Origin of the sequence: Ralstonia pickettii (assembly GCF_000607165.1) — a bacterium.
Taxonomy (GTDB): domain Bacteria; phylum Pseudomonadota; class Gammaproteobacteria; order Burkholderiales; family Burkholderiaceae; genus Ralstonia; species Ralstonia holmesii.
The window spans coordinates 457,939-686,606 of record NZ_JFZG01000024.1 but is presented as its reverse complement, the minus strand read 5'-3'; the positions used below and the strand labels follow the sequence as shown (position 1 = coordinate 686,606).

The 228,668-nt window shown below is 64.1% G+C and carries 209 protein-coding genes, 1 pseudogene and 1 riboswitch (1 of these 211 running past the window's edge); of the genes and pseudogenes, 90 read left to right on the top strand and 120 right to left on the bottom strand.

What is annotated here, in order from left to right:
• Positions 1-82 precede the first annotated feature (82 nt).
• A complete protein-coding gene (locus BG83_RS0120675) occupies positions 83-1,153 on the bottom strand; it encodes an SPFH domain-containing protein (RefSeq protein ID WP_024978505.1) in 1,071 nt (356 codons plus the stop codon).
• Between the two features lie 49 nt (positions 1,154-1,202).
• Complete coding sequence (locus BG83_RS0120670) at positions 1,203-1,601, bottom strand: DUF350 domain-containing protein (protein ID WP_012430204.1); 399 nt, start codon at positions 1,599-1,601, stop codon at positions 1,203-1,205.
• A gap of 174 nt (positions 1,602-1,775) precedes the next feature.
• Between BG83_RS0120670 and BG83_RS0120665 the strand changes: the two genes are divergently transcribed.
• Positions 1,776-3,353: a polyamine aminopropyltransferase gene (locus BG83_RS0120665; protein WP_024978504.1), complete on the top strand. Its 1,578-nt coding sequence runs from the start codon at positions 1,776-1,778 to the stop codon at positions 3,351-3,353.
• Positions 3,354-3,366: 13 nt separating this feature from the next.
• Positions 3,367-4,989 carry an NAD(P)/FAD-dependent oxidoreductase gene (locus tag BG83_RS0120660; RefSeq protein WP_024978503.1) on the top strand — a complete coding sequence of 541 codons (1,623 nt, stop codon included), beginning with the start codon at positions 3,367-3,369 and terminating at the stop codon, positions 4,987-4,989.
• A gap of 23 nt (positions 4,990-5,012) precedes the next feature.
• Here BG83_RS0120660 and BG83_RS0120655 read toward each other — a convergent pair whose 3' ends face one another.
• Complete coding sequence (locus BG83_RS0120655; RefSeq protein ID WP_024978502.1) at positions 5,013-5,285, bottom strand: hypothetical protein; 273 nt, start codon at positions 5,283-5,285, stop codon at positions 5,013-5,015.
• Between the two features lie 420 nt (positions 5,286-5,705).
• Positions 5,706-6,422 carry a dienelactone hydrolase family protein gene (locus BG83_RS0120650; protein WP_024978501.1) on the bottom strand — a complete coding sequence of 239 codons (717 nt, stop codon included), beginning with the start codon at positions 6,420-6,422 and terminating at the stop codon, positions 5,706-5,708.
• A gap of 184 nt (positions 6,423-6,606) precedes the next feature.
• Here BG83_RS0120650 and BG83_RS0120645 point away from each other — a divergent pair, with 184 nt between their 5' ends.
• Together BG83_RS0120645 and BG83_RS0120640 are read left to right on the top strand one after the other, a co-directional pair.
• Entirely contained in the window at positions 6,607-6,969 is a 363-nt protein-coding gene (locus BG83_RS0120645) for a DUF1304 domain-containing protein (protein WP_024978500.1), read from the top strand.
• 226 nt (positions 6,970-7,195) lie between these two features.
• Positions 7,196-7,675 carry a YbhB/YbcL family Raf kinase inhibitor-like protein gene (locus BG83_RS0120640; protein ID WP_024978499.1) on the top strand — a complete coding sequence of 160 codons (480 nt, stop codon included), beginning with the start codon at positions 7,196-7,198 and terminating at the stop codon, positions 7,673-7,675.
• Positions 7,676-7,708: 33 nt separating this feature from the next.
• On the opposite strand, the gene BG83_RS0120635 is transcribed toward BG83_RS0120640, so the two are convergent.
• The 3 genes from BG83_RS0120635 to BG83_RS0120625 form a co-directional block, all read right to left on the bottom strand.
• Complete coding sequence (locus BG83_RS0120635) at positions 7,709-8,230, bottom strand: BON domain-containing protein (protein ID WP_152543735.1); 522 nt, start codon at positions 8,228-8,230, stop codon at positions 7,709-7,711.
• Positions 8,231-8,331: 101 nt separating this feature from the next.
• Entirely contained in the window at positions 8,332-9,222 is an 891-nt protein-coding gene (locus BG83_RS0120630) for an NAD(P)H-binding protein (protein ID WP_024978497.1), read from the bottom strand.
• A 95-nt stretch (positions 9,223-9,317) separates the two neighbouring features.
• Positions 9,318-10,217 carry a helix-turn-helix domain-containing protein gene (locus BG83_RS0120625; protein ID WP_024978496.1) on the bottom strand — a complete coding sequence of 300 codons (900 nt, stop codon included), beginning with the start codon at positions 10,215-10,217 and terminating at the stop codon, positions 9,318-9,320.
• 227 nt (positions 10,218-10,444) lie between these two features.
• Here BG83_RS0120625 and BG83_RS0120620 point away from each other — a divergent pair, with 227 nt between their 5' ends.
• On the top strand, positions 10,445-10,708 hold the full coding sequence (locus tag BG83_RS0120620; protein WP_024978495.1) for a cupin domain-containing protein: 264 nt from the start codon (positions 10,445-10,447) through the stop codon (positions 10,706-10,708).
• Positions 10,709-10,716: 8 nt separating this feature from the next.
• Here BG83_RS0120620 and BG83_RS0120615 read toward each other — a convergent pair whose 3' ends face one another.
• The 3 genes from BG83_RS0120615 to BG83_RS0120605 form a co-directional block, all read right to left on the bottom strand.
• Positions 10,717-11,880 carry an alkane 1-monooxygenase gene (locus tag BG83_RS0120615; RefSeq protein ID WP_024978494.1) on the bottom strand — a complete coding sequence of 388 codons (1,164 nt, stop codon included), beginning with the start codon at positions 11,878-11,880 and terminating at the stop codon, positions 10,717-10,719.
• 300 nt (positions 11,881-12,180) lie between these two features.
• A complete protein-coding gene (locus BG83_RS0120610; protein ID WP_024978493.1) occupies positions 12,181-12,993 on the bottom strand; it encodes an alpha/beta fold hydrolase in 813 nt (270 codons plus the stop codon).
• Positions 12,994-13,000: 7 nt separating this feature from the next.
• The gene (locus tag BG83_RS0120605) at positions 13,001-14,101 is read right to left on the bottom strand and encodes a branched-chain amino acid aminotransferase (protein ID WP_024978492.1); all 1,101 of its coding nucleotides are present in this window, start codon (positions 14,099-14,101) and stop codon (positions 13,001-13,003) included.
• Between the two features lie 386 nt (positions 14,102-14,487).
• On the opposite strand from BG83_RS0120605, the gene BG83_RS0120600 reads away from it, so the two are divergent.
• On the top strand, positions 14,488-14,919 hold the full coding sequence (locus tag BG83_RS0120600) for a hypothetical protein (protein ID WP_024978491.1): 432 nt from the start codon (positions 14,488-14,490) through the stop codon (positions 14,917-14,919).
• Between the two features lie 34 nt (positions 14,920-14,953).
• Here BG83_RS0120600 and mdtD read toward each other — a convergent pair whose 3' ends face one another.
• Complete coding sequence (mdtD, locus tag BG83_RS0120595; protein WP_037032133.1) at positions 14,954-16,372, bottom strand: multidrug transporter subunit MdtD; 1,419 nt, start codon at positions 16,370-16,372, stop codon at positions 14,954-14,956.
• A 123-nt stretch (positions 16,373-16,495) separates the two neighbouring features.
• On the opposite strand from mdtD, the gene BG83_RS0120590 reads away from it, so the two are divergent.
• Positions 16,496-17,353 (top strand): LysR family transcriptional regulator, encoded by an 858-nt coding sequence (locus tag BG83_RS0120590; RefSeq protein ID WP_024978489.1) that lies wholly within the window; start codon positions 16,496-16,498, stop codon positions 17,351-17,353.
• A 72-nt stretch (positions 17,354-17,425) separates the two neighbouring features.
• On the opposite strand, the gene BG83_RS0120585 is transcribed toward BG83_RS0120590, so the two are convergent.
• Entirely contained in the window at positions 17,426-17,845 is a 420-nt protein-coding gene (locus BG83_RS0120585; RefSeq protein WP_235193230.1) for a YunG family protein, read from the bottom strand.
• A 396-nt stretch (positions 17,846-18,241) separates the two neighbouring features.
• On the opposite strand from BG83_RS0120585, the gene BG83_RS0120580 reads away from it, so the two are divergent.
• Positions 18,242-18,895: a glutathione S-transferase family protein gene (locus BG83_RS0120580; protein WP_024978487.1), complete on the top strand. Its 654-nt coding sequence runs from the start codon at positions 18,242-18,244 to the stop codon at positions 18,893-18,895.
• A gap of 6 nt (positions 18,896-18,901) precedes the next feature.
• Here the strand turns inward: BG83_RS0120580 and BG83_RS0120575 are convergent, their stop codons facing one another.
• Positions 18,902-19,825, bottom strand: coding sequence for a recombination-associated protein RdgC (locus BG83_RS0120575; protein WP_024978486.1), 924 nt, complete (start codon positions 19,823-19,825; stop codon positions 18,902-18,904).
• A gap of 174 nt (positions 19,826-19,999) precedes the next feature.
• Here BG83_RS0120575 and BG83_RS0120570 point away from each other — a divergent pair, with 174 nt between their 5' ends.
• Genes BG83_RS0120570 through BG83_RS0120560 form a run of 3 tightly spaced genes read left to right on the top strand, consistent with a single transcriptional unit; the run spans position 20,000 to position 21,717 of the window.
• Positions 20,000-20,662 (top strand): dihydrofolate reductase family protein, encoded by a 663-nt coding sequence (locus tag BG83_RS0120570; protein WP_024978485.1) that lies wholly within the window; start codon positions 20,000-20,002, stop codon positions 20,660-20,662.
• 22 nt (positions 20,663-20,684) lie between these two features.
• Positions 20,685-21,134, top strand: coding sequence for a lipocalin-like domain-containing protein (locus BG83_RS0120565; RefSeq protein ID WP_024978484.1), 450 nt, complete (start codon positions 20,685-20,687; stop codon positions 21,132-21,134).
• Between the two features lie 13 nt (positions 21,135-21,147).
• Complete coding sequence (locus tag BG83_RS0120560; protein ID WP_024978483.1) at positions 21,148-21,717, top strand: YdeI/OmpD-associated family protein; 570 nt, start codon at positions 21,148-21,150, stop codon at positions 21,715-21,717.
• A 99-nt stretch (positions 21,718-21,816) separates the two neighbouring features.
• Here BG83_RS0120560 and BG83_RS0120555 read toward each other — a convergent pair whose 3' ends face one another.
• Entirely contained in the window at positions 21,817-22,860 is a 1,044-nt protein-coding gene (locus BG83_RS0120555; RefSeq protein ID WP_024978482.1) for a hypothetical protein, read from the bottom strand.
• 743 nt (positions 22,861-23,603) lie between these two features.
• Here BG83_RS0120555 and BG83_RS0120545 point away from each other — a divergent pair.
• Positions 23,604-25,181 (top strand): annotated as a pseudogene (locus BG83_RS0120545) (methyl-accepting chemotaxis protein); the annotation flags it as partial.
• 274 nt (positions 25,182-25,455) lie between these two features.
• Here the strand turns inward: BG83_RS0120545 and BG83_RS0120540 are convergent.
• The 5 genes from BG83_RS0120540 to BG83_RS0120520 all read right to left on the bottom strand — a co-directional run bounded on the left by BG83_RS0120540 (position 25,456) and on the right by BG83_RS0120520 (position 27,351).
• Entirely contained in the window at positions 25,456-25,737 is a 282-nt protein-coding gene (locus BG83_RS0120540) for a hypothetical protein (RefSeq protein ID WP_024978479.1), read from the bottom strand.
• A gap of 59 nt (positions 25,738-25,796) precedes the next feature.
• Positions 25,797-26,174, bottom strand: a complete 378-nt coding sequence (locus BG83_RS0120535) for a hypothetical protein (RefSeq protein ID WP_024978478.1) — start codon at positions 26,172-26,174, stop codon at positions 25,797-25,799.
• Between the two features lie 85 nt (positions 26,175-26,259).
• Positions 26,260-26,544, bottom strand: coding sequence for a hypothetical protein (locus BG83_RS29905; RefSeq protein ID WP_024978477.1), 285 nt, complete (start codon positions 26,542-26,544; stop codon positions 26,260-26,262).
• 90 nt (positions 26,545-26,634) lie between these two features.
• A complete protein-coding gene (locus BG83_RS0120525) occupies positions 26,635-26,961 on the bottom strand; it encodes a hypothetical protein (protein ID WP_024978476.1) in 327 nt (108 codons plus the stop codon).
• Positions 26,962-27,147: 186 nt separating this feature from the next.
• Complete coding sequence (locus BG83_RS0120520) at positions 27,148-27,351, bottom strand: cold-shock protein (RefSeq protein WP_024978475.1); 204 nt, start codon at positions 27,349-27,351, stop codon at positions 27,148-27,150.
• Between the two features lie 693 nt (positions 27,352-28,044).
• Between BG83_RS0120520 and BG83_RS28930 the strand changes: the two genes are divergently transcribed.
• The 4 genes from BG83_RS28930 to BG83_RS0120505 all read left to right on the top strand — a co-directional run bounded on the left by BG83_RS28930 (position 28,045) and on the right by BG83_RS0120505 (position 29,502).
• Positions 28,045-28,275, top strand: a complete 231-nt coding sequence (locus tag BG83_RS28930; RefSeq protein ID WP_080693703.1) for an isochorismatase — start codon at positions 28,045-28,047, stop codon at positions 28,273-28,275.
• Between the two features lie 83 nt (positions 28,276-28,358).
• Positions 28,359-28,613, top strand: a complete 255-nt coding sequence (locus BG83_RS0120515) for a hypothetical protein (protein ID WP_024978474.1) — start codon at positions 28,359-28,361, stop codon at positions 28,611-28,613.
• A 68-nt stretch (positions 28,614-28,681) separates the two neighbouring features.
• On the top strand, positions 28,682-28,894 hold the full coding sequence (locus BG83_RS29900; protein WP_024978473.1) for a hypothetical protein: 213 nt from the start codon (positions 28,682-28,684) through the stop codon (positions 28,892-28,894).
• Between the two features lie 284 nt (positions 28,895-29,178).
• On the top strand, positions 29,179-29,502 hold the full coding sequence (locus BG83_RS0120505) for a hypothetical protein (RefSeq protein ID WP_024978472.1): 324 nt from the start codon (positions 29,179-29,181) through the stop codon (positions 29,500-29,502).
• Positions 29,503-29,612: 110 nt separating this feature from the next.
• Here the strand turns inward: BG83_RS0120505 and BG83_RS0120500 are convergent, their stop codons facing one another.
• From BG83_RS0120500 to BG83_RS0120490, 3 genes are all read right to left on the bottom strand, one after another.
• Positions 29,613-33,521 (bottom strand): DUF4781 domain-containing protein, encoded by a 3,909-nt coding sequence (locus BG83_RS0120500; RefSeq protein WP_024978471.1) that lies wholly within the window; start codon positions 33,519-33,521, stop codon positions 29,613-29,615.
• An 85-nt stretch (positions 33,522-33,606) separates the two neighbouring features.
• Positions 33,607-33,900 (bottom strand): hypothetical protein, encoded by a 294-nt coding sequence (locus BG83_RS0120495; RefSeq protein ID WP_024978470.1) that lies wholly within the window; start codon positions 33,898-33,900, stop codon positions 33,607-33,609.
• A gap of 5 nt (positions 33,901-33,905) precedes the next feature.
• Positions 33,906-34,319 carry a hypothetical protein gene (locus BG83_RS0120490; RefSeq protein WP_152543734.1) on the bottom strand — a complete coding sequence of 138 codons (414 nt, stop codon included), beginning with the start codon at positions 34,317-34,319 and terminating at the stop codon, positions 33,906-33,908.
• A gap of 174 nt (positions 34,320-34,493) precedes the next feature.
• Here BG83_RS0120490 and BG83_RS0120485 point away from each other — a divergent pair, with 174 nt between their 5' ends.
• The 4 genes from BG83_RS0120485 (at position 34,494) to BG83_RS0120470 (ending at position 39,717) form a co-directional block, all read left to right on the top strand.
• Entirely contained in the window at positions 34,494-34,832 is a 339-nt protein-coding gene (locus BG83_RS0120485; protein WP_024978468.1) for a hypothetical protein, read from the top strand.
• A 193-nt stretch (positions 34,833-35,025) separates the two neighbouring features.
• Positions 35,026-36,054 carry a dienelactone hydrolase family protein gene (locus tag BG83_RS0120480; RefSeq protein ID WP_024978467.1) on the top strand — a complete coding sequence of 343 codons (1,029 nt, stop codon included), beginning with the start codon at positions 35,026-35,028 and terminating at the stop codon, positions 36,052-36,054.
• 367 nt (positions 36,055-36,421) lie between these two features.
• Complete coding sequence (locus tag BG83_RS0120475) at positions 36,422-38,548, top strand: hypothetical protein (protein WP_024978466.1); 2,127 nt, start codon at positions 36,422-36,424, stop codon at positions 38,546-38,548.
• Positions 38,549-39,438: 890 nt separating this feature from the next.
• Entirely contained in the window at positions 39,439-39,717 is a 279-nt protein-coding gene (locus BG83_RS0120470; RefSeq protein ID WP_024978465.1) for a hypothetical protein, read from the top strand.
• Between the two features lie 173 nt (positions 39,718-39,890).
• Here the strand turns inward: BG83_RS0120470 and BG83_RS0120465 are convergent, their stop codons facing one another.
• The 7 genes from BG83_RS0120465 to BG83_RS0120435 all read right to left on the bottom strand — a co-directional run bounded on the left by BG83_RS0120465 (position 39,891) and on the right by BG83_RS0120435 (position 48,412).
• Positions 39,891-40,700, bottom strand: coding sequence for an arylamine N-acetyltransferase family protein (locus BG83_RS0120465; RefSeq protein WP_024978464.1), 810 nt, complete (start codon positions 40,698-40,700; stop codon positions 39,891-39,893).
• Positions 40,701-40,735: 35 nt separating this feature from the next.
• The gene (locus BG83_RS0120460; RefSeq protein WP_024978463.1) at positions 40,736-41,710 is read right to left on the bottom strand and encodes a helix-turn-helix domain-containing GNAT family N-acetyltransferase; all 975 of its coding nucleotides are present in this window, start codon (positions 41,708-41,710) and stop codon (positions 40,736-40,738) included.
• A gap of 109 nt (positions 41,711-41,819) precedes the next feature.
• The gene (locus tag BG83_RS0120455) at positions 41,820-43,394 is read right to left on the bottom strand and encodes a methyl-accepting chemotaxis protein (protein ID WP_024978462.1); all 1,575 of its coding nucleotides are present in this window, start codon (positions 43,392-43,394) and stop codon (positions 41,820-41,822) included.
• 224 nt (positions 43,395-43,618) lie between these two features.
• Positions 43,619-44,692 carry a galactofuranose ABC transporter, permease protein YjfF gene (gene yjfF / locus BG83_RS0120450; RefSeq protein ID WP_024978461.1) on the bottom strand — a complete coding sequence of 358 codons (1,074 nt, stop codon included), beginning with the start codon at positions 44,690-44,692 and terminating at the stop codon, positions 43,619-43,621.
• A complete protein-coding gene (locus BG83_RS0120445; RefSeq protein WP_024978460.1) occupies positions 44,689-45,738 on the bottom strand; it encodes an ABC transporter permease in 1,050 nt (349 codons plus the stop codon). Before BG83_RS0120445 ends, yjfF begins: the two co-directional genes overlap by 4 nt.
• The gene (locus BG83_RS0120440) at positions 45,735-47,324 is read right to left on the bottom strand and encodes a sugar ABC transporter ATP-binding protein (RefSeq protein ID WP_024978459.1); all 1,590 of its coding nucleotides are present in this window, start codon (positions 47,322-47,324) and stop codon (positions 45,735-45,737) included. Before BG83_RS0120440 ends, BG83_RS0120445 begins: the two co-directional genes overlap by 4 nt.
• Positions 47,325-47,422: 98 nt before the next feature.
• Positions 47,423-48,412, bottom strand: coding sequence for an ABC transporter substrate-binding protein (locus BG83_RS0120435; protein WP_024978458.1), 990 nt, complete (start codon positions 48,410-48,412; stop codon positions 47,423-47,425).
• 394 nt (positions 48,413-48,806) lie between these two features.
• On the opposite strand from BG83_RS0120435, the gene BG83_RS0120430 reads away from it, so the two are divergent.
• Genes BG83_RS0120430 through BG83_RS0120410 form a run of 5 tightly spaced genes read left to right on the top strand, consistent with a single transcriptional unit; the run spans position 48,807 to position 52,829 of the window.
• A complete protein-coding gene (locus BG83_RS0120430; protein WP_024978457.1) occupies positions 48,807-49,592 on the top strand; it encodes a GntR family transcriptional regulator in 786 nt (261 codons plus the stop codon).
• Entirely contained in the window at positions 49,589-51,313 is a 1,725-nt protein-coding gene (locus BG83_RS0120425) for a fumarate reductase/succinate dehydrogenase flavoprotein subunit (RefSeq protein ID WP_024978456.1), read from the top strand. Before BG83_RS0120430 ends, BG83_RS0120425 begins: the two co-directional genes overlap by 4 nt.
• Positions 51,314-51,315: 2 nt before the next feature.
• Positions 51,316-51,582, top strand: coding sequence for a 4Fe-4S dicluster domain-containing protein (locus BG83_RS0120420; RefSeq protein ID WP_004627681.1), 267 nt, complete (start codon positions 51,316-51,318; stop codon positions 51,580-51,582).
• Between the two features lie 7 nt (positions 51,583-51,589).
• The gene (locus BG83_RS0120415; RefSeq protein WP_024978455.1) at positions 51,590-52,549 is read left to right on the top strand and encodes a HEAT repeat domain-containing protein; all 960 of its coding nucleotides are present in this window, start codon (positions 51,590-51,592) and stop codon (positions 52,547-52,549) included.
• Entirely contained in the window at positions 52,536-52,829 is a 294-nt protein-coding gene (locus BG83_RS0120410; RefSeq protein WP_024978454.1) for a DUF971 domain-containing protein, read from the top strand. The genes BG83_RS0120415 and BG83_RS0120410 overlap by 14 nt, the downstream gene beginning before the upstream one ends.
• 20 nt (positions 52,830-52,849) lie before the next feature.
• On the opposite strand, the gene BG83_RS0120405 is transcribed toward BG83_RS0120410, so the two are convergent.
• Positions 52,850-53,413 (bottom strand): YbhB/YbcL family Raf kinase inhibitor-like protein, encoded by a 564-nt coding sequence (locus BG83_RS0120405; RefSeq protein WP_024978453.1) that lies wholly within the window; start codon positions 53,411-53,413, stop codon positions 52,850-52,852.
• 176 nt (positions 53,414-53,589) lie between these two features.
• On the opposite strand from BG83_RS0120405, the gene BG83_RS0120400 reads away from it, so the two are divergent.
• Both BG83_RS0120400 and BG83_RS0120395 read left to right on the top strand, forming a co-directional pair.
• Complete coding sequence (locus BG83_RS0120400; RefSeq protein ID WP_024978452.1) at positions 53,590-54,150, top strand: YggT family protein; 561 nt, start codon at positions 53,590-53,592, stop codon at positions 54,148-54,150.
• Positions 54,151-54,222: 72 nt separating this feature from the next.
• Positions 54,223-54,405, top strand: coding sequence for a glycine zipper 2TM domain-containing protein (locus BG83_RS0120395; RefSeq protein WP_024978451.1), 183 nt, complete (start codon positions 54,223-54,225; stop codon positions 54,403-54,405).
• A gap of 48 nt (positions 54,406-54,453) precedes the next feature.
• Here BG83_RS0120395 and BG83_RS0120390 read toward each other — a convergent pair whose 3' ends face one another.
• Positions 54,454-55,440, bottom strand: coding sequence for a GlxA family transcriptional regulator (locus tag BG83_RS0120390; protein WP_024978450.1), 987 nt, complete (start codon positions 55,438-55,440; stop codon positions 54,454-54,456).
• Between the two features lie 135 nt (positions 55,441-55,575).
• On the opposite strand from BG83_RS0120390, the gene BG83_RS0120385 reads away from it, so the two are divergent.
• A complete protein-coding gene (locus tag BG83_RS0120385) occupies positions 55,576-56,235 on the top strand; it encodes a cysteine hydrolase family protein (protein ID WP_024978449.1) in 660 nt (219 codons plus the stop codon).
• A 4-nt stretch (positions 56,236-56,239) separates the two neighbouring features.
• Here BG83_RS0120385 and BG83_RS0120380 read toward each other — a convergent pair whose 3' ends face one another.
• Complete coding sequence (locus BG83_RS0120380) at positions 56,240-56,788, bottom strand: hypothetical protein (RefSeq protein ID WP_024978448.1); 549 nt, start codon at positions 56,786-56,788, stop codon at positions 56,240-56,242.
• Positions 56,789-57,141: 353 nt separating this feature from the next.
• On the opposite strand from BG83_RS0120380, the gene BG83_RS0120375 reads away from it, so the two are divergent.
• Complete coding sequence (locus tag BG83_RS0120375) at positions 57,142-58,926, top strand: IlvD/Edd family dehydratase (RefSeq protein WP_024978447.1); 1,785 nt, start codon at positions 57,142-57,144, stop codon at positions 58,924-58,926.
• A 30-nt stretch (positions 58,927-58,956) separates the two neighbouring features.
• Here the strand turns inward: BG83_RS0120375 and BG83_RS0120370 are convergent, their stop codons facing one another.
• Together BG83_RS0120370 and BG83_RS0120365 are read right to left on the bottom strand one after the other, a co-directional pair.
• On the bottom strand, positions 58,957-59,973 hold the full coding sequence (locus BG83_RS0120370; protein WP_024978446.1) for a LacI family DNA-binding transcriptional regulator: 1,017 nt from the start codon (positions 59,971-59,973) through the stop codon (positions 58,957-58,959).
• A 78-nt stretch (positions 59,974-60,051) separates the two neighbouring features.
• Positions 60,052-60,807 carry an IclR family transcriptional regulator gene (locus BG83_RS0120365; RefSeq protein ID WP_024978445.1) on the bottom strand — a complete coding sequence of 252 codons (756 nt, stop codon included), beginning with the start codon at positions 60,805-60,807 and terminating at the stop codon, positions 60,052-60,054.
• 139 nt (positions 60,808-60,946) lie between these two features.
• On the opposite strand from BG83_RS0120365, the gene BG83_RS0120360 reads away from it, so the two are divergent.
• The gene (locus BG83_RS0120360; protein ID WP_024978444.1) at positions 60,947-62,131 is read left to right on the top strand and encodes a fumarylacetoacetate hydrolase family protein; all 1,185 of its coding nucleotides are present in this window, start codon (positions 60,947-60,949) and stop codon (positions 62,129-62,131) included.
• Here BG83_RS0120360 and BG83_RS0120355 read toward each other — a convergent pair.
• From BG83_RS0120355 to xylF, 5 genes are all read right to left on the bottom strand, one after another.
• On the bottom strand, positions 62,122-63,039 hold the full coding sequence (locus BG83_RS0120355) for an SMP-30/gluconolactonase/LRE family protein (RefSeq protein WP_024978443.1): 918 nt from the start codon (positions 63,037-63,039) through the stop codon (positions 62,122-62,124). The two genes, BG83_RS0120360 and BG83_RS0120355, sit on opposite strands and share 10 nt — an antisense overlap.
• Positions 63,036-63,803, bottom strand: coding sequence for an SDR family NAD(P)-dependent oxidoreductase (locus tag BG83_RS0120350; RefSeq protein WP_024978442.1), 768 nt, complete (start codon positions 63,801-63,803; stop codon positions 63,036-63,038). The genes BG83_RS0120355 and BG83_RS0120350 overlap by 4 nt, the downstream gene beginning before the upstream one ends.
• A 46-nt stretch (positions 63,804-63,849) precedes the next feature.
• Positions 63,850-65,052 (bottom strand): sugar ABC transporter permease, encoded by a 1,203-nt coding sequence (locus tag BG83_RS0120345; RefSeq protein WP_024978441.1) that lies wholly within the window; start codon positions 65,050-65,052, stop codon positions 63,850-63,852.
• Positions 65,049-66,608 (bottom strand): D-xylose ABC transporter ATP-binding protein, encoded by a 1,560-nt coding sequence (gene xylG, locus BG83_RS0120340; protein WP_024978440.1) that lies wholly within the window; start codon positions 66,606-66,608, stop codon positions 65,049-65,051. The genes BG83_RS0120345 and xylG overlap by 4 nt, the downstream gene beginning before the upstream one ends.
• An 81-nt stretch (positions 66,609-66,689) precedes the next feature.
• Positions 66,690-67,718, bottom strand: a complete 1,029-nt coding sequence (gene xylF, locus BG83_RS0120335) for a D-xylose ABC transporter substrate-binding protein (protein ID WP_024978439.1) — start codon at positions 67,716-67,718, stop codon at positions 66,690-66,692.
• Positions 67,719-67,997: 279 nt separating this feature from the next.
• Between xylF and BG83_RS0120330 the strand changes: the two genes are divergently transcribed.
• On the top strand, positions 67,998-69,221 hold the full coding sequence (locus BG83_RS0120330) for a XylR family transcriptional regulator (protein ID WP_024978438.1): 1,224 nt from the start codon (positions 67,998-68,000) through the stop codon (positions 69,219-69,221).
• Complete coding sequence (locus BG83_RS0120325) at positions 69,218-70,300, top strand: aldose epimerase family protein (RefSeq protein WP_024978437.1); 1,083 nt, start codon at positions 69,218-69,220, stop codon at positions 70,298-70,300. Before BG83_RS0120330 ends, BG83_RS0120325 begins: the two co-directional genes overlap by 4 nt.
• Positions 70,301-70,342: 42 nt before the next feature.
• On the opposite strand, the gene BG83_RS0120320 is transcribed toward BG83_RS0120325, so the two are convergent.
• The 7 genes from BG83_RS0120320 to BG83_RS0120290 form a co-directional block, all read right to left on the bottom strand.
• On the bottom strand, positions 70,343-71,770 hold the full coding sequence (locus BG83_RS0120320) for a nucleobase:cation symporter-2 family protein (protein WP_024978436.1): 1,428 nt from the start codon (positions 71,768-71,770) through the stop codon (positions 70,343-70,345).
• 377 nt (positions 71,771-72,147) lie between these two features.
• A complete protein-coding gene (locus BG83_RS0120315; RefSeq protein ID WP_037032131.1) occupies positions 72,148-72,909 on the bottom strand; it encodes an RNA polymerase sigma factor FliA in 762 nt (253 codons plus the stop codon).
• Between the two features lie 8 nt (positions 72,910-72,917).
• Positions 72,918-73,697: a MinD/ParA family ATP-binding protein gene (locus BG83_RS0120310; protein ID WP_024978434.1), complete on the bottom strand. Its 780-nt coding sequence runs from the start codon at positions 73,695-73,697 to the stop codon at positions 72,918-72,920.
• Between the two features lie 13 nt (positions 73,698-73,710).
• Complete coding sequence (flhF, locus tag BG83_RS0120305; protein ID WP_024978433.1) at positions 73,711-75,609, bottom strand: flagellar biosynthesis protein FlhF; 1,899 nt, start codon at positions 75,607-75,609, stop codon at positions 73,711-73,713.
• Positions 75,606-77,723, bottom strand: a complete 2,118-nt coding sequence (flhA, locus tag BG83_RS0120300; protein WP_024978432.1) for a flagellar biosynthesis protein FlhA — start codon at positions 77,721-77,723, stop codon at positions 75,606-75,608. The genes flhF and flhA overlap by 4 nt, the downstream gene beginning before the upstream one ends.
• A 292-nt stretch (positions 77,724-78,015) precedes the next feature.
• Positions 78,016-79,179, bottom strand: a complete 1,164-nt coding sequence (flhB, locus tag BG83_RS0120295) for a flagellar biosynthesis protein FlhB (RefSeq protein WP_024978431.1) — start codon at positions 79,177-79,179, stop codon at positions 78,016-78,018.
• A gap of 256 nt (positions 79,180-79,435) precedes the next feature.
• Positions 79,436-80,266 (bottom strand): nitrous oxide reductase accessory protein NosL, encoded by an 831-nt coding sequence (locus tag BG83_RS0120290; RefSeq protein ID WP_235193229.1) that lies wholly within the window; start codon positions 80,264-80,266, stop codon positions 79,436-79,438.
• Positions 80,267-80,522: 256 nt separating this feature from the next.
• Between BG83_RS0120290 and BG83_RS0120280 the strand changes: the two genes are divergently transcribed.
• The 9 genes from BG83_RS0120280 to BG83_RS0120240 all read left to right on the top strand — a co-directional run bounded on the left by BG83_RS0120280 (position 80,523) and on the right by BG83_RS0120240 (position 90,584).
• Positions 80,523-81,608, top strand: coding sequence for an FAD:protein FMN transferase (locus BG83_RS0120280; protein WP_152543733.1), 1,086 nt, complete (start codon positions 80,523-80,525; stop codon positions 81,606-81,608).
• 220 nt (positions 81,609-81,828) lie between these two features.
• On the top strand, positions 81,829-83,784 hold the full coding sequence (nosZ, locus tag BG83_RS0120275) for a TAT-dependent nitrous-oxide reductase (protein ID WP_024978428.1): 1,956 nt from the start codon (positions 81,829-81,831) through the stop codon (positions 83,782-83,784).
• A 16-nt stretch (positions 83,785-83,800) separates the two neighbouring features.
• A complete protein-coding gene (locus BG83_RS0120270; protein WP_024978427.1) occupies positions 83,801-86,419 on the top strand; it encodes a 4Fe-4S binding protein in 2,619 nt (872 codons plus the stop codon).
• Entirely contained in the window at positions 86,407-87,669 is a 1,263-nt protein-coding gene (locus BG83_RS0120265) for a nitrous oxide reductase family maturation protein NosD (protein WP_024978426.1), read from the top strand. The genes BG83_RS0120270 and BG83_RS0120265 overlap by 13 nt, the downstream gene beginning before the upstream one ends.
• Positions 87,662-88,570 (top strand): ABC transporter ATP-binding protein, encoded by a 909-nt coding sequence (locus BG83_RS0120260; protein ID WP_024978425.1) that lies wholly within the window; start codon positions 87,662-87,664, stop codon positions 88,568-88,570. The genes BG83_RS0120265 and BG83_RS0120260 overlap by 8 nt, the downstream gene beginning before the upstream one ends.
• A gap of 8 nt (positions 88,571-88,578) precedes the next feature.
• The gene (locus BG83_RS0120255; RefSeq protein WP_024978424.1) at positions 88,579-89,406 is read left to right on the top strand and encodes an ABC transporter permease; all 828 of its coding nucleotides are present in this window, start codon (positions 88,579-88,581) and stop codon (positions 89,404-89,406) included.
• Positions 89,403-89,942: a nitrous oxide reductase accessory protein NosL gene (locus tag BG83_RS0120250; protein ID WP_024978423.1), complete on the top strand. Its 540-nt coding sequence runs from the start codon at positions 89,403-89,405 to the stop codon at positions 89,940-89,942. Before BG83_RS0120255 ends, BG83_RS0120250 begins: the two co-directional genes overlap by 4 nt.
• A 19-nt stretch (positions 89,943-89,961) precedes the next feature.
• Positions 89,962-90,231, top strand: a complete 270-nt coding sequence (locus BG83_RS0120245; protein WP_024978422.1) for a hypothetical protein — start codon at positions 89,962-89,964, stop codon at positions 90,229-90,231.
• A 2-nt stretch (positions 90,232-90,233) separates the two neighbouring features.
• The gene (locus tag BG83_RS0120240) at positions 90,234-90,584 is read left to right on the top strand and encodes a hypothetical protein (RefSeq protein ID WP_037032130.1); all 351 of its coding nucleotides are present in this window, start codon (positions 90,234-90,236) and stop codon (positions 90,582-90,584) included.
• Between the two features lie 50 nt (positions 90,585-90,634).
• On the opposite strand, the gene BG83_RS0120235 is transcribed toward BG83_RS0120240, so the two are convergent.
• On the bottom strand, positions 90,635-91,054 hold the full coding sequence (locus BG83_RS0120235) for a c-type cytochrome (protein WP_024978420.1): 420 nt from the start codon (positions 91,052-91,054) through the stop codon (positions 90,635-90,637).
• Between the two features lie 423 nt (positions 91,055-91,477).
• Here BG83_RS0120235 and BG83_RS29895 point away from each other — a divergent pair, with 423 nt between their 5' ends.
• Positions 91,478-91,603, top strand: a complete 126-nt coding sequence (locus BG83_RS29895; protein WP_316852542.1) for a hypothetical protein — start codon at positions 91,478-91,480, stop codon at positions 91,601-91,603.
• Between the two features lie 91 nt (positions 91,604-91,694).
• On the opposite strand, the gene cheZ is transcribed toward BG83_RS29895, so the two are convergent.
• From cheZ to BG83_RS0120125, 21 genes are all read right to left on the bottom strand, one after another.
• Positions 91,695-92,363, bottom strand: a complete 669-nt coding sequence (cheZ, locus tag BG83_RS0120225; protein WP_024978419.1) for a protein phosphatase CheZ — start codon at positions 92,361-92,363, stop codon at positions 91,695-91,697.
• Entirely contained in the window at positions 92,363-92,764 is a 402-nt protein-coding gene (gene cheY / locus BG83_RS0120220) for a chemotaxis response regulator CheY (RefSeq protein ID WP_024978418.1), read from the bottom strand. The genes cheZ and cheY overlap by 1 nt, the downstream gene beginning before the upstream one ends.
• A gap of 149 nt (positions 92,765-92,913) precedes the next feature.
• Positions 92,914-94,050 carry a protein-glutamate methylesterase/protein-glutamine glutaminase gene (locus tag BG83_RS0120215; protein WP_024978417.1) on the bottom strand — a complete coding sequence of 379 codons (1,137 nt, stop codon included), beginning with the start codon at positions 94,048-94,050 and terminating at the stop codon, positions 92,914-92,916.
• A gap of 140 nt (positions 94,051-94,190) precedes the next feature.
• Positions 94,191-94,808 carry a chemoreceptor glutamine deamidase CheD gene (gene cheD / locus BG83_RS0120210; RefSeq protein ID WP_037032225.1) on the bottom strand — a complete coding sequence of 206 codons (618 nt, stop codon included), beginning with the start codon at positions 94,806-94,808 and terminating at the stop codon, positions 94,191-94,193.
• A gap of 89 nt (positions 94,809-94,897) precedes the next feature.
• Positions 94,898-95,779, bottom strand: coding sequence for a CheR family methyltransferase (locus tag BG83_RS0120205; protein ID WP_024978415.1), 882 nt, complete (start codon positions 95,777-95,779; stop codon positions 94,898-94,900).
• A 103-nt stretch (positions 95,780-95,882) separates the two neighbouring features.
• The gene (locus BG83_RS0120200; protein ID WP_024978414.1) at positions 95,883-97,778 is read right to left on the bottom strand and encodes a methyl-accepting chemotaxis protein; all 1,896 of its coding nucleotides are present in this window, start codon (positions 97,776-97,778) and stop codon (positions 95,883-95,885) included.
• Positions 97,779-98,002: 224 nt separating this feature from the next.
• Positions 98,003-99,847, bottom strand: a complete 1,845-nt coding sequence (locus BG83_RS0120195; protein ID WP_024978413.1) for a methyl-accepting chemotaxis protein — start codon at positions 99,845-99,847, stop codon at positions 98,003-98,005.
• Positions 99,848-99,970: 123 nt separating this feature from the next.
• Positions 99,971-100,462 carry a chemotaxis protein CheW gene (locus tag BG83_RS0120190; protein ID WP_024978412.1) on the bottom strand — a complete coding sequence of 164 codons (492 nt, stop codon included), beginning with the start codon at positions 100,460-100,462 and terminating at the stop codon, positions 99,971-99,973.
• Between the two features lie 79 nt (positions 100,463-100,541).
• Positions 100,542-102,719: a chemotaxis protein CheA gene (gene cheA, locus BG83_RS0120185; protein ID WP_024978411.1), complete on the bottom strand. Its 2,178-nt coding sequence runs from the start codon at positions 102,717-102,719 to the stop codon at positions 100,542-100,544.
• A gap of 18 nt (positions 102,720-102,737) precedes the next feature.
• The gene (locus tag BG83_RS0120180) at positions 102,738-103,151 is read right to left on the bottom strand and encodes a response regulator (protein ID WP_024978410.1); all 414 of its coding nucleotides are present in this window, start codon (positions 103,149-103,151) and stop codon (positions 102,738-102,740) included.
• A gap of 25 nt (positions 103,152-103,176) precedes the next feature.
• A complete protein-coding gene (gene motB / locus BG83_RS0120175) occupies positions 103,177-104,124 on the bottom strand; it encodes a flagellar motor protein MotB (RefSeq protein ID WP_024978409.1) in 948 nt (315 codons plus the stop codon).
• A gap of 79 nt (positions 104,125-104,203) precedes the next feature.
• Positions 104,204-105,064, bottom strand: coding sequence for a flagellar motor stator protein MotA (motA, locus tag BG83_RS0120170; RefSeq protein ID WP_012430145.1), 861 nt, complete (start codon positions 105,062-105,064; stop codon positions 104,204-104,206).
• 528 nt (positions 105,065-105,592) lie between these two features.
• Positions 105,593-106,153, bottom strand: a complete 561-nt coding sequence (flhC, locus tag BG83_RS0120165; RefSeq protein ID WP_024978408.1) for a flagellar transcriptional regulator FlhC — start codon at positions 106,151-106,153, stop codon at positions 105,593-105,595.
• A gap of 76 nt (positions 106,154-106,229) precedes the next feature.
• On the bottom strand, positions 106,230-106,547 hold the full coding sequence (flhD, locus tag BG83_RS0120160; protein WP_004627783.1) for a flagellar transcriptional regulator FlhD: 318 nt from the start codon (positions 106,545-106,547) through the stop codon (positions 106,230-106,232).
• 860 nt (positions 106,548-107,407) lie between these two features.
• On the bottom strand, positions 107,408-108,304 hold the full coding sequence (locus tag BG83_RS0120155) for an SMP-30/gluconolactonase/LRE family protein (RefSeq protein WP_024978407.1): 897 nt from the start codon (positions 108,302-108,304) through the stop codon (positions 107,408-107,410).
• Entirely contained in the window at positions 108,301-109,167 is an 867-nt protein-coding gene (locus BG83_RS0120150) for a citryl-CoA lyase (RefSeq protein WP_024978406.1), read from the bottom strand. The genes BG83_RS0120155 and BG83_RS0120150 overlap by 4 nt, the downstream gene beginning before the upstream one ends.
• A 2-nt stretch (positions 109,168-109,169) precedes the next feature.
• Positions 109,170-110,357, bottom strand: coding sequence for a CaiB/BaiF CoA transferase family protein (locus BG83_RS0120145; protein ID WP_024978405.1), 1,188 nt, complete (start codon positions 110,355-110,357; stop codon positions 109,170-109,172).
• A gap of 71 nt (positions 110,358-110,428) precedes the next feature.
• The gene (locus BG83_RS0120140; protein WP_024978404.1) at positions 110,429-111,220 is read right to left on the bottom strand and encodes an IclR family transcriptional regulator; all 792 of its coding nucleotides are present in this window, start codon (positions 111,218-111,220) and stop codon (positions 110,429-110,431) included.
• 20 nt (positions 111,221-111,240) lie between these two features.
• A complete protein-coding gene (locus BG83_RS0120135) occupies positions 111,241-112,245 on the bottom strand; it encodes an ABC transporter substrate-binding protein (protein ID WP_024978403.1) in 1,005 nt (334 codons plus the stop codon).
• Between the two features lie 35 nt (positions 112,246-112,280).
• Positions 112,281-113,111, bottom strand: coding sequence for an ABC transporter permease (locus BG83_RS0120130; RefSeq protein ID WP_024978402.1), 831 nt, complete (start codon positions 113,109-113,111; stop codon positions 112,281-112,283).
• Positions 113,095-113,916, bottom strand: a complete 822-nt coding sequence (locus BG83_RS0120125; protein WP_024978401.1) for an ABC transporter ATP-binding protein — start codon at positions 113,914-113,916, stop codon at positions 113,095-113,097. The genes BG83_RS0120130 and BG83_RS0120125 overlap by 17 nt, the downstream gene beginning before the upstream one ends.
• A gap of 259 nt (positions 113,917-114,175) precedes the next feature.
• Here BG83_RS0120125 and BG83_RS0120120 point away from each other — a divergent pair, with 259 nt between their 5' ends.
• Both BG83_RS0120120 and BG83_RS0120115 read left to right on the top strand, forming a co-directional pair.
• A complete protein-coding gene (locus tag BG83_RS0120120) occupies positions 114,176-114,688 on the top strand; it encodes a FlxA-like family protein (RefSeq protein ID WP_024978400.1) in 513 nt (170 codons plus the stop codon).
• 153 nt (positions 114,689-114,841) lie between these two features.
• Positions 114,842-116,455 carry a membrane protein gene (locus BG83_RS0120115; protein ID WP_024978399.1) on the top strand — a complete coding sequence of 538 codons (1,614 nt, stop codon included), beginning with the start codon at positions 114,842-114,844 and terminating at the stop codon, positions 116,453-116,455.
• 9 nt (positions 116,456-116,464) lie between these two features.
• Here the strand turns inward: BG83_RS0120115 and BG83_RS0120110 are convergent, their stop codons facing one another.
• On the bottom strand, positions 116,465-117,172 hold the full coding sequence (locus BG83_RS0120110; protein ID WP_024978398.1) for a GNAT family N-acetyltransferase: 708 nt from the start codon (positions 117,170-117,172) through the stop codon (positions 116,465-116,467).
• Positions 117,173-117,460: 288 nt separating this feature from the next.
• On the opposite strand from BG83_RS0120110, the gene BG83_RS0120105 reads away from it, so the two are divergent.
• Positions 117,461-118,144, top strand: a complete 684-nt coding sequence (locus tag BG83_RS0120105) for a hypothetical protein (protein WP_024978397.1) — start codon at positions 117,461-117,463, stop codon at positions 118,142-118,144.
• Positions 118,145-118,556: 412 nt separating this feature from the next.
• Here the strand turns inward: BG83_RS0120105 and BG83_RS0120095 are convergent, their stop codons facing one another.
• Together BG83_RS0120095 and BG83_RS0120090 are read right to left on the bottom strand one after the other, a co-directional pair.
• Positions 118,557-119,111, bottom strand: a complete 555-nt coding sequence (locus BG83_RS0120095; protein WP_024978396.1) for an NADPH-dependent FMN reductase — start codon at positions 119,109-119,111, stop codon at positions 118,557-118,559.
• A gap of 43 nt (positions 119,112-119,154) precedes the next feature.
• The gene (locus BG83_RS0120090) at positions 119,155-120,372 is read right to left on the bottom strand and encodes a cation:proton antiporter (protein ID WP_024978395.1); all 1,218 of its coding nucleotides are present in this window, start codon (positions 120,370-120,372) and stop codon (positions 119,155-119,157) included.
• Positions 120,373-120,614: 242 nt separating this feature from the next.
• Between BG83_RS0120090 and BG83_RS0120085 the strand changes: the two genes are divergently transcribed.
• The 11 genes from BG83_RS0120085 to BG83_RS0120035 all read left to right on the top strand — a co-directional run bounded on the left by BG83_RS0120085 (position 120,615) and on the right by BG83_RS0120035 (position 130,514).
• Positions 120,615-121,379: a CoA transferase subunit A gene (locus tag BG83_RS0120085; RefSeq protein ID WP_024978394.1), complete on the top strand. Its 765-nt coding sequence runs from the start codon at positions 120,615-120,617 to the stop codon at positions 121,377-121,379.
• A 29-nt stretch (positions 121,380-121,408) separates the two neighbouring features.
• Positions 121,409-122,083 (top strand): 3-oxoacid CoA-transferase subunit B, encoded by a 675-nt coding sequence (locus BG83_RS0120080; RefSeq protein WP_024978393.1) that lies wholly within the window; start codon positions 121,409-121,411, stop codon positions 122,081-122,083.
• 16 nt (positions 122,084-122,099) lie between these two features.
• A complete protein-coding gene (locus BG83_RS0120075) occupies positions 122,100-122,735 on the top strand; it encodes a 2-hydroxychromene-2-carboxylate isomerase (protein ID WP_024978392.1) in 636 nt (211 codons plus the stop codon).
• Positions 122,728-123,432 (top strand): Crp/Fnr family transcriptional regulator, encoded by a 705-nt coding sequence (locus tag BG83_RS0120070; RefSeq protein WP_024978391.1) that lies wholly within the window; start codon positions 122,728-122,730, stop codon positions 123,430-123,432. The genes BG83_RS0120075 and BG83_RS0120070 overlap by 8 nt, the downstream gene beginning before the upstream one ends.
• A gap of 147 nt (positions 123,433-123,579) precedes the next feature.
• Positions 123,580-124,578, top strand: a complete 999-nt coding sequence (locus BG83_RS0120065) for a 3-oxoacyl-[acyl-carrier-protein] synthase III C-terminal domain-containing protein (protein ID WP_316852547.1) — start codon at positions 123,580-123,582, stop codon at positions 124,576-124,578.
• On the top strand, positions 124,575-125,591 hold the full coding sequence (locus BG83_RS0120060; protein WP_024978389.1) for an NAD-dependent epimerase/dehydratase family protein: 1,017 nt from the start codon (positions 124,575-124,577) through the stop codon (positions 125,589-125,591). The genes BG83_RS0120065 and BG83_RS0120060 overlap by 4 nt, the downstream gene beginning before the upstream one ends.
• A complete protein-coding gene (locus tag BG83_RS0120055) occupies positions 125,579-126,385 on the top strand; it encodes an MBL fold metallo-hydrolase (protein ID WP_024978388.1) in 807 nt (268 codons plus the stop codon). The genes BG83_RS0120060 and BG83_RS0120055 overlap by 13 nt, the downstream gene beginning before the upstream one ends.
• Positions 126,382-127,692, top strand: a complete 1,311-nt coding sequence (locus BG83_RS0120050) for a F390 synthetase-related protein (RefSeq protein ID WP_024978387.1) — start codon at positions 126,382-126,384, stop codon at positions 127,690-127,692. Before BG83_RS0120055 ends, BG83_RS0120050 begins: the two co-directional genes overlap by 4 nt.
• Positions 127,689-128,312 carry a phosphatase PAP2 family protein gene (locus BG83_RS0120045; RefSeq protein WP_024978386.1) on the top strand — a complete coding sequence of 208 codons (624 nt, stop codon included), beginning with the start codon at positions 127,689-127,691 and terminating at the stop codon, positions 128,310-128,312. Before BG83_RS0120050 ends, BG83_RS0120045 begins: the two co-directional genes overlap by 4 nt.
• Complete coding sequence (locus BG83_RS0120040; protein WP_024978385.1) at positions 128,309-129,439, top strand: sterol desaturase family protein; 1,131 nt, start codon at positions 128,309-128,311, stop codon at positions 129,437-129,439. Before BG83_RS0120045 ends, BG83_RS0120040 begins: the two co-directional genes overlap by 4 nt.
• The gene (locus tag BG83_RS0120035; RefSeq protein ID WP_024978384.1) at positions 129,423-130,514 is read left to right on the top strand and encodes an acyl-CoA desaturase; all 1,092 of its coding nucleotides are present in this window, start codon (positions 129,423-129,425) and stop codon (positions 130,512-130,514) included. Before BG83_RS0120040 ends, BG83_RS0120035 begins: the two co-directional genes overlap by 17 nt.
• 22 nt (positions 130,515-130,536) lie before the next feature.
• Here the strand turns inward: BG83_RS0120035 and BG83_RS0120030 are convergent, their stop codons facing one another.
• Together BG83_RS0120030 and BG83_RS0120025 are read right to left on the bottom strand one after the other, a co-directional pair.
• Positions 130,537-131,319 (bottom strand): alpha/beta hydrolase, encoded by a 783-nt coding sequence (locus BG83_RS0120030; RefSeq protein WP_024978383.1) that lies wholly within the window; start codon positions 131,317-131,319, stop codon positions 130,537-130,539.
• A gap of 60 nt (positions 131,320-131,379) precedes the next feature.
• Positions 131,380-131,631, bottom strand: a complete 252-nt coding sequence (locus BG83_RS0120025) for a hypothetical protein (protein ID WP_024978382.1) — start codon at positions 131,629-131,631, stop codon at positions 131,380-131,382.
• Between the two features lie 328 nt (positions 131,632-131,959).
• Between BG83_RS0120025 and BG83_RS0120020 the strand changes: the two genes are divergently transcribed.
• Complete coding sequence (locus BG83_RS0120020) at positions 131,960-132,358, top strand: cupin domain-containing protein (protein ID WP_024978381.1); 399 nt, start codon at positions 131,960-131,962, stop codon at positions 132,356-132,358.
• 35 nt (positions 132,359-132,393) lie between these two features.
• Complete coding sequence (locus BG83_RS0120015) at positions 132,394-133,440, top strand: alpha/beta fold hydrolase (RefSeq protein WP_024978380.1); 1,047 nt, start codon at positions 132,394-132,396, stop codon at positions 133,438-133,440.
• A gap of 27 nt (positions 133,441-133,467) precedes the next feature.
• On the opposite strand, the gene BG83_RS0120010 is transcribed toward BG83_RS0120015, so the two are convergent.
• The 6 genes from BG83_RS0120010 to BG83_RS0119985 all read right to left on the bottom strand — a co-directional run bounded on the left by BG83_RS0120010 (position 133,468) and on the right by BG83_RS0119985 (position 139,958).
• Positions 133,468-134,421, bottom strand: a complete 954-nt coding sequence (locus BG83_RS0120010; RefSeq protein ID WP_024978379.1) for an AEC family transporter — start codon at positions 134,419-134,421, stop codon at positions 133,468-133,470.
• Between the two features lie 146 nt (positions 134,422-134,567).
• Positions 134,568-135,452, bottom strand: a complete 885-nt coding sequence (locus BG83_RS0120005) for a LysR family transcriptional regulator (RefSeq protein WP_024978378.1) — start codon at positions 135,450-135,452, stop codon at positions 134,568-134,570.
• Positions 135,453-135,560: 108 nt separating this feature from the next.
• A complete protein-coding gene (locus tag BG83_RS0120000; RefSeq protein ID WP_024978377.1) occupies positions 135,561-136,298 on the bottom strand; it encodes an aspartate/glutamate racemase family protein in 738 nt (245 codons plus the stop codon).
• 30 nt (positions 136,299-136,328) lie between these two features.
• Complete coding sequence (gene hydA, locus BG83_RS0119995; RefSeq protein WP_024978376.1) at positions 136,329-137,744, bottom strand: dihydropyrimidinase; 1,416 nt, start codon at positions 137,742-137,744, stop codon at positions 136,329-136,331.
• Between the two features lie 21 nt (positions 137,745-137,765).
• Positions 137,766-138,494 carry an aspartate/glutamate racemase family protein gene (locus tag BG83_RS0119990; protein WP_024978375.1) on the bottom strand — a complete coding sequence of 243 codons (729 nt, stop codon included), beginning with the start codon at positions 138,492-138,494 and terminating at the stop codon, positions 137,766-137,768.
• Between the two features lie 156 nt (positions 138,495-138,650).
• Positions 138,651-139,958 (bottom strand): MFS transporter, encoded by a 1,308-nt coding sequence (locus tag BG83_RS0119985; RefSeq protein ID WP_024978374.1) that lies wholly within the window; start codon positions 139,956-139,958, stop codon positions 138,651-138,653.
• 215 nt (positions 139,959-140,173) lie between these two features.
• Between BG83_RS0119985 and BG83_RS0119980 the strand changes: the two genes are divergently transcribed.
• Positions 140,174-140,956 (top strand): GntR family transcriptional regulator, encoded by a 783-nt coding sequence (locus BG83_RS0119980; protein ID WP_037032125.1) that lies wholly within the window; start codon positions 140,174-140,176, stop codon positions 140,954-140,956.
• Positions 140,953-141,813: a fumarylacetoacetate hydrolase family protein gene (locus tag BG83_RS0119975; protein ID WP_024978372.1), complete on the top strand. Its 861-nt coding sequence runs from the start codon at positions 140,953-140,955 to the stop codon at positions 141,811-141,813. The genes BG83_RS0119980 and BG83_RS0119975 overlap by 4 nt, the downstream gene beginning before the upstream one ends.
• Before the next feature lie 18 nt (positions 141,814-141,831).
• Here BG83_RS0119975 and BG83_RS0119970 read toward each other — a convergent pair whose 3' ends face one another.
• From BG83_RS0119970 to nirK, 3 genes are read right to left on the bottom strand one after another with little or no spacing between them, the layout of a single operon-like run.
• A complete protein-coding gene (locus BG83_RS0119970; RefSeq protein WP_024978371.1) occupies positions 141,832-142,416 on the bottom strand; it encodes an SCO family protein in 585 nt (194 codons plus the stop codon).
• On the bottom strand, positions 142,413-143,204 hold the full coding sequence (locus BG83_RS0119965; protein ID WP_024978370.1) for a formylglycine-generating enzyme family protein: 792 nt from the start codon (positions 143,202-143,204) through the stop codon (positions 142,413-142,415). The genes BG83_RS0119970 and BG83_RS0119965 overlap by 4 nt, the downstream gene beginning before the upstream one ends.
• A gap of 16 nt (positions 143,205-143,220) precedes the next feature.
• Positions 143,221-144,720 carry a copper-containing nitrite reductase gene (nirK, locus tag BG83_RS0119960; protein ID WP_024978369.1) on the bottom strand — a complete coding sequence of 500 codons (1,500 nt, stop codon included), beginning with the start codon at positions 144,718-144,720 and terminating at the stop codon, positions 143,221-143,223.
• A gap of 272 nt (positions 144,721-144,992) precedes the next feature.
• Here nirK and BG83_RS0119955 point away from each other — a divergent pair, with 272 nt between their 5' ends.
• The 9 genes from BG83_RS0119955 to BG83_RS0119915 all read left to right on the top strand — a co-directional run bounded on the left by BG83_RS0119955 (position 144,993) and on the right by BG83_RS0119915 (position 152,898).
• Entirely contained in the window at positions 144,993-145,283 is a 291-nt protein-coding gene (locus tag BG83_RS0119955; protein WP_024978368.1) for a DUF2249 domain-containing protein, read from the top strand.
• A 32-nt stretch (positions 145,284-145,315) separates the two neighbouring features.
• Positions 145,316-147,592 carry a nitric-oxide reductase large subunit gene (locus tag BG83_RS0119950; RefSeq protein WP_024978367.1) on the top strand — a complete coding sequence of 759 codons (2,277 nt, stop codon included), beginning with the start codon at positions 145,316-145,318 and terminating at the stop codon, positions 147,590-147,592.
• 157 nt (positions 147,593-147,749) lie between these two features.
• A complete protein-coding gene (locus tag BG83_RS0119945) occupies positions 147,750-148,472 on the top strand; it encodes a GntR family transcriptional regulator (RefSeq protein WP_024978366.1) in 723 nt (240 codons plus the stop codon).
• 54 nt (positions 148,473-148,526) lie between these two features.
• Entirely contained in the window at positions 148,527-149,321 is a 795-nt protein-coding gene (locus BG83_RS0119940; protein ID WP_024978365.1) for an ABC transporter ATP-binding protein, read from the top strand.
• Complete coding sequence (locus tag BG83_RS0119935; RefSeq protein ID WP_024978364.1) at positions 149,311-150,207, top strand: ABC transporter permease; 897 nt, start codon at positions 149,311-149,313, stop codon at positions 150,205-150,207. Before BG83_RS0119940 ends, BG83_RS0119935 begins: the two co-directional genes overlap by 11 nt.
• A gap of 293 nt (positions 150,208-150,500) precedes the next feature.
• Positions 150,501-151,529 (top strand): ABC transporter substrate-binding protein, encoded by a 1,029-nt coding sequence (locus BG83_RS0119930; protein ID WP_024978363.1) that lies wholly within the window; start codon positions 150,501-150,503, stop codon positions 151,527-151,529.
• Between the two features lie 54 nt (positions 151,530-151,583).
• Positions 151,584-151,982, top strand: coding sequence for a DUF488 domain-containing protein (locus tag BG83_RS0119925; protein ID WP_024978362.1), 399 nt, complete (start codon positions 151,584-151,586; stop codon positions 151,980-151,982).
• 29 nt (positions 151,983-152,011) lie between these two features.
• Positions 152,012-152,542 (top strand): DUF3455 domain-containing protein, encoded by a 531-nt coding sequence (locus tag BG83_RS0119920; protein ID WP_024978361.1) that lies wholly within the window; start codon positions 152,012-152,014, stop codon positions 152,540-152,542.
• A 137-nt stretch (positions 152,543-152,679) separates the two neighbouring features.
• Positions 152,680-152,898, top strand: coding sequence for a DUF1059 domain-containing protein (locus BG83_RS0119915; protein WP_024978360.1), 219 nt, complete (start codon positions 152,680-152,682; stop codon positions 152,896-152,898).
• A gap of 17 nt (positions 152,899-152,915) precedes the next feature.
• Here the strand turns inward: BG83_RS0119915 and BG83_RS0119910 are convergent, their stop codons facing one another.
• Together BG83_RS0119910 and BG83_RS0119905 are read right to left on the bottom strand one after the other, a co-directional pair.
• On the bottom strand, positions 152,916-153,557 hold the full coding sequence (locus BG83_RS0119910; protein WP_024978359.1) for a helix-turn-helix transcriptional regulator: 642 nt from the start codon (positions 153,555-153,557) through the stop codon (positions 152,916-152,918).
• A 114-nt stretch (positions 153,558-153,671) separates the two neighbouring features.
• Positions 153,672-154,109 (bottom strand): multidrug/biocide efflux PACE transporter, encoded by a 438-nt coding sequence (locus BG83_RS0119905; protein WP_024978358.1) that lies wholly within the window; start codon positions 154,107-154,109, stop codon positions 153,672-153,674.
• 113 nt (positions 154,110-154,222) lie between these two features.
• On the opposite strand from BG83_RS0119905, the gene BG83_RS0119900 reads away from it, so the two are divergent.
• A complete protein-coding gene (locus BG83_RS0119900) occupies positions 154,223-155,107 on the top strand; it encodes a LysR family transcriptional regulator (RefSeq protein WP_024978357.1) in 885 nt (294 codons plus the stop codon).
• Between the two features lie 4 nt (positions 155,108-155,111).
• On the opposite strand, the gene BG83_RS0119895 is transcribed toward BG83_RS0119900, so the two are convergent.
• The 7 genes from BG83_RS0119895 to BG83_RS0119865 all read right to left on the bottom strand — a co-directional run bounded on the left by BG83_RS0119895 (position 155,112) and on the right by BG83_RS0119865 (position 163,236).
• The gene (locus BG83_RS0119895) at positions 155,112-155,993 is read right to left on the bottom strand and encodes a flagellar brake protein (RefSeq protein ID WP_024978356.1); all 882 of its coding nucleotides are present in this window, start codon (positions 155,991-155,993) and stop codon (positions 155,112-155,114) included.
• 150 nt (positions 155,994-156,143) lie between these two features.
• On the bottom strand, positions 156,144-156,557 hold the full coding sequence (locus BG83_RS0119890; RefSeq protein WP_024978355.1) for a RidA family protein: 414 nt from the start codon (positions 156,555-156,557) through the stop codon (positions 156,144-156,146).
• Positions 156,554-157,522 carry a threo-3-hydroxy-L-aspartate ammonia-lyase gene (locus tag BG83_RS0119885; RefSeq protein ID WP_024978354.1) on the bottom strand — a complete coding sequence of 323 codons (969 nt, stop codon included), beginning with the start codon at positions 157,520-157,522 and terminating at the stop codon, positions 156,554-156,556. Before BG83_RS0119885 ends, BG83_RS0119890 begins: the two co-directional genes overlap by 4 nt.
• Positions 157,519-158,160, bottom strand: a complete 642-nt coding sequence (locus BG83_RS0119880; RefSeq protein WP_024978353.1) for a helix-turn-helix transcriptional regulator — start codon at positions 158,158-158,160, stop codon at positions 157,519-157,521. The genes BG83_RS0119885 and BG83_RS0119880 overlap by 4 nt, the downstream gene beginning before the upstream one ends.
• Positions 158,161-158,299: 139 nt before the next feature.
• Positions 158,300-161,422 (bottom strand): efflux RND transporter permease subunit, encoded by a 3,123-nt coding sequence (locus tag BG83_RS0119875; RefSeq protein WP_024978352.1) that lies wholly within the window; start codon positions 161,420-161,422, stop codon positions 158,300-158,302.
• Entirely contained in the window at positions 161,419-162,534 is a 1,116-nt protein-coding gene (locus BG83_RS0119870) for an efflux RND transporter periplasmic adaptor subunit (RefSeq protein ID WP_024978351.1), read from the bottom strand. The genes BG83_RS0119875 and BG83_RS0119870 overlap by 4 nt, the downstream gene beginning before the upstream one ends.
• Before the next feature lie 87 nt (positions 162,535-162,621).
• On the bottom strand, positions 162,622-163,236 hold the full coding sequence (locus tag BG83_RS0119865; RefSeq protein ID WP_024978350.1) for a TetR/AcrR family transcriptional regulator: 615 nt from the start codon (positions 163,234-163,236) through the stop codon (positions 162,622-162,624).
• An 86-nt stretch (positions 163,237-163,322) separates the two neighbouring features.
• On the opposite strand from BG83_RS0119865, the gene BG83_RS0119860 reads away from it, so the two are divergent.
• From BG83_RS0119860 to BG83_RS0119850, 3 genes are all read left to right on the top strand, one after another.
• Entirely contained in the window at positions 163,323-164,783 is a 1,461-nt protein-coding gene (locus BG83_RS0119860; protein ID WP_024978349.1) for an efflux transporter outer membrane subunit, read from the top strand.
• Positions 164,784-164,843: 60 nt separating this feature from the next.
• The gene (locus BG83_RS0119855) at positions 164,844-165,650 is read left to right on the top strand and encodes an oxidoreductase (protein ID WP_024978348.1); all 807 of its coding nucleotides are present in this window, start codon (positions 164,844-164,846) and stop codon (positions 165,648-165,650) included.
• 632 nt (positions 165,651-166,282) lie between these two features.
• The gene (locus tag BG83_RS0119850) at positions 166,283-168,424 is read left to right on the top strand and encodes a TonB-dependent siderophore receptor (RefSeq protein ID WP_235193226.1); all 2,142 of its coding nucleotides are present in this window, start codon (positions 166,283-166,285) and stop codon (positions 168,422-168,424) included.
• 89 nt (positions 168,425-168,513) lie between these two features.
• On the opposite strand, the gene BG83_RS0119845 is transcribed toward BG83_RS0119850, so the two are convergent.
• On the bottom strand, positions 168,514-169,263 hold the full coding sequence (locus BG83_RS0119845; RefSeq protein WP_024978346.1) for an SDR family oxidoreductase: 750 nt from the start codon (positions 169,261-169,263) through the stop codon (positions 168,514-168,516).
• A 112-nt stretch (positions 169,264-169,375) separates the two neighbouring features.
• On the opposite strand from BG83_RS0119845, the gene BG83_RS0119840 reads away from it, so the two are divergent.
• The 3 genes from BG83_RS0119840 to BG83_RS0119830 all read left to right on the top strand — a co-directional run bounded on the left by BG83_RS0119840 (position 169,376) and on the right by BG83_RS0119830 (position 172,867).
• A complete protein-coding gene (locus BG83_RS0119840) occupies positions 169,376-170,302 on the top strand; it encodes a LysR family transcriptional regulator (protein ID WP_024978345.1) in 927 nt (308 codons plus the stop codon).
• Positions 170,303-170,511: 209 nt separating this feature from the next.
• A complete protein-coding gene (locus BG83_RS0119835) occupies positions 170,512-171,066 on the top strand; it encodes a hypothetical protein (RefSeq protein WP_024978344.1) in 555 nt (184 codons plus the stop codon).
• A 79-nt stretch (positions 171,067-171,145) separates the two neighbouring features.
• On the top strand, positions 171,146-172,867 hold the full coding sequence (locus BG83_RS0119830) for a SulP family inorganic anion transporter (protein WP_024978343.1): 1,722 nt from the start codon (positions 171,146-171,148) through the stop codon (positions 172,865-172,867).
• Positions 172,868-172,916: 49 nt separating this feature from the next.
• On the opposite strand, the gene BG83_RS0119825 is transcribed toward BG83_RS0119830, so the two are convergent.
• The 3 genes from BG83_RS0119825 to BG83_RS0119815 all read right to left on the bottom strand — a co-directional run bounded on the left by BG83_RS0119825 (position 172,917) and on the right by BG83_RS0119815 (position 177,785).
• Positions 172,917-174,677 (bottom strand): virulence factor, encoded by a 1,761-nt coding sequence (locus BG83_RS0119825; RefSeq protein ID WP_024978342.1) that lies wholly within the window; start codon positions 174,675-174,677, stop codon positions 172,917-172,919.
• Entirely contained in the window at positions 174,674-177,307 is a 2,634-nt protein-coding gene (gene mprF / locus BG83_RS0119820) for a bifunctional lysylphosphatidylglycerol flippase/synthetase MprF (protein WP_024978341.1), read from the bottom strand. The genes BG83_RS0119825 and mprF overlap by 4 nt, the downstream gene beginning before the upstream one ends.
• Positions 177,308-177,590: 283 nt before the next feature.
• Positions 177,591-177,785 carry a hypothetical protein gene (locus tag BG83_RS0119815; protein WP_024978340.1) on the bottom strand — a complete coding sequence of 65 codons (195 nt, stop codon included), beginning with the start codon at positions 177,783-177,785 and terminating at the stop codon, positions 177,591-177,593.
• A gap of 292 nt (positions 177,786-178,077) precedes the next feature.
• Here BG83_RS0119815 and BG83_RS0119805 point away from each other — a divergent pair, with 292 nt between their 5' ends.
• From BG83_RS0119805 to BG83_RS0119790, 4 genes are all read left to right on the top strand, one after another.
• Positions 178,078-179,595 (top strand): sensor domain-containing diguanylate cyclase, encoded by a 1,518-nt coding sequence (locus BG83_RS0119805; protein ID WP_024978339.1) that lies wholly within the window; start codon positions 178,078-178,080, stop codon positions 179,593-179,595.
• 87 nt (positions 179,596-179,682) lie between these two features.
• Positions 179,683-180,699 carry a helix-turn-helix domain-containing protein gene (locus tag BG83_RS0119800; RefSeq protein ID WP_024978338.1) on the top strand — a complete coding sequence of 339 codons (1,017 nt, stop codon included), beginning with the start codon at positions 179,683-179,685 and terminating at the stop codon, positions 180,697-180,699.
• A gap of 292 nt (positions 180,700-180,991) precedes the next feature.
• Entirely contained in the window at positions 180,992-182,932 is a 1,941-nt protein-coding gene (locus BG83_RS0119795) for a S8 family serine peptidase (RefSeq protein WP_024978337.1), read from the top strand.
• A 22-nt stretch (positions 182,933-182,954) separates the two neighbouring features.
• Complete coding sequence (locus BG83_RS0119790) at positions 182,955-183,440, top strand: hypothetical protein (protein WP_024978336.1); 486 nt, start codon at positions 182,955-182,957, stop codon at positions 183,438-183,440.
• A gap of 98 nt (positions 183,441-183,538) precedes the next feature.
• Here the strand turns inward: BG83_RS0119790 and BG83_RS0119785 are convergent, their stop codons facing one another.
• Positions 183,539-184,738 carry a M20 aminoacylase family protein gene (locus BG83_RS0119785; RefSeq protein WP_024978335.1) on the bottom strand — a complete coding sequence of 400 codons (1,200 nt, stop codon included), beginning with the start codon at positions 184,736-184,738 and terminating at the stop codon, positions 183,539-183,541.
• 53 nt (positions 184,739-184,791) lie between these two features.
• Positions 184,792-186,087: an MFS transporter gene (locus BG83_RS0119780; protein WP_024978334.1), complete on the bottom strand. Its 1,296-nt coding sequence runs from the start codon at positions 186,085-186,087 to the stop codon at positions 184,792-184,794.
• Between the two features lie 255 nt (positions 186,088-186,342).
• Here BG83_RS0119780 and BG83_RS0119775 point away from each other — a divergent pair, with 255 nt between their 5' ends.
• Positions 186,343-187,260 carry a LysR family transcriptional regulator gene (locus tag BG83_RS0119775; protein ID WP_024978333.1) on the top strand — a complete coding sequence of 306 codons (918 nt, stop codon included), beginning with the start codon at positions 186,343-186,345 and terminating at the stop codon, positions 187,258-187,260.
• Between the two features lie 22 nt (positions 187,261-187,282).
• On the opposite strand, the gene BG83_RS0119770 is transcribed toward BG83_RS0119775, so the two are convergent.
• Positions 187,283-188,587, bottom strand: a complete 1,305-nt coding sequence (locus BG83_RS0119770; protein WP_024978332.1) for an O-acetylhomoserine aminocarboxypropyltransferase/cysteine synthase family protein — start codon at positions 188,585-188,587, stop codon at positions 187,283-187,285.
• A gap of 212 nt (positions 188,588-188,799) precedes the next feature.
• On the opposite strand from BG83_RS0119770, the gene BG83_RS0119765 reads away from it, so the two are divergent.
• From BG83_RS0119765 to aspA, 4 genes are all read left to right on the top strand, one after another.
• On the top strand, positions 188,800-189,699 hold the full coding sequence (locus BG83_RS0119765) for a LysR substrate-binding domain-containing protein (RefSeq protein WP_024978331.1): 900 nt from the start codon (positions 188,800-188,802) through the stop codon (positions 189,697-189,699).
• A 208-nt stretch (positions 189,700-189,907) separates the two neighbouring features.
• Positions 189,908-191,215 (top strand): dicarboxylate/amino acid:cation symporter, encoded by a 1,308-nt coding sequence (locus tag BG83_RS0119760; protein WP_024978330.1) that lies wholly within the window; start codon positions 189,908-189,910, stop codon positions 191,213-191,215.
• Positions 191,212-192,693 (top strand): aspartate/glutamate racemase family protein, encoded by a 1,482-nt coding sequence (locus tag BG83_RS0119755; RefSeq protein ID WP_024978329.1) that lies wholly within the window; start codon positions 191,212-191,214, stop codon positions 192,691-192,693. Before BG83_RS0119760 ends, BG83_RS0119755 begins: the two co-directional genes overlap by 4 nt.
• The gene (gene aspA / locus BG83_RS0119750) at positions 192,690-194,105 is read left to right on the top strand and encodes an aspartate ammonia-lyase (protein WP_024978328.1); all 1,416 of its coding nucleotides are present in this window, start codon (positions 192,690-192,692) and stop codon (positions 194,103-194,105) included. Before BG83_RS0119755 ends, aspA begins: the two co-directional genes overlap by 4 nt.
• A gap of 34 nt (positions 194,106-194,139) precedes the next feature.
• On the opposite strand, the gene BG83_RS0119745 is transcribed toward aspA, so the two are convergent.
• The 6 genes from BG83_RS0119745 to BG83_RS0119720 all read right to left on the bottom strand — a co-directional run bounded on the left by BG83_RS0119745 (position 194,140) and on the right by BG83_RS0119720 (position 200,493).
• Positions 194,140-195,072, bottom strand: a complete 933-nt coding sequence (locus tag BG83_RS0119745) for an amidohydrolase family protein (RefSeq protein WP_024978327.1) — start codon at positions 195,070-195,072, stop codon at positions 194,140-194,142.
• 2 nt (positions 195,073-195,074) lie between these two features.
• On the bottom strand, positions 195,075-196,400 hold the full coding sequence (locus tag BG83_RS0119740) for an MFS transporter (protein WP_024978326.1): 1,326 nt from the start codon (positions 196,398-196,400) through the stop codon (positions 195,075-195,077).
• 76 nt (positions 196,401-196,476) lie between these two features.
• Positions 196,477-197,841, bottom strand: a complete 1,365-nt coding sequence (locus BG83_RS0119735) for an MFS transporter (protein ID WP_037032123.1) — start codon at positions 197,839-197,841, stop codon at positions 196,477-196,479.
• 56 nt (positions 197,842-197,897) lie between these two features.
• Positions 197,898-198,842, bottom strand: coding sequence for an SMP-30/gluconolactonase/LRE family protein (locus BG83_RS0119730; RefSeq protein WP_024978324.1), 945 nt, complete (start codon positions 198,840-198,842; stop codon positions 197,898-197,900).
• A gap of 5 nt (positions 198,843-198,847) precedes the next feature.
• The gene (locus tag BG83_RS0119725; protein WP_024978323.1) at positions 198,848-199,795 is read right to left on the bottom strand and encodes a hydroxyacid dehydrogenase; all 948 of its coding nucleotides are present in this window, start codon (positions 199,793-199,795) and stop codon (positions 198,848-198,850) included.
• A complete protein-coding gene (locus BG83_RS0119720) occupies positions 199,795-200,493 on the bottom strand; it encodes an RraA family protein (protein ID WP_024978322.1) in 699 nt (232 codons plus the stop codon). The genes BG83_RS0119725 and BG83_RS0119720 overlap by 1 nt, the downstream gene beginning before the upstream one ends.
• 170 nt (positions 200,494-200,663) lie before the next feature.
• Here BG83_RS0119720 and BG83_RS0119715 point away from each other — a divergent pair, with 170 nt between their 5' ends.
• The gene (locus BG83_RS0119715; protein WP_024978321.1) at positions 200,664-201,374 is read left to right on the top strand and encodes an IclR family transcriptional regulator; all 711 of its coding nucleotides are present in this window, start codon (positions 200,664-200,666) and stop codon (positions 201,372-201,374) included.
• A gap of 39 nt (positions 201,375-201,413) precedes the next feature.
• Here the strand turns inward: BG83_RS0119715 and BG83_RS0119710 are convergent, their stop codons facing one another.
• The 3 genes from BG83_RS0119710 to BG83_RS28360 form a co-directional block, all read right to left on the bottom strand.
• Positions 201,414-202,694: a voltage-gated chloride channel family protein gene (locus tag BG83_RS0119710; protein ID WP_024978320.1), complete on the bottom strand. Its 1,281-nt coding sequence runs from the start codon at positions 202,692-202,694 to the stop codon at positions 201,414-201,416.
• Positions 202,695-202,771: 77 nt separating this feature from the next.
• Positions 202,772-202,849, bottom strand: a riboswitch (Fluoride riboswitch).
• A gap of 70 nt (positions 202,850-202,919) precedes the next feature.
• A complete protein-coding gene (locus BG83_RS27930; protein ID WP_160169397.1) occupies positions 202,920-203,579 on the bottom strand; it encodes a DsbA family protein in 660 nt (219 codons plus the stop codon).
• A gap of 113 nt (positions 203,580-203,692) precedes the next feature.
• Positions 203,693-204,868, bottom strand: a complete 1,176-nt coding sequence (locus BG83_RS28360) for a hypothetical protein (protein WP_152543732.1) — start codon at positions 204,866-204,868, stop codon at positions 203,693-203,695.
• A gap of 844 nt (positions 204,869-205,712) precedes the next feature.
• Here BG83_RS28360 and BG83_RS0119695 point away from each other — a divergent pair.
• Entirely contained in the window at positions 205,713-207,206 is a 1,494-nt protein-coding gene (locus BG83_RS0119695) for an acyl-CoA synthetase (protein ID WP_024978317.1), read from the top strand.
• A 27-nt stretch (positions 207,207-207,233) separates the two neighbouring features.
• On the opposite strand, the gene BG83_RS0119690 is transcribed toward BG83_RS0119695, so the two are convergent.
• The 7 genes from BG83_RS0119690 to BG83_RS0119660 form a co-directional block, all read right to left on the bottom strand.
• Complete coding sequence (locus BG83_RS0119690) at positions 207,234-209,003, bottom strand: phospholipase D-like domain-containing protein (protein WP_024978316.1); 1,770 nt, start codon at positions 209,001-209,003, stop codon at positions 207,234-207,236.
• A 208-nt stretch (positions 209,004-209,211) separates the two neighbouring features.
• Positions 209,212-210,363 (bottom strand): enoyl-CoA hydratase/isomerase family protein, encoded by a 1,152-nt coding sequence (locus BG83_RS0119685; RefSeq protein WP_024978315.1) that lies wholly within the window; start codon positions 210,361-210,363, stop codon positions 209,212-209,214.
• Positions 210,360-211,157 (bottom strand): enoyl-CoA hydratase, encoded by a 798-nt coding sequence (locus tag BG83_RS0119680; RefSeq protein ID WP_024978314.1) that lies wholly within the window; start codon positions 211,155-211,157, stop codon positions 210,360-210,362. Before BG83_RS0119680 ends, BG83_RS0119685 begins: the two co-directional genes overlap by 4 nt.
• Positions 211,157-212,050, bottom strand: a complete 894-nt coding sequence (gene mmsB / locus BG83_RS0119675; RefSeq protein ID WP_024978313.1) for a 3-hydroxyisobutyrate dehydrogenase — start codon at positions 212,048-212,050, stop codon at positions 211,157-211,159. The genes BG83_RS0119680 and mmsB overlap by 1 nt, the downstream gene beginning before the upstream one ends.
• Before the next feature lie 19 nt (positions 212,051-212,069).
• Positions 212,070-213,617, bottom strand: a complete 1,548-nt coding sequence (locus BG83_RS0119670) for a CoA-acylating methylmalonate-semialdehyde dehydrogenase (protein WP_024978312.1) — start codon at positions 213,615-213,617, stop codon at positions 212,070-212,072.
• 60 nt (positions 213,618-213,677) lie between these two features.
• A complete protein-coding gene (locus BG83_RS0119665) occupies positions 213,678-215,372 on the bottom strand; it encodes an AMP-binding protein (protein WP_024978311.1) in 1,695 nt (564 codons plus the stop codon).
• A gap of 61 nt (positions 215,373-215,433) precedes the next feature.
• Positions 215,434-216,567 (bottom strand): acyl-CoA dehydrogenase, encoded by a 1,134-nt coding sequence (locus BG83_RS0119660; protein WP_024978310.1) that lies wholly within the window; start codon positions 216,565-216,567, stop codon positions 215,434-215,436.
• 171 nt (positions 216,568-216,738) lie between these two features.
• On the opposite strand from BG83_RS0119660, the gene BG83_RS0119655 reads away from it, so the two are divergent.
• Entirely contained in the window at positions 216,739-217,755 is a 1,017-nt protein-coding gene (locus BG83_RS0119655; protein ID WP_200869059.1) for an AraC family transcriptional regulator, read from the top strand.
• Here BG83_RS0119655 and BG83_RS29560 read toward each other — a convergent pair.
• The 5 genes from BG83_RS29560 to cphA (BG83_RS0119630) all read right to left on the bottom strand — a co-directional run bounded on the left by BG83_RS29560 (position 217,731) and on the right by cphA (BG83_RS0119630) (position 224,946).
• A complete protein-coding gene (locus BG83_RS29560) occupies positions 217,731-217,868 on the bottom strand; it encodes a hypothetical protein (protein WP_160169396.1) in 138 nt (45 codons plus the stop codon). The genes BG83_RS0119655 and BG83_RS29560 overlap by 25 nt on opposite strands.
• A gap of 49 nt (positions 217,869-217,917) precedes the next feature.
• Positions 217,918-218,430 (bottom strand): GNAT family N-acetyltransferase, encoded by a 513-nt coding sequence (locus BG83_RS0119645; protein WP_037032122.1) that lies wholly within the window; start codon positions 218,428-218,430, stop codon positions 217,918-217,920.
• Positions 218,427-219,041: a flavin reductase family protein gene (locus tag BG83_RS0119640; protein ID WP_024978307.1), complete on the bottom strand. Its 615-nt coding sequence runs from the start codon at positions 219,039-219,041 to the stop codon at positions 218,427-218,429. The genes BG83_RS0119645 and BG83_RS0119640 overlap by 4 nt, the downstream gene beginning before the upstream one ends.
• A gap of 611 nt (positions 219,042-219,652) precedes the next feature.
• Positions 219,653-222,220 carry a cyanophycin synthetase gene (gene cphA, locus BG83_RS0119635; protein ID WP_024978306.1) on the bottom strand — a complete coding sequence of 856 codons (2,568 nt, stop codon included), beginning with the start codon at positions 222,218-222,220 and terminating at the stop codon, positions 219,653-219,655.
• Positions 222,221-222,273: 53 nt separating this feature from the next.
• Positions 222,274-224,946, bottom strand: a complete 2,673-nt coding sequence (gene cphA / locus BG83_RS0119630; protein WP_024978305.1) for a cyanophycin synthetase — start codon at positions 224,944-224,946, stop codon at positions 222,274-222,276.
• Positions 224,947-225,238: 292 nt separating this feature from the next.
• On the opposite strand from cphA (BG83_RS0119630), the gene BG83_RS0119625 reads away from it, so the two are divergent.
• Together BG83_RS0119625 and BG83_RS0119620 are read left to right on the top strand one after the other, a co-directional pair.
• Entirely contained in the window at positions 225,239-227,545 is a 2,307-nt protein-coding gene (locus BG83_RS0119625; RefSeq protein WP_024978304.1) for an ABC transporter ATP-binding protein, read from the top strand.
• Positions 227,546-227,567: 22 nt separating this feature from the next.
• Positions 227,568-228,038, top strand: a complete 471-nt coding sequence (locus BG83_RS0119620; protein ID WP_024978303.1) for a DUF1854 domain-containing protein — start codon at positions 227,568-227,570, stop codon at positions 228,036-228,038.
• A gap of 32 nt (positions 228,039-228,070) precedes the next feature.
• On the opposite strand, the gene BG83_RS0119615 is transcribed toward BG83_RS0119620, so the two are convergent.
• Positions 228,071-228,668, bottom strand: the 3' portion of a protein-coding gene (locus BG83_RS0119615; protein WP_024978302.1) for a serine hydrolase domain-containing protein. 545 nt of this gene lie beyond the right edge of the window; 598 of the gene's 1,143 nt are visible here — the last part of the coding sequence; the start codon falls outside the window, past its right edge; it ends in the stop codon at positions 228,071-228,073.

Genomic DNA, 228,668 nt, shown 5'->3' with positions numbered 1-228,668 from the left:
GTCGTTCGATTGCGCGAAAAATTGCGCAGAAAAACGGGCGGCTTGCGGTGCCGCCCGGTCATCCGATCAGCGGGGCCGAAGCTCAGCCTCCGGTCAGTGCCTTGAGCACGGCAGCCTTGCCGGCATCAAAGTCGGCTTGCGTGATGAGGCCCTTGTCGAGCAATTCCTTGAGCTTGGCCAGGCGTGCGGTCGGATCATCCGCTGCTGGAGCCGCTGGAGCCGCTGGAGCCGCTGGAGCCGCTGGAGCTGCAGGCTGAGCCGCCGGCGCGGCCACACCACCTGCGTTGCCTTGCACCGCCGTGCGCAGGCTGTCGGCCATCGCCTGGCCCATCGCCAGCCCTGCCGCCAAACCCGCGCCCGTGCCGGCGATGCCGCCCTCGTTGCGCGCGGCCAGCGGCAGCGATTCGGCCGTCTGGTATTGCGTGAAGCGCTGCATGTCGCCGGTCATGTCCATGCTGATGCGGCGATCCAGCGCGGCCTGCAACTCATCTGGCAGCGTCACACTGGACACCTGGAAGCTGTCGAGCGCCAGGCCGTACTGCGTGAACTGCGGGAGCAGCGCCTCGCGCACCTTGTTCGACATCAGCATCTGGTTGGCGGCTAGGTCCAGGAACGGCACGCCGGATTCGCCAAACGCGGTGGCCATCGCCCCCATGATGACGGGGCCAAGCTGCGCCTCGACTTCATCCACGGTGTAGATGTCGCGCGTGCCGCTCACCTGCTGGTAGAACAGCTTCGGATCGGCCACGTGGTAGGCATACACGCCAAAGGCGCGCAGGCGCACCATGCCGAAATCCTTGTCGCGCACCGTCACCGGCTGCGGCGTGCCCCAGCGGCGGCCGAGTTGCTGGCGCGTGCTGAAGTAATAGACATCGGACTTGAAGGGGGACTCGAACAGCTTGTCCCAGTTCTTCAGGTACGTGAGAACGGGCAGCGTCTGCGTGGTCAGCTTGAAGGTGCCGGCGCTGAACACGTCGGCGATCTGGCCTTCGTTGACGAACATCGCCATCTGCGAGTCGCGCACGACCAGGGTGCCGCCGCTCTGGATTTCCATGTCCTGCATCGGATAGCGCCAGGCAAGCACGCCATCTTCGCTCTCCGTCCATTGCAGGATGTCGATGAACTGCTTCTTGATGAAACTGGACAGGCTCACAGCAAACTCCTTCGCGATGATTCGCGGGGCAGGAACAATCAGAACAAGGTCAGGACAGGCACGCCGCGTTGATCACGCCCACGGCCAGCGCGCTCACGCCAAACAGCATACCGGCGGCGATATTGTTGTGCTCGATCTGCAGGCGGTAGTCCGGCATCAGCCGCGTGAGCACCAGAAAGACGATCAATTGCACCACCGACGCCATCACCGCCCAGAACAGAAAGGGCACCAGGCCATCGGCATGCGTGATGCTCGACGCAATGGTGAGCACGAAGCCGAGCAGCGCACCGGACAGCGACAGCGCCGCCGCAATATTGCCTTCACGGATCAGCTTGAACTCGTCATACGGCGTCAGGCGCAGATAGACGAAAAAGAAGCCGGAGAACACCACGGCGCCTGCCAGCAGGTGCGAGGCGTAGGCGATCACGGGAGCGGTCATGTCGGGCATGGGAAGGCCGTGCAGTACATAGGTGGCGTCACTATAGCGGCTGATGCGCCGCTTGCGTACCCCCCGATGCGGCCATGCACCAGCCGGCTCGCAGGCAGGGAAAAAAGGCGGCACAATCGCGCTCGCCTTGGCATCCGCCGTTTGTTAACGCACCTTCATTTTCCACTTCGCAGCATGTCGACGCCGCAGCCTGACGCCACATACGAACCCACGCAGCCTGCGGGCCGCGGCAATGCCTTGCTGGTCCTCGCCGTCTTCGTGGTCGCCTCGTGCGGGCTCGCTTACGAATTGATTGCCGGGGCATTGGCTTCGTATCTGCTGGGTGATTCCATCCTGCAGTTCTCTTCCATCATCGGTGCCTATCTATTTGCGATGGGGATCGGCTCGTGGCTCTCGCGCTACGTGGCGGATGACGCGCTGCTCGCCCGCTTTGTCGATCTGGAATTGCTGGTCGGGCTGTTCGGCGGCGTATCCGCTGCAGCTCTGTTCGCGTTGTTTGCGCTGGAATCGGCCCCGTTCCGGCTGGTGCTGTATGCGCTGGTGATGGTGATCGGCGTGCTGGTCGGCATGGAGATCCCGCTGGTGATGCGCATGCTGCATCGGCGCCAGGCAAAGTTCTCCGATCTCGTCAGCCGCGTGCTGACGTTCGATTACCTGGGCGCGCTGGCGGTGTCCCTGCTCTTTCCGCTGGTGCTTGCGCCACGCCTGGGGCTGGTGCGCACCGGCTTCCTGTTCGGCCTGTTCAATACTGCGATTGCGGTCTGGACGCTCTGGCACTTCCGCGCCGAGCTGGCGCTCACGGCCCGCATGCGCACGGCAATGGCGTGGCGCGCAGGCGCAGTGGCAGCGGCATTGCTCGCGGGCTTTGGCGCATCGGACAAGCTCACGCACTGGTCTGAACGTGCGCTCTTTGGCGACGAGATCATCCACGCGATTTCGTCGCCGTATCAGCGGCTGGTGGTGACGCGCTGGAAAGACGACCTGCGGCTGTACATCAACGGCAACCTGCAATTTTCGTCGCGCGACGAATACCGCTATCACGAGGCGCTGGTGCTGCCCGCGCTGGAATCGGTGCGGGGTGCGCGGCGCGTGCTGGTGCTGGGCGGTGGGGACGGCCTCGCGCTGCGGCAGATCCTGAAGTACCCGCAGATTGAGCACGTCACGCTGGTTGACCTGGACCCGCGCATGACGAACCTGTTCTCGCACGCGGAAGCGCTGGTCGCGCTCAATCAGCATGCGTTCAGCGACCCGCGCGTGACGGTGGTCAACGCCGATGCCGCGCAATGGATGCAGACCGCCACCGACATGTTCGACGTGGCCATCGTGGATTTTCCAGACCCGTCGAACTTTAGCATCGGCAAGCTGTATTCGGTGCCGTTCTATCGGCTGCTATCGCGCCATGTGGCGGATACGGGCTTGGTCGTCATTCAAGCCACGTCACCGTATTTCGCGCCGCGTTCGTACTGGTGTGTGGATGCAACTTTGAAGGAAGCCGGCTATCGCACGTGGCCGTACCACGCGCTCGTGCCGTCCTTTGGTGAATGGGGCTTCATCCTGGCCGCACCCGGCCGCGCGGATTTCCAGCCGCCCACGTCGTACCGCGTGCCGACACGCTTCCTGGATGCCGACACCACACACCAGATGTTCAGCTTCGCGCCCGACATGCCGCGCCCGCAGGTGGAGCCGAACCGGCTGAACAACCAATCGCTGGTGCGGTATTTCGAAGAAGACTGGCACGGCGTGCTGCGCTGATGACCGGCACATCATGAACAGCAGACGCAGCTTTCTGGTGGGCGCAGCTGCGGCCGGTGTGGCCGCGGCGGGTGCCGCTTCGTGGGCGGGCTTTCGGGCCTTCACGGAAATCACACCCAACGTGCGCATGCCGGGTCAGGCGGCGGGCCATCGATTGCGCGACTTGCGCGCGTTGCCTGCGCCGTCGGAAACGCGCCGCGTGGGTGTGGCCATCTGCGGTAGCGGCATCGGCGGATTGAGCTGCGCTTGGCGGCTGGCAAAAAGCGGGCGGCACGACGTGGTGGTCGTGGAAGGCCCGGAGCGCTATGGCAATGCCGCAGGCGGTGCGTTCGGTACGCAGCGGTTCCCGACCGGTGCACATTACCTGCCGCTGCCGTCGATGGAATCGACGCACGTGCGCGAGATGCTGGCCGACTTTGGCGTGATCGAGCGCAATCCATTTGCGCTGCGCCCGACGTACGACGAACGCGTGCTTGTTCACGCCCCCGATGAACGCCTGTGGCTAGGCAATCGCTGGCAAGACGGCTTTGTGCCGCACGAGGGCATCACGCCCGATGAGCGCGCCGAGCACACCCGCTTCTTCGCCCAGATCGACAGCCTGCGCCAGACCAAGGGCGCCGACGGCCGTCGCATCTTTGCCGTGCCGACAGCGCTCTCGTCCGCAGACCCGGCATGGCGTGCGCTCGATGCACTCACCTTCCGCGACTGGCTGCACCGCGAGGGCTACCACGCCGCCACGTTGCACTGGTATGCCGACTATTGCTGCCGCGACGACTACGGCGCCACGGCCGATCATGTTTCCGCCTGGGCCGGCATTGCGTACTTCGCCAGCCGCGGCGGCATGGCGAGCAACGCCGAGCAAGGCACCGTGCTCACGTGGCCGGAAGGGCTGGACTGGATGGCCGAGCGGCTGTTCGAAGCCGCCGGATTGAACGAACCGGGCCGCTTGCTACCTGGCGGCGCCGCGCGCATCGGCACGACGAACGAAGCCGGCGCACGCGTCTTCGCTGATGTGCTGCAGGCAGACGGCCGCGTTGTGCGCCTGTTGGCCGATCACGTGGTCAGCGCCATGCCGCTGCACGTCGCCAAGCACATCGTCGATGGCTTTGATGTGCCCGCCGCCGAGTTGCCCGAAGCCGCACCGTGGCTGCTCGCGAACCTGCTCATCGATGGCTTTCCGCCCGAACACGACGACACGCCGCTGGCGTGGGACAACGTGGTCTATCGCGGCACCGGCCTGGGTTATGTGGTGGCTAATCACCAGGACATTCGCGTCGGCCCGCCTGCGCAGAGCGTATTCACGGCCTACGTGGCGCTGTCGGACATGTCGCCCAAGGCGGCACGTGAGTGGCTGCTGAAAGCGTCACCGCAAGCGCTGCTCGATCGCGCGCTGGCCGATCTCGATACGGTATACGGCATTCGCCTGCGCACGCAGATCCGCCGCGCAGACCTGACGCTGCGCGGCCACGCGATGGCGATTCCTACACCGGGCTTTCTCTCCCGACCGGGCATTGCGGGCCTGCGTGAGAGCGCCGGGCCGATCCACTACGCGCATGCGGACCTGTCCGGCTATTCCGTCTTTGAAGAAGCGGCGTGGTGGGGAGATCGGGCGGCGCGGCGCATCCTCGGTGGCTGATTGCTAGCGCCGCCGCAGGGCATCTAGCGCAACCGCTCAATCTCGGCCATCAGTTCCCACGTGGCCGGATCGATATCGCTGCGCTCAAGCGCCAGCGATAGATACGCTCCGATCATGTCGACAAACCCGCGCGCAAATGCGGGTGGATAGGCGCTGCCCGTGTACTGCATCAGTTGCTGCCGCAAGAGGCGCGGCCGGTGCTGTCCAAACTCGCGCACGTAGGCCTGCGTTCGGCAGAGGAAGGTTCGCGCCTCGAGCGCACCGTCAAGGTAGACGCGGCGTTTGGTGAGTGTCATGGGCGGCTCCCGGCTCGCAACGGAACGGGATACAGCCGAGGTGGAGAAGGAAAAGACGCGGGGCGACGCCCGCTGGATACAACAGTCATGGAGCCTCCTACGGATAGCAAAAGGCCCGACTAGTCGCTGCTAAACGAGGGTGGCGGGCCCGACGGCAGGGTTAGCAGACCGGCCCGTAGGACGCCGGCGACCCGAAGGCCCCCTGCCCGGCCCGCCGTAGTAAAGGCGTGCGCGAGCACGGACGTAAAAAAGCCGCGCAAGGCGGCCGTCCGGCCATACGGTAAGAATAGGCTGCTAAACCCAGCTGCCGTTGGTGCGGCAGCGCCGTGAATTATAGCGGCGGCAACAGCGCAGACCACGTGCCAGTTTGCAGCATTTCGTGATCGCGCCTTGCCGCCAATCCCGCCGCCCTGCGTGCGCTTACCCCTGACGCGGCCAGAGCGTGCGGCCGAAGAACGTCAGCGCGCGGTCCCACGCATGTTCGGCCCACACCGGGTCGTACTGTGTGATGGCGATGCGGTTCTCGCCCACGGCCGTTTCATTGGCGAAAGCGTGGTGCGCGAGATAGCGGTGGAAGTCCACATCAACGCCGGCATCGACGAGCTTCTTTTCCAGCGCATCAACGCCCTCGATCTTGAAGGCGTTGTCCTGCGTGCCCCAGTGCCCCTGCACCGGCACCTTGATCTTCGAGGCGTCGATGTATTCCAGCGGAGGGTAGCCGTACCACACCACGCCGGCATCCGCTTCCGGCACGTTGCACAGCGTCAGCAGTGTCAGCGCGCCGCCCATGCAGTAGCCCGTCACGCCCACGCGGCCGCAGGTCTGCTTGAGGTATTGGACGGCGCCGCGCACGTCCTGCGTAGCCGCGTCGCCAAAATTCAGGTTGGTCATCAGGTGGTGGGCTTCCTCCTCTTCTACCGTCATCTTGCCGCGGTAGAGATCGGGCACCAGGGCCACGTAACCCGCGCGCGCGAGGCGGTCCGCCACGCCGCGAATCTGGTCGTTCAAGCCCCACCACTCCTGGATGACGACGATGCCCGGGGCGCCTTCCGCCTTGGCGGGCTTGGCCAGATAGCCCTGGACGTCCTGCCCGTCTGGGCGCTTGAACGAGATCATGGATCCTTGCGATGCAGTCATGCGATGGCTCCTCTGCCTGGAACGAAAACGCACAGGATAGTCCTGCCAGATGAAATTTGCTGGCGGCGCGTCAGCGGGAATGGGCTGCGTGCGCCTCTGCCCTGCCGATACCCCTCCATCAGGGTGCCGATACGCGGCACAAAGTCTCTATCATGGCGGCACGTTCACATCCTGATTGCCTCCCATGATCAAAACCCTCGGCCTCATCGCCTACCTGCTGGTGCTGCTGATTCACGTCTATATCGTTGTGCTCGAAATGGTGCTCTGGAAGACGCGCGGGCCCAAGGTCTTCGGCATGACGCCCGAGAAAGCCGCTGAAACCGCAGCCATGGCGTCCAACCAGGGCCTGTACAACGGTTTTCTGGTGGCTGCGCTGGTGATTGGGCTGGTGGCACCAGACCCGACCGTCAACGCGTCCTTCGCGCTGTTCGGGCTGATCTGTGTGGCGGTGGCCGGCATCTGGGGCGCCATCACCGTCAACAAGCGGATTCTTTTCGTGCAGACGGTGCCGGCTGTGGCGGCGTTGGTGCTCGGGTGGTTCGCCTGAGGGCGATGGGCGATGGGTGCTGAAGCGACGGCGGCAGTGCTTGTCTGCCGCTCCGCTGCGCACTAGCTTGAAAGGAGTCGAGAGCGCGTTAGACGATGCGCTCTCGCCAACCGGGTCTTCGCACATGCCGCCTGCAGACTGTCGAACGCTCCGACTGCTGGGCCGGGCGCTGCTGCTGGCAACCCTGCTGTGTGGCCCGCCCGTCTCAGCTCAAGTGAGGAACGCCATGACGCTCACCTTGACCTCGCCGGCCTTTACCGCCGGCAGCGAAATCCCCAGCCGCCTCACATGTGACGGCGCGGATACATCGCCGCCGCTTGCGTGGACCGGCGCTCCGGCCGGCACACGCAGCCTGGCACTGGTCGTCGATGACCCTGACGCACCCGACCCCGCTGCACCAAGGATGACGTGGGTCCACTGGGTGCTCTACAACATCCCGCACGCCACCACTTCACTGGCGGAAGACGCGTCACGCAAGGGGCTGCCTCCCGGCGCACGCCCCGGCAACAACGACTGGAAGCGCACCGCATACGGCGGCCCCTGCCCGCCCGTCGGGCGCCATCGCTACTACCACAAGCTCTACGCGCTGAACGTCGAACTGCCGGAGCTAGGCGCACCTACCAAGGCCGAGTTGGAGCGGGCCATGCGCGGCCATGTGCTGGCTGAAGCCGAACTTGTCGGCACCTATCAGAAGCACGACCACTGAGCCGATTCGTCAGGATGCGAGGCGGCCCGTTTTTCAAGGTTTGGCGACCGCGCCCTTGCGAAACAGCGCATACGGCACGCCCCTCTCCGGGTGTGCCGTCGTCTCGTTGATGAAGCGTTCGACATCGGGCACGTCATGCAGGGCGGTCATGAACGGCGTCAACGCATAGCCCGGCGCCACGCAGCCCTGCACCAGCATCCACCGCTGCCATATCGTCACCCACAGCGTGGTGTTCTGCTTCCATCCCGGCACATGGATGGACATCCATTGCAGGCGCCGCTTCGCCGTCTCTGCAATCTCGTCGTCGTAAGAAAACGCGTTGGGCAAGCGGCACCGGCCTTCCAGCCAGCAATGGTTGCCATGCTCGATGCGGTGGTGAGAATCGCGCTTCCATTCCGCCTCGGTGATGCGCGGGCCGGCGGGTTCCGGGCAGTTGGCTACGCCTGACGATATCTGGAAGAACGGGTCGTGACCGCGGTTCTGCAGGTCGTCTTCAGCGTGGGCGGCCGGCGCGGCCAGCAACAGCGCCACGGCAAGGCAGCGTGCGGAAATCATCAAGGTGGCCTCCTCGCCCGCACGGGGCTTCGGCTTGAGCAATGCTGCGAAGGATAGGCGCAAAGTGCCGCGCCAACCAGACGCCCGGACAACTCCCCAAGCTATCTCGACTTCACATGCGCCGCGAGCATCGAGGCAAACACATCGTGCAGCTCGGTCTTGCCGAAACGCTGCTCCGACACGCCCTTCTCCACGTCGATCTGCCCGGCGTTGACCGCGTCGTACAGTTCGGTGATGAGCTGCACATGGCTCGCGCTCAGACCGGCGCGTTGCAGCATCGGCGCCCAGGCGGTGCGCGGCAGTGCATCGGCAACAATCTCGCGGCCGACGACGGCGCTGAATGCGCGTGCCACGTCGACCAGGCTCACGCGACGCGGGCCCTCCACGCTGACGATGCGCGGCGTTTTGATCGATGGCGCCTCCAGCAACAATTCGGCTGCCAGCGCACCAACGTCTTGCGTGGCGACAGTCGCAAACGCGCGGTCCAGCGGCTGGTGCAGGCTCGGCAGCCGCCCTGTCGCCAGCATGACGGGCAGCATCGCCGCCCAGTTCTGCGCGTGCTCTGCTGAACGCAGCAGCGTCAGGTGCGTCGCCAGCGGCTTAAGCCGCTCTTCCAGCAGATGAAACAGACGCGTCAGGCCAGTGCCCCGGTCCAGTTCTGCGCCGTAGTCCGACAGGGCCAGGACAGCCGAGGGCGGGTTGGCACGCAGCGCATCAGCGGCCACGTCGATCATGCGCTCCATGGTCGACGCTGGGTCCGCATCACGCACCGGCACCGGACACAGGATCTGCACGGCCGTGGCGCCCTTGATGGCCGATGCAACCGAGGCTGGATCTGTCAGGTCAGCAATCGCAATGTCGCAGCCGATTTTGGCCAGCGCCTCGCCTTGCCGGACATGGCGCACCACCGCGCGCACTGGCCGACCCGCGTTGCGTAGTGCCGTGGCGGTGGCGCGGCCAACTTTGCCCGACGCCCCAAAGATGACAAACATGTTCGCGCTCCTCTCAAGTGGGAGGCACGAGCTTAGGGCGGCCCTGCAAACCCGACTTGCAGGAACGGAGGAATCTGGCAGATTCGGAGGATTGGCTACACGGCCAGCGTGTCCAAAGAAGTAGCCGCCGCCTTGCCCGCGCGCGCGATGTCACGCGGGCCCACACCGAGCAACCGTTGCATCCACTGCGTCATGTGGCTCTGGTGCGCAAAGCCGACCTCGAGCGCAATCTGCGACGCGCTGCAGCGGCCTTCCAACAGCAGCGCTTTTGCGCGTTCCACACGGCGCTGCACGACATAGCGATGTACCGGCACGCCCAACGTTGCACGAAACAGCACGTTGAAATGCGGCACGCTCAAGCCAGCCTGCGCCGCCAGTTCGGCCAGCGTCAGGCGCTGGTGCAGGTGGGCTTCGATGTAGTCGATCACGCGTGCAGCCACGCGGGGCGCCAGCGTGCGAGCGCTGTTGGCCGCCCCGGTGGCCGCATCCCGACTGCTGCGCAGCAGACGGACGACAAGGGCCGTGCAGAGGCTTTCTGCATACAACGCATCGGAGGTGTCTTCCGCCTCCAGTTCGGCCCCCAGCGCAGCGGCAAGATGATGCACGCGCGCATCGCGCCATTGCAGACGCGGCGTAATGTCTGCCGGTGCGCCCACCTGTTCGCCGATGCTGCGTACAAACGTGTCGGTGATGGCGATCCGCAGAATCCGGCAGTCGGCATCGTCCGTCCACATGCCGGGCAGGCCGGCGGGAATCACGTTCGCATCGCCGTGGGCCTGGATGCCCGAATAACGGCGGCCGTCGCAAACGCAGTTCGTCCGCACAGGTGCGCCGACATGCACGGTGACGCGGTGATGCGCCATGGCGGGCACCCGATACGTGCCGGGGCGAATGCCGAGCAGCGTTCCGGCAAAGCCGTCCCAGCCGAGCCCCTCGCTGGAGCGCAGGCTGACGGAGGCGGGTTCAAGCAAGGCGGCAGGCGTGACGGCGTTCATGGCAAGGGCGGAGGTTCGCGGGCGCCTCGACATTCTGCGCCCATACGGCGCGCTATCGTTGCCATAACAAAGTTCAACTCGATTTCAGATATCGATAGCCAGATACTTGCCAACGTTGGATTTGGCTTCCCCACAGCCGAATTTCCGACGGCCTCCGGGCCGTCTTTTTATTTCGGTGCCCTGTGCTTATGGTGAAGCAGCGGCACCGACCACAAGGAGACACGCCAATGGATCGCGACGCATTCGTCAGCGCACTGAGGGCGGAGGGCTTTACCGAGTTTGTCCTCGTTACGCGAGACGCGGGCGAGCTGGACACGCACACGCACGCGTTCGAGGCGAAAGCACTCATCCTGGCAGGGGAAATTCATATCCACTCAGGCGGCGCCGAGCGCGTCTACCGGCCCGGCGACACATTCCATCTGGCAGCCAACGCACCGCACACCGAGCGCTACGGGCCGCAGGGTGTGCAGTATCTGGTCGCTCGGCGCTAGGCCGCAGATCAGGCGCGCGCCGGATACTGCGCGAGCACCTTGTCGCGAATCGACGGTTTGATATTCGCCAGCGACATGTTGCCTTTGTAGTGCGCCACCACGCGCGGGTTCATCATGCGGAACCACAGCGGCGGCACATAGGCGACCAGGATCATCGCGGCATAACCGGCGGGCAGTTGCGGCGAATGCTCGAAATGCCGCAGCGCCTGGAATGACCGCGTCGGGTTGGCGTGGTGATCGGCATGTCGCTGCAGTTGATACAGGAACAGGTTCGTCACCACATGGTTGCTGTTCCACGAATGTTGCGGCGTGCATCGCTCGTAGCGGCCGCTGGGCAATTGCTGGCGGCATAGGCCGTAGTGCTCCAGGTAGTTCACCACCTCCAGCAGCGAGGCGCCGTAGATGGCCTGGATGATCAGGAACGGCACCGCTTTCAGCCCGACAAACGCGATGCACACGCCCCACAGCACCACCGTCATCGCCCAGGCGTTGAGCACATCGTTGCGCCATGACCAGACCGAGTGGCCATGCTGCTCCAGCCGGCGTTTCTCCAATGCCCACGCCGATTTGACGCTGCCCACCACCGTGCGCGGCAGAAACTCCCAGAACGACTCGCCATAGCGCGCGCTTGCCGGATCGGCCGGCGTGGCCACGCGCACGTGGTGGCCGCGGTTGTGCTCCACATAGAAGTGCCCGTAGGCGACCGGTGCCAGCGTGATCTTCGCGAGCCACCGCTCGAAACGGTCTGTCTTGTGGCCCAGCTCGTGCGCGGTGTTGATCGAGATGCCCGTCACCACGCCCACCGAAAACGCGAACGCAAGGTAGTCGTACCAGGCAAGGTCATACGTGCGCAGCACCCACATCGCCACCGCAAAGCTCACGTAGAGCACGGTGGTCGCCAGGTAGACGATGCGGCGGTAGTAGCGCTGTTTTTCCAGCGTCGGGACGACTTCTTCGGGCGGGTTTTCACGGTCGTCGCCGATCAGGAAATCGAGCAGCGGAATGATCGTGAACACGATGAACGGCCCCGCCCACCAGAGCGGATGCCAGCCCGTCGCAAGCGCCGAAACGGCTGCGATGATGGGTAGCGTGATAGTCAGCGCGCCGAGCATCCAGAGATAGCGCTTGCCGTCGGTCCATTCCACGGACGCGACCATGCCGGGTGTTGCCATTGTCTTCCTCCTGTTTTGCCCCGCTGGGTGGCTTGGCTTGTGTACGCACATGCGTGCGCCGCCGGGGTCGTGCCCGACGCTTGCGTTATAGGCGCAGCAGGAGGAGAGACCAACGCCAGAAACTAGGCGCAAAACTCCAAACAAAGCGGCCGCCGCGCGGCCCTCTGGCGGCGGGAAAAAAGCAGTCGATTGAAACGGACGATTTAAAAACGGTCGTTCGATTTTGGTGCGGCGCACCTGAACGGAGACTCACAACAACCGTTGATGCCAGCCCCCGAAGGCGCCGGCGGGCAATGCGGATCAGGCCAATGTGGGGAGGAACGCGTTGACCGCATCCAGCACAGCGGCCTCCTGCTCCCGATGCGGCACGTGCCCGCAACGCTGCACGAGTTTGAGCGTGGCGGGTGCACCGGCCAGCGTGACGATGCGCTCGGGCTGCGCAGTCGAGCCGTACTCATCTTCGGTGCCATGCAGCGCGAGCACGGGGCTGCGCACGGCAAGCAGCGCGTCGTCAAGGCACCACTGCGCAAATGCCGGAGACAACCACGTGTTGACCCACGCATCCAGCACCCATTGCGCCTTGCTACCGTGATAGCGCTCCAGCCGGCCCATCTGGCCGGGCTCGGCAAACTGTGCCTGAGCGACGCGGATGCCCTCGCGCGTCTGCTCTTCCACGAACGCCTGCGCCGACTCGGTGATCAAACCCGCGCAGCGGCCCGGATACGCCGCCGCAATCGACACGGCCATCCCACCGCCGACGCTGTGACCGAAGACGATGAAGCGGTCCACGCCAAGCTGCTCGGTCAGCGCGGCAAAGCCACCGTACGCTTCCTGCTGAATGAAGCCCGGATCGAGCTGGCCCGCAAAGGCGTCGGATCGGCCGAAGCCAAGCCGGTCGTAGGCGATGACCGCATGCCCGGTCGACTGCGCCAGGTGCTGCGGAAAATCACGCCACAGCGCCACGCAGCCGAGGGAATCATGCAGCAGCACGATGGGCGGTTTGGCGGCATCGTCAACCGGGCCGCCCCAGTGCCGGGCATGGAGACGGCCATCGGGTGTGGTGATCCATGCCTCGGCGCCATCGACCGAAACCGCTGAAAGCGACTCAGCCATCGCGGTGTCAGAACAGGCGGTCGAGCCAGCCGTGCGGGTCCGGCGCGCGGCCGTTCTGCAGATCAACCAGCGCGGCCTTCAGCTTGGTCGTCAGCTCGCCCGCCTTGCCATCACCGATGGTGAAGTTGTGCTTGTGGCCCTTGACCTTGCCGATGGGCGTGACGACCGCTGCGGTGCCGCAGGCAAAGGCTTCGCGCAGGCGGCCGCTTTGCGCGTCGGCTTGCCATTGGTCGATGGAGTACGGCTCTTCGCACACGGTCAGGCCCATGCCGCGCGCCAGCGTGATCAGCGAATCGCGCGTGATGCCGGGCAGGATCGTGCCGGTAAGCGGCGGCGTCTGCAGCGAACCGTCATCGAAGACGAAGAACACGTTCATGCCGCCCAGTTCTTCAATCCACTTGCGCTCCACCGCATCGAGGAAGACGACTTGGTCGCAGCCCTCGCGGGTGGCTTCGGCCTGGGCGACCAGGCTGGCCGCGTAGTTGCCGCCGCACTTGGCCTCGCCCGTACCGCCAGGCGCGGCGCGCGTGTAGTTGTCCGACACCCAGATGGTGACGCCTGACGATGCGTCGCCCTTGAAGTACGCGCCCACCGGGCAGGCAATCACGCAGAACAGGTATTCGGCCGACGGCTTCACGCCCAGCACCACTTCGGTGGCGATCATGAAGGGGCGCAGGTACAGCGACGAACCCTGGCCCGACGGAATCCAGTCGCGATCGAGCTTGACCAGCTCGCGCACGGCCTGCAAAAAGAGGTCTTCCGGCAGCGCGGGCATCGCCAGGCGCTTGGCAGAATTCTGGAACCGGCGCGCATTCGCCTCCGGGCGGAACAGCGCACCGCCGCCGTCCGGCAGGCGGTAGGCCTTCATGCCCTCGAAGATTTCCTGCGCGTAGTGCAGCACCAACGTAGACGGATCGCACTGGATCGGGCCATGCGCGCCGATTTTGGCATCGTGCCAGCCCTTGCCCTCGGTGTAGCGGATGGTGGCCATGTGATCCGTGAAGACGCGGCCGAAAGCTGGGTTTTCCAGCAGGCGCGCCCGCTCTTCCGCCGGAACAGGGTTCGGGCGCTTCTCGATCGAAATAGCCGATTCGACAACGTTGTTCATACCGTCTCCAAGAGTGCGAGGGGGCACAAAAATGCCCAAACCGCTATTTTGCGCCAACGGCGATGCAATTTGGTTGCGTATTCACGCGCATACGGTATTGCAGGCGGCGGAAAAACAATGCGGTTGGACGAGCGCCCAGGGGCATCAACCGCCGTAGCTCCATGGCCGAGACCCCGCCTGGCGGAGGGGGAATACTGCACCGGAATAGCGCCGTCGCCAGGGCATTCGCGCGCCTGCCGGAACGGGCGCTAGAAGGCTTGATGGGCGGGCATCCCCCCTGCGGGACTTGAAACCCTATGGTACGGTTGACGGAATGAATGTCATGACCCGCCATCCCCTGCTGGTGCACGGCGGCACAACGGTGCCGCCAGGGAGCGTTGCGCACCATGAGTGATGCGAAACGCGATTCGCGTCGCCAGATCCACGCCGAGAAAGTCGCTGCCAGCCGGGCATTGCGCCTGAGCGTGCCGGCAGAGGCACGGCCCGCGCCGGTGAGCCGAAAAGACTGGCTCCGGCAACGGAAGGAGCAACTGCAGGCCGCCCGCGTTGCCGCCAAACAGCGACGCGATCAACTCAAGGCAGAAATCCTCTCGGCAGCACAGGAAGTTGCCCGCGAAGAGCGGGTGGCCGCACGGCTGGAAGCCGAACGCGTCAAGGCGGAAACGAAGTCCGCCAGCGTGCATGCCAAGGAAGACGCACGTGCTGCGGCCAAGTTCGAGCGCAGCAAGCCAGGCCGGTCAACGTCAAAGCGCAAAACGCTTGGAACGGGAAAACGCAAATTGGTCTCCTACGCCGATCTTCTGCGCATGCGCGGATGATCCGCCCAGCCGGTTTGCTCTGCGCCTGCAATCGTTAGCGCGCCTGAACAGGCTTGGCTTCTACGTTCTTGGCATGGAGCGGCGCGGGCTTGGCGTCGAGCCTGCGAAAAATCCACGCAGAAAACACGGTCACCACGCCCATGGTGAAGAACGCCAGCCGATACGCCGGCGCGGCCACACCAAGCTTGACCGAGAAAAGACTGACAAGCCCGCCCCCGATCGATACGCCCAGGCCGATTGCGAGCATCTGCACCATCGAGAACAAGCTGTTGCCGCTGCCGGCATCCTGGTGCGATAAGCCTTTGAGCGTGATGCTATTCATGGCTGCAAACTGCATCGAATTCGCCCATCCAAACACCGACAGTTGCACGATCGACAGCACCAGCGGCCAGCCTGGCGACATGGCCGCAAAGGAGGCAATCGAGACACCGACGACCCACGTGTTGACCTGGAGAAACACGTCGTATCCGAACCGGTTCACGAGCGGGACGACCCAGCGCTTGGCGAGCATGCCGGCAATGGCAATCGGCAATAGCAGCAACCCTGAATGGAACGGCGAATAGCCAAGCTGCAACTGGAACAGTAGCGGCAACAGGAATGGCACGGCGCCGGACCCGATGCGGCAGAACAGGTTGCCGATCAGCCCAATGCTGAAGTTCGGTTCGCGAAAGAGCGCAAGCTGGAACAGCGGCGCCACACGCCGCCTTGCGTGCGGAATATAGAGCAGCGCGCTGACGATGCTCACGGCGATCAGCGCCACGCTCCACGGGCTATGCGCACCGTTTTCGAGCGCCAGCGAGAAGGCCACCATGCACAACGACAGCAGCCCGCAGCCAAGCCAATCGAATGGCGCCACGGCGCGCACGGCGTCTTGCGGCAGATAGCGCCGTACCGCAAACAGACCCACGAAACCCACCGGCACGTTGATCAGGAAAATCCAGTGCCACGAGACATCCTGCACAAGCCAGCCGCCCAGGGCCGGCCCCAGGAGCGGACCAACCTGCCCCGCCACCGACACGAAGGCCAAGGCGGCGATGTACTGCTCGCCCGGAATATTGCGCAGCACCGCCAGCCGGCCAATTGGCAACAGCATCGATCCGCCAATCCCTTGCAGCACGCGTGCGATCACCAGTTGCGGCAGCGTGTGTGCCGTTGCGCAGAACACCGAACCGAGAACAAAAATCAGGATCGCGGTGGAATACACGCGCCGCGTACCGAACTTGTCCGCCAGCCACCCCGATGCTGGCGTCAGCATGGCCATGGTCAGCGTGTAGGCCACCACCACCGATTTCAGGTCGAGGGGCTTTTCACCGAGGCTGCGGGCCATGGAGGGCAGCGCGGTATTGACGATCGTTGTGTCCAGCGCCTGCATGAAGAAGCCGGCAAAGACAATCCACAGCATGGCCTTCTGCGAGGCGCTCTGTGGGGCAGCGGAAGTTGAAGCGGTCTGCATGTGAATCCTGGAATGCTGTCCGGAAAGCGCCGGACATCACCCGCAATGCTACCGACGGATAGCCAATCGGGAACCCCTCTAGAGACGTTGACTGTTATCGGAAAACCCGATGACAATGCCGGCATGCTCAATCCCGTCTGGATTCAAACCTTCGCCACGGTGGCCGCCGCCCATAGCTTTACGGAGGCTGGGCGCCAGCTTGACCTGTCGCAATCGTCGGTCAGCGATCACATCCGCCGGCTGGAGCAAAGCGTGAACCGGCGGTTGTTTGTGCGTGACACCCATTCGGTGTCGCTCACGCCAGACGGCGAGGCGCTACTCGTTCACGCGAAGCTGATCCTCGAATCCCTGGCGCGCGCCGAGCTGCAGTTCAGTGCGCCCCGGCTGCAGGGCCGCGTTCGGCTGGGCTCTTCGGAAGACCTGGCGCAGGGGCCGCTGCCCAATCTGCTGGCGGCGTTCCGGGCCACGCACCCGGATGTCGAGCTTGAGATCACGATGGGGATGACCAGCAAGCTGTACGAAGGCATCGAAGACGGCTCGCTCGATCTGATTGTCGGCAAACGCCGCGAAGGCGGGCGACGGGGTGTACCGCTGTTCCGAGGCCAGCTCGAATGGCTGGCGCGGCCCGGTACCGTGGTCGATGTGAGTCAGCCGCTACCGCTCATACTCGTCAACGAGCCGAGCGTGACCCGCGCAATTGTGCTGGACACGCTGGCCGCGGCCGGTTGGCTGTGGCGCGTGGTCTGCACCAGCAGCAGTCATTCCGGGTGTATTGCCGCCGCGCGCGGCGGGCTGGGGATTACCGTGCGTGCGCAGAACCTGGCGGGCGGCGGCCTGGTGCCGCCCGTCAATGGCGATGTCTTGCCGCCGCTGCCGGCAATCGAATTCATTACGTTGTCTGCGCGGCGCCTGAGCAAGCCTGCGGAGACGCTCTTGCAGCTCATCCGCAAGAGCGACCTGCGCGCCGGGCGGACGGACTGAACAACGTTCACCGTTACGAGAACACAGTCTCGTCGACTTGCCCGACAGGCTGCGCGACTTCAACGGCACGCGCTATCTGCTCGCGTTCAGCCTCGACACAAGCAGCGCATATTTTTCCGGCGAGGTATCAGCCAACGCCGCTTCGCGGGTGGAAGGCGAGTCGTCATACGGCACCGGCTCGGCAAACTGGCTCACGGTCAGATCCCACATCTTGCCGTCGATCCGGTTGTAGAAGTGTGTACCGCCGGGCGTCTGCGTCGTGAGGATGTCGCCGCCAAAATAATCCTGCACGACAAGCGAAGTCACGCTGCAGTGATTCTGCGCCGGATTCGACGGCGTCCACGCATTGGTCGGGCTCGATGTATCTGCAGACCACGCGCGCGAGAGGGCTCTGTACAAATCGAGGGGCGTTGCGAAGGGGGACGATACGGCTGGCATCTGATCTTCCTGTTTCATCGATAGGAAAGCGGCGGTGGATTCGAGCTTGGGCACTCGGTTACTGCGGGAGCGGATGTAACGCGCAAAAAACAAAAAGCCCCGTCGTTGTCGGCGGGGCTTCGGTGCGCATGGTGTTGCGGATTGCTAACGCGTGCACGTCCCCAGAGGCCGTCCCCAATGGGCGTGCGCGTGATGCTGGATCGCAATAGTGAGGGACGTGTGGGCTTGCATGGGGACGAGTGTGCCTTCCGGCGTGAGGCGCGTCAACGAATGTCGGTTGACCTTTGACGCCGGCGTGCACATGCTTGGCACGCACGTGGTGAGTGAATTTTCCATTGTTTAGCGCGGCGACGGCAGAGCTGTATTTCGCGCCCCACGTACTGAAAACCAACCGCAGGTGCCACAGCCTCCGCGGGGGGGGGGGCGCCAGACACGCATCGGAGCGCATGAATGATCCCCACCATTACCGCTTTTGAACGCTCGCCCGATGGCGGCAAAGGACTGGCGCGCGACACAAGGGTTCGCTGGGCGCTAGAAGAAGCGGCCCGGCCCTACGACGTCCGGCTGGTTTCGTTCCAGGCGATGAAAGAGCCAGCGCACCTGCGCCTGCATCCGTTCGGCCAGATTCCGACCTACGAGGAAGGCGACCTGGCCTTGTTCGAAACAGGCGCGATCGTCTTCCATATCGCCGAGCGGCACACTACTTTATTACCAAACGATAACAATGCCCGCGCACGGGCGATCACGTGGATGTTTGCGGCGCTCAACACCGTCGAACCGCCGATTCTCGAACTCGTTGCTGCCAAGTTCCAGGAGGGCGACAAGCCGTGGACCGCTGAGCGCTTGCCGCTGGTCATGGATCGCATCCGCCGTCGGCTGGGTCAACTTTCCGCGCGCCTGGGCGATGCGGATTGGCTCGATGGCGCATTCAGCGCGGGGGACCTGCTGATGGTGTCCGTACTGCTCCGGCTGCGTCCATCGGGTCTTCTGGACGAATTCCCGAGCCTGGCCGCCTATGTCGCGCGCGGTGAAGCGCGCCCCGCTTACCAGCGCGCGTTCGAGGCGCAGCTGGCGGTGTTCACCGGCACACCGCCAACCGGCTGACCAAGCTCAGGCCGCTTTGGCCTGTTGCATGGCGTCGAGCTGATCGCCGCCCAGACTGTCGACCAGGTCGGTCAGCATCCGCGCCAACTCGCCGGTCATGAGTGCGACATCGGAATCGAAGCGTTCGTCATCGTTCTGCGCGGTGGGGTCTTCGGCTTCCTTGATCACGTCAAGCGGCGTCACGCGCTTGATCAAAAGCGACGGCGTCAGCACGAAGGAGACCCGGTCGTCCCAGGTCATGGCAAGGCGCATGCATTGCTTGCCGGCTTCGATATGCCGGCGCATGTCTTCCGCTTCCAGCGCGTGGCCGACGTATCGCACGGTGGCACCGCCCTCACCCGTCGAGCGCAACTCGGCGTCCTGGTCTACGGTAAAGCCGCCGGGCGCCTCTCCAGAGAGCAGCCACTCCGTCATCGCGGCAACTGGCGAATGCGCCACGTGCACGTTCGTGAGCGGCAACTGATCGATCGACTTCACGAGCAGGCCGCGCACGTCGTCGGCAACCGCCTGCGAGGCCGCATCGATCACGAGCCAGCCGTTTGCCGTATCGATCCACACACGGGTATCGCGCCGAATGCTGAACGCGCGCGGCAGCAGTTCGTCAGTCACCTGCTCCTTGAGTTCGCGCAGTTGCTTTCGGCCGGGCTTGAAGCCCTGCTGCTCCTCAACCTCAAGCGCCCGGGCCTTGGTCACCTGGTTGATGACAGACGCCGGCAGCAGCTTCTTTTCTGCGCGAAAGACCAGCAGCATCTGCCCGTTGTTCGAATACACGAGCGCGCCGTCATCACGCGGCGATGCCCAGCCGGAGGTTTGCTTTTCTACGCTGTTGCCCGGTTGAAATGCGTGGGGCGCCAGCCACTTTTCAAGCTGGTCAGGGGTAACGGCCCAAGGTGCCGGCAGGCGATGAAGCTGAAGGTTTTTGAACCACATGGGAGTACGGGCAAAGTGCGCGATTCTAAATGATGGCGGCCCCCTCCCCCCAATGGGCGATGTCCGGCCCAGCGTGCACAGCGCGTTCGGGTGGCGCTGGTACTAATATGCAGGTCTTGACGCTGGCATCCGTTGATGAGCGATCGGGCGTCACATTCGAGCTGGAGACAAACGATGACACGCGTTCGCGTTGCGGGCTTCACCCTCTCGCTTGACGGATACGGCGCAGGTCCGGATCAGGACATCAACAATCCGCTCGGCATTGGCGGGACAGAACTGCACACGTGGCTAGTCACGACGCGCACGTTCCAGCACGCCCTGCTCGGCAAGGACGGCGGCACAACCGGCGTTGACAATGATTTTGCCGCCCGCAGTTTTCAGAACGTTGGGGCGTGGATTCTCGGGCGAAACATGTTCGGCCCCATTCGCGGGGATTGGCCCGACGACAACTGGAAAGGCTGGTGGGGCGACAACCCGCCGTATCACGTTCCCGTTTTTGTGTTGACCCACTACGCGCGTGCGCCCATCGAGATGGAGGGCGGCACGACCTTCCACTTCGTCACAGGCGGCGCTCGAGAAGCGCTCGACCGCGCCTGCGAGGCCGCCGGCGGGAAAGATGTACGAATCGGCGGTGGGCCAGGCACCATCCGACAGTACCTTCGTGAGGGCCTCATCGATGAACTGCACATTGCGATCTCGCCGGTCTTGCTTGGCCGTGGGGAACCTCTGTTCGAAGGCATTGATTTGCGAGCACTGGGCTATACGTGTGTTGAATCCGTAGCGTCGGAAAACGCGACGCATGTTGTTCTACGGCGCCCGCCCCGTACGAACATTTGAACGGACGATGACAGGACGAACCATGACTGAGCACGACGCAAAACTGCACGGTAGCTGGCGCTTGTTGTCTTTCGAGACCGAAATGCAAGAGACAAAGGAGCGCACGCAGCCCTGGGGAGTTGATCCCAATGGGTCACTGATATTCAGCGCTGATGGGCGAATGATGGTGCTCTTGACCGCCAAGGCGCGCGAGCCCGGGAATACAGACGAGAAGCTCGTGGCGCTGTTCCGTACCGTCCTGGCCTATACAGGGCGGTATCGGGTCGACGGCGATCGGTTCATCACGAAGGTCGATGCGTCGTGGAATGAAGCATGGACCGGCACAGAGCAGGAACGGCACTACACGTTTGATGGAGACGCGCTCGTGGTCTATACGGCGTGGATGCCGAATCCGCTGGTTGCCGGAAATCCAATAGGAAGAGGCGTTCTGCGCTTCAGGCGCGAGCTACCTCCCCTACAAAGTCCACGGTGAGTGTTCCGGCGAGATGCAAAACCCCGCACTTACATTCGCCAATCAGGAAGCTTGGGAAGCTTGGCTCGAAGCCAGCGCAGAGGTTGCGCCCGGTGTTTGGTTGCACATTGCCAAGCGATCTGCCGAGCAATCGACTGTGTCTTACGCACAGGCACTTGAGAGCGCTCTCTGCTACGGATGGATCGATGGCCAAAAAAAGGCTGGGAGCGAGCACTACTGGCTACAGCGATTTACGCCTAGAACCGCCAAAAGCATCTGGTCGAAGATCAACAAAGCCAAAGCTGAAGCGTTGATGTCCGACGGAAGGATGCGCCCAAGCGGGCTTCGCGCAATCGATCTGGCCAAGCACGACGGGCGTTGGGAGGCGGCATATTCGTCTGCGAGTACATCAACCGTGCCCGATGATCTGCAGCAGGCTCTCGACGCCAACCCGAAGGCGGAGCAATTCTTCGCGACCCTGAACAGTCAAAACCGGTACGCGATTCTGTTCAGAATCCCAAACGTGAAGAAGGCCGAGACGCGTGCCAAAAAGATCTCCCAGTTCATCGACATGCTGAACAAGGGCGAGAAGCTGCATCCATAGCATTGTCGGACTGAAACTCAGCTGTGGGCCGGTGCATTCCCTGCCCAAGCTGAGCATGTTCGGCGCGCCCATCGCGGAGTCAGGCCCGCCGCAAACCCATCACAGCCCGTGCTGGGCCCGGTATGCGGCTTCCGCGCCTGCATAGTCGGGGCTTTCGCTGTGGTACTCCGCGCGTTGGTCTTCAGCTTGGTGGATCGACTGCAGCTCGCTGGCGCTCAACTGACGAGGCGCCGGGCGCGCCGCGCGCCTGAGCCCAACGGCGGCGGGTGTCGGTTGGCGAACCTCATGGTCTGCATAGGCCTGCTGATAGTTCGGCATTTCGCCGTGGTAGCGGGCGCGATCGTCTTCGGCACGCGCAATCTGAGCGCGCTGCACATCGTCTAGCTTGGAGTGCGCAACGCGTTGGACGCGCGGCGGCGCGGACTGCGAGCGGCGTTCCGGCGCCGGATTGCTGCGCGCGAGATAGCTGGCGTACTCCGCACGAGCGGCACTGTAGTCCGCATGCGCATGGCCGTGGTAGGCGGCCGCTTCCTCTGCGTCGCGCTCGAAGTCGGCCAACGTCCGTGTCGGGGCGGTGTGCTGACGTGCGGGCGTGGCAGGTGCGCTCGCCGGTCGGCCAGCCTGCGGCCCCCGCGCGGGCGCGCCTTGCACCTGTGCGGCCGGACGATGCCTCTGGCTGGCGAAATCCTCAAGGTCCTTGAAGCTCAGCTTGCTCGGTGTGGCAGCCGGGCGCTGCGGCGTTGCTGCAGCCGTGCGGGGAGCGGATGCGCGCGGTGCCGGTGAGGACATTCCTCTGGGTGGGGGCGCGTGCACGGTTGCCGGGTTGAGCGAGGCGACAAAGTGATCCAGGTTGAGATTGCGCGTACGGCTGTCCTTGATGCCGAGGATGACCTGCATCTGCTGCAGCAGCTTGACGGATTGCGCGGGTGGCAAGTGCGCGACGTGTCGATCGAGCGTTTCCATGGCCTCGATCGGTTTGCGCCAAGCCTGCTTGCCGTGCTCGGTCGGCAGATGCTCGATCTGGCTCAATACGCGCGCACGATGGTGCTGGACCGAGATGTTGCCGCCAGACACTCCATGGCCTGGCGTGCGCACCGATCGGGGCGACGCGGCAACCTCGCGCCGGACCGGGGCGTTGGCCATGGGAGGCTGCTGGACGGATGGATGAACCTGCGCAGTCGATCGGGCGACCTGTGGTTTGGCCGGCTCGGCGGGCCGATTGATATGCAACATCCGCTGCAGCGCGCGGCCTGCACGACGCGGGCTCGCGGCAAGCGACGCCAAGACGCCCTGCCTAGACCGAACCTGGTTGCCACTGGACTGCTGCTGCGGTGCTATGTTTTCTTTGTTCGCTTGGGTGCTGTGATGTGACGGCGTGCTGTGTGTTGAGCCGATGCGATAGTTGCCCATGGACTTCATTCTCAGGTTCGGAGGAGGAAGACAACTATCCGGTGCCCTGCGCAACCGCTTAGCGTCGACAACCATGTTAGAGCGGCACCCGCCGCGTGCTGCCGCCGCCACGAAACGTCGGTGCATCCAGCGAAGTTGCTGGGCGATGGGGGGAAGTGAACCGTTCTCCCCCTTCTCAAGCGGACGCCAATCGCCCCCTCCAAAAAGACTAATCACCGCCAGCCCACCGGCAACTGCCTGCCCAGGCAGCGTGATCCGCAGCACCATTTCATCCTCGCGTTGGACTGGGATGGCTCCGGTCCATGACGCCCGCGTTCGCCGGGCCAATTCTCAAAATTGCTCACATGGAGAGGATTACCCCCAATAGGTCGCTACAGCATCAGGTTTCCTTGCCGTTGCAAGTTTCGAGCAGCGCCATCGGGGCCTGCCATCAACAAACGGTGCGGTTAAAAGGCCGAACGAACGGGGAAACCACAATGGGGATCAACAACTTGACGGTGCGCGCCAAGCTCACCTTGGCATTTGGCTTTCTGGCGGGGCTGGTGTTGCTGGTGTCTGCGCTTGCAGTGCAGGCGCTGAGCGAGTCGAACGAGCGTTTTTCCAAGTATGTGAACGGCGTCAATGCCCGGGCCTCACTGTCCGAACGCGTGCGCACGGCAGTGGACCGCCGCGCCATTGCGGCACGCAACCTCGTGCTTGTGGCCAAGCAGTCAGACATCGATCTGGAAAAAGCTGCGGTTACGCAGGCGCATGAAGACGTGCAGAGCCGCCTGGGCAAACTCAAGGAGTTGACTGCACAAGCCGGAGACACCGATGACCGCGCACGCGGCTTGGTCGAAGACATCGACCGCATTGAAGCCAAGTATGGCCCGGTGGCGCTCGCCATCGTCAACGCGGCGCTCACTGGCAAACACGAAGAATCCATCACGATGATGAACGAGCAGTGCCGGCCGCTGCTGGCCGCGCTCGTCAAGGCAACCAATGCCTACAGCGAACACGCCCGCGAGCGCGCACACGAGATGGAGCGCCAATCGGCCGAGCGCTACGCATTCCAGCGCACACTGCTCATCGGCATTTGCCTTGCCACCGTGCTGGGCGCCTTGGCTGCCGGCATTCTCATCACCCGTGGGCTGACCCGGGCGCTGGGTGCGGAGCCTGATGCGCTGAGCGACATCACGCGCCGCGTAGCCTCCGGAGACCTGAGCCCCGTGCTCGGCGGCGCAACCGCACCTCGCGGCAGCATCCTCGCCTCCATGTCGGAAATGCAGGCCAGCCTTGTGAAGCTGATCGACCAGGTTCGCCAGGCCGCGCACGGCATTGCCAGCGATGTGGGCCAGATCGCCAGTGGCAACCAGGATCTCTCGTCTCGCACCGAGCAGCAGGCCTCGTCTTTGCAAGAGACCGCTTCCAGCATGGAAGAGCTGACCTCCACCGTGAAGCAGAACGCCGACAACGCGCAGCAGGCCAGCGTGCTCGCATCCGACGCCTCCGAAATTGCGCAACGCGGCAGCACCGTGGTCGGCAACGTCGTCGACACCATGACCGACATCCGCACCAGCTCGGCCAAAGTGGCAGACATCATCGGTCTGATTGAAGGCATTGCGTTCCAGACCAACATACTCGCGCTCAACGCCGCAGTGGAAGCTGCTCGCGCCGGCGAGCAAGGCCGCGGCTTTGCCGTGGTGGCCAGTGAAGTGCGCAGCCTCGCGCAGCGTTCGTCCAGCGCAGCCAAGGAGATCAAGGAACTCATCAGCACCTCGGTGCAGAAGATCCAGGACGGCTCCTCGCTGGTGGAAACTGCCGGCAAGACCATGACCGAAGTCACCCAGGCCGTGGCCCGTGTGACTGACATCATGGGCGAGATTGCCGCCGCCTCTGTCGAGCAGAGCCGTGGCATCGAGCAAATCAACCTGGCGATTACGCAGATGGACGAAGTCACCCAGCAGAACGCCGCGCTGGTCGAGCAGGCAGCGGCCGCATCCACATCATTGGAAGGCCAGGGTCAGCAACTGAGCCATGCGGTGGCGTTCTTCCGACTGCACGAGGCGAGTTCGGTGGCTTGATGCGGCAGACGATGACGCCGGTATCGGGCGGCTGTCGTCATCAAGCGGGAAATCGATTGGATGAGGGCGCAGCCGTTTGCTAACGGCTGCTGTCGGCCTGCAGGCGACTCGGTTGTCGCGCGCGCGATTGGCCGTTTCCAGACGTCGATTCTGCAGAGTTGGTCAGTACCCTAGTCGGCTGCAGTGATTTTCTGATGCCCGCGCGGCGCGCTATTCGTGCGCAGGCTCGGAATCCATCTGGCACGCACTGACCAGATCTGCGCAACTACTTGGGAATCGACTTTCCAGGGATAAATCCGTCGATGATCGCCTCAGCCATCTTCGTTGCCGCCCGTTTGGCGATACCAATGCTTTCCCAATGGTCAGCCGGCAACGCGAAAATACGAGAATGCTCGGTACTCGGCGGCTCCCCTTGCTGGCAGATCAACACGGAGGCACTGTAAGACCGGTCCGGACGCCGTTCATGCCATTCACGGGGCGGATCAAACAGGTAGATCAGGGGGTAAACATCGAACCCCTTGTAGCGGCAAGTCGGATAGGCGTCCACGGCAATCTCCGTTGAAAGGGGTGGCCTCACTGTACGCTCTTTCCGTTTGCTCCATTGAACTATCCTCGAAGCAATTGCGGACGAAGCGCCCTTTGTGCGCCACGTGATCCCGCCGGTTTGAGATCTCCTTGCCAAGGCTGCACGCGCATATCGAGGGTATGGTCGCCTTGTGCAGTTTTCGCGTAGAGGCTGTCCCGGATGACTTGTCCGATGGCCAGGCGACACAAGGTTTCAATGCCGCCCGTGGCTGCCGAGGCCAGATCCGGTGCGCTTGCCAGCACCCTGAAGGACCGCCTTCCTTCCCCCACGAAACTGGTGAACTGGACGCAGTTCGGCTGCCCATCGTGGATAAAGCCCACAGTGATGGAATACGCCATGCCCTTTGCCGCTCCGGGGAGCGTGCAAAGAAAGCTCGTCTTGTCGGTCGCATGCGTCATCTTGCTTCCTGGCTGGTTACGCGAGCAACACGCCTCGCCAACGCAATATCAAAAAGGCACCGGCTACAGAAACACCTCGCGCCCGTTACAGCGACGCCACCGATTCTCCGGGTACCAGGCCATTGATGACGTCTTCGCCGAACTTAAGCGCGCCCCGCCTCGCGGTGCCCACATTCTCCCAAACGGTAAGCGTCATGCGAAAAACGCGCGAGTGCTCGGCTCCGGGTTGATGACCTGTGCGGCAGATCACTACAGACGCGTTGAACGTACGATCGGGACGCTTGCGCGGCCATGACTGGGCCGTCTCAGTCCTGTACACCAATGGATACAGGTCGAAACCCTTGTACGTGGCTGACGGGCTTGCATTCATGAGGGACTCCAACCGAGGGTGTGCGTGATCGATGCCCGGTTGGGCATCGACATAGACTGGCAACAGCAATCCGCTGATTTGCCGGGGCAGTTATGAGTCCACCCCTAAATGATCGACGGTGATCACGAGCATCCGATCTCCACGATCCGCTTGGGTATGCACGCCCAACTGCGCCCGCAGAAAACGGTCAAGCATGCACTGCAGCTGACCAAGGTCTTGCCGATCTGCGTGCGTCAACTGATTCATGACATCGTGCGTGAACGCGATCGTCAACGTTCTCGCACGCCAGATACGGCTGTCGAATTCAGGTACCTGCCAGTTTGCCGCTAGCACCCTCGGCCCGGAGTGCCAGGTCCGCACGTCCTGCCCGGTAATTTCGTCTAGCACCGGCTTGGTAAACGCGACGAGGTCGAGCATCACGGATCTCCATGACTTACACCGCCAGTCGGAGCATCAACGGGCAGGCGTCCGTGTGCGGCACAGGAGGATGGTGTCCCACTGTACTCTCATATATGCACGGCGGCGTGTCCGGGGCTAGCACAAGTGTGTGAGCGACGAAAAAAAACCCCGCATAGCGGGGTTTCATATTGCGGGCGAGACGAATCAGATTGCCGCAATCTTGGTCGCGACCGGGCCTTTCTGGCCTGCGCCCGACACAAAACTGACCTTCTGTCCCTCTTCAAGCGACTTGAACCCATTGCTCTGAACCTCAGAGAAATGAGCAAACAGATCGTTGCCGCCTGCGTCAGGGGTGATGAAGCCGAAGCCCTTGGAGTCGTTGAACCACTTTACGATACCGGTTTCCATGTTGGATTCCTTAAATGTTCTGGTCGAGCCCATGCTCACCAGGCATGACAATCAAGGAAGGAACAATGAGAAAAGGTATCGCCTAGCGTGACAACCCAAAACTTCGGAGTAACTGCTTGAAAAGCCTGCGGTGCAAGGTGTACCGGGCTCACAAGGTTCTGTCAATCAAAAAGGCGATGAGCCCGGAAATAAGCCATGAATGTGGATGCGACCGCGCTTTGCAACCGCTCCATGTTGCCCATACACCGCCGCGTTTGGTTGTGACAGACGAGCATTGGCATTCCATGGCTACCCACAACGCGAGCCATTGAAGCAGCCCAGAGAGCAGGGATTGCGAGAAGCTGTTACCATGCGCAACCTTTACCCGTTCTTCGAATCGATCGGGCTGGGTGCCTGGCAAGAAGACTCATCAAGCGCTGGCCACCCGTCGGGCGTACACCCGAATCATCTTGGGCCACGCGGCCCATCACCTACCTGACCGGCGGTTTATCCGCTCCGTACGCAGCGCGCATGTACTTGGCGTGCCAGCCTACGCAAGTACGGTCACCTCGTTGCCAATCGCTTGCGCCGTGCATTTGTATGCATGACCCAAAGGCGTTGGCCCTACCCATCGTGGCGTAGCTCATCAGCAGGAACTGGTTTGCTCAGGCGTTCCACGCCTGCATCAGCTCTCGCCCGAAATCCAGCAGTGTATTGAACAAAATCGACTCCCCGTACACGGTGTCCGTGTACCCAATTGAACAAGAACCCGGCGTCTGGTTTGCCACCTATCTCATCAATGAGTACAGGGATGGTACGGAACGCATCCTCGCCAACGTCTCGATGCGCCACAACGTACATGGCACGGAAGCACTCGCAACGAATGCTGCCCGGGTTGCAGGAAGAGCAGCCATCGCACGTCTGGCACCCCATCATAAGAACTGAACCGCTCAAGCCGCCCCGCGCGGCTTTTTTCCGCTTGCGGCAAGCGCAAGCGCAACCCAGCAGTCAACAGGAAGGAAATCACCATGTCTGTTAGCGAAGAGTGGGAAGAACTGCATCTGACGCCCGAGGGCTGGAAAGATGGCAGCTATCGACACGTACCTGGTGATGCCGTCATCGTCGCGCCGCCGGCCAATGATGTACTGACCGTGCGCAGACATGTTGCTGCCGTCTATGGCGGGCCGTCACGCGTGACAGAAGACAGAACACCGCGCACCGATGACCTGAGCCAGATCGAGCAATTGCTGTTGAAGTACGGCGCTCCTGTCTTTGGCGTCTAGACCGCAGACGAAGCGGACGAATACTCGCGCGCTACATCGCGCCCACGTTATTTGAGAGAGAAATTGGCATGACACTCTGCCGCGCTTGCCTTGCGATTGAAGTCCACCGACTTGGTGCGTCAGGCCATGCCTTCTTACGAATCACCGACACCCAGCGCATCAAAGCCTCCAAGACAGCGGCCGTCACGGTGAGCACGTTTGCATGCCGCACGTGCGGCGCAAACTGGACCTATCGGGAAGGGAAAAACGTGCCCAACCCGGGATGGTCGCTGGAACAGTAAGCGCCTTCATTGGTTCGCTAGCCTCCGGCGTCTTGGCCGAGGCTCTGAGGAACGCCTGGCGGCGGCGAGGCAGTCCCCCAGGTTTTGGACAGAGGCCACGGCGTTTCCAAGGTTGCGTATCGACTGGGCATGGGCCAATACAGCCGGTATCAGTGGCCCCAAGCAAAGACCCAAACCCACGCTCGCGCATTCCTGGAACCCAACCAACGCCGCATATCGAATAACATCTTCCGACCACACAGCGGCGCAAGAGCCTCTCTGCGCAGTGGCCGAAGAGTCCTCCAATGCCACGTCACCACCATCACGTCTACGTCGTCGAACTGTCGCGGCAAGTGCTGGGCGAAGCGCGCTTTGTGAAAGCCAATCCGGATTACTTTGGCGACAAACCTTGCGTTTATGTAGGCATGACAGGTCAGTCGCCGGACGTGCGCTTTGACAAACACAAGGCGGGGCTGAAATCGAACCGGTTTGTGCGCGAATATGGGTTGCGTCTGATGCCGGAGCTGTATGAGTGCTTCAACCCGATGCCTTACGAGGCCGCTCGGGAGATGGAGGTGGAGCTGGCGATCGGATTGCGCGAGGAAGGATATGCTGTGTGGCAAGCGTAAGTGGGTGACAGCCTTCGAAACCTGAGCGTGTTGGCCGGTCGAGCAGCTCAGCGCCGAATGGTGCATAACGGCTCACTCGAGTTTTTGCACGCCACGGCGCCGACATCAAATCACCCTTTCCCAGATTCCCTCAGAATCCGAATCAGCAATTCCCGCGTTGTTTCCCCTGGGTTCGGTCTCAACACATCCATGTTCAACGTCTTGCCTTCGTTGTTGACATCGGCAATGAAGAGCGGGTGTGAGCTGTTGTAGCTGAGCACATCCTCCACATCCTCGCCGAGGATGAACGGCGTCGAGAAGACTTCGCTGTTCTCTCTTAGCCCATCCGTGCCCTGGAGGGCGGCCTTCGCTTCGTCGGGTGTCCCCTCGTGCAGCCAGAAACCTTTGAACTGGCAATCCGGATACTGCTCTGAAAGCGGCTTGATGACGTACTTGTAGATCGTGTTGACTGCGGTGCCGCTGAAGTAGACCTCGGTGAAGGCGAAGCGCTTCTTTCCCGCCCGAATCTGGTCCTCGACCGCCTGCTTCATTGCGATCATATTGGCGGGCGTGGTCGGGTCGTCGCTCGACCCGCTCAGCCCGGCCGCAGCTACATCGCCTGCTTTGACTTTTTGTACCTTGACCACGCGAGATGCCAGGTCGGGTGACCCCGTCGTGACGGTGTCGGCGACAAACGCGCCGCCGCGCTCCAAACCGATGATCGCGTCGGGACGGTAATCATTGAGCAAGGCGTGGCGCATGTCAGAAAGCACATCGGCATGCGCCACCAGACTATCCAACGTGAAAACGCGTTGATACTTGCCGCGCCTCAGTGCTTCGGTTGCCGATTTGCCTGTTTCATCAGGACCAAGTTCGACGTTGTCGTCCACGATGTCTACGATGCCGGGGAGTTCACGCTGGGTTTTATCGTCCAAGCGCAGGACAAAGTCGAGTGAAGGCGGTTGGCTCCCTTGCTTGCCTTCTGCTGAACGGTCCAGTGAGAACGCTCGTGTTCCGTCGTCCAGTCCGGCATAGCGCGAGAGCTGGCCCAACGCATTGCCAGGGCGCAGCACGATGCCATCGCTGCTGATCTGATCGATGGCCGGATCGGGTGCCCCACCAATGCGAGCGCCTGCGCCGCTGATGAAGTTGCGCATAGCCGTGGACGCCTGCTCCAGAAGCTCCTGCCGGGAGGGGCTGGAGGTCGACGCATCGGCGGCGTCCGTCGATTCCGATGGAAGCCTTGCGCCGACGGCGGGGTCAAACTCACCTCCGCTGGTCGTGCCTGTCATTCCACCACCGCGCACAGCCAAGCCCGCGCCGCCCAGACCCAGACCGAGAAGGAGCACCGCCTCGGCTTTCGCCTCACCTGACATCTTGTCGCCGTATTTCATCAACGTGAGGGCTTGATCGCCTGTCATGAAGGCGCCGCCCAGGCCCGCCGTCAGGTCAGCGCCCTTGGCGCCGACCCGGAAGGCATTGCTGTTCACGATCAACGGCGTCATGCCCCGTAAGCCGCCGGCTGCCTCGGCTGACCCGGCAATGCTTCTGACACCGCCGGCCGCCAAGCTGCCCTCGCCGGCCACGGAGACGGCAATGGTGAGCCAGTCTGCGCGCGCCTCCGGATCGAATGGCGAGATGGAGCGACCGTGCTCAGACAGCGTCGTCAAACGGTCGACCGATTCACCGATTGCCCACCCGGCCCCGGCTGCCATCACGCCGCCGGCGATGGGCGTTGCAGCGCCACCTGTGCCCGCCACCAACACAACACCGGCTGAGATGGTCGCGACACCAAAGACGAAGTCGAGCCCATGCCTGACACGCTGCCAACCCGTGGTGACATGCGCGCTCAGATGGGCGACATCGGGAACACCTTTGGCATTGAGCGTCAGCGCGCCGTTCGCATCGTTCGGCACGTAAATGGTGCCGCCATCGGCCAGGGCATTGTTATGCCGGAAATCTTTGATGTCGTCATACTGCGTGCCGCGATCATCGACGTAGGTGATCTTGCCGCTCTGCTTGTTGACTACCTTGAACAGCGCGGTCGGCGCGACACCAGTGCTTTTGTCGACGTACGCAATCGGAATCGCCGTGACGGTACCGTCGGTACCGCCTGCTTCACGGATTGCCTTGCGCACTTCGTCGATGATCTTGGTGCTGTTCTTGTTGGTGAACCATGCAGTGTTGATGTCGCCGCTGTCTTGCGCGGCGCTGTTATCGGCCTGCACCATCAGTGACGCGCCGATGAAATTGCCAAGTTGCGCGTCTGCGCCCGGGGCGTTGAAGACATGGCTCTTGCCGTCGAAGATGGGCGTGTCACGACCAAAGGTGGCCATGCTCATCTGTCCGAAAATGCTTGTCAGGCCGGCGTCGACATTCGATTGGAACGCGTCGTAGTCGGCGGCGGCCTGCTTCTTCTGGACGGTCTGCTTGCCAAGATCAAACGCGTGCTGAAAGGCATCCGCCTCGGGCAAGGCAGCGCGGTGCGCGAGCAGCGCAGTGGTCAGGCTGGTGGCTTGTGTATCACCGACTGCGTTGGTGATGGGTGCCCAGTCGGAGCTGCCGCTGACTGACCCCGACGCCCCAAGTGTGTCGAGGTAAGCGTTTGCTTGTCGGTTGCTGGTCAGCCAATCCGCAACCTGTTGTGCATGCGCGGTGGATGGCTGTGTGTCACGAAAGCTCGGTGTGTCCGCCGCAAGTGCCGTCAAGCTCAACCCGCCGTAGAAATCCGTGCCGTGCGCGATGCCCGTGCGAAGTTGGCCAGCATTGTTTTGGAACCAGTAGCCGTTATCGTTAAAGCGCCCTTCAACGGTCTGCAGCAAGTTGGCCGCAACTTCAGGTGGCGCATCCTTGGCGAGCGCCTTCATCCATTGACCCACCGCGTCCAGCTTGACCGTGTCGTCGTAAGCGAGGCGCTGTGTGGCATCCGAATCGTCGGGGTTGTACCTGTATACCGAGGTTAAGTTGCCGATCTGTTGATTGAAGTAAGCGCTGTTCGCGCCAAAGTATTTTTCGCCGGCTTGTTGGAACAGTTCCTGGCGCGCCTCCGGGCTTGTCTGCGAGAACGACACCGCGTTCATGTTGATCGACAAGGCCTTCAGCGCACCGTTTGCATCCCCAGCGCTCATCCTTTGATCGACCAGCGTCTTGGTGTTGTTCACGCGCACGTCAAAGCTCACGCTGCCGACGAACTCTGCGATGCCGAACGCATCTTTGTCGTTCTTGTATGGGGCCAGCAACTGCTCGCACGCAAACGTCACGGGATCGTTTTTCGCTACGGCCTGCAGGTCCGGCGAAAGCTTCGGGTCATTCGGGTTGATATGGTCAACCTGGTACTGAATGGCATGCCGGACGGCAATCACACGGGCCATATCCAGGCTGGCGGTGTCCCATTCCGGGTGTGCGGCAGACAGCTGCGAAACGGCATCGTTGGCGGCCTTGAGGTCGTCGACAGTGCCAAACTTCTCGTACTCGCTCAGCTCCGTGCCGAGGGCATCCTTGAAGTTCTTGACCGCCTGATCGAGCTTGCTTTGCGCGTCAGAAACGCTGGCCTGCTTTTCCTCTGCGATCGTGCGATTGGTGACCTTGACCGCCAACGCAGACTGCAAGCTGTCTTGCGCATCCAGCACCGCATCCCGCTTTTCCGCTGCATTGCGCTGGCTCGCGTCCTGCTGCTCAACACCGTTCTTCGCGTCGTCAACGACTTCCCCGAGCCACTTTGCATCGGGCGCGCGCTGCTTGATCGCCGCAGCGGCATCCTCGATGGCTTTCGTCTCGCCACCCGGGGGCGCCAGATCCGCATTGAGCCGCAGTTCGTTCTCCACGGCGGCCATGAGATTGGGCAGCGATGTGTCGAGCGATGTGCCATCCGCAGAAGCACCACTAGCGCCGTTGATGTCCGAACGGACTGTGGTGATGTCTTGGTCGGTCTTTGCCTTGGCGTCCGCCACTGCCTGCCGTTGCAGGGGAGACGGAGGAAGCGGATACAACTGGGGCCGGTAGTACACGAGTCGCCCGTTGGTCTCGACAAAAGCAGGCATAGCGTTCTCCCGTACCGCACAGTTCGCGAAGGCAATTGCAACGACGAAAATACGCGGCAATCTTGGCCAGATGGGCGGGGGGCTACTACTGGGAAAACGCGTAGTTCTTCTCTGGCCAGGAAGCGATACCGTCACCTGGTGCGCGCTGCACCTCACATATGTGCCGGGCTTTCATCGCCACGACCTTTGCGTTGAGCAGATGGTCACGCAGCAAGTGCATCACCGACTGCACGGCGTGAATCACTTGCACCACGCCGGCAACCACGATGCTGTGCTTCAGATCACCGCCGCAGCGAGGCAGCGGCAATCGTTCTGGTACGTGGCAGTGATGCACCGGGGCCAGTGCAGATTCCGTGAATGCCACGTCCAGCTGGCGCATCGACGCTAATTGATCAGATCCTTGGCAGCCTTGCTGCCCTCTTCCATCAGCTTGGCTTGCGCGTTGGCGCGGTTCAGCACGTTCTGCAGCTCCGCACTGCGGATCATGGTCTCGGCCTGCATCTGCATGATGCGCTCCATGCGCGAGTCTGCGTCGCCGTGTGCGCGAGGGAGTTCCGAGCGGGGCAGATCCGCGCGGCGTTGCTTGGCTTGGGGCTGTGCAGCAGCATCATCACCACTCGACTCGCGTGGGCGCTTCGAGCCGCGCGCAGACAGCGCCCCGAGTTCCCCTTGCGACGTACGTGCCGTGCGCTGAGGCGCCTGAGGTTGCGGCGGCTTGATCGGCGACGAGCCTGGCGCGTCGGTGCTACTGATGTGTGTCTGGACGCTCGGTCCGCTGATCTTCGATGGAATTGGCATGGCGGGCAGCAATGGTCAATAACGCTTGCATGCTAGGCGGCCAATTGCAGCGTCCAGCACGATCATGCGAAAGTGCGATCGCATGTGCGAAGCCCGCACATGCGCCATGGCATGCCGAGCAATCGCACGCACACGCAACCACTCACACAATCAACTACGCGCTCGGAGGCGTTGATGCAGGTGCTGGACCACGAACCGCAGAGCTGGTTTTTATTTGAAGCGGATGGCAAGCTGTATCTCGATGCCAATTGCAACCATGGGGCGGTCGGCTACAGCTTCATGATTCGGCTGACCACGGCGGAAGTTCAACGGTATCGCGATGAGGGTCGGGATTATTTGAGCTGGCTCGCGCAGGACATACATAACGGCGCGCCGATTTTGTCTGCCAGTTTGTCGCCCTATAAAACCCGGAAGGCGACCAAGGAGGAGGAAGCCGAAGCGGGCACTGCGTTGGCGGCATGGCAGGCGGAGCGAATTCGAGCAATTCGCAGCGCTACGCAAAACAGTCGCTAGCCGGAGGGGATTGACGGAATTGCATCGATTGGCCCTGTTGGCACAACGCGAGTGCGGCCGGGGTAGGCAAGAAGATGGAGGGCTTTCCTTCACGCGAGCGGAGAAAATATGGCCGCCCACATAGCGCGTTCCTTCTGCTATGTATAAGCGCCGCTGCAAAGCCCATTGCGCCGATCGACATTCCGCCGCATCCATGCCCATTACTCACGTATCGAAGAAGCAACTGCCCAATCGCCGTTCGGTTGCCTCGCTGAAGAGCGAAGCGGGCAAACCGCCCATTGTGAGCAAGGTCTTTCTGGTCGCTGGTTTTTTAGCCACACTGATTGGGCATGGCTTGTTCTTCAGTATTCCCGTTAAGGCAGCCGAAGCTCTCTCACAAACCACCGCATCGATCTCAGGGTCCAGTGAACCGGAGATCGTCTCCATTACGGTTCCCGGTGCCGGCACGTTTGGCGGTGACATCGATATGCGCGCCGAAGTCTACAAACCTGCGGGTAACGGTCCATTCCCGACATTGATCTTCTCTCATGGCCGCGCGGCGGACCGTTTAGATCGCGCCAATTTGAAATACCCGATCCCGAAAGGGCACGTACGATATTGGCTGGCCAAGGGCATCGCCGTCGTTGCTCCGATTCGTGTCGGGTATGGCGCGACTGGAGGCCCAGACCAGGAAGCCTCCGGAGCCTTCATCAATGCCACGGGCGTTTGCACCAGCAAGCCAGACTTCCCCCACTTGGTGAAGGTCACGCGAGACATCACCCTGACAGCATTGACATGGACGCGTGCGCAACCTTGGGTAGATAAAGACCGGATTATTCTGGAGGGTCAATCCGCGGGCGGTTTTGCCACGATCGCCACCGTAGCGGCCCAACCGCCAGGCGTTATCGGGTACATCAACTTTGCGGGGGGCGCTGCTGGTTGGCCCGACCGCGCGCCTGGTCATAGTTGCGACCAAGAACAACTACGCGAAGTCATGGGCGAACTCGGCAAGACTGCAAAGATCCCCGGCTTGTGGCTTTACGCCAAGAACGATCAGTACTGGGGCCCTGACGCTCCCAATGAGTGGTACCGCGCCTTCGCCGCCGGAGGAAGCCCAGCAGAATTCATCCATGCTGCCGAATTACCAGGGCGCGACGGCCACCTTCTGATGTACTACGGGGGCAAGCTCTGGTCTGTTCATATCGACCGCTTCGTCAAGGCGCTCGGGCTCTCTCCGAAATAAGCGACGTTCCGCACCGTAGGCAAACGCCCGCTTTTCACAAATATTCCCGGTAAGCCTGATTCGCCATTAACTGGTGCGGCAGTCCCCATGAACAACTTGTTGGCGGACGATTTGACGAGGTTCGAAGTTAAGGCAACCGCGCCATGCAGGCCGCTTGTTTCACGCATATTAAATATGCGAGACGGCAACCTAACCAAACGGTTATCCCACGATGTAGGGATAGATTCCCCCCAGGTTTTTTCTTAGCATCCGCTTGCGCCAGTGCATTCGCCCGCGCGCATACAGAGGTTGCTGCATAACGCGCTTCTTTTTATCGAGAACGGTTATTTGCGCAACGTCTTGAAAAAACAAAACAGGGGGGTTTTTGATGAAAGCAAGGTACGCCAAGAGTATCTGGCAATTGAGTTCCGCTGCGACGGCTATTGCATTGGCCGCAGTCACGCTGGTTGCCGGTTGCGGCGGAGGCTCGGATGGCTCCACATCGGGTGGCACAAGCACCGCCACGCCCGCAGCCGCGACCCTGACCGGCACCGCTGCCACCGGTAGCGCGCTTGCCAACGCTAACGTTGTCGTGACCGACAGCACGGGGAACTCGCCGTGCGTTGAAACCGCAATCACCACCAGCGCTCTTGGCTCGTACACCTGCACGCTCAAATCTGGCGAGACGGCGCCGTTCTTCGTGGTCGTGACCGACCCGACCGGCAACACCGCGCCACTGGTCAGCGTGACCACGACCACCCCGCCGGCCGGCACGCCGCTCACGCTCAATGCCACCCCGCTGACGACCGCCATCCTGGCGCAACTGGCGCCGGACGGAAATCCGCTGACGCTGGTCAATGCGAAGACGGTGGATGCGAACGCCCTCAAGGCCGTTACCGCGAATGTCGTGGCGCAACTGTCGTCGGTGCTGAGCGCCATCGGTGCGCCGGCCAACTATGACCCGTTTGCCACCAGCATTTCCGCTGCCACGTCGTCCGGCGTTGGCAACACGGCCGACCAGATTCTGGATGTGGTGACGGTGTCGAAGGACCCGGTCACAGGCCAACTGCGACTGGGTACGGTGGACGGCACGCCCGTGCCGCTGGCCACTGCCACGACCGGCGGCTCGGCGCTGCCGGCGCCTGCTCCGAACGTTTCGAGCCTGCCGCAGGGCGCGCAAGCCCTGGCAAATGCGCTGACCGCCTGCTTTGCGCTGCCGGCCTCGCAGCGCGTACTGGGGACCGACTTCACGCCGCCCGCTTCGCAAGGCGGCCCGAAGGTGACGGCGCTGGCGACGGCCTGCCAGAACATTGCATCGGACACGAGCAACGCCGGCGGCATCGCCTTCCTGCACAACGGCTACGCGTTCGGACAGTTGTTCTTCGGCTACCTGATGAGCGACAGCATGACCGGCGCCAAATTCAGCGTGCCGGAAGTCATGGCGTTCTATCCGGCAGGCTCGCCGTCGTCCCCCACGTACGACACGGCCATCCTGAACACCAAGTACCTGGACGCCAGCGGCAACCCCGGCAACATCATCGTGCTGGCGCGCTACGTCGCGTCGGGCACATCGGCTGCGCATCCGTCCAACTGGTGGGTCGTGGGCAATCAGCAACCGGTGGAAGTCAGCGACCGTCTGCAGGTTCGCCGGGTTGAGCAGGTCAACCCGACCTTTGCGGGCACCAGCGCCAATAGCAACAGCTACAGCCACTTCCAGACGGGCATCCAGTTCTGGATCAACGCCAAGGGCCCGGGCAGCGTCAATAACAACGGCAGCCTGAGCTTTGCGCGTATCACGGGGCCAGGCCTGCCCACCAGCGGTCTCGTCTACATCGCCCCCACGGGCGACAGCAACGAGCCGACCCAGGTGTACATGGATGTGAGCAACAAGTTCGGTACGGTTCCGGCCACCACCCGTTGCAGCAACGGCGGTACGGCCACCTACAACTGTCCGAACTTCTGGTTCGCGCGCACGGTCGGCCTGACTGGCTCCGCGGCGACCACACTGGCGGCACCGCGTAGCGACTTCAGCAATCCGATCTGGGCGCAGGCGTCGGACAGCCTTGATCCGAACCCTGTCGTGAAGAACGCGCGGTATCAGGTCGAACTGTTCTACGGCTCTCAAACCACGCCCGACCGCGTCTATCACAAGACGCTGCTGACGGATCTGGTGCAAGCCACCCAGGCCGTGAACCTGCCGTGGAATACCGCAGGCAGCCAGACGCTGGCGGATCTGAACCCGTCCAACAGCGCCACCAACGGCGCGCTGTCTTCGATGGTGGTCGATTGGGCGCAGAACCCGTCGGCCCAGCAGATTGGCAGTGCTGCTGTCACGGTGGATCTGAAGGGCACTTACAGCGCGTCAACCAACGTGGCAAGGGGCGCAACGTCGGCGGTCATCAACCTGCCCTCGCAGCAGGTGCCGGCGCTGACCAGCTCGGGCACGCGTTCTGTGCTGTTCAACTACCGCATGCTCGACAACAGCCTCAAGAGCATGGTGTACACGTACAACTAAGCGCAAAGGCAACGCGCAATCCGGCCGGTCCGCACGCTGCCAAAACGCCGTGCGGAACCCGGCGGATCGATCACGATGGGCGTGCCAGACGGCACGCCTTTTTTTCGCCTTGAGGCTTAAACCCCCGACTGCCGCCCCTCAACCCCCGCTTGCCGCCCTCCAAGCCCCAACCGTGGGGCTTTTTGCTTCGCGCGTGCTGCTTTTTGCAGCAATGGGTCGGACCTTTTACCTCGACGCACCGCGCTCTGAACTCCGCGCGTGAGGCTCTGAACTCGGCGCACGACACTTTTTGCCTCGCGCTTGCTGCTTTTTTCAGCAACACATGCTGCTTTTTTGAGCACGGCCGAGGGTCTGATCTCGGCGATTGGGGTTCTGGACTCGACCGTTGAGGCTCGGAGCCCGGCGTGTGGGGCTTTTTGCTCGGCGTTTGCGGTTCGGAACCCGGCGCCCCGAGTCTGGAACCCGGCGCGCGGCGTTTTGGGCTCCGCGGATGCGCTTTGATTTGGCCGCCGCGACAAACCGCAACTTGCCGCCGCCGCTCGCCGCCCATAAACTCACTCCCGCTCGCGCAAACCAAGCGCAGCCGGGACTGCAATCCCGAATTCAAGACAAATCCGCGAGTGCCGTTAGGCCCTTGCGTGCCGTCGTTCGCCTATATGGGCGGGCCCGGCAGGGAGGGCTTCGGCCCTGCCGATTTTTGGATTTGTCTTGATCGGTATTGCAGACCTTGCCGTGTGCCCGCCCACCCCTCCCGGTGGGCGGCTCCTCACTCAACCAGAGGGCAAGACAATGGAGCAACCGATCCAAGCTGTACCCATCCCACGCGGGCATCGCCCCGCAATCTGTCACTTCACCAGCATCGCGCAACGTCCTCCGTCCGGAGGTGCCCGATGAGCCTTGAAGACAATCTCCTGTATGCACAAGGCGCCCTGAGCGCGCGAGATTATCTGCGGCGCGCCCAAATGGACATGAAGGTGCAGCGGCAGTTCAGCCCCAAGACTTTGCGCTTGGAATACCAGCTTCAGGTCAAAGACAAGGCCGTTGAATACCAGGCCGGGTTTCTCGATGCGATTGGTGCCTTCATGCTGACCTCGCTGGATGGCGTAACAGTGGACTTGTACCGGTGGGAAGTCCTGCATGTGCTGGCACGTGCGAACAAGCTGAAATAAAAAAACAGCAGTAAAAGCGAACCCGAGACGGGCGGGGACGCTTGCAGAGACCGACTCTCGTTATGTGTTGAACTGACCGTACTTTTTCATGGGCAGCGGTAGCCCCTTAGGCGGTTGGCGTCAGACACCAACAAACCATCACTGCGGCGGGAAATCCGGATGCCAATGCAGTTTCAATCCCACCCCTCCACTCCCGGCACCCGCATCCCCTCCACCTCGGGCAAATCAATCCCAAAGTGCTCGGCCAACAGCTCCCGCAACGCGCGCCGGTCTTCCAATTCAAACCTGTGCGGCGTATTCCCTCGCCAGATCGTGGCGTCCCGGTTCATCACCGTCACGCGCCCTTCGTCCGTCAACGACCGCATCAGGATGCGGTTCATGAACGGCGACGCCGGATACGTGCTCGTGTAGTGATTCGCCATTTCGAAATCGATCGGGTAGTCCTGCTCCATCGTGGTGACCCAGGCGTCGACGGGCGTGTCGCTGCGCACCTGGGCGCGGAGTATCCAGCGGTCTTCATCACGCGCCATCCAGTGCAGTTCGCCATCGATGTTGGCCTGCGTGCCGTCCAGCGGCACAGGCACGCGGGGCGCCAGCCCGCCGAAACCCGGATCGATGACAAAGGTGCCCTCGGGCAGCGGCACCGTCAGGAACATGTGGGTGCGGGGCGCCTCGGGGCGCGGCGTCTGGATGATCACGCGCGACGAGTGGCGCGTGGGCTGAAAGCCAAGCTGCTCCAGCACGGCGGCAAACAACGTGGCGTGCTCAAAGCAATAGCCGCCGCGGCGTGCGTGGACGAGCTTGTTCTGCACGCTTTCCAGGTCGATGCGGATGCCGCGCCCGAGCAGCACGTCGAGGTTTTCAAACGGAATGTGCCGCATGTGCGCACCCACCAACTGCGCGAGCGTGTCGTAGCTGGGGCGGGTGCTGCTGCCCCACTGGATGCGGTTGAAGTAGGCATCCAGATTGAGTTGCGATGTCACGTGCTGTCTCCTTGTGCGCCGGGGGCGACGCAACGTCAGCCCTGTTTGCGGCGTCGGAATTGCTGTTCGGTTACGGTGCTGCCCCACTGCGTGCCGGCTTCTTCCTGCGTGAGTTGAAAGCCGAACGATTCGTAGAGGTGGCGGGCGGCATCCAGGCCCTTGAAGGTGTTGAGGTAGGTCTCGTCAAAGCGCTCGTCGACAAAGCGCATGGCTTGCGACATGAGCTTACGACCAATGCCGGTGCCCCGCAGTGAATCATCCACGATGAACCAGCGCAGGTGTGCAACGCGCGTGTCCGGGTTGCCGTCAATGGCGAGCGATGCAAGGCTGCGGCCGTTTTCCACGCACAGCCAGAGTGCCTTGTTGGCGTCGGGCAGGGATTGCGCAAAGTCGGCCAGCTCCTTGGCGACGCGGCGCTCGAAGAACACGCCGAAGCCCCAGTGCTGTGCGTAGAACCGGCCGTGCAGGCTGGCGATGTCGCCAATGCAGCCGGGCACGTAGCCTTGCACGATCTGGGGGCCGGCATCGGCGGGCGCTTGCGCGGGCTTGTGGTCGTTGTCATCGGCCAGCGCGCTGACGTATTGCGACAGCGATGTGACCAGTCGTTGCTGGTCTGCCGGGGTCAGGTGTCGCAGCGCATTGGAGACTTGGCCGGAAGCAAAGGCGTCGATCTTGCGCCGCAGTTGCTGGCCGTCTTTGGTGAGGTGCAGCTCGGAAGATCGGGCGTCGTCGGCGCAGGTGCGGCGTTCGACCAGCCCGGCAGATTCCAGCCGGGTGACCTGGCGGCTGGTGCTGGACTTGTCCAACCGCAGACGCTCGGCCAGGTCGCGCGCCTGGATGCCGGGCGTACCGGCAATCTCCAGGACCGCGTGCACCGCGGACGGCGGCAGGTCGCTCTCGGCCAGCGTGTTGCGCATGAAGCCTAATTCGCGAACGAGCTTGCGCGAGATCTCCCGCAGTTCGCGGATAGTCTGCTCGCGTGATTGCGTGGGGGCTTCAACGAAGTCCATATCGGCCTCGAATAGTTGTTTCGCGCAACCAATATAGTTGCACGAAACAACCTTTTCAAGGCCCGACGGTACCGTGGCGGGCAGCGCCTAAGGCGCCTGCCGCAGGTGCTCAGGCAAACGCGGGCCGACCGGCTCCATCCGACAGACGGAATACCGACACCGCGCGGCGCAGCGTCGTCGCCTGTTCTTCCAGCGATTGCGCTGCCGCTGCGGCCTGCTCGACCAACGCGGCGTTCTGCTGGGTGACTTCATCCATCTGCGTGACGGCCTGGTTGACCTGCTCGATGCCTCGGCTTTGCTCGGCAGAGGCGGCGGCAATCTCGGCCACGATCTCCGACACGCGGCGGATGGCATCCTTCACTTCGCTCATGGTCTCGCCCACCGCAGCGGCCTGTTGCGAACCCGCCTGCACCACGGCAACGGAGTCGCCAATCAGCCCCTTGATCTCCTTGGCAGCAGAGGCGGAGCGTTGCGCAAGCGTGCGCACCTCGCTTGCAACGACGGCAAAGCCCCTGCCCTGCTCGCCAGCGCGCGCCGCTTCCACTGCGGCATTCAACGCGAGGATGTTGGTCTGGAAGGCGATGCCTTCGATCAGCCCCGTGATCTCGGAAATCTTGCCCGAGCTGGTACTGATCTGGTCGATCGTGCCGACCATGGCTCGCACGGCCTCGTTGCCTGCCTGCGCGATGGTGCTGGCGCTGGCGGCCAGGCTGTCGGCCTGGGCGGCGTTCTCGGCATTCTGTTTCACGGTCTCGGTCAACTGCGTCATGCTCGACGCGGTTTCCTCCAGCGATGCGGCCTGCTGTTCGGTGCGGGCAGACAGATCAATGTTGCCGGCTGCAATTTCCTTGGATGCCACCGTCACGGATTCGGCCGATACCTTGATGCCGCGCACCGTCTCGGTCAACTGTCGATCCATTGAGCGCAGTGCGGCCAGCAGCTCACCAAACTCGCCCTGCGTGTCGATCACGATGTTGTTCTCCAACCGCCCGCCGGCAATGTGATTGGCAACGTCCACCGCGCGGCTGAGCGGGCGAGAGATCGCGCGCAGCAGATACCAGCACATGCCCACGCCCACCGCAAACCCAGCGCACACCAGCGCAACCGCCATGCTGAAGATGGAGTGGTAGGTGGCTTCGCTGTCATCGACGGACAGTTTGGCCTGCTGCAGGTTGATGGCAATGTCCTTTGCGAGCAGGTCGCTCACGGCTTGTCCAGAACGGGCGTGGCGGTTGATGATATGCGCGGCTACGTCGTGCTGGCCTGCCTGCAGCGCTTCGATCGCTTCGTTCGTGGCCGTGTTGAATTGCGGCAGGGCATCGTTGACCTTGCTGGCGACATCGCGTTCTTGTTCGCTCGTCACGCTGGCGGGGTAGTACTGCTTCCATGCGCCGTTGATCTGTTCCAGATCCGTGCGGATGGTGCGCACGGCCGCTGCAACTTGCGCGGCATCGTCGGTGAAGACCTGCGCGCGACGCAATTGCAGGCGTATATCAAGTTGGGCCGTCCGAAGCTCGGCAAGCTGCGCGATGGGCAGCGTGTTGCTGGTATATGCGGCGTTAATGTTGGCGTTCAGGCGCATCAGGCCCCGCACCCCAAACACACCGGTGGCCAGCAACAGCGCCAAACACAGACCAAACGCCCCGAGCAACTTGAAGCGCACCGAATGCACGATAGACGGCATGATTTCCCCCGATTTGTTTATCCGGAGGCACGTGCCCCGGATTTATGGATGTTCTACATCTGCATATCGGTAGGCCGCGAAATACCTTAAGTGCGTGAGTTCAAGCGCCCACATCGCGCCCTGCACCGGTGCATGCATTGCCGATTCGAGTGCGTGAGGGGAGACATCCGAGGGTCGGCCCGCGCGAGCGACGAGCCGACTTCGAGCAGCGCGAGCGTGCGTGCCTAGTTGAACGGCGGCATGGCGTGCGACCGCATGACGATGGCCGAGGGAGCTGTGTCCTTGGTCGTTTCATTCGGGCGCCGCACAGGCTTGTGCGGGCTTGACGGCGGCACCGACACCCCGCGTTGCGCGCGCCCCAGAAAACGCTGCATGAGGCAGAACACGCACAGCAACACCCCAATGGCGATGCGCGCCCACCAGGAGCTGAGCGTGCCGTCAAAGGTGATCAACGACTGGATGACGCCCAGCAACAGCACGCCCACCACGCTGCCGCTGATGAGGCCCACGCCGCCGGTGAGCAACGTGCCGCCGACCACGGTGGCGGCAATGGCGTCCAGCTCCATGCCCTGTGCATGCAGCCCGTAGCCGGAGAGCATGTAGAACGTGACCAGCACGCCGCCCAGTGCCGAGCAGAAGCCGCTGAGCACATAGACGAGGATGCGCGTGCGCGCCACCGGCAAGCCCATCAGCAAGGCGGAGCGTTCATTGCCGCCAAGCGCATAGACCGTGCGGCCGAAGCGGCTGCAATGCGCGAGCCACGCCGCAGCGGCAAACACCACCAGCGCAATCACCACGCTGGGCGACACGTAGTTGCCGCCACCCACCTGGATCTTGTACTGCGACAGCGTGGTGTAGATCGGGTCGGTAATGCTGATCGAATCAATGCTGATGAGGTAGCACAGCCCCCGCGCGAGGAACATGCCGCCCAACGTGACGATAAACGGCTGGATGCGGAACACCTGGATCAGCACGCCCATCATCAAGCCGAATAGGCACCCGACAGCCAGCACGAGCGGCACCACCACGCCAATCGACCAGCCGTGATGTTCAACCAGCGCGGCGGAGATCATGGTGGTAAGCGCCACCACCGCCCCCACAGACAGGTCGATACCGCCCGACAGAATGACGAACGTCATGCCAATGGCAACGACCATCAGGAACGCGTTGTCGATCAGCAGATTGAGAAACACCTGCACGCTGAAGAAGCCCGTGTAAGTCACAGACCCAAAGCCGAACAGCAGCGCAAACAGGAACAGCGTGACGTAGAACGGCAAGCGGCGTGGATTGATTCTCATGACTGCGCTCCTGCACGGCTTTGGCGTTGAAAGAACATGCTGCGAAACGCTTCCGATTGCGCCAGGCACACGGCAAATACCACCACGGCTTTCACGACGAGGTTGATCTCGGGCGGCACGCCCATCGAGTAGATCGCATAGGTGAGCGTCTGGATGATGAGCGCGCCGATCACGCTGCCCCACAGGCTGAACTTGCCGCCCACCAGCGAGGTACCGCCCAGCGTGACAGCCAGGATGGCGTCAAGCTCCAGCAGCAGCCCCGCGTTGTTGCCGTCCGCGCTCTTGACGTTCGAACAGATGATGAGCCCCGCAATGCCGGCCATGGCACCGCAGAATCCGTAGATGCCAAACAGCAGCGCCTTGGTGTTCAGCCCCGCAAGCCGCGCTGCCACGGGGTTGATGCCGACTGCCTCGATAAACAGACCGAGCGCCGTGCGATGCATCAACAACAGCAGCAGGCCCAGCACGGCGGCCGCGATGTACAGCCCAAACGGCAGCCCGAACAGATAGCCGTTGCCCACAAAGAAGAACGGCTCGTAGTAGACGGTGATGATCTGCCCGCCGGTAATGAGCTGCGCCACGCCGCGCCCCGCCACCATCAGGATCAGCGTGGCAATGATGGGCTGCATGCCTGCACCTGCCACCAGCAAGCCATTCCACAGGCCGCACACCAGCGCTGCGCCCACGGCAGCCAGCAGCGCCAGAAGCAGCGGCACCTTGGTTACATACACAGGCAAGCCGTTCTGCACCACCAGCGTGCCGCCGATGAGCGATGCGGCAATGGCGCCGGAAATGGCCACCACCGCGCCCACTGAAATATCGATGCCGCCCACGGCAATCACCAGCGTCATGCCCAGGGATATGAGCATCAGCGGCGCGGCACGGTTGAGGATGTCGATCAGGCTGCCGTACAGATGCCCGCCGCGAATGTCGAGGTGAAAGAAATGCGGGTTGAACCACGCGTTGAGCAGACACAGCAGGAGTAGCGTCACGCACGGCCAGAACAATCGGTGGCCGGTGAGCGCACGCAGGCTGGCGGGGTTCATGCGGCGCCTCCGGTGGTGGTGGACTGGGTGGTGGACTGGCTGGCGGGCACGTCGCCGCCGGCAATCACGTGGCACAGGTTGTCTTCCGTCACATCGGCGCCGGCAAGCTCGCCCACCTTCTTGCGATCGCGCAGGATCGCCAGCCGGTGGCTCACACGCAGCACTTCCGGCAGCTCGCTGGAGATGAACAGGATGGCCATGCCCTTGCGGCACTGCGCGGTCACCAGGTCCATGATGTCGAGCTTGGCGGCAATGTCGATGCCGCGCGTGGGCTCATCCAGGATCAGCATGGCCGGGTCGGTCGCCAGCCAGCGTGCGAGCACGGCTTTCTGCTGGTTGCCGCCCGAGAGTTGGCCGATAGGCTTTTCAGCGTCGGGCGTCTTGATGCCAAGCTGAGCGATGTACTGGTCGGCAATCTCGCGCTGGCGCTTCTTGGGCAGATAGCGGAACAGCCCACGCTTGGCCTGCAGCGCGAGGATGATGTTCTCGCGAATCGACAGCTCGGCAATGATGCCCTCGGTCTTGCGGTCTTCCGGGCAGAAGCCGATGCCCTGACGGATGGCGTCACGCGGGGAGCTGAACTGATGCGACTGGCCCTGCACGTTGATCGAGCCCGCATCGTTGCGATCCACGCCAAACAGAAGGCGCGCGGTCTCGGTGCGGCCCGAGCCCAGCAGGCCGCCCAGGCCCAGCACCTGCCCGGGGCGCACGTCCAGATCGAGCGGCTGCACGACGCCACGGCGGCCCATGCCGCGCGCGCTCAGGAATGCTGGCGCAGTGTCATCCACCGGCGGCACCTCGGTGCGCTCGAAGCGGCTTGCATCAATGTCGCGCCCGACCATCTTGTTGATCAATTGCAGCTGCGGCAGATCGCGCGCAGCGTATTCGCCTTCCAGCCGGCCGTTGCGCAGCACGGTAATGCGGTCGGCAATCGCGTAGGTCTGCTCCAGAAAATGCGTGACGAACAGCACGGCCATGCCGCGTGCCTTGAGCGTGCGGATGGCGGCAAACAGCCGGGCCACTTCGTCGTCGTCCAGGCTGGAAGTGGGTTCGTCCAGGATCAGGATGCGGGCTTCGGTGGATAGCGCGCGGGCAATCGCCACCATCTGCTGAATGGCCACCGGATAGAGCGACAGCGGCAGCGTCACGTCAATGTGGATGTTCAGATCGGCCAGCAGCGCCTGCGCGGCGCGGTTGGTGGCGCGCCAGTCGATGCTGCCCATGCGCATGGGAAAGCGGCCGATGTGGATGTTCTCGGCCACGGTCAGGTTCGGGCAGAGATTGACCTCTTGATACACCGTGCTGATACCGAGCTTCTGCGCCTCCAGCGGCGAGCCCGGAGCGATGGGCTGACCGCCGAGCAGGATCTCGCCCGCATCGGGCGCTTCCACCCCGGTCAACACCTTGATGAGCGTCGATTTGCCGGCGCCGTTCTGCCCCATCAAGGCATGCACTTCACCGGGAAACAAGCGGAAATCGACCCCGGCCAGCGCCTGCACGCCAGGAAAGTTCTTGGAGATGCCGCGCATGTGCAGCAACGCGCCACGGGCATCTGACGCGGCGGCATGATCAACGTGATCCGACATGGATGTCACCTGTTGATGGTGCATGCCCGCAAGGCGGAGTCACCCGCCCTGCCGGCATACTCCGGTTCAGCAAAGGGCTTGCGAACGCAGCTCAGTACTCAGTACTTGCGGTTCGGAAACTCCTTGGCCGCCACGTCCATCGGGAAGATGCCTTCCTTGGTGACGATGCGCTTGGGCACGGTCTTGCCCGCCAGCACGGCGCGCGCGGTATCCATCAGCTGCGGCCCGAGCAGCGGGCTGCATTCCACCGTGACGTTCAGCTTGCCGGCCATCATGGCTTCAAACGCGCCCTTCACGCCGTCGATGGAGATGATGGTGATGTCCTTGCCCGGCTTGAGCCCAGCCTCTTCAATGGCCTGGATGGCGCCAATCGCCATGTCGTCGTTGTGCGCGAACAGCACGTTGATCTTCTTGCCCTCGGCCTTGAGGAAGGCTTCCATCACCTCTTTGCCCTTGGCGCGGGTGAAGTCGCCGGTTTGCGAGCGGATGATCTTGTAGTGCGGGTCGGCCTTGATGATCTCTTCAAAGCCGCGCTTGCGGTCGATGGCAGGCGCTGAGCCGACGGTGCCTTGCAGCTCGACGATGTTCACGTCGCCGCCCTTGGGCTTGACGTTTTCCAGCAGCCAACGGCCCGCCTTGCGGCCTTCCTCGACGAAATCCGAACCGATGAAGGTGGTGTAGAGCGAGGGGTCCTTGCTGTCGATACCCCGGTCGGTGAGGATGACCGGAATCTTGGCTGCCTTGGCCTCTTGCAGCACGGTGTCCCAGCCGGATTCCACCACTGGCGAGAACGCAATGACATCCACCTTCTGCGCGATGTACGAGCGGATCGCCTTGATCTGGTTTTCCTGCTTCTGCTGCGCGTCGGAGAACTTCAGGTTCACGCCCTGCGCCTTGGCCGTCGATTTGATGGATTCCGAATTGGCGGTACGCCATTCGCTCTCGGCGCCCACCTGGGCAAAGCCCATGGTGAACGACTTGTCAGCCGCGTGAGCCGCTGTGGTCAAGCCCGTAGCCAGCAGCACACCGGCTGCGGCCAGGAAGGTCAACACGGTCCGTCTGGCGCCCGCGGCGCTCGTTTTTTCCATCGTTTGTCTCCTTTATGGTGGAACGCAGCGGGTGACTGCCCCCGGGGCTGCGCACGTCGTCTTTGCAACGCGGTACACGAGTCAAACCCGGCATGTGGCGCCCGTCTTCCCTTGCCGGTGATTCGTGGTGAGCCATGGTATTGACAGCCTGACATGACCGTCTAATGTTTTTTTGGGGGCCAACCGATATCGCTTTTGATATCAGACCGGGCGTTTGCGCATCGTGCAGCGCACCAAAATCGCGCGATGCGACGGCAGCCGTGCGGCCCGCTCAGCCAGAGCGGTAGCGGTGGCGCATGCCAAAAACCGAGCATGCATATCGAAAAAGCTTCGTTCCGCTGCATACGGCTGCTTCTTACACTGGGCGCACTTGTTATGACGAGTTCCGCGCCTGATGACGACTCCCAACCTGCACCGCCAACCGGCCCCGCCGCTCTATGAACGGATCAAGGGCACGCTGCGCGAGGGCATTCTCAGTGGCCACTACGCGCCGGCATCACTGCTGCCGTCGGAAGCGGCCCTGGGCGAGCAGTTCAACGCCAGCCGCATCACCGTGCGTCAGGCGTTGGCCGATCTGCAGAACGAAGGGCTGATCTTCCGCCGCCACGGAAAAGGCACGTTTGTGAGCCAACCCAAGGCGTTCCAGAACGTGACGGCGCTGCAGGGCTTTGCCGAGGCGATGTCGGCACAAGGTCATGCCATTCGCAACCATGTGCTGAAGCTGCGGACAGTGCCCGCGCCGACCGATGTGGCACAGGCGCTGCAACTGCCGTCCGGTTCGCCCGTCACCGAATTGCATCGCGTGCGGTTGCTGGATCAATTGCCGGTGTCGCTTGAGGTGACGTGGCTGCCGGAAGCACTTGGCAGCATCGTTGCGCGGGCGGACCTCGTCGCGCGCGATGTGTTTCTTGTGCTGGAGCAGGACGCAGGTGTGGCGCTCGGCCACGCCACGCTTGCCATCGATGCGGCATTGGCTGACCACGCCACCGCCGCCGCGCTCGACACGGGCGCAGGCGCAGCGCTGCTGCGCGTGGAGCGCCTGACGCATGACGCGCAAGGCACGCCCATCGACTTTGAACGCCTCTATTTCCGTGGCGACGCTTTCCAGTACCGGCTCCGCCTGGATCGGCAAGTGGCGGCGCACGCGCAATCCATCCTTCCTCTGCAAGGCACTGTATGAACACGTTGGAACTGGAGTACGACCTCGTCGTCGTGGGCGGTGGCACGGCCGGCCCGATGGCGGCCATCAAAGCAAAAGAACGCAACCCCGCGCTGCGCGTGCTGCTGATCGACAAGGCGCACGTGAAACGCAGCGGCGCCATCTCGATGGGCATGGATGGGCTGAACAACGCCGTCATTCCCGGGCATGCCACGCCGGAGCAATACACGCGCGAAATCACGCTGGCCAACGATGGCATCGTCGACCAATCGGCCGTGTATGCGTATGCACAGCACAGCTTTGCCACCATCGAGCAGCTCGACCGCTGGGGCGTGAAGTTCGAGAAGGACGAAACCGGCGACTACGCCGTCAAGAAGGTCCACCACATGGGCAGCTACGTGCTGCCGATGCCGGAGGGCCACGACATCAAAAAGGTGCTGTATCGGCAGCTCAAGCGTGCGCGCGTCGAGATCACCAACCGCATTGTCGTCACCCGTGTGCTGACGGATGCCAATGGCGCGGCTTGCGGCGTGCTCGGGTTCGATTGCCGCACTGCAGATTTTCTCGTGGTGCGCGCAAAGGCCGTGGTGCTGAGCTGCGGGGCTGCGGGGCGGCTTGGTTTGCCATCGTCGGGCTACCTGATGGGCACGTATGAGAACCCCACCAACGCAGGCGATGGCTATGCGATGGCGTATCACGCGGGCGCAGAGCTTGCCAACCTGGAATGCTTCCAGATCAACCCGCTCATCAAGGATTACAACGGCCCCGCCTGCGCGTATGTGACCGGCCCGCTGGGTGGCTACACCGCCAACGCCCGCGGCGAACGCTTCATCCAGTGCGATTACTGGAGCGGCCAGATGATGTGGGAGTTCTACCAGGAGCTGCAGGGTGGGAAGGGCCCGGTGTTCCTCAAGCTCGACCACCTGGCCGAAGAAACCATCCAGACCATCGAGACCATCCTGCACACCAACGAGCGACCCAGCCGCGGCCGCTTCCACGCCGGGCGCGGCACCGATTACCGCACGCAGATGGTGGAGATGCACATCTCGGAAATCGGCTTCTGCAGCGGGCATAGCGCGTCGGGCGTGTATGTGAATGCGCGCGCCGAAACCACCGTTCCGGGCCTATACGCGGCGGGCGACATGGCCGCCGTGCCGCACAACTACATGCTGGGCGCGTTCACGTATGGCTGGTTTGCGGGGCAGAACGCGGCGGACTATATCGCCGGCCGGCAAGGCGACGCCCGCATCGACGACGCGCAGATAGAACGCGAGCGCGCGCGTATCTTTGCGCCGTTGCAGCGCGATCACGGCCTGGCTCCCGCGCAGGTGGAATACAAGCTGCGCCGCATGGTGAACGACTACCTGCAGCCGCCCAAGGTCACGCGCAAGATGGAGATCGGCCTGCGCCGCTTCGACGAGATTGCCGAAGACATCACGCACCTGCACGCGCGCAACCCGCACGAGCTGATGCGCGCAATGGAAGTCAGCTTCATCCGCGATTGCGCTGAGATGGCCGCACGCGCCTCACTCTTCCGCACCGAGAGCCGCTGGGGCCTGTATCACCACCGCGTGGACTACCCCGAGCGCGACGACGCCAACTGGTTCTGCCACACGCGCTTGTACAAGGACGCGCATGGCGCCATGGCCAGCCGCAAGCAGGCGGTTGAACCGTACGTCATCCCTGTCGATGTGCTCGGCACCGATTCCTACGCGCACCTGCGCATTCCGAAGGCTGCATGACCATGCAACAGACGACTGTTCATTTCACCCACACGCCGCACGACATCACCTCACGCAGCAGTGCGCCCGTCACCATCGACGAAGCCAAGTGCATTGCCGATAAGGGCTGCACCGTGTGCGTCGACGTCTGCCCGCTCGACCTGCTGGCCATCGATCTGACCAAGGGCAAGGCCTTCATGCAGTTCGACGAATGCTGGTACTGCATGCCCTGCGAGCAGGACTGCCCGACCGGCGCGGTGAAGGTCGACATCCCGTACCTGTTGCGCTGAGGTGACGATGACAACAACCCTCCTGGCGCGCCTGCACGACGCAGATGCCACCACCCGCCGCGTTGCCCTGCTGCAGATCGCGGATGAAGAAGACGCCGATGCGCTGCCCAACGTGATTGCGCTGCTTGCGCACGACCCCGCGCCGGAGGTTCGGCTCGAAGCGGCGCGCATCCTGGCGACATGGGAGCAGCCGGATACCGTGGCCGCGCTCGCCCGCGCGTTGGAAGACGTGGATGGCGCCGTGCGTGATGCGGCGGCAATCGGCCTGGGGGATTTGAAATCGCCCGACTCTGCGCCTGCGCTGTTGCCTTACGTAGACCACGCGAGCGCCTTTGTACGCGCCGCCGCGTTGCGCGGGCTTCGTGAGTTGCGCGTGCCCGAGAGCGAAACGCCCGCGCTGCACGCCTTGCAGGACGCCGTTGCCGCCGTGCGCCGTGAGGCCGTTGCGGTGCTCGGCTGGCGCAAGCATGTGGGGGCATTGCCTGCATTGGCGGAACGCGCGCGTCATGACGCAGATGCCGAGGTACGCCGTGCCGCAGTGGGTGCCCTCGGCCTTGCCACCGACGCCACCGTGCTGCCGGCGCTGCTGGATGCACTGCACGACACCGCATGGCGCGTGCGCGAGGAAAGCGCCAGCACGCTCGGCAAGCTGCGGGCGCTCGCGCCTGACCCGGACGTCACGCAAGCGTTGGTCGATGCGCTGGCAGATGCGTATTGGCAAGTCCGTCTGCAAGCCGCCCGCGCGCTGGGCCGGTGGCGCGCCGCGCATGCCGTGGATGCGCTCGCCGCGCTGCTCGCGCACCCGATCAGCAATCTGCGCAAGGAGGCTGCGCTCGCATTGGGCGAGACCGGCGATGCCTCTGCCCTGCCCGCGTTGCGCACAGCAGAAGGCGATAGCGACCCGGAAGTCGTCAAGGCCGTGCGGATCGCATTGGCACAGATCGAGGGCGCCCGTGCAGCCGCCTGAGCACATCGACAACGACATCGCACAAGGCCGGTTGCGCCTGCACTGGGCGGACGCCATTGTGGCGCTAAGCCACGTGATGTTGCGCAAGGCATGCCGCTGTGCGGAGTGCCAGTTCAAGCGCCATCACGGCACGCCCATCAACGTGCCGGCCAACGTGCGCGTCACCACCGTCGAGCCCGCTGGTTACGGTATGCAACTGGTGTTCAGCGATGGGCATGCGCGCGGCATTTATCCGTGGGCGTATCTGGCCGAGTTAGCCGCAACTGCCGCGGCCGGCTGAACTTGGCGGGCTCGCATCCATCAGAAGTTGCCGAACCGGCCAACCCAGGCGGCGGCGCCTTTGCTATGGCCCTTGATTGCCGCGTCCAGTTCAGCGCGCGTGAGCCCATTGGGCAGCGCGTCCGGCGCCAGATCCGTGGCGATCAGCACAAAGACGTAGTGGTGCATGCCGGTGCCCTTAGGTGGACACGGCCCGAGGTAGGCCGGCTTGCCGATGGCATTGTGGCCCATGCGCAAAGCACCGCCGGTGCCGGCGCCTTCCGGCAGGCTCGTCTGCGTAGCCGGGATGCCGTAGGCCATCCAGTGGTTCACGCCCAGGCCGCCCGCGCCCTGCGGGTCGGTGGCGATCAGCACGAGGCTGTTGGTACCGGCGGGCACGTTGGACCAGTGCAGCGGCGGCGAGACGTTGTCTCCCGTGCAGTTGGCGTTGGCGGGGTTCTTGCCGGCGTATTTGCGGTCCATGACGCCGTTGTCGGCAAACGCGGGGGACTCGACGGTGAACGTGCCATCGGCCTGCGCATGCACATGCGGCACAGCAGACAGGCACGCCAGCGACAACAACGCGCGAAACAGGGTTGGCTTCAAGGCAGGTCTCCTGGCAGGAAAAGCGGCAAACGGGCACAACAATACGCGAATGCGCAGCCCGTGCGCAGAGGCATCAACGCACAGATGGACGTCAGATTGCCGTGCGACAATACCGCGCCCCAGCGCAGCGTTTGCCGCGCGCTCTTGCCTGACCTGACCATAGGAGAACCGGACGCATGTTCGGCGATATCACGCGTTTTCTGCTCGACACGATCTTCTCGCTCTTTGGCGCGGCACTGCTGCTGCGCGCCTGGACGCAAGCGGTGCGGCTGTCACCGCGCAATCCGCTGTCGCAGGCCATCTTCCAGTTGACCGGCTGGCTGGTGCATCCGCTGCGCCGCGTGATTCCGGCCACGGGCTATATCGATTGGTCGTCGCTGGTGGCGGCCTATGCCACGGCGCTTGTGTATCTGTTCCTGCTGCTGGCATCGGTGGGCGTGAGCCCGATGGCGCTCGTGCCGATGGGCTTTGTGGCGGCGCTCTTTACGGTGCTCAAGTGGGCGTTCAACGTTCTGGTGTGGGTGACCATTGCGTCGGCCGTGCTGTCATGGATGGGGCCGGCATCGCCCATGGGCGCGGTATTGAACACGCTGGTCGATCCGCTGTTGCGCCCGATCCGCCGCGTGGTGCCGCCGCTGGGCGGCCGGCTCGATCTGTCTCCGCTGATCCTGCTGGTGATTGCGCAGGTGATCGTGATCGCGCTGTCGCATCTGTCGCTCTCGCCGTTGTTCATGTGAGGGCGGCACGCGCCTTGCTCGACTGAGGGATATGCCGGCCGCTGCATTTGGCCGGCACCTCAGGAGGACATCATGAACGCATGGAAAACAGCGCTGGTCTGCGCGATTGCCGTGCTGGCTCCCACGCTCACGGCGTGTACGGCAGGCGGCGCAGTGGCAGGCGGCGTGGCCGGCCACGAGATCACGCATAGCACGGCCGGGACGATCGGGGGTGCCGCAGCCGGCGCCGTCATCGGGCACGAGCTGAGCAAGTAACCAAGTAATCAAGTAATCAATACAGCGGCCGACCAGCCGCTTTTTTTTTCAGGCTTGCGCAAACAACGCCCGGTAGGCGCTGGGTGACGTGTGATACGTCCGGCTGAAATGCTGCCGCAGCGATACCGCGCTGCCGAACCCCGCCAGTTGCGCAATCGCTTCGACCGGCTGGCGTGTGGTCTCCAGCATGCGCTGCGCATAGGCCAGACGCTGCCCGAGCAACCATTGGCCGACGGTGGTTCCCGTCAACTCACGAAAGCGCCGCGTGAAATTGCGGCGGCTCATGGCCGCGCGCTCGGCCAGCGAGTCGAGCGAATGTGGCTCCGCCAGGTTGGCCACCGTCCAGTTCAACAGGTCCGACAGGCGATCGCCGCCTGGCGCATCGTGCAGCGGTTGCTCGATGTATTGCGCCTGGCCGCCCTGCCGGTGAGGCGCCACCACCAGCCGCCGTGCAATCCGGTTGGCCACCTCCGCGCCATGCCAGCGGCGCACCAGGTGCAGGCAGCAATCCAGCCCGGCGGCCGTGCCTGCGGATGTCACCAGCCGGCCGTCGGCGGCGTCCAGATACAGCACATCCGGTACAAGCTTCACACGCGGGTAGCGCTGCGAGAACGCATCGGCGGCGCTCCAGTGCGTGGTTGCCTCATGGCCGTCGAGCACACCTGCCTCCGCCAGCACAAAGGCGCCCAGGCACAGGCCGACCACCGTAGCGCCGCGCGCGTAGGCGTCGCGTACCACGTTCACCATGGCCGCCGGCGGCCGCTCCTTCGTATCACGCCATGACGGCACGATCAGCACGTCGGCGCGGGCAGCGTCTTCAAGTGTGAAGTCGGTCTGCACGCCAAACCCGGCAGTGGTGCGCAGGCCGCCCTTCCTGGGCGGCTCGCCGGCACAGATCCGCAGGTTGTAGGACGGCAGCCCCGCCCAGATGCGGTCTTCAAACACGAGACACGGCACGGACAGGTGAAACGGGCTGATGTCGTTGAATGCCAGAACGGCGATTTCCTGAGGACGCTGAGTTTGCTGAGGTGGCATACGGGGCTCCGCGCTTTGGCCCGATTCTTTCGATAAACGTCTTCCGGGCCACTGTCGGGAAGGATAGACATTCGCGAAGATGCTGTCCACGGGCTCACGCAACTGCCCGCTCCAACCGACCTTGAGGAGTCAGCCATGACCACGAACAACACCCCGAAGCGCGCCCTGATCGTCATTGATGTGCAGAACGAATACTTCACGGGCGGCTTGCCGATCGAGTATCCGGACCCGCAACAGACTGTGGCCAACGTTGGTGCTGCCATGGATGCGGCGCGCGAAGCCGGCATTCCGGTGATCGTCGTGCAGCAGACCTCGCCGGCCAGCTCGCCGCTGTTTGCCATCGACACCGATGGCTGGCAACTGCACCCGGTGGTGGCATCGCGCCCGCATGACCACTATCTGCGCAAGCTGCTGCCCAGCGCCTATCCGGAGACGGACCTGGCGCAATGGCTGGAAGCACGCGGCATCGATACGCTGGCCGTGGTGGGCTACATGACGCACAACTGCGACGCATCGACCATCAACCACGCCCTGCACAACGGCACGGCGGTGGAGTTTCTACACGATGCATCAGGCGCGGTGCCGTATCAGAACCAAGCCGGCTTTGCGAGTGCGGAAGAGATCCACCGCGTGTTCAGCGTGGTGCTGCAATCGCGCTTCGCGGCGGTGATGTCGACCCAGGAATGGGTGCACAGCGTGAAGACCGGCGCGGTGCCGGTGCGCGACAACATCTACAAGTCGAATCAGCGGGCGCGCGGGCTGCTCAAGGATGAAGTGGCGCAACAGGCAGCCTGACCGTTCAGCCGGCCGCCCCTTCTTCGGCCGGCAGAAACCCGCGGAACGACACCTCCACCTGCTCCACCATCGACGCCGATGTGGCTTCGCGCAGGGCCGCCAGCAACGCATCGAACGCGCTTTCCACGGAGGCGCGGTCGGTGGCCTCGACCAGGCGCTGGCGGATCGGATGCTCGGCCGAGCTGAATGTGCGTGCCGCAATGTCCATGAGGTACATGCGCGCCGCCGCCAGCGAACGCTTGCGCGCCGGTGCTGCGGAGGCACCCGCCTTGGGTGCCTCGGGTGCCTCGGGCTGCGGCTCGGCCACCTGAACGAAGACGGCGTCGCCAGCAACATCGGTTGCGCTCTGAATGAACCCGGCCTGCATCAGCTCGAACACGGCCTGCGCCTCCAGGCCGAGCTGACCGGCACGCACGGCAAGGTCCTCGCCCGTGACGTGGCCATCCACCATGATCAGCAGTGCTCGGCTTGTGCGGCTGAGCGCGCCGTTGCGCGTGGCAATTTCACGGCGCCCCGCGTCGGTTTTTTCGAATCGTGCAGATAACCCCTGCATGGCAGCCTCCTATCCTCCCCCGAAGATCGGCACAACATAGGGTGGCTTGTTTGCAGAATCGTGAAACCAGGGCGCCTCCCTCTCAGGCGGCACCGGGCAAACGCTTGCACTCAGGTGGATGTCGGCAAATCCAGACACCCTCCCCCGAAGGGGGGCTGACAACGCGCACGTATCGTTGATGCGGCCGCCGCCGGCATGGCCTGACGCCGCATCGCCGGCCCGCTATTGCCTGCGCGTTCTTCCAGCTCTACTATTTGTTGTTACCGGTACCAAAATCGCATCACAAGCCTCCGGAAACCGCCACGCCGATTCCCCGCAGAGGGAACCCAATTCCACATCACGACCGAGACACCATGCCCACCCAACCCCCACGCAGACTGCGCAGCCAGCTTTGGTTCGACGATCCGAGCCACGCAGACATGACTGCCCTCTATGTCGAACGCTTCATGAACTACGGCCTGACGCGCGAAGAGCTGCAGTCGGGCCGGCCGATCATCGGCATTGCACAAACGGGTAACGATTTGGCGCCGTGCAATCGGCACCACCTGGAACTGGCGCAGCGTGTGAAGGCCGGCATACGGGACGCGGGCGGCATTCCGATGGAGTTTCCGGTTCACCCGCTTGCCGAACAAAGCCGCCGCCCGACCGCGGCGCTCGACCGCAATCTGGCCTATCTCGGCCTGGTGGAGATCTTGCACGGCTTCCCACTTGACGGCGTTGTGCTGACGACCGGTTGCGACAAGACCACGCCCGCCTGCCTGATGGCCGCCGCCACGGTCGACCTGCCGGCAATCGTGCTGTCTGGCGGGCCGATGCTGGACGGCTGGCACGAGGGCAAACGGGTCGGTTCCGGCACCGTCATCTGGCATGCACGCAATCGGCTGGCTGCCGGCGACATCGACTACGAAGGCTTCATGGAATTGACCACCGCGTCGTCACCGTCCATCGGCCACTGCAACACGATGGGCACCGCGCTCTCGATGAACAGCCTGGCCGAAGCGCTGGGCATGTCGCTGCCTGGGTGCGCCAGCATTCCGGCGGCGTATCGGGAGCGCGGGCAGATGGCCTATGTCACCGGCAAGCGCATCGTCGACCTGGTGCACGAAGACATTCGCCCCTCGAAAATCATGACGCGCGCGGCGTTCGAGAACGCCATCATGGTGGCCTCGGCGCTGGGCGCGTCGACCAACTGCCCTCCTCACCTCATCGCCATCGCGCGCCACATGGGCGTGGAACTGAGCCTCGAAGACTGGCAGCGCCACGGAGAATCGGTTCCGCTTCTGGTGAACTGCATGCCGGCAGGCGAATACCTGGGTGAGAGCTTCCACCGCTCGGGCGGCGTGCCGGCCGTATTGCGCCAGCTCGACGCGGGCGGCTTGCTGCGGCGCGATTGCCCCACCGTGTCGGGCCGCATGATCGGCGCGATTGCCGATGCCGCCCCTGCCGCCGACAGCGACGTGATTTTTCCTGTGGATGCACCGCTGAAGCACCGCGCGGGGTTCATCGTGCTGTCGGGCAACTTCTTCGACAGCGCCATCATGAAGATGTCGGTGGTGGGCGAGGCGTTCCGGCAAACCTACCTGAGCGAACCCGGCGCGGAAAACGTCTTCGAGACGCGAGCGATCGTCTTCGACGGCCCCGAGGACTATCACGCCCGCATCAACGATCCGGCCCTCGCCATTGACGAGCGCTGCATCCTCGTCATCCGTGGCTGCGGAACGGTCGGCTATCCGGGCAGTGCCGAGGTCGTCAACATGGCGCCGCCGGCGGCGCTCGTTAAGCAAGGGATCGAATCGCTGCCGTGCATGGGCGATGGCCGGCAGAGCGGCACCTCCGCAAGCCCGTCCATCTTGAACATGTCTCCGGAGGCGGCAGCGGGTGGCGGCCTCGCGCTATTGCGCACGGGCGACCGCATCCGCGTGGACCTCAATGCGCGCAAGGTTGATGTATTGATCGACGCGGACGAGCTTGAACGCCGCCGTGAAAGCGCAACGTTCAGCGTGCCGCAGTCACAAACGCCTTGGCAGGAAATCTATCGAAAGTTCGTCGGGCAGCTTTCAACAGGCGGATGCCTGGAGCCGGCAACGCTGTATCTGAATGTCATCGAGACGCGCGGCAATCCACGGCACTCGCATTGACGCAGGAAGCAGCCGGCGGCGCGCTGCCGGCTACGCACTCTCGCGCTCGACAACGCTGAATTCGATGTGCGAGAGCTTGCGCGCGCCCGTGGCCTCGCTAACGCCCAGCGCATCGAGCAATACCTCGCCCGTGCGCAGCCCGATGCCATAGGCATCGACGGAGATCGTCGTGATGGTCGGGTGGCAACACCACGCGACTTCAAAATTGCCGAACCCTGCAACAGCGATGTCGCCGGGCACGGACAGGCCGCGCCGGTGGCATTCCATGATGGCGCCGAATGCGGACATGTCGCTCACGCACATCACGGCATCGGTATCGGGCCACGCTTCCAGCAAGGCCGCCATGGCAGGCCCGCCGTGGCTCATGGTGATGGGGGAATCGCCCAGGCGGATCACGCGCGGCTCGCCAAGGCCAAGCGCCTTGATTCCGCTTACGTATCCGCGCAGGCGGTCCGTACCGCGCCGGTCCAGCTCGCTTGCGCCGCACAGGAAACCGATGCGCCGGTAGCCCCGCGCGTACAGGTGACGCAGCATCGCGAGCGACGCCTTGGCGTTCGAGAACCCGACCGCCTTATCGATCGGGCGCTCAGGCAGATCCCACATCTCGACGATGGGGATGCCGGCTCGCTCCAGTAGCGCACGCGTGCCTGCACTGTGGTGGCGCCCTGTCAATGCGATGCCACGCGGCTGATGGCGTAGAAGCGACTTCACCAGCGCCTCTTCCTGGTCGAGGTGGTAATCGGTGTCACCCAGCAGCAATTGCAGGCCATGCGGCGCAAGCGCATCCGTCAGCCCGCGCACGGTATCGGCAAAGTTGGAACTGGCCAGCGACGGCACCAAGGCAGCGACGAATTCCGACCGGCCGCTGGACAGCATCCCGGCTGCGGCCGTTGCAACGTAGCCGAGTGCGTCGATGGCCTGCTGCACACGGGCACGGGTTGCGGGCGACACGCTGCCGCCTGCCAGCACCCGCGATACCGTCATCTTCGACACGCCGGCAATGCGCGCAACATCGGACATGCGAGGAGGTGTGGGGCCGGTGGTCATTGAGAAACGTCTATGCGCAAGGGGAAAGAGGAAAGGGAGTGGCGATCATAGCGGAACCGGCGATGATGCAGCCGGGCGCTAGGCCTGCGCCAGCGCGCGGCCGATGCGGTCCGCCATGCCGGCAACACCAACAACGAGGCGCTTCTCCCTGCGGGCATCCAGTCGGCTGATGGGCACGCTGGAACTCACGGCAACGTGCTTTCCCAGCGGCGTGACACCGACGAACGCAGCAAAGCAGGCCAGCCCCGCTACCACCTCCTCACGCTCCGTCGCCAGCCCCCGCACGCGAATGCTTTCAAGCTCGTGGAGGAGATCGGCCCGGCGCGTGGTGGTGCGCTCCGTCATGGCGGCAAGACGGGCAGGCAGCAGCGCGCACACCGCTTCGTCATCAAGGCTGGCGAGAAGCGCCTTGCCCAGCGCGCAGCAATGCGCCGGCAGGCGCAGGCCGACATCCGATACCAGGCGGACCGGCCGCGGCGCATCCTCTCGCGCGATGTACACGACTTCCGTGCCGTCGAGCACGGCAAGCTGGACGACCTCGTTGTGTGTGGCCACGAAGGCGGCGGACTCACGCCGGAACGCTGCCAACAAGCTGTCGTGACGGAAATAGGCGTTACCCAGCTCAAACAGGGTCAGGCCGATCAGATAGCCGTCGGCCCGCTTCTCAATCCAGCGGCGCTTTTCCAGAGACTCCAGCAGCAGGTACAGCGTGCTTCGGGACATGCCCGTCGCCTGCGCCAATGCGGCCGGACGGACAGGAGACGTTGCCGCGCAAAGTATTCCCAGCACGTCATGAATGCGCTTGAGTGCTGGCACCTCGTAGTCTGTCTTCACAGAAAACCTGCTCCGCTCATGATTGACTCGATTGTCCAACAGGTTGGAAATTGCGTCACCGTGTTGGACACCCCGCATCGCCGTCTCTACGATCACGCGGGTTCCCTGCCAACACGGGTGTCCAATTTATGGAGCGCACATGACCGCCATCGCCAACTATTTGCCGCACGATCTGGAGCAATCAACGCTCGTTGGTCGGGTCTGGCGTACGACTGCCAACGGCGAGGGGCCTTCTGTCGTGGTGGTGCGCAATGGTGTCGTGTTCGACATCACGGAAGCCGTGCCCACGGTGGCAGATCTGTTCGAGCATCCTGACGCCCTGGCCGTGGCCCGGCAGGCACCCGGGGCCAACCTGGGTCGCGTCGAACCGCTTGTCGAACGCTCCCTGGCCGCCGATCGCACGGGCAGCGCGCCAACCCTGCTTGCGCCGAACGACCTCCAGGCGATCAAGGCCTGCGGTGTGACGTTCGCGGTCAGCCTGATCGAGCGGGTGATCGAAGAACAGGCCGGCGGCGACCCGGCCAAGGCCCGCGACGTGCGCGAGTCGATTGTCGGCGTGGTGGGCTCGGACCTCTCCAAGATCGAGCCCGGCTCCGATGCTGCCATGCGGCTCAAGGAGGAACTGCAGCGCCGGGGCGCATGGTCGCAGTACATGGAAGTCGGTATCGGCCCCGATGCGGAAGTGTTCTCCAAATCGCAGCCGATGTCGGCGGTCGGGTTCGGCGCCGACGTGGGCCTGCATCCGGCCTCGCGCTGGAACAACCCGGAGCCGGAGATTGTGCTTGCGGTCAGCAGCGCCGGCCATGTCCTCGGGGCAGCGCTCGGCAACGACGTGAACTTGCGCGACATCGAAGGACGCTCCGCATTGCTGCTGGGCAAATGCAAGGACAACAACGGCTCCTGTGCGATCGGCCCGTTTGTGCGCCTGTTTGACGAGCACTTCACGATCGACACGATTCGCGCGACGCAGGTATCGCTGCGTGTTGAAGGCGCGGACGACGGTTTCACGCTCGACGGCGTAAGCCACATGAGCGAGATCAGCCGCGACCCGCTCGACCTCGTCGCCCAGACCTGCGGGCCGCATCACCAGTACCCGGACGGCTTCATGCTGTTTCTCGGCACGATGTTCTCGCCGATCAAGGACCGTGACGCACCGGGTGCCGGCTTCACACACCACCTCGGCGACCGCGTAACGATCAGCGCCCCTGCGCTCGGCGCGCTCGTCAACACGGTACGCCTGTCGACAGAGATCGCGCCGTGGACGTTCGGTGTCCGCGCCCTGTATCGCAACCTGGCGGCACGCGGGCTCGTCCGTCAGGGCTGACCTATCGTCGCTACCGAAACCGCCTCAGAAAACGCCACCGCACAGTCCGTGGAAGGCAGCCCCTTGACCGGCGCGCGGAACGTGAATAATCCGCCGGCAAGCGGTTGCTCCCGCAACGCCTCGTCCGTCAGGCCCTTTCGGGCGGTGGTCGCATAGACCGTCTGCAAGTCATCGCCGCCAAATGCGAGCTTGGTGATGTTGGAACACGGGAAGTCGACGCGCCCGATGCACCGGCCGTCGGGCGAGAACCGCTCGATCCGTCCTCCGCCAAACAGCGCGACCCACACGCACCCTTCCTCGTCGACCGCCATCCCGTCCGGGTAGCCGGTACCCTCGATCGCAGTGAAGACGCGCTTGCGTTGCAAGCTGCCGTCGTCGGCGAGGTCAAAGGCATAGACCACACGCTGCAAGGTATCTGTGTGATACAGCGTGCGGCCGTCGGGGCTCGCGGTCGGGCCATTCGTAATCACGTAGCCTGAATCGCGCACGCTCAGCCCGCCATCCAGACCGACGCGGTAGAGCTGCCCGCTCGGCTCGCGCTCCCCATCGTCCATCGAGCCAAACCACAGTGCCCCGGTGCGATCGACAAAGCCGTCATTCAGACGGTTTCCCGGCCGATCGGTCTCGACCGGCAACACGCGACTGAAGCTGCCCGTTGCAAACGCGAACCGGTAAAGGCCGCCCTGCACGCCGCAGATCCAGTTGCCATCAACGCAAGGCAGCGCAAAGCCGATCTGGCCGGGCGCGACCCAGCTACGGCACACAGCGGTATCGGAGTCATATCGGTAGAGCCGTCTGCCTTTGATATCGACAAAGACCACGCAGCGCGATGCGGCGTGCCACACCGCGCCTTCGCCCAGCGTTGCCGCTACGCGCCAGACGCATTCCGGAATGATTTGCGCCTTCATCCGCCGTACCACCCAGCATCGACAAAGTACTCACGCGCCGTGCAACGCGCGGCATCGTCTGACGCAAGAAACAAGGCCATCCGCGCCACGTGTTCCGGCTCGACACGCTCATGCAGGCATTGCTCGGCCAGCAGCTTGGCTTCGCTCTCGGGCGATTGCCAAAGTGCCATCTGCCGCGGCGTGCGGACAGCGCCGGGCACGATGCAATTGACACGGATGCCGAATCCGCCAAGGTCGCGCGCAAGCCCACGCGTCAGGCCTTCAATGCCGGCCTTGGCCGTCATGTAGATGGCGAGGTCCGGCTGGGCAAGATGCCACGAGATGGACCCGAGGTTCAGGATCACGCCGCGCCCCAGCTTCTTCATGCCGGGCAGCACGGCTTGCGCGCAGAAGAACTGATGGCGCAGGTTCACCTCGATGCGGTTGTCCCAATAGGCCTGCGACACCGTTCCAGTTTGATGGCGGTCGTCATTCGCGGCGTTGTTGATCAGCACTTCGATGGGGCCCGTTTCGGCTTCAATGTCCGAGAACGTGGTGTTCAGCGCGTCGATATCGCGCAGGTCGCAGTAGCGGAAGACCGGCGGATGCACGCACTCGCCCAGCGACGCCGCCAGCGCCTCTGAGTCCGCACCCGCAATATCCAGAAACGTAACGCGCGCGCCCTGTTTGGCAAAGCCTTCGACGATGGCAGCACCAATGCCGCTACCGCCGCCGGTAATCAAAACGTTCTTGTTAACAAGGCTCGGATAAATTGCATAAGACATAGGAGATTCCAGTTACAGCAAAAGGGATAAAGCCCGAAGCGCAAATTCAGCGGCGGCCGGAGCGCGAGATGACATCCACCCAGACGGCCAGTACGAGGATGCCGCCCTTGACGATCATCTGCCAGTACGCATCCACGTCGAGCATGGACATGCCGTTGTCGAGACTGGCCATGACGAGCGCGCCGACCAGCGCGCCGTAGACCGTGCCCGCGCCGCCGCGCATTGACGTGCCCCCGATGAAGCAGGCCGCGATGGCATCCAGCTCGCCCATGGTTCCGGCGGACGGTGAGCCCGCAGCGAGACGCGCCGTATTGACGATGCCGGCGAACGCACACATCAGGCCCATGAGCCCGAAGATGGCCAGCTTCACGCGATCGGTGTTGATGCCCGACAGGCGCGTGGCCTCCAGGTTCGAACCCACGGAGTAGATACGGCGCCCGAACACTGTCTGGCTGGCAATCCACGAAAAAATACCCAGCAGCGCCAGAACAAGAAGAACGGGCACCGGGATGCCGCCATAGCTGTTGAGCGTGGCGACAAACGCAACGATGACCGCGCCCGCCACAACCAACTTGGCGACGTCTTGCCATAGCGGGGCGACGTCAAGTTCATAGCGGCGGTGCTCACGCCGCTGCCTGATCACCACGAACACCAACAGGCAGAAGATCAGCACCGCCATCAGGTCACCCACCCGGCGGGGCAGATAGCCCTGGCCGATCAGCACGAAGCTGTCCGACACCGGCGCAATCGTCGAGCCATGTGTGAGGCCGAGCAGGATGCCGCGATACGCGAGCATGCCGCCCAGGCCAACGATGAAGGACGGAACGCCCCGGTAGGTTGACCACCATCCGTTGAACAGACCCATGGCCACCCCAAGCAGAAGCACCACAGGCACCGTCGCGACAATTGGCCAACCCAGTCCTTGATCGAGGATGGCAGCCACGCCGCCAAGCAAGCCCAACAGCGAACCGACGGAGAGATCGATCTCGCCCGCGATGATGACGAACACCATCCCGCAGGCCAGCATCCCCGTAATGGACATCTGCCGCAGCAGATTGGAGAGATTGCGAGGCGAGGTAAACGCACCGTCGGTCAGCATCGAAAAGAACAGCCAGATCGCGGCCACGGCGATCAGCAACGCCAGGATCTTGTAGCGTGCGAAGAGTTGCCTCAGGCGCTGGGTTGCCTTGAGCGTGCTACGCGAAGGGTCCACCCCGCCGGCGGCTTGTGGGCTCGTCTGAGAAGTCATGCGTGGCCTACCTGATGAAAAGTGGATGCGTGCCGCACCGGTTGAATGGCTGCGGTCAGAATGTGTTCCTGCGTCAGCCCGTCGTTCACGAAGTCGCCACGCAGCTCACCCTCGCCGATCACCAGCACGCGATCCGAAATGCCGAGCACTTCCGGCAGCTCCGATGAAATGACGATGATGGCCATGCCGCGTTTGGCCAAGTCGCCGATCAGCTTGTAGATCTCGTACTTGGCGCCGACATCCACGCCGCGGGTCGGCTCATCCAGAATCAGGACGCGCGGCTCGGTAAGCAGCATGCGAGTGAGGACGGCCTTTTGCTGATTGCCGCCCGACAGGCTGGCAATCGGCAGCATCGGATGCGCGGCACGTACGGCAAGCCGCCGCATCTCCTTGCGGATCGTGTCGAGTTCGGCCGCGCCGTCAATGCGCCCGAGACGCGAAAAACGCTGGAGTACGGCGAGCGTGATGTTGTGGCCGACACTCATCAGCGAGACGATGCCGTGACGTTTGCGGTCTTCCGGCACCATCGCAATGCCCGCACGAATGGCGTCAAGCGGCGCCCGGACTTTCAACGGTTTTCCGTCCAGTTCGAGCTCCACCTCACTGGCGCCTTCATACGCGCCAAAAACCGCCTGCATCAGCTCGGTGCGCCCTGCGCCGACCAGCCCCGCCACGCCAAGAATTTCACCCCGCCGCACCGAGAAAGACACATCGTTGACCCGCTTGCGAGCCGGGTTGTTCGCGTCGTAGCACGTCACATTGCGCGCCTCGAAAACAACCTCCCCGATGGGATGGGGTTCGCGCGGGAACAGTTGCGTAATCTCCCGCCCGACCATCTGCGCGATGATGCGGTCGGTGGTCAGGTCCAGCATCGGCGCGGTGGACACATGGCGGCCGTCGCGGATGACGGTGACCGTGTCGCACACCGCTTCCACCTCGTCGAGCTTGTGCGAGATGTAGACACACGCGATGCCGCGCGCCTTCAGGTCGCGGACGATATCGAGCAGGATGCGCGTTTCAGCCGCCGTAAGCGACGACGATGGCTCGTCCAGAATCAGCAGCCTGGCGCGCTTGTTGAGCGCCTTGGCGATTTCAATCAGTTGCTGATGGCCGCCACCGTAGTGCATCACAGGCAACGCGACGTTGATGCCCTGAATGTTCAGGTCGCGCAGCAACTTGTCCGCGCCCTGGTACATGGCCGAGTAGTTCATCCGGCCGCCGGGCAGCGTAATCTCGTTGCCGAGATAGATGTTCTCCGCCACCGACAATTCCGGCACCAGCATCAGTTCCTGATGGATGATGACGATGCCCGCACGCTCCGTGTCTCGAATGCCGCCGGCTTGGAGCGGTCGGCCTTCCCAGAGAATTTCGCCATCCCAGGTGCCGCTCGGGTACACACCGGAAAGCACCTTCATGAGCGTTGATTTTCCGGCGCCGTTCTCGCCGCACAGGCCAACACACTCGCCCGGCCTCACGGCCAGGTTGATACCGTCGAGCGCCTTCACACCGTCAAACGTCTTGACGATGCCGTGCATCTGCAACAGAGGTTCAGACATGCCTCGTCCTTGAGGTACGAACGCGGCCGGCGACAAAGCGTTGGCTCGTCGCCGGCACAAAGTGGCCCTGACTGCGCGACCTTACTGGCCGCCGATCTGAGCCTGCGTGTAGAAGCCGTCTTTCACCACCAGGTTGACGTTGTCCTTCGTGAGTTGGGTGGGCTGCAGCAACACCGTGTCGACCTTCTTCTTGCCGTTGTCGTACTGCGCGTTGTATTTGGGCTTGTCACCCTTGGCGAGTGCCACCGAAAGCTGCGCGGCTTCCGTCGCAATCAGCTTGAGCGGCTTGTAAACCGTCATCGTCTGCGTGCCGGCAATCACGCGCTTGACGGCAGCAAGGTCCGCATCCTGCCCCGACACCGGCACTTTCCCGGCGAGCTTCTGCGCAGCCAGTGCCTGGATCGCGCCACCGGCCGTGCCGTCGTTGGATGCAACCACGGCATCGATCTTGTTGTTGTTCGCCGTCAGCGCGTTTTCGACAATACCCAGCGCCGCAGACGCGCTCCACTCGGGCACCCATTGCGAGCCGACGACCTTGATGTCACCGCGGTCGATGGCCGGCTGCAGCACCTTCAACTGGCCCTGCCGCAGCATCTTCGCGTTGTTGTCGGTGGGGGCGCCACCCAGCAGGAAGTAGTTACCCTTGGGCCGGACGTTGTAGACGCCCTGCGCTTGCAGCTCGCCCACCTTCTCGTTGTCGAAGGAGATATAGGCATCGACGTCGGCATCGAGAATCAGGCGGTCATACGACACCACCTTGATGCCTGCCTTCTTGGCTTCCGCCACCACATTGGTCAGCGCCTTGGAGTTGAACGGCACGATGACGATCACGTCGACACCGCGCGAGATCAGGTTCTCGATCTGGGAGATCTGACGTTGCTCGCTGGCATCCGCCGATTGCACCGACACTTTCGCGCCCAGCTTTTCTGCGGCAGCGACAAAGTAATCGCGGTCGCGCGACCAGCGCTCCACGCGCAGGTCATCAATACAGAAGCCGATTTCCGGATGCGCCTTGCTGGCATGCGCCAGGGGCGCTGCAATCGACAGGCTGGCGAGCATTGCACCGCAAAAGGCGGCCCTCAGAACACTACGGCGTTGGTTCGATTTCATGTCTCACTCCATCTTCTATTGTTGGTGGATACCCCTAGGCCGACGGTGCGCGTGGTGCGCCGCAATAGTGATCTCGCCCGGCTCGACGGCCATCGCATGGTGATGCGACCGCTCGGCACGGGCAATTACGAAATTGCCCAACCGCCCTAACATTTCTTGCCACCCCGCTGCGATCGTCTGACAGCGCCCCACGTAGCCAATAGAATGTGCAAGCGCGCAGCACGCCCCAGCGCTGCAGCCGTTTGGCAACCCCAGCCACCGCGAGCGGCCCGAGCCACCATGCACCGTCAACCGTCCGATCCATCGCAGCACGCGCGCATTCATCGCATTGCGCTGCTGTTCAATGCCAACAAGGTGTACGACCGCGAGATCATTGCGGGCATTGGCGACTACATGCGCTCCACGCGCGTGACGTGGGACCTGTTTCTCGAAGAGGATTTCCGCTGCCGGCTGCCTGGCATCGAGCGCTTTGATGGCGACGGCATCATTGCGGATTTCGACGACCCGGCAGTCGCTGAGGCGCTGCGCGGTTGCCCGCTGCCGGTGGTGGCCGTCGGCTCGTCATATGAAAATGCAGCGCAATACCCGTCCAAGGAGCCCTATGTCGCAACGGACAACGGCAAGCTGGTCTCGCTGGCATACCGGCACCTGATCGAAGCCGGCCTGCAGCACTTTGCGTTGTACAGCCTGCCCCAGGCACCGGAGAACCGCTGGGCACAGCAACGCGAACTGGCCTTTACCCGCTTGCGCCGGCAGGACAATCCCGCCGCCCCGATTGACCAGGAGATTTACCGGGGCCTCTCGACCAGCGCGCCGACCTGGCATCAGGCGATCGGTCAGTTGATTGAATGGCTGCGGGGCTTGCCCAAGCCCATCGGCATCATTGCCGTCACCGACGCGCGGGCCCGGCACCTGCTGCAGGCTTGCATGACGGCAGGGTTGGCTGTGCCAGAGGAAGTCGCCATCATCGGCATCGACAACGATCCGCTCACACGCACCTTGAGCCGCATCCCGTTGTCATCGGTCATTCAGGGCACGGTGGAGATGGGGCGCACCGCTGCGCATCTGCTGCATCAGATGCTGGGCGGTGCCCGCCTGGCAGGCCGGCAGATTCTCGTGCCGCCGGTTGGCATCAATGTGCTGGCGTCGTCCAGGCACCAGCCGCTTTCCAGCCCATATGTCATGCGCGCGCGCCACTTCATCCGGCAGTACGCCTGCCAGGGAATCAAGACCGAGCAGGTCGCGGACTACGTCGGTATCTCGCGGTCATCGCTCGAAGAACACTTTCGTCGTGAATTGAATTGCACCGTGCACCAGGAAATCCTTCGCCATAAGCTCGACGCCGCCAAGCACATGCTGGCCAGCCGTGATGTCGCAACCGCCGAGGTGGCGGTGCGCTGCGGCTTTACCTCACCCCAATACATGCACGCCGTATTCCGCCGTGAGCTGGATTGCACGCCACGCGAATACCAGGAACGCGCCATCACGGAGGGCCAATCATGAGCATCGCGCCAGCGCTGTCCGCACACGCGCCGCTCGACGGCGCCCTCTCGTCAGCAACATGGGGGCAATTGCCGGACGGTGAACCCGTTCGGCTGTTCACGCTGCGCAATGCCTCGGGCATGCGCGTTTCGATCAGCGATCTGGGGGCGACGCTCGTCTCCTGGCAAGCACCGGACCGCAGCGGGCGCCTGGGGGAGATTCTTCTGAACCACGGGACGCCTGCCGCCTACCTTGAATCGCCGGGCTATCTGGGGGGCTTGATCGGGCGCTGGGCTAACCGGATTGCGGGCGCGCGCTTCACGCTCGACGGCATCGACTACGCGCTCGACCGCAATGAGGGGGGCAACCTGCTCCATGGCGGGGCGAGCGGGTTTCATCGGGCGCTATGGAAGGCCGAGGATCAGGACGGCGCATTGGTCCTGCGGCTCACCTCCCCGGAAGGCGATGCGGGATTCCCGGGCAATGTCGCCGTCCAGGTTCGCTACGTGCTTGACGACGACGGCACGCTGTCGATCGACTATGAAGCCCGGACCGATGCGCCCACGCCGATCAACCTGACAAGCCACGGGTATTTCAACCTGAGCGGCAAGCCCGGCACCGACATCAAAGGCCACATCCTGTCGATCGATGCCGACGCCTTTCTGGAAGTCGATGCAAAGCTGATTCCGACGCGGACAGCCAGTGTCGCTGGCACGGCATTCGATTTTCGTCAGGGGGCGCCCATCGGGGTACGGTTGGACTGGCCTAACGCGCAACTCGCGCAGGCCGGCGGGTTCGACCACTGCTTCGTGCTGCGCAATACGGCGCCGGAGGGTCGCCCGCATGTGCGCCCAGTCGCCCGGCTGTATGACCCGGGCAGCGGGCGCGAATTGACAGTACTCACCGATCAGCGCGGGCTTCAGTTCTACTCGGGGCACAAGCTGGGGGGCACGCACGCGCTACGCAGCGGCTTATGCCTGGAAGCGAGCGCGTTCCCGAACCAGGTCAACATGCCCGATGCGGAAGCGGTCACGTTCCGCCCGGGCCAGGTCTACCGGCAGCGCACCGCATACCGCGTGTCGCTTGCTGAAGAGACCTGAGCCGCGAGACCTGATCTGCATTCAGGCACGCGGCTTGGATGTTCAATGCGCCGCTGCGGCCGCGCCGTGCATGACTTCGTGCGCGCCGCGGATGCCGTTGAACCATGCGTTGAGCACCACGGCCACCAGCGTGCCCATCACGATGCCGCTGTGGGTGATGGGGTGCGTCCAGTCCGGAAAGTGGTGGAAGAACGCCGGCGCCAGCGTCGGCATCATGCCAAAGCCGACCGACACCGCGATGATCAGCAGGTTGTGGCGCTGCTGCTGGAAATCGACCATGCCCAGCATGCGGATGCCGGCAGCGGCCACCATGCCGAACATCACGATGCCCGCACCGCCCAGCACGTATTGCGGCACAGACGCCACCACGTAAGACAGCTTCGGAAACAGACCCAGCACGATCAGCAGCACCCCGCCGGCGGCCGCCACATAGCGCGAACGCACGCCCGTGATCGACACCAGCCCGATGTTCTGTGAGAACGACGTATGCGGGAACGTGTTGAACACACCCGCCACGACCGTCGCCAGGCCATCGGCACGCAGGCCGTTGGTGAGTTCGTTGCGCGAGATCGGCTTGCCCACCACGTGCGACAGCGCGAGGAACATGCCGGTCGATTCCACCAGCGTGATCACGATCACGATGCACATCGAGATGATGGCCGACAGCTCGAACTTCGGCATACCGAAGTGGAACGGCGTCACCAGCGTCATCAGCGGCGCGGCGCTCGCATCAGCCAGCGACACCTTGCCGAACGCCGCCGCCACCAGCGTGCCCGTCACGATGCCAAGCAGGACCGCGATATTGCACAGCAGTGCGTTACCGAACTTGGTCAGCAGCAGAATCGTCACCAGCACCAGCGCTGCAATGGCCAGGCCGAACGGATCGCCGAACGCCGGGTTCGGCACCATGTGGCGCGCGCCGTCGACCACCTGCGGAATCATCTGCTGACCGCCCGCGGCCCAGTTGATCCCCACGCTCAACAGCGAAAAACCGATCAGCATGATGACCGTGCCCGTTACCACGCGCGGGAACAGGCCCAGCAGCCGGCCCATGAGCGGCGCAATGGCAATGCCGAACACACCAGAAACGATGGACGCCCCGAAAATGCCGGGCAGCCCCATGCCGGGCTCCACGCCAATGGCAATCATGGGTGCAACCGCGGCAAACGTGACGCCCATCATCACCGGCAGGCGGATCCCGAAGATCAGGAAACCGAGCGATTGGATGAGCGTGCCGATCCCAGCCGCAAACAGATCGCAGTTGACTAGATACGACAGATCGCTCTTCGACAGGCCGAGCGCATTGCCGACAATCAGCGGCACGGCAATCGCACCGGCGTACATCACCAACAGGTGTTGCAAGCCCAGTGCGAACAGGCGGGGCAGCGGCAGACGCTCGTTGACGGGATCGGCAACGGCGTGAGCGATTGTCGACGAAGAAGGCGAGGGTTGGCCGGGGGATTGGCGCATTGTCTGTCTCCTGGGGCCGCCCCCGTGTCAATGCCGGGAGCGTGCTTTAGGCGGGTGCGGCGGATTCCATCCGCCTGCATTCATGCGGCGTGATGCCGCGTATTTGCCGGCATCTTGGAGGGGCGCCATTTTTCTGTCAACAATTACAACCGTTTTTTGTGTACATATTTTGCGTTCTGAAACGCGTGTGCGCCGTGATCAACCTGCCTCAAGCCTCCAAGCGCGCCTCGTGACCGGGGCCCAAAGAAAAAGCGCGGCCGCGACATGAGTCGCTGGCCGCGCAGTAGAAATACCTGGCAGGTAAAGCTGGAACCAAGAGCCGCCATCAAACCCCGTGAAGCACAGGGTTGTATCAGTGGCTCTCAGCCGACCTCAGATCAGGTCGGCGTCGGCAGCCATGCGCGATCGCGCAGGCGCGAGCGGATGCGGGCGATGGCCTGGCTGTGGATCTGGCACACGCGCGATTCCGACACGCCCATCACGGCGCCGATTTCGCGCAGGTTCAGATCCTGCTCGTAGTAGAGGCTCATCATGAGCTTTTCGCGCTCGGGCAGAGCCTCGATGGCAGCGACAACCGATTCGCGCAGGTCGTGGTCCAGCAGTTGGTCCAGCGGCGTGGCGTCGTTCTCGGGCGCGCGGTTCTCGATGAAGGCGTCGGCGTCTTCGCGGTCGAAATCTTCGTAATACAGCAGCTGGCTGCCCTGCAGGTCGACCAGTTGCTTCTGGTATTCGGCCAGCGACATGCCCAGCGCTACGGCAATCTCGGTTTCGGTGGGCGCGCGGCCCTTCTGCTGCTGCAGCTTCTGGATCGCCTGCTCGATCGTGCGCGCGTTGCGGCGCAGCCCGCGCGGCAGCCAGTCCGAGCCGCGCAGTTCGTCCAGGATCGCGCCGCGAATACGCTGGGCCGCGTAGAACTCGAACTGCACGCCCTGCGTTTCCTCATAGCGCGACAGCGCATCGAGCAAGCCCATCATGCCGGCCTGGATCAGGTCATCCAGCTCAACGCTGGCCGGCAGCTTGACCATCATCTGGTTGGCAATGCGACGTACCAGTGGAGCATACGTGGCCATCTCGTCGGACTTGGTCTTGCGACCGGTTGCGGTGTACATATCCATGCCTGCCTTTGACGCTTCGTTCATGCTGCGCCTCAATAAACCAATTCGGCCGCGCGTGCGGTGGCGCGGATCGTCGCAGTCGATGTGGACATTGACGTTGCTTGCGCCGATTCATCTGCCGGCTGTGCCGGAGCCCGCGCCGACATGACCACCCGCGACGGCGCACTGCCATCACCGGCTTGGGCCTCGGCGCTGGCCCAGCTCAACATTTCTTCGGCAAGCTGGCGGAAGGCCATGGCCGAAGGCGATGCGGGAAACGCGCTCGCCACGGGCTTGCCGAGCGAGAGCGCAAGTTCTACGTGCCGGTCCTCAGGGAGGTAGCCAGCGAAATCGATACGGGTGTTCAGGTACTGGCCCACGGTGTTGGCCAGGTTGCCGAACACGCGCACGGCGGAATCCACCGAATGCGCGCCGCACACCACGGTGCGGATGCCAGCGCTGCCTTGCAGCACGGCGGTTTTCTTGAGCAGCGTGTACGCGCTCTTGATGCCTTCCGGACCATCGGAGAAGGTCAGCAGCACGTCGTCGCAGGCTTCAGCAACGGTGCACAGCGCCCGGGTGCCGAAATGCGCGGCCACCAGCGTCACATCCGCTGTCTCGTCGTGCTGCTCGAGCACGCCGGCCATGGCCAGCATGGTCTGGGCGTTCACCACGGCCGTGTCGCGGCCCATGGCGGACAGCGCGATGCGCAGGTTGTCGACAAAGTCATCGACCTGCTCTTCCGCACCGATCACCAGCACACGGCGGGCAGCGGCATGACCGAGCATGCGCCGCAGCCCTGCGGCTTGATCCTTGGCGAATGGCGTCGTCATGGTCGCCCCCTTGTCAGGCGAAATCGAAAGCGGCCAGGCCAGGTTCGCGGTTGCGCGCAGCGCCTTGCGCCACGAGCAACGATTCGTCCGAATCCAGCGTGAACGACGACTGCTCCGCACCGGCCCGGAACGAGCGGTGGATCAGCAGCTTCTTGTTCGGCACCGCAATGTCTTCCGGCACACGCTGGCCGTACGACACGTAGTGCAGCGGCAGGCGGCGGCGGATCATCACGTCCATCGCGTGGCCAACAGACGCAGCCTCGTCGATCTTGGTCAGGATGCAGCCGGCCAGGTTGGCGTCGCGGTAGGCACCCACCACTTCATCGAGCGTCTTGCCGTTGCTTGCGGCGTTCAGCAGCAGCAGGCGCTTGATCGACGGGCCCACGGCATGCAGCATCGCCATCTGTTCGGACACGGCGCGGTCGCGCTGGCTCATGCCGATGGTGTCGATCAGCACCACGTGCTTCTCGCGCAGATCGTTCAGGGCGAGGCTCAGGTCTTGCGCGTCTTTCACGGCATGCACCGAAACGCCCAGGATCTTGCCGTAGATGCGCAGTTGTTCATGGCCGCCGATCCGGTAGCTGTCGGTCGAGAGCAGTGCCACGCGCGATGCGCCATGGCGCAGCACGAAGCGCGCGGCCAGCTTGGCGGTCGTGGTGGTCTTGCCCACGCCGGTCGGGCCCATCAGGGCAAACACGCCGCCCTGGTCGAGCAGGCTGTTTTCATCCGACACGGTGGTCAGGTTCTTTTCAATCGCGCGCTGCACGAAATCCAGCGCGCCTTCATACGAGTCGTGCTGCGGCATGTTCTCCAGCACGTAGCGCGTGAGCTGTGCCGAGAACCCCGCGTTGAGCATGGTCTGGAACAGGCGCGTACGCACCGGGTCGCCCAGCTTCACACCCAGCGAGGCCAGGCTCGACATGGCGTCGGTCAGCGTGCTCTTGAGAGTTTCGATCTCGCCGACCATGCGGCGGGTCATCACGTCGGTCTCGGCGCGGATGCTTTCTTTCACGTCGGCCTGGATGGCCGAACGCTGCAGGCTCACGTCGTCACGCGGGGCTTCGGGCTTGGCCATCGTGTCCTCCACGCGGACGAAAATGTCGGACGCCTTGCCTGCGTCGGCTTGCGCGTCGCCGCGCGGCTTCACAGGCGCGTCGGCCTTCTGTTGTTCGGCGCGAAGGGTACGGGCCTGGGCTTCCACGCGCTCGGCAAAGCTGCGCAGCGAAACCGGGCGGTCATCCTGCTCGCGTGCCTGTTCACGCGCTTGTTCGCGACGTGCGGCAAAGCGGGCAGTCGATTCCATCTCCGGCTCGTCGTCTTCCACCGTGGTGCGGCGGGCGATGAACTGTGCGGTGCTGGCCAGGGCCTGCGCCGCAGACTGGGCAACCTCTGCATTGGCACGGTCCAGCGACAGGCCAGCCAGCATGCGGGTGGACGCTGCCAGCGCATCTTCTTCGCCGAAGGCCACGTCGTCATCCACGCGCGTTTGCAGCGTGCGGCCGGCCGGCTTGGCCACCGGAGCAACCGGGGCTGCCGGTGCCTCTTCCTGTGCCGGGGCGCGGCGCGAGGCAATGAAGCGGTTACGCAGACGGGCCAGCGCGTTGGGCGCCGGGGCCTCGGCCTGCGGGGCTTCTTCAGCAGGTGCCTGGGCGGCAACCACGGCTGCGGTTGCAGCGGCAATCGGGGCGGGCTCGGGGATCGGCGCCGGTGCCATCGGACGGCGCTGTGCCGTCTTGGGCGCCGACGACTGCGTGTCGACCAGCGCATCCACGTGCGAGTCGGATGCCGCGATGATCTCGATGCCGCCAGGAATGGCGCGGTTCGACAGGATCAGAGCGCCATCGCCCAGTTGGTCGCGGACCTTGCGCAAGACGTCACGCGACGTCAGTCCGGTGAATCGATGCATTTTCATGCGCGGCCTCCAAGCATGGCGACAACCTTAATCGTTCGGTGATCTGGAATTTCTGCGTGCGACAGCACGCGCAGGCTCGGTGCGGCACGCTTGAACAGGCGGGCAAGCATCGGGCGCAGTACGGGCGGTACGAGCAGGACGCCCGTCTGACCCATCTGTTCGTGCTGCCGCGACGAGTCCGCAGCCGCTTGCATGAGCGAGTCGGCCAGTTGCGGTTCGATCGGGCCGGCGTTAGAGCCAACGACGCTTTGCAGCAAGATGTTCTCCAGATTCGGGTCAAGCGTGACGACCTGCATTTCGGTCTTGTTCGGGAAGAGCTGCTGGGCAATCGCCCGGCCCAGCGCCACACGCACGGCAGCGGTGAGTTCGGCGGGGTCTTGCGTCCTGCCTCCGTGTTCCGCCAGCGTCTCGACGATGGTGCGGATGTCGCGGATATGCAGGCCTTCGTCCAGCAGGTTCTGCAGCACCTTCTGCACGGTCGCGACGGGCAACAGCTTCGGTACAACGTCTTCGACCAGCTTCGGTGCTTCCTTGCCCAAATGATCGAGCAATTGCTGGACTTCCAAACGGCCGAGAAGCTCGGTGCTATGGGTGTAAATCAACTGATTGACGTGGGTGGCGATGACCGTGCTGCAATCGACCACGGTGTAGCCCTCGGCCTGCGCGCGATCGCGCACATCAGCGTTGATCCACATGGCCGGCAGGCCAAAGGTCGGGTCTACGGTGGGCGTGCCGGGCAGTTGCGTGCCCAGGCGACCACCCAGGCCTCCATGACCGCCCAGGCCATCCTGGCCACCCGGATTGATGGCGAGGAACTTGCCCTGCTGCACTTCGCCCTGGCCGATTTCCACGCCCTTGAGCGTGATGCGGTACGACGACGGGCCCAGCTCCAGGTTGTCGCGGATATGCACAACCGGCGCCAGGAAACCCATGTCCTGCGTGAACTTCTTGCGGATGCCCTTGATCCGGCGCAGCAGCTCGCCGTCCTGGCTCTTGTCGACCAGCGGAATCAGGCGATAGCCGATTTCCAGGCCCAGCACGTCAACCCACGACACGTCGTCCCAACTCGCCTCGGGCGTATCCACCGGGGCAATTGCCTGCAACACGGGCTCGACCTCCGGCACTTCGCGTTTCTTCTTGAGATACCAGCCCAGATAGCCCAGACCGCCGCCAAACAGGATGAACGGGAAGTGCGGCATGCCCGGCACCAGGCCCAGCAGGCCCAGTACGCCGGCGGTGGTCATCAGCACCGTCGGCATGGCAAACAGCTCGCTCGACAGTTGCTGGCCGACGTCCTTGTCGGTGGAGACGCGGCTGACCATGATGCCCGCCGCGGTGGAGATCACCAGCGCGGGAATCTGCGCGACCAGGCCGTCGCCGATGGTCAGCAGCGTGTAGTTGGTGGCTGCGTGGCCGACGTCCATGCCGTGCTGGAGCACGCCCACGGCCAGGCCGCCGATGATGTTGATCAGCAGAATGGCGATACCCGCCACCGAATCCCCGCGCACGAACTTGCTGGCACCGTCCATGGAGCCGAAGAATTCAGCTTCCTGGGCGATCTCCGTGCGGCGCCTGCGGGCTTCGTCTTCACGGATGAGGCCGGCGTTCAGGTCGGCGTCGATCGCCATCTGCTTGCCGGGCATCGCATCCAGGGTGAAGCGCGCGCTGACCTCGGCAATGCGGCCCGCGCCCTTGCTGATCACCATGAAGTTGATGATCACCAGGATGACGAACAGCACGATGCCGACGGTGTAGTTGCCGCCCACCAGGAAGTGGCCGAAAGCTTCGATCACCTTGCCGGCGGCGTCCGGGCCGGTGTGGCCTTCCATCAGCACCACGCGCGTGGAGGCCACGTTCAACGACAGCCGCATCAGCGTGGTAATCAGCAGGATGCTCGGGAACGACGAGAAATCCAGCGGCTTGAGCGTGTGCATGCTGATCAGCAGCACGATGATCGACAGCGCGATGTTGAACGTGAACAGTAGATCGAGGATGAACGGCGGCAATGGCAGCACCATCATCGCCAGGATCAGGATGATGAGCACCGGGCCCGCGGCGGAGCGGTAGTCGCCCTTGCGCAGGATGTCGGTGACTCGGAGCAGTGCGGCGTTCATTGGCGGGCGTGCAGCGGGGGGCTTTTCGATGGATGCCATCTTGCCGGGGGAACCGCCAAATCGAAGACGTGAGAAAGCCGCCCAAAAGGCGGCTTTTCTTCGAAATACCCTCCCACCGGGGGGTACGGAAGCGGGCGGTGGCGCCGTCTGGCCGGAATTACGTCGCCGGACGGCCCATGCGTCGGCATCAAACTGCTACTCGCCGGGCAAAAAGCGTCGTGCTCGGCGCTTTTTGTCTGGCGATTCGAGTTCGGAACTCGGCGCGTGGGGTGTTTGCTCGATGGGCGACGTTTTAGGCGTCTTCGGGCTCGTCGTCCGGGCCGGGTTGCGGCCCCGGGTCCATATCGGCAGGCACCGGCAGGTCGGTCGGGCGCACCGGCACACGGCCGCCCACCTGATGCAGGCGGCGTAGCTGGTAGACATAGGCAAGCACTTCGGCCACGGCGGCGTAGAGCGCCTCCGGAATCTGGTGGCCGATCTCGGTATGGCGGTACAGCGCACGGGCCAGCGGGGGCGCTTCCAGGATCGGGATCTTGTGCTCCGTCCCCAGCTCGCGGATCTTGGCGGCCACCATGTCGGCGCCCTTGGCCAGCACACGCGGCGCGCCGCCTTCCTTTTCGGAATAGCGCAGCGCCACGGCATAGTGCGTCGGGTTAGTGACGATCACGTCGGCCTTGGGCACATCGGCCATCATGCGGCGCTGGGCCGCCTGGCGCTGCAAGTTGCGGATGCGGCCCTTGACGTGCGGATCGCCTTCGGACTCGCGGTGCTCCTTGCGCACTTCTTCCTTGGTCATGCGGTGTTTGCGCGCGTATTGCCACAACGACAGCGGCACATCCACGGCCGCCACCAGCATCATCACCGCCGCCATGCAGAGGAAGGCCACGCCAGCCACGTGCAGGGTGTCGCGCATGGCCACGCCCAGGTCCTGCTGCGGGAGTTCGATCAGGTCACCCCGGTAGTACCGGACCAGCAACCAGCCCACACCGGCAATCAGAAACAGCTTGATCAACAAGCGTGGCAGCTCGATCAGCCCCTCCAGCGAGAACATGCGCGTCAGCCCCTGCAGCTTGAACAGGCGCGAGATATCAGGTGCCAGCGGCTTGAACGAGATGGCCCCACGCGTGAGCGCCAGCGGCGACAGCGCGGCAATCACCAGCATCAGCATCAGCCCGCCCAGCGCCATGGCCAGCGGCATGAACTGGCCCGTCACGTAGTTCCACTGGTCCTGCCCGCTGGTGTAGTTGTAGCGGTGGAACTCCAGGCAGCGCGCCAGGAAAGACGACGCAGCCCGCACAATCGAGTCGCCCATCACCCACAAACCGCCCGCGGACACCGCCGTGAGGGCGAACGAAGCCAGTTCCCGTGATCTGGGAACGTCGCCTTCCTCGCGCGCCTGCTCGAGGCGCCTCGGAGAGGCGGCTTCAGTTTTCTCAAGATCGCTTTCTTCGGACATGCCGGGCGTGCGAGGGGTGAATGGACGCTCGCATTATCCCGCCCCGGTCTGGCCATCGAAGCGCAAAGAAGACGCCTTGAAAGCACGCTTATCGGCAAAAAGCCGTCCCGCAATGCCCCCTGACGCATGTGCACGTCGTCCGACATTGCCTGCGAGCCGCGCGGTGGCGATGACCCCTCCCGAACCCGATCCGCTCGCATGAGCGAGCCGCCCGGTTTGCGGTCGTGCCCCCTGGCTGCGCAAATACACCGCCCCCTTATATGGGGTCTGCCGCGCGAGGCATGCGGTGCGGCTCGACATCCTGCAACCGGTCCGCCGTGATATCCGCCGGATGCACCACCACGCCACCATTTCGCGCGATGAACCGTTGCGCATCCGCCAGATTCCGGAATGCGGGAAGGTTGCCGCGCCGCATCGGTCCCAGAGCGGTCGACCCCGACACATAAACGGCCTGCAATGCCGGAAGCCATCCACCGTCTCCCGTGGCATGCACGTAGCTGGCGGCAACTTCCGCGGCCTGTCGCCCAGGTGCGTAGCGCTGCAGGTTTCGCAGGTAGATGAACAGGGTCAGCGGTGAATCAAAGAAGTACGCATCGCCGTTGGCAAAAATGAGCTGCGCCGCCCACTCGGGAACGCGAGATGGAAACGCCCCGCAGACGGGGCAACGCGCATTGGCCGGAACCGGACGAGGGGCATGTGGCTGCAATCCGGATCGCGGATCGTACGGCACGGCCGGCGCGACAAAGCAGATCTCGTCGGGCAACTTCGGCTCGGCCCGAAGGTCTGCACGTCCCACAAACCACCAAAGAGACCAGAGTGTCGCAAGCAATGCTGCCAATGCGGACAGCCGACGGCGTGTCGTCATGACCCGCTCCATCCACCGGCGCTGATGCCACAGATAAAGACAGTTCTGGGCAGAAGATGACAGTGGCAAATCACAAGTGAAAGCTCCACGGGAGACAAGCAGGCGTTGCTTCCCCGGCCACAAGAAATGGAACGACGACACCACGGGCGTGACATGAACGAATCCATCGGCAATCGCATCGCCAACCAAGACCAACATGGCGAGCATATCGGCGCGGCTCATCCTCTGAATTGATCAATGGCAGGAATTGATGCTGGATATTTTAATTAGACCTTTCTGCTGGCAATTGCATTGCCTATTCCTGCTTAGCAAAAACATTCGAAAAAAATACCCGACATTGCGTTGTGGATAAAAAAAGCATCTGAAATGCTTGATTTGCATCAATTCTAGCCACGGCATTTCTGTCAATTGATACGCATCAATCTGTGCCGCAGGCGTACCGCTACCATCGGCCGCTTCTGACACATGCGGTGAAATCTTGAACCGTTGCACTCTGCCCAACCGTGGAATCCTGCCGAGTATCGGGCTCGCCGGACTGGCGCACACGCTGCGCTGGACGGCCAGTCCGGCCGCGAGCACGCCGCCGGCCCGGTACCGATATGCCTTCGAGGGCGACACGATGGGCACGACCTATCACGTCCGGCTCGCGCTTCCATCGCTTGATGACACGGCGTTGCTCGATGCGGCACGCGCAGCCGTGGATGCGGCTGTGCAGGCAGTCGATCAACGCATGTCGACGTATCGGGCGGACTCCGAACTGTCGCAACTGAACCGGCATGCGGGCGGGCACCCCTTCACGTTGTCCGCAGACACGATCAGCGTATTGCAGATCGCGCGATCTGTGAGCCTCGCAACGGATGGCGCGTTCGATGTCACAGCCGGGAGCTTCGTCAACCTGTGGGGCTTCGGGCCGGAAAAGGCGCAGCGGGTGGTAACGCCGCGCGAGCTGGCGATGCTCAAGAGCGCAGTCGGCACCGGCGCACTGGAAATCGATCCGCGCACGCGTACCGCCACGAAGGCCGACCCTCGCGTGTATACCGATCTATCGGCCATCGCAAAGGGTTTTGGTGTCGACCAGGCGGCCATCGCGCTCGACGCGCTGGGCATCGCCGATTACATGGTGGAAGTGGGTGGAGAGGTGCGCGCCAAGGGCCGGCGCCATGACGGGCGTGCGTGGCAAATCGGTATTGAAGAGCCTCAGCGGAAGCTACCGCGCCGTGCCCGATTCGTCGTGGCATTGCGCGATATGGCAATGGCAACGTCAGGCGATTACCGCATCTGCTTTGAGCATGACGGGCAGCATTACTCACACGAGATCGATCCACGTACAGGCCGCCCAATCGCCAATGGCCTGACCTCCGTCACCGTGGCCGCGTCGCAGTGTGCGATTGCCGACGCATACGCTACGGCGCTGATTGTGTTGGGCCCCGAGCGCGGCGTCGAGGTTGCCGAGCAACTCGGGCTGGCCGCCTATTTCGTCCTGCGCGATGCCGAAGGCCGCCATCAAGACCGGATGACAACCGCGTTTGCTGCGCTGGGCGGTCGCCCTGCCACATCCACCTGATCCGCACCGCAACCCGCACAAAGCGCAACGGCATCGTCACATTCATTCAATTCCGAATAGCCTTATAAAGAATAGGTTATTCAAATTTCCAATGGTCAATCAAATAAGGCTCATTGCAATTCAATTCGAATTGATGGGTTTTCTCTGACCTTTGATGGCTGTCAATAGCAAATTCTTGCGGTTTGTTAATGTGGTTTCCAATTCTGAGGGAGCGTAAGAGATGAGCCAATCCAACAATGATTTTGAGAATCCGATTCCTGTGAGCCCGACACGACGCAGCTTTCTGAACCGGACGGCAGCGGGGCTGGTCGGCGTGGGCCTGTCCGCCGGCCTGGCAGCCTGCAACAAAGGCACAGACAAGGATGCACCCGCGGCGGCGGCTCCGGCCGATGGCAAAGCGGGCGCAGCCGGCGGCGTCGACTACAGCAAGTACGAAGTTCCGCCCGGCCAGCTGGATACCTACTACGCGTTCTCCAGCGGCGGCCACTCGGGTGAAGTTCGCATCTACGGTCTGCCTTCGGGACGCTGCTTCAAGCGCATCCCCGTCTTCAACATCGATTGTCTGGTGGGCTGGGGCATCACCAACGAATCGAAGAAGATCATGGGCACCAATCCGGACGGCACGCTCAAGTACTGGACCGGCGATACCCACCACGTGCATCCGTCCTATACCGACGGCACCTACGATGGGAAGTACATCTTCGTCAACGACAAGATCCACAGCCGGCTCGCCCGTGTGCGCATGGACACGATGGAATGCGACAAGATCGTCGAATTGCCGAACGTGCAGGGCTTCCACGGCGTCTTCCCGGACAAGCGGGACCCGGTGGATGACAAGATCAACCACACCACCCGCGTGTTCTGCGGCAACGAGTTCCATATTCCGCAGCCCAATGACGGCCGCGACCTGAACGACCCGAAGAAGTATTTCTGCCTGTTCACCTGCGTGGACGCGGAAACGCTCGAGCCCCGCTGGCAGGTCAAGGTCGACGGCAACATGGACTTGGTGGCAACGTCGTATGACGGCAAGCTCGCCGCTTCCAACCAGTACAACACCGAAGGCGGCGTGCATTACGAAGAGATGATGTCCGCCGAGCGCGACGCGTGCGTCTTCTTCAACATTGCCCGGATCGAAGCCGCCGTCAAAGCCGGCAAGTCCTTCACCATCGGCACCTCGAAAGTCCCGGTCGTCGACGGCACCAAAGCCGCCAACACCGACCCGAAGACCGCGCTCACATGCTATGTGCCCGTGCCCAAGAACCCGCACGGCGTGAATGCCAGCCCGGACGGCAAGTACTACGCCTGTTCCGGCAAGCTGTCACCGACGGCGACGCTGATCGAGCACGACCTGGTCTTGAAGTGGTTCAACGGCGAGGTCAAGGAACCGCGCGACTGCGTCGTCGCCGAACCCGAGATCGGGCTCGGCCCGCTGCACACCGGTTTTGACAACCGCGGCAATGCCTATACCACGCTGTTCCTCGACAGCCAGATCGTCAAATGGAACCTCGAAGCAGCGATCAAGGCGTTCAAGGGCGACAAGACCGCCGTGCCGGTGGTCGACCGCATCGACGTCAATTACCAGCCGGGCCACGGTTTCACCTCGATGGGCGAAACCAAGGAGCCGGATGGCAAGTTCTTCATCTCGGACAACAAGTTCTCGAAAGACCGGTTCCTGCCGGTGGGCCCGCTCCACCCGGAAACGGCTCAGCTCATCGACATCTCGGGCGACAAGATGAAGCTCGTGGCAGACCATGCGGTCTATTCCGAGCCGCACGACTCGATCGTCATCCGCCGCGACATCATCAAGACGCGTCAGGTCTACAACATCGATGAGTTCCCGAACGCGGTGAAAGACCCGAAGGAGTGCCGCGTCGAGCGCAAGGGCAAGCAGGTGACGGTCTACCTGACCTCGCAGGCACCTGCCTTTGGCTTGCGCGAGTTCACCGTGAAGAAGGGCGACGAAGTGACGATCATCCTCACCAACCTGGACAAGGTGGAGGATTTGACCCACGGCTTTGCCATCCCGAAGTACAACATCAACTTCATCGTGAACCCGCAGGAAACCAAGTCGGTCACCTTCAAGGCCGACAAGCCCGGTGTCTACTGGTGCTACTGCACAAACTTCTGCCACGCGCTGCACCTGGAAATGCGCTCGCGCATGCTTGTTGAGGCATAAGGGAGAAGGCGGACGTATGAAACAACTGTTCTCACGATTGGCGGTGATTGCCGCCACTTGTGCGATGGACACGTCCGCACTGGCGGGCATCAGCGGCATGGCTTATGAGGCGCCGCTGCCCGCCGGTTTATCGACCGACCCGAACCTCTGCGCAATGGTGCCCTGCACGGACGTGCTGCCTGGCGCCAGCAGCTTCTCCCCGCGCAAGGGGCACCCTCCTTACGTGGAGGGCTATCGCGACGTTGCCGGCAAGCGCCAGCTGGTCGGCTACGCGTTCCTGTCTACCGACATCGTGGACATGCCCGGCTATTCAGGCAAACCCATCATTACCCTGATGGGCATGGATGCGCACGGCGTGATCACGGGCGTCAAGGTCCTGCGACATTCCGAGCCGATCCTTCTGCTGGGCATTCCAGAAACCCAACTGACGCACTTCACCTCGCAATACGTCGGCAAGTTCGTCGGCGGGAGCATCGAGATCGGCAAATCCCACGCGGTGAGCGAGGGCGCCGTCGAACTCGACGCGATCAGCGGTGCGACCGTGACGGTGATGTCCGAGAATCAGGTCATCCTGCGCAGTGGCAAGGCCGTGGCCGAGCAGGCCGGAATCATCACGCCCAAGCGCCGCGCCCAGGCGAAATTCACGCCGGTCAATCAGCCGCTGAGCTGGAAGGCACTGCTCGACCAAGGCGCCGTGCAGCGGCTGACCGTGCACCCTGAAGTCGTTGGACTCCAAGCCAGCGGCCAGCCTTACGTGGATATGGTGTTCGGTGACGTCAGTGCGCCGGCCGTAGGACGCAGCATTCTGGGCGATGCGAATTACGCATCGCTCATGTCGAGCCTGAAACCCGGCGAACACGCGATCTTCATCGCGTCGAACGGCACCGAGAGTTTCAAAGGCTCGGGCTTCGTGCGCGGGGGCATCTTCGACCGCATCCAGGTCGCCCAGGATACCGACACCTTCACCTTCCGGGACCTCGATTACCAGAACCTCTACGGCATCCGCGCAACCGGTGCGCCGGATTATCGCGAATCCGGCATCTTCATCATCCGCAGCCCGGGATTTTCGTCGGCGTATCCGTGGAAGCTGGTGTTCCTGGCCAACAAGTTGGATGCAGAAACCGGCGCAAAGACGTTCACGAGCTTCGAACAGGAATACTGGCTTCCGGCGGATGAGCTTGTGGGCGGGTGGCCGCAGTACGACCGCCCCGCACCGCCCTGGCTGCAGATCTGGAAGGCGCGTGCCGTCGAGATCGGTCTGTTCGTCCTCCTGTTGATCAGCGCAGGCGTGGTGTATGCGTCGCGAGACACGCTGGTGCGCCGCTCCAGGCGCAAGGACAAACGCTGGGTCTCCTGGCCCAAGTACGCACTGTGGACCACGAGCATCGGCTTCGCTGGATTCCATCTCATGGCGCAGCCGTCCATCACGCAGGTGCTGACATGGTTCCACGCCATTCTCTTCAAGTGGCGGTGGGATCTGTTCCTGTCCGATCCCTTCATCTTCCTGTTCTGGTGGTTCATCATCATCAGCGTGTTCTTCTGGGGCCGCGGCATGTTCTGCGGTTGGCTGTGTCCCTACGGCTCGATGAGTGAGATCCTCTACAAGGTGGGGGGCAAACTTGGCCTTGCGCGCTTCCAGTTCCAGTTGCCCAAGGCGCTGCACGACAAGCTCAAGTGGATCAAGTACGGTGTGTTTGCCGGTCTGCTCGGGATGTCGTTCTACTCGATGGGCACCGCCGAGAAGCTGGCGGAGATCGAGCCTTTCAAGACCACGTTCCTGGTCGGCGTCTGGAACCGGACGTGGCCCTTCGTCACGTTCTGGAGCGTGCTGGCTGTCGCCGCCCTGTTCATCGAGCGGCCATTCTGCAAATACCTGTGCCCGCTGGGTGCCTCGCTCGCAATCCCGTCCACGTTCCGGTGGTGGGGTCTGAAACGCAAGCAGGAATGCGGCCCATGCCGCGCCTGCGAGGCGGGCTGCGGATCGCAGGCGATCGGACGCGATGGCAAGATCGATCAGCGCGAATGCCTGTTGTGCCTGGATTGCATGGTCATGTATTACGACGATCATGCGTGCCCTCCGCTGGTCAAGGAGCGCAAGCACCGCACGAGCGCCGGCTTGAAACTGACACCGATCGGCGCCGACGGCTACTACATCCCGATCCAGCCCGTGCCAAGCGCGCCGCACAAACCCGCTGCACCGGCGCCCGCTTCGCTGCCGCTGCCGCCGGTGGGCATCGTCGCCCGGTTGCGTCGCGAGCTGACTGACCACCTCTTCCCCTGGAACCAGCAGTTCCTTCACCACCCGTTGTTCTTCCGTGCCGCCGGCATTGGCCTGGCCGTGCTGGTCACCTGGGCGTGGCTGCTCGGTGCGGGCGGCAGGCTTGGCGCCGGCATCGTGCTCGGCTGGTGGTTGGCGTGGTCCGCCTACGAATGGGTCATGCGCATGGCGTGCAAGCCCTATGTGAAGGAAGGCGCCTGGTGGGGTTACAAGCTGCGTACAGCCTCCTGGGCCGACATGGCTGCCTATGTCGGCATGAAGAACCTGCTGATTGGCGCAGGACTCTTCCTTGCCATGAAGGGCGTGGGCGTGCTTCCGGCGCTGCAATCCTTGCCCCAACTGAAATGGCTGTACTGAACCGGCTCCTCTGCGCGATCTCGGCACTGCTGGTCTGCACTGCGGCCTGCGGTGCAGAGATTCGCGTGCATGCCGGCAGTTCGATTTCGCAGGCGGTCACGCTCGCGCATGCAGGGGACACCCTCATCATCGAGCGCGGTCGGTATCAAGGCCCGGTCCGGATCGACAAACCCCTGACCCTTGTGGGCATCGACCGCCCCACCATCAGCGGCGGCCTTGTCGGAGATGTGATCCGCGTCACGTCGCCGGACGTCACGATCGATGGCCTGATTGTCAGCGACAGCGGCGACGACCTCGGTGCGCAGAACGCCGGCATCTACATCCAGCCCGGCGCGGATCGCGTCACGGTCAGACACTGCGAGCTCACTTACAACCTGTTCGGCCTGTGGATTGAAGGCGTGAAGGATGTACGCATCGTGGGCAACGTGATTGCCGGCAAGCGCGATTACCCTTCCGCCCAGCGCGGCAACGGCATCCAGCTCTACAACACGACGGGTGCGCAGCTCGAAGGCAATGAGATCAGCTTTTCGCGTGACGGCATCTATGTCGATGTGTCGCACCACGCGCTGTTTCGTGCCAATCGCATCCACAACGTGCGCTATGGCACGCACTACATGAACTCCAACGACAACGTGTGGGAGGGCAACGAGTCCTACCACAACCGCGGCGGACTGGCACTCATGATGACGCGCCGCCAGATCGTGCGTGGCAACCGCGCCTGGGGCAACTCGGACCACGGCATCATGCTGCGCACCATCCAGGATTCGGTCATTGAAGACAACGTCGTGTCCGGAAACCTGCGCGGTTTCTTCGTCTACGACGCCGAATACAACGTGCTGAGCAACAACCTCGTCATCGGCAACACGGTCGGCATGCACGTATGGGCCGGGTCCATTCACAACAAGGTGGACGGTAACGATTTCATCGATAACCAGGAACAGGTGCGCTACGTTGCCGCACACGACGAGCCCTGGGGCGGGCGTAGCGGCAACTATTGGAGCAACTATGCCGGGTGGGACCGAAACGGCGACGGCCGTGGCGACGTGCCCTATCGCGCGAGCGATCTGATGGACCGGCTGTTGTGGCGCTTTCCGAGCGCCAAGCTGCTGCTCAATAGCCCCGCGGTACAGACGTTGAGGCTGATCTCGGAGCAATTCCCGCTGCTGCGCTCACCCAGTGTGGTCGATGCCAGCCCCCGCATGCGTCCACGGGGCAATGATTGGCGCGCGTGGGTGAACAAGCATGATTGAAGCGCGGCAACTGGTGAAGCGCTACGGCGAGATCGAAGCCGTGGCGGACGTGAGCCTGACGGTGCATCCCGGCGAGCTATTCGGCCTGATCGGCCACAACGGCGCGGGCAAGAGCACGCTGTTCAAGATGCTCCTTGGCCTGGAGGCGCCCACCGCAGGTGAAGTGCGCATTGGAGGCCAGCCCATGAGCAGCGCGGCCTTCCGGTCGGTGCGGCGCAACCTTGGCTATCTGCCGGAAAACGTGGTGTTCTATGACAACCTGACTGGCCAGGAAACACTGGAATTCTTCGCTGCGCTCAAGCGCGCGCCGCGAACGGATTGCGCGCGCGTGCTGGAACGCGTGGGGTTGTCCCATGCCTCAAACCGCCGCGTGCGCGGATACTCCAAGGGCATGCGCCAGCGCCTCGGTTTTGCCCAGGCCCTGCTCGGCCAGCCCACACTCCTGTTTCTCGACGAGCCCACAAACGGCCTGGACCCGCAGGGGATTCGCGACTTCTATCGCACCCTGGGCGAACTGCAGGCGCAGGGCGTGACCATTGTGCTGACCTCGCACATCCTCTCGGAAATCCAGGAGCGCGTGGGTCGCCTAGCGATCATGAAGAACGGACGCGTGCATGCACAGGGGACGGTGCAATCGTTACGCGAATCGATGGCCTTGCCGCTTTGGTTCGACCTACGGCTGACGGGCGGCCCAGAGCATGCCGAGCCCGCACTGCGGCGCGCGCTCGCGGCCGCGCCAGGATGCGAACTGCACATGGATGGATCGCGCGCCACGGTGCTGTGCCCGCGGCCGGCGAAGATGCCATTGCTGCAATCGCTATCCACGCTCGGTGCAACACTTGCCGACCTGCAACTGCGCGAACCTTCGCTCGAAGACGTGCTCCTTGGCCAACCTGCTTGAGGCCAGACATGCAATTGACACTCGAACCCCGGCAGATCGGCATCGTCATCGCCAAGGAATTCCACGACCGCATCCGCAACCGGTGGGTGCTGGCGGTGACCACTGTATTGACAGCGTTTGCGCTGGTGATCGCCTACTTCGGCGCGGCACAGCAGGGCGAAGTCGGGCTGCGCGGCATGGAGGTCACGATTGCCAGCCTGGTGAGCCTCGTGATCTATCTCGTACCGCTGATTGCGTTGATTCTCGGCTTTGATGCGATCGTGGGCGAGCGTGAACGCGGCTCGCTGGACCTGCTGCTTTCCATGCCGATCACCCGAGTCGAGCTGCTGCTCGGCAAATACCTCGGCTTGGCGGCCGCGCTTGCGTGCTCCACGGTCGTCGGCTTCGGGGTGGTCGGGATACTGTTGGCCGTCAAGCTGCCGCTCGCGGCCATGTATCACTACGCCGGCTTCATGCTCAGTTCGGTGCTGCTTGGCATGGCCTTCCTGAGCCTGGCCCTGTTGGTGTCCGTCATCGCCGCCGACCGCACGCGCGCAAGCGGTGTCGCCATCGCGCTGTGGTTCTTCTTCGTGCTGGTATTCGATCTGCTGCTTCTCGGGGCACTGATCGCCACGGGCGGAAAGCTGGGATCGGACGCCCTGCCCTACCTGATGCTGCTCAACCCGGCAGACATCTTCCGCATCCTCAATATCTTCAGCTTTGACGAAGTCCGCACGCTCTACGGTCTGGCGACCGTATTCCCCGAGCATATGGCCGACCCGCTCGTGCTCGGCGCTCTGATGGCTGCCTGGATCGTCGCTCCGCTCGCTGTGGCCGCATGGAAATTCCGCAAATGAAACGCACACTGCAACCTCCGCTATCCGCCCTGCGCCGCAGCGCGCGCACGGCCCTGTTCGCTACCGCAATCGTCCTGGCCGGTTGCCAAGGCGCCGCCTCTACGCCCGGTCCGATCGAACTCACGCGCGATACGCCTTGCAGCCTCGATGGCATGACGGTAGCCGACTTCCCCGGCCCGAAAGCGCAGATTCTGTATGACAAAGGCACCCCCGACGTCTTCTGCGACACCATCGAGCTATTCGCGATCGTGCTGCGCCCCGAACAACAGCGGCACATGCTCGCCATGTACGTGCAAGACATGGCCAAGACAGACTGGAACACCCCGCGGGGCCACTGGATCGACGCCCGCACCGCGTTCTACGTCGTGGGATCGAAGGCGCGCGGATCGATGGGCGCCACGTTTGCGTCCTTTGCCACGCAGGCCGATGCCGACGCCTTCGCCACACATCAAGGCGGCAAGGTTTACAAGTTCAATGACATCACGCCCCAGATGGCACAGCTCGACGGTGGCGTATTGAAAGATCCCCAGATGTAACCGCCCCAGAGAAAACGAAATGATCGATTACTTTGCCAATCTACCGCCCGATGATGCCGTTCAGATGGAGCAGCTCAGTCGCCTGTCCTACGAGTTGCGGGAAAGCCGGCGCAAGCTGCTCGAACCCTATGGGGTGAACGATGAGGGGGATCTGCTGGCGCGCATCGCGGCGGCGGACTTGCCGGAGCATCCGGCCTATGAGCACTACCTCGGCTCACTCGCGCTTGCAACCGCCAAGCAAGACGTCACCGCTGAACTGAAGGCGCTGCTGGCGCGCATGGGAGGCTGATCATGCAGCACCTCGATCTCAAAGAGGCACTGGAGGCGCACTACGGTGCGGTGTTGGCGGAACCTCCTACGCTGTGCCAGGACGCCTTGATGGTCTCGCTCGACAACGGCGTTCTGCTCGAACTGCGTTACCCCGCTCGGTCGGAATATGCGATCGCGTGGCGGTGGGGCGATGCGCAATTACGCATCGACACCGCACCGCTGCATCGCACGCTCACCACCTTCCCTAACCATCTGCACGATGCTTCGGACGTGCTGCGCGAAGATCCCTTGACCAACCCGAACGCGGAACCCTGGGCCAACGTACGCGCCGTGATTGATGCCGTGCTGGTCGACCCGCTGTTACAGGCATAAACAAACGGCGCTCACCAGGAGCGCCGCCATGCCTGCCCGATCGCAAGTCCTTACGTTGCCTTCGACGTCATGTAATCCACCCCAGCCTTCACGTCTTCATCGCCGAGCGATGCGTTGCCGCCTTTTGCGGGCATCGTACCCTTGCTGCCCGAGAAGCCGTGCAGCGCATGGTCGTAGAGGGTGTCCTTGCCCTGCGCGATGCGAGGGGCCCAATCGTCCTTCGATTTGAACATCGGCGCGCCACCGGCACCGGTGCTGTGACACATGGCGCAAGTGGACTTGTAGACCTTCTCCCCTTTCTCGACATCGCCGGCGCTGGCCTGGGTTGCCTGCGGCGCAGCGGGCGCTGCAGCCACAGTTGCGGGAGCCGCAGTGGCGGAGGCAGCGGAAGCAGCCTCCTCATTCTTGCTGCATGCCGTCAGCAAGGTGAACCCCACCAGGGCAGCAATGGTTATAGGTCGAATGAGCACGTCGATACCTCGAATCAAAAGGAGTGAGAACAGTGGCCCAAATAGGCCATGACCATGATAAGAATGAATACCGACTCAGGCCTTGACGCCAATCAGCGCAAGGCTTTGTGGGGCGTTGTAACGTGTCAACTCCCCTACGGCGGTCATGGAAATACAGGCGGGATATTGCTGCACCTGGCACCTTCCTGACGCGCACGGGATCCGGTCTGGGCATGCCATCGCCACAGACGGTCACGGCGCCGCGCACGTCGTCATCATCGGCGTATCGCGAGCCGTCGGGCAAGACAGCGTGTTTGCTGCAGAGGCTTCGATGCATCGTGTTCTCTGATGCAGGCCAAGGCTTCGTTCCTACGTCTGCACGACACGCTCGGGCCGGGCGGGTGATGGTGCACGTGCGGGACTGCCGATCCCGGCAGGCTCTGCGTGGGCGACTACACCGCCGATGCGGCATTCCGCAGCGAATTTCATCGCTGGCCTGCACAGCTTTGGGAAGAGAAGGACGCGCAGATCGACGCCATGCTGGCGCGCGCGCCGCTGAAGAACCAATGAGGCGATTCGCTCCGTCGCAGTTGTCAACCTGTGGCTGACCGCACGGAGAGACGCCGCCCCCCGCATCCTGCGAGGGGCTGGCAATGCAGGGTCAGAACCCGAGGCTTTCCAGCAGGTCGTCGACCTGTTCCTGGTTCGCGACCACGTCCGGATGGTCCGGATTGATCTGCGGGCCGTTGAGCAGCGTCGTCGCAACTTGCGCGGCTTCCACGCGCAGGTGTTCCGGCGCGTTGTCGAGCAGGATGCCCACGAGCTGGCTTTCGATGAGCTGAACGACGTCCAGCACCTTCTTGATCACCTGGCCGGTCAAGTCCTGGAAGTCCTGCGCCATCAGGATCTCCATGAGCTGCTGGTTCGTGTCGCGCGTCTTTTCCGGAACGCTGCGCAGGAAGCCGTTGGTCTGCCCGACCAGCTCGCGGATCTCGTCGTCGCCCAGTTGGCGATCCATCCACGACTGCCAGCGGTTGACCAGCGCCTCGGCGTCGGACTCCAGCGCATCTTGCACGGGGCGCGCCGCGTCAATGGCGTTGAGCACGCGGGTGGCCGCCTGCTCGGTCATGTTGGCGATGTAGTTCAGGCGGTCGCGCGCGTCGGGAATAGCCGAAGCGGCCTTCTCCACGCCCTTGTCCAGACCCAGCTCACGCATGCTCTCACGCAGCATGCGCGTGAGGTGGCCGATGCGTTGGAGCATTTCCGGCATATCACCGTGGTCCACGCCTTCTACGGCAGGCGCCTGGGCGCCATCATGCATCTCGCTCATCACGCCCCCTTTTCGAGCTTCTCGAAAATCTTGCCCAGCTTTTCGTCCAGCGTGGCAGCCGTAAAGGGCTTGACCACGTAGCCGTTGGCACCTGCCTGGGCAGCGGCGATGATGTTTTCCTTCTTGGCTTCGGCCGTCACCATCAGCACCGGCATCTTGCTGATGACAGGGTTGGCGTCGCCACGGATGCTCTGCAGCATCTGCAGACCATCCATGTTGGGCATGTTCCAGTCCGAGATCACGAAATCGAACCGGCCTTCCTTGACCTTGGCCAGGCCGGCGGCGCCGTCTTCGGCCTCGTCGACGTTGGCATAACCGAGTTCCTTGAGCAGGTTACGCACGATCCGGCGCATCGTCGGGAAATCGTCGACGACGAGGAATCGGTACTGGCTCTTGTCCATGGACACAATCTCCGCAAACTTACTGAATTGGGGGGTTTCGGGCTTCCTTGGCAATCTTATCGGCGCCTGGGGCCGATTCTTGAGCGCTGGAATAGTTTGGGGCGCCTGACTGCTGCGCCCCGCAACCAATGTACCCGCAAAGTGCAGCGTTACACCCGGGTCACACGGCCATGGGCCGACAGCTTGGCCAGCACATGCGGGCCGATCTGCGACAGCGGCAGGACTTCGTGAACACCGCCATGGGCCACGGCCTCTTTGGGCATGCCGTAGACCACACAGGACGCCTCGTCCTGGGCAACGTTATAGGCACCCGCGTTGCGCATCTCCAGCATGCCGACCGCCCCGTCCTTGCCCATGCCGGTGAGGATGACGCCCAGGGCGTTGGCCCCTGCGTTGCGCGCGGCGGAGCGGAACAGCACATCCACCGCAGGGCGATGGCGGTTGACCGGCGGCCCCTGATCCAGCTCGGTGACGTAATTGGCGCCGCTGCGGCCGAGCGACAGGTGCATGTCGCCCGGGGCAATGTAGGCGTGGCCGGGCAGCACACGCTCGCCGTGCACGGCTTCTTTCACGCGGATGCGGCACAGGCCGTCCAGCCGCTTGGCGAACGACGTGGTGAAACCCGCCGGCATGTGCTGCACGATCAGGATGCCGGGGCAATCGGGCGGCATTTCCAGCAGGAAATCCTTGATGGCCTCGGTGCCGCCGGTGGAAGCGCCCACGATGATGAGCTTTTCCGTCGACGAGAAATGGGTACGCGCAGGTGCAGAGGTTGCCGGTGCGTGCTCCGCGCGAACGGGTGCGCCGGGCGCCGATGCGGTTGCTGACCCGGGGGTCGCGGCCACCGCAACCGGTGCAGCAGCGCGCGGACGCAGCTTTGCCCGGGCCGCCGTGCGGATCTTGTCGGCAATCTGGTCGGCGTATTCGTTCATGCCGTCGCGCATGCCCAGCTTGGGCTTGGCGACAAAATCCACCGCGCCCAGCTCCAGCGCGCGCAGCGTGGCTTCAGAGCCGCGCTCCGTCAGCGAAGAGATCATGACCACCGGCGTCGGGCGCAGGCGCATGAGTTTTTCCAGGAAGTCGAGGCCGTCCATCTTCGGCATTTCGACGTCCAGCGTGAGCACGTCCGGATTGGTCTGCTTGATGAGGTCGCGCGCGATGATCGGATCGGGCGCCACACCCACCACTTCCATGTCCGGCTGGCTGTTGATGATCTCCTTCAGGATGCTGCGGATCAGTGCGGAATCGTCGATGCACAGCACCTGAATCTTGCGTTTGTCGTTCATGTTCGGGAAGCAAGTCTTCTGAATGTTGAGACCGTTGTAAAACGAAGCGAAGCGGTTCTGATGGGTCAGCGCCGACGCAGACAGTACAAGTCGTACGGCAAGGCGGTGCTGGGTCGTCAGAATCGTTTTTCAGCGGTCTCCTAGGTAAACAGTTGCAGGCGCGAGGCTGGCTTCGTCGTGATGGACTTCGACAGCTTGCTGGCGTATTGCGCCTCGCTGTCCAGCTCGGCCACCGAGTTTTGCGAGCGCAGCTTGCGCACCATGATCTGACCGGTGGACGGTACGAAATACACCTTGCGCGGGTGCACGTCAAAGAGATCTTTGGCGGCCACCGTCAGGCCTTCGTTGCGCAGGAATTCGAGCACGAACTTGCCGTTGCGCTCACCCACATCAAGCGTGCTCATGCCAGCCAGCACGGCGGCGCCGCCAAATACCTTGATCTCCAGGCGCTCACGCTTGGCGCCCGCCTTGTAGAGCTGGTTGAGCAGGACTTCCATGGCGTGCGTGCCATAGCGCATGGAGGGCGACAGGATCGATTCCCCCTCGTTGCGCGAGGGCAGCATGAAGTGGTTCATGCCGCCAATGCCGAGGGTCTTGTCGCGCACGCAGGCGGACACGCACGAGCCGAGCACCGTGACCAGCATCAGGTCTTCGGTGGTGACGGAATACTCGCCGGGCAGCACTTTCATGGCGCGACGGCCAAAGGTGGTGTCGTAATAAGCGTGGGTGCTGGCCGCCGATTGCGCGAGCGTGGCCATGGCGCCAGCGCTCATGCCGCTGTTCATGCCGCTATCGCTGCGCACGGCGTCCGTGGCCGACTGCGGCGTCGCGCGTTTGCCGAATTCGATCATCGTGCCCCCATCTTGGCCCGCAGTTCGGGCGCGATTTCGTACACGGTCTTGCCGCGCAGCGACCACGCCTTGGTGACCTGCAGGAAGCTCTCCGAATGGCCGGCAAACAGCAGGCCATCGGGTTTCATCACGTCGATGAAATGCTCAAGAATCTTGGCCTGCGTGGGCTTGTCGAAATAGATCATCACGTTGCGGCAGAAGATCACGTCGAACTTCTGCTGCAGCGGCCAATCTCGGTCGAGCAGGTTGATCTGGCGGAAATCGATCATGGCCTGCAGCTCGGGCCGCACGCGGGCATAGCCCTCCTGCTTGCCGGTGCCGCGCAGGAAATACTTCTTCAGGCGCTCGGGCGACAGGGCCGCGACACGCTCCATCGGATAGATGCCGGCACGGGCACGCGCCAGCGCGTTGGTGTCCACATCCGAGGCAACTACGCTCACCTGGCTGGGCGACATCGAGCCGAAGGCTTCAGCCAGCGTGATGGCGATCGAGTACGGCTCTTCGCCCGTCGACGACGCCGAGCACCACACGGTGAACGGCGTGCGCTTGGCCTTGGCGTGCTCGTGCAGGATCGGGAAGTGATGCTGCTCGCGGAAGAACGCGGTCAGGTTGGTGGTCAGTGCGTTGGTAAAGGCTTCCCACTCGTCAGGCAGGTGGCCTTTTTCCAGCGCATCCAGATAATCGCGGAACGAGCCGAGGTTGACCACGCGCAGGCGGCGGGCCAGGCGGCTGTAGACCATTTCACTCTTGCGATCGGACAGCGAAATACCGACGCGGCGGTAGATCAAGTCGCGGATGCGGCCGAAATCTTCGGCGGTGAATGAAAACTCGCGCGACGCGAGCGTCGGCGAAACGGGCGCCAAATTTTGTGCTGCCATGGATAACTAACCCCGTGTTTGGCGAGTCTTGATGCCCGCTTTCAGTCGTTGGCGGGCACCGTTACCGCGGGCCGCGCCAAATTTGCTGTTGGCGAGGCTGGCGTCAGAAGGTGCTCCAGTCATCTTCATCGGCAGAACCCGAGGCCAGCTTGAGGGTCGGGGCGACGACGGCCTCGGAAACGGCGGCCGAAACCGCAGCCGCAGCCACCGGTGCAACCGGCGCATGTGCTCCCTGGGGCGCTTTTTCTGCTTGCGCGGCGGGAGCCTGTTCCGTTGCAGCCTCCGGCATCGCTACCGGCTTGGTCGCCTTGCGCGAAGCCAAGGCGCGCGCTACGGAAGGCACCACTTCGGTCTTTTCCGGGCGGACCTCGCTGCGGACGGCCGGCGCCGGAACGGCAGCCTGCGCCACTACGGCCAGTTCGGCCGAGGCATCGGTGCGGAACGTCGCCACGGCATTGCGCAGCAGTTGCGCCTGTTCTTCCAGCGACAAAGCGGCAGCGGCGGCTTGCTCCACCAGCGCGGCGTTCTGCTGCGTGACCTCGTCCATCTGGTTCACGGCCTGGTTGACCTGTTCGATACCGGAGCTTTGCTCGTCCGACGCGGCGGAAATCTCGCCCATGATGTCGGTCACGCGGCGCACGGCCACCACCACTTCTTCGATCACCGTGCCGGCTTCGGCCACCAGGGCCGACCCGTTGCGCACACGGCCCACCGAATCGCCGATCAGCTCCTTGATCTCCTTGGCCGCCGTGGCCGAGCGTTGCGCAAGGCTGCGCACCTCGCCCGCCACCACGGCAAAGCCGCGGCCCTGCTCGCCCGCGCGCGCGGCTTCCACCGCTGCATTCAGGGCGAGGATATTGGTCTGGAAGGCAATGCCCTCGATCACGCCGATGATGTCGGCGATCTTCTTGCTGCTGGCGTTGATGCCCGCCATGGTTTCGACCACGCGGCCCACCACTTCACCGCCCTTGACGGCGATGTCCGACGCGCTGCCCGCCAGTTGGCTGGCCTGGCGCGCGTTGTCGGCGTTCTGCTTCACGATGCTGGTGAGTTCTTCCATGCTGGAGGCAGTTTCCTCCAGCGACGAAGCCTGCTCTTCCGTGCGCTGAGACAGGTCGGCATTGCCGGCGGCTATCTGCTTGGTAGCGCTGGCGATAGAGTCAGCCGAACTCTTGATATTCGTGATCGTGCCGGTCAGTTGCTGCTGCATCTGCGCCATGGCGAAGAGCATGCTGTCACGGTCGCCGGGGCGGGTCTGCACGTGCACGGCCAGGTCGCCGGCGGCAATGCGGCGGGCAATATCGGCCGCGTACGATGGCTCGCCGCCCAACTGGCGCGACAGCCGGCGTGCAATGACCAGACCGAGCATGATGCCGAGCAGCGCACCCGCGCAGGCCATCACGATCATCACCAGGCGCGAGCGCTCCGCGTTTTCACGCGCCTTGACGGTCGAAGCGGCGGCGACCTCTTCCACGCGCTTGACCATCTTGTCGAGGGTTTTCTCAAAGGCAGCCGTATCGTCCTGCAGCCCAAAGTTTTCCGCGTCTACGCGGCTGTCGAACTGGGTCGGGTCCAGGCCCTGCGCTTCCATCAATGTCAGGAAGTCGCTCATCCGCTTGCTCCAGACGGGGTAGATGGCATCCACCTCGCGGATCATCTTTTTGCCCTCGTCCGACGCGAACAGCGGGCGCACGTTTTCCACGCTCTCTTTCAGGCGTTGCACGTTGGCCGTGATTTCTTTGCTGAGACCCTTGCGATCGGCGAGCGTGACAGCGCTCAGCAGCCCGATCTGCGCGCGAGTGGCGTGTGCAAGGCTATTGGCCGCACCGCCCATCTGCGTGATGGCGCGCATCTGCTTTTGCGCCAGCTCTTCGCTGGCGCGGGTCAACTGCGTGATCGTGTAGATGCCCAACCCGCCGATGGCCGCGCCCATGGCAGCCACGATCAGGAAACCACCGGTGAGTACCGTGGACACCGGCAAACGCTTGATCCAACCCATGTTGTCTACCTCTTCCTGTTTTTATATGCCCCCTAACCGCTATCGGCCTATGGGGGACGGCTCTTTAGAACCGCCGTGGGGTCATGCCACTTCAGTGGGGGGTCACCCCGGCTTCAGCAGGCACTAGCCCAGGCAAAAAAAAACCTGCCCCGGAGGGCAGGCTGCACACCACAAACACACACGAGAGAGCTTTCGCGAGCAGCGAAGATCCCGTGCATACATGGTCAAAAGGTCTCCCAGTCGCTATCGTCGCCGCCTGCGGCAACGAGCTTGGGTACGGGCAACTTGGGCGCTGACGCAGCCGCTTTGCTCACGGCAGCGGCGGCGGTGCGCTCGCGTTGTTGTTCTTTGGCGGAGGCCGGGGCTGCAGTTGCAGCGGCGGTCTTCGCGGTGGGTTCAGCGGTGGTTCGTGCTGCAGCCTTCGGCTGGGCTGCACGGCGCGGCACGGCCTTGGCTTTGCGCGCCGGCTTGGCAGCCGCGCTCGCGGCCACCGGCACCGTCGACATTGCGTTTGCCTGTGTGCCGGCCAGCGTCCGGAACACCGCCACAGCTTGGCGCAGCCCGCTCGCCTGTTCCTGCAGGGACATGGCGGCGGCAGCGGCTTGCTCCACCAGCGCAGCGTTCTGCTGCGTGCCTTCGTCCATCTGCGTGACGGCCTGGTTGATCTGCTCGATGCCCGCGCTTTGTTCGTCCGATGCGGAGCTGATCTCGCCCATGATGTCGGTCACGCGTTTCACGGCCACCACCACTTCATCGATAACGCTGCCCGCTTCGGCCACCAGCGTGGTGCCGTTTTCAACGCGGCCAACCGAATCGCTGATCAGCTCTTTGATTTCCTTGGCTGCCGAGGCCGAGCGCTGCGCCAGGCTGCGCACCTCGCCCGCCACCACGGCAAAGCCGCGGCCCTGCTCGCCTGCGCGCGCGGCTTCCACCGCCGCATTCAGCGCCAGGATGTTCGTCTGGAAGGCAATGCCTTCGATCACGCCGATGATGTCGGCGATCTTCTTGCTGCTGTCGTTGATGCCGGCCATGGTGTCCACCACCCGGCCAACCACTTCGCCACCCTTGACGGCGATATCCGAGGCGTTGCCCGCCAGCGTGCTCGCCTGGCGCGCGTTGTCGGCGTTCTGGCGCACGATGCTCGTCAGCTCTTCCATGCTCGACGCGGTTTCTTCCAGCGCCGAAGCCTGCTGCTCGGTGCGCTGCGACAGATCGGCATTGCCGGCAGCAATCTGCTGCGTGGCACTGGCAATCGAGTCGGAACCCGAGCGCACCTGCCCCACCATCTTCTGCAGGCTTTCCTGCATGCGTTGCAGTGCGTGCAGCAGGCGGCCGGTTTCATCGGCGCGGTCCACCTGAATGGTGTGCGTGAGGTCGCCCTGCGTGATGTGCTCGGCCTGTTCAATGGCGCGCATCAGCGGCAGCGTGATCGAACGGCGCAGCGCCCACGTCAGCAGCCCGCCCACCAGAATGCCGCCCAGCAGCAGGCCGGTGGTGAGGGCGCTCAGATTGCGATGTTCGGCCTGGCTGGCTTCGTAGCCGGCTTTGGCCGCGTCCATCTGCAGGCGGTTGAGCGCAGTGACCTTGTCGCCAAGGGGGCGGTACAGCGCGGGCATGACGTCCATGACCGTCTTGTTGATGCGCGCTTCATCGTGCGCCTGCACGGCTTGCATCAGCACCTGTGCGCCGTCACGCAGGAAAACGTCGCGCAGGCCCTGAGCCTCGTCGGCCAGCTTGCGTTCGTCTGCCGTGGTGGGCAGCGCGCGGTAGCGCTTCCAGGCGGCGTCGGACTTGTCGAGGAACATCTTGGCGCGCGCGACCGTCTTTTCCGTGCCGGGCGCGTTGGGCGCCATGGCGGCACGGTCGAGCACGATGCGGAAGCTCAGCAGGTTGGAATCGGATTCAGCCAATGCCACGGTGCCCGCAAGCTGCACGGCATAGCCGTCCTGCACGCGGGTGTTGGCGTGTCGCATGCCGATCAGGCCCGTCACGCCCACGATGACGGCGAGCACACCAATGCCCGCCATCATCAGCCCCAAACGGAGCCGGATGGTCATTTTGCTGAACATGCTTCCCTCCCCTAACGGCGCCGCACCTGTTGTTACGGTGTCTTGTCGCCCGGCAGGCCCCTTCGGCCCCGCCTCAATCGCTATGGGCACGTACGCCGCGCCCCAGCCGGATTCATGTCGCGATCAGGCTGCTTCGGCTTCGTCGCACAGTGCCATGTCGGCCGACATCAGCAGGCGCTCGATGTCCACCAGGATCAGCATGCGCTCGTCGATCGAGCCCAGGCCACGGATATATTCCGTGTCCAGCGCGCCCGAGAACTCCGGCGCCGGCTTGATCTGCTGGCTCTGCAGCGTCAGCACGTCCGACACACCATCCACGACGATGCCGACCACGCGGTCCATCAGGTTCAGGATGATGACGACGGTGTACTGGTTGTACTCGACGCGATCGAGCTGGAACTTGATGCGCAGATCCACGATCGGCACGATGATGCCGCGCAGGTTGATCACACCCTTGATGAAATCGGGTGCATTGGCAATGCGCGTGACGGTCTCGTAGCCGCGGATCTCCTGCACCTTCAGGATGTCGATGCCGTACTCTTCTTGACCCAGCGTGAAGGCCAGGTACTCCTCCCCGCCGGTGTCTTCGCCGATCGCGTGTTTCTTGACTTCCATTGCGGCTCCCCTCGGCCCCGTCGGGCCACTAGATTGAATTCGTTGTGGTGGTTGATAGCACCCTGTCAGGCGTGAACGCTTATGCCGCAGCCATCGCCTCGGTCGAAAAACGACCGCCCTGTGCTTCGCCCATCTCGTGCTTTTCGGCAGTAACGGCACGCGCCGCGTTTTCTGAATGGCCCGAGCGCGTCTCGCGCATCAGGGCCGACACGTCGACGATCAGCGCCACGCTGCCATCGCCCAGGATGGTCGCGCCCGAAATGCCGGGCACGCGGCGGTAGTTGGTCTCCAGGTTCTTGACCACCACCTGCTGCTGACCGACCAGCTCGTCGATCTGCAGCGCAATCTTCTTGCCTTCCGAATCCAGGATCACGACGATGCCTTCCGACGGATCGGGCAGCGACGGCGTGATGCGGAAGCGTTCGTACATCGGCACCAGCGTCAGGTATTCGTTGCGCACCTTGAGCAGGCGACCGCCGCCCGGCACGGCCTTGATGTCTTCCGGACGCGGTTGCAGCGATTCGGCCACGCACGACAGCGGGAGAATGAACACCTCTTCACCGGTCTTGACCGACATGCCGTCCAGAATCGCCAGCGTGAGCGGCAACACGATACGGATCGTCGTGCCCCTGCCTTTCTGCGACTGGATCTCGACGTAGCCGCCCATCGACTGGATGTTCTGCTTGACCACGTCCATGCCCACGCCGCGGCCCGACACGTCCGTCACCTGGTCGGCCGTAGAGAAGCCCGGCGCGAAGATGAGCTGGTTGATCTCGTCGTCGGTCATGTTGTCCGACACGGGCAGGCCGCGCTCGCGCGCCTTCTTGAGGATCTTGTCGCGGTTCAGGCCCTGGCCGTCGTCGCTCACTTCGATAACGATGTTGCCGCCCTGGTGGGCAGCGGAAAGCAGCAGTTGGCCGGTGGCGTCCTTGCCGGCGGCCACGCGGGCTTCGGGCAGTTCGATGCCGTGGTCCAGGCTGTTGCGCACCAGGTGCGTGAGCGGATCGATGATGCGCTCGATCAGGCCCTTGTCCAGTTCGGTCGACTTGCCGAACGTCGACAGCTCGACCTGCTTGCCCAGCTTGTGCGCCAGGTCGCGCACCAGGCGCGGGAAGCGGTTGAACACGTAATCCATCGGCATCATGCGGATGGACATGGCGGCCTCTTGCAGGTCGCGCGCATTGCGCGTGAGCTGCGACAGGCCCGCAAACAGGCGCTCGTTGAGGACCGGGTCGAAGGCCTGCGCGGTTTGCGCCAGCATGGCCTGCGTGATGACGAGTTCGCCCACCAGATTGATGAGCTGGTCGACCTTTTCCACGCCAACGCGGATCGACGTTTCAGCAGCCACGACCGGCTTGTGGTCGGCAGCGGCCGGGCGTGCCGGCGCCGGGGCGGCCGCAGCGGCAGCCGCCTGAGCCGGCGCAGCTTCATTGGCAGCCGGGGCGTGCACTTCCGTCTGTGCGGCAGCGGGCGTCGGTGCGGCGACAACCGTCGCGCTGGCTTCGGCCACGGCCGGTGCCGCGCCACCCACGTGCGGCGTGATGACGATCTGGTCGGCATCGATGATGAAGCAGCTCACCGCGATGATGTCGTCGGCGGTGCAGGTGGTCTGCAGCACGATGTCGCTGTTGCGGCCGGTGCGCGCGTGGCGCAGCACGGTGCCCAGATGCTTGAGTTCGGTGACGATCAGCTCGCAGTCTTCATTCGAGACGTTGATCAGCTTGATGTCCAGGCCGCCGTCGATGTCGCCCACCGCTTCGGCCGCAGGCGCTTGGACCACCACCGGCTCGGGTTCGGGCGCGACCACCGGTTCGGGCGTCGCCACCACGGGCACCGCAGCCACCGGCGCGGCGGCAACAGGGGCGCCTTCCTCGGCGGTCAGGCTGTTGAGCTTGGCCACCATGTATTCGAGCGTGGCCGTATCGATTGGGTGCTCTTGCCGGTAGGCATCAAGTTGGCTTTTCAACACGTCTTTCGTTTCCAGGAAGGCATCCACCATGTTTTCGCGCAGCTGCAGGGTACCGGTGCGAGCGCGGTCCAGAATCGACTCCGCCACATGCGTGAGTTCCGTCATGTGCGTGAAACCGAAGGTCGCAGCACCACCCTTGATGGAGTGCGCGCAGCGGAAGATGGCGTTCAGATCATCAGAAGAAGGGTTGGCGACATCGAGGTTGAGCAGCAGCCGCTCCATGTCGACGAGCAGCTCTTCCGCCTCTTCGAAGAAGGCGCCGAAAAACTGGCTAAGGTCGAGGTTCATATCTGTCTTCTCGGTCGTTTAATGCGTCGATGCAGACCCATGGGTCTGCGCATGCCATTCGAGCAACTGCATCACCGAATCCGTCAGCCCATCCGGGTCGAACGGCTTGGGCAGAAAGCCCGTCGCGCCGGCAGCGCGTGCCTGGTCGCGGATGGTGCTGTCAGCCTCGGTGGTCAGCATGAGGATCGGGGTGTCGGCGTAGGCCGGCAGTGTGCGCAGCGCGCGAATGAGGGTCAGGCCGTCCATCGACGGCATCACCTGATCGGTAATCACAAGGTGGTGGCTGCCCTGGGCGAGCGTGCGTGCGGCTTCCAGCGCAGCGGTGCCGTCGCCGGCTTCCGTCACGACAAAGCCGCACTCGCGCAGGCACGTGGCAATCATGCGGCGGATCGACGTGGAATCGTCCACCACCAGGATGTGTTTCTCGCTCATCGACTGTTTCTCCCCTCGGCGCTCTTTATGGCTTGGCCGCGCTCACCGCATCCGCCACACCCGTGGCACGTGCGGCGGCGTCGGTCAACGTATCTTTGCCGTCATTGCGCAGGTCGGCCACCGGCTCGACCCCACCCGAGCGCACGGCTTCAGCGGCGCGTGCGTTGAGCACAACGATGCTGATGCGGCGGTTGATCGGGTTGTAGATATTCGTCTTGTCCAGCGGCACCGATGCCTCCAGGCCCACCACGCGGCTGACCTTCTCGGGCTTCATGCCGCCCGCCACCAGCTCGCGTCGCGATGCGTTTGCGCGGTCGGCCGACAGTTCCCAGTTGCTGTAGCCGTGCTGTGTGGCGTACTGCGTGGCGTCGGTGTGGCCCGACAGGCTGATCGGGTTGGGCACGTCGTTCAGCGCCGAGCCCAGCTCGCGCAGAATGGTGCGCATGTACGGCTGCACCTCGGCACTGGCGTTGGCGAACATCGGGCGATTCTGCTGATCGACGATCTGGATGCGCAGGCCTTCGGTGGTCATGTCGATCAGCAACTGGTGCTTGAACTGGCTCATCACCGGGTTCGTCTCGACCATCTCGGCAATCTTCTGCTTGAGCTTGTTCAGCGCCGCATCGTCCGACTCATCGCGGATATTGCGCTGGCGCTGCACGGTCGGGCTCGGGCTCGGATTCGGCTGCGGCACGTTCTGCTTGAGGGAAGGGCTACCCTGCAGGATGCTCGACTGGTCGCCCGAACCGGCACCGCCGAACAGCGCCACCTTCAGCGGCGTGCGGAAGTACGTTTCGACCGACGACAGTTCTGCCTTGGTCACCGAGCTGAGCAGCCACATCAGCAGGAAGAACGCCATCATGGCGGTCACGAAATCGGCGTAGGCGATCTTCCACGCGCCACCGTGGTGGCCGTGTCCGCTTTTCTTGTTGCGCCGAATGACAATGAAGGTCGGCGTGCTGGACTTGCTCATGGTCCGTTCCCGTCGGTTTGTGCTGCGTTGTTAGTGGCTTGGCTCGTTGGCCACGCTCTGTGTCATATGGGCTTCAGCGCTACGCTGTCTTGGCGCCACGGACGTGGTCTTCCAGCTCGGCAAAAGACGGGCGCTCGGTTGAGAACAGCACCTTGCGGCCGAATTCCACGGCAATGGCCGGGGCGTAGCCGTTCATGCTGGCCAGCAGCGTCACCTTGATGCACTGGAACAACTTGGTCGATTCTTCGGCGCGCTGCTCCAGCAGCGACCCCAGCGGCCCGATGAAACCGTACGCCAGCAAGATGCCGAGGAACGTACCGACCAGCGCCGAGGCGATCAGCTTGCCCAGCTCTGCCGGCGGCAGGCCGACCGAGCCCATGGTGTGCACCACGCCCATCACGGCGGCCACGATGCCGAAGGCCGGCATGGCGTCGCCCACTTTGGTGATGATGCGGGCCGGTTGTTCGGCTTCGTGGTGGTGGGTGTCGATTTCCTGATCCATCAGCGCTTCGATCTGGAACGGATTCAGGTTGCCGCCCACCATCAGGCGCAGGTAATCGCAGATGAAATCCAGCGCGTGGTGATCTGCCTGGATAGCGGGGTAATTGGCGAACAGCGTGCTTTCGTGCGGGTTCTCGATGTCGGCTTCGATCGACATCATCCCTTCGCGGCGGATCTTGGACAGCACCACATACAGCAGCGCCATCACTTCCATATAGAGGGCCTTGGTGTACTTCGAGCCCTTGAACAGGCCGGGCAGGGCCTTGACGGTGGCGTTGATGGCCTTTTTGTCGTTGCCGACCACGAAGGCGCCAATGCCGGCGCCGAAGATGATCAGCAGTTCGGTCGGCTGGAACAAGGGCCCAAGGTGTCCTCCGGCCAGCATGTAGCCGCCGAACACCGAGGCGAGAATCACGATGTAACCGATGGCAACTAACACGGGGCGAACTCCTGAATGGGCGATCCTTCGATCAATACAAGGGGGAATATCGGCATCCCCCCGGTTAACTGAAGGCTTGAGCGCCGAGTTTTGCTGCTGCGCGGTGCTTGGAAAACCCTGCCGCCGCGCCCTTCTTCACAAAGAACGGCAACAAAACGGGCGGCTTGAGCACCACCCGGCCCAAAGTGGGCTTCCCCCTAGGCCGATCCAAAGAAAAAGGGACGGAAATCGCTTTCCGTCCCCACTTTTCGCCTGTCTTTCTGAGCGCGGCGGCAAAAAAAATGCCGGTCCGCAGTTGCCTGCGACCGGCCTACCCCCTTCCCCTTTTGTCCTGCCTGAGCCCCTGTGCTTTTCCTGCTCTGTGTTCCTTGCTCTTTTGTTCTTTGTATTGTTATTTGCCGATCTGGCCGGCTATTCCCGTATTTCCCGTACTGCTACCCGTATTTCCCGTCCGCCCTTTTTTGCCCATCCCCCGGCGGTTCTGCAAGTCCCGTGTTCCCGTATTCCCGTTTTCCTGCAATGCCGTTATCAGGCGTCGACCGCCTTTTCTGCGATCGCATCAACCGGAGCAGCGACGCGCTTTTTCTTTCCTGCGCGTGACGGCGGCTGGCATACACCGCACACGAAATCATGGTGCAGGTCGTCTGCGTGGGCCACGAAATGGCCGGTGCAGCGCTTGCACTTCACGGTGTGCAGCATTTTCCCCTCGAAGAACTTCAGCATCATCCACGCACGGGTGATTGAGAGCACCTCTTCCTGTTCGTGAACGTGAATATGTTCCTGGTACAGCTTGTAGGCCGAGATCAGGCGGCGCACACCAGTGCTGCGGCTGTTCTCACCCAGAAAACGGTAGATGTTCAGGAAGATCGACGAATGGATGTTCGGCGACCACGTCAGGAACCAGTCTGCCGAGAAGGGCAGCATGCCCTTGGGCGGCGATTCCCCACGGATTTCCTTGTACAGCTTGACCAGACGCTCACGGCTGAGCGTGGTTTCCTGTTCCAGCAGTTGCAGGCGCGCACCGAGCGAAATCAATTCCGCTGCGAGGTGGATCTGCTGAACTTCGTTCATGACGCTGGTGTGACGCATGGCACTGCTCCCGCTACGCTTGCTACTCATCCAAAGTGCAATCTCTGAACCCGGCGAAAAGGCCGCCGCAAATGGCTCAGCTGATCTGCTCAACCGCCTGACGTGCCAGCAGGATCGACATTTGCGATTGCTGCAGACCCTTGTCACGGTGCGGCTGGGTCACCAGACCCAGGATGGCGTGATCGTCGAAGCGGAAGCGGCACAGCATCATGTTCGTGCTGGCCAGCTTGACGATCTGCGCGGGCGACATCGTCAGCAGGATGTCAGCCAGTTCTTCAGAGATGCCGAGGCGAAACAGTGCGGCATCCCGATCCTTGGCCAGCATCTGCTGGGCAAGCATCAAGTAGGTGAGATTCAGTTCGCTGATCTCGGAAACAATGTCTTGCGTGTCCATGTATGTCCCGTCGTGTGCAGTAAAAGTACAACTTGCATCCGATCTCGCATGGTGATGTCCGGTGGCGCTATTTTCTTGCGCCTACCCTCGCCGGGCTGTTCACCAATCCCCACGGATCGGATGTTCCTGCAGTCGGCGCCGTTGCCGGCACCTCCTGCTCCTTCTTACTCACGTCGCTAAAGACATGGCGAAGTTGTTTTCTGTTGAACACATTGTGGGTTTACGTCCGGGGTAAGTAAAGAAGGGGGGACCCCTACGTCGGAGGGGTGAGGTAGTCCGTTTTCTTGTAGGCGAATTTCCTACAAATCTGTTAATAAACGTTGCAAATGAAGCCTTTGCCGACGCAACGGCCCTGGGTGGACGATGCGCTAAAGCGGGTGTTTGACACGTATTTACCCCAATTAACGGCGAAAGATAGCAATTAAATTGCCTAAAGTTGTCAGAAATCGACAAAGAAGGCGTCGCACTTCTGCGACTGTGAGCATCGGATGCCGGGTTAACCGCTTGTAGGACACTTCTGACCCGCTCCTACACGCCGTGTAGGACAGTTCCGACCGACTTTCGGCCGACTTTGTAGGATCGCTCCTACAGTCGAAAGGCGATTTTGTAGGACAGCTCCTACTTGTTTGTTTATCTAAAACAGACACGTATCTCTAATCGATACAAAATTCGGCCAGGAAACATACTTGCCTGGGTGGGAAAGGACGGACCACGCACTTCCTTTTTTGCAGCGCGGCAGGAAGTGGCGCATGGTCGTCTGCGGAAGGAAAAAACGCGGGAATTTTGAAGGTCTGCCAGCCGCCCCTCGTGTAGGACAGCTGTAGGACAACGTGAGCTGCGCCAACAGCCCACGTGCGTCGTCAGTCGTGGTGCGGCGCGGACCAGGGGGCACGCAATACAGTGCCAGTGGCGGATTCGGTGATGACGAGCGAGCGCCCGTCTGGCGTGAGTGCAACGTTGGTGGTGGTGCGCCCCTTGCACGACGTGATGCGCGCCAGCGGTTCACCATGCGGCGAAACGACAAACACCGCGCCCAGCGAGGCATGCGCGACGAACAGGTGGCCGGCCGCGTCCATCGCCATGCCGTCGGGCCCGCTGGTGCCGTAGAACTGCGCGAAGCGGCCCACCTTGCTCGTGCTGCCGTCAGCAAGCAGCGGCAAGCGCCAAACGGCGTTGTCGCGCGTCATGGCAACGAAGAGCGCGGATTCGTCTGGCGTCAGCACCAAACCGTTCGGGCTCGGGCCATTCGCCAGCAGGCAATCGAGCCGGCCATCCGCGCGCAGCCGATACACACGGCCGGTCGGGTCATGCAGGCCCGTCTGGCCTTGGTCGGTGAAATACACATCGCCGTTGCGGGCGACGATCAGATCATTGGGGCCTTTGAAGCGCTCGCTGTTGCGGCGAGTCAGGAACGGCGTGACTGCGCCCGTCGCAGAGTCCAGCGACAGCAACCCGTTCTTGTAGTCCGCAATCAGCAGCGTGCCGTCGTGGCGCAGCGCCAGGCCGTTCGGTTCGCCGTCGTATTCCGCCACCACATCCCAGTCGCCCTGCGCAGAAACACGCAGGATGCGGCCATGCGGAATATCCACCAGCCACAGATTGCCGTGCGCATCCCAGCACGGCCCTTCCAGAAAGCAGTCGACCGGCGCCCCGCCTTTGTTGGCGCGGGACCATTCGGTCGGCACCGGGCGACGCAGCCTGGCCGGCATCTCCGCAAAGATGGTGGTTTCGATGATGGGCCAGTTGAAATACGTCATGGCGCGGTGCCCGGTTCGGCTTGCGCCAGATGCCGCGTGACGTTGCCGGTATAGCGATACGGCAGTTGGCGCGGCATCGGGCCTTTGTTGCGCTCGCCGCGACCGCTTTGCTCCCAGGCGTGCGCCAAGATGCCGACGGCCCGCGAGAGACAGAACACGCCGCGCGCCAGCGGCGCCGCAAAACCCAGTTCCGCATAGATAACAGCCGTGGCGCCGTCGATGTTCATCGGGATGGGCTTGCCCTTGCGGCCGGAAAGCAACGCTTCGATGGCGCGGCCGATGGCGGCATAGCGCCCGCCGACCACGTCGCTCCGCGCAGCCTCGTCCACCAGCGCGAGCAGGCGCCCCGCGCGGGGGTCGACCGGGTGGAAGCGATGCCCGAAGCCCGGCAGGTATTTGCCATGTGCGGCGATGAACGCATCCACACCCGCCGCCGTAGCAGCCTCCAGCGAGGCGCCGTCACACATGCGCGCCTCGATATCGTGAAACAGCTCGACCGCCTGCTGCCCCGCCCCGCCGTGTACGTCGTCCAGCGCGTTCAACGCAGACGCCATCGCACCGTTGAGCGGCAGGCCACAGCTCGTCGCCATCTTGGCAATCGCAATGGATGGCGCATGCGGGCCATGATCGACGGACGCCACCAGCGCCGCTTCCAGCAGAGCAGCCTGACGCTTGGCTGGCAGCTCACCGCGCAGCATCAGCCAGATCATTTCGGCAAAACCAATCTGGCCGATCAGCTCCTGGATCGGGTAGCCGCGCACATGGATGCGGCCCGGTTCGATATCGATGATGTCGGTGCGCCAGTAATCGGCAGCGAGGCCGGCGGCAGAATCGATTGCGTTGGGGACAGATGCGGTCGTCATGATCAGATGGCGCCTTCAGCGCGCAAGGCTTCGATTTGGTCGTGGCGGTAGCCCAGCTTGGCAAGCCAGTCGTCGGTATGGGCGGAGAGCGACGGTGCGGGAGTCTTCGGGCAAGGGTCTTCACCAGACAGGCGAAAACCCGCGCGCGTCACGTGCTGCCCCGCCTCCGGGAAGGAGGTGACGAAGCTGCGGCCCGTCACCTGTTCATGCGCGAGCACGCCAGGCACGTCGAGCACCAGCCCGGCCGGCACGCCGGCTTCGATCAGCAGCGGCTCCCATTCGGCAGCCGAGCGCGCGGCCAGCGCAGCTTCCAGTGCATCGTTGAGTTGCTGGCGGTGTTCCTTGCGTGCATGACGCTCGGCAAAGCGCGCATCGGTTGCAAGATCCGGATGACCAACCACGCGACACAGCGCGGCAAACTGCTTGTCTTCGTTGGCCGCGATATTGATCAGCCCATCGCCCGTGCGGAACGTGCCCGACGGCGCCGCCGTGAAGTTCTGGTTGCCCATCGGGTGCGGCGTCACACCGGCATTCAGGTAATTGGAGACGACCCAACCCATGGTGGCGAGCGTCGATTCCAGCATCGACACATCCACCATGCAGCCCTGCCCCGTGCGTTGCGCGCCGAGCAGACAGGCGGTCACGGCCAGCGCCGCCGTGATGCCGCCCACCGTATCGCTGATCGGGTACCCCACGCGCAGCGGCGCGGATTCGTCATCGCCCGTGACGCTCATCACCCCGGAAATCCCCTGGATGATCTGGTCGTACGCGGGTCGGCCGCTAAGCGGGCCATCCTTGCCGAAGCCGGAGATGGCGCAGTAGACCAAGCGCGGGTTGACCTCGCGCAGCACGTCGTAGCCGAGCTCCAGGCGATCCATCACGCCAGGGCGGTAGTTTTCGATCAGGGCATCGGCCTGCGCTGCCAGCTTGAGCAGGATCGCCCGCCCTTCCGGGTGCTTCAGGTTGACGGTGACGGACTGCTTGCCCGCATTGACGGCGACAAACGAGGCGCCCATCTTGCGGCGCGCCTGCTCCGGATCAGCGCCTAGACGGCGCGCGAGATCGCCATTGCCGGGCACCTCCACCTTGATGACTTCAGCGCCGAGCAAACCCAGCTGATAGCCGCAGAACGGCCCGGCCAGCACGTTCGACAAGTCGAGCACGCGCAAACCCGCGAGAGGCAAAGCCATGAAAACAACTCCTGCTACACAATCGGCTCCGCCCCTCGCCCCGTTCAGGAAGTTGGGCGTCTTGGCGGAGCCTAGGTTTTCTGGATTAGCTGAGCGGCGAGACGCAGCGGCGCGGGGTCGCCACCCAGCGTGGAAGTGATTTGCGCGGCGTGCTCCAGCACCGGCACGCGCCACGATTGCAGCAGCGCGCCATCGATCCGCGAAGCTGGGCCGGCAAGGCACAGCGCACCCCGCAGCGCCTGCTGCGCACCAAACACCGGCACCGAGAGGCCCACCGTTTCCCGATCGCGTTCGCCAATCGACACGTAATAGTGATCGCGCCGGATCGCGTCGTACGTGGCGCCTTGCATGCCCGAGAACGCACACAGCACGCGCCCGCCCGAACCGCGCTCCAGCGGCAGCACATCGCCCTCGCGCACGTGATCGCGGATCGAATGGTTCGAATCCACGCGGTGCAGGCACACACGCACATCGCGCTCCCGGATGTAGAGCGACACCGCTTCGCCCGTCGCCTCAGCCAGCGCGCGCATGTGCGGCAGCACCACGTCGCCCAGACGCATGCTGCGCTGGTAGAGCGCGCCGAGCATCAACGGCGCGGCACCGATCTGGTAGCGGCCATCTTCCAGGCGAAACAGCATGCGATGCTGGATGAGCGAGCCTGCCAGCCGCAGGATCGTGCTCTTGTAGAGCCCGGTGCGGGCGGCCAGCTCGGCCAGCGTCAGCGCGTAGTCGCCGGGGCGGAACGCAAACAGGATCGAGAACGCGCGGTCCAGCGCGGCCACCCCCGACTGCCCCGGCGTGGCGGCATCGCCCTCATTGGCGGCGGTGGTCTCGTTCTGGGTGGTTTGGCGCTCTGCGGTCATGGCGGGTTGGGCGAGACGGTTCACTTGACCATCTTCAAGGCTTGGTCGACGAAGCGGTTAGTGTACGTTTTACTCACGTCGATCTTGGCGTTGCGGATCTTTTCGTCGTAGCTGGAGAGCACCGTCAGGGCCACCTTGGCATCGGCATCGGTCATCAGGCCGTCCTTCGAGAAGATCGGCTTGGAGTGACGCAGCGCATCGACAAACACGTCGCGCCCGCCCACCTGCTGCTCCTTGGGCATCTTGTCGGCAATGGCCTCGGGCGTGCTGGCGTCGATCCACTTGAGCGTGCGGATGAAGGCGTTCACCAGGCGCTGCACCGTCTCCGGGTTCTTCGTCATGAAGTCGCGCGTGACGTACAGCGTGGCCGTCGGGTAGCGGCCGCCGAACACGGCGTTTGAGCCGGCATCGGTGCGCGTATCCACCAGGAACTTGGCGGCGCGGCGCTTCTCCAGCAGGCTCGCCACGGGGTCGAAATTGACGAGCGCGTCGATCTCCTTACGATCGAGCGCCACCATGCCCGGCGCGCCCGACCCCACGGCGATGTACGACACGTCGTTGACCTGCAGACCGTTCTTGATGGCGTAGTAACGCGCAAACAGGTCAGTGGACGAACCGGGTGCGGTAATGCCGATCTTCTTGCCCTTCAGATCCTTGCCGCTCTTGATATCGAGGTCGGGCCGCACCGCCAGCACAATGCCGGGCGTGGTGTTGAGCAGCGCCACCGACACGATGTCCTTGCCCTGCGCCTGGATGTGGATGGTGTGGTCATAGAAGCCCACCACCGCATCGGTCGAACCGGCAATCAGGGCCTGCAGCGCCTTGCTGCCGCCGGCCTGGAAGTTCTCTACCTTGACGTTGAGCCCTTCCTTCTGGAAGTTGCCCAGCGACTGCGTGAGCGGCACCGGCATGTAGTTCAGGATCATCGAGCCGACCGACAGGCTCACGTCCTTCTTTTCCGGCTCGGCGGCATTGGCTACCGTACAGACGGCCGCACACAACAGGGCCGAAATCCATCGTTTCATGGTTGTCTCCGTGATGTTCTTTGCGGAAATGCGGATCAGGCGCCCGTTTCCGGATCGGCCTTCGGACGCCACACCAGCAACTTGCCTTCGAGCGCATCGACGCTGCGGTCCAGCGCAATCACAAACGCCGACAGCACGACGATCCCCGAAAACACACCGGTGGCATCGAACACGCCCTCGGCCTGTGCAATCAGGTGGCCCAGGCCAGCGGACGAACCGAGGTACTCGGCCACGATCGCGCCCATGACCGCCATGCCGACGGAGGCGCGCAGGCTGGAGAGAATCCAACTCGTGGCGGACGGCACATACACGTGGCGCAGCAGGCTGATGCGGCTGGCCTTGAGCAGGCGCGCGTTGGCCAGGATGACGGGGTTGACCTCGCGCACGCCCTGGTACGTATTGAAGAAGGTGATGAACAGCACCATCGTTGCACCCAGCGCCACCTTGGAGGTCAGCCCCAGCCCGAACCACATCACGAAGATGGGCGCGAGCAGGATGCGTGGAATCGCGTTGAAGACCTTGATGAACGGGTCGAGCACCTCGGCCGCGAGCCTGGACAAGCCGAGCCACAACCCCAGGCTGATGCCAAGCAGCGTGCCGATGCCGAACGAGAGGATCGTCTCGGCCAGAGTAATGGCCAGGTGCGTGTAGATATCGCCACCCGTGAACCACTCCCAGATGCGCGCGACGATGGACGACGGCATCGAGAAATAGAACGGGTCCACCACGCCCGCGCGGCCAAGGCCCTCCCACGCGCCGAACATCAACACCACCACGGCCAACTGAAACAGGCGGATCTTGGTCTTGTGCGCGAGACCGGCGCGCTGCGTACCCACGGCAGGCATCGTATTAGTGCTGGACGGCATGGCTCTTCTCCACTTCGGTGCCGAGGATCGACCAGATCTCGCGATACAGGCGGATGAACGCGTCGGACATGTTGATTTCAGACACGTTGCGCGGGCGCGGCAGCGTGATTTCCACATCCCCAACCGGGCGGCTGGCCGGCCCGGCGGACATGACGACCACGCGGTCGGCCAGAGCAATGGCTTCTTCCAGGTCGTGCGTGATGAACAGCAGCGATTTGCGGTCTTCCTGCCAGAGGCGCAGCAACTCGCTCTGCATGAGGTGGCGCGTGTGCACGTCCAGCGCCGAGAACGGCTCGTCCATCAGCACGATCCTGGGCGAGAGGATCAGCGTCTGCGCCATGCTGATGCGCTTCTTCTGCCCGCCCGAGAGCTGATGCGGATAGCGCGCCTCGAAGCCGGCCAGCCCGACCTTCTTCATCCACGGACGGGCGCGCTCGCGGGCCTCATCCACCGGCATGCCCTGGAACACAAGGCCCAGCGCGACGTTGTCCAGCGCCGTCTTCCAGGGCAGCAGCGAGTCCTGCTGCATCATGAAACCGGCATTGCCATTGAGCCCGGTCAGCGGCTCACCAAACACAGTGACGCTGCCGCCGGCCGGCTTGAGCAGCCCGGTCACGGCATTGAGCAACGTGCTCTTGCCGCAGCCAGTCGGCCCCACCACCGCCACGAATTCGCCTTCACCAATCGACAGGTCAACGCCCTGCACCGCCGTGAAGCTGCCGAACCGCACCGAAACCTGATTGAGCTGAACCGCCGGCAACCCGGCGCGGAGTCGGCCGCTGGCGGCCTGGGGGGAAGAAAGCATGGGCGTCTCCGTGAACGCGCCTGATTCGATGCGTTCTGTTTGATGGAATATAGTTCTATTTTATATGTCATATCTAGCGAGGTTAACGCGCGTAAACCCGAAAACAGCACAGGCATCAGCGGTTTTCGCAACTCCTTCCTAGGGCAACACCATAGTTTGTTCTTTCTGAAGAAACTTAATTCTTACAGACAGAACACCGCGTGCTGTAAATTTGCGAGAATTGTTCGCGTGAACGCTAAAGTTTTCCGCCCACCTTCCGATGAAGGGCGTACTGATCAGCGAGATGGCCATGCAACTTTCTTCCCCTTCCGTATCTACTGCGACCGCCGGCGCATCGGGCAGCGGGAGCAGTTCGGCCGGCGACATTGAGCGCCTGCAGCGCCAGCTCAAGAACCTGCAGAAGTCGATGCAGGATCTGCCCGCGCAGAATCTGCCGCCGGATCAGGCCCGCGAGCAGGCACAGTTGCTCAGTCAGCAGATTCAGATCGTGCAAGCGCAGATCGCCCGCCTTCAGGCGCAGAACGGTCTGGAGCAAGCGCAAACCCGGTTGGAAAACCGACACAACGCATCTAAAAGCGCTTCCGGCACAGGCAATACCGACGCAGCGGCCAAGGCCCGCACGACGGACAAGGTGACCGGCTCGTCCACGGCGAGCGATACCCGCCTGCACACCCGCGAAGCAACACAGGCACAGTCCGCGCAGTCAGCCCACCCCGCCAGCGCAGAGGCCATCACGCCGGCCAAGCCGCCGCTGGTTTCCGTCAGGGCCTGACGGCGGCAACGCGGCGGCCTGTCCTTGATGGCGCCCGTTGCCGATGCCTGACCACCTCCTTTCCTACCCCCTCCCATCGGGGGGACGCCAGCCCGCGGTGCCGACAGCGACAATCGCCGCGCCGCCATCCTGTGTGCGGCATCGAGAACACGCATGACCTCCGCCGCCAGCGACGCCCTGCCCCCGACCGCCCCCGCCGATCCGCATCCGGAACGCACGCCCTCGCGCAATTTCTTTGCACGCCACTGGCGCGGTGATTACAGCCTCGCCCGCTCGTATTGGTTGCATACCGCGCTGATGCAATTTGGCGTGGTGGCGCTCAGCGCGGGTGTTACGCATGCGCTGGCGCATAACGCACCGGCGCGCGCAGCCTCGTCGGCGCTGCTCGTGATTTACGTGATGGGTTTGGCCCTGTGGATCTGGGCGGTGGTGGGCACCTGGCGCTCCGCCGATCGCGAGCAAGCGCGCAACCGGCTTGCCGGCATGTCAAACCTGTGGCCGCTGATCGCCAAGGTGATGATCGTGCTGGGCGCTGTGGGCACCAGCTCGCGCCTCATCAACGATGGGCCGCGTCTGGGCGCGCATCTGCGCACCGCGCTGGGTGAGCAAGCGGCGTCACCGTTTACGGTGATGCCGCAACGCGATGGGCGCGCCATCCTCTTCAATGGCGGCATCAACGATGGCGCCGCCGATGCACTGGAGGCCGCGCTGCGCAAGGCGCCAAACGCCGTGGCCGTCGTGCTGCGCTCCGAAGGCGGCTGGCTGCGCGAAGGGACGTTGGTGGCAGACGTCATCCGCCGCCACCATCTGCGCACGTATGTTGAACGCACCTGCGCCTCGGCGTGCACGATCGCCTTCCTGGCAGGCGTTGACCGCGCCGCCGCACCGGGCGCACGCATCGGCTTCCACCGCCCGCGTGCGGTTGGCGCCGATCACGACCAGACCCCAGGCGCCACCGACAGCGAACTCTGGCGTGCATATGCAGACGCGGGCCTGCCCGATGCTTTCGTGCGCCGCGTGCAGGACACACCGTTCGACCAGATGTGGTTTCCCACCGCGCAGGAGCTGCTGGCCGACCACGTCGTCACGCGCGCATCGCCCGGTGGCGAATATGCAACCATGGCCACGCAGCTGAATACCCGCGAAGCCCTGGCGGCAGAACTGCGCAGCGCCCCGCTGTATGCAACCCTGGAGCGCAAGTACCCCGCGCACTTCAGCCGCTTGATCGACAAGCTGTGGCCAGAACTGCAGCGCAACGTTACCGATGCGCGGGCGGTAACACTGCTGCGCGAGCAGACGGGCAAGCTGTACCGCGCGCTGATCCCGACTGCACCCAACGCGCTGCTCTTTGCCAACGCGCAACTCACACTTGAACAGGCCCAGGCCCTGCAGCGCGTGAGCCCGGAAGCCTGCGTGGCTTATCTGGACGGCACGTCCGGGGCAAGCGCCGCTGCTGCACGATTGCCGCGCGCGCTGGTCACCCGCGAGCAGGCCTTGTTCTCCGACCTGATGCAGGCCGCCGACCCCGACCACGCGCCGGTTGTCACGCGCGCACAAACCCTGCCGGTGCTGCAACTGGCCGTGGCCGCGCTTCCCCTCAATGAACAACGCGTGCTGACCGTGCCCGCGCTGCGCCACTCCGCACCACCGGCCGAACGCTGCGAGGCGCTGATCGGTTTTTCGCGCTCCATCCTGGCCCTGCCGGAAACCGAACGTGCGCTGGCGCTGCGCGGCATGTTTGCCGATACGTCAGCGCCCGATTCGTAGCAAGACCCTTCAGGCCGAACGCAACGCGGCCAGCGACGCCCGCTGGCGCCCCTCTTCGTCAAAGTTGTCCGGTGACAGCCATTGCTCGAATGCGGCTCGCACCTGCGGCCAGTCCGCATCGATGATGGAGAACCACGCGGTATCACGGCTGCGGCCCTTGTAGACCACCGCCTGGCGGAAGATGCCTTCGAACTGGAAGCCCAGCCGTTGCGCAGTCTGCCGCGATGGTGCGTTCAGGCTGTCGCACTTCCATTCGTAGCGCCGATAGCCGAGATCTTCAAAGACGTGCTTCATCAGCAGGAACTGCGCTTCGGTCGATGCCGGCGTGCGTTGCAGCAACGGCGAGAACGTCACCGCCCCCACTTCCACCACGCCGTGATCAGGCGTGATGCGCATCAGCGCCAACGTGCCGACCGGGCGATCGGTGCGCGCGTCGATCACCGCGTATTGCAGCGGATCGCGCTTCGCCGCAATGCGCTCGATATAGGCGCGGTGTGCCGCCATATCGGCGAACGGGCCTTCCACCATGTACGTCCAGACGCGGTCGTCCTGCGCCTGGCTGAACGCATCGAACAGCGCGTCGGCGTGGCGGGCAGCGTCCAGCGGCTCCAGCCGGCAGTAGCGCCCGGCGAGCGGCGCGTGCGGCGGCAGCGGCCGGGCCGTCCAGCCGGACAGCGGCGCACCAATGGGTTGCTGATAAGCGTTGAGCGTGGGCATGCGGGAAACCTGGATCGAGAACAACAAGGAGCCTTCACCCTACCGAACGTCCTGGCTCCATGAAAAGAGCCATGGAAGCACACGTGGATAGAGCCACATCAACACCCTACGCCCGGATTAAACCGTTCGATGCCCCGCCACACGCCGATAGCGCAGGTGCGTGCAAATCGATATGTTGGCAGCGGGGGGAGACGGCGCCACGAATAGGCGCGGGCATAGGCATTGCTGTGCAGGGGTATGCACGCGCCCTCGGAATCGTCCGCCATCTTTTCTGCCAGGAGCCCGCGAGTGGCGCCGTTCATTACAGAGTGGTATTGCCGCTGGGGCCGCTGCGTCCAATACGCATGCGCGGCCGCATGGATCGCCTTTGTCGGCATGGCGCCCTGGAGCCCGGCCCGGGCGGCGCCGAGGTTCGCCTACCCCATCACGCAGCGCATTGACGCCGGCGCGAGCCTTGCCCTTCCGCGCACGTGGGGTCCATTGCGGCTGAACACAGAAACGCCCATTCCTTCCGTTGCGGCGACCATCAACTCGCCCTTTGGCCCATCGCGGCTGGTGTTTGCGCAGCAGACCGTAGCGCCGGAGAGCTTCGCGCTGGTAACGGTGCGTAAATCCGATTTCGACAAAGGCACACCCGATTACCTGGAAACCCTGCGCTCGCGCGATCTGGCGATTCTGCTCAGCCACATGGAATCGCGCGTGCATGGCGATCGCCCGGCCTGGGCTGCCCGCCTCGTCCGTGGCAAGGCCCCGACGCAGCAGGTGCTTGCGGGGCACCGGTTGATCTACTGGGAGGGCGAATGGAGCACCTCCACGGCACGGACGGTCGTGGTGCGCGGGTATGCGTTCTTCGGCAACGGCGCGGTCTACTTGCTCCGCGTATTCGGCACCGCCGGGCACGGCAACCCCGCCGAGTTTGCCGAAGAGGCACGTTTTGCCGATTTGGTGGCCGCGACCTTCCGCACGAAGTAGCCGTCCGACTGCCGCTTTGTTGCGGCGCAACAACAAGCGTAGCCCGCGCGGTGGCCCCGCCCCTCAAGCGCTGGCCGGGCCACGCAAGCGCTGAAATCTGTTGTTACTCTTGGAACAGTCTGTTCACCCGCCGCTGTATTGTTCTTCCGCATCGCAACACCTACACTTCGTGACAGTTGTTCAGACATCGATTGCCTGAACAAGCAATGCAAGTGTTGTAAGGAGAACAATGATGAAATGGTTGGATATTGGCGCCGTCATGGCCGCCTGGATTGCGAGCTGCGTTGCAGCAGGCTGGCTCATCAGCGCCGCCGCCTTCCTGGCTTAACGCCCTCAAATGCCCTAAAAGGCAAAACGGCCGAGCGGGAACCCCTTCCCCGCCCGGCCCTGAACACCCCCGTTGATCGATTCGTCAGGCTGGCTTTTGGCCTGCCCACTGAACGAATCGGTCGACAAACCCCTGCAAGAACTGGCGCGTACGCGCATCTGTCACCCCGCCCTGGGCATCAAAGGGCTCCCCCGCAAAGTGGAAGAACACCTCCGGCAAGGGTAAGACCTTCACCCCGACCGCCGCGAGCACGTTGCGCAATTGCGCCTGCGACAGCGCCGTCCCGACGGCGCCCGGCGAAGCGCCCGCAATGCCTGCCGGTTTGCTGCCCCACACGCTCTGGCCGTATGGCCGCGAACCCCAGTCGATCGCATTCTTCAGCACGCCCGGTATGCCGCGGTTGTATTCCGGTGTGACGAACAGAATGGCATCAACGCCCGCCACTGCTGCCTTGAAGCGCTGCACTGGCTCGGGCAAATCGGCATCCAGATCCTGGTTGTAGAGCGGAAGCTCGCCAATCTCAATGAACTGCGCCGTCGCGCCAGACGGCAGTAAGCCCACCAGCGCCTGCGCCAACTGGCGGTTGAACGACGCCTTGCGCAGGCTGCCGACGATCACTCCGATAGTCAGATTGCTCATGAACGCTCCTTGCGTGCAAAACAGTTCAAAACGGCCTTGATACTTAATCGGCCGTTGCCGGCTCTGGGGCCACCTCGCGCTTGAGGCGGTTGATGAGGGCAAACATCAGCGGGTTCAGCAGAATCGACAGGATTGCTGCCGACAACAGCAGCCCACGCGCGCGGTCGGGCAGGATTTCCAGGCTGATCCCCAGCCCGATCAGGATGAACGAAAACTCGCCGATCTGTGCGAGGCTGGCAGAAATCGTGAGCGCCGTGCGGTTGCCGTGACCAAACGCGCGCACCACCGCAAACGCTGCCAATGACTTGCCTACCACCACGATCAGCACCGTGCCGAGCACCGCCCAGGGGTCTTCAATCAGCACGCTTGGGTCGAACAACATGCCCACCGACACAAAGAACAGCACCGCAAATGCGTCGCGCAAGGGCAGCGATTCTTCCGCCGCGCGTTGGCTGAATTCGGACTCGGCCAGCACCATGCCCGCAAAGAACGCGCCGAGCGCGAACGACACGCCAAACAGCACCGTCGCGCCATAAGCAACGCCCAGCGCCGTCGCCAGTACGCCCAGGCGGAACAGCTCGCGGCTGCCCGTCATGACAATGCGTTCCAGCATCCACGGGATCACGCGGCGGCCCACCACCAGCATCAGCGCGGCAAACGCCACCACCTTCGAGAGCGTGACGGCCAGCACCTTGACGATGTCCCACGTACTGACCGCCGTGCTGCCCGCGCCGCCCAGCGCTCCGGCCAAGGCTGGCAGCAGCACGAGCGTTACCACCATCACGAGGTCTTCCACGATCAGCCAGCCGACGGCGATATGGCCTTCGTGCGAGTTGTCGATGCCGCGATCTTCGAGCGCCTTGAGCAGCACCACCGTGCTCGCCACCGACAGCGCCAGTCCGAACACCAGCCCCGGGCCCCAATCCCACCCGAGCAGCCGGGCCAGGCCCATGCCCATGAGCGTGGCCAGCGCAATCTGCCCGATGGCACCCGGAATGGCGATGGCCTTGACCGCCAGCAACTCCTTCATCGAGAAGTGCAGCCCCACGCCAAACATCAGGAGGATCACGCCCAGCTCGGCCAGTTGCGGTGCGAGGCTTTGATCAGCCACGAAACCGGGCGTGAACGGCCCGGCCACCACGCCCGCCACCAGATAGCCGACCAGCGGCGGCAGCCGCAGGCGCTGCGCAATGGTGCCGAAGATGAAGGCCAGCACAATGCCGCCGATGATGGTGGAGATGAGCGGGGTGTCTACGTGCATGCGGTCCTGGATTGGAATGGGGCGGGTTCAAAGACGAGAGGGGCGGAAACGCCGGGAAAGGGCCGGCCGGCCCTTGTGCGACAACCACGGCGCGGATTTGTTCAGCCTGCGTCACAACTATAAGGATTGCCCTTTGCGAAACCTTACGAAGCAAATGTCATGCAGAAGACATCGTGCCGAAAACACCGCTCCTACACTGCGCCGCAGACCGCTCGCTCAGGGCGGCCCCAAGGAGACGACACATGCGCTACGCCAACAAAGTCCTTTCCGTGGACGAAGCCATCGCCCACGTCCGCAGCGGCTGCCGCCTGATGCTGGGCGAATTCGTGGGCGCCGGTGAGCCGGCCTGCTGCATCGAGGCGCTGCTCGCCAGCGGCATCGGGCAACTCACGCTCATCACCAACACGCCGGGGCTGCGCGGTGGTTTTCTTAAAGCGAGGCTGTTCACCTCTGGCCAACTGGCCGAGTTCATCGGCACGCACGTGGGCACGACGGATGAATCGACGCAGGCTTACCTGACCGACTCTGTGCGCGTAGCCGAGTTCTTTCCGATGGGCACCTGGGCCGAGAAAGTGCGCGCGGGTGCGCTGGGCCTGGGCGGCGCACTCGTGCCGGTGGGCGTGGGCATCCTCGACCAGCCCGGGATGTTTCCCAAGCGCGGTGCGCCCAAGCCGACGCTCACCGTCGACGGCATGACCTGCTTCGTCGAGCCGCCCCTGCGCGCCGACGTGTCGATCATCAAAGGCTGGCGCGCCGATACGTTCGGCAACGTGGAGTTTCGCGGCACGGCGCTGCAGAACCAGCGCGATATCGCCATGGCGGGCGACTACACCATCGTCGAGGTGAATGAAATCGTGGAGGTGGGCACGATCCCGCCCGAGCGCGTCGGCTGCCCGGGCGTGTTCATCAACGCGGTGGTGCAAGGGCTGTCATTGGACGAGCAGCACGCGCTCTACAAACACCACTGGACCAAGCTCGGCCGCCTGCCCGCTGCCGCCGAAGCCTGATCGTCGATCGACACAACCAGGAGACCGCCATGCAATCTCTGCCCGAAACGCCCAAGCAACGCATCGCCGCCCGCTGCGCGCAAGAACTACGCGCGGGCGAAGTCGTCAACCTTGGCCTGGGTATCCCCACGCTCACGGCCAACTACCTGGAGGCCGATGCGGGCGTCATCTTCCATACCGAAAACGGGGCCTTCGGCTTTGGCGGACGCCCCGCGCTGGACGCCATCGACAGCGACTTCACCAACGCCGGGTGCGAGCCCATCACCCTGCTGCCCGGCGCGGCGCTCATGGACCTCGCCACGTCGCTGGGCGCAATGCGCAACGGCTACATCGACGTGACCATCCTCGGCGCGTTGCAGGTGGACGCGCAGGGCAACCTCGCCAACTGGGCGTGCGATCGCAACGGCAAATGGTGGCCTGGCATTGGCGGGGCAATGGACCTCTGCTATGGCACACGCAAGGTGATTGCCGCGCTGGCGCACACCGACAAGCACGGCAACTCCAAGATCCTGCCGCGCTGCACGCTGCCGCTCACGGGCCAAGGTTGCGTGAAGGTCATCGTCACCGAACACGCCGTGTTTGACGTGACCGATGCGGGGCTTGTGCTGCGTGAAATCCTCTCGCATGCGACACTCGACGACATTCGCGCCATGACGGCAGCGCCCTTTACGCTGGCCCCGCTGCTGCAGATGCGTGCCGCTTGAACACCAAGGAACGCTCATGCCCACCGCTGTCGATTGGTTCTTCGATGTCATCTCGCCGTTTGCCTACCTGCAGCTTGAGCAGTTCGATGCGCTGCAGGAAGCCAACGACATCGTCATCCGCCCCCGTCCGCTCGTGCTGGGCGCGATCCTGCACCACTGGGGGCAGAAGGGCCCGGCCGAGATCAGCACCAAGCGCGTGTTCACGTACCGGCATGCGCTGTTTCGTGCGCAGCAGCTCGGCATTCCGTTTCGCATGCCGCCCGCCCACCCGTTCAACCCGATCAAGGCGCTGCGGCTGACGATCGCGATGGGCGGCTCGCTCGATGCCGTGCGTGCGGTGTTCCGGCATATCTGGCGCGACGGCAACGATGTGGCCTCGCCGGAAGGTTTTGCCGCGCTGTGCGAAGCGGTGGGCTTTGCGCAAGGCGCAACCGCTGTCGAACAATCCGCCGTGAAAGACGCGCTGCGCATCCACACCGATGCGGCCATCGCGCTCGGCGTGTTTGGGGTGCCGACGCTCGTGCACAACGGCGAGCTGTTCTGGGGCGAAGACGCCACCGATATGTTTCTGCAAAGCTTGCATTCCGACTGGCTCTCCACGCCCGAAGTGCGGCGTGTGAGTACGTTGCCGGTGGGCATTCAACGTGGCTGAACACGACCCAAACTCGCGCCCCGGCATCAGCCGCGCACGGCTGGCCCATATTGCGGCGTGGTCGATTGAGCTGCCCCCGGAAGAAGCAGACCGTGCCTGCGCCGGCATCGTTGAGAAAACCTATGCGCGCGGCGCCTGCATCTGCCCGAAAAACACATTGCTGGAAAGCTGGACAGGCGTGGTTACGGGCCTCATCAAGATCGGCACGGTGTCGCCCGAGGGGCGCAGCGTCACGTTTACGGGCGTGCCTGCCGGCGGCTGGTTTGGCGAGGGCACGGTGCTCAAGAACGAGCCGCGCCGCTACGACATCGTTGCGCTGCGCGACACGCGCATGGCCTTCATGGACCGCGCCACCTTCATGTGGCTCGTGGAAAACAGCGTGGCGTTCAACCGCTTCCTGGTGAAGCAGCTCAACGAGCGGCTCGGGCATTTCATGGCGCTGCTCGAATATGACCGGCTGCTGGATGTCACGCCGCGCCTGGCGCGTTGCATTGCGTCGCTGTTCAACCCGGTGCTCTACCCTGGCGCGGGCGACCACCTTGAGATCACGCAGGAAGAACTTGGCTTGCTCTCGGGCATGACACGGCAGGTGGCCAACCAATCGCTCAAGGCCCTGGAGAAAGACGGCGTGGTGCGGTTGGAATATGGCGGTGTGACGGTCGTCGACCTCGAACGGCTGCGCGGCTACGGCACTTGAAGACGCCGTCTTTATTAACGAATCTTCATCCGGCGCAGCGGGCCGCACCCGCTAGAATCGCGGCACAACAAGACAAGATCGTTACGCTGCGGCATGCGCCCCGCGCGGCCGCAGCCGGAAGAGGGAACAGGGCAACGCGCACCGTGCGTGCCTGCATCTATGCTGCCGATTCATCTGCTTTCCACCGGCAAGGCATTGCCGGAACACCAAGTCACGTCCGCTGAGCTGGATGCCCGCCTGGGCCATCGGGCGGGGTACGTGCGCAAGAAGTCCGGTATCGACATTCGCCACCATGCCACGCTTGCGGAGCACCAATCGGAGCTTGCCGGCGCTGCCGTGCGCGATGCGCTGCGCCGCGCCGACGTTCCTGCCGCCTCCATCGACCTGTTGATTTCCGCCTCGGGCGTGCAGGAACAGGCGCTGCCCAACACGGCCACGCGCATCCTGGAGCCCGCCGGACTGCCTGCCGGCACGCCCGCGTTTGACGTCAACGCCAGTTGCCTGAGCTTCCTGACCGCGCTGCATGTGGCAAGCAGCCTGCTGACCACTGGCGCCTACAAACGCATTGCCGTGGTGGCGTCCGACCTGGCCTCGCGCGGCATCGACTGGGACGATGCCGAGACCGCGTTGATCTTCGGCGATGGGGCAGCGGCGGTCATCGTTGAAGCGGCACCTGCGGAGTCCAGCAAAGGCATTCACGCTTACCGCATGGAGACCTACCCTGCCGGCAAGGCCTATTGCGAAATCCCTGCAGGCGGCACGCGCCGCAACCCGCGCACCGGCGCGCAACCCACCGATTACCTGTTCCACATGGACGGCAAGCGCGTGTTCAAGCTCGCCTCGCAACTGATGGACGGCTTCCTCGATCGTCTGTTTGCGGGCAGCAATTACACGCTGCGCGACATGCACGTCGTCGTGCCGCACCAGGCGAGCCACCTTGGCATGCAGCATTTGCGCAAGCGGCTGGGCGTGCCGGAAACCAGCGTGATCGACATCTACGCGCAGCACGGCAACCAAGTGGCCGCGTCGATTCCCACCGCGCTGCATGAGGCGGTGACGAACCGGCGCATTGAGCCTGGCAAGCCGGTTCTGCTGGTTGGCACGGCCGCCGGCCTGACGCTGGGCGGCATGGTGCTGACGCTATGACCACGCTTGTAACGGGTGCCACGGGCGGGCTCGGCCGCAACGCGGTCGATGCACTGCTGGCACAAGGCGCAGGCGTACGCGCGACGGGGCGCGATGCCGCACAGCGCGAGGCCTTTATCGCACGCGGTGCGGACTATGTACCGGCCGACCTTGCACGCCTGACGCCGACCACGCTCGATGCGCTGCTCAATGGTGTCGACACGGTTTGGCATTGCGCGGCGCTGTCATCCCCTTGGGGCGCTTACGACGACTTCTACGCGGCCAATGTGCGCGCAACGGCCGCTCTGGCCGAAGGCGCCGTCAAGCGTGGTGTCCGCCGCTTCGTGCATATCTCCACGCCGTCGATCTACTTCGACTACCAGCATCACGCCGATCTGCCCGAGAGCTATCGCCCTGCCCGCTTCGCCAATCATTACGCGGCCACCAAGATGCTGGCAGAAGCAGCCATCCAACAGCAGGTGTCCACGCAGAACCGCACGCACTTCGTCATCCTGCGGCCGCGCGGGTTGTTCGGTCCGCATGATCGCGTGGTGCTGCCGCGCATCCTGCATCTGCTGAAACTGCGCGGAGGCGTGCTACCGCTGCCCCGTGGCGGTGCCGCGCGCATGGACCTGACGTATCTGGAAAACGTGGTGCACGCCATGCGGTGCGCCACGACAGCGGAGGTGCCTTCCGGCGCCGCCTACAACATCACCAACCACGCACCGGCCACGCTGCGCGATCTGCTCGATCAACTGCTGGGGCAACAGCTCGGCCTGCGCTACCGCATCCGCGCCGTGCCTTATCCGGCCATGGCATTGGCCGCACGCGCCATGGAATCGGCCGGTGCCATCACGCGCCGCGAGCCGCTGCTCACACGCTACAGCGCCGCTGCCCTGCACTACGACATGACGCTCGCCAACGACCTCGCGCGCATCGAACTCGGCTACGTGCCGCCCATCGACATGGCCGAAGGCATCCGCCGCACGGCCCACTGGTTACGCGAACAGGGCAACCGGTCATGGCAACGTTAACGGTCTTTGAAGCCGGGTACTGCACGCACACCGCGTGTGTGGCACTGCGCGGCGCGGGCTTGCGTACCTGCGCCTTCCCCGCACGCGCATGGCTGATCGAAACCGCCGGGCGACGCTGGCTGTGGGACACGGGCTATGCCTCGCATTTTCATGACCACACGCGCAGCGGCCTGTTTGCCATCTATCGCAAGGTCACACCGGTGTATTTCGATACATCGGAATCCATGGCAGCACAGCTCGCACAACAGGGCATGCGCGCCGCTGACCTGGATGGATTGATCGTCTCGCACTTCCACGGCGACCACGTTGCCGGCCTGCGGGACTTTCCGGGCGTGCCGGTCATCTGCTCCGGCGAGGGATGGACGCACTTGCGTGCGCTGCGAGGTGTTTCCGCGTTACGGCGCGCTTTCGTGCCCGGGCTGATCCCCGAAGATTTTGAAACGCGCACGCGCTTTGTCGAACAGTTCGAGCACGTTGCGCTGCCCCCGGAGCTGGCGCCATTCACATCCGCCTGGGCCCTGCCCGGGAGCAACGGCGACGTACTCCTTGTGCCGCTACCCGGCCACGCTGCCGGGCACCTCGGCGCGTTCGTGCGCACGGATGAAGGTTGGGCGTTGCTTGCCGCCGACGCGGCCTGGTCACCGTTGAGCTATCGCGAGCTGCGCGGGCCATCGGTGCTGGCGTATTCCATCATGGAAGACCGCCACGCCTACTTCGATACGCTGCGCAAGCTGCACGCGCTCGATGCCGGCGGCCACGTGCGCATTCTCCTCACACACGAGGGTGCATTGTGACGGCGTTGCATCGCCTGCTGTGGTCTTACTGGCAAACGCGCCGGTTGCGGTTGCCTGATCGCGCAGCCCTGCAAGCGCATCAGCAGCGTCAGATCGCACACTTCACGCAACGGGTGCTGGTTCGCAGCCCGTACTTCCGCCCGTTTGCATCGAAGCCTATGCACGAATGGCCATTGATGGACAAGGCCACGATGATGGCCAATTTCGACGCCATGAACACGGCCGGCCTGCGTCTGGCCGACGTGCTCGCCTGCGCGCAACAGGCCGAGCAGTCGCGCGATTTCCGGCCGACGGTCGGGGTCTATTCGGTGGGCTTGTCGTCCGGCACGTCCGGAGGACGCGGCGTCTTCGTCGTCAGCCCGATCGAGCGCGCGCAGTGGGCCGGCATCCTGCTCGCCAAGCTGTTGCCGCGCGGCCTGTTGCATGGCGAACGCGTCGCGCTGTTCCTGCGCTCCAACAGCAATCTGTACACGGCCGTGCGCAATCCGTGGCTGACGTTCTCGTTCTTCGATCTGTTTGCACCGTTCGACTCGCACCGCGCGCCGCTGGAGGCATTGCAGCCGACCATCATCGTGGGGCCGGCGCAGGTGCTGCGTGCGCTTGCCATGGAGAAACTGGCCGGCCGGCTCGACATTGCACCGGTGCAGGTGCTGTCCGGCGCCGAAGTGCTGGAGCCGATGGACCGCGCGCTGCTTGCGCAGGCCTTCGGCAACGTCGGCGAGGTCTATCAGGCCACCGAAGGTTTCCTGGGTGCGACCTGCCCGCACGGCACGCTGCATCTGAACGAAGCGCACGTGCACATCGAGCCGCAATGGCTGGACGCGCGCCGCTTCGTTCCCGTCATCACGGATTTCACACGCAGCACGCAACCCGTCGTGCGCTACCGGCTGGATGACATCCTCATCCGCCGCGACCCCGCGCTTGGGGCCTGCCTCTGCGGCAATCCGGCCATGGCCATCGAGCGCATCGAAGGCCGCTGCGACGATACGCTTGTCCTGCCCGCCCTTGGCGGCGGAGCCGTCACGCTGTTTGCGGACGTGTGTTCGCGGGCGCTGGCCCAGGCGCTGCCGCTGCATGCCGACTACCGCCTGGTGCAAACCGATGCGTGCACGCTGGCGTTGTCCATCCACCCTGCTGACGCCGACATTGCCCGCGCGTGCCAGGCGCATCTGGCGGATCTCTTCGCCTGCCAGGGCGTCGACACATCGCGCGTGACATGGCACGCAAGGCCCGAGCGCATCGCCACCGACTTCACCACCAAGCGCCGCCGCATCGTTCGGCTCGCGGCGTCGGGGGCGGCGCGATGAGCCCGTTTATCGCACGCCTGCGTCATATGGCCCTGGGCTGGTGTTCGGTGGGCCTCGTCTATGGTCTGTGCGGTGTGCTGCAAGGCGTGGGCACGGTTGTGCCGGAAACCGCGTTGGACCGCGCGATTCCGTTCAGCACGTCAGGCATCTGGCTGTACGTGTCGTTCTTCGCGCTGATTCCGTTGGCGTATCTGCTGGCCGACATGCCTCGCCTGCCCTGGCTGGAACGCGCCATGCAGATGAGCGCGCTGATGAGCGGGGCGGTGTTTCTGCTGTGGCCGACCACGCTGCACTACCCGCCGCTGGCGGATGCATCGCTGCCGGCCAGCGTGCAACGCATGCTGATCGCCGTGGATTCGAGCCAGAACTGCCTTCCCTCGCTGCACGGGGCGCTCACGCTGCTCTCAGTGTGGGCGCTGGCGGACGCGCGCAAGCCGATTCGCACGGTGCTTGCAGCGGCCTGGGGGCTGGGCATCCTGTACGCCACGATCCAGACGCGCCGGCACGTCGCACTGGATCTATCGGCGGGCGTGGCCGTAGGCGTGCTGTGCGGCGCGGCTGTCCGTCTATGGTTGGCGCGGCGCACGTCAACGCTTTCAATCGAACCGGTGTCGACATGAATGCCTTTGCTCTGCCGCTTGCATTGATGCTCGGCTGCGTGCTCTTGGAACTGGCTGCGCTCAAATGGTGGCGCGGCCAGCCCCTGCCGTGGCGCGACGTCATCCTCAACCTGAACTCTGGGCACGTGCTGATGTGGCTGTGCCGCGGCGTGGAGGTGGCCGGCTTCACGTGGCTGTATGCCCATGCCAGCCTGCATTGGGTGGATGGCTGGCATCCGATTGCGGGCTGGGCCTTCGCCTTTGTCGCATGGGATCTGGGCTTCTACTGGCTGCACCGCATGCACCATAAGCTGGGCTTTCTGTGGGCGATCCACGCGGTGCACCACGAGGGCGAGCATTTCAACCTGTCGCTGGGCGTACGTAACGCGTGGCTGTCGTCGCTGACATCGCTGCCGTTTTTCGTGCCGCTGGCGCTGCTGGGTGTCACGCCGGAAATGTTCGTGGCGGTGTCCGGCCTGCATTACTCGGTGCAGTTCTACAACCACTGCGGGCTGGTGGGCCGTTCGGGCGTGCTGGACCGCTTCATGGTCACGCCTGCCAACCATCGCGTACATCACGGCTGCAACCCGGAATACATCGACCGCAATTTCGGCGGCACGCTGCTCCTCTGGGACAAGCTGTTCGGCACGTATCAGCGCGCGCTGCCCGACGTGCCGATCCGCTACGGCGTGCACAGGCCCACCCACAGCGACAACCCATTCTGGGCCAACGTGGTGCCCGCATTGCAATGGATGGGGTTGCGTACACCGCTGCTGCAACGCGATGCGCGCGCCACGCCCGCCGGCTGGATCGCCACCGGCGGTGTGCTGCTGTTTGGCGTGGTGATCGACTACGTGCGCACCGATGGCCAGTGGCCCGGGCATTGGCAAGCGGTTTGGTTCGCGCTCATCCTGCTGCTCACGATTGCGCTGGGCGGCTTGTCGGATGGACGGGTCTGGGGCCGCTGGCTGTGGCCGCTGCTGGCGCTTGCACTGCCCGTGCTGATGATCGGCATATGCGGTGCGGGCGATGCATTGTCCGACACGTTGGCCGTTGCACTGGGGCTACATGGCCTTGCCTGCGGGCTGTGGCACGCACTGCGTGCCGAATCGCCGCTTTCTTCATCGCCGCATGCCGAATCTCGTTAAGCTTCGCTACGCCTCACCGCGCTCGTCATCGCTGGCGGAGGATTTGCGCCAGGCCGCGCACGATCATCTGCAAGCAAACGGCGACCATCGCTTTGCCGATGCGAGGCTCATTGCCAAGGGCGCCTTCCTTGTCGTGATTTCCGCACTGCTGTATGGGGCGATGGTGACAGCCAAGAGCACGATGATTTTCGTGCTCGCCTATGTGGCCTTTCCGTTCATCGCGATGCTGCTGGCGATGAACGTGCTGCACGACGGCGCACACCGGGCGCTGTCTCCCTGGCTATGGTTGGACCGCCTCATGACACGCGTGACCGCCATCCCGCTCGGCATCGAACCGGCCTATTGGACGGTACGCCATGTGCACTATCACCACGCGCATGCCAACGTGGAACACTACGACCTGGACACCGCCGCAAACCGCTTCCTGCGGCAGACGCCTTTTCAGCCGTGGTATCCGCAGTTCCGTTACCAGCATCGCTACTGGCCGCTGATTGCCGCGCTGTCGTTGCCGTACATCAACTGGATCTACGACTGGTCGGACCGGCTCGGCCTCACGGCGCTGACCACAGACCGCGTGTTACCTGGCCTGCGCGGCTGGGCGACGTTCCTGTCTGCCAAGACCTTGCACCTGCTCATTGCCGTGGCGGTACCGGCCTGGGTGGCACATCAACTTGGCCTCGGCTGGGGCTGGGTGGCGTTCAGCTACTTCGCGGGGCAGATGCTGGCCTCGTGTGTGCTGGTGGCACTGATTCTGGGCACGCACTGGGCGGACGTGACGTTCTATCTGCCGCCCGAATCAGGCCAGTTGCCGCACACGTGGCACGAGCATGCATTCCACACCGCCTGCGACTGGCAACCGCAACCGGCGTGGATCGGCTACTGGCTCGGCGGCTTGAACTGGCACCTGACGCATCACCTCTTCCCGACGTACAGCCACCGGCACTATCCGGCATTGGCTGCACGCGTGGCCGAGGTAGCGCGCGCCCACGCACTCGACTACCGCGCGCTCACCTACCGGGAGTTGCTGACCGCGCAGCAGACATTCCTGCGCGCCATGGGCAAATGCCCCGACTGACGCGCAAGCAACACGCCTCGCCTCAGTTGCGCACCTCGACCGCGTGCACGGCATCAAGAATCACCTTGGCCACATCCTGCGGCCGCGACTGCTGCGGCACGTGGCTCGTCGGGAGCGTCGTCACCTTGGCGCCGATCTTCCTTGCCATGGCGCGCTCCAGGTCCGGCTGGATCATCCTGTCGTGCGCGCTGACGATGAACCACGACGGCTTGCTCTGCCACGCCGCCACCGTGGTGCGCTCGCTAAATGCCGTCGCCTTGATGGGCCCTTGCGTGGCGGCCATCACGCGCGCCTGGGCAGCGGCCACATCCTGGGCAAAGTCGCTCGCCAGCGCCGCTGGGGGCAGTGACAGATAGCCGTTGGCATCGGCCACCAGCTTGCCGATGCCCGGCGCGGGCGCGTAGTCCTTGCCCACTTCTTCCGTCGACTGCCCGGCGTCCGGCGCAAACGCGGCCACGTACACCAGCCCGGCAACCTTGCTGTCGGCGCCGGCTTCCGTGATGACCGTGCCACCCCACGAGTGCCCGACCAGCACGACCTTGCCGACCTGGTTGTCAATCGCTCTGCGCGTTGCAGCCACATCGTCAGCCAGCGAGTTCAGTCCGTTCTGCACCGCCTGCACCTTCACGCCTTTGGCCTGCAGCAGCGGGATCACCTTGGCCCAGTCGGACCCATCGGCAAAGGCGCCGTGCACGATCACGACGGAAGGTTGATTGGCGTCGGCTGCCGTGGCGGCAAAGAGTGGCGCACTGGCGGCCATGCCAAGTGCCAGCGCTGCGATGGAGACGGCTTTGCGGTTGAACATGTCGGGTCCTTGTTATCTGCTCGGTTCTCGGTGGGTTGGGGTGTGCGCGAGGCTGTCGCTTCAGGCGTGTGCACCGTCGTAGTACGGATTCGCGCTGCGGGCGCCATCGGTGTAGATGTCGGTGGCACGCGCGCCGTCCGTATAGACATCAGACGAACGCGCGCCCTCGGTGTAGGCATCCACCGCGCTTTGCACGGCGCGGGCGCCTTCGGTGTACGGGTCGCGTGCACCGATGGACGAAGCGGCTTGGGCCCCGGCAGCGGCCACAGCGAGAGCAACAACAGCGAGGGTCTTGGTGAGATTGCGGGTCATGATCGTTTTCCTTTGAACGGTTGGTTTGGGACTGCGCGGCCTGCCGGTGCTTTGCTTTGCGTTGGCCCGGCGTCTTGACCACGGAATGCATTGAAGGCGCCTGACGTATCCGGCACGTAGCGATGTGCTGCCCGTTTTGTCTGGGTATGTACTAGAGCTGCCGCCAGATACAAACGCATACAAAACGCCGTCTATCGATGCCCGTTGCTACAAAGCAATACAAATCGGCGGCATCGTGAAACCGACCGGATACATCGCAGGCGCTCAATGCTGGAAACGAGGTGAACAAGACCCGCCTCGCCATCCATCCTTGATCACTGGAGCCCTCATGCAACCGAATCGATTGACCGCAACGTTGCTCGCACTGGCAGGCGCCCTGTGCGCACACAACGCATTTGCGCAAGCCGCTGGCGTGCATCGGACGGATCTCGTCCATCACGACCTGAGCGTGCCCGGCCGCGAAACCCTGCAAGTGCGCGTGGATTTTGATGAGCGTGCATTCGCCCCCGCGCATATCCACCCCGGCGAGGAAATCGCCCACGTCCTGCAAGGCACGATCGAATACCGGTTGGATGGTCAGCCCCCCGTGACGCTGCAGACCGGGGATTCGCTGTTCATTCCGGCCGGCGTTGCGCACTCGGCAAGAAACGTCGGCAGCGGCAAGGCATCGGAACTGGCCACGTACGTCGTGAAGTCCGGTGAGCCGCTGGTCAAGCTCGTTCACTAATCCCCTGCCCCATCCACCCCAAAGAGAGAACCCCCATGTCGAACCCCGTCAACCTCCGCCGTCGCCGCCTTCTGGGCACCACCATCGCCAGCATTGGCGTGCTGGATCTCGGCCTGGCCGAACTTGCGCATGCGCAACCGGCACCGTCCGCCAATGCAGGCACGCTGCTGGCCGGCCAAGCCAACCCGTTCGGCACGCTGCAGCAGATCGATGCAGGCGTGCTCAACATCGGCTACGCAGACCTGGGGCCGAAGAACGGCCCCGTGATGATCCTGCTGCACGGCTGGCCGTATGACATCTACAGCTATGCAGAGGTGGCGCCCGCGCTGGCGGCGGCGGGCTATCGCGTGCTGGTGCCGTACCTGCGCGGCTATGGCACGACGCGCATCCGCTCGGCGGACACGCCGCGCAACGGACAGCAAGCGGCGCTGGCCGCTGACATCATCGCCTTCATGGACGCGTTGAAGATCAAGCAGGCGCACTTTGGCGGATACGACTGGGGCGCGCGCACGGCGGACATCATCGCGGCGCTGTGGCCGGAACGCTGCAAGACGCTGGTATCTGTCAGCGGCTACCTGATCGGCAGCCAGGAGGCGAACCGCAAGCCGCTGCCGCCGGCCGCGGAATTTGCGTGGTGGTACCAGTTCTATTTCACGACGGAACGTGGCGCGCAGGGCTACGCCACCAACTGCAAGGAGTTCAACCGTCTGATCTGGAAGCTCGCTTCGCCCACGTGGAAGTTTGACGACGCCACGTACGACCGAAGCGCCGCCGCGTTCGACAACCCCGATCACGTTGCCGTCGTCATCCACAATTACCGCTGGCGCCTGGGGCTGGCGCAGGGCGAATCGAAGTACGACGCGCTGGAACAGCGCCTGGCCACCGCGCCGGGCATCACGGTACCCACCATCACCATGGAAGGCGATGCCAACGGCGCACCGCACCCGGAGCCGTCAGCCTATGCGAAGAAGTTCACGGGCAAGTACCAGCACCGGAACATCGGTGGCGGCATCGGCCACAACCTGCCCCAAGAGGCGCCCAAGGCGTTTGTGCAGGCCATGCTGGATGTGGTGCACCTTTGAACCGGCGAGCCATTTGACGCTTCTGGCTCACAGCGCCGCGAGCAACCCTTCGGGTAATCCGCGTGTGAGGGCCAGCAGCGTCATCACGGCCGGCATGGCTGCAGCGGCCATCACCGTCTGCGCGGCAGTGATGCCGGCCATGAGCGGTGCGTCACCGCCCAGTTGACGCGCCATGATGTACGACGAGGATGCCGTGGGCAGCGCCTGGAACAGCAGCGCCACGATCAATGCAGCATCGGTCAGACCCAATGCGTGGCCAACGGCCAGCGTCAGCACGGGCATGGCCAGAAATTTGATGCTTGACGACACGACCACCGGCCGCGCCCACGAACGCACGCCGCTGAAGTTGAGCGCAGCCCCCACGCACAACAGGCCCAGCGGCATGGACGCCACCCCGAGCGCACGCACCGCAGGCTCGATCGCCACAGGTATCTGCAGCCCCAGCGCCTGCATGGCAATGCCCAGCGTGCAGGCCACCACCGGCGGATTCGTCACGATCTGACGCACCAGCGCACGCCCACTGAGGCGCACCGAGCCATAGCGGGCGAAGACCAGCACGCACAGCAGATTGACCGTCGGCACAATCGCAGCGTTGCATACAGCCGCCAGCGCAATGCCCTTGGCACCGAAGATGCCCGTAGCCAGCGACACGCCTACGTAGTTGTTGAACCGCACGGCCCCTTGAAACACCGAGGTAAACGCCGCGCCGTCCACTTGCATCCACGGTCGGGCGATCATCAACGCCGCAGCCACCAGCAATGTCGCGCCAATCAACGTCAGCACGAGCGGCAGGACGGGGAGCGACTGCATGTGCGCCGTGGCCAGCCCGTGCATGAACAACGCCGGTAACAGGACGTAGTAGCAGAGCCGCTCGGCCTGCGGCCAGAAGGTTTCGGCGAGGAAGGCGGAGCGCTTGAGCCAATGGCCGAGCGCCACCAGAAGCGCAACCGGCGCCAGAGCGAGCAGGATTGCAGCGGTCATGGCCGTGCGCCTGCACCGTGGCGTGCTTGCAATGAGGGGGAGGAACGGAGGAGCGTGCGGAACGGCATGAGGTGCTCGGCGAAAAACAGGAACACCGCCAAGCTATCACGCAGTCATAGCAGTAATAATTGTTATTTATCTGGCAATCAATGAGAAATTCTCATTGCAGAAGCGACCACCGCATCGGCCAATGCCTGGGTAAAGCGCTGTGCGGTCCGCGATTGGTGTTCAAGCAGCACCACCGCGCGGTGCAATTGCGGTTGGCCGAACGCCAAACGGGCAATGGGCGGCAATTGCGTCAGCTCGGAGTCGGATAGCGCCACCACGGCGGCGCCCAATCCGCTTGCCACCATGCGCACGATCGTGTCCTTGTTGTCGAGCACCATCTCTTCGCGCACGCGCACGCCCAGACGCCGCAGTTCCGAGGCGATCATGCGGCCGGCCCAGGCCTGTGCATCAAAGCGGATAAACGGCAGCTCGGTCAGCAGCGCGCGCGCATCGTGCTCGGCGTATTGCGCGGGAGCGAGCAGCCAGAAGCGGTCTTCATAGAGCGTTGTCCAGACCAGTTCCGCCGGATGCGGCCGCACAGGGTGAGACGTGATCGCGGCGTCCAACTCGCCGTCGGCCACGCGCTGCGCAAGCTCGGCCGACATGCCGGCAGCAACGTGCACGCGCAGGCCGGGATGCGCCGTCCGCAGGGCCAGCAACGCGTTGGGCAGCGGCCCCGATAGCGCGGTCTGGATAGCGCCGATGCGCAACCGCCCGACCAGCGCCCTCTCATCGCTCAGCGCATCGGGAATGCGGTCATACAGCGCGAGGATCTGTTCTGCCTGGGCGAGCACGATGCGGCCTGCTTCTGTCAGCGCGGGCTCGCGGCGTGAGCGGTCGAACAGACGGACGTTGAACTCCTCTTCCAGCGATTTGACCTGCAGGCTGACGGCCGACTGCGTGAGCCCGATGGCCTCGCCTGCACGCGCAAACGTGCGGTGTCGGGCGATGGCAACGAGCGTTCTCAAGGCGCGGAGAGACATGGCGGATACGAAGTTCGATCGGGTGCAGATAGCGCATCGTACCTCTCACAACATCGCCGGGCGCCTGGGCCACGCCGGCCCGCCCTCCAGGGCAGTCAGACAAACCGCTTACGCCAGCATCGCAGCCAGCGCAGGAGGCAAGCCGCGGTTTGGCTTGTGCGGCGGCCGCGCAAAGCTGCCTTCCGCTGCGCCGTTCGGGGCAAGCGCGATCAGGCTCTCGCAATGGCGGATGGCGCTGGAGACGCCGTCCACAACCGGCACGGGAATGCGGTCCTTGAGTGTCCGGGCCAGCCCGGCAAGCGGTGCGCCAGCCACGATGATCACGTCGGCGCCGTCTTCACGCACCGCCTGCAGGCTGAGCTCCTCGAGCCTTGCCGCATGGTCTTCCTGCACGCTGCCGATGTCGCGTAGCGGCTGCTGCAAAGAGCGCACGCTCGCCAGCCGCGACGACAGCCCATTGGCAGCTACGCACTCGCGGTACCACGCCTGGATACGGTTCGAAATGGCGATGATCGAAAAGCGCTGGCCGAGCAGGCAGGCGCTGGTCAGCGCCGCTTCGGTCATGCCGACCACCGGCACATTGCACAGCTCCTTGATGCCGGCGAGGCCCGGGTCCCCAAACGCCGCGACAACCACGCCGTCGAATCGACCGGCATGTTCGGCGACGACGCACGCAGTGGCGTAGCCGCCCACCAGTGCTTCGAAGCGCGTTTCGATGTAAGCCACGCCAAATGGCGCCGTCGCCATTGTGAGCGTGGTGCCGGGTGAAACGGAGCGACGCGCCTCGGCATGTATCAACTCCGTCACGCTCTCGGAGATATTGGGATTGACGACCAGAATACGCATGATGAAATTTTGAGAACCCAACCAGAAACGTCAAACCAGCGACGGCGCGCCCGCCGGCAGGAACTGCCCGCGCCCCGGCGCCGGTTCGAGGTACTTGCCGTTTTCGACCAGCATCTCGCCGCGCGAGAAGCAATGCACCGGCCAGCCGGTCACTTCAATGCCTTCATAGGGCGTGTAGTCGACCGCGTGATGCAGCGCAGCGTTGGTGATGCGCACGCGACGCTCCGGATCCCACAGCGTGATGTCGGCATCGGCGCCCACGGCGATCGTGCCCTTGCGTGGGTACAACCCGTACAGCCGTGCCGGGCGATACGACGTCAGCTCCACAAACTGATGCAGCGACAGCTTGCCGCGCGCAATGCCATCAAACAGCAGCGGCAACCGTGTCTCGATACCGGGCACGCCGTTGGGAATATGGTCGAACGGTTGCGCCTGACCGCCAAGTTTCTTGCCTTCCGGGTCGTCATAGTTGAACGGCGCATGGTCGGAAGAGAACACGCTGAACACGCCCCCTGCAAGCGCGCGCCATACGGCTGCCTGGTTCTCCGGATCGCGCGGTGGCGGGCTGCAGACGCACTTGGCACCTTCGTAGCCGTCGTCACCTTGCAGGCCCATGTCTTCGGCGGTCAGGTAGAGGTACTGCGGACAGGTCTCGGCCAGGATCTGCAAGCCGCGGCTTTGTGCCCAGCGAATCTGCTCGATGGCTTCCTTGCCGGAGACATGCACGATCAGGATCGGCACGTCCACCAGCTCGGCAAAGGTAATGGCCCGGTGCGTGGCTTCACGCTCCACGGCAGCCGGGCGCGACAGGCCATGGAAGCGCGGCGAAATGCGGCCCTCGCCGACCAGCTTCTCGGTCAGCCAGGAAATGCAGTCGGCGTTTTCCGCATGCACCATCACCAGGGCGTTGTTCTGCTTGGCCACGTCCAGCACATCCAGCATTTCGCGGTCGGACAGCTTCAGGTCGTCATAGGTCATGTAGACCTTGAACGAGGTGTAGCCCTGGCGAATCAGCTCCGGCAGTTCGTGCTTCAGCACCTCGGGCGTGGGGTCGGCCACGATCAGATGGAAGCCATAGTCGGCCACCGCGCGGCCCTCGGCACGCCGGTGGTAATCGGCCACCGCCGCCTTGAGCGAGCCGCCCTTCTCTTGCGCTGCAAACGGGATCACCGTTGTCGTGCCGCCGCAGATGGCCGCGCGCGTGCCGGTGAAGAAGTCGTCGGCCATGCGCATACCGTCGGGCATGGGCTGGTCGAGATGACAATGACCATCAACGCCGCCGGGCAGCGCCAGCAGGCCGCTGGCATCCATCTCTCGCGCGCCGCGCGGCAAGCCGTGGCCGAGCACGGCGATGCGGCCATCGCGCACACCGATGTCGCAGCTAAAGCGGTCGGATGCGGTGACCACATCCGCATTGCGGATCACCAGGTCGAGTTCCGTGGACATGCTTAGCGCTCCCTCATTCCGTTAAGCAACGTCCGAGAACAGGCGGCCCCAGCCGCGCAGCTCGCGCGTGTCGACGCCCGCGAGCCGCAGCGATTTCCACACGACGGTCGAGATGGTGTCGTACACGGGGATGCCCGTTTCGGCTTCCAGCGCTTCAACCAGGTGAGCCGCGCGCAGGTTCGTGCAGAACGTGGTGATGGCGGCAGGCTTCTGCTGCGCCACGTCGCGCACCAGGGTGCGGATGGTGTCTTCTTCCACGTCGGCAAAGCTGTGGTTGACGTGCAAGTCCAGATGGCGCTCGGCCACGCACTTGAAACCGTGGCGCGCGTAGTTCTGCACGATGCGCTGCTGCACGTCATCCAGATACGGCGTAACGAGTGCGAAATCGCGTGCGCCGGTTTTGGCCAGGATTTCGTTGAGCGCCAGCACTGACGTGGTGGCCGGAATGCCGGTGGCTTCCGTGATCTGGCGGCACAGCGCCTCGTCTTTCTCAAAGCCGAGCCAGCCGGACGACGTGCCGTTCCAGGCAATCACGTCCACGTGCGCGTCGGCCAGCAACTTGGCGGCGTTCAGGATCTTCTCCAGATCGAACTGCCCCAGCGCCTGGTCGCGCAGCGAAATTTCCGTCACGGTAAAGCGCGAGAAATGCGCGCTCACGTTGGGCAGGCCGCTCACCATGGCGCTGGTAATGGGTTCCAGCGCCGTGTTGGACGATGGCGTGAGCATGCCGAGCTTGATGCGTTTTGTCATGGGAGTCTTCTTCGTGGTTTGCGCGCCCCGGCGCACGCGAGTGTGGGCATCGGGGCCTGCTTGTTATGTTGATGAGTGCGGTTACAGCTTGTCGTCAGAAGTCGGAAGCAAACGCCGCGCCGCAGATGGCGTTGGCTGACGTTAGTTCATCGCGCCTCAGACCGGCAGCTTCTTGCTGTAGTCGATCAGCAGCGTCGAGCAGATGAAGAGGCCCGCGCCGGCGGCGGCAAACAGCATCAGCGCCATGTCGTACGAACCGGTCGCCTGCACGATCAGGCCGACGATGATCGGCATGCCGACCCCCGCGAAGTTGCCGCCCAGATTCATCGTGCCGCCCAGGAAACCCACACGCTTGCGCGTTCCCAGGATCGACGGAATGCACCAGAACAGGCCGCACCAGCGCAGGAAGAACAGCGTGGTCGACAACAATGCCACCACGACGACCGGCTCCTTGAAGCGCGCCACCGTGTAGATAGCGATCGTGGCCAGTACCGAGGCGACGCCGAACAGCGTGCGCAGCACCCGGGCTCGCGATGCCCCGGTGGCCATCCATTTGTCCGCAATCCATCCGCCCACCATCTCGCCCACAAAACCGGAGAAGAACATGGTGAACACGGCACCGCCCATCTCCTTGATGTCCAGCCCATGCACCTTCGACAGATAGGTCGGCATCCAGGTCAGGAGCCCGTAGAACAGTGCGTTGAAGCACATCCAACCGAAGAACATGCCCCACACCGAGCGGTACTTGAAAAAGTCCAGCACGTTGCCGCTGACAGCGGCGGGTTCGGCGGCCTGGTCGGCGGCATGTGCCTCCTCGATGTAGGAGGCTTCAGCATCATTGACGGACGGATGCTCGCGCGGGTGGTTGCGGATGTACCACCACGAGAAGAGGCCCGCCACCATCGTCCCGATACCGGCCACCACGAACGACGTGCGCCACGAACCGAATTCGGCGATCAGCCCAGCGATGATGAGTGCGCCCAGTGCCGCGCCCAGCGGCGCGCCTCCGTCGAGCAGCGTTGCACCGCGACCGCGTTCGTTCTGCGTCATCCAGATGGCGTTGAGCTTGCCCCCGGCGGGGTAGATGGGCGCCTCGGCAGCACCCAGGCCAAGACGCGTGATGAGCAACGGCACCCAACCGGTACACAGCGCCGCAATGGATTGGAAGAAGCCCCAGCCCAGCGTGGCACCGGCAATCACCACACGCGGCCCGAAGCGGTCGGCCAGCATACCGCCTGGGATCTGCATGAGCGCGTACGTCAGAAAGAACGAACTCAGCAGTAAGCCTTGCGCCGCCGGGCCGATGTCGAATTCCTTAGCGATCAACGGCATGGCGACTGACAACGATGCGCGGTCGACGTAGTTGATGGAAATCAGCATCAACATCATCAAGAAAATCTTCCAGCGCACAGAGCTCTTCGTCTCCGTTAGCGCCATGGCCGGGGCCGGGCTTGTGGTTTCCATTACGCGTGTCTCCTGGTAGCTCCGAAGTCGTTTCGGAAAACGGGCTTTGGGGTCGGTCTTGACGCCGATCCGCCCCAACTCCGCCCACCGAAACGACCTCCTGAGTCGATTTGATTGGTTTGTGTTGCGCAACGTGGCCGAGTATAGGATACGTAATCTGTAATTACAACATCTGTAAGTTGTTGATTTTATTGAATGCAAAAAGCACAATATCGGTGTGTGATAGCCTTTTGTGGTGCATCTTCCCCATTCTGGTGACGTCTGTGACCCAACCACTGCTCCAATCCTCTCGCCTGCGCACGCTCGGCATGTCAGCCGAAATCGCCTCGCGCCTGCGCACCCTCATCGAAGAAGGCGAGTTGCCGCCCGGCGCCCGCATCGACGAGCGTGCTTTCTGTGAAATGTTCGATGTCTCCAAGACGCCGCTGCGTGAAGCCCTCAAGGTGCTGGTAGCCGAGGGGCTGGTGCTGCATCGCCAGTACATCGGCTACCGAGTCGCCCCGCTCGATCTGGATGAACTGCGCGCAACCTTCGAAACGCTGCATGGGCTGGAATTCACGGCTGGAGAACTGGCAGCGGCGCGGTTGTCCGAGGTGGCTCTGGCCCGCCTGGAACGCAAGCACCAGGCAATGCTTGAGGCGCATGCGGCGGGCAGACGCACCGAGTACTTCCGCATCAACCAGGAAATTCACCAGCTCATCATCGATGGCACGGCCAACCCCGTGCTGGCCGGCATCTATGCGACCTTGATGAGCAAGGTGCACCGCGCGCGCGGCGCAGCCAACGCCGACACGCTGCGCTGGCAGGAATCGCACGAAGAACACGAAGCCATCATGGCCGCCCTTCGCGAGCCAGGGCGCCCGCGCCTGGCACAGGTGCTGCGCCTGCACTCGGAGAACACGGCCAAGGAAGTGCTGAGCGTCGTGGCAAGCAGCCTGGCCGAGGCCGGACGCCCTACCCGATCAACCGAGGAAGCCCCCAAGAAAGGCGCGCAATGAAACTTGTACGCGTGGGTACACCCGGCGCAGAACGCCCAGGCCTGATCGATACGCAAGGCCGCGTGCGCGACCTGTCAGGCGTGGTCAGCGAACTGGGCCCGCAGCAGTTGTCCGATGCCGCCCTCGTGCAACTCGCAGGCGTAGACATCGCCGCCTTACCCGTGGTGCCGGACACCCGATTTGGTGTGCCATGGACGGGCATCGGCAAGATCATCGCGATCGGCCTGAACTATGCCGACCACGCAGCCGAGGCCGGTTTGCCGCCTCCCGCAGAACCCATCCTCTTTCTCAAGGCCAACAGCGCTTTGAACGGTCCCAACGATGCCGTCATGCTGCCGCGCGGCTCGGAAAAGACCGACTGGGAGGTTGAACTCGGTGTGGTGATCGGCAAGACGGCGAGCGATGTTTCCCGCGAAGAAGCGCTCTCGCATGTTGCCGGCTATTGCGTGGTGAACGATGTGTCGGAGCGCGAGTTCCAGCTTGAGCGCGGCGGCACGTGGGACAAAGGCAAGGGCTGCGATACCTTCTGCCCCGTCGGCCCGTGGCTGGTCACGCGTGACGAAGTGCCCGACCCGCAAGCGCTTGGCCTGTGGCTCGACGTCAACGGTGAGCGCGCGCAGCGGGGCAACACGGCGACCATGGTGTTTGGCGTGGCCCATCTGGTGAGCTACGTCAGCCGCTTCATGACGCTGCATCCGGGCGACCTGATTTGCACCGGCACGCCACCCGGCGTGGGCATGGGCGCCAAGCCCCCGCGCTATCTCAGCGCCGGCGACACCATGCGCCTGGGCATCGACGGCCTTGGCGTGCAGACGCAGACGCAGACGCAGACGGTCGCAGCCTACACCAAAGCCTAGACCGGCGGCGCGGCCCGCTTAGCGTTGCACCGCCACCAGCTTGCGCATGGCATCGACCAGCTTCGGATCGACCGCGCCCAGCGTATTGGTGCGTGCGTTGATTCGCCCTTCTGCGTCCAGCAGCAGGATCGTGCTCGAATGGTTGAAATCGCCATCGGCCAAGCGCCGATACTGCACGCCCAGCAATGCCGCCACCTCGCGCGTGCCGCTGGCGTTTGCGCGGGCGACTTGCCAGCGGTCGTCGGCGCCATGCGCGCTGGCCGTCTTCTTGAGCGCCGCAACGGAATCGCGCTCGGGGTCGACCGTCACCATCAGGACACGCACGCCGTCGTGCGCGGGCTTACCGCCCTTGGCCAGCGTGGCGCGAATGGTCTCGAAGATCATCGGGCAGACCATCTGGCACGACGAATAGAACATGCTCACGAGTACCGGCTCGCCGCGCAGGTCTGCCAGGTGAAAGACGCGGCCGTTCTGGTCGGTCAACGCCACGTCAGATTGATACAGCGAGCCCGAAGCGACGGGCCCGGCGGCAAGCGCGCCTGCGGCGGCACCCGCTAGCAGGAGTGCCACGAAGGCACGGCAAAGTTGCTTAAGAAGCGTCATGGACGTTCTCCATTGATGGATCGGGCGCAGCGAAAGCCAAGACTTCCCGTGGCATCGGCGCCCTCAAGTGATGACAGCAACGCCACGCGCATCAGCACGGCGTAGCTGTCGCGGCGCACGATGCTGATGGCACCGGCGCCGCAAAACTTCTGCTTGTCGGGGTCGCCCTGCGTGCGGCTGTCCCCGGCAATGAACAGTGCGTTGAAATCGTCAACCCATTCCCAGATCAGGCCGTGCAGATCGCGCACGCCATGGACATCCGCTGGGCCGCCAACGGGTGGCAACACACGCGTGGCGGGCCGTTCGTACCAGCCGAGAATGCGTTGCGCCCATTGCGGGTCGTCGCGGGCGTCTGCGCGTGTGGCGTCGGCGGCAGCGGCGGATTCCCACTCAAGCCACGTCGGCAGGCGCGCGCCTTCGCTTTCGCAATAGGCACGGGCAGCAAACCAGCTCACGCCGGTCACCGGCGCTTGCGACGAGACTTGCGCATCGGCGCGCGTCGCATCGGCCCAGTCGGCAAGGTAGGCCTTGCCGGCAAAGACTTGCGGCACCCGGCCGCGCTGCCAGGCCTCGTGACGTTGCACGAAGGCCTGGAACTCGCCGATGGTGACTGGGGTGGTGCGCAACTCAAACGGCTCGATGCGCACCCGCTGCGGCTGCCCCGGTGCGTTCTGGGGCAGCACGCTGTCGAAGTCGCCGCCGGGCAACCGCACATAGGCGGCGCCCTGTGCGGCAGCGCTAGCCAGCGCCATCAACATGGCAGCAAGGTGCAAGGTCAGGCGGCCCATGGTCGTGCAGATCCGGTCAATGTTCGGCCACGGCCTTGGCAGGCGCCGGCTGGGCACGCACCTTCTTGACGTCGTCCGCGCTCACGCGGCCGCCGGGGTTGTCCCAGCTGTTGAGCACGTAGGTCAGGATGTTGGCGACCTCGTCGTCATTGAGCTGCGTCATCGGCGGCATGACGGAGTCGTATTCCTGCCCGTTGACCTTGATCTTGCCGTTCAGGCCGTGCAGCACGATGTTCATGGCACGCTTCGGATCTGCCGCCAGGAAATCCGACTTGGCCAGCGGCGGAAACACGCCCGGCAACCCGGCGCCATTGCCCTGGTGGCACACCGAGCAAGTACCCGCAAACAGCGCGCGGCCGGCCTGCACCTGATCCTGCACGGTCAGGGTACCGCTCACCGAAGCCTCGGTCGCCTTGGTGACGGCGCTCATGTTCGGTGCGGCACGATCGCCCAAGTACACCGAATCCAGTTCCTTGCCGGAATAGACGAGCTTGTTCTCCGGGCCATCCACCTTGAGGATCGCCATGGCGCCCTTGTTGAAGGCACGGAAGATCGAGTGGTCGACCAGCACATAGCTGCCAGGCACGCGCGCGGTGAACTTCACAACCGCCGCGCCACCCGCCGGGATCAACGTGGTCTGCACGTTCTTCTGCACGTTGGTGCCGCCCTCGTAGCGCACCTGGTCGAAGATGGCGCCAATTACGTGGAAGCTTGAGACCAGATTGGGCCCGCCGTTGCCAACGAAGATGCGCACCGTTTCACCCACCTTGGCGTGCAGCGCCTTGTCACCGGTGAGCGCACCTTCGGCACCGTTGAACAGCACGTAGCTCGGGCGTTCGTCGATGGCCTTTTCCATGTCGAACGGCTGCAGGCCCTTCTCGCGGTACTTGCCGGCCGTGTAGAAATCGCCCTGCATGACGTAGTACTCGTGATCAACCTTGGGCAGGCCTTCGGGCGGCTCGACCAGGATCAGGCCGTACATGCCATTGGCGATATGCATGCCCACCGGCGCCGTGGCGCAGTGGTAGACGTAGATGCCCTCGTTGAGCGCCTTGAAGGTGAATTGCGATTCATGGCCCGGTGCGGTAAAGCTCGATGCTGCGCCGCCGCCCGGCCCGGTCACGCCGTGCAGGTCAATGTTGTGCGGCATCTTGCTGCTCGGGTGGTTCTTGAGGTGGAACTCCACCGTGTCGCCCTGCCGCACGCGGATGAAGCTGCCGGGAACGGTGCCGCCGAACGTCCAGAAGGTGTAGCTGACGCCTTCGGAGATCTGCATTTCCTTCTCGACCACTTCCAGCTCCACGATGACCTTGGCTGGATAGTTCCGGTGGACCGCCGGTGGCACAAGCGGCGGACTCGTAAGGACGGCGTGGATCGGCTCGCCGCGCGGCGGCCCGAAGTCACCCGGCAACTTGGTGCTGGCGGCGCGGGCCGCGGTGCCCGCAAGCAGTGCGCCCAGCACCACAGAAATCAAGCCCGCGCGCATCAGGCTGCGGACGGTGTGAAGACGGCTCATTTTTTCCCCCGTGTATCGGTCTGGTGTCGTCCGCTCCACGTTAGGCCCCGGCGGCCATTAGGGCTTTGATACAGCGCAAACGAAAACCGACCCCGTCCGGCACATCCACCCCACCGCGTGGCACGCAAGCCCAGTCGTGGCGTGATTTACCACATCAAGATACCCATAAAACAAGCATCTGATATACATCAATAACGCCGGAGATTCCGCTCACTAATATAGTTGCATCCTTAATGCATCTTTTTGATGCGACACCCACAGAGGGAATCCCCATGACACAGTCCGCCTCCACCATCCAGCTCGACCTCCGTGTGCTGGCGCCGCGCGAGCGCCATCCGCTGATCTTCTCCGCCTTCGGGGAACTCGGCATCGGCCAGAGCCTGGAGCTGATCAACGATCACGATCCGCGCCCGCTGCAGTCGCAGTTTCAAGTCGAGCGCCCGGGCCAGTTTTCCTGGGACTACCTTGAGCGCGGCCCCGCCACGTGGCGCGTTGCCATCACCAAGGTGGCATCTGCCGCCAGCGCCGGCCACTGCTGTGGTGGCTGCGGTGGTGGCGCCTGAATTTCCGATCGCATCCTGCAAGGAACCTTGTCATGAAAAACAACCAAAGGCTGTGGCGGTGGCTAGGCCTGATCTTCATCCTGTCGTTCGGAGCATTGGGCTATCTGGGCCGGCAGATCTATCTGGCAGCGCCGCCGATTCCGCATGCTGTTGTCACCTCTGTGGGCGAGGTGCTCTTTACCGGCGAACAAATCCAGCGCGGCCAAGAAGCCTGGCTGGCAGCCGGCGGCCAGCAGCTTGGCACCGTCTGGGGCCACGGCAGCTACGTTGCGCCTGACTGGTCTGCCGATTGGCTTCACCGTGAAGCCACGGCGCTGCAAGCCATCCGCGCGCATCAGCAGTTCGATACCGATGCGCCGTTGACGACCGTGCAGCAAGCCGCCGTCGACGCCAGCGTGAAGGAAGAAATGCGCCGCAATACGTACGACGCAAATCACGACATCCTGACCGTGTCGCGCGAGCGCGCAGATGCAATCCGCGGTGTGGCGCAACACTTCGAGGCCCTGTTCGGCACCGATCCGTCGCTGGCAACGTTGCGTGATCAATACGCCATGGCCACCGGTGTGCTGCCGGAGGCGGCCGATCGCGAAGCCCTGGCGGCGTTCTTCTTCTGGACGTCGTGGGCCGCCGCTGCCGACCGCCCGGGCGAGACCGACATCTCGTACACGAGCAACTGGCCGCATGAACCGCTCGTGGGCAACACCATGACCGGCGGTGCCGCCATGTGGTCGATGGTCAGCATCGTGCTGCTGCTGGGCGGTATTGCCGCCATGCTGTGGCTGCACGGCAGCAGCAAGCACGAAGAGGAAGCTGCGCCGCTGCCGGCCGATCCGTTCCTCAACGTGGTCGCCACGCCCTCGATGAAGGCCACGCGCAAGTACTTCTTTGCCGTGATCGGCCTGATGCTGGTGCAGATCGGCATGGGCGCCATCACCGCGCACTATGCGGTGGAAGGTGAATCGTTCTTCGGGATTCCCCTGGCACAGGTGCTGCCGTACGTGATCAGCCGCACGGTGCACACACAACTGGGCGTGCTGTGGATTGCCACGGCGTGGCTGGCCACGGGCCTGTACATTGCGCCGCTGCTGTCGGGGCGTGAACCGAAGTTCCAGAAGCTGGGCGTTGATGTGCTGTTCTGGGCGCTGATCTTTATCGTGGTGGGCTCCATCGCCACCGGCTGGCTTGGCACGCTGCAACATCGCGGTGCGGACTTCGGCTTCTGGGTCGGCAATCAGGGGCTGGAATACACCAGCATGGGCCGCGTGTGGCAGATCCTGTTGTTCATCGGCCTGCTGTTCTGGGTGGTGCTGCTCGGCCGCGCGCTGTGGCCGGCATTGAAGACGCCCTCGGAATCGCGCGGGCTGATCGCCATGGTGTTCCTGTCGGCCACGTGTATCGGCGGCTTCTATTCGACGTCGCTGGTGTGGGGTCAACACACGCACTATTCGATGATCGAGTACTGGCGCTGGTGGCTCGTCCACCTGTGGGTCGAGGGCTTCTTTGAAGTGTTCGCCACCGCCGTCATCGCGCTCATCTTCACGCGCCTGGGTCTGATTCGCGCCAGCAGCGCCAACCGCGCCATCGTGGCTGAAACGATCGTGTTCCTGTTCGGCGGCATTCTAGGCACGCTGCATCACTTGTACTTCACGGGGACGCCGACCTCGATCATCTCGGTGGGCGCAGTGTTCTCTGCGCTGGAAGTGGTGCCGCTTTCGCTGATCGGGCTCGAAGCGCTGCAGAACTATCGCCGCACGCAAGGCACGCCGTGGCTCAATGCCTACAAGTGGCCCGTGCTGTGCTTCGTGGCCGTGGGCTTCTGGAACACCGTCGGTGCCGGCCTGCTCGGCTTCGCCATCAACCCGCCCGCTTCGCTGTACTACGTGCAGGGTCTGAACATGACGGCCGCCCACGGGCACGCTGCGCTGTTCGGGGTGTACGGCATGCTCGGTATCGGCCTGATGCTGTTCTGCCTGCGCGGCCTGTATGCGCGCAGCCTGCATGCCGATCGCCTGCTCAAGCCCGCGTTCTGGGGCCTGAACATCGGCCTGGCAATGATGGTGTTCATGTCGCTGTTGCCGGCCGGTATCTACCAGGCCTGGGCCAGCGTCACCAAGGGCATGTGGTACGCCCGCTCGCCGGAAGTGGTGCACTCGAAAGTGATGGAAACGCTGGTCTGGCTGCGTGTGCCGGGTGACATCGTGTTCGCCATCGGTGCGCTTGTGCTGGCTTGGTATGCGCTGCGGCTGCTGCGCCGTCCGAAGGCACAACAGACCGAACCGCTGCCGGCTTCGGCTCGCGCGACGCGTTAATCGCGTGAATCCATAACCCAGCAGTCCTCCCAAAAACCCGCAGGGCCCGTGTCGATCATCCGACCGGGCCCTGCGGGTTTTCCTGTAATGCCCCCCGCCTTCAAGCTCCCTACAATGACGAGTCATATAGATGAATAGTTGACCACTTTCGATACCCATGCCCGCCGATCTCCGCCTACCCCGCTATCAGCAATTGCGCGACGATCTGGCCGCGCAGATCGCCCAACAGCACTGGCGCCCGGGCGACGCCATCCCGACCGAAGCCGAGCTTGCCAAGACGTACAACGTGGCGGTCGGCACAGTCCGTAAAGCCGTAGACGTATTGGTGGCCGAAGGGCTGCTCGAACGCTTCCAGGGCCGCGGCACCTTCGTGCGGCGCGCCAGTTTTGCCAGCTCCTTGTTCCGCTTCTTCCGCTTCCAGAGTGAAAGCGGCGAGCGGCGCATTCCCGAAAGCCGCATTCTCAAGCGCGACGTGCTCGATGCGCCGTCTGCACCGGCTGCGGGCCTGCAGATTGAAACCGGCTCACCCGTCATTCGCCTGACCCGGCTGCGCCTGCTGGATGGCGCGCCAATGCTCGCCGAAGAAATCTGGTTGCCGTACGACCGTTTTGCGCCGCTCGCCACGCTGGAACTCGACGCGTTTGGCGACCTGCTGTATCCGCTGTACGAATCCCACTGCGGCCAGATCATCGCCAGCGCCGAAGAAACGCTCACCGCCGAGGCCGTCAATGCAACGTATGCGCGGCTCCTGCGCATCCAGCCCGGCGATCCGGTGATGGTCATCGAACGCGTTGCGCGCGGCTACGACCGGGTGCCGCTTGAATGGCGGCGCTCGCGCGGCGCGGCGGCGCACTTCCGGTACCACGTGGATATCCGGTAGCGCCCGAGACGCTGCAATCCATACCGAAAAAAAACACACACAGGAGACAACATCATGCAGGCCAACTCATCGACGGCCCCACCGCTGCTGGATGTGCGCGGCGTCACGCTGCAGTACAAGACACGCCAGCATCTGGTGACGGCCACCTACCGCGTCGACTTTCAGGTCTATCCCGGCGAGCGCTACATCCTGCTGGGCCCGTCGGGCTGCGGTAAATCGACATTGCTCAAAGCCATCGGTGGCTACCTCACGCCCACCGAAGGCGAGATCCGCCTGAAGGGCCAGCCAGTGACCAAGCCTGGCCCGGATCGCATGATGGTGTTCCAGGAGTTCGACCAGCTTCTGCCATGGAAGACGGTGAAAGAGAACGTGCTGTTCCCGCTGCTCTCCACGGGCAAGCTGGGCCCGCGTGAAGCCGAAGAACGCGCCCTGCACTACATCAACAAGGTCAATCTCACCAAGTTTGCCGACCACCACCCGCACATGCTGTCGGGCGGGATGAAGCAACGCGTAGCCATCGCGCGCGGCATGGCGATGGAACCCGACGTGCTGCTGATGGACGAGCCCTTCGCCGCGCTCGATGCGCTCACGCGCCGCAAGATGCAGGACGAGCTGCTGCAGCTGTGGGATGAAACGCGCTTCACCGTGCTGTTCGTCACGCACTCGATTCCAGAGGCGATCCGCTGCGGCAGCCGCATCCTGATTCTCTCGCCGCATCCCGGCCAGGTGCGTGCCGAACTACCGAGCCTGGCGCGCGACGATGACGATCCTGAGCGCTTCAAAGCGCTAGAAGCCGAGATTCACGACATGCTGTTCGCCCGCACGGTAGAGGAAACCCATGCAGACTGAAACCCTTTCCATGCCGGCCACCACCGACATCAGCAATCGCGCGCCCGTCTACAGCACGCCCGTGGCGTTCGAGCGCATCGGCGTGGTGGAAAAACCGCTCTCCATTGCTGAGCGCCTGTACGAGCAGGCGTGGCTGCGCAAGCTCGTGATCCTCGTCGTGCTGGCACTCGTGTGGGAAGGCGGTGCACGCTGGCTCGACAACCCGCTGCTGATGCCGACCTTCTCCGACACCGTGCAGGCGCTGTGGGCAGGGCTGGCCAGCGGCACGCTGTTTGCTCGCATCGGCACGTCGATGCAAACGCTGCTGGCGGGCTATGCGCTGGGCCTGGCGCTGTCGTGTGCATTGGTGGTTCTGGGTATCAGCAACCGGCTCGGGCAAGACTTTCTGGAAACGCTCACCGCGATGTTCAACCCCCTGCCGGCCATCGCCCTGCTGCCAATCGCGCTCGTGTGGTTTGGCCTGGGCAACGGCAGCTTGATCTTCGTGATCGTGCATTCCGTGGTGTGGGCCGTATCGCTCAACACGCATGCCGGCTTCCTGTCGGTATCGAACACGCTGCGCATGGTGGGCCGCAACTACGGGCTCTCGGGCATGGGGTATCTGACCAAGATCCTGATCCCGGCCGCGTTCCCGTCCATCCTCACGGGCCTGAAGATCGGCTGGGCCTTCGCATGGCGCACGTTGATAGCATCGGAACTCGTGTTTGGCGTGAGTTCCGGCCAAGGCGGCCTCGGCTGGTACATCTACGAGAACAAGAACCAACTGCAGATTCCCGAAGTGTTCGCCGGCCTGCTGACCGTCATCATCATCGGCCTGCTCGTGGAGAACCTGGTGTTCCGCACGCTGGAAGCCCGCACCGTCAAACGCTGGGGCATGCAGAACTAAGCATTGGCGCAACGCAAGCGCCCAGACGGTTTGGCCGTACCCTGCCCTATGCGGCGCCTTGAATTTTTGTGAGCGGGCGGAAAAAAGAAGGAGGCCTGTTTGAGCGAAGCGAGTTTGCCTCCTTCTCCGCACGGTCACGGAAATTCAAGGAGTCTTTCGCCGCATCGGGCGCGCCTTTCTTTGCTTACTTTCTTTGGCAAGACAAAGAAAGTGAGTCAGCCCCGGCAGGGGATGAAACAAGAAATGCACCACCAACAAACATAAAGACCAACAGAGCAACAAGGAGACAACAAATGCAGCAGCCCCGCCGCAACATCCTCCGTTTCACCATGGCCGCCACGCTGGCCGCATCGCTCCTAGGCAGCACCATCAGCACCGCACATGCCGAAGCCAACGAAGTCCGCATCTCCCACGGCTACGGCATCCTCTACCTGCCCATCATGGTGATGGCCAGCGAACACCTGCTGGAGAAGCAGGCCAAGGCCGCCGGCCTGGGTGACGTGAAGGTCAACTACCGCATCCTGGACGGCGGCAATGTCATCAACGACGCCATGCTCTCGGGCGCGCTCGACATCGCCTCGCTGGGTGTGCCGGGCTTCCTCACGCTGTGGGACAAGACGCGCGGCAGCGCGATGGAAGTGCGCGGGCTGTCGTCGCTCAGCTCCTCGTCGATGTACCTGATGACGCGCAACCCGAACGTGAAGACGCTGGCAGATTTCTCCGACAAGGACCGCATTGCCGTGCCCGGCATCAAGACCTCGCTGCCGGCCGTGGTGCTGCAAATGGCTGCTGCCAAGACCTTCGGCGACAAGCAGTTCAACAAGCTTGACCCGATCACCGTGCCGCTGCCGCACCCCGACGCCACCGCTGTCATGCTGGCCGGCGGCAGCCAGATCAACAGCCACATGGCTTCGCCGCCGTTCTCATACACCGAGGCCGCGGCGCCCGGCCTGCACCGCGTGTTCAACACGGTCGACGTACTAGGCAACATCACGCTGGACATGACTTACACCAGCAAAAAGTTCTACGAGGCCAACCCGAAGCTATCGGCGGCATTCGTGGCCGCGCTGGATGAAGCCAACGCCCTCATCGCCAAAGACAAGACCAAAGCCGCGCAGATCTACATTGCGCAGTCGAAAGTGAAGAGTTCGCCGGAAGAAGTGAAGAAGATTCTGGACGATCCGGATTCGCGCTTCACCACCACGCCGGTGGGCGTCGCCCACTATGCTGAGTTCATGCAGCGCGTGGGCACGCTCAAGAACAAGCCCGCGTCGTGGAAGGATGTCTTCTTCCCGACGGTGCAGAACCGGCAGGGTTCGTAACGCGAAACACCTGAGCACAACGAGCAGCACGCAGCATCCGCACGGAGGCATTCCATGGCACTACGCATCGTCCGGCTCGGCGAGCCGCGTCACCCCGATGAAGGCTTGCGCATCGGCACCGTGCGGCGCCCGCCGCGCGGCGTGCCCAAGGAAGAATTCGCCAGCCGAGATTTCTACGACGTGTGGATGCCGCTGCTCTCGCCCACGCCCGAACTCGTCAAGCAGGCACAGGCCGCACAGAGTGCGCACGATGAGAAGGGCTGGCAAACCTTCGTGCGCCACTTCCGCACCGAAATGCGCGACGGTGATGCGGCACGATTGCTCGACATGCTGGCCGCGCTCTCGCACCAGACCCATCTGTCGATCGGCTGCTATTGCGAGGATGAAGCGCATTGCCACCGCTCGGTACTGCGCGAGTTGTTGAAGGAACGTGGGGCGAAGCTGGCTCCGTGAACAAGCACACCACTTATACAAGGAAGACCATGACCAGCCTGCCTCGAACGTTTCGCCACTGCACCGCATCTGCCCTTCTGCTCGCACTGGCAATGACCAGCGCGCAGACAGTCATGGCGCAAAGTGTGCCCGCCGCGCTCCAGCCAGCCGATGCACACCACGTCGTCGCCACGCTATCGGCCACGGGGGTGCAGATCTACGTTTGCAAACGGGACGGCGACAAGCCTCTGGCGTGGGCCTTCAAGGCACCGCTGGCGGAGCTCTACGATGCCAGCGGCAAGCTCGTCGTCAAACACGGAGCAGGCCCCAGCTGGGAAGCCTCCGACGGCAGCAAGATCACAGGGAAAGTCTTGCAGCAGGTGTCCAACACCTCAGAAGCCGGTGCCATTCCGCTGCTGCTGTTGCAAGCCACCAAGGTTGGCGGCGCGGGCCTGTTGAGCAGTGTGCGCTACGTGCAGCGGCTGCAGACCCACGGCGGCATCGCACCCGCACAGCCCTGCACGGAAGAAGGCCAGGAAGGCCGCAGCCCGTACCTGGCGCAATACGTCTTCCTCGACTGACGCACCGCTCTCGAAGGTCGGAGCCGCTACCCCATACGGGGGACGACGGGCTTCCTTGGCAACCCTATAACGAAGAGACGCACGACCGGTGGTTCACCGCGTCGCGCCGTCGTCATTTGTCATTCGAGGAGCACGCCATGGGCCGCCGCTACATCGATTGCCGCGCCTTCCCCAGCGAGACCAACTGCTCGGTCGCCATCAGCGCCGACAGCGATGCCGAATTGCTGGAGGCGGCTGTGCAGCATGCCGTTTCCGTGCACAAGCACACCGATTCGCCCGAGTTGCGGGCGCAACTGCAAACCCTCTTCCAGGACGGCACCCCAGCCGTGGCGCCACCAAAGATGGCCGCTGCCTGATCAAAACGCGACCGCCGCTACCGACGCGCCGACAGCGCCAGCATCAGCCGCACCACATCGCACTGGCTGTGCGTGTTGGTCTTGCGATAGACGTGCTTGAGGTGCGTGCGCACCGTGTCGAGTGAAATACCCAGCGTACGCGCAATACAGGCCGGGTCGGAGCCGCTTGCCAGCAAATCTGCCACATCGGCTTCGCGGCGCGTCAGGTGGAATGCATCGGTCAGCCACAGGCTGGCCGGCTGCGCAGGCGAGATACCGGTGCGTGCCGCAACGCGTTGCCAGCACAACGGCAGGGCTTGCGCAAAGTGTGGCAGCAGGGCTTGTGGCGCCACGCCCTGCTGCATGGGTTGCGGCACGCCTGCCTTGCGGTAATCGAGCCACACCGCGCCGCGCACTTCGGCATCGGCTACCTGCCAGGCGTGAACGCAATCACCACGCACCGCATGCAGCAGCACATCGGCCGAGCATGCGCCACGCGATGCCGCCCAATGCCACCTTCCATCGACGCGCCACCGGATCATGGCCGCAGCATGGTCTGCGCCGCACGCATCGCGCAGCACGTTCATCACGCCCACGGCATCGCCACCGCAGGCTGCTACGTAGCACTGGCGCAGCACGGTTGCCAAGGCATGAGGTGACGAGACAGAAAGACGCAGCATGAAGGAATACGGGCGCCGCGGCTTGCGACCGCGGCGCCCGTCTTAAAGGGGACTTCATTATAGGAAGCGCATGACCTCCCGCACTGCCCCTTTTGCCCTAGACCCGTCTTTACATCAGGCCAGCACACGGCGCGACATCCAGCGTGCACGCAGATGGTCGTACGCGAAGTTGAAGAAGAACGTGTACGGCAGGAACAGCAGCATGATGCCGACGTCGAGCACAAAGGCTTCCCACAGGCCCACGTCCAGCCACCAGGCGGCCAGCGGCACCAGCATCAAAACCAGCCCGCCTTCGAACAGACAGGCATGCACCACCCGCAGGATCACGGTGCGCGAAAGCCGGTAGCGACGCTCCACGCGTTCGAAGATGGCGTTGAACACCATGTTCCAAACCATCGCCACCGCGGCAAACATGAGGGTCATGACACCCATTTCAGCCAACGGCAAATCCATCAGCCAACTAAACAGGGGCGCACAGATGAGCATGGCAATCAGTTCGAACGACAGCGCATGTACGAGACGCTCGGCTGGCGTTTTGTATGAGACTTGCATTGCGATTACCTCCAAAAGCAGACGTCATTTTCATCGGTGCAAGCCGCTTTAGCCAGTTTCCTACTATCGGTTTTTCCGATACATTGATAGGAACTCCCCACTCTTAGGTTCCGATGCGCCACTCCCCGGAAGCCCTGCTCGCCTTTGCCGAAGCCGCCACGCTGGGTTCGTTCTCGGCGGCGGCCCGCAAACTGGGCAAGCGGCAATCCACCATCAGCGAGGCAATCGCCAACCTGGAGATCGATCTTGGCCTGACGCTATTCGACCGCAGCACGCGCCAGCCGACGCTGACCGAGGCGGGCCGTGCCATGTTCACGCAAGTGCGTCGCGTGCTTGACGCCAGCGCGCAGATGGACCGCCTGGCCGCGCAGATGGCTGGCGGTCTGGAAGCGCGCCTGACGCTCGTGGTGTCAGACACTTACCAGTCCGACCGCTATGAACAAACGCTCGCCACGCTTGAGCAGCGCTACCCCGACCTCGAACTCGAATGCCTGATCGCCGAACACGAAGACGTGGTCGACATCATCCAGTTGGGCCGCGCCCAGATCGGGCTGGTGGCCGCGCAGGCGGCCTATCCGGCCGACGTCGGGTGGGCAACCATTGCAGAGCAATCGGAGATCGGACTGTTCGTCGGGCTGCAGCACCCGCTCGCCCGATATGGCGACGAGGAAGTGCCGCACGCAATCCTGCGCGAGGCACGCGAACTGCGGCTGAACACCTTCGTCGACAGGGCTGGGCCGCGTGCCGACGCAGTGCCCGTGCGCAGCGCTCGCCGATGGTCTGCGCCGAGCTATCTGATGCTGCTTGAAATGGCGGTGCTGGGCTTCGGCTGGACGGAGTTGCCGCGCTGGCTGGTGGATCACTTAGCGGCAGACCGGTTGCATGAAGTGCGTGCCCGCGGCTGGCCCCGCCTCGTGCCAGTCGACGCGGTATGGTCACGCAATCGCACGCTTGGGCAGGCAGGCGCGTGGCTGCTGGAGACGATGCTGGCGGGCTAGGCGCTCACGCGTTTTCGTCCAGCCGATCGATGATCAGATGCGACAGCTGCGCTGTCTGCTCCTTCGACAGCGAAAACTCCATGCCAAATGACGGAAACGCAGAAGCAGGCGCCCCCAGGGCAGGCGACCCGCTCGCCACGCGGCCCGTCAGCGAAAACGACTCCAACTGCCCATCGACGTAAGCACTGAAATCGAGAATCAGCCGGTCGCCGGCCTGAAACGCCGCGCTGGCGCTTTGCACAAGCGCGCCATTCAGGCAGATATCGCGGATCACCGCCACGCGATCTGCCGCTGACGCCGCCTGCCCTTCGGGGCGCAAGCGGGCACCGATCCGTACCTGCACACGCTTGGCACGGCGCAGCGGCATCTTCTGCATCTTGATCGGCGCAGACAGCACCAGATACGGCGAGGGGAACTGCCCCACCGATACCACGCTGCACATCATCGTGACGACCGCGCGGCCCGAGAACCCGCGCAGCAAGAGGATGTCCCGTACCTCCGGGCGCAGCGTGCGCTTACCGTCAGCCGGCTGCGTGACGAACACCGCCTCGCCTTCGATGTAGCCGATCAGGCGACACGGCAGCAGCCCGCGCAACGGAGCAGATTTTTCCTGCACTTGCAGGACGTTGCCCACGCTTAGGCCCGTCGACCCGAGGCGGGGCTTCGTTTCGGCCGGTGCTGCGGCTGCGGAGGGTGCAATGTCACTGCTTTCGTCCAACGCCAGCACAGGACCATGATGAAACAGCAGGCGCACGTCTTCGGCATCCGGCACCACGGCACCAGCGGGCAGCAGCAAGTGGCCTACGCTATCGGCCAGCGGAAACGGCAGCGGCTGGCCGACCGGCACGTCTTCCTGGGTAAGCTGGCGCGTTTTTGGTTGGGTCATGAGGGACGATGGATCTGTGCGTCTGGGCCGGGCATAGGCATATGCCCCGGCAGGCATACCGGCCATTCTGCAACAATGGCGGGCAAACGGGCGGAGATCAACTCGCGCGAACCCTGCCTGCCTGACGCACATCAACGACAAGCGTTTGCATCACACCGCCAGTGCCGTCGCCTCGATTTCAACTGCCAGACCGTAATGCAGCGTGGGCACGGGCACCACGGCGCGCGCGGGCCGCAGTTCGCCGATCCACGCGCGATACAGCGCATCGAACGCCGGCCAATGCGTTTCCATGTCGGTCACGTACACGCGCACCTGCACCAGGCGCGAGCGGTCGGTGCCGGCCGCGGCAAGCACGGCGTCAAGGTTGGACAGCACTTGGCGCACCTGCGTCTCGAATGGTGCATCGACGAGCTTTTCGCCCGCCGGCGTAACCGGAATCTGCCCAGCCACAAACACGAAGCCATTGGCGCAGACCGCGTGCGAATAGTGCCCCGCCGGCGGACGCAAATCCGGCGCGTTGACGTAGCGAGCGCCGCTGGGGGCGGCTTGGCCGTGGCTGCTCATGCCGCCTCCAGCACCAGCTTGGCGAAGTGCTGCAAATCGACATTGCCGCCCGAGAGAATCACGCCGACACGCTTGCCACGCACATCGACCTTGCCGGTGAGTGCGGCTGCGGCGGCGAGGCAGCCGGTGGGCTCAACCACCGCCTTCATGCGCGACGCGAAGAATTGCATGGCGCTCACCAGTTCCGCATCGCTTACGGTCACGATGTCGTCGACCAGTTCGCGAATCACTGCAAACGTGTAGTTACCCAGGTGCTGCGTCTGGGCGCCATCGGCCAACGTCTTGGGCGTATCGATATGGACGATCTCGCCCTTGCGAAAGCTCTGCTGGCCGTCGTTGCCGGCTTCCGGTTCCACACCGAAGATCTTGCACGCGGGGTTCAGCGCGCGCGCCGCCGTGGCACAGCCGGAGAGCAGGCCGCCACCGCCCAGCGGGGCCAGCAGCACATCCAGCGGGCCGACCTCTTCGATCAGTTCCTTGGCCGCGGTGCCCTGCCCGGCCATCACGTGCGGATGGTCGTACGGCGGGATCAGCGTGAGACCGTGTTCTTCCGCCAGCTTGCGGCCGATGGCTTCACGGTCTTCGGTGTAGCGGTCGAAGAAGACCACCTCACCGCCGTAGCCGCGCGTGGCTTCCACCTTCACGACAGGCGCGTCCTTGGGCATGACGATGACAGCGCGCATGCCCAGCAGCCTGGCCGACAGTGCAATCGCCTGCGCGTGGTTGCCAGACGAAAACGTGATGACGCCCGCCTTGCGCTGCTCCGGCGTGAATTGCGACAGCGCGTTATACGCGCCGCGAAACTTGAACGCACCCATGCGCTGGAAGCTCTCGGCCTTGAAGAACAGCTCGGCGCCGGTCATGGCATTGGCGGTTGCTGACGTCAGCACGGGCGTCTTGTGAGCAACGCCTTGCAAGCGCGCGTGGGCGGCAACAACATCGTCGTAGGAAATGGGCAGGCTCATGCGAGGTTCTCGGGAAGGTAGGTGTAGACGGTGGAGCGCGCCACGCCGAGCGTCTGGGCGACTTCGGTCAGTGCGCGGCGCAAGTTCAGCAGGCCGCTGGCAGCGAGTTCACGCATGGCTTCGCGGCGCTGGTCGAGCGTCATGGCCATGGGCGTGGTGTTGCGCGCAGCGGCAAAGCGTTCGAGTGCGCCACGCACTTCTTCAACGCGGCGCGGTGCCAGAGACTCGGGCACCGGCGGCGCAGCCACGTCAACGCGCATCAGTTGCGTGAGGCCGGTTGTCACCGCGTTCAGCATGGAGACGTCCATGTTCAGGCAGATGGCGGCCACGTAGTCGCCACGGCTGTTCTTCAACCCGATCGATGTGCTCTTCGCCGGGCGCCCGTCGGGAAACCGGTTGGCGTAGTTCTCGATGACTTCCGGGAAGTCCGGATCGGCCAGGCGCGCGAGTCCCAGCTCGGTCACGGCGTCGCCCACCTGGCGGCCGGACAAGTTGTTGGCGATGGCGACGACGGAATGATCGGGATCGGTCAGGTCGTGCAGGACGACTTCCACCAGCGGCGCCAGCGTCTTGCCCAGCGCCTCGACGATCTTGCGGCCTTCGCGCAGCAAAAGGCGGTTTTCTTCAACGGACTTCATGGGTATTGACGATACGTCAATTACTGACATTTCGTCAATACCACAGGAGCCGCCCTGACAGCGCCCGGCCCCAGAAGAAAAAAAGCGCCTGCCCGAAGGTCGAGAGAGAACGGAGGTAACTAGGGCAGGCTGGGAAAAATTATTCGGGCACCAGTTGGCCTGGGGGCCGCGCCGTTTCGTGCGATGTGGGCTGCGCCTCGACCGCGTTGCCAGGCCGGATCTTGAACCAGATCGAGTACATCGCCGGCAGGAACACCAGGGTCAGGACCGTCCCGGCGAACGTTCCGCCGATCAGCGTGTACGCCAGCGCGCCCCAGAACACCGAATGCGTCAGCGGGATGAAGGCCAGGACGGCGGCCAGCGCCGTGAGAATCACCGGGCGAGCACGTTGGACCGTCGCTTCCACCACGGCCCGGAACGGGTCCAACCCCTCGTCTTTGTTGTGCTGGATCTGCCCGATGAGGATGAGCGTGTTGCGCATCAAGATGCCCGACAACGCAATCAGGCCAACCAGCGCGTTGATGCCAAATGGCTGCCCAAACAGAATCAAGGTCGGGACCACGCCAATCAGGCCTAGCGGGCTGGTCAGGAACACCATGACCATCGCCGGAATCGAGCGCACCTGGAAGATGAGAATCAGCAGGGTCACCGACAGCATGATGGGGAACAGCGGCAGCATGGCCTTCGTCGCCTTGCCCGACTCTTCGATGGAGCCCGCTTGCTCAATGCGGTATCCGCTCGGCAATTTCTCGATGATCGGGGCGAGCTGCTTGCTGATGGCGGTCGACACATCGGGCGGTTGCAGGCCGTCAGCAATGTCGCCGCGCACCGTGATGCTCGGCATGCGGTCGCGCCGGCGCATGATGGGCTCTTCCATGCGCACCTCGATCTTGCCGATCTGCGAGAGCGGAATGCGCTGCCCGTTGGCGCCAGCCAGCGTGAAGTCTCCGATCTTGGCCGGGTCGAGCCGCACGTTGCCGGCCGAGCGCGCCGTCACCTGCACGGTGCGGATGTCCTCGCGCACCGCCGTCACCGGAACGCCGTTGAGCAGGAATTGCAGTTGCTGCGCGACGGCACTGGACGTCAGGCCCACGGCCTGGAGACGGTCTTGCTGCAGGGTGAAGTGCAGCGTAGGTACACGCATGCCCCAGTCCGTATTGACCGTGCGCATCATCGGGCTGGCGTCCATGACCTGCCGCACATCGGCCGCGATGCGGCGCAGTGTCTCCGCATCCGGACCGGTCACGCGGTAGGCCACCGGGAACGGTGAATACGGACCGAACACGAGCTGCGTCACACGCACGCGCGCCTCGGGAGCGAGGCCATCCGCAACGGCCTGACGCAGACGCTGCTTCAGCGTGTCACGCTCTTCCTGGCTATCGGTGCGGATCACAATTTTTGCGAACGACGGATCCGGCAATTCCGGCCCCATTGCCAGATAGAAGCGCGGCGCCCCCTGGCCGATGTAGGCGGTCACGATCTTGGCTTCCTTCTGTTTGGCTAGCCAGCTTTCGATTTTTGCGGTCGCCGCGTCGGTCTGGTTGATCGATGTGCCATAGGGCATCTGCACCTCGACCAGCACTTCAGGCCGATCCGAAATCGGGAAGAACTGCTTCTTGACCACCGCCATGCCCGCAATGGCCAGCGCGAAAAGGCCCACCACCGCACCCGCCACCAGCCATTTGCGTGCAATCACGCGCCCGAGCAGCGCACGGAAGCGGTTGTAGCGCGGCGTGTCGTAAATCGCAGCATGGCCACCTTCGACCTTATTGAAGTCGGGCAGCATCTTTACACCCAGGTAAGGCGTGAACACGACCGCAACCACCCAGGATGCAATCAACGCAATGCCGACGATCCAGAACATGTTGCTCGTGTATTCACCTGCGGTGGATCGTGCAAAGCCGTTAGGCATGAAGCCGACGGCCGTGACCAGCGTGCCCGACAGCATGGGCGCGGCGGTGTGGCTCCACGCATAGGCCGAAGCGGCCACGCGGCTGTAGCCCTCCTCCATTTTCACCACCATCATTTCAATGGCGATGATGGCGTCGTCCACCAACAAGCCCAGCGCCAGAATCAAAGACCCAAGGGTGATGCGATCGAAGTTCTTGCCTGTCGCGGCCATCACCACAAACACCACGGCGAGTGTCAGCGGCACGGCTGCGGCCACGACGAGGCCGGCGCGCCAGCCCATGCTGATAAAACTCACCAGCATCACGACCAGCAATGCCGCAAAGAACTTCAGCATGAACTCGTCAACGGCCGCGGCGATGTTCACCGCCTGGTCCGTCACCTTGGTCAGGCTCATGCCGACTGGCATGTCCGCATTGATGGCGCCGACTTCCTTGTCGAGTGCCTTGCCCAGATCGAGCCCGTTCCATCCGTCGCGCATGACGATGCCCAGCAGCAAGGCGGGCTGCCCACCATTGCGCACCATGAACGTGGCGGGGTCTTCATAACCGCGCTTGACGGTGGCGATGTCCGAGAGCTTTAACGTGCGGCCCTGCGACACCACCGGCGTATCGCGAATCTTCTGCAGTTCATCGAACGCGCCATCCAGGCGGATGAACACCTGCGGCCCTTTCGTTTCCACCGAGCCGGCGGCCGTCAACGCATTCTGGCTGTTGAGCGCGGCAAACACGTCTTGCGGGCTCACACCCAGCGTCGCCAGCCGGTCATGTGAAAACTCGACGTAGATGCGCTCGGACTGTTCGCCGATGATGTTGACCTTCTTCACGCCGGGCACGTGCAGCAAACGCTGGCGCAGCGTCTCGGCATCGCGCACGAGCGCACGTTGCGGCTCGCCTTGTGCCTTGAGTGCAAACAGCGCGAAGGTCACGTCCGAATATTCGTCATTGACGATCGGTCCGATCACGCCAGACGGCAGGTTGGCTACTTCGTCGCCAACCTTCTTGCGCGCTTGATAGAACTCTTCCTGCACTTCCGATGGTGGCGTGCTGTCGAGCAACGTCAGCGTGGTGAACGCCAAACCGGGGCGCGTGTACGTTTCGGTGCGGTCGTACCAGCGCAGCTCCTGCATGCGCTTTTCGATCTTCTCTGCCACCTGGTCCTGCATTTCCTGCGCAGTGGCGCCCGGCCACACGGTGACTATGTTCATCACCTTGACCGTAAACGCGGGGTCTTCCGCGCGGCCCAGCTTGAAGAAGGAAATGAGCCCTGCCAGCGAGATCAGGCAGATGAGGAACAGCGTGACCGCACGCTCGCGCACGGCGAGCGCCGATAGGTTGAAGCGGCCCGGGCTCACAGTCGCACTCCCGCGATGGCGGTGCCGGTGCCCTGCCCGGCCACGCGGACTTGCTGGCCCTCACGCAGCAGTTGTGCGCCTAACGCGACGATCCGCTCGCCTTGTTTGATCTGGCCGGCAATGCTTGCCCCTTCGTCACCAAGACGCACGATGGTGATGGAGCGCCACGACACCTTGGCAGGGTCGCCCTGGATGACCCACACGCCGGGGCCCTTGCCGGCATCGAACACAGCGCCCAGCGGCACCTGCAGATCGCCTTGCGCGGTGGCCAATCGATCGGGAATCTGGATCGTGACGGTCGCGCCAAGCGGCGCATTGGCCAGTTCGCCATCCAACACATAGCGCGCTTCATACGTGCGGGTGAGCCGATCGGCAGCATCCGACAACTGTCGGAGCTTGGCGGGTGTTCCATCGCTTTCCTTGCCGAACAACGTGGCCTGTGCGACCGAGCCGATTGCCGGCCGCAACGTTTCCGGCAACTGGACCACCGCTTCACGGCGCCCGGCATGCGCCAAGCGCACAACCACCTGCCCGGCATTCACCACTTGGCCGGGCTCGGCCAGCGTTTCCATGACCACGCCGTCGCCATCGGCAACGAGTTCTGCATAGCGGCTGGCGTTGCGGGCTACATCGGCCTGAGCTTCAGCCGCGCTCAATTGCGCTTTTGCAGCATCCGCGGCGGCCTTGGCCTGGTCGTAAGCGGAGGCGGAAATTGCGCCCGTGCCGCGCAAGTCGCGGTAGCGCGCTTCGTCTTCCGCCGTCTGTTGCGCGCGTGCCCGGGCGGCGGCCACGGTTTCTTGCTGTGCGTGCGCGGCCAGCTTCAGATCGACCGGATCGATGCGTATGAGCGGCTGCCCGCGCTTGACGGTTTGCCCCGCGTCCACCAGCCGCTCCAGCACCTTGCCGGGCACGCGGAACCCGAGGTCGCTCTGCACCCTGGCAGCCACGACGCCTGTGAAGGAGCGCGATGCAGACGCCACAGGCCGAACAAACGCGGCGCGCACCAGAGGCGCCTGGGTGCGTGGGTCAGCGGGGGCTTTTTCGCCGCAAGCGCTCAGCGCGAGCGGCAACGCAAGAACAACGGAAGAGGTAACAAAGCGACGCGAAAGCATGAAAGCCCCATCGACAGGATGATCTGGACTTTCATTCTTGTTCTTGTGACCAATTTAGTCAATGGTCACAACGGAAAAATCTGCGCATCAGGGGGAAAGACTTCGGAGTACGAGGCTGGAAAGCAGTCCGGGCGCCGTGTCCGTGTAGTCAAAGCTGTATTGCAGAAGCAACGGATTCATGTACGGGCGCATGACCAGGTAGATGGCCGCGGTGGCCTCGTCCAATGGTGTCTTGCGCTCGAAGTCTCCGGTCTCCCGGCCCTCCAGCAGCACATCGCGCAGCAACTTCTGGATACGGCCTTCATAGGCGATCACCGCTTGCCAGCGTTCAGTCGCTGCCGAGGCCGCGATCTCGTACAGCTTGCGATCGTGGGAAAACAACCGGAGGCTGGCCTCCGTCAAGGCTTTGAACATGCGGCGCAGCTTTTCCGGCGGGGAGTCTGCCTCCGCCAGGGCGGCATTCACATCGGCCTCGATTTCGCGCAGGCAGTTGGCGCAGATCATCTCGCCAATGGCCTGCTTGGACTCGAAGAACTTGTAGATGTAGGCCTTGGAAAAACCAATGGCCTTGGCCAGATCGGACACGGCGGTCTTCTCATAGCCGTAGCGGCTGAAGTGCTCGGTGGCGGCGGCGACGATCTGGTCTCGCACATCGTGGTCCGCCGGGCCGCGGGCGGAGACGGGATAGGAAGGGGTCTTCATGGGCTCCAGCTTACGTGACTCGCGATAGTTGAACAACTTGTGACCAATTTGTACTATAGTCACTCAAAATTTCGATGGACCCCGTCATGTTGCCAAAACACGCCTCTGCGGCCCTCCTCCTCGCAAGCCTGAGCGCCGGATGCGCGGTCGGCCCGGACTATGTGAAGCCTGATGCACCGCTTCCCGGCCGGTTCCTTGGTCAGACAGCCGTGGAGCAGCGCACCGCCAACGCGGCGGCCGATCTACCGACGTGGTGGGCAGCTTTTGGCGATCCGCAACTCACCAAATGGGTGCGGCTTGCACTGGAACAGAACCTCGACCTCGCCCAGGCGTTCGCACACGTCACGCAGGCCCGTGCCGGCTTAGGGGCCGCCAATGCTGCACTGCTGCCGTCCGGCAATGTCACAGGCCAGGCTGCGCGTGCATACCAATCTGTCGAAACCCCGTTGGGCCGCGTGTTGAACTCAAGGCCCGGCTTTGACCGCTACGGCAACGCGTTCGAGGCTGACGTGAACGCCAGTTGGGAGCTGGACGTATTTGGCGGCCTGCGCCGTGGCCGCGAGGCTGCGCTGGCGGACTACCAAGCCTCCCAAGCTGGCGCCGTCGCCACACGGCTGGCCGTGGCAGCGCAGACTGCCGATATCTACATCACCATCCGCGGGTTGCAAGCGCGCCTGAACGTGGCGCGCCACCAAGTGCAAACGCAAGAGGAATTGCTCGCCACCATCAACCTGCTTTACGGCAAGGGGCTGGCGGCGGAGCTTCAAGTCAGGCAGGCGGAAGGCGCACTGGCGCAGGTTCGCGCCTCCATTCCGCAGCTTGAAGCAGGTCTGGATGCAGCGATGAACGCGCTGGACGTGATGCTCGGCTCGTTACCGGGCACGCACCGGGACGAGCTTGCACAAGACGGTGACATCCCCGCCGCACCGCAGATTGCCATCAGCGGGTCGCCCGGCGATTTGCTGAGGCGCCGCCCCGACCTCATCGTCGCCGAGCGCCGCCTGGCGGCTTCCAACGCGCGCATCGGCGTCGCCATCGCGGAGTACTACCCGAAGTTCTCGCTCAGCGGCCTGTTGGGCAGCACCACATCGGTGGGCGCTGGAAGCCTGTTCGGCAGCGGCGCCAGCCAATTTTCCGGCGTGCTGGGCTTGCGCTGGCGCCTGTTCGACTTCGGCCGCATCAACGCGCAGATCGATCAAGCCAAGGGGCAGGAGGCGGAGATGCTCGCTGCGTACCGGCTCGCCGTGCTGCGCGCCACGGAAGATGTGGAGGACGCGTTCTCCGCTCTGGTCAAGCGCGAGGAGCAAGCCACGGTGCTCGCGCAAGGTGTGGATTCGCTGAGCCGCGCACGGAATGCTTCATTTGCGGCGTACCAAAAAGGCGTCGTCAGCCTGATCGAAGTGCTGCAGGCAGACGAGAGCCTGTTGCGTGCATCGGACGCACGCGCCCAGGCCCAAACGGAATCCGCGCGTGCCGCTGTGGCGGCATTCAAAGCGCTGGGCGGCGGCTGGCAGCCCGATATCCCGACCGCAGTCGCCAGCAAATAAACCGCTGACAAAAACCCGACTTACCGCAGATCCCATTTACCCATACAGAAAGAAATTACCATGTCGAATTCCAAAGTCGTTGTGATTACCGGCGTGTCCTCAGGCATCGGCCGTGCCACCGCCGCGAAGTTTGCTCTGCGCGGGTGCCGCGTATTCGGCACCGTGCGCAACATCGCTCGCACTCAACCGATCGCGGGTGTTGAACTGGTCCAGATGGATATCCGTGATGAAACCTCTGTCCAGCGCGGAATCGAGACGATCATCGCGCAGACCAAGCGTATTGATGTGCTGGTCAACAGCGCCGGCGTGGCCCTGCTCGGCGCGACAGAAGAAACGTCGGTGGCCGAAGCCCAGACGCTGTTCGACACCAACGTGTTCGGCATCTTGCGCACCACGCAAGCCGTACTGCCGCACATGCGCGCGCAACGCTCGGGGCGCATCGTCAACATCAGCTCGGTGCTCGGCTTTCTGCCAGCGCCTTACATGGGCCTGTATTCGGCATCCAAGCACGCAGTGGAGGGAATGTCCGAGACCTTGGATCACGAGGTGCGCAAGTTCGGAATCCGTGTGGTGCTTGTCGAGCCGTCATTCACCAGAACCAGCCTGGATGCCAACGCACCTCAAGCGGTTTCCAAGGTCTCCGCCTACGACGCGGAGCGCGGCATCGTTTCGCAGGCGATTCAAAAAAGTGTCCAGAAGGCGCCGGACCCCGATGGGGTCGCGAGCACCATCGTCGATGCTGCACTGGGAGCATGGAAGATGCGCCGCACGCCCAAAGGCGAGGCATCTCTTCTGAGCAAGCTGCGCCGGTTCATGCCGGCAGGCCCCGTTGACTCGAGCCTGAGGAAAACATTCGGCCTCTCCTGAGCGCGCTCACTCCCCACCAGAAAGCTCAACAATGTTCACCGCAAGTCCAGAACCTCGGACGTACAGCCAGAAAACATCTTGAAAAAAGCTCATCAAACCTGCCCCTCCATGGAAGCTTGACGACGCATCCTGTCAGGCGTCGCGGCAAAGCGCGTCCTTGCCCACCAAAGCTCCACATGGCATGGTTCCTGCACGCCGTCATGCGCCGTACCACCAAAAAAAAAGTCGGGGGGACTTGCGTGATGAAGGGGCAGCACAAAAGGGGAATTCGCCTAACAAGAGAGATGTGCGCAGGGGCTCACGCTACGCTGCACTGTAAGCGGCGGCGCTGTGTTTTCCGGACCCGCTATGGAGACGGAGCCCCGCACGCCAGGGTGACCGCAGACCCCGCCGCCTGATCGCTCGTCAGGATGTGCTCGAAGTACCGCTGCGCTGCGTGCATCACCACCATGCGGTCGTCTAATGCCATTGCATGCGCTGCGGCGCAGGCTTGCCTGCCGCGCACGGGGCCCACATTGCACCGGGTACGACTGTTTGGTCTTGCGGCGCTGTTCGCTGCGCAGTACGCCCACGCTGCCCCGCTGGGCACATGGGATTTTTCTATCGAGCGGGCGCCCTTGGAGCGCGTGTTGATGGAAATCGCCCAAGTGAGCGGACAGCCCATGTCGTTCCCCTCCGGTCTTGCCAAAGACCTGTTGGCCGGTCCGGTTCGCGGCGCCATGTCGGCCCAGCAGGCGGCGGAGCAGGCCCTCAAAGACAGCGGTCTGCAACTGACCACACTGCCCGACAACACGTTGACCATCGTGCGCGCGCCTGACGAGCCGCGCGACATCGGGACCCTGCCCCCGGCCGAAGTACGCGCGCGGACAGGCAGCGACTTTGCCGTCTTCACAACAGGCTCCGTCACGCATGTCGAGACGCCCATCACGAGCGTGCCTCACGCCGTAAGCACCCTCACAAGAGACTTGCTTACCAGCCAGAATGCCCCGTCGATGGCGGATGCCCTGGCGCTTGCCGGTGTCTCGTCGGTGTCGCTCGACCCCTCGGCCCCCCCACGGTACGCCACGCGGGGTTTCATGACAGGGCAGATATTCGTCGATGGCCAGCCCGACAAGATGGCTGCGGTGCGACCCATCGAGGCGGTAGAGGATGTTTCGGTGATCAAGGGAACGCATGCTGACATCGGGGGCGCCCCGACCGCCGTGGGCGGCATCAATGCCAATCTCAGGGCACCCACGGTAGCGCCACAACGAACGGTGGCAGTGGAAATCGGCTCGCACGCCGAGCGCAAAGCCGTGGTGGATCTGGCCGGCCCGATCGGATCGACCGACCTGTCTTACCGGGCGGTGGCGTTGCAGGACACGACGGCCAACAGTGATTCGGGATACGCCGGTCGGCACAAGAGCTACGGGCTTGCAGCGCTCGGCTGGCACGATGCTGCTACGGAAGTCACAGTCGGACTGGAATCCGTCACCAGCCGCCAGCCCATGCCGCCCGCCACGTTTGCATTGAATGGCGCGCCTGTCCGACTGGCCATGCAAAGCCCGCTAGGTAATGCCGACGACAACGTGCAGTCCCGCGCGAGCCGCGCCTATTACAAGATCTCGCGCAACCTCACGGACGATTGGTCCTTGCACTCACGTGGCACGTACGAAGCGCTCACCGAACAATCTGCGCTTTGGCATACGGCGCTCGTGGTCAACAACACGGCGCCTACGTCAACGCTGAACTTTGGCGATCGCAGCAACGACACCTCGTGGGCCATCTCGAACGAGCTCACGGGCAGGTTCGCACATGGGCCGTTCCAGCACGTGCTCACATTCGGCTGGGATGAGTTTCAGGAGCGGCAGGACATGGTCTTTGCGGCGACGCCTTTTCTGATGCCGCAGAATCCGTTTGCACCTGTTCAACTGCCGCCGGCCACGTTCGTGCCGGGCATTCAGGTCTCGCAATCGGTGCGGCAGTCGGTGTTTCGCGCGCGCGACCAGATTGCCATTGGCGCGCGTTGGGAGCTGTCCGGCGCCCTGTACGTGAATGACTACATCGCCAAACTGCCGCGCGCGCAACTTCAGGGCTCGGCCTGGACACCGTCGCTGGGCGTGCTCTACAAGCTGACGCCGCATACCGCATGGTTTGCCGATTACTCGCGCGGTTTCCGTCTCAACACCGGCTACTTCGACCCGTGCGAAGCCTTGTTGCCTGAACGGAGTCGCCAGCTGGAAACCGGCCTGCGCTGGGCAGATGCCAACCGCGCGCTGACGATGCAGGCGGCGCTGTATCGCATCGATGCGCACCACGTGAGGCTGGTGGATGTGGCGCCCGCCGGCTACGACACACAAATCGCGCACCAGAGCAGCGAAGGGCTGGAAGTCTCGATGCAAGGGGCAGTAACGAAGGGCTTGGACACTTCGCTGTGGGTGGCACTGTCTCGCGTATCCGGCGCGCTGACCACGGGGTTCCTGCCGCAGGCGCCATTCCTGAGCGGGGCGCTTTGGACGACGTACACCATGCAGGCGGGTCAATTGAAAGGCGCAGGCGCCGGGATTGGCATCACGGGGCAACGCGGCGCCCCATGCTACGGCGACACTCCGTTTCGCATGCCCGGCTTTGTGCGCGTCGACACCAGTCTCTTCTGGCACCAGAAATCCTGGAGCGTCGACCTCTTCGCCCGCAATCTCTTCAATATCCGGGCGTACGGCAACGCACAGTCCGGGAACTTCATCCCGGTTCAGCCGGGCCGCACCCTGACACTGCGCGTGACCCGCAGCTTCTGACGTTGGCCGGCCAGGCGGCAAGGCGCAGCGCTTACAGCAAGCCGCCTTGCGCTCGCCACCAAGTCGGGGATACCGGCCACCGGGTGGGCTTAAAGCTGGCTCATGCCGCCGTCGGCAATGATCTCCGTGCCAACAATGAAGGCCGATTCCGGCGCCGACAGATGCAGCACTGTCGAAGCAATCTCTTCCGGCTGGCCGAAGCGGCCCAGCGGCACCTGGTCCTGGATCTGCGCAGCGGTGGCGGCCAGCGTGTCAGCGTCCAGGCCGAGCTTGCCGTACAGCGGTGTCGTCACCGGGCCGGGGCTGACCACATTCACGCGGATGCCCGAGCCGATCAGCTCACCCGACAGCGTCTTCGCCAGCGAGATCAGCGCAGCCTTGCTCGCTGCATACACCGACGAATTCGGCATGCCGATGTGCGCGTTGATGGAGCCGTTCAGCACGATCGACGTGCCCTTGTTGAGGATGGGCAACAGTGCCTGGATCTGAAAGAACGCGCCCTTCACGTTGGCGTTGAAGGTGGCATCCCAAAGGGCCTCGTCCACGTCCGGTACGGCGGCAAACCTGGCCATGCCGGCGTTAATGAACACGGCATCCAGACGCACGCCTGCCTCCTGCAGCTGACGGGTCAGCTCGCGTGCGGCCGCCACGCTGCCGGTTTCATTGCGGATGGCGATGGCGTTGTTGCCGAGTGCGGCGCGCGCCGTTTCCAGCGCTGCGGCGTCACGGCCGGTAATGACCACGCGGGCGCCTTCGCGCACAAATGCCTGGGCGGCTGCCAGGCCAATACCGCTGTTGCCGCCAGTGACCAGAACGGTCTTGCCTTCGAAGCGATTCATGATGTCCTCCAGTAGGAAAATTGAACTTGAACAATCGCGTGACTGCAGTGTGGACGCGGGCAAGCGGTTTGCCATACGATCCGAACGATGAATATGTTCGAAGGAATTGCACATGTTGACGGATGAAGAATTGGCCCTGCTGGAGGCCATCCGGCAGACGGGCAGCCTGTCGCGCGCGGCGGCGCAACTGGGCAAGGCGCCGTCGACCGTGTCGTATGCCGCGCGGCAACTGGAGCAGCGCTTCGACGCCCTACTCTTTGATCGGCGCGGCTACCGGCTGCAGCTCACGCGCGCCGGGCAGTTGTTGACGGAAGAAGCCGCGCGGCTGTCGCAGGACGTATCGCGCGTGACGCAGCGCGTGCGGCAGGTAGCCAACGGCTGGGAAGACCGCTTGTGGATCGTGACGGACGAGCTGCTGGAGTTCGAATCGCTCATGCCCGTGATGCACGCGTTCGATGCGCTGCAATCGGGCGTGGCGCTGCGCGTGACGCACGAGGTGCTGGCCGGCACATGGGAGGCGCTGCGTGATGGCCGCGCCGACCTCGTCATCGGGGCGACGAACGAGCCGCCGTCCATCCCGAACCTCGGGTGGTTCGAACTGGGCGTGGTGGAATGGGTGTTTGCCGTGTCGCCACGGCATCCGCTGGCAGCCATCGAGGCGCCGCTCACGCGCGAGGAAATTGCCCGGCATCGGGCCGTGGTGGTGGCCGATTCAGCGCGAACCACCGCCGGCCGCGCCTACGGCATGCTCAGCGGGCAACCTACGCTGGCCGTGCCCAGCATGCGTGCCAAAACGCTTGCGCAGCGCGACGGCCTGGGCGTCGGCTGGCTGCCGAGGCACCGCATGGCATCGCTGCTCGCGCGCGGGGAGCTGATTGAAAAGCGCACCACCGATCCGCGCGAACCGAATCTGCTCTACGTCGGCTGGCGCAGCGGCGATGGCGACGGTGAAGGCCGTGCACTCCAATGGTGGCTCGAACAACTACGGCAGCCCCGTCTGGCAAAGCGGCTGGTCCAGGGCGTCGACGCATTCGCCTGAAACCTCGCCGGGCCACGTGATCTTGCCTATGCTGGGATGGCGCCGACGCCGCATCGCCCGTTGGCGCAACACAAGCGACGCCGACTGTTGCGGAATGATCAACATTGCAGCGTTTGTCTTCTGACAAACCCTCGGGTGGGTCAACGCGCGCCGTCGGCCAGCGTTAATCGGTCACGCACGTATCTCCGTGCCTCGTTGAGGGTCTCGTTATGAAACTGTCTGCGTTGATGTTTTCGATGGGTGCGCTGGTGATGGGCTCGGCGTTTGCGCAGGGCACCGCCGCGCCCGCCACCGCACCGGCAGCGGCCCCAGCGGCCGTCCACGCGGTCTGCAAGGACGGCACGCCTTACAGCGGCGCGACGCTCAAGGGCGCTTGCCGCGGCCATGGTGGTGTCGACAAGAAAGCCAGCGCAGGCGGTGCACCTGCTGCCGCGCCGGCCGCGCCTGCAGCAGCACCTGCCGCACCGGCTCCGGCCAAACCTGCCGCAGCCGCTCCCGCTGCACCTGCCGCCGCTCCGGCTCCCGCCCCCGCGCCAGCAGCCAAACCTGCAGCCGCAGCGCCTGCCAAACCTGCTGCGGCCGCTGCGGGCACCGTTGCCCCCGGCGGCGGCCCCGACAAGGTGTGGGCCAATGCCAGCACCAAGGTCTACCACTGCCCGGGCGATCGCTACTACGGCAAGACCAAACAGGGCGAATACATGACTGAAGCCGACGCCAAGGCCGCCGGCATGCGCCCCAGCCGCAACAAGGCCTGTACCAAGTAAGACACGCCCGAAGCAAACCCGCACGCCGCGGCCCACCCGGACCGCGGCGTCGTCCATTTCAGCCTGATCACCGCATCGCATGCCCCCCAGCAACGAACATCTCGCCGTCGCCCTGCAACACCCAGAGGGCTTCGCCCCGCTGGATGCGCCACCACAGCCGCCACAGAAGCGCGTGGTGCGCGATGTCATCGCCGGGTTCTCGATTGCGGGCCTGTTGCTGCCCGAAGCCGTTGCCTACGCTGGCATCGCCAGCCTGCCGCCGCAGGCCGGGCTGATCGCGTTGCTGTGCGGCCTGGTGGTCTATTCATTGGTCGGCACGAGCCGCTTTGCCATTGTCTCGGCCACGTCGTCGTCGGCCGCCGTGCTGTTTGCGACGGTGCTATCGGAACCTAGCGGTAACGGCGCGACGGCGCTCACGATGGCAGCGGCGCTCATCATCGCGACGGGGGTGCTGTTCATCGTGGCTGGCGCGGCACGCCTGGGCGGCATGTCGGATTTCATCGCGCGGCCGGTGCTGCGCGGTTTCACGTTCGGGCTGGCGCTGACGATTGCCGTCAAGCAGTTGCCCAAGATCCTCGACGTGGCGGTGCGCCACAGTGACACGCCACGCATCGCGCTTGATCTCATCACCAGTGCGGCCAGTGCCAACCGGTACAGCACGACATTGGGAGCCGTCGCACTCGCCCTACTCTTCGGCCTTGGGCGCTGGGGGCGCATTCCGGCCACGCTGGTCGTCATCGTGCTGGCCATCGCGGCCGGCTACTGGATCGACTGGCACAGCTACGGCATTGCCGTGGTCGGCCATATCGACCTGCAGAACATCAGCTTCGGCGTGCCTGCGCTGAACCGGGTGCAATGGATGGAAAGCGCTGAACTCGGTTTTGCGCTCATGCTGATCCTCTATGCCGAGTCCTATGGCTCCATCCGCAACTTCGCGCTCAAGCACGGAGATGGCATCTCCGCCAACCGTGACCTCGTCGCACTGGGCTGCGCGAATCTGCTCTCGGGCCTGCTACACGGCATGCCCGTCGGCGCGGGGTATTCAGCCACGTCTGCCAACGAAGCCGCGGGCGCGCAATCACGTCTGGCCGGGCTGTGCGCGGCAGCGGTGGTGGCGCTGATCGTGTGGTTGTTCCTGCCGCAGCTCGCGCGCATTCCCGAGCCGGTGCTGGCGGCCATCGTGATCTTTGCGGTGAGCCATTCGTTGCATCCGGCTGTGTTCAAGCCCTACTGGGCTTGGCGCCGCGATCGGCTGGTGGTGATTGCCGCGTTGCTGGCCGTGCTGGTGCTGGGCGTGTTGCACGGGCTGCTGGCCGCGATTGGCGTGAGCCTGCTGCTCACTCTGCGCCAGCTCTCCGAGCCCAACGTAAGCGTGCTCGGCCGCCTGCGCGAGAGCCACGATTTTGTCGACGTGTCTCTGCACCCGGAAGCCAAGGCCGTGCCTGGCGTGCTGATCGTCCGGCCGGAAGTACCGCTGTTTTTCGCCAACACCGAACGCGTGCTCGGCGCGGTGCGCGCGATGCTGCAACAGCCGCACGAACCCGCGCTGCGCACCGTCATGATCAGCCTGGAAGAAACACCGGACGTCGACGGCTCGGCCATCGAGGCGCTGCGCATCTTTGCCGCCGAATGTGCAGCGCGCGGCCTGCAACTGATGCTGGTGCGACTCAAGCCGCGCGCGCTGACGGTCCTGCAGCGTGCCACCGATAACACGCTGCGCACCGAGATGCTGCATGAGCTGAGCGTGGATGAGTGCGTGCAGTCGCTGGCATCAACAGCCGGCACACCGGCGCCGGCCTAGCTCGACAACGCCACCGCACTCCGGACACGCCAGCCCCGACGTTGGCGGATTAGCGCGGTGCGTTGCCCGCTGCGCGCGCGCCTTCAAGAATGATGCGGGCCAACTTGGCGTAATCGCCATCAAAGTGATGGCCGCCGGGCAGCTTCACCAGTTGCACCTGCTTCGGGTCCAGGCCCGGGCAATTGGTGTCTTTCTCTTCCTTGCCGTAGATGCACATGCCAAGGCCCGCCGGCAGCTTCTGCACCTCGGGCAGGATCGGCAGGCCAGACGCGCTGCTCGACACCCAGTTGGTCATGTGGAACTCAAAATCGGCGCGCTTGCCCAGGCCCATCATCACGGCCAGCGCGACATGCTCGCGCGACGCCGCCGGCAACCGGTTGACGATGAAGGGCAGCACGTCTGCGCCCTGCGAATAGCCGATCAGCAAAGCCTTCTGTTTCTTCCAGCGCGCGGCGTAAAAGCGCACGAGGCGATCCATGTCAGCGGCGGCGGAGGCCGGCGTACGCGGCGTCCAGAAGTAGCGCAGCGAATCGATGCCGACCACGGGCACGCCCGACTTGGACAGCGCAGCGGCCACCTCCTTGTCGAGCCCGGCCCAACCGCCGTCACCCGAGAGCAGCACCGCGAACAGCTCGGATGATGTACCGGGCTGCGCGGGCACTTCGATGATCGGCAAGTCGGACACCGCTGCGGGCGGCGGCGGGGGCGGCGGTTTGCGTTGGGCGACAAGCTTGGCGAAAGCCACCTTGAATGGCTCGCTGGCTGTCACAGGCGGTGCATTGGCGGCCGACGCGGTGGCCGGCAACGCCACCGATTGCGCCCCCGAAATCGTATCGATGAAGGCTTGCGTGGCACGCGCTTCGCACAGCGGACCGGAGCGGCGCGCAAACGACGTCGGCGTGGCTGATTGCAGCGCCACCCATGGCGCAGACAATTTCGTGGCGGGCAGCAGGACCACACCGGCGTTCTCGGGCGGCTTGACGCGCTTGGCCGTGGTACGGCTCTCGCTCATGCGGCGGCTGAAATGCACGCCCTCGCCCTTGCACAGCGGCTTGCGCAACTCCAGCACCGGGCAGAATTCCATCGACATGGCCGCGGCGAAGATGTTCGGGCGCGCCTGGGCAATCATGGCGTAGGCCAGCGCACCGCCTTCGTTGTCGCCAACGAGGATGGGCGGGTAGTAGCCCGGCACTTTCTCGTAGGCCTGCAGGAAGCGGCTGAAGTTTTCGAGGTCACCATCGGGGAAGGCGCAATCGCCCAGGTCGGCCTCCAGGCTGGCGAACAGCGCAGGCGTTGACAGACCTGCCACCAGTGCGCCCTGCTGCGCGAGGCTCTCGGCCATGCGCGATACGGCTGGCGTCCAGCCCAGGTCGCCCGAGAGCATCAGCACGACGGAGCGGATTTCGCCCTTCGGCTTGTAGACCGGCACATCGCGAAAGCGCCCGTGCGTGACGAACTCGACGGCACCGGGCGCCGCCGCGGCCGTGGCAGGCGCCACCACGGGCAGCGACAGCACGCCGCCGTTGGCGGCCTTGTTGGCGGTGACGGCCGCAGCGCTCATCTGCAGGCGAGGCGGCATGTCGCCGCGTGGCGGCGCAGCCACAACGCCGCTGGCGCCCGCCATGCCCACGGGCGGCACCAGCACCGGACCCTGCGCAGGCGTGGGCTTGGCCGCAGGAGCATCGGCTGCGATGGCCCAGGACGTTGCCAGCACCATGCCGACCGCACTCAAATGCCCAGCCCAACGCAAGCCTTTGCGTAGCACTCCCCGATGCCGCGCCTCTTGCGTGCGCGGTGCTTGCCAACTCATTTGGAGATCACTCCCTTCAAGCCGCCGCCGATCAGCGCGGCGACGTCCGTCAATGTGAATAGCGGCGCAATCCCGCCACGTGCGAGCAGGTAGCGGGCTTCCCACACCGGCTCGAACTTGTCCTTGAAATTGCGCAGCCCTCTGAAATTGTAGAAGCGCGCGCCGTGTCGGAACATCATCCGTCCGAAGCGGTGCCAGCGCGGCGCAAGCTGATGCTCAACCATGCCCGACATCGGTGCCATCCCCAGCCCGAAACGCTGATACCCCTGCGCCTGGAAGTAGAGGATGACCTTGCCGAACAGGAAATCCATCGTGCCCGGCGGCACGTCGCTGCGATAGCGCATGAGGTCGACACTCGCCTCGATGCGCAGCACATCTGGGCACATCAGCGTGGCAAACGCCAGGATGACGCCCTCACGGCGCACCACGGCCACGGGCTGGCTGCAGATGTAGCGGTCGTCAAATGCGCCCAGCGAGAAGCCCTTCTCGCGCGCATTCTGGTTGCGCAGCCATTCATCGGAGATGGCGCGCAATTCGTCCAGCACGGTGGGCACATCTTCCGTCGGCACGATCTCGAACGACAGGCCTTCGCGCTCGCCGCGCGTGACACCATGGCGCAGGTTGGCGCGGCGCGAGCCCTTCAGGCTGAACTCGGGCAGCGACACATACGCCTCTTCGCCCAGCTTGTAGGCGCGCAAGCCCGCATCGAGATACAGCGACAGCGTCTGCGGGCGTGTCTTGTAGAACGCGGCGCGGCCGCCATGCGCATCGGCCATTTCGATAAAGCGCCAGATCAGCTCGGGCCATTCCTGCTGCGCGCCCACGGGGTCGGACAGCGCCACCCACGAGCGCCCCTGCTTGGCGTACATGATGAACGCGTTGCCCGACGGCGAAAACAGCAGGCTCTTGTCACCCATCAACGCGAGCGTGGCATCGGCGGCGGGCTGCTTGCGGACGATCTCGGCGGCGCGGGCAAGTTCTTCGTCGCTCGGGAACGTGGTGACACCGGGCTCCTTGCGAAAGAGCTGGCGCATGCCAAACCCGAGCCCGGTCACCGCCACCGCCATCAGCGCGCGTATGGAGCGTGGCGCATCGCCGTCGAACGTGAATTGCCACCAGAGCTGGTTGGCGTAGGCCACCTCTCGGTAGGCGAAGAAGAGAATCCACACGCACGCCGCAAACACGCAGAGCATGGCAACCAGCCACCCCGCCTCCAGCCGCTGCGAAAACAGCGACGACGGCCGGTCAAACTGCCGACGCGAGATGACGAGCAGCACCGCCAGCGTCACCAGCACCGCCATCTCAGACACGGCAATGCCCTTGGGCAACGCCAGCACGCCGGTGAGCAGCGACAGCACCAGCGCCGCCCACCACGCGGCGTCCAGCCGGTGCAGCAGCCCGCGCGCGACAAACAGCATGATGAGCCCCGCCACACTGCCGATCATGTGCGAGGCTTCCACCACGAACAGCGGCACATGCATGCGCAGAAGGTCTTCGGCTTCGTCCGTGGCGGGGGTGACGCCCGAGACGAGCAGCATCACGCCTGCCACCATCGTCAGCGCGGCCAGCAGCCCCGGCGACAGCTTGACCGCAGCGCGGCCGAACGGCGCCCCCGCGCCGGAACGCAACTCGAACACGCCGAGCATGGCGGCGGCCACGACCAGCGGCAGCAGGAAATAGATGACGCGGTAGAACAACAGCGCAGCAAGCACCTCGGCCGGCGGCGCCTGGCCGCTGCAGCCCAGCAGGATCACGGCCTCGAACACGCCTAGACCGCCCGGGCTCTGGCTCAGCACGCCCAGCGTGACCGCCAACGCGTAAAACGCCACAAACGTCGGCAGATCGACTGCGCCTGCCGGCATCAGCACCCACAGGGCCGCCGCCGCCGCAATCATGTCGGCCGCTGAAATCGCGAACTGACGCGCGGCCAACCCCGGCGGCGGCAGGCGGATCTCCCACCGGCCGAACAGCATCACGTGGCGCTGCCGCATGCAGAGCGCCAACAACGCCACGACGCCGGCCAGCACCAGCAATGCCACGACTTCAAGCAACGCGGCCGGCAAATGCGCAATGGCCGCGATGTGCGGGGCGCCCCACAACAGCCCGACCGCCCCAAAGGCCGTGGTGGACACGCCCAGCGCGCCCGCATCAAAGGCCACCGCCTCTGTCACGCGCGCAGGATCAAGCCCGGCCGCTGTGTACAAGCGCGTGCGCACCGCCCCGGCCGTCAGCGAACCGAGGCCGACGGTGTTGCCCAGCGCATAGGCAATGAACGAGGTGGTGGCCACCGTAGCGGGCGCCACATGCGCGCCCGCGTAGCGCAGGCCGGACGCGTCGTAACCGGTCAGGGCGACGTAACTGAGCGCCGTGGCCAGCATGGCCAGCATCAGGTGCGAGCGCGGCGTGGCCTGCAGCGCGGCGACCATGTCGGCGTAGTGCACATGGTCGAGCAGCGCATACAGGCTGTCGAACACCAGCGCGCCAAGCACCAGCACCACACCGATCACGATCCAGCTGGCAAGGCCAAAGCCGGAGTCAGAGGGCGCAGGCGTGGCGGGCGCGCCAGGCGCGGTGCGGGCCGAGGATCGGCGTGATGTTGGACTGGCGTCGTTGGACGCGGCGTCAGGCATGGTGAAAAACGAAATCCTGCTGGCTTGGTGGAGTGCCGGTCAAAGCGATACACGAATCCGGACACGCAGAGACGGGAGAGCGCGGCAAGCCAAGCCGCCGAAGCCCATGCTCCGCACGGTATCGACGTCTTGATTGGACCCCGACCTACCGGCACGGGCTTGTCGCGCGCGCCGGCTTTCTCTTGCCCCGCGCTTCAGACGGCGCGTGTGCTGGATTCGCACGTTGTTTGCGGCCTACGTAAGACGGCTAAAACCGCCGATGCGTTGACACGCAGCCCGCATTTTACGGTTTGGGCGCGCTCGCCGGCGCCTTGGGGGGCACATCGGGCTTGCCGGCATCGACGGAAACCGGGTCACTGGCAGGAAAGGTTTCCTCGATGCCCTCGTCGAGGAGGGCTTCCTCGTGCGTATCGGCCACGGGCGGATGCGGGTTGGCGGGCGCCGGAGTGGGTGAGGCGCGATCGTCTGGCTCTGGCATGGCGTTCTCCAAGGATGCTTACCCCAGAATAGGCAAAGCTGGCCTGACACGATGGCATGGGGTGCGGAATGCACATCTGTCGGGCGGGCAGGATGCCCAGCGCTGCGGGTGCGGCACTCAGCCGAGGATCAGCAAGCTGCACACCCGCGGCCACAAACGTTGCATGGACAGGATGAAATCAATGGCCGCAAACGTTTTCATTGCAGAAAACGTCTTAGATAGTATTGCGTAGGAAGGTGGAGTCCGGTACACAATTGAGGCTACCGTTTTCAATATTTTCACAATTCTGCGCATGCCTTTACAGCGCGCCACCAGTGCATTCCTGCGGCGGCCTTCCCTGCTGATCATCGGCGCGTCGATGCTGTCGGTGGTGCTGGCCGCGCTCACCGCGTTCTCGCTCTGGGAAATGCGCACGGACGCGCTGGCCCGCGCACGCGACGCCGCCGACAACCTGTCGCTGATCCTGCAACGCGACATCGCCCGCAACATCGAGGTGTACGACCTGTCGCTGCAGGCCGTGATCGACGGCGTGCGCGATCCTGCCATGCTGGCGTTGCCGCCCGCCGTGCGCCAGTTCGTGCTGTTCGACCGGTCGACCAATGCGCAGGACCTGGGCTCCCTGCTGGTGACCAACAAGGTCGGTGATGTTGTTCTCGATTCACGTTCGGTGCCGCCGCGGCGTATTTACATCGGCGACCGCGATTACTTCCAGGTGCATCAGGGCTCCGCGAACGTCGGGCTGTATATCAGCGAGCCATTTACGCCGCGCGTGACCGGCCTGGACACGTCGCTCGGCCTCAGCCGGCGGCTGAACGGCCCGCATGGCGAATTCAACGGCATCGTGGTCGGCACGCTGCGCCTGAACTACTTCCGTCGCCTGTTCGATGGCATCAACCTCGGCCCCCACGCGACCGTCACGCTGATACGCACGGACGGCACGCTGCTCATGCGGCGCCCTTACAGCGAAAAGCTCATCGGCCGAAGCCTGGCCGAGGACGTTGCCTTCCAGAAGCGCCTGCTTGCGCCCGAAGGCTCCTATGTTGACGTTGCCAGCGTTGACGGTATCGAGCGCCTGTTCAGCTTCCGCCATATCGGCGACCACCCGCTGATTGTCACAGTCGGGCTGGCCACCGAAGACATCTACGCGGAGTGGCGGCAGCGCGCATGGGTGATCAGCGGCATCGTGCTGATGCTCGACGCGGTATTCATGGTGCTGTCGTTCCTCCTTGCGCAACAACTGCGCAAGCGGCTCGAGATGGAGCAGCAATTGCACCTGCTGGCCAATACCGACAGCCTGACGGGGCTCGGCACGCGCCGCGCGCTGGACTCGGCACTGGACGTTGAATGGCGCCGTGCCAATCGCCATCACACCCCGATGTCGGTGCTGATGATCGACGTGGACAACTTCAAACCCTACAACGACAAGTACGGCCATGCCGCCGGCGATACCGCGCTGCGCACGGTGGCACGCTGCATCAACGACCGCATCAAGCGCCCGGGAGATTTTGCCGGCCGCTATGGCGGCGAAGAGTTCTGCGCCGTCCTGCCCAATACGGACTTGAGCGGCGCCGTGCGCGTGGCCGAGAGCATCCGCACCGCCGTGCTGGCCGCCAACGAGCCCAACGCGGGAAGCGCGTACGGCAAGCTGACGGTCAGCGTCGGGGTGGCTTCCCACTCGGGCATCGCCGCGGCCGACGATACCGTTCAAGACCTGATCCACCTCGCCGACGGGCGGCTGTATGAAGCCAAGGCCGCCGGGCGCAACGTGGTCATGCCCAGACAGGAGCGGCCAAAGCTGGCGGTCGTTTAGGCCAGCGCCCGTCGACACCCCACTTTGGGGGCATCCCATCATCGGCCACCGCTTCTGCACAATGCCGGGGGCTTTCAGGAAACCGCCGTGAGCAAACCTCCGCATTCCCACTTCGATACGTCTGCGCTGCCGCGCGAGCATCAATTTGCGGCGTGGCGGGATGCCATCAACGTGCTGTTCGACACGCGCTCTGCCGCGCCGCAATCGCATGGCTTTCAGGCCAGCGTCGATGCGTATCTGTGCGGCGAGACGGGTGTGGGCATGATCAGCGCGCAGGCACAGCACTATGATCGTTCCCGCTCCAAGCTGGGGCGCGACGGCATGGATGTCTACGTGCTCCAGTATTACCTGGAAGGCAGTTGCGGAGAGCGCGACGGCGCCAGCGGCACCGCCACGCGCCCCGGCGATCTGTTCATCGTCGACGCTGCGCAGCCGCTCGCCACCAGCACGAACGACAGTCGATTCCTGAGCCTGGCCGTGCCACGGCGCCTGCTGGCACCGCTGCTGCGCGCACCGGATGAACTCAGCATGCGGGTGCTGCGCGGCGATGCCCCGATGGTCGGGCTGCTGCGTGATCACCTGTGCTCGCTCTATCAATCGGTCGGGAAGTTGAGCGATGCCGAGGCACAGGCCGTCATCCCGGGCACGCTGCAACTGGCGGCGGCCGCCATCAACTGCCAAGTGACCGAAGCCAGTGCGCCAGCCGTCAGGGAAAGCCTGTTTGCTTCGATCTGCCGGCACGTGCAGCACAACCTGTCCGATCTCGCGCTTTCGCCCGAAGGCGTGGCCGTGCAGTTCGGCATCTCGCGCGCCACGCTGTACCGGCTGTTCGAGCGCGAGGGCGGCTTCTTCAACTACCTGCGCACGCAGCGCCTGCGACAGTGCCACGCGATCCTGGCCGACCGATCGCAGACGCACCGTTCGGTGGCTGAAATCGCGCAGACCTACGGTTTTTCCGACGCATCGAACTTTACGCGCGCGTACCGCCGCGCCTCTGGCATGTCGCCGCGTGAAACGCGCATGCTGGCCGTGGAAGGCCGGGCCGCTGCCATGCCTTTCGTGCAGCACAAGGACTGGCGCACCTGGGTCATGCAGATGCGCTGAAGCGTGCGCGGCACCCCTCGCGCACTCCCTCTTTCCTCCCACCTCCGGCGCCCTGCCGTTCCCAAGACTGAGACGCACTGACAGGTTCGCGCGACGGCCGAACCGGTTAGCGCGCGCAGCCGCATTCTTCGTTGAATCCCAACTGGCGTGCATGCGAGCATCCGGCCCGACCTGATGAGCGCCCATGCGCTCGCGGCGGGCACGAGCGACGTGCCCTCTCTTCGTCGAACAGGTCAAAGCGGTGCGGACATCCCGCGCTTTGCACAACACACAACGACAAAACGGGGGTCTCGTGAAAGACATTACGGGAAAATCGCTTGCCTTGACGCTGTTCGCCACCGTGGCCCTGGCCGCGTGCGGCGGTGGGGACTCGGGAAGCAACACCGCCAGCAATGGCGGCAACACCGGCGGCAACACGCCGCCCGCATCCACCTGCGCGGAAACCGGCGTCGATGCCAAGTACGCCTGCCAGACCGGCAGCACCGAGCCGCTGTACGCCTACCAGTGGGCGCTCAAGCAGGCAACCAGCTTCTTCGCGGCGTTCGGCCTGGTGGCCAACGGCACGACCGACATCGACGTGGAAGACGCGCACAAGGCCGGCGTCAAGGGCCAGGGCGTGAACGTGCTCGTGCTGGACGACGGCATCGACGTGCACAACGAAGATCTGTTCGCCAATGCCAACTCGGACATGACGCACAACTTCGACGATGGTTCGAACGATCCGACACCGGCAGACATTCCCGCGAACATCAAAGACGCGCATGGCACCAACGTGGCCGGCATCATCGCCGCGGCGCAGAACGGCAAGGGCGTCATGGGGATCGCTCCGCGCGCGACACTGGGCGGGGCGCGCTTCATCGGCGCGGCGAACCCCGACATCACCGCAGCCTACGGCGGCGCAGACTGGTCGAAGAACGGCCACATCATCAATGCCTCGTACGGCGCGAACCCGCAGGCACCGCTGGAGTACGACACGTCTACCTCGACACAGGCAGCGGTGCGCGCCTTCCCGAACCTGCGTGGCGGCCGCGGGCTGGTCATGCTCAAGGCGTCGGGCAATGAATATGAATACATCAACGACGGCGCCAGCGTCCCGCCGCGCACATGCCCGACCGTGGGCAGCGCCGCCGGCATGATCGGCTGCGAGAATCCCGCCAATGATCCGGAAGCGCTGGAGCCTGGCGTGATCGTGGTCGGCGCGGCAAACGCGCAGGGCATCAAGTCGAGCTACTCCAACGCCGGATCGGTCAACTGGATCACAGGCTTGGGCGGCGAATACGGCAACGGCGGCAAATATGGTGAAACGGGCAGCGGCCCAAAGATTTTCTCCACCGACCTCAGCGGCTGCGCACGCGGCTACAGCCGAGCCAATCCGGACGACACCTATGACTTTGCGATTGCAGGCACCTCCACCAACCTGAAAGACAACGCGAAGTGCGACTACTCGAGCATGAACGGCACGTCGGCGGCCACGCCCACGCTGTCCGGCGTGGTCGCGCTGATGCTGGCGGCCAACCCGAATCTGACGTGGCGCGATGTTCGCGAAATCCTGCGCGCCACCGCACGCAAGATCGACACCGACTATGGCAGCCGTGACGGCCGCAACGCGCGAATCGACTTGCTTACGGGCGCCGCCACTGGCGACACCAGTGCTGCGCTGACTGATGGCGCGACCACCGCACGCCTGGACTATGGCTGGCAGACCAACGCCGCCGGCTATGTGTACTCCACTTGGTACGGCTTCGGGCTGGTCGATGCATCAGCGGCGGTGAAGATGGCCAAGGCCACTGTCACCTACAAGCCGGCCGCTCTGTCAGTGCCGGACTTCGCGGCGGCCTTTGCCAACGTGAACCAGCTCAACTACGGCGCAGTGCAGAAGCTCGGCCAGTTCAACGTGTCGGGCACCGACAAGGTCGACGCCCTGCAACTGCGCGTATCGGGCTCGGTGTGCGTGGGCAGTGTCGGCTTCTTTGTGAAGTCGCCCTCGGGCACGGTGTCGGCGTTGTCCCTGCCGTACAACGGCTATTACAACAACGGCGTCGATACCGTGAACAAGTACGGCCTGGGCAGCTACGCCTTCTATGGTGAGAACGCAGCCGGCACGTGGGAGGTCTATGCCGTAAGCGGCGTGCCGACCAACGCCTGCTCGACATACCAGCCCCAGGGCGGTACCCACACCGTGACCCTCGCCACGCCGCTGGCCGTGGAGTACCGCGTGATTGCTGCCAAGTGAGCCCGTTCGGAGACCATTCAACATGATCAATACAACCCTGATGAAGACCGTGGCGCTGACGGCGCTCCTCTCGATGGCTTCGGCGTGCCAGGCGGCCGACCTGACGGTGGGCAAACACCTGAGCACGCAGGAGCTGACGCAATACGCAAGCGCACCGACGGTGCAGATCGAATCGCAGTCGTTCAAGGTGCTCTCCAGCGGCACGCGCACCAAGGCAGCGGGCGCGGCATCCTCAGCCGTCACGCAGGTGGTCAATGAGCGTGGCGTGGTGGGCGAGAGCCGCAACGAGGTGGTCGTCTCGCAGGTGTCGGTCGACAGCGTGCGCCAGGCCGTGAGCGGCCTGCCGGCAACGCCCGTGTCGGCGGAGTATTACGGGCACCTGAACATCAGCACCCTGCGCTTTGCTTCGTTCCAGGATGCTGTGAACGCGCGCGCGCAACTCAAGAAGACACTGCCGCAGGCGCGGGTGGACGTTCCGATCCAGTACGCCAAGCCCGTGGCGCGCTGATCGTCATCGCCCGGTAGCACAGGACGCCCCGCCTCCACGCGGGGCGTTTTGCATCGATCAGCACGGAAGTCACGGCGGTGCCGTCGCACCCCCGCGCGTCAGCCCTCTGCGCGCAACTGATCCTCCACCAGCGCCACCCAGCACGCCGCCCCGATCGGGATCAGCTTGTCGTTGAAATCGTAGCCGTCGTTGTGCAACGAGCAGCCGACCCACTGGCCGCCCAAACCGTTGCCCAGCGCGAAGTAGCAGCCAGGGCGCTTCTCCAGCATCCAGGCAAAATCTTCACTGCCCATCTGCGAGGACGGCGGCACCTGGATGACACGCTCCTCGCCCAGCACGCTCGCCACGGCACGGCGTGCGATGGCGGTCTGCTCGGGTGTATTGCAGATGGCCGGCACCAACCGCTCGTAGACGATCTCCGCGCGCACGCCATAAGATGCGGCTTGGTGCGTAATGACCTCGCGGATGCGCGTCTCCAGCAGCTCACGCACCTCCGGCTTGGTGGCGCGCACGCTCAACTTGAGCATGGCCGTTTCGGGGATGATGTTGTGGGTCGTCCCAGCCTGCATCTGCCCAACGCTGATGACGGCCGCATCCACGGGCGCCACGTTGCGCGAGACGATGCCCTGCAGCGCCACCACCGTCGCCGCCAAAGCCAGCGTCGGGTCCACAGCCAGGTTAGGCATGGCACCATGGCCGCCGCGCCCGCTGAAAGTCACGGTCACGCGATCTGACGAACCGCCCAGCGGGCCGCTCTGCACCACGGCCGCGCCCAGCGGCAAGCCAGGCGCGTTGTGGAAAGCGTAGATGCCATCGCAGGGGAAGCGCTCGAACAGGCCATCCTCCATCATGGCGACGGCACCGGTCAGGCCCTCTTCATCGGGCTGGAAAATGAGGTTCAGGGTACCGTTGAAGTTGCGCGTGGCTGCCAGGTGCTCGGCGGCGGCAAGCAACGTGGCGGTATGGCCATCGTGGCCACACGCGTGCATGCGACCGGCCACCTGGCTGGCGTAGGGCAAGCCTGTGCGCTCCTGCATGGGCAACGCATCCATGTCGGCGCGCAGGCCGATCGTGCGCGTACCGTTGCCCACCTTCAATTGCCCCACCAAGCCGTGGCCGCCGACGCTGTGTACGTCATAGCCCCATTCACGCAGCAGGCCGGCGACGAGCTGGGAGGTGTGCGGCACATCGGCACCCAACTCCGGATTGGCATGGATGCGATGACGCAGTTCGGCAAAGCGGTCAGCGCCCACGTGCAGGGCCTGGGGAATGCTGGGCGAATTCGGATCGAGGTACATGGTGCGATGTCAGAGGCGAACTGGGTGGGGGCAACGATGGCGCGACGTCAATCTCAATCGCGGCCGGGATACGTCGGGAACAGCGTGAGCGCGGCCAGGCTGATTGCACTGCTGGCCAGCAGATACCAGGCCGGTGCCATCGGGTTGCCGGTCACACCCAGCAACCACGTAACGATGAGCGGCGCAAAACCGCCGAACAGGGTCACCCCCAGGCTGTACATCACCGACATGCCGGTCGCGCGATGCTGGCGCGGAAAGGCTTCCATCAGCAGCGCCGCGCCCGCGCCATTGCTGACCGCCATGATCGTCACGCCCAGCGCGATCAACCCCATGGTGAGAGCCAACCCCGCGCCGGAAGACAGCAGCACGAAGCCCGGGTACGTGCACGACAGGCTGACCGCAGACGCGACATACAGCATCGGCTTGCGTGTCGGCAGGCGGTCGGCAATCAGACCAAACAGCGGCGACATGACCAGCATGGTTGCCCCCGCCACGCAGGCCGTGAGAAACGCCGTGACCGGCGGCATGTGCAAAGAGTGGATCAGATACGTGGGCATGTAGAAGATCAGGATGTACATGGACGCAGTGGCCCCGGTCATCAGCAGCATGCCCAGTACCAGCGTGCGCGCATGCTGGCGAAGCACGTCGACCACACTGCCGTGCGGGGCGGCCTCGTGCGTCTCTTTCAGATGCCGGCGGATATACATGCCAACCGGCGCGATCAGCAAGCCCAGCAAGAACGGCAGCCGCCATCCCCAGCTCTGCAGTGCCTCGGGGCTGAGCACGGCGCTCACACCGGCCGCACTCAACGCGCCGAGCAGTGCCGCCGCACCCTGCGTGGCAGCCTGCCAGCTCACCAGGAAGCAACGCCGGCCCTTGCTGGCCGATTCCAGCAGCAGTGCCGACGCCGCGCCGATTTCCCCGCCGGCCGACAGCCCCTGCAGCAAGCGCCCGAGCACCACCAGCACCGTAGCCGTCACGCCGATCGTCGCGTGGCTGGGCGTGAAGGCGATCAGCGCGGTGCCGGCCGTCATCAATGCAATCGTCAATGTGAGTGCTGCCTTGCGGCCACGCCGATCGGCCATGTTGCCAATCAGCACGGCGCCCAGCGGCCGCATGACAAAGCCCGCACCAAACGTGGCGAATGACAACAGCAACGATGCCAGCGGGCTGCTCGACGGAAAGAACAGTCGCCCGATGGTGGCGGCAAAGAAGCTATAGACCGTGAAGTCGTACATTTCGAGCCCGTTGCCGATGGCGGCGGCAACGACAGCGCGGCTCGAATGCGGGGTGGCGGTGGTGGTGCCTTGGCGCGGGGCGCCAGCGGGCACGGCAATCTGGGCATCCATCTTGATGTCTCCTCCAGTCGGGCGGGCTTCTATGAGCGTCCCGCAGTGCGCTGGATTGAAGGGCAATAGTAGGAGCTGTCGGGCCGATTCCGCCTCTCGCTTTTTTTCATGGCTATAGCTGTTGGCTATGGCGGGGGCGCGCATCCGAGCCTGCCCCGCTAGCCCAACGGCCGCCCCAGCAGGATTCCGCAGTACAGTTGCTGGCTGGCGGTGCGGCATGCCAACTCTTCGCTGCGCCGTGTATCAAGGACACCTATGAAGCTCAACCAGCTACGTGCACTGGTTACCGTCGCCGAGACGGGCAGCATCCAGGAGGCTTCGCGCCTGCTTCACATCACGCAGCCCGCGCTCAGCAAGGCCATCAAGGAGCTGGAAACCAGCGTGGGCGCAACGCTGTTCGTACGCTCCAGCAAGGGCATCCGGCTTACGCCGTATGGCCAGCGCCTGGTCGGGCATGCACGCTTGATCAACGAAAGCGTCAAGCGCGCACGAGAAGACCTGGAAGACATGAAAGGGGCGGTGACGAGCGAATTGACGGTGGGCGTCACCCCCGTCACCGCGCTCATCGGGCCGGTGGCTGACTGCCTCGTGACCTTCCGGCGCGAATTTCCCAAAGCGCGGTTGCGCATCCTGGAGGCACGTCCGGGCCAATTGCTGGAACTGCTGCGCGAGGGCGCCATCGACTTTGCGCTGACGTCTCAGTTGCAGACGGGCGAACGCGGGTTCGACCACACCGTGGTCTGCCGTGCGCAGACGCTGATCGGCGTACGCAAGGGCCACCCGTTGCGCGGCCACCAGCCTCTGCATGCCTTGCAGCAAGAAGAGTGGCTGGCTCCTGATTCGCTTGCTGACGAGCACTCGCCGCTGTACCGACTGTTTGCCGATGCCGGTCTCGCACCGCCCGAACGCGTGGTCGAGTGCAATTCCATGACGCTGCTGCTCGAGCTGTGCTGGAAATCGGACGCACTGCTCCTGCTGTCGAGCGAATCGACGCGCTCGCCCATCATCCGTCAGACGATCGACTTTATCGAGACCGATCAGCCGATGCCCGAGCGCGTCATCTCGCTGCTCACGCGGGACCGCCACGTTCTGACAGCGCTCGGCGCGCGCTTGCATGACGCGCTGGCACAGGCGCTGCGGCAGGCGTATCCGGAGCGGCCGGCGCAGCCGTGAACCAGCGCGGTTCTGCGCCCGATCAGGCCAACGCCAGCGCCTGATCCAGATCGGCGAGCAGGTCGTCGATATGTTCGATGCCGATCGACAACCGGATCGTCTCCTGCCGCACCCCCGCCTTGGCCAGCTCGGCTTCCGAGAGCTGCCGATGCGTGGTCGACGCCGGATGCGTAGCCAACGACTTCGCGTCGCCAATGTTCACCAGCCGCGTAAACAACTGCAGCGCATCCTGAAAGCGCGCACCGGCGGCAAAACCGCCCTTCACGCCAAACGTGAGCAACCCCGGTGCCTTGCCCGAGAGGTACTTGCGCACGAGCGCGTGGTCGGGATGATCCTCCAGGCTGGCATGGTTGACCCACTCCACCTTGGCGTGGCCGCGCAGATGCCGTGCGATGTGCGCGGCGTTCTGCGTGATGCGGTCGATGCGCAGGCCCAGCGTTTCGATGCCCTGCAGGATCAGGAACGCGTTGAACGGCGACAGCGCTGCGCCGGTATTGCGCAGCGGCACCACGCGGGCGCGGCCAATGTACGCCGCGTCGCCCAGGGCTTCCGTATAGACGACGCCGTGATAGCTCACGTCCGGTTCGTTCAGGCGCTTGAAGCGCGCCTTGTGCTTGGCCCACGGAAACTTGCCGGAATCGACGATCGCGCCGCCCAGGCTTGTGCCGTGGCCACCCAGATACTTCGTCAGCGAATGCACAACGATGTCGGCGCCGTGCTCGAAGGGCCGCGTCAGATACGGTGTCGGCACGGTGTTGTCGACGATGAGCGGCACGCCGTGGCGGTGTGCGATCTCGGCCAGCGCGGCAATGTCGGTGATGTTGCCCAGTGGGTTACCGACCGTCTCGGCAAAGATGGCCTTGGTGCGGTCGTCGATCAGCGCTTCGAACGATGCAGGGTCACGCGGATCGGCAAACCGCGTGGTGATGCCCGACTGCGGCAGCGTGTGCGCAAACAGGTTGTAGGTGCCGCCGTACAGCGTGCTGGCCGAGACGATGTTGTCGCCCGCTTCCGCAATCGTCTGGATCGCATACGTGACGGCCGCCTGCCCCGACGCCAGCGCCAGCGCCCCGATGCCGCCTTCGAGCGCGGCAATGCGCTTCTCCAGCACATCGTTGGTCGGGTTCATGATGCGCGAGTAGATGTTGCCCGGCACCTTCAGGTCAAACAGATCGGCACCGTGCTGTGTGTCGTCAAACGCGAACGCAACGGTCTGGTAGATCGGTACCGCCACCGCTCGGGTGGTCGGGTCTGCGCTGTAGCCGCCATGGACAGCCACGGTGTCGAGTTTCCAGGCGGGGGCGGTGCTCAAGGACGGGTGCGTCATGGTGCGTCTCCGGAAGGTGGGTCCGGCGAGCATATGGCCAGCCCTGCGGTTGGAGGAACGACCGTTTTTGCCTTTGGTTATGCGTGAAACGGCACGATGCGGAGGCCGCATATGGTCATGCGGATATCGCATACCTAGGGTAAACACGTGCCATCTGGCGTGAGCCGAACGGATAGCCTCCACAGCATTGAACGCACCGCGCTGGAGGGGACATGGAAGTCAAATGGATCGAGGACTTTATTGCCCTCACGCAGCACCAGAGCTTTTCGCGGGCGGCGGAAATCCGCAATGTCACCCAATCCGGCTTCAGCCGGCGTATCCAGGCGCTTGAGCAGTGGGTGGGCGCCGAGCTGGTGGATCGCAGCACCTATCCGCCCACATTGACGGCAGCGGGCCGCCTGTTTGAAGAGGCAGCGGATGACGTGCTGAGCAAGCTGATCGACACACGCGCCATCATTCGCTCCGAGCACCGCATGCCCGGGCCGGGGCTGCAGATTGCAGCGGGTCACACCATCTCATTGAACTGCCTGCCCGCCTGGCTGGCAACGGTCGGCAAGCACATCGGCAACCTGCGCGCGCGCATCATTCCGGGCAATGTGCACGACTCGGTGCTCATGCTGGTCAACGGCACCTGCGATCTGATGTTCGCGTACGACCACCCCAGCCTGCCGCTGCATCTTGACCCGATCAAGTACCCCAGCTTGACAGTCGGGCGCGACACCTTCATGCCGGTCAGCAAGCCCAACGCGCGGCTAGGGCCGATGCACCGCCTGCCCGGCACGGCCAACCGGCCCCTGCCGCTCATCTCTTACACCCCCACGAGCTACTTTGGCCGTTGCCTGGCGTTGCTGTTGAGCCAGGCCGATGCGCAACCGTTCCTCCGGCTCGACTATGAATCCGACATGGCCGAAATGCTCAAGAAGATGCTGCTTGCCGGTGAAGGCATTGCGTGGCTGCCAAAAAGTTCGATCGAGGCGGAACTTGCCGCCGGCGTATTGGTGCCGGCCGGCGGCCCGACGTGGTCGCTCGATCTGGACCTGCGTGTGTATCGCAACCAGTACACGCGCAACGAGCTGCTGGAAAAACTCTGGCGCCATCTCAGCCTGCCCTGAACTTGCCTTGGTGAGCCGTTTGCTCGTTTACCCGAACTATGCGGCGCTCGCATGAGCCCTTGCGGGAGCCGCATCACAACGCACGCTGCCGTTCCTACACTCCGTCCACGCAATGAAAGCCGAGCCGAATAACCGGCCGGCGTCGTGCGAAAGGCCACGGATTCGGTGTTCTCCGATTCCGGCAAGAGACCTCACTGGACGGAGCACCATGAAAAAGAATCGCCTTACCGCAACCATCCTGGCAGGCATGCTGCTGGGCATCGCCGTGGGCTATGCGTGCCACAAGCTCGCACCCGACGCCAATGCGGCCAAAGCCATCGCCGGCTATTTCTCCATCATCACGGACATCTTCCTGCGGCTGATCAAGATGATCATCGCGCCGCTGGTATTCGCCACGCTGGTGTCGGGCCTGGCCGGCATGGACGGCACGCAGGCCGTACGCCGCATCGGTTTGCGGTCGGTCGCGTGGTTTCTTTGCGCGTCGCTCATCTCGTTGGCGCTCGGGCTGGTGCTGGCCAACGTGCTGCAGCCGGGGGCGGGTCTGAACATGACGCCCAACGCGGCGGACGTTGCCACCGGTCTGAACACCGCCGGCCTGAACTTCAAGGACTTCATCACCCACGCGTTCCCCACCAGCGTGCTGGATGCCATGGCACGCAACGACATCCTGCAGATCCTGGTGTTCTCGGTGTTCTTTGGCGTGGTGCTGGGCGTGCTCAAGGGCGACGAACGTGTCGCGCCGCTGTCGCGCGCCATCGATGCCCTCGTGCCGGCCATGCTCAAGCTGACCGACTACGTCATGGCGCTGGCGCCCATCGGTGTGTTCGGCGCCATTGCCTCGGCCATTACGCTGCATGGGCTGGATGTGCTGGCGACTTACGGCAAGCTGGTCGGCAGCTTCTACCTGGGGCTGGCGCTGCTGCTGACCATCCTGATCGGCATCGGCCGCATCTTCCTGGGGCGCCAGACGTGGGCACTGCTCAAGGCGATTCGCGAGCCGGCCATGCTGGCGTTCTCCACCGCCAGCAGCGAAGCGGCCTACCCGCGCCTGACCGAAAAGCTCGAGGCCTTTGGCGTCGACAAGAAGGTCGTCGGTTTCACGCTGCCGCTGGGCTACGCGTTCAACCTTGATGGCTCGATGATGTATCAGACGTTTGCTGCCCTCTTCATCGCACAGGCGTTTGGCGTAGAGATGCCGCTGTCGCAGCAGATCCTCATGCTGTTGGTGCTGATGCTCAGCAGCAAGGGCATGGCAGGCGTGGCACGCGGCTCGGTGGTGGTGGTGGCAGCGGTGGCGCCGATGTTCCATCTGCCGCCCTCGGGCGTGGTGCTGATCCTGGCCATCGATCAGATCCTGGACATGGGCCGCACTGCCACCAACGTGGTCGGCAACAGCATCGCCACCACGGCCATCGCCAAGTGGGAAGCACGCCGGGCCGCGCGTGAGCAAACGCCAGGTTTCGACGGCCTCTCCAACATTCCGGGCGTTTCGGGCATTTCGGGCGAAGTGAAATGACAACACCGCACGCGCGTCGCTCGCTGGGCGTGATCGGTGGGCTGGGGGCGCTGGCCAGCGCAGACGTGTTCTTCAAGCTGATCCAGTCCACCCCGGCCAGCACCGATGCGGAGCACCTCGACATCGTGTTCGAGCAGCATCCGTTTTCTCAGGCAGGCCACACGACGGCAGCCACCACGGAGCGCAAGCTCTACATCTTCGACCTGATCCGCGACTTCCAGCGGCGCGGCATCGGGGCGGTGGTGCTGCCCTGCTTTTTGAGCCACACCTTCATTGACGAACTGACCGCCAATTCGCCGTTGCCGATCATCGACATGATGGCGGGGCTGCGTAGCCACGTGCGGCGCAAGTTTCCGGCCGCGCGCCGCATCGGGGTACTCGCTTCGGACACCACGCGCAGCAAGCGTTTGTTCGAGCACTACTTCAATGCGCCGGAGTTCGACGTCGTCCACCCGCGCGTTGACGGCATCGATCGCGTGACCGAAGCGGTGTACGCCCCTGACGGAATCAAGAGCGGCAACCTGCGGGGGCGCCCCATCGGGCTGTTGCGCGACGCCTGCGCGGATCTTGTTGACCAGCGTGTCGACCTGATCCTGCCCGGGCTGACCGAGATCGCCCTGGTGCTCGGCGAGCTTGGGCCCCTTGGCGTGCCCATCGTCGATTCGAACCTGGCCTACGCGCAGTACGTGGTGTCGGGGCAACACGATGCGCCCGGCAAGCTGTTCAAGGTGGGTGTGGTGGGCGGCGTGGGGCCCGCCGCTACGGTCGACTTCATGCAGAAGATCGTGCGCAACACGCCGGCCACGCGCGATCAGGACCACATCAAGCTGCTGGTCGAGCAAAACCCGCAGATTCCCGACCGCACCGAAAACCTCATCGGTGAAGGGCCGGACCCGACCATCTCGCTGTACGCCACGTGCCGCAAGCTGGAGGCGGGCGACGCCGACATCATCGCCATTCCGTGCAACACGGCACATGCGTACGTTGAGCGCGTACAGCCGTATCTCGGCATCCCGATCGTCAACATGCTGACCGTGACGGCCGAGCATATCCGCAGCACGCTTCCGGCCTTGCGAAAGGTCGGCCTGCTGGCGACCTCTGGCACCGTGGCCAGCGGTGTGTACCGCAAGGCGTTGGAGGCGGCGGGCCTTGAACAAGTGATACCCAGCACCGAGCGGCAAGCCCGTGTGATGAACGCCATCTATGGCCCGCAGGGCGTGAAAGCGGGCTTCACCGCAGGCGCCTGCGTTGACGATCTGATGGCCGCCATCGACGAGTTGGCAGCGCGCGGCGTCGAAGTGGTGGTTCTCGGCTGCACGGAACTGCCGCTGCTGCTGCCGCACGCCAGCGTCAACACAACTCAAGGCCGGCTCGTCACGCTGATCGACCCGACCGATGTTCTGGCGCAGCACTGCGTTGCGCGCGCCCTCGCCCACCCTTCTCCATCGCATTCCAACGCTTCATTACAAACGACATGACCCACCGTATCGAACACGACCTGCTCGGCGACCGCGAAATCCCCAGTGATGCCTACTACGGCGTCCACACGCTGCGCGCGCTGGAGAACTTTCCGATTACCGGCACTCCCATTTCTGTCTATCCGCAATTGCTCTGCGCGCTGGCCAGCGTGAAAGCTGCGGCAGCGCTGGCCAACCATGAGCTGGGGCTGCTGGACAGCCTGCATGCCAACGCAATCGTCCACGCATGCGAGCGTGTGCGGGCGGGCGAAGCACACGCGCATTTCGTCGTCGATGTCATCCAGGGTGGCGCAGGCACGTCCACCAACATGAACGCCAACGAGGTCATTGCCAACCTGGCGCTGGAGTCTCTTGGCCACGCGCGCGGCGACTACCAGCACCTGCACCCGAACGAACACGTCAACCTGAGCCAGAGCACGAACGACGTCTACCCGACCGCGCTGCGGATTGCCGCGCACGAGGGCGTCCTGGCCCTGATCGATGCCATGGGCGTGTTGCGGCAAGCGTTCGAGCGCAAAGCCGAGGCATTCCGCGGTGTGCTCAAGATGGGCCGCACGCAGCTCCAGGACGCCGTACCGATGACACTCGGCCAGGAGTTCAGCGCCTATGCCGTCATGCTGGGCGAAGACCAGGAACGCCTGACCGAAGCCGCCGCACTGATGCGCGAGATCAACCTGGGCGCCACGGCCATCGGCACGGGCATCAACACGCATCCGGACTATGCGGCCGCGGTCTGCCGGCATCTGGCACGAATCACGGGCATTCCGCTGGTGACGTCGCACAACCTGGTGGAGGCCACGCAGGATGTGGGCGCGTTCGTTCAGCTCTCGGGCGTGCTCAAGCGGACGGCGGTCAAGCTGTCGAAGACCTGCAACGACCTGCGGCTGCTCTCCAGCGGCCCGCGCGCGGGGCTGGGCGAGATCAACCTGCCGCCCATGCAAGCGGGGTCGAGCATCATGCCCGGCAAGGTGAACCCGGTGATTCCGGAAGTCGTCAATCAGATTGCCTTCGAGGTGATCGGCAATGACCTGACCGTCACCTTTGCCGCTGAGGCCGGGCAGCTTCAGCTCAACGCCTTCGAGCCCATCATTGCGCACAGCCTGTTCAAGAGCGTCTCGCACCTGCGCAACGGGTGCCTGACGCTGGCAGAAAAGTGCGTCGACGGCATTACAGCCAACGAAGCGCACCTGCGTGCCAACGTGGAACACTCGATCGGCATCGTCACCGCGCTCAATCCGCACATTGGATATGCGAATGCGACAGCGATTGCGCAGGAGGCGCTCGTCAGCGGCACCAGCGTGTATCAGCTCGTGCTGGACAAGCGCCTCCTCAGCCGCGAGGCGCTGGACGAGATTCTGCAACCGGACATGCTGGCCCAGCCGCGTGCGGTGACGGCGGCCCGGGCGATTTGACCGAACGGAGGCTGCTGAGCCGAACAGGGATCAGTCAACCGAAGCCGTAAAGCTTCACCGGATTGGCGACAAAGATCATCTGTTGCCAATCCGCACGTCCGATCCACGCGGCAATCGTGTCGAGCAGCGCGGCATCGTCGGGCTTGTGCGCCTTCTCGGTCGGATGCGGCCAGTCAGTGCCCCAGAGCATCCGCTCGGGCGCCATGTTGATGAATGCCTTGGCAACGGGCTCTACGTCGGCATAGGCCGGTGCACCGGTCTTGGTATCGACGTACGGACCGGACAGCGTGATCCACGTGTTTCCCTTGTCGACCAGGCGTTGCGCTGTGCGCATGGCGTCGGACTGCATGCCGCCTGGTTGCGGGACATGCGCAATGTGATCGATCACGAGCGGACATGGCAGCGCAAGCAGATGCGACTCCAGCGCGGGTAGCTTCGCGCCTTGCACGACAAGCTCGATATGCCACCCAAGTGCGCCGATGCGAGACGCCAGCGGCGCCAGCATCTCGACGGTAGTGGCGCCCGGATAGCTCAGATTGAAGCGGATGGCCCGCACACCTGCTGCGTGCATCTCCGCAAGCTGGGCATCCGTCACGGAGATATCGATCACCGCGACACCGCGCGCATTCGGCCCGAAACGCTTCAGCGCATCCAACGTGCAGCGGTTGTCCGTTCCGTATGTCGACGGCGTGACGACCACATTGCGCTGCGCGCCCGAGCGCGCCTGTACCTTGCGGTACTGCTCGATGCTCGCGTTGGGCGGCCGTAGCGTGGTGCCCGGGGCACTGGGGAATCGGTCATCGTAGATGTGCATGTGGCAATCCACCGTGCCGGCGGGCAGCTTGAACGTCGGCGTGTCGCTACCGCTGGACCACAACTCTTCCGCGTCCGTGAGCGCGGAAACGCTCGCCGCCACGGCACCGGCACCTGCCATCTGCAGGAACTGCCTTCTGCTGAGTGCGCGCATCGTCAGGCGGTCTCCGTCTTGTTCAGTACCGGCGCTTCCGGCGTCGAGCGGCTCAACAGCAGCAGCGTCGTCACGCTCACCAGCGTCAGCAGCGCCAACGGCATCAGCGCCAACGCGTAGCTGCCGGTGGCCTGCTTGACCCAGCCGTACACGTTCACCATCAGGCCGCCGCCAATGAGGTTGGCAATCGCGTTGATGGTGGCCAGCCCCGCAGCAGCCGCACTGTTCGAGAGCATGCCGGAGGCCAGCGCCCAGAAAGGTCCCTTGAACGAATAGGCCCCCACCAGCACCCCGCACAGCATCACCATGGTGGGCACGAGAGACCCGCTCAGCGATGTGCCAAACAGGCCGAGGCCGATCAGCAGCATGGGAATGGCGGTGTGCCAGCGGCGCTCCTTCAGACGATCCGAGCGGCGTCCCCAGAACACCATCAGCACCGAAGCCACGGCATACGGCACCGAGTTGAGCAGCCCCGTCTGCATGACGGTCAACCCGAAAGATTTGAGGAGCTGCGGCTGCCACACCGACAGCGTGCTGCCGGCGGCCGAAGCGCACACGTCCACCAGCGCGAGGCACAGCACATAGCGATTGCAGAACAGCTTCGCCAGCGGCATCTGCGCAACTTTCTTCGGCCCGCGCGCTTCACCGGCCAACGTATTCGTGAGCCACTGGCGCTCCTCACTCGACAGCCACTTCGCGTCTTCTGGCCGATTGGTCAGCAGGCGCAGGCAGGCGATGCCGAGCAGCACCGTCGGAATGCCTTCGAGGATGAACAGCCAATGCCAGCCGCGCAGGCCGGCAAACCCATCCATCTGCAGCAGCGCAGCCGAGATGGGCGAGCCGATGAAGCTTGCCGCCGGAATCGCCACCATGAACGTCGCCACAATGCGGGCGCGGTGCGTTGCCGGAATCCAGTACGACAGATACAGCAGCACGCCGGGAAAGAACCCGGCCTCCGCAGCACCCAGCAGGAAGCGCAGCGCATAGAACGATGCCGGGCCTTGCACCAGTGCCGTCGCGGCAGAGATCAGCCCCCACGTGATCATGATCCGCGCAATCCAGATGCGCGCGCCGTAGCGTTGCAGCGCCAGGTTGCTCGGTACCTCGAAGAAGAAGTACGACACAAAGAACAGGCTGCTGCCAAACCCGAACACACGGGCTGACAGTCCGAGGTCATGATTCATCTGCAGCGAGGCCATGCCTACGTTGCCGCGGTCGATGAAGGCCAGCAGGTAGCAGAGCATGAGAAATGGCACGAGCCGCCAGACCACCTTGCGTAGGGTCCGCTGCTCGATCTCGGTGACACCGGTACTGCCCGTCACTTGCATGTGTGTCTCCTGGCGCCGTCGTGTGCTGCGCGGCGCTGTTTGAATGTCTAGGAAGAAAGGTACTGCGATCGCTCGATCAGCGGGTTATGGCTTCACCGGCATCGGCGCCGGGGTCGCCCAGCCAAGCGATGGACAACGCACCGATGAGCAGCACGGTCGACACCGCCAGCAGCGGCGCAGTAAAGCCATGCGAGAACTGCTTGATGGCACCGATCATCGACGGGCCGACAAAGCCGCCAAGATTGCCCACGGAAACGATCAGCGCCAGGCCGCCCGCGGCCGCGCGGCCCGTGAGGAAGCTGGAGGGAATCGCCCAGTACGTAGCCTGGAACGCCAGGATGCCGCTCACCGTCAGGCACAGCGCCGTCAGCTTGAGTGCCGGTACATCAACGGCGGTGCTGGCCGCCAGCGCGACCGCTGCAACCACCAGCGCACCGGCCACATAGGGGATGCGGTTCTGCGCGCGGTTCGCCACGCGGGCCCACCACAGCATGACCCCCGCCCCGATCGCGTACGGAATGGCAGTCAGCCAGCCGACCACCGCGTGCTCGACACCAAACTGCTTGATGATCTGCGGCATCCAGAGCCCCACGCCGATGGAGCCGACGATGCCGCAGAAGTTGATGAACGCCAGCACGAAGACACGCCAGTTGGTCATTGCATCGCGCAGGGTCGTGCCGTGTTTGCTGGCGATGTCGCGTTGCTCCATGGCGAGGCGGCGCGCGAGCACGGCCTTTTCATCGTCGCTGAGCCAGGTGGCCTTTTCCGGCCGGTCTGCCAGAACGAACAGGCACGCGATACCAAGCAGCACCGCCGGCAGCCCTTCGATCAGCAACAGCCATTGCCAGCTGCGCAGCCCATGCAGGCCACCGAGCTCCAGCAACGCACCCGATATCGGCGAGCCGATCATGTTCGCCACCGGAATCCCCACCAGGAATGCCGCCGTCACCTTGGCGCGCCATTTGCCCGGAAACCAGTGCGTGAAGTACAGGTAGATGCCTGGCGTGAAGCCCGCTTCGGCAAGACCCAGCAGAAAGCGCGCTGCCGCAAAGCTTTTGGGCCCGACCACAAATGCCGTGGCCATCGAGAACAGGCCCCACGTGATCATGATCCGCGCGATCCAGATGCGCGCGCCCACCTTCTGCATGATGAGGTTGCTGGGGATCTCGAACAGGAAATAGCCGATGAAGAACAGCCCCGCCCCGAACCCGAACTGCTCGGCCGTCAGGCCAATGTCCTTGTTCATGGTGAGCGCGGCAAACCCTACGTTGGTGCGATCGAGATAGCTGATCACATAGCAGGCAAAGATGAACGGCAGGATGCGGCGGAATGCCTTGGCCAGCGTGCGTTCGCTCGCGTGGTAGTCGGCATCGGGCAGCGTGGTGGCGGCGCGCACATCCGCGCCGTGCGGTGGCGTGGTGGCACTCAAGGTCTGGGACATTTGCAGGGTCTCCTCCATCGCGCTTCTATGAGCGCTAGGGGTTGCGTATCGATGAGCTAGGGCGTGGGCTTTGTCTGTTTTGCCCGATGCGGCAGCGGGCCGGCGATGTCCATCTCGGTTTTGAGCACCGTGCCGGACACCGATTCGGTCATGAAAAGCGTCTTCATTTCGGGGCCGCCGAAGCACAAGTTCGTGAGCGATGCACCTTCGGGGCTGGTCACAATCACCTCGGGCTCGGCACGGTGGTTGAGCACCCATGCGCGGCCGAGTCCGGGGTTGGCCACGAACAGCCGCCCCGCCGTATCGATCGTCAAACCATCGGGGCCGCTCGGGCCGTGCGATGTGAAGAACTGTCCGACCTTGCTGACCGAGCCATCCGCCTGCAACGGCACACGCCATACGCAGTTGCCGCGCGTCATGGCGACGTACAGCACCTTCTCGTCGGGCGACAGCACAAGCCCGTTCGGGCTGGGGCAATTGCCGAGCAGCATGTCGAGCTTGCCCTCCACCGACAGGCGATAGACGCGCCCGGTCGGGTCATGCAGCCCGGTCTGCCCCTGATCAGTGAAGTACAGGTTGCCGCGCGAATCGAACGTCAGATCATTCACGCCCTTGAAGCGTTCCGAGTTGCGGCGCTCCAGATAGGGCGTGACTTCGCCGCGCTGGATGTCGAGCAGCATCAGCCCGTTGCGATAGTCGGTGATGAGCAGGTGCGCATCGTCGACGAACTTCATGCCGTTGGGCTCGCCGTCGTACTCGGTCACCAACTCCCACTCACCTGCGGGCGAAATACGGAAGACGCGGCCATGCGGGATGTCGGTCACGTACAGATAGCCTTGGCCGCCCGGGCTCCACACCGGCCCTTCGAGAAAGGAATCGGTAGCTTGCCCGCCGCGATTGGCGCGCGCCCATTCCGTCTGCACATCGGGCTTGCGGAACCTGGCTGGCATGCGTGTGAAGACTTCAGCTTCACGCACCGCCGGTGGCGAGAGCTGGAACATGGACATCACGCCGCCGTGCGCGAGCGTTCCTCGATCACCGCGAGCACATTGGCCGCCGCGCCCTTGCCCATGTTCACGTAGGCCGCATCGCTCACGCCGCCGATATGCGGCGACAGGATGATGTTCGCAACGCCCTGGAACGGGTGTGGCGTGGTCATCGGCTCCACGTCGAAGCTATCGAGCCCGGCCGCACGGAGCCGGCCACTGGCCAGCGCTTCCACCAGCGCCGGTTCGTCGATCAAGCCGCCACGCGCCGTGTTGACCAGAATCGCACCGGGCTTGAAGCAGTCGAACGCGTCGCGGTTCAGCATCTTGCGGTTCTCCGGGGTCAACGGGCAGTGCAGCGAGACCACGTCGGACTGCACGTACAACTCACCAAGGCTCGTCAGCTTCACGCCGGCCGGCGCCTCCTTGGCGTACGGATCGAAGGCGAGAACATTCATACCGAACGCCAGCCCGATGGCAGCCGCCCGGCGGCCGATCGCTCCCAGGCCGACCAGGCCGAGCGTGCGGCCGTCCAGTTCGATCGACTTGTGCGTCGCCTTGTCCCAGTGTCCGGCGCGCATGCGCGCGTCGAGCTGCGGGACGGACTTTGCACACGCCAGGATCAGCGCCCACGCATGCTCGGCCACGGCGGCGGCGTTGGCACCCGCCGCGGCACGCACCGCAATGCCACGCGCCGCAGCGGCGTCCTGATCGATGACATCGATGCCGCTGCCGTGCTTGGAAATCACCTGCAGGTTGCCGGCCGCGTCCATGATGCGGGCGTTGACCTTGCCATAGCGCACGATGATTGCCACCGGCTTGTACCGCGCGCACAAGGCAACGATGTCGTCTTCGGTGGGCTGCTTGCCGGCAAACACGACTTCGAAATCGCCCAGCATGTCCAACGCCTGGGGTGCCAGATCAGCCGCCGTGACGAGCAAGACCGGCTTGGTTGCCGTCGTGCTCATTACAGTGCCTCGCCTTCAGCCAGCATGCCCGCAGCGCGCAGTTCTTTCTCAAGCCAACCCGGGCGCGTGTCGCCCTTCTGGATGGCAGCAATGCGGGCAGCTTCCGCCTCGACCTTCTTTTGCGCGAGCACGAGAATGCGCTCGACCTCCGCACGCGGGATGACGACCACACCATCCGCATCGCCCACCACCAGGTCACCCGGATGCACCGTCGCCCCGGCGGCTGAGACCGGCAGGTTCACGCGGCCGGCCACGCTCTTGGTCGGCCCGCATGGGTTCAGGCCCGCAGAAAAAATCGGGAACGTGCCGTTGGCCAGTTCGTGCGAATCGCGCACCGCGCCATCGATGACAAACCCGGCAATACCCGTGGCGTGCGCCTGCGTGGCCATGATCTCGCCGATCAGCGCGCAGCTCTGGTCGCCCTTGCCGTCCACCACGATCACATCGCCGGGCTTGGCGACGGCCATGGCGGCGTGGATGGCAAGGTTGTCGCCCGGGCGAACTTCAACCGTCACGGCGGGGCCGACCACTTTCATCGTCGGCGCGAGCGGTTTGACGCGGCCGTTGAGGGTGCCGCGGCGCCCGGCAACGTCGGCCAGGATGGCTGCCTGAAAGCGGGCAGCAGCGTCGACCAGCGCGGGCGAAACGCGCTCGATATCGCGAACGATGGCGGAAGGGGTGTGCGAAGGGGTACTCATGAAAAACCTACCTCAGACTGTGATGTTTTACTCTGTACAACAATGGTGTACTCAGTGAAATCACTATAGCCAGGGCGAGCGGAGCGATCCAGTAGCGTTTACCCTTCCGCCAGATACAACAGCGTTGTACATAGTACAATCCTGCCGTACATGCGTTCGGGGAGTTGGGAATGGGGAATGACGGCGTTGCCGCAGTAGAAAAGGCGCTGGCCTTGCTGGATTGCTTCAAGCCAGGGGCGGAAGCCCTGTCACTCGCGGCCCTGGCGCAGGCGTCGGGCATGCACAAGACCACGGTGTATCGGCTGATGAACTCGCTGGAGCGCATGAGCTATGTCATTCGCTCCGAGTCTGGTGCGTACTCGCTCGGGCCGCGCCTGCTGTATCTCGGCAAGCTCTATGAGCAGTCGTTCCACTTGTCTTCCGTGGTGGAACCGGTGCTGCACGCGCTGGCGGCAGCCACGCAAGAGAGCGCATCGTACTACGTCATCGATCACGGCCGGCGGCTATGCCTGTTCCGCGCTGAACCGTCGGAAGGCCTGCGCGAGACACGCCTGCCCGGCACGTCTCTTCCGCTGGACGATACGGCCATCAGCCACGTGCTGCGCTACTGGGGGCTGGGTGAAGCGTTGTATGACGAAGCACCGGCGTTGCCGCTGTTCACCTCCGGCGCGCGCGACCAACACACGGCGGCATTTGCCACGCCCGTCTTCGGCTCCAGCGACAAGTTCATGGCCGCGCTGACGCTATCGGGCGCAGCCTCTCGGCTCGAAGCTGCGCGCACCACTGGCGATTTCGTCACGAAGCAATTGCAGGCCGCGTCCGACCTGTCGCGCAAGCTTGGTGCAAGTGCGGCATTGTGCGAACGCGTCTACGGTGTTTGACGTGAAGGCGCTGCCTGAAGCTAAGCTCGCCCCTCCGGGCTAAGGGCGCCCCGCAGATTCAACCGAGGTTTGCTCTGCCGTCGCCGCTTCGGCGGGGCGCTTCGCATGGCCGATGCGCTGCGCGTGATAGATGCCGGTGTGGCCTGAGAAGAGATAGCTCACCACGCACGCGATGCCGGCAAACGTGCCGACTTCGGGGCCAAAAAGCTCCATCGCCATGAGGGTCGACGCGATGGGCGTATTGGCGGCGCCCGCAAACACCGCAACGAACCCAAGGCCGGCCAGCAACGGGAACGGCAGCGGCAACACATAACCGAGCGCATTGCCCAACGTGGCACCGATGTAAAACAGGGGCGTGACTTCGCCCCCTTTGAAACCCGAGGCCAGCGTCACGATGGTGAAAGCCGCCTTGCCGGCAAAGTCGTAGGCCGGCAGCGGGTTGTGGAAAGCATCCACGATGACGGGAATGCCGAGGCCCAGGTACTTGTCGGTACCCAGCGCCATGGCCGCAGCCACGACCACGCTGCCGCCCAGCACGGGGCGCAGCGGGCCAAACGCAATGTGATGCTTCAACAGTCGGCTGAGCCGGTGCGTGAGCGCCGCAAACGTCATCCCTGCCACACCGAAGACGATGCCGGCCACGACCACCAGGCCGATCGCGACCGGCGTGAGATGCGGCACAAAAGGAATCGCGTACGGCGTGTGGTGCACGCCTAGCAGCGGCGGAACCAGGTCACCCACGATGGCCGCGATAAAGCACGGCAGGATGGCGTCATAACGCAGACGCCCGATCGCGAGCACCTCCAGCCCGAAGACGGCACCGGCGAGCGGCGTGCCGAAGACCGATGCGAAACCTGCGCTGATGCCCGCCATCAGCAGGATGCGCCGGTCCGCCGGGGCCAGCGAAAACAGCCGCGTCAGATAATCCGCAAAGCTGCCACCCATCTGGACAGCCGTGCCCTCGCGCCCCGCTGAACCACCAAAGATGTGGGTAACAACGGTGCCCAGCAGGATGAGCGGCGCCATGCGCTTGGGCACGACACGCTTGGGGTCGTGGATCTCGTCGATCAGCAGGTTGTTGCCGCCTTCCACCGAGCGCCCCATGTAGTGGTAGAGCAAGCCGACGGCAAGCCCCGCCACGGGCAGAAACCACAGCAGCCAGGGGTGGGCGGTGCGCGTGTTGGTCGCCCAATCCAGCGCCAGCAGCAACACCGCAGAGCCCAGTCCAGCGAGCATGCCGACGAGCGATCCCAGCGAGAGCCAGCGCAGCAGATACCCGAACATGAGCAGCGGCTCGGAGCGTGTAAGCATTTTCTTCATGATGACCAGATTCGAAGAACTCAAACCTGAGCGACAGAACGTCGTTTGGGCGTGTGCCTACAACTTCCTTCGTTCAGGAACTTGTAGGCATCATCAGCCGGTTTCGTGATCCGCAGACCGGCGGTTAAGGGAGGCATGCCATCTCCACAAGGTTGGGCATTGTGCCTGAAGGCGGCCCAGGGGCACAAGCCGGCCTGGGCCTCGCTTGGCGCGCTGCCCGCCGCCTCACGGCTTGGCGAGCATCTCCTCGATCGCGTGCTCGAACACACTCAGACCTTGCGCGCCGACGATCAGCCGACCCTGCACCATGCCATCCACCACCCTGCCGACCACAAACGACGGGGTGCCGGAAATGCCCACGGAATGCGCGTACTGGTTATCCGCGTTGATCTCTGGAAGATACTTGTTGTCCGCCATGCACTTCTGATACTGGCCGGCGTCGAGCCCCAGGTCTTGGGCGTATGACGCCAGTGCAGCGGTGTCGATCCGGCTCTGGTTCTTGAACACCAGATCCTTCATTTCCCAATACTTGCTCTGATCACCCGCGCAGCGCACCGACTGCGCCGCGTTGATCGCGAAGGGATGGAAGTCGAGCGGGACGTCTCGCAAGACGTAGCGCATCTTGCCCGTATCGATGTACTTCTTCTTGAGCTCGGGAAATGTGGTGGCTTCAAAGCGCGCGCAGGACGGGCACTGGAAATCGGTAAAGGCGACCAACGTGATCGGCGCATTCGCCTTACCCAACACATGCTTTGCCGGCGCCTTGACGGACAGCGTGCGTGCCGGCGCGGCAGTGCCCGGGGCTGCAGGCGCGGCCTGGCGGGCCAACAGTTGGTGGATCTCTCGCAACTCGTTGAGGATGGCCTCGCCTTGTTGCTGGGTCATGGGCGCATCGGCATACGCAGCGCAGGAAAAGAGCGCGCTGCCGACGCAAACGGAGATGGCTGACCAGAACTTCATGTCTTTCCTTGCATACAGGTGGATGGAGGACTCGCGGGTCAGTGGCAGAACCCGGCCGTGCACACGCCGGACTGGCAGTCGCTTGAAACCAGGCAGGTCTGGCCGGCGGCGCACTTTTGGCAGGATCCGCCTCCACCGCAATCCACGTCCGTTTCAACACCGTTCTTGACGCCATCGAAACACGTCGGCCCCTGGCAGATGCCCGACGTGCACACGCCCGACCCACAATCGCCCGGCGCGGCGCAATGTTGGCCCACCGCACATGTTGTGCAGGTTCCGCCCCCGCAATCCACGTCGGTTTCCTGACCATCGCGCACGCCATCGGTGCAGGTGGGCGCCTGGCATGTGCCGCCCAGGCAGACATCCCCGCCTGTACAGTCGGCAGTCGTCGTGCAAGCTGCGGCAACGCAGCCGCCGGAACTGCAGGCGAAGTTGGCGGGGCAGACCACGCCGCAACCTCCGCAATTGTTCGAATCCGTTGCGGTATCGACGCATGCACCGCTGCAAGCGCTATACCCCGACGCGCACGAACAGGACACGGAGACGTTCGTCACGTTGCCGCTGACGGTTCCTGATCCATTCACCACCGGGCAGCTCAGATTGGCGGGCTGGCTCGATACGGTCACGACGTAGGGATTGCCGTAGGCCACCGCCGATGGAAACGTGAAGGCGCCGTTGACGCTGCGCGAGAGGCTGTCCCCGCCATTGTTCTTGAGCACGACCGTGCCGCTGCTCAAACCCGAGAGCGTTCCGCCCACGGTATAGGCGTTGGTCGTGCAGGTGACCGCAACGGTGCTGATGTCGCCCGCGCCCATGGAGCCGGCGCCGTTGGCAATGCTGCAGCTCTGCCCAGCCGGATTGGTCTGCACCGTGACTGAGAATCCACCGCCTTCTGCCACCGGCGTAGCAAAAGCGAAAGCGCCGTTGGCGGAACGGCTCAGGCTATCCGTGCCGTTGTTCTGCAGGACAACGGTGCCGTTCAACCCTGAAACCGAACCGCCAACCTTGAATGCATTCGTTGCACAGACCACCGACACGTTGCCGACATTGGCGGCCGAAACCGTACCGGCGCCATTGGTCACCGTGCACGTCTGCGTGGCCGGCTGCGTCGATACGATGACGTGATACGCCGCGCCGTTCGATACGCTGGTCGCAAAGGTGAACGTGCCGTTGGCGCCGATGGCGAGATCATCGCCCGCATTGTTCTGGAGCACCAAGGTTCCGGATAGGCCCGTCACCGAACCACCAATGGAGTAGCCCTGCGCCGCAGGTGCTGCAGGCCCCGTAGACCCGACAGAGGCCGCACCGGTCGTGCTGCCTCCATCCCCTCCGCCGCAACCGGACAGACCCAGGACAACACAGCAAGCCAGGAGCCTGCATGACAACTTTTTCGACACGCTCATTTGGAGCCTAGCGGGTGACCGCATTCAGAACGATGCCCGCGACGACATGCACGGCGCGCGGCAAGGCCACATCCCGCCTGCGGCTGTCCGCCGTTGGGGATGAACCACAAGGAAGCCATTGAAGTGGAGTCCGGAGAGGCTCGACACACTGCGCCAATTCGCCGCCGGAAGCAGCGTCTGGAGACACCTCACGCGTCAGCACTTGCGGCCGACGGCCGTTGTGCCGCAGCGCGTCGAACTCGGTCTGGCGCATGCGTGAAGCACGCCCAGTGAGGGCTGCCCGGCCATCGGCCCTTACCTTCGGGTGATGCCCTTACGCCGGGCAATCGGATTGGCGTAGGTGAGAGGAGCGATCAGCCGGCCCGTCAACGCCCGGCTTCCCCCGTCTTCAATCGACTTCTTCTTATAGGCATGTGTAATTTTGTGGCATAGGCTACACATTCGACCCCACAGCCGCAAGGGATATGTGGAGAGGAGATCGCACCGAGCGAGGATAGCCACGTCGGCGCGGATCGACAAAAGACTCTTCGTTGTTCAATGGCATTCACCAGTGTGACGATTCCGAGGCGGATTGTTCACTATGGATTCGTCCGGCATGCTCGATGAAGAGCCGCAGCTCAATCGAGACACCCAGACCTTGCCCCAGGAGCCACGCATGACCGCCAGCCTGATCTTCGACGATCGCCCGACCGATGCCGATACGCTGCTCGCTCGGGGTTCCGCCCTTGCGGGTGGCCTGCGCCGCATGGGCGTGCAGGAGGGCGACGTGATCGGCGTGCTGCTGCGCAATGCGCCTGCCTACATCGACGTGATGCACGCCTGCCGCATCGCCGGGTGCTACTTCTGCCCCATCAACTGGCACTTCACGCCGGCCGAGGTGGAGTTTCTCGTGCGCGATTCCGGCGCCAAGGTGTTGATCGGCCATCGCGACCTCGTGGATGCGGTGGAACCGATGCTGCCGGCCCACGTGCAACTGCTTCGCGTGGATGCCGAAGGCACCGACCGCGCTGACGGCTATGCCAACTGGCTCGCGCTGCAGACGCCGTACGACGGGCCACTGGTTTCTCCGCGGGGGCACATGGCCTATACGTCGGGCACCACCGGCCGGCCCAAGGGTGTCGTGCGCCAGGCCGTGCCGCTCGATCAGCTCGACGCGCACCTGCAGAAGGCACGGGCCGTGGTGGCCGCCACGTTCGGTATCGTGCCGGGCTGCCGTGCGCTGGTGCCCGCGCCGCTCTATCACAGCGCGCCGAGCCTCTTCGCTCAGCAAGCCGCGCAGATGGCGGAGCTGCTGGTGTTGAACGCGCGCTTTGACGCGCTGCGCGTGCTGGAGCAGATCGAGCGCTACCGCATCGACACCGTCTACCTCGTGCCCATCATGTATGTGCGCCTGCTCAAGTTGACGGACGAAGAACGCAGCCGGTACGACCTGTCTTCACTGCGCTTCGTGGCCTCCACCGGCGCCCCATGCGCGCCCGAGATCAAGCGCAAGATGATCGACTGGCTCGGCCCCGTCATATACGAAACGTATGCATCGAGCGAGACCGGCATGATCACCGTGATGGACCCGCGCGACGCCGCCGCCCGCCCCGGCAGCGCTGGCCGCCCGGTGTGCGACGCGCGCGTGCGCATCCTGCGCGAAGACGGCACGCCCTGCCCCACCGGCGAGATCGGCCTGATCTACAGCCACCAGCCCGCCTACCCCGATTTCACCTACCGCGGCAACGACGAAGCACGCGGCAAGATAGAGCGCGATGGCCTCGTTACGCTCGGCGACATGGGCTACCTCGACGCGGACGGCTATCTGTATGTGTGCGACCGCGCATCGGACATGGTCATCTCGGGCGGCGTGAACATCTACCCGGCCGAGATCGAACATGCGCTACTGCGACACCCCGATGTGGTCGACTGCGCTGTCTTTGGCGTGCCCGACGACGAGTACGGCGAGCGCCTTGTCGCGGTGGTCCAGACCGAACGCCAAGACCTGCTGGCCGAGCCCGTGATCGAGTGGCTGCGCGGCCAGATTGCCGGCTTCAAGATCCCGCGCCAGATCGAGTTCACCACAGCGCTGCCGCGCGACGACAACGGCAAGATCGCCAAGCGCCGCCTGCGCGATGCCTGGTGGGGCGACCGGCAGCGGCGCGTATGACGGCGCACGAACCGCTGCCCGAACCGATCACGCGACAGCAGCCTCCTGGGCCGTGCCGGACTTGGCGAACAGCGTGCGCTCCGTGAACTTGATGTTCTGCGGATCGTAGTACGGGTCGGCCCATGCGCTGGTCGTCTTCAGCACCAGCGGCTTGTCGGCTGTGGCCTTGGATTCCCCTGCGCGGAACCGGTAATGGTCGAACAGGCGGATGGCCTCGATCGCATAGGCCGTGACGATGGCGGGGTCATAGATGGCGATCAGGCTGTCGCCGTTCTGTTCCTCGCCGCCCTTCGACAGGTTGGACGAGCCGCAGAACACGACCGGCTCGTCGCCATTGAAATCGCACACGACAAACTTGTGGTGGATGTGCTGGCCGGTGCCGGCATCCACCTCCTGCTTGAACGGCGCAGGCGCTTCGTCCTTCAAATACGCGAACGACACGGTTTGAGACGGCACGTCGCGGCCGGGGGCGAAGGCATCCACACCGCCCTGTTTGTCGATCACGCCCAGCGAGAGCAGCCCAGCCTTGTGCGGCACCACCTGTTCGAGCGTGGTCAGCATCTCGCCGCCGCCGTCGGTAGCCATCACCGCAAACAGCACGGAGGACAGCGCGCCCTTCACGCGGTCAGCCGCCTCCGTCAGCAACGCGTCGGTCTGATGCGGCGAGAAGCCGAAGCGCGCACGCGGCGTGCTGCCTTGCGGCACGGCCTTCCAGTTGGCAGCCAGCGCATCGGCACGGAAGGCAGCCGCCACCTTGCGGCTGCCGGCGGCGTCTTCACCATGCTGGCCGATCAACCCCCATAGATGCTCGAACACCTGCGCGTAGAGTTGCGCGGCGTCTTGCCCGAACACCAGCACGCTGTTGGCCTGCACGTACAACCCGCGCAGCGAGAAATTGGCCGAGCCCGCAAGCACGCGCACCGGCTTGCCGCCAGCATCGCGCAGCAGGATCGCCTTGTGGTGCTGGAAGCGTGCAAGGTGCGTGCGGCGGACCTCCGCGCCAGCCTGCGTGAAGTATTCAGCGGCCTGCGTCTCAAACGCGTTGTCGGTGCCGTGGCCCGCCGGGTTGGCGCCGGTGCTGACGTAGTTGTCCTGAATCACGCGGACCTTGCGGCCGTTTTGCGCAAGCCACGCAATGGCACGGATGATGTCCGGCTCGTCCAGGTCATAGGCCAGCACGTCGATGCCGTAGCCGTCGGATGCCTTGCACTGGTTCAGTAGATCGATGATGAGGCGGCGGCCCGTGGCGCCCAGGTAGGCGTACTTGTTCTGATACGGCTGCGTGTCGTACAGCAGCGGCGATTTTGTCTGCGCGCGCTTCTCTGGCGCCAGCGCCGTGTTGCCGCCGTAGTGATCGATGAACGCCTGCGACGACACATAGCCACGCACCATGCCCACGGTGGCCCAATCGCTCATTGGCTGCTGCAGCGTTACAGCCACCGTGCGCGTGGCGCGCGTCTCCAGTTGCACGGGGTTCGCCGACGCAAAGTAACGCGCGTGCACGGTGTAGCTGAGCTGAGCAGCCTCATGCGGCGGAAAGTGAACCCAGTGGAACGACTGAAACGGCGCGTCGATGGAATCGGCATACTTGCCGGCCTTCAGCGGCGCATCTGCATGGATGGGCGTGTCGAACGTCAAGCGGTTGGGCACCCAATATGGCGCCCCGCCCTGCGGTGTGCACTGGATGGCAAAACCGGCCAGATCGGCGCGGTCTGCATCGGCCACATCAAAGGCGAACAGCACCGCGCTGTCGCCCTGATACACCTTCACCTGAAATGAATCGACGGATGTCGCCATGGAAGCCTCCTGGGGTGGCAAAGCATCCATCCAGTAAGCACGGCGATTGTGACAACCATCTGACGCACGGCACCAAACCTAGCTGCCATGCGGGTTGGCAGGCGGAGAATTCAACCCGGCTTCAACCCGATCTGCGTATGCGTCTGCAACTGGATGCGTCGTCTCCAGCGCGGCGCATGTCACCCATGCGCCCCTTCACTTGCCACGCTCAACCAAGCCCCGCCAACGGATGCGCCTGCGTCCGCCAAGGCGACGTCAGAAAATGCCGCACCCGCTCCGGCCGCACCTGTGGCAGCGTTGCCGGCGCCCAGCCGGGGCGGTGATCCTTGTCTACCAGATGCGCACGCACGCCTTCACAGAAATCGCCGTCCTGGATTCCGCGCGCCACGATGCCCAACTCCATCTGGAAGCACTCGGCCAGTGACAGCTGCCGACCGCGCAGCAGCGCTTCGCGTGTGACGTGCAGCATCGTCGGCGAGTGTGAAGTCATTGCATCAAGCGTGGATTGCAGCCATTGGCGCGGCTCGCGGGCCTGCTCGCGCTCCAGGCTCTCGCGCAGCGTGGCGACAATGCGATCGACCGACGAACGGCGATCGAAATAGCGCAGCACCCACGGCGTTGCCTGTGCCAGCGGCGCGTGCGGCACGACGTTGCACGGCGGTTCGAACACGCGGCGCAGGGCCTGCATGAGGTCGCCATCGTGCGGCATGCGCTGCAGGCGCTCTTCGAAGGAGGCGAGCCATTCGGCCGGCACGCACACATCGGCCAAGTGGCAATGCAGCGCGTCAGCACCCGTCAGCGTCACGCCCGTCAGCCCGACATACAGCTCAAGCTCGGGCGACATCACGCTCAAAAAGCGCGTGGCGCCCACGTCGGGCAGAAAGCCGATGCGCGTCTCCGGCATCGCCATCTTCGTGCGCTCGGTCACGACACGCAGGCGTGCGGCCTGCCCCAGGCCCATGCCCCCGCCCATGGTGATGCCGTCCATCAGCGCCACGATGGGTTTCGGGAATTGATGCAGCGCGTAGTCGAGCCGGTATTCGTCGATAAAGAACTGCAGCCAGCCGTCGTCGCCATCCATGCGGCCCTGCTGCGCAAGCTGATAGAGCGAGCGCACGTCGCCGCCCGCGCAGAAGCCTTTCTGGCCTGCACCGCGCAGCACCAGCGCGACGATGCCGTCATCGTGGCGGCATTGCTCCAGCAGCGTCGCCAACTGGCGCACCATGCCGTGCGACAGCGCATTCAGGGCTGCCGGCCGGTTCAAGGTGATGACGGCAACGCGGTTCACCACGCGCATCAACACCTCGGGTTCGGCAGCGCCAGTCTCGGGCAGCGTCGCCCGACGTTGGACGGCACTCATTGCAGCGTCTCCGATTCATGTGCGGAATGCCAGCGCGGCGCGCGTTTCTCAAGGAAGGCGTTCACGCCTTCGCGCTGGTCCGGATGGTCAAACAGATCGACAAAGCGCTCGCGCTCCACGGCCAGCGCCGCGCCGCGCGGCACGCCGTTGCGCGCCTGGTGGATGAGTTGCTTGCTGAACGTGACGGCCTGCGGGCTCAACGTTGTTACACGCAGCGCCATGGCAATGGCGGCTTCGCGTGCGGCTCCGGTTTCCACGACCTCCTCGACCAGGCCGATACGCAGGGCGGTCTGCGCATCGACGCGCTCGCCAGTCAGGATCATGCGCTTGGCCCAGCCTTCACCCACGAGCCAGGGCAGCGTCTGGGTGCCGCAACCGCAGCACAGCAGACCGACAGCCGTCTCGGGCACGGCCAGCTTGGCGTGCGCTTCGGCGATGCGGATGTCGCATGCCAGCCCGCACTCTAGCCCGCCCCCCATTGCAAAGCCGTTGATGGCTGCGATCACCACGGGCCGCGCATTCTGCAGCGCTTCAAACGCGGCGCCGAAGCGCGCAGCAGCCTCGCGAGCCACATCGCGGTCGCCATCGGCAAAGGTGTTGAGGTCAGCGCCCGCGCTGAAGAACTTCGGCCCGTCGCCGGTGATGACGATGGCGCGCACGCGTGCGTCGGCGTTCAATCGTTCGACGGTGGCTTGCAGTTGCAGCAGACCTTCCGGCGTGAAGGCGTTGGCCGGCGGACGCTTGAGCGTCAGCAGGGCAATGGTGCCCTGATGCAGCGTTTCCAGTTCGATCATCACGCCGCTCCGTCTTTCCGATAGAGCTTGATGACAGCGGAGAAATCCAGCTTGCCATCGCCCTTGCTGCTCACGGTCTGGTAAAGCTGCTGCGCGAGCGCCCCAAGGTAGACGGGCTGACGGACGGACTTTGCCGCGTCGCCGGCCAGGCCCAGGTCTTTGAGCATCAGGTCGGTGCCGAAGCCGCCCGTGTAGCCGCGCGAGGATGGCGCGGTCTCGATCACGCCCGGGAACGGGTTGTAGGTGTCGGAACTCCAGCAGCGCCCCGTCGATGTGTTGATGATGCCGCCGAGCACCTTCGGGTCGATGCCGAGCGCCTCGCCCAATGACATGGCTTCAGCCACGCCAGCCATGGTGATGCCGAGCACGAGGTTGTTGCAGATCTTCGCACCCTGCCCTGCACCCGTGTCACCGCAATGCACAAGGTTCTTACCCATGGCCGACAGCACGGGGCGCACCTGCTCGAATGCCGCCGCGCTGCCGCCTACCATGAAGGTCAGCGTGCCAGCGGCTGCACCGCCCGTTCCACCGGAAACTGGCGCATCGACGAAGGGGTTGCCATGCTCGGCTGCCAGCGCGGCAAGCGCCTTGGCGCTGGCAGGGTCGATGGTGCTGGAATCGATGATCGGCACGCCCTTGGCAATGCCGGCCAGCACGCCGTCTTCTGCCGTCAGTACATGGCGCACATGCGCCGCGGCAGGCAGCATGGTGATGACGGTTTCGGCACCCGCCGCTGCCTCCTTGGGCGATGCCGCTGCCGTGGCGCCGGCTTCCACCAGCGCGCCCACCGCTTGCGTGTTCAGATCAAACACGGTCAGCGCGTGGCCCGCCTTGAGCAGGTTGTGCGCCATCGGGGCGCCCATGTTGCCCAGGCCGATGAATGCGATTTTCATGACAACGCTCCTGGTGCGATCAGCGCAGGCTGATGGTGGTATTCACGCCGCCGGCGTCGACCGCGTCATCAAACCAGCGCGCCGTCACCGTCTTCGTTTGCGTGTAGAACTGCACGACTTGCTTGCCGTACGGGCCCAGGTCGCCCAGCTTGGAGCCGCGAGAGCCGGTAAAGCTGAAGTACGGCACGGGCACCGGAATGGGAATGTTGATACCGACCTGCCCGACGTCGATCTCGCTCTGGAACTTGCGTGCCGATGCGCCGCTCTGCGTGAACAGCCCCACGCCGTTGCCGAACGGGTTGGCGTTGACCAGCGCAATGGCGTCGTCCAGCGTGGGCACAGTCAGCACCAGCAGCACGGGGCCGAAGATTTCGTTGGTGTAGATGTCCATGTCGGTCTTCACGTCGGTGAAGATCGTCGGGCCGATGAAGTTGCCGTCTTCGTAACCGGTCACGCGCACGTTGCGGCCATCGAGCGCCAGCGTGGCGCCCTGCTGCACGCCCGACTCGATCAGGCCGAGGATGCGCTGCTTGGCCGCACGCGAGACCACCGGGCCGACGTCGGTACCCGGCTCCACACCGGCGTTCACCTTGAGCGCCTTGGCTTTCTGCACCAGGTCTGGCAGCCACTGCTGCGCTGCGCCCACCAGCACGACCACGGAGGTCGCCATACACCGCTGCCCAGCCGCGCCAAAGCCCGCGCCGACGAGCGCATTGATGGCCTGGTCGCGGTTCGCATCGGGCAGCACCACGGCGTGGTTCTTCGCGCCCATCATCGATTGCACGCGCTTACCGTGCTCGCTGCCAAGTCGATACACATGCGTACCGACCGCGGTGGAACCCACAAACGAAATCGCCTTGACGTGTTCGTGTGTGCACAGTGCATCCACCACGTCCTTGCCGCCATGCACGACGTTCAGCACGCCCGGCGGCACACCGGCTTCCAGCGCCAGCTCCACCAGTTGCATGGTCGACAGCGGGTCCTGCTCCGAAGGCTTGAGCACGAACGTGTTGCCGCACACGATCGCCATCGGGAACATCCACAGCGGGATCATGGCCGGGAAGTTGAACGGCGTAATGCCAGCGCACACGCCAATCGGCTGGCGCAGCGTGTAGGTATCGACCGCGCCGGCCACGTTCTCCAGGAATTCACCCTGCTGCAGCGAGCCCACCGAGCAGGCGTGTTCCACCACTTCCAGCCCGCGGAAGATGTCGCCTTCTGCATCGGGCAGCGTCTTGCCCTGCTCGGCCGTGAGCGTGCGCGCGATGCGCGGCGAGTGCTCACGAATCAGCGCCTGGAACTTCAGCATGATGCGCATGCGTGCGCCCACCGGCGTGTTCTTCCATTTGGCGAACGCGGCGTGCGCCGAGCGGATGGCCGCATCCACTTCATCCGCCGTGGCAAACGGCACACGGGCCAGCACTTCCTGCGTGGCGGGGTTGACGATATCGCGCCATTCCTCCGACTGCGATTCGACAAACTCGCCACCAATCAGCAGCTTGACGGTGGGCGGGGTGTCCTGCTGTGCGGCAGGCTTGGCGGAAGCGAGAGAGGCAACGGCGCTCATGAGGGTCTCCTGGCGAATCGGTATCGGTAGCGGTGGCGGGTTCAATGCGGGATGGGCAAATCAGGCGAAGTCTTCTTCCCAGTACTCGCCGGGCATGCGGGCGGGCTGGGGGGTGCGTTCAAGTTCCAGGCGGCGCAGTTCCACACGCCGGATCTTTCCGGAAATGGTCTTGGGCAGCTCACTGAACTGCAGGCGGCGGATGCGCTTGTAGGGGGCCAGCTTTTCGCGCGAGAAGAGGAACACGGCGCGCGCCAGTTCAGGGCCGGCTTCGTAGCCCTGGCGCACCGTCACGAACGCCTTGGGCACCGACAGGCGCAGCGGGTCGGAACTCGGCACCACGGCCGCCTCGGCAATGGCTTCGTGCTCGATCAATACGCTTTCCAGCTCGAACGGGCTCAGGCGGTAGTCCGACGACTTGAACACATCATCGGTGCGGCCCACGTAGACGAAGTAGCCATCGTCGCGGCGCATGGCGACATCGGACGTGTGGTAGTAGCCGTTGCGCATCGCCTCGGCCGTGGCGCGTTCATTGTTGGCGTAGCCCTGCATCAGGCCGAGCGGGCGGTGCGAGAGCGGCAGCACGATCTCACCTTCGCTGGCCGGCTGATCGTCATGGTCGACGAGTTCGACGCGGTAGCCCGGCAGCGGGCGCCCGACCGAGCCCGGCACCACCGGCTGCCCGGGGGTGTTGCCGATCTGGCAGGTGGTTTCGGTCTGGCCAAAGCCGTCGCGGATGGTCACGCCCCAGGCGCTGCGCACGCGCTCGATGATCTCCGGGTTCAGCGGCTCGCCCGCACCGACAATCTCGCGCAGCTTGACGGCATACGACGCCAGCGGCTCCTGCACCAGCATGCGCCACACGGTGGGCGGCGCGCACAGCGTGGTCACGTTAAAGCGCACCAGCACATCCAGCGTATCCTTCGGCACAAAGCGCGCGTAGTTGTAGACGAACACGCAGGCCTGCGCATTCCACGGTGCGAAGAAGCAGCTCCACGCATGCTTGGCCCAGCCGGGCGAGCTGATGTTCCAGTGGATATCGCCGGGCTGCAGCCCGATCCAGTACATCGTCGACAGGTGCCCGACCGGATAGCTCTGGTGCGTGTGTTCAACCAGTTTCGGCTTAGACGTGGTGCCAGAGGTGAAGTACAGCAGCAGCGGGTCGGTCGCCTTGGTCGGGCCGTCGGGAACAAACTGCGCGGGCGCCTCGTAGGCTGCGCCCAGGTCGACCCAGCCATCACGCTGCGCGCCCACCGCGATGCGCTTGACGCTCGCATCCACACCGTCGAACTTGTGCAGCTCCGCCGCGTCGACCACCACGCATGTGGCGCCGCCGAGTTCCACGCGGTCGCGCACGTCGTCTGGCGAGAGCTGCGTGGTGGCCGGCAGCACCACCGCGCCCAGCTTCATCGCCGCGAGCATCACGTCCCACAGTTCAACGCGGTTGGGCAGCATCAGCAGCAGGCGGTCACCCCGCACGATGCCCAGCCCGCGCAGGAAATTCGCCATGCGCGACGAGCGCTCCGACATCTGCGCAAACGAAAGCTTCAACCCGCCGCTTTGCGGGTCATCAACGATCCACAGCGCCGGGTTGTCGTTGCCGCGCGCCATCACATCGAAGTAATCGAGCGCCCAGTTGAACGTGTCCAGCGTCGGCCACGCGAACTCGCGATACGCGCGGTCGTAGTCGGTGCGATGGCGCAGCAGAAAATCGCGCGCTTCCACAAAACCCTGTGCTGCAGATACCGCTTGGTTCATCGTCGTCTCCTGGTCGGCGCGTCTGCGCTCTTTCGTATTCGGTCGATGTGCGCGGTGCGTGCTAGACGTGCCGCGCGATCACCATCCGCTGGACTTCGCTGGTGCCTTCGTAGATCTGGGTAATCCGTGCGTCGCGGTAATGGCGCTCGACGGCGTAGTCGGCCAGGTAGCCATAGCCGCCGTGGATCTGGATGGCGTTAGAGCAGATTTCCTCGGCCAACTCGGACGCATAGAGCTTGGCCTGCGAGGCCTCCGACAGGCACGGCTTGTCTGCGCTGCGCAGGCGCGCCGCGTGGTGAACGAGCAGGCGCGCCGCGTTCAGACGCGTGGCCATGTCGGCCAGCATGTTGGCGATGGTCTGGTGCTCGCGCAGCGCTTTGCCGAACTGGATGCGCTCATTGGCGTAGTTGCGCGCGGCATCGAATGCGGCGCGGGCAATGCCCACGGCCTGCGCGGCAATGCCGATGCGCCCGCCTTCCAGGTTCGACAGCGCGATCTTCAGGCCTTCGCCGCGCTCGCCCAGCAGGTTCTCTTCGGGCACGGCGCAGTCTTCGAGCGTGATCGGGCACGTATCCGACGCGCGAATGCCGAGCTTGTGTTCCGGCCGCCCAACATGGAAGCCCGGGGTATCGGTCGGCACGATGAAGGCGGAGATGCCGCGCTTGCCGGCTTCGGGGTCAGTCACGGCAAATACGATGGCGATGTCTGCCCGCGCACCGTTTGTCACGAACTGCTTGTTGCCGTTGAGCACCCACTTGCCATCGCGCAGCACGGCACGCGTGCGCAGGTTGTTGGCTTCGGAGCCGGCGTGCGGCTCGGTCAGGCAAAACGCGCCAATCGCGCGGCCCGTGGCCAGATCCGGCAGGTAACGCGCCTTCTGCGCCTCGGTGCCGAATTTCAGGATGGGGCCGCAGCCGACCGAGTTGTGCACGCTCATCATCGTCGCGCTGGCAGCGCACCCGGCGGCAACCTCTTCCAGCGCGAGCGCATAGGCTACGTAGTCGGTGTACGAACCGCCCCACTCCGCCGGCACGATCATGCCCAGCAGGCCCAGCTCGCCCATCTCGCGCACCACGTCATCCGGCAGTGCAGCATCGCGGTCCCACTGCGCAGCGTTGGGCGCCAGGCGCTCGGTGGCAAAGTCGCGCGCAGCGTCGTGGATCATCCGCTGCTCTTCGGTATAGAAGTCGTCCATCGCTTGGCTCTTGCTTGGTTGCTGACCGGCGCCGCGTGACGCTGCCTCTGCAGGCGCCTTACACTGTGCAGCCTGCGGCGCTTGGGTTCGATGGGGAAAAAGTGTAGGCACGCGGCTGGGCGGCTTCGATGCCCGTCACGATCAACTTGCGTGAGCGGATTTGCCATACCGATGAAAAACAACGAAAAGGGAACCGTCTCTGTCAGCCTCGTCAACGAGGCCGTGACACGTGCGCGCGCGCATGGTGTGGACATGCAGCCCATCATGGCGGCTGCGGGCATCACACCGCAGATGCTGGCGCAGCCGCGCAGCCGCGTGTCGTCTGCACAGTACGGCGCGCTGTGGGCCGGCATTGCGCAGGCCATGGACGACGAGTTCTTCGGGCAGGATGCGCACCCCATGCGCTGGGGCAGCTTCGTGGCGATGACGCAAGCGGCGCTCACGGCGCGCACCGGCCGGCAGGCGCTGGCGCGGGCCGTCGGTTTTCTGCGGCTGGTGCTGGACGACCTGCATGTGCAGATCGAAGAAGGCCCGGATCGCGTGCGCCTCGTCTTCGTGCACCGCAAGGGCACTCGGGTGCCGCCCATGTTCACCTACGCCACGTGGCTCATCATGGTGTACGGCCTGGTGTGCTGGCTGGTGGGGCGGCGCATTCCGTTCATTGCCGCGCGCTTCCGTTGTGCGGCGCCACAAGATGCGCAGGAATACCGCCTGATGTTCTGCGACGACATGGCGTTCAAGCAGGACGCCTCGTACGTCGATCTTTCGCCGGGCTTCCTGGAACTGCCTGTCATCCAGACGGCAGCGTCCATCAAGACCTTCCTGCGCGATGCGCCGGGCAACTTCATCGTCAAGTACCGCAACCCGGATTCATTTGCGGCGCGCGTGCGCAAAATGCTGCGCAACCTGCCGGTCGCGAGTTGGCCGGCGTCTGACGCAATGGCGCTCAAACTGAACGTGGCCGAAGCGACGATGCGCCGGCGCCTGAAGCTCGAAGGCCACACGTATCAGTCCATCAAGGATGACCTGCGGCGCGACATTGCCATCGGCCAGTTGCAGGACACGCGCCGCACGATCGCCGACATTGCCATCGCTGTGGGCTTTGCAGAACCGAGCGCCTTCCACCGCGCCTTCCGCAAGTGGACGGGCATGCGGCCGACGGACTATCGGCTGGCCAGCGCAGACTGAGGCTGCGCAGCGACGGCGTCTTCGCTCGTGCCGCTGACTTCGCGCAGCGTCTCCAGAAAGGCCTTCAGCACCGGCGAGTGATCGTCCACGCGATAGTGCACGTACAGCGGCACGGCTGGCAGCGCGAAGGTGTGGCGGACCTGATGGCGTGCGCCTGACGGTTCAGGCGTCGAGCCGCAGCGCCATGTGTTCTTCGTCGTAGAAGCGGTTACCGACACGCATGGCGCGGCGCTCGATGCCGAAGGTCTCGAAACCCGCGTTGCGATACAGCGCTTGCGCACGCGGGTTTTCAGCGTTGACGCAGAGATGGATCTGCAGCACCTGCGCAGCACGCGCATGCGCAATGGCGGCATTCAGCAGACGGCTGGCAATACCGCCCCGCCGATGCGCGGGGTCAACAAACACGCCCCACAGCACGGCCTTGTGTGCGACTTGCGCGAGCGCTTCACGCCGCAACCCGGCAATACCGATCAGTTCGTGCCCCGCAAAGGCACCAAACACGATCTGATGCGCAGTCGCCCGGATGCGGTTGCAGGTTTCTTCCAGCGTGCGCCCCGACTCTTCATCGTGCGTCGGCCAGATGGCGGTGGGCGCGTCTTGAATGGCCTTCAGGCGCAGCGCCTTGAAGGCTTCGGCATCGTCGTCGGTCAACGGGCGGATGGCGATGTCGCTCATGGCTGTTTGGCCTCCACGGTGAACGCATCGCCGGTCTCAAAGAATGCACCGCCTGCAAGGTAGTGCACGGTCTTGCTGCTCGCATCGGTGAAGTGCCAGCGGCCGTTGCTGAACAGCGCTGGGTCCGCCCACGCGGCTGTCACTTCAGCGATGAACAGGTCGTAGCGCTTCTCATTGTGCGGCTCGGGAATGACGCGGCATTCCAGCCACCCTGCGCAACCGGCTACCAGCGGCACGTCGATCGTGCGGGCGGGCATGGTGGCAAGGCCGAGCGCATCGAACTTGTCGCCGTCGCGGCCCGAGAGCGTGCCGACCGCGAGTGTGGTTTCGGCGATGGCGCGGGTGGGAATGTTCAGTGCGAAGACACCGGAAGCTTCGATCAGCTCGCGAGTGAGGGTGCGGCTGTCGACCACGACAAGCACCTTGGGCGGGTCAAAGTCGAGTGGCATCGCCCAGGCGGCTGCCATGACGTTGCGCACACCGTTGTGGGCACTGGTGACCAGCGTGGTCGGGCCGTGGTTCAGGAGGCGGTAGGACTTTGCCAGTTCTACTGGGGCGAGTGTGGGGGGATTGGGCATGATGGCGCGGGGACTGAGGGGAGGCGTCATCATAGGTCAATGGGGTTGGAAGTGTTGGGGGTGGTTTTTGTGCTGTTCTTTTGTTGGTGGTCCATCCCCCTTTCGTACCCTGCCGGGCACGACTCACTTTTCTTTGTCTTGCAAAAGAAAAGTAAGCAAAAGAAAGGCGCGCCCGAGATGGCGACTTCCCCTTGAATTTGTGTGACCGTGCGGGGAAGGAGGCAAACTCGCTGCGCTCAAACAGGCCTCCTTCCTTTTTCCGCCCGCTCACAAAAATTCAAGGCGCCATCAAGGGCTCAACGTCAAAAGAGAACGGCCAACCCATCGCGCGGTTGGCCTTGTCGTTTGGGCTTGTGCCCAGATGGTGTGGCTTTTGTCTTTTGACTTTCCCTGCCCTAGATGGCGCCTTGAATTTCTGTTGCAGGGAGGAAAAAGGAAGGGAAACTGTCCGAGCGCAGCGAGTTTTTCCCTTCCCCTCCCTGCGACATAAATTCAAGGAATCTTTCGCCATCTCGGGCGCGCATTTCTTTGCTTACTTTCTTTGGGCAAGACCAAAGAAAGTGAGTCAGCCCCGGCAGGGGATGAAACAAGGGATGCACCACAAAAAACAAAACCCCAGCGAACCCCATCAACCGGGCCAAAACTCACTCAGCAACCCGCTTAGCAATATGCCCCAACGCCTCCTCCACCTGATCAATCAAAATCAGGCAGAGATCACCCGGCTGCAACCGCCCCAGCGCCGTGTCGATCGCCAGAAATTCACCACGGATTTCATCAACGCGGCTCGTGCGCGACGCACCCTGCAGCCCTTCACGCAGCAGCGCCAACACCTCGCCATCCTCACGCCCACGCTGGCACTGGTCTTCGTACAGCACAACGTCGTCAAACACGCCGCCCAGAATCTGCGTCTGGCGGCGGATATCCTCATCGCGGCGGTCGCCCGCCCCGCTGATCACCACCGAGCGGCGCTGGGCCGGCATGGTGGCCACGGCGTTGCATAGCGCCTGGATGGCGTCGGGATTGTGGCCGTAGTCGGCGATGAGCGTGGCGCCCTTGTAGTCGAATACATTGAAGCGGCCGGGCGCGGTGGCGGCGTCGTTCACAAAGGTGGCGAGGCCGCGGCGGATGATCGCCCAGTCGATGCCAAGCGCCCACGCAGCGGCAACCGACGACATCGCGTTTTCAACCTGGAAGCCGATGGTGCCGTTGCGCGTGAGCGGAATGTCGGCCAGTGCGATGCGCGTTTCGTTGGCGCCTTCGGTGGCCACAATCTCGGCGCCGTCGACAAACACCACCCGCTTGCCTTGTGCGCGGTGCAGGGCCATGGTCGGCAGGCTGGCATCGTGCGCGAAGAAGGTGACTGAACCCGGGCAGCCGTCAGCCATGCGCGCGACCATCGGGTCGGCGGCATTGAGCACCGCCATGCCGCGCGGTGCCACGTTCTGCACGATCACGCTCTTGAGCACGGCCAGGTCTTCCACCGTGCTGATGTAGTTCAGGCCCAGGTGGTCGCCCTCGCCCACGTTCGTCACGACTGCCACGTCGCAGTGGTCGAACGCGAGACCTTCGCGCAGCAGGCCGCCGCGCGCGGTCTCGAAGACGGCGGCGTCGACGTCCGGATGCAGCAGCACGTTACGCGCGCTGCGCGGGCCGCTGCAGTCGCCGGTGTCGATGCGCTGGCCCTGGATGTACACGCCGTCGGTGCCGGTCATGCCCATGCGCAGGCCGCTGGTGGCGAGCAGATGTGTGATCAGGCGCACCGTCGTCGTCTTGCCGTTGGTGCCGGACACCGCCACCACGGGGATACGGCCGTCGTCGCCGTCGGCAAACATCGTGGAGATGATCGCCTCGCCCACGGCGCGGCCCTTGCCGTACGACGGCTGCAGGTGCATGCGCAGGCCGGGCGCGGCGTTGACTTCCACAATGCCGCCGGCCTGGTCCTCGAACGGCTTGAGCATCGTTTCGCACACGGCGTCCACGCCGCAGATGTCGAGGCCGACCATCTGCGCTGCCGCCACGGCACGCGCCGCGATGGCGGGGTGCACGTCGTCGGTCACGTCGGTGGCGGTGCCGCCCGTGGAGAGGTTCGCGTTATTGCGCAACACCACGCGCGTGCCCTTGGGCGGCACGGCGTCGGCGCTCAGGCCCTGCTTGGCGAGCGTGGCCAGCGCAATGTCGTCAAAGCGGATTTTCGTGAGCGACGTGGCATGCCCTTCGCCGCGTCGCGGGTCGCGGTTTACCTCGTCGACCAGCTCACGCACAGTGTGCTTGCCGTCGCCGATGACTTGCGGCGGATCGCGGCGCGCAGCCGCCACCAGGTGCTTGCCCACCACCAGCAGACGGAAATCGTGGCCCGGAATGTAGCGCTCGACGATCACGTCCGACGAAATGTCGGCCGCCACTTCATAGGCGGTCATCACTTCTTCGCGCGTACGGATGCGCACGGCCACGCCCTTGCCCTGGTTGCCGTCGCGCGGCTTGACCACGACCGGGCCGTGGATTTCCTGCGCGGCTTCCCAGGCTTCCTCGGCGCTGCGCACCGAACGGCCCAGCGGCACCGGCACGCCGGCCGCGTGCAGCAGGGTCTTGGTCAGATCCTTGTCCTGGGCGATGGATTCCGCCACGGCGCTGGTCATATCGGTTTCGGCGGCCTGGATGCGGCGCTGCTTGCTGCCCCAGCCGAACTGCACCATCGAGCCCTGCGTGAGACGGCGGTACGGAATCCCGCGCGCCACGGCAGCGTAGACGATGGAACCGGTACTGGGCCCCAGGCGCACGTCTTCGTCCAACTCGCGCAGGCGGTGCAGCGCGTCGTCCAGATCGAACGGCTGGTCGTCGCGTGCGGCCAGGCAAAGTTGGCAGGCCAGCTCAAATGCCAGTCGGCCCACTTCCTCTTCGCTGTATTCGACGACGACCTGGTACGTGCCGGGTTCGAGCGTGGGCTCGGTATGGCTGAACGTCACCGGGCAACCGGCGGCGGCTTGCAGGCCCAGCGCGGCGGCTTCCAGCGCGTGCGCAATCGACGGTGCATCGGCTTCGTCATCCGGGCGCAAGGGGCCAATCGCCGGAAAGCGCGCGCGCAGGTGGTCTTCAAAGCCCGGCAGTTCGGCCAGCAGTTGGGATTGATCCGAGCAGGCCACGATGGCTTCGATGGCCGTATGGCGGCACCAGAGATTTGGGCCGCGCAAGGCCCGGATACGAGAGACTTCCATGCAATCAGCTTTCCGTTGTGCTTTGGGCGTTCTTTTGGATTCAGGCCCGATCGTCAGTTCTGGGATTCGGCGCGGCCCATCCACTGGTGTACCTGCTCGACGGTGCCCTCGATGGCGCACTCGTCGCATTGCAGGACCAGCAGGTCGCCTGCCGTGAGCTGCGAGAGCGCCGCATCCACGACATCCCGGCGCTTGGCCCCTTCGACGACGACTTCAGCCACGCGACCGCCTGCCTGCAACCCTTGCTTGAGCAGCGCGCGTGCTTGGCGATCGAACTCGGCATCGGTGCGCTTGACGCTGGCGTCTTCGCATAGCAGCACGCGATCGAACGTCTGGCCGATGACGGTGCCTTGCGCCACCAGGTCTTCGTCGCGGCGTTGCAGGCCGGCACCGAATACGAGCGTGCGGCGCTCGGCCGGGAAGTTGTCCAGCGCAGCGGCCAGGGCGTCCAGCGCCGAGGCGTTGTGCGCGTCATCTACCACGATGGTGGCGCCGTGGTGCTGGAACAGCGTGAAGCGGCCCGGCACATCCACCTGGCCCACATCGAAGGTGACGATACCGGCGCGCATCAGGTCGTTGGAAATGCCCAGCGCCCAGCCGGTGGCTACAGCGGCCAGCACGTTCTCAAGCTGGAACGGCACGCGGCCAGCGTAGGTCAGCGGAATGGCCGCCACATCGGCCAGAGCCAGTTCGGTCGAGCCGGTGGCGAGCACCACCTTGCCGTCACGCACGAACACGGCCCGTTTGCCAGCGGCGCGGTGCGCGGCAATCGCCTCCAGATCGCCCGACAACGCGAAGAAGATCACATCGCCGTCGCACAGGTCGGCCATTTCAACGAGGCGCGCATCGGCGGCATTGAGCACGCCCACGCCAGACTTCAGCACAACGTCAATCTGCGTGCGCAGAACGCTGTACATCCGGTCTTCGTCTTCGACGTAGAAGTCGCCCAGGTGATCGGGCTTGCCGAAGTTGGTGACCACGCCGACCTGGCAACGGTCATACGGCAATCCTTGCGAGAGGATCATGCCGCTGTCGCTCTCGAATACGGCGGCTTCCACCGCGCGATTCATCAGGATGCGGTGGCAGGCGTCCCACGCAGCGCGGTCGCCGTGACCGCCGCGATTGTTGCTCGCCTCGACTTGGCGGCGGTCCAGGAACAGGCCATCGCTGCAGCCCAGGCCCGTGTGCTTGCCCGAGAGCTGCAGCAACTGCGCAACCAGCTTCGCGACAACGGTCTTGCCGTTGGTACCCGTGATGCCGACGATGGGAATGCGGCCGTCGTCCTGCACGCCGTCCTTGTCGGAAAACAGGTGATCCACAATCGCGCGGCCCACAGGGCGTGGTTCGCCCTGGGCCGGCCGAATGTGCATCAGCAAACCCGGCCCGGCGTTGACTTCCACAATGGCGCCGCGCTGCTCATCGAGCGGGCGCGAGATGTCGTCGGCCACCAGGTCCACGCCGGCAATGTCGAGCCCGACCACCCGCGCCGCCAGCGATGCGTGCGCGGCCACGCTCGGGTGCACGCGATCGGTCACGTCAAAGGCGACGTTGCCATTGCGCTGGATCAGCACGCTGCGGCCAGCGGGCGGCACGGCGCTGCCGTCGGCATAGCCCTGGCGCTTGAGTTCGAGGAGTGCGGCAGAGTCCAGGCGCACGCAGTTCAGCGGGTGCTCTTCGGTGCTGCCGCGGCGCGGGTCGGAATTGATCTGCGATTCGATCAGTTCTTCGATGGTCGAGGTGCCATCGCCGATCACCGACGCGGTTTCGCCCATCGCCACCGCCGCCACACGGCCGCCCACGACCAGCAGGCGGTGTTCGTTACCGGAGACGAAGCGCTCAACAATCACGCCGTTGCCTTCCTCGATGGCCACGGCGTAAGCGGTTTCCACCTCTTCGCGCGTCATCAGGTTCGTGAACACGCCGCGGCCGTGGTTGCCGTCGTACGGCTTGACCACCACCGGCACGCCGATGTCTTCGGCCGCGTCCCAGGCGTCTTCAGCGTTGTCGACCATGCGGCCTTCGGGCACGGGCACGCCGCACGACTGCAGCAAGCTCTTGGTCAGGTCCTTGTCGCGCGAGATCGATTCAGCAATGGCGCTGGTGCGGTCGGTCTCGGCCGTCCAGATGCGGCGCTGGCGTGCGCCGTAGCCGAGCTGCACGAGGTTGCCGTCCGACAGGCGGATGGAGGGGATATTGCGGTCATCGGCTGCATCGACGATGCAAGCGGTGCTGGGGCCGAGGCAGTGCTCATCGACCAAGTCGCGCAGCGTTTCGACGGCCGCGTCCACGTCGAACGGGCGGTCTTCAATGGCCGCCATGACCAGATCACGGGCGGCCAGCAGGGCAGCGCGCGTCACGTCTTCATGCCAGGCACGCACGATCACCTTGTAGACGCCGCGCACCGGGGTCTCGCGCGCCTTGCCAAAGCCGCCGGGCATGCCGGCCAGGTTCTGCAGTTCCAGGGTGACGTGTTCCAGGATGTGGCCGGGCCAGGTGCCTTCCTTCAAGCGCATCAGGAAGCCACCGCGCACGCCGGGGCTGCAGCGGTGCTCGATCAGCGTCGGGAGCCATGTCGACAGGCGCTCGTAGAAGCCCGGAATCGTGTTGGAGGGAAAATCCTCCAGTTCACCAATGTCGACCCATGCCTCCAGCACTGGCCGATATGTCCACATATTCGGGCCGCGCAGCGACATGACATCGAGAATCTCAATGTCCTTCTTCTTCATTGAATTTGCTTGGAAAGCAGGGGGGGCGATGTACGCGTGAATTGGTCCGTGGAATCGAACCGTTACCTTTCAATAACGTTACAACGGCTTCGGCGTTGACGTCTTGAGCCCGAAGTGCGTTGTGCAGCGCACCAAACGCCTGGCTCGCGTGGCTATGTATACTTGCGAGCAAAATTTGCAGGCCGCAACACTTGCGACGCCGCACTCTTGCCTCGATTTATGTTCGTCCTTTTCCCGTTTTGGGCTGTTTTTTGGCCATTTGGACGCGCTTTTTGAATTCTTTGCGCCACTGATGACCCAGTCCTCCCCAACGTCCGCCCCCACCCTCGCCCGCGCTCAGGAACCCTGGAGTGTCGTGCTGGCCCCGAGCCTCGCTCCAGAAGAAACCGTCCTGGCCGGGCTGCAGCTGGATTTGGACGCAAGGTTGCATTTTACCCAAGGGTGGCTGGTTGTTACGAACCGGCGCCTGATCGGCCAAGCCCCTGGCGAAAAGGATTTGCAAAGCTGGGACATCGGCCCTGGCATGACGCTTGCCCACAGCGACCACGCCGGCGTTGGCACGCTGGAGCTGGCGGACGGCCAGCGCAGGCTGGCAAGCTGGCGCTACACGCTGGGCCACAACACCGACGCCCTGCGGCTGGCCGACGCCTTCGATGCGCAGCGCAACGCCCTGGCCACTGGCGCCCAAGCCGCACAGCCCGCCGCGGACATCTGCCCGACCTGCAAGGCGCCCCTCCCGCCCGGTGAAGACAACTGCCCGCAATGCAGCCGCGAACAGGAGCAGCCGCCTTCGACCTGGGCGCTGCTGCGCCTGTGGCGCTTCGCCCAGCCGTATCGGTGGGAATTGCTGGCCGGTTTCGCCCTGCTGCTGATCGGCACAGCCGCCACCCTGGTGCCGCCGTACCTGACGATGCCCTTGATGGACAAGGTGCTGATCCCCTATCAGAACGGGCAACCGGTCGATTACCACCTGGTCACGCTCTACCTTTCCGGCCTGTTTGGCGCCGCGCTGGTGGCCTGGGTGCTGGGCTGGGCGCGCACTTATCTGCTGGCGCGCGTGTCCGAGCGCATCAGTGCCGACCTGCGCACGACCACCTACGAGCACCTGCTCAAGCTGTCGCTCGAATACTTCGGCGGTAAGCGCACCGGCGACCTGATGGCGCGCATCGGCTCGGAAAGCGACCGGATCAGCGTGTTCCTGTCGTTGCACCTGCTCGATTTCGCGACCGACGTGCTGATGATTGCGATGACGGCCGTCATCCTGGTCTCGATCGACCCCTGGCTTGCGCTGGTCACGCTGGTGCCGCTGCCGTTCATCGCGTGGATGATCCACCTGGTGCGCGACCGCCTGCGCCATGGCTTCGAGAAGATCGACCGAATCTGGTCGGAGATCACCAACGTGCTGGCCGATACGATCCCCGGCATCCGCGTGGTCAAGGCCTTTGCCCAGGAAAAGCGCGAGGTGACACGCTTTGCCGAGGCCAACAAGCACAACCTGGCGATCAACGATCGCGTCAACGCTGTGTGGTCGCTGTTTACCCCGACCGTGACGCTGCTGACCGAAGTCGGCCTGCTGGTGGTATGGATTTTCGGGATCTGGCAGGTCAGCCATGACGCCATTACCGTCGGTGTGCTGGTGGCGTTCCTGACGTATATCAGCCGCTTCTACACGCGCCTGGATTCCATGAGCCGCATCGTGTCCGTCACGCAGAAGGCGGCGGCGGGCGCCAAGCGCATCTTCGACATTCTCGACCACGTGTCGAGCGTGCCGGAACCGGTCAAGCCTGTGCACATCGAGAAGGTGGACGGGGCAATCGAGTTGCGCGACCTGGGCTTCCGCTACGGCAACCGAGCGGTGATCCGCGGCTTGAACCTGTCGATCCAGCCGGGCGAGATGATCGGGCTGGTGGGGCATAGCGGCTCGGGCAAGAGCACGCTCGTGAACCTGATCTGCCGCTTCTACGATGTGTCGGAAGGCGCGATCCGCTTGGATGGCACTGATATCCGATCGCTGCCCGTCTCGGAATTCCGTCGCAACATCGGCCTGGTGCTGCAGGAGCCGTTCCTGTTCTTCGGCACGATCGCCGACAACATTGCCTACGGCAAACCCGGCGCCACGCGCGAAGAGATCATTGCCGCCGCGCGTGCCGCCCACGCCCACGAGTTCATCCTGCGCCTGCCGCACGGCTACGACTCGCTGGTGGGTGAACGCGGCCAGGCGCTGTCGGGCGGCGAACGCCAGCGTATTTCGATTGCGCGGGCGCTGCTCATCAACCCGCGCATCCTGATCATGGACGAGGCCACGTCTTCCGTGGATACGACCACCGAGAAGGAAATCCAGAAGGCCCTCGACAACCTCGTGCAGGGCCGCACAACCATTGCCATCGCGCACCGTTTGTCGACGCTGCGCAAGGCGGATCGCCTGGTCGTCATGGATCGCGGCCAGATCGTCGAAGTGGGCAACCACGATGAGCTGCTCGCGCGCGAAGGGGCGTACTACAAGCTTTATCAGGCGCAGGCCCGCAATGTCGATGCCGACACCGATCTGACCAGCGACGGCGAGCGCGTGGACGCCGCCGCGCCGGCTTACGCGCAGTGATCCCCTATTTGAAATGACTGCGATGCAAACGCCCGATTTCACCCTAAGCCGCAATGGCTTCGGCAAGCTTGTGATGACCCTGGCCGACGGCACCATGCATGAAGGCGTGGTGCCCGTGCGCGCGTTTCCGATCTCCGCCGCCGGCGAGGGCTTGAGCCTGATGAGCACCGACGGCCGCGAGCTGGCGTGGATCACGCAGCCCGATGCCCTACCCGCGCCAATGCGCGCACTGATCGAAGCTGAACTCGGTGCGCGTGAATTCATGCCCGAAATCCGCAAGATCGTCGGCGTATCGACCTACGCCACGCCCAGCACGTGGACGGTGCAGACCGACCGCGGCCAGACCGACCTCGTGCTGCGCGGCGAAGAAGACATCCGGCGCCTGACCGGCACCACGCTGCTCATTTCCGACAGCCACGGCATCCACTACCTGATCCGCGACCTGCTTGCGCTGGACAAGCACAGCCGCAAGATCCTCGACCGGTTCCTTTAAGCCCGCGCAGCCACGCAACCGCGCAGCCGTCGTTACCAGAGCGACGGCTGCACGGCCGCCATGACCTGGTCGAGCAGGTTTTCGGCCTGTTTCCAGGTTGCACGCTGGTTGTAGTCGCCCGCCGTGGTGACGATCACCATGTCGAGCCCGGGCACGATCCACAGGCGCTGGCCACCGTTGCCGATGCCGCCGATCCACGCGTGTTCGGTGCCGCCGGCCACCACCTTGCCGAGCCACCACTGATAGCCGTACTGCAGGCCCATGCCGGTGTCGATGTGCGGGCGCGTTGATTCGGCAATCCACGCGGCTGGCACGACTTGCCGCCCATTCCATTGGCCGTGCTGCAGCACGAGCTGACCGATGCGCGCCAGGTCTCGGGGGCGCAGGCGCACGCCGGCAAACGCCAGGGGGCGGCCACGGTAGTCGTCTACCCATTCCCAATCGGTGATGCCCAGCGGTTCGAACAGTTGCGTGCGCGCGTACTCCGGCAACGACATGCCGACGCGCTCTGCCAACAGCAGCGCCAGTACCGCCGTGTTGCCGCCGTTGTAGTTGAACTGCGTGCCAGCCGGCGCCGCCATCGGGCGGTCGAACACGTAGTGCGCCTGAGAGGTGTGCCAGAACAGTCCG

Excerpts from the sequence above, each read along its gene's own strand:
- BG83_RS0120670 (WP_012430204.1), bottom strand. The coding sequence starts at position 1,601 with ATGCCCGACATGACCGCTCCCGTGATCGCCTACGCCTCGCACCTGCTG.
- BG83_RS0120665 (WP_024978504.1), top strand. The coding sequence starts at position 1,776 with ATGTCGACGCCGCAGCCTGACGCCACATACGAACCCACGCAGCCTGCG.
- BG83_RS0120660 (WP_024978503.1), top strand. The coding sequence starts at position 3,367 with ATGAACAGCAGACGCAGCTTTCTGGTGGGCGCAGCTGCGGCCGGTGTG.
- BG83_RS0120655 (WP_024978502.1), bottom strand. The coding sequence starts at position 5,285 with ATGACACTCACCAAACGCCGCGTCTACCTTGACGGTGCGCTCGAGGCG.
- BG83_RS0120650 (WP_024978501.1), bottom strand. The coding sequence starts at position 6,422 with ATGACTGCATCGCAAGGATCCATGATCTCGTTCAAGCGCCCAGACGGG.
- BG83_RS0120645 (WP_024978500.1), top strand. The coding sequence starts at position 6,607 with ATGATCAAAACCCTCGGCCTCATCGCCTACCTGCTGGTGCTGCTGATT.
- BG83_RS0120640 (WP_024978499.1), top strand. The coding sequence starts at position 7,196 with ATGACGCTCACCTTGACCTCGCCGGCCTTTACCGCCGGCAGCGAAATC.
- BG83_RS0120635 (WP_152543735.1), bottom strand. The coding sequence starts at position 8,230 with ATGATTTCCGCACGCTGCCTTGCCGTGGCGCTGTTGCTGGCCGCGCCG.
- BG83_RS0120630 (WP_024978497.1), bottom strand. The coding sequence starts at position 9,222 with ATGTTTGTCATCTTTGGGGCGTCGGGCAAAGTTGGCCGCGCCACCGCC.
- BG83_RS0120625 (WP_024978496.1), bottom strand. The coding sequence starts at position 10,217 with ATGAACGCCGTCACGCCTGCCGCCTTGCTTGAACCCGCCTCCGTCAGC.
- BG83_RS0120620 (WP_024978495.1), top strand. The coding sequence starts at position 10,445 with ATGGATCGCGACGCATTCGTCAGCGCACTGAGGGCGGAGGGCTTTACC.
- BG83_RS0120615 (WP_024978494.1), bottom strand. The coding sequence starts at position 11,880 with ATGGCAACACCCGGCATGGTCGCGTCCGTGGAATGGACCGACGGCAAG.
- BG83_RS0120610 (WP_024978493.1), bottom strand. The coding sequence starts at position 12,993 with ATGGCTGAGTCGCTTTCAGCGGTTTCGGTCGATGGCGCCGAGGCATGG.
- BG83_RS0120605 (WP_024978492.1), bottom strand. The coding sequence starts at position 14,101 with ATGAACAACGTTGTCGAATCGGCTATTTCGATCGAGAAGCGCCCGAAC.
- BG83_RS0120600 (WP_024978491.1), top strand. The coding sequence starts at position 14,488 with ATGAGTGATGCGAAACGCGATTCGCGTCGCCAGATCCACGCCGAGAAA.
- mdtD (WP_037032133.1), bottom strand. The coding sequence starts at position 16,372 with ATGCAGACCGCTTCAACTTCCGCTGCCCCACAGAGCGCCTCGCAGAAG.
- BG83_RS0120590 (WP_024978489.1), top strand. The coding sequence starts at position 16,496 with ATGCTCAATCCCGTCTGGATTCAAACCTTCGCCACGGTGGCCGCCGCC.
- BG83_RS0120580 (WP_024978487.1), top strand. The coding sequence starts at position 18,242 with ATGATCCCCACCATTACCGCTTTTGAACGCTCGCCCGATGGCGGCAAA.
- BG83_RS0120575 (WP_024978486.1), bottom strand. The coding sequence starts at position 19,825 with ATGTGGTTCAAAAACCTTCAGCTTCATCGCCTGCCGGCACCTTGGGCC.
- BG83_RS0120570 (WP_024978485.1), top strand. The coding sequence starts at position 20,000 with ATGACACGCGTTCGCGTTGCGGGCTTCACCCTCTCGCTTGACGGATAC.
- BG83_RS0120565 (WP_024978484.1), top strand. The coding sequence starts at position 20,685 with ATGACTGAGCACGACGCAAAACTGCACGGTAGCTGGCGCTTGTTGTCT.
- BG83_RS0120560 (WP_024978483.1), top strand. The coding sequence starts at position 21,148 with ATGCAAAACCCCGCACTTACATTCGCCAATCAGGAAGCTTGGGAAGCT.
- BG83_RS0120555 (WP_024978482.1), bottom strand. The coding sequence starts at position 22,860 with ATGGCCAACGCCCCGGTCCGGCGCGAGGTTGCCGCGTCGCCCCGATCG.
- BG83_RS0120535 (WP_024978478.1), bottom strand. The coding sequence starts at position 26,174 with ATGACGCATGCGACCGACAAGACGAGCTTTCTTTGCACGCTCCCCGGA.
- BG83_RS29905 (WP_024978477.1), bottom strand. The coding sequence starts at position 26,544 with ATGAATGCAAGCCCGTCAGCCACGTACAAGGGTTTCGACCTGTATCCA.
- BG83_RS0120525 (WP_024978476.1), bottom strand. The coding sequence starts at position 26,961 with ATGCTCGACCTCGTCGCGTTTACCAAGCCGGTGCTAGACGAAATTACC.
- BG83_RS0120520 (WP_024978475.1), bottom strand. The coding sequence starts at position 27,351 with ATGGAAACCGGTATCGTAAAGTGGTTCAACGACTCCAAGGGCTTCGGC.
- BG83_RS0120515 (WP_024978474.1), top strand. The coding sequence starts at position 28,359 with ATGTCTGTTAGCGAAGAGTGGGAAGAACTGCATCTGACGCCCGAGGGC.
- BG83_RS29900 (WP_024978473.1), top strand. The coding sequence starts at position 28,682 with ATGACACTCTGCCGCGCTTGCCTTGCGATTGAAGTCCACCGACTTGGT.
- BG83_RS0120505 (WP_024978472.1), top strand. The coding sequence starts at position 29,179 with ATGCCACGTCACCACCATCACGTCTACGTCGTCGAACTGTCGCGGCAA.
- BG83_RS0120500 (WP_024978471.1), bottom strand. The coding sequence starts at position 33,521 with ATGCCTGCTTTTGTCGAGACCAACGGGCGACTCGTGTACTACCGGCCC.
- BG83_RS0120495 (WP_024978470.1), bottom strand. The coding sequence starts at position 33,900 with ATGCGCCAGCTGGACGTGGCATTCACGGAATCTGCACTGGCCCCGGTG.
- BG83_RS0120490 (WP_152543734.1), bottom strand. The coding sequence starts at position 34,319 with ATGCCAATTCCATCGAAGATCAGCGGACCGAGCGTCCAGACACACATC.
- BG83_RS0120485 (WP_024978468.1), top strand. The coding sequence starts at position 34,494 with ATGCAGGTGCTGGACCACGAACCGCAGAGCTGGTTTTTATTTGAAGCG.
- BG83_RS0120480 (WP_024978467.1), top strand. The coding sequence starts at position 35,026 with ATGCCCATTACTCACGTATCGAAGAAGCAACTGCCCAATCGCCGTTCG.
- BG83_RS0120475 (WP_024978466.1), top strand. The coding sequence starts at position 36,422 with ATGAAAGCAAGGTACGCCAAGAGTATCTGGCAATTGAGTTCCGCTGCG.
- BG83_RS0120470 (WP_024978465.1), top strand. The coding sequence starts at position 39,439 with ATGAGCCTTGAAGACAATCTCCTGTATGCACAAGGCGCCCTGAGCGCG.
- BG83_RS0120460 (WP_024978463.1), bottom strand. The coding sequence starts at position 41,710 with ATGGACTTCGTTGAAGCCCCCACGCAATCACGCGAGCAGACTATCCGC.
- BG83_RS0120455 (WP_024978462.1), bottom strand. The coding sequence starts at position 43,394 with ATGCCGTCTATCGTGCATTCGGTGCGCTTCAAGTTGCTCGGGGCGTTT.
- yjfF (WP_024978461.1), bottom strand. The coding sequence starts at position 44,692 with ATGAGAATCAATCCACGCCGCTTGCCGTTCTACGTCACGCTGTTCCTG.
- BG83_RS0120445 (WP_024978460.1), bottom strand. The coding sequence starts at position 45,738 with ATGAACCCCGCCAGCCTGCGTGCGCTCACCGGCCACCGATTGTTCTGG.
- BG83_RS0120440 (WP_024978459.1), bottom strand. The coding sequence starts at position 47,324 with ATGTCGGATCACGTTGATCATGCCGCCGCGTCAGATGCCCGTGGCGCG.
- BG83_RS0120435 (WP_024978458.1), bottom strand. The coding sequence starts at position 48,412 with ATGGAAAAAACGAGCGCCGCGGGCGCCAGACGGACCGTGTTGACCTTC.
- BG83_RS0120430 (WP_024978457.1), top strand. The coding sequence starts at position 48,807 with ATGACGACTCCCAACCTGCACCGCCAACCGGCCCCGCCGCTCTATGAA.
- BG83_RS0120425 (WP_024978456.1), top strand. The coding sequence starts at position 49,589 with ATGAACACGTTGGAACTGGAGTACGACCTCGTCGTCGTGGGCGGTGGC.
- BG83_RS0120420 (WP_004627681.1), top strand. The coding sequence starts at position 51,316 with ATGCAACAGACGACTGTTCATTTCACCCACACGCCGCACGACATCACC.
- BG83_RS0120415 (WP_024978455.1), top strand. The coding sequence starts at position 51,590 with ATGACAACAACCCTCCTGGCGCGCCTGCACGACGCAGATGCCACCACC.
- BG83_RS0120400 (WP_024978452.1), top strand. The coding sequence starts at position 53,590 with ATGTTCGGCGATATCACGCGTTTTCTGCTCGACACGATCTTCTCGCTC.
- BG83_RS0120395 (WP_024978451.1), top strand. The coding sequence starts at position 54,223 with ATGAACGCATGGAAAACAGCGCTGGTCTGCGCGATTGCCGTGCTGGCT.
- BG83_RS0120390 (WP_024978450.1), bottom strand. The coding sequence starts at position 55,440 with ATGCCACCTCAGCAAACTCAGCGTCCTCAGGAAATCGCCGTTCTGGCA.
- BG83_RS0120385 (WP_024978449.1), top strand. The coding sequence starts at position 55,576 with ATGACCACGAACAACACCCCGAAGCGCGCCCTGATCGTCATTGATGTG.
- BG83_RS0120380 (WP_024978448.1), bottom strand. The coding sequence starts at position 56,788 with ATGCAGGGGTTATCTGCACGATTCGAAAAAACCGACGCGGGGCGCCGT.
- BG83_RS0120375 (WP_024978447.1), top strand. The coding sequence starts at position 57,142 with ATGCCCACCCAACCCCCACGCAGACTGCGCAGCCAGCTTTGGTTCGAC.
- BG83_RS0120370 (WP_024978446.1), bottom strand. The coding sequence starts at position 59,973 with ATGACCACCGGCCCCACACCTCCTCGCATGTCCGATGTTGCGCGCATT.
- BG83_RS0120360 (WP_024978444.1), top strand. The coding sequence starts at position 60,947 with ATGACCGCCATCGCCAACTATTTGCCGCACGATCTGGAGCAATCAACG.
- BG83_RS0120355 (WP_024978443.1), bottom strand. The coding sequence starts at position 63,039 with ATGAAGGCGCAAATCATTCCGGAATGCGTCTGGCGCGTAGCGGCAACG.
- BG83_RS0120350 (WP_024978442.1), bottom strand. The coding sequence starts at position 63,803 with ATGTCTTATGCAATTTATCCGAGCCTTGTTAACAAGAACGTTTTGATT.
- BG83_RS0120345 (WP_024978441.1), bottom strand. The coding sequence starts at position 65,052 with ATGACTTCTCAGACGAGCCCACAAGCCGCCGGCGGGGTGGACCCTTCG.
- xylG (WP_024978440.1), bottom strand. The coding sequence starts at position 66,608 with ATGTCTGAACCTCTGTTGCAGATGCACGGCATCGTCAAGACGTTTGAC.
- xylF (WP_024978439.1), bottom strand. The coding sequence starts at position 67,718 with ATGAAATCGAACCAACGCCGTAGTGTTCTGAGGGCCGCCTTTTGCGGT.
- BG83_RS0120330 (WP_024978438.1), top strand. The coding sequence starts at position 67,998 with ATGCACCGTCAACCGTCCGATCCATCGCAGCACGCGCGCATTCATCGC.
- BG83_RS0120325 (WP_024978437.1), top strand. The coding sequence starts at position 69,218 with ATGAGCATCGCGCCAGCGCTGTCCGCACACGCGCCGCTCGACGGCGCC.
- BG83_RS0120320 (WP_024978436.1), bottom strand. The coding sequence starts at position 71,770 with ATGCGCCAATCCCCCGGCCAACCCTCGCCTTCTTCGTCGACAATCGCT.
- BG83_RS0120315 (WP_037032131.1), bottom strand. The coding sequence starts at position 72,909 with ATGAACGAAGCGTCAAAGGCAGGCATGGATATGTACACCGCAACCGGT.
- BG83_RS0120310 (WP_024978434.1), bottom strand. The coding sequence starts at position 73,697 with ATGACGACGCCATTCGCCAAGGATCAAGCCGCAGGGCTGCGGCGCATG.
- flhF (WP_024978433.1), bottom strand. The coding sequence starts at position 75,609 with ATGAAAATGCATCGATTCACCGGACTGACGTCGCGTGACGTCTTGCGC.
- flhA (WP_024978432.1), bottom strand. The coding sequence starts at position 77,723 with ATGAACGCCGCACTGCTCCGAGTCACCGACATCCTGCGCAAGGGCGAC.
- flhB (WP_024978431.1), bottom strand. The coding sequence starts at position 79,179 with ATGTCCGAAGAAAGCGATCTTGAGAAAACTGAAGCCGCCTCTCCGAGG.
- BG83_RS0120290 (WP_235193229.1), bottom strand. The coding sequence starts at position 80,266 with ATGAGCCGCGCCGATATGCTCGCCATGTTGGTCTTGGTTGGCGATGCG.
- nosZ (WP_024978428.1), top strand. The coding sequence starts at position 81,829 with ATGAGCCAATCCAACAATGATTTTGAGAATCCGATTCCTGTGAGCCCG.
- BG83_RS0120270 (WP_024978427.1), top strand. The coding sequence starts at position 83,801 with ATGAAACAACTGTTCTCACGATTGGCGGTGATTGCCGCCACTTGTGCG.
- BG83_RS0120265 (WP_024978426.1), top strand. The coding sequence starts at position 86,407 with ATGGCTGTACTGAACCGGCTCCTCTGCGCGATCTCGGCACTGCTGGTC.
- BG83_RS0120260 (WP_024978425.1), top strand. The coding sequence starts at position 87,662 with ATGATTGAAGCGCGGCAACTGGTGAAGCGCTACGGCGAGATCGAAGCC.
- BG83_RS0120255 (WP_024978424.1), top strand. The coding sequence starts at position 88,579 with ATGCAATTGACACTCGAACCCCGGCAGATCGGCATCGTCATCGCCAAG.
- BG83_RS0120250 (WP_024978423.1), top strand. The coding sequence starts at position 89,403 with ATGAAACGCACACTGCAACCTCCGCTATCCGCCCTGCGCCGCAGCGCG.
- BG83_RS0120245 (WP_024978422.1), top strand. The coding sequence starts at position 89,962 with ATGATCGATTACTTTGCCAATCTACCGCCCGATGATGCCGTTCAGATG.
- BG83_RS0120240 (WP_037032130.1), top strand. The coding sequence starts at position 90,234 with ATGCAGCACCTCGATCTCAAAGAGGCACTGGAGGCGCACTACGGTGCG.
- cheZ (WP_024978419.1), bottom strand. The coding sequence starts at position 92,363 with ATGAGCGAGATGCATGATGGCGCCCAGGCGCCTGCCGTAGAAGGCGTG.
- cheY (WP_024978418.1), bottom strand. The coding sequence starts at position 92,764 with ATGGACAAGAGCCAGTACCGATTCCTCGTCGTCGACGATTTCCCGACG.
- BG83_RS0120215 (WP_024978417.1), bottom strand. The coding sequence starts at position 94,050 with ATGAACGACAAACGCAAGATTCAGGTGCTGTGCATCGACGATTCCGCA.
- cheD (WP_037032225.1), bottom strand. The coding sequence starts at position 94,808 with ATGGCCACGCTCGCGCAATCGGCGGCCAGCACCCACGCTTATTACGAC.
- BG83_RS0120205 (WP_024978415.1), bottom strand. The coding sequence starts at position 95,779 with ATGGCAGCACAAAATTTGGCGCCCGTTTCGCCGACGCTCGCGTCGCGC.
- BG83_RS0120200 (WP_024978414.1), bottom strand. The coding sequence starts at position 97,778 with ATGGGTTGGATCAAGCGTTTGCCGGTGTCCACGGTACTCACCGGTGGT.
- BG83_RS0120195 (WP_024978413.1), bottom strand. The coding sequence starts at position 99,847 with ATGTTCAGCAAAATGACCATCCGGCTCCGTTTGGGGCTGATGATGGCG.
- BG83_RS0120190 (WP_024978412.1), bottom strand. The coding sequence starts at position 100,462 with ATGGAAGTCAAGAAACACGCGATCGGCGAAGACACCGGCGGGGAGGAG.
- cheA (WP_024978411.1), bottom strand. The coding sequence starts at position 102,719 with ATGAACCTCGACCTTAGCCAGTTTTTCGGCGCCTTCTTCGAAGAGGCG.
- BG83_RS0120180 (WP_024978410.1), bottom strand. The coding sequence starts at position 103,151 with ATGAGCGAGAAACACATCCTGGTGGTGGACGATTCCACGTCGATCCGC.
- motB (WP_024978409.1), bottom strand. The coding sequence starts at position 104,124 with ATGAGCAAGTCCAGCACGCCGACCTTCATTGTCATTCGGCGCAACAAG.
- flhC (WP_024978408.1), bottom strand. The coding sequence starts at position 106,153 with ATGCGTCACACCAGCGTCATGAACGAAGTTCAGCAGATCCACCTCGCA.
- flhD (WP_004627783.1), bottom strand. The coding sequence starts at position 106,547 with ATGGACACGCAAGACATTGTTTCCGAGATCAGCGAACTGAATCTCACC.
- BG83_RS0120155 (WP_024978407.1), bottom strand. The coding sequence starts at position 108,304 with ATGACGTATTTCAACTGGCCCATCATCGAAACCACCATCTTTGCGGAG.
- BG83_RS0120150 (WP_024978406.1), bottom strand. The coding sequence starts at position 109,167 with ATGACGACCGCATCTGTCCCCAACGCAATCGATTCTGCCGCCGGCCTC.
- BG83_RS0120145 (WP_024978405.1), bottom strand. The coding sequence starts at position 110,357 with ATGGCTTTGCCTCTCGCGGGTTTGCGCGTGCTCGACTTGTCGAACGTG.
- BG83_RS0120140 (WP_024978404.1), bottom strand. The coding sequence starts at position 111,220 with ATGACCGCAGAGCGCCAAACCACCCAGAACGAGACCACCGCCGCCAAT.
- BG83_RS0120135 (WP_024978403.1), bottom strand. The coding sequence starts at position 112,245 with ATGAAACGATGGATTTCGGCCCTGTTGTGTGCGGCCGTCTGTACGGTA.
- BG83_RS0120130 (WP_024978402.1), bottom strand. The coding sequence starts at position 113,111 with ATGCCGTCCAGCACTAATACGATGCCTGCCGTGGGTACGCAGCGCGCC.
- BG83_RS0120125 (WP_024978401.1), bottom strand. The coding sequence starts at position 113,916 with ATGCTTTCTTCCCCCCAGGCCGCCAGCGGCCGACTCCGCGCCGGGTTG.
- BG83_RS0120120 (WP_024978400.1), top strand. The coding sequence starts at position 114,176 with ATGAAGGGCGTACTGATCAGCGAGATGGCCATGCAACTTTCTTCCCCT.
- BG83_RS0120115 (WP_024978399.1), top strand. The coding sequence starts at position 114,842 with ATGACCTCCGCCGCCAGCGACGCCCTGCCCCCGACCGCCCCCGCCGAT.
- BG83_RS0120110 (WP_024978398.1), bottom strand. The coding sequence starts at position 117,172 with ATGCCCACGCTCAACGCTTATCAGCAACCCATTGGTGCGCCGCTGTCC.
- BG83_RS0120095 (WP_024978396.1), bottom strand. The coding sequence starts at position 119,111 with ATGAGCAATCTGACTATCGGAGTGATCGTCGGCAGCCTGCGCAAGGCG.
- BG83_RS0120090 (WP_024978395.1), bottom strand. The coding sequence starts at position 120,372 with ATGCACGTAGACACCCCGCTCATCTCCACCATCATCGGCGGCATTGTG.
- BG83_RS0120085 (WP_024978394.1), top strand. The coding sequence starts at position 120,615 with ATGCGCTACGCCAACAAAGTCCTTTCCGTGGACGAAGCCATCGCCCAC.
- BG83_RS0120080 (WP_024978393.1), top strand. The coding sequence starts at position 121,409 with ATGCAATCTCTGCCCGAAACGCCCAAGCAACGCATCGCCGCCCGCTGC.
- BG83_RS0120075 (WP_024978392.1), top strand. The coding sequence starts at position 122,100 with ATGCCCACCGCTGTCGATTGGTTCTTCGATGTCATCTCGCCGTTTGCC.
- BG83_RS0120060 (WP_024978389.1), top strand. The coding sequence starts at position 124,575 with ATGACCACGCTTGTAACGGGTGCCACGGGCGGGCTCGGCCGCAACGCG.
- BG83_RS0120055 (WP_024978388.1), top strand. The coding sequence starts at position 125,579 with ATGGCAACGTTAACGGTCTTTGAAGCCGGGTACTGCACGCACACCGCG.
- BG83_RS0120045 (WP_024978386.1), top strand. The coding sequence starts at position 127,689 with ATGAGCCCGTTTATCGCACGCCTGCGTCATATGGCCCTGGGCTGGTGT.
- BG83_RS0120040 (WP_024978385.1), top strand. The coding sequence starts at position 128,309 with ATGAATGCCTTTGCTCTGCCGCTTGCATTGATGCTCGGCTGCGTGCTC.
- BG83_RS0120035 (WP_024978384.1), top strand. The coding sequence starts at position 129,423 with ATGCCGAATCTCGTTAAGCTTCGCTACGCCTCACCGCGCTCGTCATCG.
- BG83_RS0120030 (WP_024978383.1), bottom strand. The coding sequence starts at position 131,319 with ATGTTCAACCGCAAAGCCGTCTCCATCGCAGCGCTGGCACTTGGCATG.
- BG83_RS0120025 (WP_024978382.1), bottom strand. The coding sequence starts at position 131,631 with ATGACCCGCAATCTCACCAAGACCCTCGCTGTTGTTGCTCTCGCTGTG.
- BG83_RS0120020 (WP_024978381.1), top strand. The coding sequence starts at position 131,960 with ATGCAACCGAATCGATTGACCGCAACGTTGCTCGCACTGGCAGGCGCC.
- BG83_RS0120015 (WP_024978380.1), top strand. The coding sequence starts at position 132,394 with ATGTCGAACCCCGTCAACCTCCGCCGTCGCCGCCTTCTGGGCACCACC.
- BG83_RS0120010 (WP_024978379.1), bottom strand. The coding sequence starts at position 134,421 with ATGACCGCTGCAATCCTGCTCGCTCTGGCGCCGGTTGCGCTTCTGGTG.
- BG83_RS0120005 (WP_024978378.1), bottom strand. The coding sequence starts at position 135,452 with ATGTCTCTCCGCGCCTTGAGAACGCTCGTTGCCATCGCCCGACACCGC.
- BG83_RS0120000 (WP_024978377.1), bottom strand. The coding sequence starts at position 136,298 with ATGCGTATTCTGGTCGTCAATCCCAATATCTCCGAGAGCGTGACGGAG.
- hydA (WP_024978376.1), bottom strand. The coding sequence starts at position 137,744 with ATGTCCACGGAACTCGACCTGGTGATCCGCAATGCGGATGTGGTCACC.
- BG83_RS0119990 (WP_024978375.1), bottom strand. The coding sequence starts at position 138,494 with ATGACAAAACGCATCAAGCTCGGCATGCTCACGCCATCGTCCAACACG.
- BG83_RS0119985 (WP_024978374.1), bottom strand. The coding sequence starts at position 139,958 with ATGGAAACCACAAGCCCGGCCCCGGCCATGGCGCTAACGGAGACGAAG.
- BG83_RS0119975 (WP_024978372.1), top strand. The coding sequence starts at position 140,953 with ATGAAACTTGTACGCGTGGGTACACCCGGCGCAGAACGCCCAGGCCTG.
- BG83_RS0119970 (WP_024978371.1), bottom strand. The coding sequence starts at position 142,416 with ATGACGCTTCTTAAGCAACTTTGCCGTGCCTTCGTGGCACTCCTGCTA.
- BG83_RS0119965 (WP_024978370.1), bottom strand. The coding sequence starts at position 143,204 with ATGGGCCGCCTGACCTTGCACCTTGCTGCCATGTTGATGGCGCTGGCT.
- nirK (WP_024978369.1), bottom strand. The coding sequence starts at position 144,720 with ATGAGCCGTCTTCACACCGTCCGCAGCCTGATGCGCGCGGGCTTGATT.
- BG83_RS0119955 (WP_024978368.1), top strand. The coding sequence starts at position 144,993 with ATGACACAGTCCGCCTCCACCATCCAGCTCGACCTCCGTGTGCTGGCG.
- BG83_RS0119950 (WP_024978367.1), top strand. The coding sequence starts at position 145,316 with ATGAAAAACAACCAAAGGCTGTGGCGGTGGCTAGGCCTGATCTTCATC.
- BG83_RS0119945 (WP_024978366.1), top strand. The coding sequence starts at position 147,750 with ATGCCCGCCGATCTCCGCCTACCCCGCTATCAGCAATTGCGCGACGAT.
- BG83_RS0119940 (WP_024978365.1), top strand. The coding sequence starts at position 148,527 with ATGCAGGCCAACTCATCGACGGCCCCACCGCTGCTGGATGTGCGCGGC.
- BG83_RS0119935 (WP_024978364.1), top strand. The coding sequence starts at position 149,311 with ATGCAGACTGAAACCCTTTCCATGCCGGCCACCACCGACATCAGCAAT.
- BG83_RS0119930 (WP_024978363.1), top strand. The coding sequence starts at position 150,501 with ATGCAGCAGCCCCGCCGCAACATCCTCCGTTTCACCATGGCCGCCACG.
- BG83_RS0119925 (WP_024978362.1), top strand. The coding sequence starts at position 151,584 with ATGGCACTACGCATCGTCCGGCTCGGCGAGCCGCGTCACCCCGATGAA.
- BG83_RS0119920 (WP_024978361.1), top strand. The coding sequence starts at position 152,012 with ATGACCAGCCTGCCTCGAACGTTTCGCCACTGCACCGCATCTGCCCTT.
- BG83_RS0119915 (WP_024978360.1), top strand. The coding sequence starts at position 152,680 with ATGGGCCGCCGCTACATCGATTGCCGCGCCTTCCCCAGCGAGACCAAC.
- BG83_RS0119910 (WP_024978359.1), bottom strand. The coding sequence starts at position 153,557 with ATGCTGCGTCTTTCTGTCTCGTCACCTCATGCCTTGGCAACCGTGCTG.
- BG83_RS0119905 (WP_024978358.1), bottom strand. The coding sequence starts at position 154,109 with ATGCAAGTCTCATACAAAACGCCAGCCGAGCGTCTCGTACATGCGCTG.
- BG83_RS0119900 (WP_024978357.1), top strand. The coding sequence starts at position 154,223 with ATGCGCCACTCCCCGGAAGCCCTGCTCGCCTTTGCCGAAGCCGCCACG.
- BG83_RS0119895 (WP_024978356.1), bottom strand. The coding sequence starts at position 155,993 with ATGACCCAACCAAAAACGCGCCAGCTTACCCAGGAAGACGTGCCGGTC.
- BG83_RS0119890 (WP_024978355.1), bottom strand. The coding sequence starts at position 156,557 with ATGAGCAGCCACGGCCAAGCCGCCCCCAGCGGCGCTCGCTACGTCAAC.
- BG83_RS0119885 (WP_024978354.1), bottom strand. The coding sequence starts at position 157,522 with ATGAGCCTGCCCATTTCCTACGACGATGTTGTTGCCGCCCACGCGCGC.
- BG83_RS0119880 (WP_024978353.1), bottom strand. The coding sequence starts at position 158,160 with ATGAAGTCCGTTGAAGAAAACCGCCTTTTGCTGCGCGAAGGCCGCAAG.
- BG83_RS0119870 (WP_024978351.1), bottom strand. The coding sequence starts at position 162,534 with ATGCTTTCGCGTCGCTTTGTTACCTCTTCCGTTGTTCTTGCGTTGCCG.
- BG83_RS0119865 (WP_024978350.1), bottom strand. The coding sequence starts at position 163,236 with ATGAAGACCCCTTCCTATCCCGTCTCCGCCCGCGGCCCGGCGGACCAC.
- BG83_RS0119860 (WP_024978349.1), top strand. The coding sequence starts at position 163,323 with ATGTTGCCAAAACACGCCTCTGCGGCCCTCCTCCTCGCAAGCCTGAGC.
- BG83_RS0119855 (WP_024978348.1), top strand. The coding sequence starts at position 164,844 with ATGTCGAATTCCAAAGTCGTTGTGATTACCGGCGTGTCCTCAGGCATC.
- BG83_RS0119850 (WP_235193226.1), top strand. The coding sequence starts at position 166,283 with ATGGAAATCGCCCAAGTGAGCGGACAGCCCATGTCGTTCCCCTCCGGT.
- BG83_RS0119845 (WP_024978346.1), bottom strand. The coding sequence starts at position 169,263 with ATGAATCGCTTCGAAGGCAAGACCGTTCTGGTCACTGGCGGCAACAGC.
- BG83_RS0119840 (WP_024978345.1), top strand. The coding sequence starts at position 169,376 with ATGTTGACGGATGAAGAATTGGCCCTGCTGGAGGCCATCCGGCAGACG.
- BG83_RS0119835 (WP_024978344.1), top strand. The coding sequence starts at position 170,512 with ATGAAACTGTCTGCGTTGATGTTTTCGATGGGTGCGCTGGTGATGGGC.
- BG83_RS0119830 (WP_024978343.1), top strand. The coding sequence starts at position 171,146 with ATGCCCCCCAGCAACGAACATCTCGCCGTCGCCCTGCAACACCCAGAG.
- BG83_RS0119825 (WP_024978342.1), bottom strand. The coding sequence starts at position 174,677 with ATGAGTTGGCAAGCACCGCGCACGCAAGAGGCGCGGCATCGGGGAGTG.
- mprF (WP_024978341.1), bottom strand. The coding sequence starts at position 177,307 with ATGCCTGACGCCGCGTCCAACGACGCCAGTCCAACATCACGCCGATCC.
- BG83_RS0119815 (WP_024978340.1), bottom strand. The coding sequence starts at position 177,785 with ATGCCAGAGCCAGACGATCGCGCCTCACCCACTCCGGCGCCCGCCAAC.
- BG83_RS0119805 (WP_024978339.1), top strand. The coding sequence starts at position 178,078 with ATGCCTTTACAGCGCGCCACCAGTGCATTCCTGCGGCGGCCTTCCCTG.
- BG83_RS0119790 (WP_024978336.1), top strand. The coding sequence starts at position 182,955 with ATGATCAATACAACCCTGATGAAGACCGTGGCGCTGACGGCGCTCCTC.
- BG83_RS0119785 (WP_024978335.1), bottom strand. The coding sequence starts at position 184,738 with ATGTACCTCGATCCGAATTCGCCCAGCATTCCCCAGGCCCTGCACGTG.
- BG83_RS0119780 (WP_024978334.1), bottom strand. The coding sequence starts at position 186,087 with ATGGATGCCCAGATTGCCGTGCCCGCTGGCGCCCCGCGCCAAGGCACC.
- BG83_RS0119775 (WP_024978333.1), top strand. The coding sequence starts at position 186,343 with ATGAAGCTCAACCAGCTACGTGCACTGGTTACCGTCGCCGAGACGGGC.
- BG83_RS0119770 (WP_024978332.1), bottom strand. The coding sequence starts at position 188,587 with ATGACGCACCCGTCCTTGAGCACCGCCCCCGCCTGGAAACTCGACACC.
- BG83_RS0119765 (WP_024978331.1), top strand. The coding sequence starts at position 188,800 with ATGGAAGTCAAATGGATCGAGGACTTTATTGCCCTCACGCAGCACCAG.
- BG83_RS0119760 (WP_024978330.1), top strand. The coding sequence starts at position 189,908 with ATGAAAAAGAATCGCCTTACCGCAACCATCCTGGCAGGCATGCTGCTG.
- BG83_RS0119755 (WP_024978329.1), top strand. The coding sequence starts at position 191,212 with ATGACAACACCGCACGCGCGTCGCTCGCTGGGCGTGATCGGTGGGCTG.
- aspA (WP_024978328.1), top strand. The coding sequence starts at position 192,690 with ATGACCCACCGTATCGAACACGACCTGCTCGGCGACCGCGAAATCCCC.
- BG83_RS0119745 (WP_024978327.1), bottom strand. The coding sequence starts at position 195,072 with ATGCGCGCACTCAGCAGAAGGCAGTTCCTGCAGATGGCAGGTGCCGGT.
- BG83_RS0119740 (WP_024978326.1), bottom strand. The coding sequence starts at position 196,400 with ATGCAAGTGACGGGCAGTACCGGTGTCACCGAGATCGAGCAGCGGACC.
- BG83_RS0119735 (WP_037032123.1), bottom strand. The coding sequence starts at position 197,841 with ATGTCCCAGACCTTGAGTGCCACCACGCCACCGCACGGCGCGGATGTG.
- BG83_RS0119730 (WP_024978324.1), bottom strand. The coding sequence starts at position 198,842 with ATGTTCCAGCTCTCGCCACCGGCGGTGCGTGAAGCTGAAGTCTTCACA.
- BG83_RS0119725 (WP_024978323.1), bottom strand. The coding sequence starts at position 199,795 with ATGAGCACGACGGCAACCAAGCCGGTCTTGCTCGTCACGGCGGCTGAT.
- BG83_RS0119720 (WP_024978322.1), bottom strand. The coding sequence starts at position 200,493 with ATGAGTACCCCTTCGCACACCCCTTCCGCCATCGTTCGCGATATCGAG.
- BG83_RS0119715 (WP_024978321.1), top strand. The coding sequence starts at position 200,664 with ATGGGGAATGACGGCGTTGCCGCAGTAGAAAAGGCGCTGGCCTTGCTG.
- BG83_RS0119710 (WP_024978320.1), bottom strand. The coding sequence starts at position 202,694 with ATGAAGAAAATGCTTACACGCTCCGAGCCGCTGCTCATGTTCGGGTAT.
- BG83_RS27930 (WP_160169397.1), bottom strand. The coding sequence starts at position 203,579 with ATGACCCAGCAACAAGGCGAGGCCATCCTCAACGAGTTGCGAGAGATC.
- BG83_RS0119695 (WP_024978317.1), top strand. The coding sequence starts at position 205,713 with ATGACCGCCAGCCTGATCTTCGACGATCGCCCGACCGATGCCGATACG.
- BG83_RS0119690 (WP_024978316.1), bottom strand. The coding sequence starts at position 209,003 with ATGGCGACATCCGTCGATTCATTTCAGGTGAAGGTGTATCAGGGCGAC.
- BG83_RS0119685 (WP_024978315.1), bottom strand. The coding sequence starts at position 210,363 with ATGAGTGCCGTCCAACGTCGGGCGACGCTGCCCGAGACTGGCGCTGCC.
- BG83_RS0119680 (WP_024978314.1), bottom strand. The coding sequence starts at position 211,157 with ATGATCGAACTGGAAACGCTGCATCAGGGCACCATTGCCCTGCTGACG.
- mmsB (WP_024978313.1), bottom strand. The coding sequence starts at position 212,050 with ATGAAAATCGCATTCATCGGCCTGGGCAACATGGGCGCCCCGATGGCG.
- BG83_RS0119670 (WP_024978312.1), bottom strand. The coding sequence starts at position 213,617 with ATGAGCGCCGTTGCCTCTCTCGCTTCCGCCAAGCCTGCCGCACAGCAG.
- BG83_RS0119665 (WP_024978311.1), bottom strand. The coding sequence starts at position 215,372 with ATGAACCAAGCGGTATCTGCAGCACAGGGTTTTGTGGAAGCGCGCGAT.
- BG83_RS0119660 (WP_024978310.1), bottom strand. The coding sequence starts at position 216,567 with ATGGACGACTTCTATACCGAAGAGCAGCGGATGATCCACGACGCTGCG.
- BG83_RS0119655 (WP_200869059.1), top strand. The coding sequence starts at position 216,739 with ATGAAAAACAACGAAAAGGGAACCGTCTCTGTCAGCCTCGTCAACGAG.
- BG83_RS0119645 (WP_037032122.1), bottom strand. The coding sequence starts at position 218,430 with ATGAGCGACATCGCCATCCGCCCGTTGACCGACGACGATGCCGAAGCC.
- BG83_RS0119640 (WP_024978307.1), bottom strand. The coding sequence starts at position 219,041 with ATGATGACGCCTCCCCTCAGTCCCCGCGCCATCATGCCCAATCCCCCC.
- cphA (WP_024978306.1), bottom strand. The coding sequence starts at position 222,220 with ATGGAAGTCTCTCGTATCCGGGCCTTGCGCGGCCCAAATCTCTGGTGC.
- cphA (WP_024978305.1), bottom strand. The coding sequence starts at position 224,946 with ATGAAGAAGAAGGACATTGAGATTCTCGATGTCATGTCGCTGCGCGGC.
- BG83_RS0119625 (WP_024978304.1), top strand. The coding sequence starts at position 225,239 with ATGACCCAGTCCTCCCCAACGTCCGCCCCCACCCTCGCCCGCGCTCAG.
- BG83_RS0119620 (WP_024978303.1), top strand. The coding sequence starts at position 227,568 with ATGCAAACGCCCGATTTCACCCTAAGCCGCAATGGCTTCGGCAAGCTT.